The organism is Syntrophomonas erecta subsp. sporosyntropha (assembly GCF_055395365.1).
Genome location: NZ_AP042459.1, coordinates 2,133,339 through 2,364,024, shown reverse-complemented (window position 1 = coordinate 2,364,024; position 230,686 = coordinate 2,133,339). Strand labels below are relative to the sequence as shown.

Genomic DNA, 230,686 nt, shown 5'->3' with positions numbered 1-230,686 from the left:
ACCAGTATCTGCTTGAATGAGAATTTCTTCCAACTCCTCCCAGAAATCCTCATCCAGCTTACGGGTTTTTTTCACCAGTACATCCAAACGGGCATTTAAATTCTCCCGAGTCTTATTGAGGCCCCTTTTAAATCGCTCAAAAAAACCGTTCTTTTCCCGGACACTCCCGCCATCTGACCTGATTTCATTAGAAAGGACTTCTACAGGTTCCTCTGATATAAGGTTCTGCACCTGGGATGATTCTTCAGAAGTTACCTCCTGTTGTTTACTTGTTTCTTCCTTTTTTTTAAACCGATCAAACAACGCCATATAATACCACCTTCTTAATTATCCTGCTATATTCTCTGCCTGATCAGGATTAAGCGTATAAACTGTCGAGACCCCTTTTTCCGGCATAGTAACTCCATAAATACTGTTAGTACATTCTATGGTAGCCTGCCGGTGGGTAATCACTATAAACTGGGTAGAGGCAGCCATCCGGCGCAAGAACCCTGTAAACCTGATCAGGTTAGTCTCATCTAGTGATGCATCAATCTCATCCAAAATACAAAATGGAGCCGGTTTCAGTCTTAATAGAGCAAAGATAAAGGCTATACAGGTCAGAGCTCTTTCCCCTCCCGAAAGCAAATTAAGAGGCTGGTTTTTCTTGCCTGGCATTTTAACCTCTATATCTACTCCGGCCTGTAACTTATCATCTGATTCTAGCGCTACTAACCGGGCTTCTCCCCCACTAAAAATCTCTTCAAAGGTCTGGCGAAAACTACGGTTAGCTATCGCCATAAATTGGGCAAATTTATCCTCCATAATCGTTTCAGTTTCCTTAAGCAGCTTTTGTAGGGAATCACGAGCCTTAAATAGATCCTGGTATTGTTGGTTGAGAAAACCGTAACGTTTAGATATTTCTTCATATTCCTGAACTGCTTCCACATCTACTGGTCCCAATTGTTCCAGTTCTTTAAGTAATTGCTCAATAATCTGCCGGGACTCCCTGGCTACCCCTGGAGAACACACTTCTTCTTTCCCGGTTGGGAGAGGTTCATTACATTTCTCCAGCCAGCGGCTGCGCAGATTATCTAGGTCAGTTTCATAGCGGGCTATGGCAATTTCTGCACTATGTATGCCATTTTGCAGGGTAGATAGTTTATCATTAAGTGGTGCGATTTGTTCCCCCCACTGGCTTATAAGCTTCTGGTAGCGATTTTCATCTATTCTTAACTGCTCTATTTCTCCGTTTAGTTTTTGTCTTATGTCTTCCTTTTGCTGAATTTGATCCTGAAGGGTAATAATCCTCTTTTCTTCTACATTAATTTCATTATTAAGTCGATTAATTAGATTTTCCGCCTGCTGCCACGATTGTCGGTAAGAATCCTGTACCTGCTTTAGTTGGGCCAGATTTTTGGCCAAGGTATTCAATTCCTGCTGCTTCATTGCTAATTGGTCCTGATAAGAGACCAATCGTTCATTTTGCACTTCATAGTCACGCTGCCAGGTAGTTATTTGCTGTTTTAGGTCTTCTAAACGGGTACTAGTCGTATGGGTCCGGTTTTGTACCTGCGCATAACGTTCATTTAGGCTTATTATATCCGCTTCTATTTTCTTTATCTCCTGATCGATTACTTTAATCTGTTCAATATACCCGTTTTCCTCCTGATGGTATTTATTATAATCCTGGGTAATACTATGGCACTGCTGTCGCAGAACATCCGCTTTCACCTGGAATTCCATCAGCTCCTGCCGGACATTACCTAGTTCCTGTTCCAGGTTTTCCATGGCTAGGTTATTCGTCTTAACTACCTGGCGGTTTTTTCCCATTTCTTTTTTTAAAAGATCTAATTGTTGGTCCAGACGCCTTTCTTCCGCTTTACGTTGGAGAGGGCTTCCCTTTAAAACCGTCCTGGTTCCCCCAGTCATTGCCCCGCTGGCATTGATTAATTCACCATCCAGGGTTACCAAGCGCAATGGTAAGGACATTTGCTTAAAAACCCGTATGCCCCGGTCCATATCCTGAACCACCATAACCCTTCCCAGCAAATATTCTACCGCCTTCTGGTATTTATCCGCGTGTTTTACCAGTTGCGAAGCCAGGCCTAAAACCCCTTCTAAACCCTTTAGTTTTTCTAACTGTCTCTCTGGTAAGGAAGAAACCTTTAAAACTTCCAGGGGAAGAAAAGTAACCCTTCCGGCTTTATTCCTTTTCAATAGTTCAATAGCTTGGCGAGCATCATCTGCTTTTTGCACCACTATGTTCTCCAAACCTCTACCGGCTGCTACCTCTATGGCCGTCTCTAATCCCGGCGGTACACTAACCAACTCGCCCATTACTCCCATAATTCCGGGAACCCTCTGCCTTATTTCCGGTTTAAGAATATATTTTACTCCATTGGAATAACCAGTTAGATTTTTTTCCTGTTCCTGTATGGTAAAAAGGGAATTCTCCAGTTGAGTACACTGCCGGGTAAATGTCAGATATTTTTCCTCTAATTGTCTTATCTCACCAAGGAGTTTTTCCTTTTGCTTATCTAACTTCTCACAATTTTGCTCCGCCATAAGCCGGCTATCCAGGGCAGTTTTTAGCTGTAACTTAAGCTGGGATAGATGGTTTTTAGCACGTTCTTGCTTTTCCTGGCTATCCAACCGGTTAATCGTAAATCTTTCCCGACGCTCACTAGATCGCCGCTGCTGTTCCTCTAGTTCCCGCAGCTGGTTACCCAGCCAGGCCTCATCCTGCATGTCTTTAAAAACTTTACCTTTAGCCGCCTCAAATTCAGCCTGAGCCTGTTCCAAATCAAGACGCATTTTCGTTAAACGGGCTTTAAGTTCCTCATATTCCTTCTTTCTGGTATTATACTTTCGTTCCTCCCGTTGAAAACTATTCATACTGCTCTCGATTTCCCGGCCCATACTTTCCAGCATGCGGGTATATTTTTCATGATCTTCAGCTGCCCCGGTGGTGCGTTCCCGGTGATTTTTTATTCTTTCCTTACTGACCCTTACATCACTTTGTAGGGAGCGAATAGCTGTTTCTAATTGATAGCATTCTTCTTTAAACTGCTGGTAACGGGTAACAGTATCTTTAAGTTTTTGCTTATCAGCCTTAAGGTCCTGCTGAATACCTATTAATTTATCTTTTAATAATTCTAATTCAGTTTCTTTTTCATCATGTTGTTTTTTTCGCTGGGTAAGGTCACGAATAAGTTTGTTAAACTCAAAAAGCATAACTGACCTTTCTAGTTCTCGGCATTTACTTTCAATTTCAAGATATTGACGAGCCTTTTGAGCTTTAACAAAAACATCTTCTTTACGCTGTTCTAATTCACCTAGTAAATCCCCCACCCGCACCAAATCTTCGGTGGTTCCACTAATACGCCGGTTAACTTCATCTCTTTGCTGACGATATTTAATAATTCCGGAAGCTTCTTCTAAAAACAGTCTCCGCTCTAGTGGTTGTCCATTAAGTACCTGTTCCAATTCGCCCTGACCAATGATGGAGTATCCTTTTTTGCCCAGGCCCGTACCGGTAAAAAGGCCGCTTACATCCTTTAATCGTACCCGGGTACGATTTATAAAAAATTCACTTTCACCAGAGCGAAATAGCTTACGCACCAGATGGACCTCACTGAATTCGCATGGTAGGACCTGATTAGTATTATCAATGGTTATCTCCACCTGAGCTAATCCCAGGGCCTTTTTATGATCAGTACCATTGAAGATAACATCTTCATTTTTTTGCCCACGAAGATTGCGGACATTGGATTCTCCAATCACCCACCTGATAGCATCTACTACATTACTTTTACCGCACCCGTTAGGACCAACAATTACATTTATACCAGGATGCAGCAGAATCTCCGTAAAATCAGCAAACGATTTAAATCCCTTTATTTCCAGACGTTTTAAATACACCTTTGTCCTCCCGGTTCTAGATTAAATGTACATCACCAGTGGTGATACTGTGCTCGGTCATACCGTCATCAACTAGCAAACTCCCATTTATATCTATACCAGTATTTACACCTTTGACCCGGCGCCCCCCCAGATCAATGGAAATTTCTTTTCCCAGGTGTAAGCACAACTCCCGGAACTCATCCATAATAAGGTTATCATCTCCTTTTAAGAAGGAATCGTAGTACTTTTCCATAGATTCAATGACACTGACTATGACCTCATTTAAATCCAGGGTACTGCCAGTCTCATCCACCAGGGAGGTACCAATATTCCTTAAATCGGAGCTAAAATTATTAACCGAATTATTCACGTTTATTCCCACCCCAACAATTAAAGAATGGAGCCCATCCAGTTCCCCACTTAACTCCAATAGTATCCCTCCCACCTTATGACCGTTTATAAAGATATCATTAGGCCATTTTATCTGACAGGAGTTTTCCGTCCATTTTTCCAGCCCCCGGGCTACTGCTACTGCCATCACTAGCGAAAGCAGGGCCGCTCTCTGCAATTCCAGACGGGGAAAGAGCACTACTGAAAACCATAAACCGCCGACGGGGGAATGCCATTTTCTTCCCTGGCGGCCTCTGCCTCCGGTTTGCCTGGCGGCAATAATCACAGTACCTTCCGGCACCTGTTGTTCAAGGATCATCTGGCGTGCAGTGGTATTAGTTGATTTAGTTTCATTTACATGGTATATTCTGTCGCCCAGATTTCGGGTATTAAGCAGCATCTGGATCCGGTCACTATCAATAACATTTTGCCAGTCCCTTAATATGTAGCCTTGACCCCTGATACCAGTAATATTATAGCCAGCTTGCTTAAGGGCTTCGACATGTTTCCATATAGCTACCCGGCTAAGACCGGTTAGATGGGCTAGCGCTTCACCTGATACAGCCTTACCGGGATGTTCTACCAGCTTCTGTAGTATTAATTGCCTCATCACTTCACCTACAATCGTTATAGCTTTAATTAGACAGGAAGGAAAATAAAACCTTTTTCCAAAGTTCATCATTATCTGGTTTAATCTTCTACTTTAAGGATCTGTTTAGCCATCACATATAACACGATGCTGAAAAATTCCCATTCTATTGCCAACTCTCTATTTAATACCCAATCTGTCCAAGCAGGAGAATGAGCTAGTCAGCATAATAAAAAAGGAGGCAGCCTTAAAACCTGCCTCCTTTTTTATTATAATCGACTTACTACCCGGTGATCATGGAAGAGACTGAGGCAAAAACGCCTACTCACCTGCACCGGTGGCATCAGCCTGTAAAATATACTATATGGAATTTAAGGCTGATTTTCCAAAAAACTATGCCGGGGATATATGATTTCCGGTTCTGTTACCCGGGCAGACCCAATCCCTATATCCCCATATTCCAATTGATCCCAGGAACGAAAGCGAATAGGACAGGTAAATTCACCCATTAAATAATCAAGATTGGCCCTCTTATGCCCTACTAATTTTGATACCTCATTACTTCGTACAAAAAGGTCAATAGGCTCTCCCACCCCGTTTTTTTCGATAAAGGCCTTAACCATTTCTTCAGCTTGATCCCGAAATACCCTCTGTTCTACTAATTCTCCAAACGCAGGATGAAAGGGACCAGCAATAACTGCTCCTGGAGCCCGTAGTTCATCTCCTGGATGAAGGCCCATACGAATAACGGGTATTCCCTTCTTCTGGAATATAATAAACATATCCCGGACTATTTCAACCGCCTGCTCCAAATCCAGGGGGTGGTAGCATCCCGATCTATACATTTGTTCCAGAGCTGTCCCGGCAATTACCAAAGTAGGATAAATTCTTACCATATCCGGTTTTAGAGTAGTCGCTTGATGAGCCGTCTTAATATCCAGATAGCGATGATCACCTGGTAAGCCAATCATTAGCTGTATCCCCAGACGAAAACCACGGTCTTTGATAAGATGACCAGCTTTAAAAACATCATCCCTATCATAACCGCGTAAAGATGTTTTTAAAACCTCATCTGCCAGTGACTGCACTCCCAGTTCTATGGTTTTAACTCCCCATTTTTGCAAGTGTTTTAGTATCCCCACACTGATTGCATCGGGACGGGTAGATATCCGAATCGATTTTACCTTTCCGGAATGCAAAAAGGGTTGAACAGTGCCTAGGTACATTTCCTGAAGCCGGGGGTCAATTGTGGTAAAATTACCTCCAAAAAAAGCAATTTCAACATCATGGTGCTGGAAGTCTATAGTTGTCAAATGGGATTCTACTATGGAGTTAATTTGTTCTGGCAGCGGTGCCTTTTCCTGGGCCGCAATAATTTTTTGGTTACAATAAATACACTGGTACGGACAGCCTAGATGGGGAACAAAAATCGGTATATTGTAATGTCTTTTCACTATGTGCCTTCACTATCCATATGTAGCCGGCTCAGTATCCTGCTATCCTTTAGTGCTTTTTCCGCCGCATTTTGTTCCGCTTCTTTTTTGCTGCGTCCTATACCGGTAGCCAATAGTTCCTTTTGATAAAATACCCCCGCTACAAAAGTTCTGGAATGAGCAGGTCCGCTTTCCTCGAGAATAGCGTAATTAACGTTCTCTCGATTTTTGCCTTGCACTAACTCCTGCAGGCGAGACTTAAAATCATAGTAATCCCCCTGGGCAGTCTCCTTTATCACCGGTTCCAGGTATTTTAAAATAAAATCCCTGGTACATTCATAGCCTTGATCAAAATAAATAGCCCCGATAACAGCCTCCACCGCATCTGCTAAGATGGATTTGCGGGTTCGACCTCCGGACATCTCCTCGCCCTTCCCCAGTAAAATATAGCGGCCCAGACGCAGTTCCTGGGCCACGCCCCTGAGAGCCTGTTCGCATACTACCCGGGCTCTTATCTTGGTCAGCTCTCCTTCGGCTTTATCGGGATAACTCTCGTAGAGATACTCGGCTACAACAAAGTTCAATACTGCATCTCCTAAAAACTCCAGACGTTGATTATTACCAGGTGTATTTCGCTCCTGTGCATAAGACGGATGAGTTAAAGCCATAGCCATTAACTCAATCTTATTAAATTCAAGCCCGTTATTACTTAAAAAATGTTCTGCAGCCTTTAATTCACTTGATCTCATTTTTGCGATTGCTGCAGATATGTCCACAGCGCTTCCACTAAAGAGCCCATAGTAGTATAATCTTCCAGGTCTTCTTCCGGGAATTCGATGTCATAAGTATCTTCCAGGGCCATAATCATTTCTACAATATCGATGGAATCAGCATCAATTTTTTCAAAAGGGGTTTCCATACTAATTTCCAGCGGGTTAATATCTAATTGTTCTGCTAGTAACTTACGAGCCATTTCGAAAAATTTTTCCACTTATTATCCCTCCAGGTACTAATTATCGACTTTATTATATTACAGCCTATTTTATATTGCTACCAGTATTGCTACCAGTCTGAATGTTAACCAAGGACATCTGCCAGAGCTTCTTCCTGCAGCTGAACTATGCCCTTATCGATGCATTGACGGGCAATATTTAATCCGTTATATATAGCCCCCCGTTTAGAGCTTCCATGACAAACTATACTAACACCCTTTACTCCTAAAAGCGGTGCCCCACCTACCTGTGCATAATCGAGCTTCTTGAAAAATCCGGGCATCATTCCTAATTCCCGGCTAACTCCACGAGCTATATATAGAGCCATACCTTCAACTGTTTTTAGCACCACATTACCAACAAAACCATCACATACCAGCACATCAGCCCGACCATCAAAAATGTCGCGACCCTCCAGGTTGCCTATAAAATTGATTTTGTTATACTCCTGCATCAGTTTATAAACTTCTACACTGAGAACATTGCCTTTGGTTGATTCTTCTCCATTGTTAAGTAAAGCTACCCGCGGTTTCTTAATACCGAAAATACGAGCATAAGTACTGCCCAGTATAGCAAACTGAACTAGCTGCCTTGGCTTACAATCCACATTAGCTCCAGCATCGATGAGCAAGATATCTTGTCCTTTGATATTAGGAATAGCTGCTACCACGGGAGGTCGTTCAATCCCTTCCATGCGCCCCAATATGAAAATAGAGGCCGCCATCTGTGCGCCAGTACTACCGCAGGATAATACTGCATCAGCTTTTCCTTCCTTGACCATAGTAGTAGCTACAACTATAGAAGAATCTTTCTTTTTTCGCAGTGCACTAACCGGGGATTCATCCATATTAATTATCTGAGTTGTGTTAACTATAGCTACCCGGGAAGGATCATACTGGTATGAAACCAATTCCTGGGCTATAATCTCTTCTTTCCCTACCAGAATAACGCCGGCATCATTTTCTTCTATCCATTCCAGGGCTCCGGCCACTACTTCAGATGGTCCATGGTCACCACCCATGGCATCAATCGCTACCTTCATAAATTTGCCTCCCAAAAACAAAAAGTAAGCTACCAGCCTGGTGCAGGCTATATACCTTACTTTTTGACCGTTTACCTTGATTTTTTACATAACATCTTTTCCCTTGTAATACCCACAAACTATACAGGCACGATGGGGCATTTTAAGTTCGTGACATTGAGGACATTCTACCAGACCGGGTTTATCAATTTTCCGCCACTCAGCACGACGTTTATTCTTACGGGAATGTGATTGTCTTCTCTTGGGAACTCCCACTCGCCGATAACCTCCCTTCCCTATCTCAAATTTTTTAATTTCTCCCAGCGGGGATCAATTTCCTGTTCCTGACACTGACAGGAACCATAATTCCTATCTATACCACATTGTGGACATAAGCCCTTACATTCAGGACTACACAATGGGTTAATAGGTAGTTGAGAATAAATGATTTCTTCTAAAAGGGGCCAAAGATCTGCTTCCCCTTCCTTAATGAACACTGCATCTTCCTCATCCTGGTATTCATCCCGGTGAGAAACATCAACTAGAGTCGCAAAGAAATCCGCTTCAAAAGGATAAGTATAGTTCTTCAAACAACGGGAACATTGCATTTTTAAAACCGCACAAATAATTCCCCGGGCAGGAAAAACCCGACCCGTATTTTCCACCGTGAGCTCTATTTCTATAGACTCTATAGTTACTCCCTCTAAGTCGACAAATACGTCGCCCACCTTTTTGACAATATGAAAATCCTGGTGCTGGTGGGGATGTTTCTGCAGGTCCTTAACATTGATTTTCATGCTATTCACCCCAAAAAAATACCAGATTCATTATAGTCTTATGCTGTTATTATTGTCAACCAACACCTGCTGTAAACAAAAATCTAATCCCTTACGATGAGGGGAGCCAACCTGCTGGTAAATCTAAAAGGGGCGGGCAACTTTGCACCCGCCCCCTCGGTTTTAAAAATTAGCTTTATTTATTGGATAAACGGACAGTATCCCTGGCAATAACCAACTCTTCATTAGTGGGAATTACCAGGATGCGCACTTTGGAATCTTCCGCCGCTACATCTACTTCCTTACCCCGTACTTTATTCTTTTCAACGTCCATCTTAATGCCCAGGTAGTCAAGGTTTTCACAAACTTTTTCCCGAACATCATAGCCATTTTCACCTACACCGGCAGTGAATACCAGGCAATCACAGCCATTAAGTTTAGCCACATAATTGCCTATATAACCTTTGACACGGTTGTAGTATACGTCTAAAGCCAGTTGGGCTCTTTCATTACCAGAGCCAGCTGCTTCCAGTATATCCCGCAGGTCATTTGATACACCGGAAAGACCTAGCATACCTGATTTTTTATTGAAATAGTTGTTAGTTTCCTGAACACTCATACCCAGCTTTTCCATAAGGAAGAAAACAATGGCCGGGTCAATATCTCCGGAACGGGTACCCATTACCAGACCTTCCAACGGGGTAAAGCCCATGGTGGTATCAACAACTTTGCCATTCTTAATAGCCGCCATACTACCGCCATTACCTAGATGCAGGGTAATAATCTTACAATCTTCATACGGTTTGCCCAGCATCTCAGCAGCACGATGGGAAACATAATAATGAGAGGTACCATGGAAGCCATATCTTCTGACCTTAAATTTCTCATAGACCTCATAGGGTAGGGCATAAAGATAATTGTCAGGCTCCATGGTCTGATGGAAAGCTGTATCAAAAACAGCTATATGAGGTACATTAGGCATAAGTTCCTGGCAAGCTTCAATTCCCATTAAATTAGGCGGGTTGTGCAGGGGAGCTATGTCAAAGCAATCTTTGATAACCTTCTTAACCGTATCATCGATAACCACTGAATCAGCGAAAGTCTCGCCACCATGCACCACACGGTGACCAACTGCGCCAATCTCATCCATACTCTTTATGCAGCCATATTCTGGGTTAACTAATACCTCCAGTACCAGCTTCATGCCTGCAGTATGATCGGGAAGATCTCTTTTAATTACTACTTCATCCTTACCTACTGGTTTATGTTCCAGAGTAGTCCCCGGAATCCCCACCCGGTCCACCAGTCCCTTGGCCAGAACTGATTCATCAGTCATATCAAATACCTGATATTTAATAGAAGAACTACCAGCATTTACAACTAGCACCTTCATTTAATTATACCTCCTTACTAATCTCTAATAAGTAATACAGAATGGACTATATTAGGCACGAACTGCTGTCATAGCCACTACATTAACAATATCTTCTACACTGCACCCACGCGACAGGTCATTAACTGGTTTGGCAATACCCTGTAAAATAGGACCAATAGCCTCTGCCTTAGCCAGTCGCTGGGCTATCTTATACCCAATATTCCCAGCATTTAAGTCGGGGAAGATTAATATGTTGCATTCTCCGGCTACCGGACTACCAGGTGCTTTAGAAGAACCAACTTTAGGTACCAAAGCTGCATCAACCTGGAACTCGCCGTCCACCTTAAGCTCAGGGAATCTTTCCTTGGCAATCGCAGTAGCCTGGGCCATTTTGTCGACTAACTCATGGCTGGCACTGCCTTTAGTTGAGAATGAAAGCATTCCAATCTTAGGATCATCCATTCCACATAGGTCTACCGCAGTTGCTACCGATGTTTTAGCGAATTCCGCTAACTGTTCGGCAGTAGGATTAGGAGTAACCGCACAATCAGCAAATACGAAAATGCCATTATGCCCAAATTCACAATTGGGGACAATGATGATAAAGGAACCAGATACTGCGGATATACCTGGAGCAGTTTTGATGATCTGTAAGGCAGGGCGTAATACATTACCAGTAGTATTTTCAGCCCCGGCTACTTCTCCATCAGCTTTGTTCATCTTTACCATCATCGAAGCAAAGAACAGCGGATCAAGCATAGTTGCTTTAGCCTTGTCCAGGTCAATTCCTTTCTTCTTGCGCATCTCGTAAAAAGCCTGTACAAAATCGTCATAAAATGGTGCTTTAGCCGGATTAATAATCTCTGCCCCGGTAATATCAGCCCCGATTTTACTGGCCACACCTTTAATTTCGCTTTCGTCTCCCAGAAGAATTGGATGGGCTATTTTCTGGTCCACAATTGGTTTGATGGCCTGCAGTGTCCTCTCCTCGGTTCCCTCGGGAAGAACAATATTCCTTCCTTTTTGGGATGCTTTTTCTCTAATCTCCGCTAACAAACTCATCCTTCTACCTCCCTATAAATTAGCCTTTCTGGAACTGGTGGGCGTCCAGTTTCTGAGTTCATTCTAGCATAAACCATGTAATAAGTGGTAAAATTTATGGGACAAACCCATTTTGAAAAACTCTTATTGGAATTAAGGAGCTGTTTAGACTAATGACCATTGCCGGCATTGTTGCCGAATATAACCCTTTCCACAACGGACACCTGCACCTTATTGCTGAAACCAAGAAAAACCATGATATATCTGCCATTATATGCGTCATGAGTGGTCCTTTCTTACAGCGGGGTGATACAGCCCTGTGTGACAAATGGTCCCGTGCTGAAATGGCGGTACGCTGCGGCGTGGATCTAGTCATAGAACTGCCCTTTTGTTTTGCCAGTCGCAGCGCATATTATTTCGCTCGGGGAGCACTTCTCCTGCTAGCCCGTAGCGGTGTAGTAACTCACCTGACTTTTGGAAGTGAAAACGGCAACATTGAAGAACTACGATCCATTGCCCGGCTGCTGATTGATGAGTCCGATCATTTCAAAACCCGGATTAAAGGTTATCTTGCCCAGGGCCTGAGTTTTCCATCAGCCCGTGCCCGTGCCATTGGCGATGTCCTACCCAGGGAAAAAGAACCGCTCCAAAACACCCTTTCACAGCCTAACAATATTCTGGGTATTGAATATCTTCGAGTTATTGCTAAGGAAAATCTACCCCTTATACCGGTCACCATAAAACGCACCAGTCTTTACCACAGTTCCTGCCTGGATTCAATGGCAAGTGCTGCCGCAATCCGTTCCGGGCTTTATAACGGGGTATCATTGCTGGATATAGCCAATGCAATGCCACCGGCTAGTTTTCAGGTATTACAAAAAGAAATTGACCTGGGTAAAGCTCCGGTTTACACCCCGGCTCTGGAGCAGGCTATTATGTATCAGCTACGTAGCATGCCAGTCCATGAATTGGAGCAGATTTATGAAATGGGTGAAGGACTCCATAACCGCTTTAAAGAAGCGGCCGATGCTACAACCTCGCTGGAAGAACTTCGGCAAAGAGTCAAATCTAAACGCTACAGCCTTACTCGCATCAATCGCATACTATTGTATACCCTCTTATCCCTTACCAAAAATCAGATCTGCTACTTTGATCAAGTGGGCCCATTATATATGCACATCTTAGGGTTTTCTGTAAAAGGTCGTGAAATCCTGCAAAAAATTAAAAATATATCCTTACTACCATTACTTAGCCGGGGTAGTCAGGTAAAAGCAGCCTGGGATGGGCACTACGGTAGTGACATTCAGAAAATGATTCATTATGATGTACTGGCCAATGATATATATAGTCTGCTTTACCCTTCCCCCTCACACCGGCATGCTAAACACGATTTCATTCGTGCTCCTTACCGTGAATAAATGCACTTAATATTGAATATAAAATATTTATTTCCCTTTCCTGGTTAGAAAAATTAACCACCCGGGTTAATTTTATATAATTTGATTTTTTCTTTAATTAAAGGTAATTTATCCAGGGCCTCCTGCCGACCTAGCTCAATAATTTCATTGGATCGGTCAAAATCACGGGAAGAGAATCCTCCTACTGCCGGCTGTAATAAAATGTCGGCCTGGGGCGAAATAATATCAAACTGTTGCTTTTGCATGATATCCAGTGATGTCATAATCACATCCAGGGTATTCTTAATAATGACCTGTTTCCCTTCACCAAAAGTAACGTCTACAGCGATGATAATGTCAGCCCCATACTGACGGGCCACTTCCAATGGCAGCCGATCGGTGACTGCTCCGTCCACTAGTACCATACCATCCTGATGTACCGGCTTAAAAATACCGGGGATAGAAATGCTAGCACGAATAGCCCGGGCTAGTGAACCTTGATTAATGACTACCCGCTGTCCAGATACCAAATCAGTAGCAACTATTAGCAAAGGCACTAATAGGTCGTCAAAATTCTGATTCTTAGTCATCAGCTGTAAAAAATCACTGATATTTTTCCCGGCCATGAACCCCATCCGGGGGAGATTTACATCGAACAACACACTATGATTCATAGAGGCAATCATTTTCTCCAGCAAATCCAGATTAGTTCCACTAGCATATAGCCCTCCGATCATGGCTCCCATACTGCTGCCTACTATAAAATCGAAGGACACTTCATTTTCCAGCAGCACCTGTAAAACTCCAATATGCGCTAATCCCCTGGCACTTCCGGCTCCTAAAACAAGAGCTATACGGGGTTGTCCAGACATAACTATCCCCCTTTCCCAGGTAGTTATAAAGGAACTTCCTGCTTCTAATCATCCTTCACTATGGCATATATATTTTTAAGCCAGCAGGGAGAGGATTAAAATGAAGCATTATTATCGTATTTTTTTCCTTATTATAGTATTTAGTTTATCCCTTTTTATGATTGTAAACCCCGGGGAAACAGTCGAATCAGCTCGCCACGGCTTTATACTGTGGTATTCAGTCATCGTTCCCGCCCTCCTACCTTTTTTTATTGTAGCCGAATTACTAGTTAACCTCCATTTTGTGGAATTTTTAGGGATACTACTAGAGCCTTTAATGCGTCCCCTTTTCAAACTTCCCGGATGTAGTTCCCTGGTAGTTGCCATGGGATTTACTTCCGGATTTCCGGTAGGAGCCCTACTATCGCGCCGCCTTTATGATAAACAAATGCTCACCGCCCAGGAAACAGAACGCCTAGTTTCTTTTACTAACAATTCCAGTCCGCTGTTTATTATTGGTGCCCTGGGGGTAGGTATGTTTAGTTCCCCCTTATGGGGTTATCTTTTAGCCGCTTCCCATTACCTGGCTAACTTAGGAGTAGGCCTGTTATGGGGCTTAAGAACCATTGAACCATTTCCCTGGTCTACTAAACCCCCTCACCGGCTGCAGTATGCTATTCAACAATTGGTGGAAGCAAATAAAGAAAATAACAGCCTGGGTGAAATGTTAGGAGAAGCCATAAAAAACAGCCTGAATAACCTTATCGCTATTGCAGGCTTTATTGTCTTTTTTTCAGTTCTGGCCCGAATGCTTACTGTGTGGGGTGTTTTGGATCTGTTGGCCTTAAGTCTATGTAATTTGTTTTCATTTTTACACTTGTCTTATTTATTAGCCTTTGGCATGATGATGGGACTATTTGAAATAACTATTGGTGCTCGAACCGTTATTACATCCACCCTAGATCCAGTACTGGCCAGGTTATTAGTTGTAAGCCTTATACTAGCGTTTAGTGGTTTCTCGATCATCGCCCAGGTTATGAGCGTTATGTCTGGCACCCCAGTACGTCTTTCTTTTTATTTGCTTTCCCGCCTGGTGCAAATGATATTATCGTTTGCTTTCACCTGGGCTGGTTATAAATTGCTTATGTATAGAGCTATTGCTGTCCCCTCAGTTTCTGTGCCTATCTACAAAATATTATATGGAATAGATGCCTGGAGTTTTTCCCTGTACTGTTTAGGAATAGGTATGGCAATAATTTTAGCCATGGTTATATGTAGTCTAACCTTTAAAGATTAATAATCACCAGTTTCCAGGGCGTTTTTTATTTCTTCTTTACCCTGAGTTACAGTTTCCAACCCCCGGCGAAGTACCATTTCCATATGAGTCAAAACCCCTTCAGCGTACTCATTGGCATCTTTCCTAATGTCATTAGCCATTTCATTAGCACGGGTTACAATCTCTTCCGCCATTTCCATAGCATTACGGGTAATCTCATTTTCATCCAACAGGCGAGCCGCTCTACCTTTGGAGTGTTCCACATATTCATCCGCCTGGGCACAGGCCTCCTGGACAATACGATCCTTTTCCGTCATCAACAAACGCGCAGTTTCTAATTCCTCCGGTAGAATAGCTCGTATACGGTCTACCCGGTCTAAAAAACGGTGGGAATCAATAACCGCTTTCCCACTAGCTAACGGTACCCGTTTGCTTTCTTTAATCATCAATTCCAACTCATCTAATATCCTGAATATTTCCATCATAAGTTAATCCTCCTTAAGACAAGCGGTAATAATTAAGAGTAGATTCCCCATAGGTATTGGTACGCTGCAAACGCAAATGCTGCAGGTCAATATTTAATATCATCCTAGTGGGAATTCTGATAATAACCATTCCATTGTCTTTAAGTATATCTATTTTATCCAAAGCCCGCATTACCATGGGAAACAAGTGTTCCCTCGTAAAGGGGGGATCAACATATATATAGTCAAATTTAATTTCTCTGCGAGAAAGACGTTCTAAAGCAACCATAACATCGTTACGGTGAACCTCGAAATTATTATCAAATCCACAATTGGCCAGGTTTTCACGAATTATTTTAATGGCTTCGTTACTAGAGTCTACAAAAATTACCCGGGACGCCCCCCGGCTAATAGCCTCAATTCCTACACTGCCACTACCTGCAAACAAATCTAAAAAATCAGTTGCCTCTATATCGCTACCTATAATATTAAACAAGGCTTCCTTAATCCGGTCGGTAATTGGTCTAGTATTTTTACCTGTTGGTGCCTTTAACCGCTTACCCTTAGCCCTTCCTGTAATAACACGCAAATCAAGTAATCTCCTTTTTTTAAAGATTCGCTATATCTTATTGCTATCCTTTTCTAATATCATTAATTTTAACATAAAAAATTTTTTGAAATATTGTATATAACTGCTTAAAGCTGGCAATGATATTTATAGCCAGATAACAATCTGGTAGAACAAACCCTCCCCAACAACTTTACAAAATTCTCCTCTCCCCAAATGGCGACTTTTTAAGTCGCCATTTAATTATTATTAATAACATTTTTAACCAACCTTTGTCTAACCAAAAAATTTTAACCGGGAGCATTTTTATAGGCATATTTAGGAACAAACTGAGGATAATATTGCTAAAGGAGGTACCACCATGCAAAACATAATTGACCAATTCAATATTTATGTAGATCTGGCTATTGAAGCCCAGGAACTTATACGAGGAACAGCCGACCGGGAAGTTGAGGGGGTAGTTGAAGATGTTAAAGAGCTAGAAAATATAAAAATAAATACCATAACCATAACTAATCAAATGGCTTCCCAGACTATGGGAAAACCAGTAGGAACTTATGTTACTATCGAATCCCCGCCACTTAAAATAAATGATCCTTATGTAAAAGAAGAAATAATTCAAGCCATGGGGGAAAGCATGAATAAGTTAACAACCGGCCGTTTACAAGCTGGTGATACGGTATTACTGGTAGGCTTAGGGAACTGGCGGGCCACGGCAGATTCTCTTGGTCCCAAATTTATTCAATATAGTCCTATTACCCGACATTACCACCAGTACGCTCCTCAGGCTCTGGTAGAGGGAATGCGTCCTACTTGTGGTATAGCCCCCGGAGTTCTGGGTATAACTGGTCTGGAAACTTTTGAAGTAGTAAAAGGTATCGTAAACAATATCAATCCGGCTATGTTGGTAGTTGTTGATGCTTTAGCCGCTCAAAATGTTAATCGTATTGGTTCAACTATTCAAATGTCTAATACTGGAATTCAGCCCGGTGCCGGGGTAGGTAATGCACGTCATTCTTTAACGGAAGAGGATCTGGGTATACCGGTTATTGCTATTGGTTGTCCTACTATTGTTAGTGCCGCAATAATTGCTGATCAAGCCATTCGGAAATTTTGTTTGAAAACAGGAGCCATGTATGATGAAGTTAAATCAATGGCTACCATTAAAGACATTTTGTCCTTTTATGGAGGTGGTCTAGGAGTAACCCCTAAAGAGATTGACGAGATTATTGAAAATAGTGCCCGTATTATTGCTATGGGTGTTGCCACTAGTTTATTTCCCGGAATATCTCAGGAACAATTGGAACTTTATGCAGTATAAAATTGAGTAAAAAATAGAGACCACCTGTTATCCTTTTAGTTTACGATAGTTTGGTAATATCGGCCCTGAGAACTATTAAAAAGGGCTTCCCTATTCCATTTTACGGTGGCACTTTTGCCTAAAGCTATGGTTATTAATGCCACACAGTTTCCATGTGGGCGCACATGAAAACAAGCGGATAAACTTACATCCGCTTGTTTAATGTTAGTATGGTTAGTTATAACTTGAAGCCTTACTGCATTCCCATTCCGCCCTGACTCTGAGCATTCTGATTTTTAATATCCTGTAAACTCTGCAGTTCGTTAAAGCCAGGTGCATTACCGCCAGCAGCCTGCTGCTGATAAGAATAGATCATTTTTTTAACCATCTGGCCACCTATACTTCCGGCCTGACGGGCAGTCAGATCACCATTATACCCCTGTTTGAGATTTACACCAACTTCCTGGGCAGCCTCAAACTTAAACTGATCCATCGCTGCTCTTGCTTGGGGAACTAAAATTCGATTATTTCCTCTATTTCCTCCACCAGGCATTTATTTTTCACCTCCTTTTTCTTTGGTAGTCATAGTGTGTCCGGCCTTAATAGTTATATGCCTAGAAGTATTTTCAAGACTTTTTAATATTTTTCTTGGATTGATTGGGAGACCTAATGATTCCGCATTCTTGAGAAACTTCAAATTTTAGGCGCTCAATGGTTTCTTTTCTCTTTTTCTCATTCTCCATCTTTCCGTTCACCTCCCAAAAAAATAAACTGCCGCTTTAGGGCAGTTTTATCTTTTCACTTATAAGTAATAAATATTATTTTTAAAAAGTTTTTTAAATAAATTTTACTGTTTTATATGCTCCAAAAACCTGTTACTAGACAAGCCCCGGTTAGGCTGAGTAAAAAGTGCCGGAATATATGTAATAGGCGCTATCATCTTCTTGTTCCCGTTTTACTGCGTATATTATGCTAAGCGATGGATTTCAATACAAGTTTTGGGTTTTTCATGCAGCCTGACGCCTCCGTAAAAATTATATTATCCCAAATTAATATACAAATACCGTTAATACCCATACTCCCCCACTGCTTTATCATTAACAGTATCTTGTTCCCCTAAGGTAACAAAATCCATTTATATTAAACCTAGAATAATTTATCAATTCATAGTAATCTGCTCCATTTTATTAAAATGCGCTCGGATATAAAGTAATACCTCAGTATCGCAAGGATCTATATACCTGGCACATTCTTTACTGAGCTCAATACTCTCTATATCCCGGCTTAAATCAGCAACTTTCAACTGATCCAGCCCATGCTGCTTTACACCCCAAAAATCCCCCGGTCCGCGTATAAGCAAATCCTCCTGGGCCAGGCGAAATCCATCCGTAGTTTCCACCAAAACTTTTATACGCTTACGTGCTTCGGCTGTCACCAGTTTAGCAACTAGAATACAATAGGACTGGTATTCTCCTCGTCCTACCCGGCCTCTTAACTGGTGCAATTGCGAGATACCAAAGCGTTCTGCCTGCTCTACTATCATTACCGAAGCATTAGGTACATCAACCCCTACCTCAATTACGGTGGTCGAAACTAGTATTTTAATATATCCTTTTTGAAATTGATCCATAACTAAGGATTTTTCTGCTGATTTCATCCTACCATGTAATATTCCTACTCTGATATCAGGAAAAACATTATTTTTAAGGTCTTCATAAAGACTAAGAGCGGCCTGAAGATCCTGGTTTTCCGATTCCTCTACCAGTGGACATACTACATATACCTGTCGCCCTTTTTCGATCTCTTTACGAACAAATTGATATGCTTTAGAACGGGAATTAACCGGCACATAAGCTGTCTTAATCTCTTTTCGTCCGGGAGGAAGTTCATCAATAATACTTACCTCCAGATCACCGTAGACAGTCAGTGCCAGAGTACGTGGTATCGGGGTAGCTGTCATAACCAGCACATCAGGATAACTTCCTTTTTCCTCCAACCTGGCCCGCTGACGTACTCCAAAGCGGTGCTGCTCATCAATTACTGCTAGTCCAAGATTTTTAAAATAAACCCCTTCCTGAATTAATGCCTGGGTTCCCACCAAAATATTTATCTCACCACTAGCCAGTGCTGATAGTATCATCTTCTTTTCAGCTGCCGGAGTAGATCCGGTTAAACAGGCTATTATCATAGGAACATCCCGGAAAATATTTTGCAGGGCACGAAAATGCTGCTGTGCTAATATCTCCGTAGGTGCCATTAAAGCCGCCTGAAATCCTCCATCTACCGCCTTAGCCATAGCCAAAGCAGCCACTATGGTTTTACCTGATCCTACATCACCCTGGACCAGCCGGTTCATCATTAGGGGGGCTTCCATATCCGCAAAAATTTCGCCTACTACCCGGATCTGTGCCGGAGTTAGCTGATAAGGCAGATTACTTCTTATTTTATGGGCTAAAAGAGAGTTAGGCTGATGTTTGACAAAGCCATGCCTGGGATTCAGCTCTTGCTGATCTTTTTTCATACTCAGTTGAAACAATAATAACTCTTCCAAAGCTAACCTGCGCCGCGCCTCATAGTAAGACTTCCGGTCCATGGGAAAATGAATATTCCTGAAAGCCTCTCCTATGTCGACCAGATTAAATTCTTTACGTAAACTAAGACCGAGGATTTCCGGGTAATCATCCAGGTACTCTACCAGGGTATATTCTACTAAACTTCTCAAAGTACGTTGACTTAATCCTTCTGTTAATCCATATATAGGAACCACCCGGTCTGCCTTTTCCCCCTTCTCCAGCACTTCATACTCGCTAACATTAATATTTAAAGTCTGCAGGGAAACAGTAACTTTACCCTTTAAAAATATTTGATTACCAGGCTTTATCGTTCTGGTTAAAAAAGGCTGGTTAAACCATACCGCATTAATTATCCCAGTCCCATCTTCAATAATTGCCTTGAATATGGCCATACCTCTGCGGCTGCGACTACTGCTAGTATTCCTGACCCGCCCCCGGATACTAACAATTTGACCCTCCTGGAGATTATCAATACTTGATACCTGATTGCGATTAAAATAGCTGCGGGGTACATACCATAGCAAATCCAGAATGGTACTTACCCCTAACCGGGCCAGCATATGACTGCGACGAGGACCTACTCCTTTTATAAACCTGATATCTTGTAAAATCCTATCCATTCCATCCTCCTAAACTATTCCCTAAAAGCAGCCCTAATGGTCTTCCCGGATAAAAGACAGCTCTTATAGTCCTCCAGCTATACCTTGTATGAATACAGATCAAATAACCACAGTTTGCCGATTGCCCTAATGGTCATCATCTTTAAATTATGATCATCCGGAACTTTTCACAGTTAAATTAACCTCTCGATTCCACTGCCAAAACCCTGAATCGGCCTGGTTTAAGTGCATTAATATAGAGAACAACATCAGTTAAGCTGGTAGAAACTGCGCAAGAGCAATGGCAATAGAGTAATGCCCCAGGGCACCACTAATGTTCGTTTTCTGCCACTTGATAAAGTAGTTGAACACAGATGTGAACCTGTTGGTTCCCCTTGGAGCAGTAAGACAAGCAGCTGGTGTTCCTATACGGAAATGGGAGCCAATATATTTATTCAACCTTTTCACATTAGAATCAACTTTTAAAAACGGGAGCGGACCCCCTCCGCTCCCGTTTTTAAGCCAGTTATTCGATTGATAAAAGGTAACTGTAATGAGGCTGGCCGCCGTAGTGAACCTCCACCTCACAGTCGCCATAAGCCGCCAACACTTTTTCTTGCAACTGGTGAGCCTGTTCCTTATGTACATCTGCACCATAGAAAACCGTAATTAATTCATGTTCCTCGGCCTCCATCATTTCCAGGAGATCTAGTAGCACTTTATCCACATCGTTTCCTGCTACACTGATCTTTCCGTTTAGGATACCAATAATGTCGCCTGTTTTTATCTCCAAACCATTAAAGGCAGAATCACGTACCGCATAGGTAACTTCAGCATATTGTACATCCTCTATTTGTCCGGTCATTTCCGCACTTATTTGCTCAATATCTCCCTCTGGATCATAAGCAATAAGCGCAGTAACAGATTGCATTACCGACCGAGTGGGAACCACTATCACCTGCTTATCACAAAGCTGGATTACCTGTTGAGCCGTCATAATTATGTTACCATTATTGGGAAAGATAATAATAGCTTCCGCTGGCACACTATTACAGGCATTTAGTAAATCTTCCGTACTGGGATTCATAGTCTGCCCACCTTCTACTACTATGTCAACTCCTAAGCTATGTAATATTTCGGCTACTCCTTCTCCAGATGCTACTGCTATAATTCCGATTTTTTTAGATGTTTCTACTTTTTCTGCTTCCCAGTTATTAAGATGCTCATGAGCTTCCTCCAGCATATTATTAATCTTTATATCGCTTAATTGTCCCCACTGTAAACAGGTTTCCAATACCTTGCCGGGATGATTTGAATGAATATGTACTTTAACCATTTCATCGTCCCCTACTACCAGCATAGAATCTCCCAGCGGTCCTAAATGATCTCTCATATCCTCCACATCGAGGTCCATACCTTTAACCAGCACCTCGGTGCAATACTGAAAATCCAGCTTAAGACGGTCCTGGGCCTCAACTTTTTCCCAGGTCTGGAGAGGCATCCGCTCCCGGTAAAGCTCAAGTTCAATAGCATTCTCCTCAGCTAGACCCCGGAGAAAACCTTCTAATAAAAATAACAGACCCTGTCCCCCGGCATCAACTACCCCTGCTTCCTTTAAAGTCGGTAACATGGAAGGGGTTTTCTCCAGAGTCTGGTAACCTACCTTTACTCCCGACAGAAGAACCACAACTATATCATCATTTTTACGGGCCTCTACTTCACAGGCCCGTGCTACCTCTCGTATAACTGTTAAAATAGTTCCTTCCACGGGCTTCATCACAGCTTCATAAGCGGTATCGGATCCCGCTTTCAGAGCCATAGCTAAATCAATAGCCCCAGCTTGATCTTTTCCTTCTAAAATCCTCGCCATACCCCGAAAAATCTGGGACAAAATAACGCCTGAGTTCCCCCGGGCACCCATTAATGACCCCATAGAAATAGCTCTAGCTACCTTACCCAGGCTTTGATTTTGATTTTTTTCAGCTTCTTTCACCGCAGACATAAGGGTTAGGAACATATTCGTTCCTGTATCTCCATCTGGCACAGGAAAAACATTGAGCAGGTCAACACTGTCCCGGTTATGTTCCAGATTAATGCAACCTGCCTTAATGCCCCGTACCAGGTCTCTTCCGGTTATGTAATTCAAACTCAAATCCGATATCCTCCCTACTTATCTCCTATGACTTTTACTCCTTGAACGTTAACATTGACCGTGGACACCGGCAATCCAGCATTATGCTCCAGTACATAGGTTACTTTCTGTATGACATTGTTGGCCACTTCACGAATTTTCAGGCCATATCCGACAATAACATGGACATCCACTACTAACCCCTGATCGGTGGAATAAACTGAGACTCCTTTACGTACCGACTCAATCCCCAGAATACTTGACAAACCTGATTGCCAATCCTGGGCCACCATGCCTACCAAGCCATAACAATCCAGTGCTGCTAATCCCGCAATGGTTTCCACTACTTCTTTATCTACGGAAATACTTCCTAATTCAGTTTGTTTAATGTCAAACATAATAGTCCTCCTGTCCTTCCCAATCATTATTCTACATGATGATATTTATTCCTCCTGCTTGCCCTTTGTAGCCTCATTTGATAAAATATTTAAGTGCATTGCAATAGAGAGGGGGCCAAGACGGTGGCTAAATGTGAAATCTGCGGAAAAGGTGTTGCTTTCGGTAAAGAATATAGCCACTCCCACATCCGCACTAACCGGCAATGGAAAGCAAACGTACAGCGCGTTAAAATCGTGGTAAACGGAACCCCTAAACGGGCTTATGTTTGTACCCGCTGCCTTAGATCCGGAAAAGTTGAAAGAGCCATCTAACAGTGGTAGCCTTAGATAATAAATCTAAGGCTTTTCGCTTTTATAGGCCTCTATTTCCGAAAGGCTGTAATTATAAACTTCATTGCAGAAGTTACAACAAACCTCCAATTTGCCCATCTGATTATAGATGTCTTCTAACTCTTCCCAATCAAGGCCGGCCATTATTCTCCCTAGTTTATCATGGTTACAATTGCAGCGGAAAGCAAGTTGCCTTTTACCTACCTGATGGTACTCTATTCCCTTCATCACCTGTTCCAGAACTTCTTCTAAAGATCCACTGTGATTCATCACATCGCTAATAGGCCCCATTTTGAATACATTATCCTCAATTACTTGTAAGATCTTGTCATTAGCCCCGGGCATAGCCTGAACAATAAGCCCTCCAGCCACTTGAATATGCAAATCCGGAGCAACTAAAACTCCCAATGATACCAGCGAGGGAATTTGTTCCGACTGTTGAAAATAGACAGCCATATCTTCGGCTATTTCCCCGCTTATTAAATTAACTCTCCCCACAAAAGGCTGCTTTAAACCAAGATCTTTTATAACTTCCAGATAGCCATTATTACCTACCAGTTCACCTACAGCCAGTTTGCCTGGATAACGGGAAGGTACATCAGCCTGGGGATTAGTAATAAGCCCTCTGGCGTTACCCTGGCTATCAGTTGCCGCAATAATAGTTCCTGCCGGACCTCCTCCATCCACTCTTAGAGTCAGAATATCCTGCTTACCTTTAAGATCACTTCCCATCATGATGGCTGCGGTCAAAACCCTTCCCAAAGCGGCAGAGGCAGTAGCAGAGGTTTGGTGACGACGGTGAGCTTCCTCAACTACTCCCGTAGTTGACGCTATAGTAACCCTTACCTGACTATCTTTATCCATAGCTTTTATCAAATAATTCCTATTCATAATGGTATTTACCTTCCCTGTAAGCTTCTTTTAGTAATTATACCCGTAAACCGGCATTTTTCAAAAATTACATCCTAATTTAACAGATAGATCCTGTAATAAACTTTTGAACTAGACTTTCCTTAACAACTGATAAAGGGTTTTATCTAGATGACGTATAATTTCTTTATAAGAAATACAAGAGGGGGAAATTGCTTTGGCACTTTATGAATTCGAGGGTAAACGTCCACTAATAGCAGATTCCACTTTTATTCATCCACAAGCAGTGATAATTGGCGAAGTAGAAATCGGCGCCCACTGCTATGTAGGAGCAGGAGCTGTAATACGAGGAGACAACGGAAAGATAATAATAGGGTATGGAAGTAATATCCAGGAAAATGCCGTCCTTCACGCTGAGCCGGAAAGTATTGCTATTTTAGAAGACAACGTACTGGTCGGCCACAGTGCTATAGTTCATGGTCCCTGTCTAATAAAAAACCAGGCAACCATAGGAATGGGTGCCCTAGTCTCACCCGGATGTGAAATTAGCGAACAAAGCCTACTAGCAGCTGGCAGTGTACTTCCCCCGGGTAAAAGTGTTCCCCCCCGGCAAATAGCTATGGGCAATCCGGCCCGCCTGGTAAAAGATATCGACGAAAAAATGATTAACGATAACCGAATAGCTACTCATCTTTATCAGCAACTAGCCAGCCGTTACAAATCAGGCTTCAAATTGATCAGCGAGTAAACTACTTTCCCAGGCATTAATGACCTTTACAGCCCGGCCATTGCCTTCCCTGCAAAATATTTTATGGCTTCCTTATCATACCATCACAATAAAAAAAGATGTAGTGCGGACCATTATTACCCGTAGGGAAAAACATTTTTGGTTAATTTCCCATCTTTCATCTCCCCATAAAAAGGGAGATGAAAGATGACCTTTTTACAGGACCAATGATAGATCGAATCACTTTTTTTACACTTTACCAGGTGCGATACCTTAGCCCCAGGAAAATTTAGCGACCGCATAATTTTTCTTTCAGGCCCCGCACCACTACCGGAGGAACCAGACTACTTACATCCCCTCCCAGTAAAGCTGCCTCTTTAACTGCACTGGAACTTACAAAAATATAGTTACTATCCGACATGGCAAACAAGGTATCCACTTCAGGAACCAAGCGTTTATTCATCATAGCCATATGCATCTCATATTCGAAATCACTCACCGTCCGGAGTCCCCTGATTATGGCACAAGCGCTTTTAGTACGAACATAATCTGCTAACAAACCACTAAAGCAATCCACTTCCACATTATCTAAATGACCTGTGCTTTCCCGTATCAGTTCCACCCGTTCATCAAGAGAAAACAAAGCCTGCTTAGTTACATTATGTATAACCGCAATGATAATACGGTCAAATATTTTGCTGGTCTTTTCTAAAATATCAATATGCCCGTTTGTTATAGGATCAAAACTTCCCGGGTAAACCGCGAGTCGCACTTTTTGTCCCCCTTTTGTTCTATATAATTACCACAACTGGTGGGCTGTATTCTACTTCGACTTTCAATAGCTTTTCCCTGCTAAATACGGTGCTTTCTTAAAAAAGTAAACACAGGATTTAAATCCTGTGTTTACCAGATATAATCGCCTTTTTTCAACCTAAACTAAATAGCATGGAGATCAAAGACAAAATCCTGACCCGGTAAGCTACCAGGGAACTTTAGAAAGCAAAAAACATCAATATCTTTTAGTCACGACGAACTATTAAGGTAGTACCTTGTCCCCCACCTATACACAATGTAGCCAGACCAGTCTTGCTGTCTCTCTTCTGCATTTCATAAAGAAGAGTAATCAGGATACGACCACCAGAAGCTCCGATCGGATGTCCGATAGCGATAGCTCCACCATTGACATTAACTTTTTCCATCTTATCAGCCCAACCGAGATCTTTAGCAACTGCCAGGGACTGGGCTGCAAATGCCTCATTAGCTTCAATTAAATCAATGTCATCAACGGTCATTCCTGCCTTTTCAAGGGCCTTACGGGTAGCTGGAATAGGCCCTAATCCCATAATGGACGGATCTACTCCACCAGAAGCATAGCTAACTATGGTAGCCATAGGTTTAATACCCAATTCATCAGCTTTTTCTTTGCTCATAACTATAACTGCTGCTGCCCCATCATTAATACCGGAAGCATTACCAGCTGTTACAGTACCATCCTTTTTAAATGCAGGTCTTAACCCCGCCATCTTTTCCCGGGTAGTAGTCCGCGGATGTTCATCGGTATCAAATACTATATCACCCTTTTTGCCAGGAATAACTACCGGAACTATTTCATCTTTAAATCTTCCATTCTTGATAGCTTCCGCAGCCCGTTGCTGGCTAACAAACCCAAATTGATCCTGTTCCTCCCGGGTGATACCCCATTTTTCAGCAACATTTTCCGCGGTAATCCCCATGTGGTAATCGTTAAAGGCCTCCCAAAGCCCGTCCTTAATCATCACATCAACAATATTCCCATTATTCATTCTATATCCAGAACGTGCTTTCTCCAAAGCATAGGGAGCTGCTGACATATTTTCCATACCACCAGCCATAATAATATCAGCATCACCGGCCTTAATTATCTGCGCTGCCAGGCTAACTGCTCTTAATCCAGATCCACACACTTTGTTAATAGTGAAAGCAGTAACTGTTTCTGGTATTCCTGCTTTAATAGCCGACTGACGGGCAACATTTTGCCCTTGAGATGCTTGTAGAACACAACCAAAAATAACCTCATCCAACTGCCCGCCACTTAATCCGGCACGGTTTAAGGCTTCTGTCATGACCAGACTGCCTAAATCTATAGCCTTGGTATCCTTAAGCTGACCATTGAAGGTACCTACAGGTGTTCTGCACGCGCCTACTAATACTACCTCCCTAGTCATTTACAGTTCCTCCCTTTATTGTTATATCTTTATATATCTATTTATATATACGAAAAACTTTTATTCTACAATGGTAACTAATGGGGCAAAAATGAGGTAGTTAACATTACAAAATAAAAGGCCTTTTTTATTGTATCCCTATTCTGAGCCACCTGCAATAGTCCACTTTCTGTTACCAGGCAGACTTATTAATTACCAAAATACCTATTCGAAAAGTAAATATTAACTAACCAAAACTGATCATATAGACAAATATGGACCCGAAATATATTTCGCAATAGGAAACTGTTTCAACACCATCTTAAATACTGGCATAAGTTATTTGGCATGGTGATAAAGTATTTTTTCCGCAAAAAAAGAGGACCTCTAAAAAGTCCTCTTTTACTGCTTATTTCTTTGGTCAAAAGGTAGTTATTGCATAGATCTCCACAGAACTTCGGCTACATCCAGCACTTTAGTCTGCTCTTCCTTGCTGGCGGCTTTTACCCCGTCATCAATCATGGTTAAACAGAACGGACAGTTAGTTACAATCAATTCTGGTTCAGGTACCAGCAACTGGTCAGTTCTAGTATCATTAATACGCTTGTAACCTTCTACCGCATCTTCCTCTAACCACATCCGTCCACCACCAGCACCACAGCAGAAACCGAAACTCTTGGATTTTTCTATTTCGACAATATTTCCACCAGCAGCTTTGATTACTCCTCTAGGCTCATCATATACATTATTATGCCTGCCCAGGAAGCAAGAATCGTGATAGGTAACTTTGGCATTCAATGCGTGAGATGCCTTTAGTTTACCTTCTGCTACCAGCTTCGCCAGTATCTCGGTATAGTGATAAACCTCATAGTTGCCACCCATTTGCGGATATTCATTCTTAAGAGTATTGTAACCGTGAGGGCACACCACGATGATCTTTTTCACGCCATAATTATTAAAGGAATCGATATTGGACTGGGCTAGGGTCTGATATAAGTACTCATTCCCCAGACGTCTGGCTGAATCACCACAGCAGTATTCCTCTACACCCAGATAACCGAAACTAACCCCTGCCTTATCCAGCAGACGAACCAGAGCTTCCCCTACTCTCTTGTACCTATCGTCAAAAGATACCGCACATCCAGCATAGAGGAGGTACTCAAAGTCTTTACCATCTTCAGGCACGAGATTTACTAAATCCCTAACATCTCTTTCTTTCAACCATTCGGCCCGGTTAGCAAATCCAACCCCCCATGGATTGTAGTTACGTTCCATATTGGTGAAAGCCATCTGGGCTTCACTGGACATATCACCCTGCCACATAACCAGATTACGGCGCATATCCACAATCTTAGGAATGTGTTCAATAAACATCGGGCAATGCTCCATACAAGCACGACAGTTGGTACAATCCCAAATAACATCCGTAGTAACAACATCATAGAGTAAGCTCTGCTCCATGGGATTAACTTCCGCAACCTCAGCCTCAGCCTCGGCGGTCATAGCTACTGCTTCAGCTTCGGCAGCTTCTTCTTTAGCTGCTAACAGGTATGGTGCCTTAGCATCCAAATGCTCCTTCATAGCCTGAATCAAAGTTACCTTGGGATTCAGGTGTTTACCGGTATTAAATGCCGGGCAGTTCTCCTGGCAGCGCCCGCAACGAATACAGGCATCCAGGTCCAAAAGATCTTTCCACCCGAATTCTTCAATGTTCTCAACACCAAAGGTTTCAGCTTCTTCAATGTTATAGACCATACGGCATGCGGAAGGTTCCAGATCACGAAACGCATAATTAAGCATACCAGAGAATATATGCCATAGTTTCGTAAATGGAATCAGAGCGATGAACAGGAAGGCAATAGCCATGTGGAACCACCATAAAACACGATGCCACATAAGCACTGCGTCCAGTTGCATATTATTAAACATACCGGCAAATAACCATCCAATAGGAGATGCCTTTTGTTCATATGCAATCTGGGCCATAGTAGTTGACATAGTAATTTGAGCTGCAATACGCAGACCTTCAATAACAAAACCAGTAACCAAAATAACGAATACCAGAAGGATAATCCATCCGTCGGATGCTTTAGTATCATTTAATCTATCCGGCTTTTGTAAATAACGAACAATGGCCAGAACAATGATTCCAATCGTTGCTAATAGGCCAAAAACATCAACCAACCAGGAAAAACCGATATAGGACGCGCCTTCAATATGAGGGAATCCCAGCCAGTAGTGAGAAGCATCCACACCCGCTGCTATGAATAGCACTACAAATCCCCAGAACAGGAAAAAGTGCATCCAGCCTGCCAGCGGTTTACGAATAATTCTAGCCTGAGCGAGGGTGTATCCCAACCATGAGAGAATCCTTTGTCCTACCTGATCGTTACGATGGATTTCACCTTTAGCCAGTTGCCAAACCTGGACTCGCTTATAAAACCCATATAAAAAAATACCAATGGGGATGAACATAATGATATAAATTAACCATTCATAGGGAATGTTAGCCCCTACAATACGCATGGGGACGTCATAACCGCCCTCTAAGGGATGAAATCCAAACATCATATAACAAGTTCCCTCCTTAAGCAAACAATGGATATTGCCGGATATACGGGTTAATCCGTATATCCAGCAACTCCATCCCCCCCTTTAAGGCCTGCTTATTTTTTAAGTTCGCTGGTGAGTACTGGAATTACCTTAAACAGGTCACCAACTACTCCAAAGTCTGATACGCTAAATATCGGAGCCTCTTCATCAGTATTAATGGCGGCTATAAACTTGGAGGAAGACATTCCAGCCAAATGCTGGATAGCACCAGAAATACCGCAGGCTATATATAGATTGGGGTTAACTACTTTACCAGTCTGTCCGACCTGTAGTTCGTGTCCTAACCATCCCGAATCTATGGATGCACGGGATCCGCCTACAGCACCGCCCAACATATCAGCCAGATCTTCAACCAGTTTGATTCCTTCGGGGCCTTTACAGCCGCGGCCACCACCAATAACTACAGGAGCTTCAGTAAGATCAGGTCTTGCTGACACAGTAGGAATAAATTCTTTAATGGTTTGATATACATCACCATCAGTAGCAGCAATATTAGCCTTGACTACTTCGCCAGCTCCTGCTGATTCAACCACTTCAAATACACCTGCACGTACGGTAGCCAGAATAGGACTGGTGGTTACTTCAACTTTAGCCAGTGCTTTACCAGCAAAGATTGCCCTGGTAAATACACCCTTACCAGCACTAACTTCGGCAGCAATTACGTCGGTTGCTAAGCCAGCATCCAGCTTTTGTGCTAGACGAGAAGCAAAGTCTCTACCATTGAAAGTGTGGGCGAAAAGCACTGCATTAGGAGAATACTCATTAATCATAGCCACCATCTGGGCTACATAAGCACCCGTATTATAATTAGCAAATACATCAGCATCTGCTACATAAACCTTGTCCGCACCATATTTGGCAAATTCTGAAGCTATACCCTCTACGCCTTTACCAAAAAGTACTGCGCATACTTCGTCACCAAACTTTTTAGCTTCAGAGAGTATCTCAAAACTAACTTTACGGATATTACCGTCTCTTTGTTCTACAAATACCCATGTTCCTGCCATCTATTACCCTCCTTTTACTTCAATACCAGATATCCGACAGGGATTATTTTACTTCAACCTTGACAGTATTCTTCATCCAATCAGCTAATTGCACACCAGCTACCTCGGGCTCTTCCTGAATCTTAACACCAGCAGTCTTAGCAGGCGGTAAAGAGTATTCCACTATTTTTACCTTGGCATCGGTTGCAGCCCCATCAACGTTAGCAACCGGTTTCTTTTTAGCCTGCATAATACCCTTCATGGACGGATAACGGGGCTCATTCCAACTTACCTGGCTGGAGATAACCGCCGGCAAGGCTACTTCGGTAACCTGAGTTCCACCATCAGCTTCACTGGTGCAGGTTGCTTTACCATCAGCGATTTCGAGATTGGTTATAACATTAACATGTGGTAAACCAAGAATCTCGGCTATACGGGTTGGAACCTGTGAAGATCCATCATCGGCCGCAACATGGCCTGCAAGGATTATGTTAGGATTTTCATCTTTAATAGCAGCGGCCAGAGCTACTGCTCTCTGATATTCATCAGCACCTGCCTCTAATTTTACCAGAATACCACGGTCAGCACCCATTGCCAGAGCTGTACGGATGGCATCCATTGACTTATCAGTACCGGCAGATACTACGACCACCTCTTTAGCGATTCCCTTTTCTTTTAGCTGAATCCCACCTTCGACGGCTACTTCGTCATACGGATTGATAATCAGGTTGATACCAGCATCAGAAATCTGGCCATCCTTTAATTCAATTTTGGCTTCTGTGTCAAATGTTTGCTTAACACATACTAGAACCTTCAAGTTCATTCCTCCTTTACTTTTTTTGGTTTAAGAAGATCCACCTTACAACCCCTCAAACACTCGCAGACACAATTCTTCTTCCACCACCCCCATGAAACACTTGTATCTTTATTGCCTACGGCATTTTACCGCCTGGGTCCATCCAGCCCGTCTGGATGTTAAAAATGCGTATCAAGTATAACCTTCGCTATTAGTATTCTATTTCCTGCTTTTTTCTATCTATCCTTAAAATTTTTGTCTAAAAACCCTTAGTCTTTCTGGTAGAAAAAGGTTGCTATCGATTTCAGCCCCAGTTCCCTTGCCTGGAATATTTGCTCGGTACTGCCGATAAACAAAACCCCTTTACTTCGTAAAGCCTTGGCAAACTTCATGTAAAGACGGTTTTTAGTCTCTTCGGTAAAATATATTACCACATTACGGCACAGAATAAGGTCAAAATCTCTGCCAAAAACGTCTTTTAACATATCCTGGCGCTGAAAGTTTACCATTGTTCTAATTTCTTCACTAATCTGATAGGAGTCCCCACTCCGTTTAAAATAACGGGTTAGGTAGGATGGCGGTACTCCCTGCACACCCTTTGAAGAATAAACCCCTTTTACAGCTTTGTCCAGCACTTCCTGATCGATATCTGTAGCTAGAATCCTTTCTATAACAGGTACCTTTTTTTCCTTAATCATCATGGCCAGCGAATAGGGTTCCTCACCTGTAGAACAACCGGCACTCCATACCCGGATACCCCGTCGCTCTTTTATGAGTTCTGGAATAACTTGTTTTTCCAAAACCTGCCAATGATTGGCATTGCGAAAGAATTCCGATACATTAATGGTAATATGCTCCAGAAATTTTCTGTACAGGTTGGCATCATTAGTTAACAAGATTATAAAATCTTTATACTGCTGTACGCCGGCCGAACGCATAAAACTGTTAATACGGCGTTCCATCTGCGGTCTTTTATAGGCTGTTAAATCTATTTTGCTTAGAGTCTCAAACCTTTTAATAAACCACTCCCAGCTATTATCCACCCCGGCCCCCCCTATTCTAAATGTTTAAGAGCCCGGGCAACTGCCTCGACCGTTTCTTCAACCTCCTCCAGACCGTGGGCACAGGAAACAAAACACATTTCAAACTGAGCGGGTGGAAAATATACCCCTTCTTTCAACACGGCACGGTGAAACCGGGCATATTTTTCTGTGTCGCAACTTAAAACCGCCTGGTAACTATCAACCGGTCTTTCTGTAAAAAAGATGGTAAACATAGAACCTAAACGGTTAATAGTGAAGAATAGTCCATGTTCTTCAAATATATTTTTAAGTTTACCTGTAAGAAGGTAGGTGGATACTTCTAACCTGTCATACCAATCATTATCCTGTAAAGTTCTTAAAGTTGCAATCCCGGCTGCCATAGCCAGAGGATTACCTGACAAAGTTCCTGCCTGGTACACATCTCCTTCCGGGGAAATACGGCTCATAATGTCCCTTCTGCCTCCATAGGCACCTACCGGCATACCCCCGCCAATTATTTTCCCTAGTGTAGTAATATCAGGCTCTACTTTAACTATATTTTGAAATCCTCCATAACAAGTACGAAATCCGGTAATTACTTCGTCAAATATTAACAGGCTGCCATATTGCTCGGTTATGCGGCGAAGTCCAGGCAAGAACCCTTCCGCTGGAGGAACTAATCCCATATTACCCGCAACCGGTTCCACGATAATAGCAGCTATCTGGGATCCAAACCTGGCAAACACTTCCTCAACTGAACTTAGATTGTTATATTCAGCTACCAGTGTATTTCCGGCCAGAGCTTCCGGTACCCCCGGGCTAGTAGGCACCCCGGTAGTCAACATACCAGACCCTGCCTTAATAAGGAAACTATCCGCATGACCATGATAACAACCTTCGAATTTAAGAATTTTTTCTCTACCGGTATAAGCCCTAGCTAATCTTATAGCACTCATAGTAGCTTCTGTACCGGAATTAACCATACGTACTTTTTCTATGGAAGGGATAGCTTTACAAATGAGATGGGCTAGTTCTAATTCCCCTTCACAGGGGGCTCCATAACTAGTTCCATGAACAGCAGCTTCGCAAATTGCCTCCACTATTTGGGGATGACTATGTCCCAGGATTAATGGTCCCCATGAGCAAACATAATCAATATATTGGTTCCCATCAACATCTTCTACCCTGGCCCCCTTGCCGTTCTGGATAAAAACCGGGGTTCCTTCCACTGCTTTAAAGGCTCGCACCGGGCTATTGACTCCACCGGGTATATACTCACATGCTTGACGGAAGAGTTCTTCTGATCTGCTGGTATTAAACATAAGTCATCCTCCCAAATAAGTATTCAATCCACTTAAAAATAGAATTCAAAAGTATTTCATACTTAATTTTTTAAATTCCCTGATAGTGGGAATTACCTGGTAGTCACTTATTCCTGTAACCTTCTTCATCTCTTGGATCAGGGCAGTTAATTCTTCCTGGCTACGGGCATGAATCATACTAAATAAGTTATAGCCAAAATCCAAAGGAACTTCCCGATCATAGCAGTGACTAACTGCGGAAAATTTAGCCAGGCTTTCACCGACCTGATCTAATCGATCAGGTTCTACTTTCCATGCCACCATGGCATTTACCACATAACCAGCATCCCGGTGGCGTAAAACCGCAGCTAATCTGCGGATAATCCCTTGCTCCTCCAGACGCGCAATCCTGGTAATAACCTCATTTTCATCTAAATCAAGCTTATCGGCTAAAACTTTAAAAGGACGGGGATTCACCGGAATATCGCCCTGTATTTCAGCTAAGATACGGCGATCGATATTATCTATGGTCATAGTTATCCCCCATTTCCAATGCCACCTTGATTTTATATGTCTTTTTGGCGGGCATAGCCACTATTTTTACTCCGGTCTTTTCTTCTAATCTGCTAAGAATTTGCCGGATTTCTTTTTGGCTGGGAGCAGTCAGTGTAAACCATATGTTCCACGGGTGATCACGCAGGTAATTGTGAGTTACACCCGGTAACTGGTTAATACAATCGGCTACCTGTTCAACTTTATCTTCAGGCACCTGGCAGGCACATAATGTTGAATAATACCCTAACTTACTGGAATCAATAATAGCTCCAATCCGCCGGATAATTCCACTTTTTTTAAGATAATTTACCCTTTCCAACACCAGAGATTCATCAATACCAATTTGATTGGCAATTTCTTTAAAAGGCTGGGGATGGGGCAAAAAATCATTTTGCAGCCTATCCAATATATCTCGATCTATTTTAGATAGTTCTTTCACTGGTGACCTCACCCTTCTTCCCTCCACCCGGCCGATATAAGCACCAAGTGTCTTCCGCCATGTAATTACCCTTACTATAATAGTAGGCTCGAGCCCGGCAGCCTCCACAGCGCTGCCGGTACTGGCATAACCCGCATTTTCCCTGGTAATCCATGGTGCGAAGTTCCTTTAATAGAGGACTATTTTGCCAAATATCATTAAAAGAACGTTCCCGAACATTACCTAGAGGTATGTTCAAGTAAGCACAGGGTTGAACATCACCCCGGGGACTAATGATACAATAGGATATCCCCGCCAGGCAACCTTTACTAAAGCGCAATTTCATATCCTTTTGGTCAGCTATCCGAATGAATTGTGGTGCACAGGTAGGTTTTATTTCAATACTAATTTGTTTTTGTTTATCCATTAAGCGGTGAATTGTTTTTTCATACTGGGCCACCCGCAGTGCTTCCTCTTCAATATTAGCTCCCCGACCTGTAGGTACCAAGAAAAACACATGATGAGCCATAGCCCCTATTTCCACGGCAAAATCAGTAATATCCTCCAGTTCAGCAACATTCCAATCCATAACAGTTGTATGTACCTGAAAGGGAAGTCCTGCTTGGTGAAGATTTTTCATGCCCTCTACCGCTAATTCAGAAGCCCGTTCCATCTTGCGGAAGGCATCATTTTTAGCAGGAACCAGGCTGTCCAAACTTACCCCGGCTGCCATGAAGCCGGCCTTCTTTAAATCCCGGGCTACCTCTGGTGAAATAAGAGTACCGTTAGTGCCTAAAACTGCACGTAAACCTTGCTCAGTAGCATATTTACCCAGTTCATAAATATCCGGGCGCATTAAGGATTCTCCCCCGCTAAAAATCATAATCTTGAACCCGGCTTCTACTAATTCACGAATAAGTTTTTTTGCTTCATCGGTAGTAAGTTCTTCAGAAAGACGAGCACCAGCATCTCGGTAACAATGGTCGCAGAACATATTACACTGGTTGGTGGAATTCCAGGATACTAGCATTATAAACGGCAAAGAGCTGATCACATAAGACCCTCCCCTACCTTCACCTCCCCGATTTATTTACACCTATTAAAAATGATTTATGGATAAACCCATAATAAGTTGTTACGGCAAAATATAAACTATAGTCCGTAACCTTTTTCAGGCACACAAGTAACGCAGAAGATTAAATGGTCTGCGTTGTTTGCCAATTTGACATATATTTTCTAAACCTAATCCTGGCTGGTTTTGCTGGTCAACTTTAATCTCTTTTCATAGCAAAAGGCACAACACAAGAAGAAACACTACAGCAAATTATGTTACTAACACTTATCTAATTAAGTATAAAATAAATATGCAGAACACCTTGCCAAGGAAGGAAGTAAGCAATACGGACATTGCTCTGTGGAGCAGTCCCCACAGAGCATAAACCGATGTTCACCACCATTTACCACAAAGTCATTGAATATGGACTTTAGTCTGCCTAGTCCCTCCTGGGCCATAAGAGAAGCTGGTGGTTTCCCATAGAATAGACGGTCAACATTTGTGCATTAAAACAACACGTATACCTTAGGGCAAGAAAAACCACATATAAATATATTATAAACAATTAATTATCTTTAAGATAGTGGGCCATATCTTTAGCCGCATAAGTAATAATTAGATCAGCTCCAGCCCGCTTGATGGCGGTATGAATCTCCATAACTACTCTTTTTTCATCCAGCCATCCATTGGCAGCTGCCGCTTTTATAGCAGCATATTCACCACTGACATGATAAGCTACTGTCGGATAAGCAAAATTATCTTTAACTGATTTAATTACATCCAGATAAGCTAAAGCTGGTTTAACCATAACCAGGTCAGCCCCTTCCGCAATATCAAGTTCTACCTCGCGCAGGGCTTCATATATATTGCCATAATCCATTTGGTAAGTTTTTCGGTCCCCGAATTGCGGGGCTGATTGGGCTGCATCCCGGAAAGGCCCATAAAAGCTAGATGAATATTTAGCCGAGTAAGCCATTATAGGTATATGAGAAAAACCATGTTCATCCAGATAGCTGCGTATATATCCAATTCGTCCATCCATCATATCTGATGGAGCTACCATATCACACCCAGCCTGGACATGGGAAAGAGCCTCTTTAGCTAATAATTCTAAAGAAGCATCATTATTAACCATACCATTTGTTTCGACTACTCCGCAATGCCCATGATCAGTATATTCACACAAGCAAACATCAGTAATTACCATCATATTAGGATACAATTCTTTGATTAACCTGATGGCCTGTTGTACCACACCATCATCACAGTAAGCTGAACTAGCCAGAGAATCTTTATGCTGCGGAATACCAAAAAGTAATACGGCTGGTATTCCCAGTTTGTTAACTTCTTCTAACTCTTCAGAAAGTCGATCTACTGAAAATTGATAAATTCCAGGCATAGAAGTAATAGGTATTTTTTTATCTTTACCATAAACGACAAAAAGCGGATAAATCAAATCGTCAACCGTAACAGTTGTTTCCCGAACCATTTTTCTAATAGTTTCATTAGCACGCAACCGCCGCATTCGATATTCTGGAAAAGCCATATTTTCACCTACCCTTGAATTTCCTCTAATGTTAAATAACAGGCCGGATCCTCCGCCCACAGGTCACCAGTAGCAGCCCGGGCCCGAATTCGACAGCCCGAGCAGAGGGTACGGTAACTGCATTGACCGCATTTCCCTTTCACATGTTTATCTTTTTCTCTTAGCATAACCATTAATGGATCATCAGAATTCCATATCTCGCTAAAAGGCTTTTCGCGCACATTACCTACTATATAATCCTGCCAGAATTGGCAGGGGTGAACATTGCCCCGGGGATCTACATTAGCAAATTTAGTACCTGCAGAACAGCCTCCATGCATTTCTAATAACTGCACTATCTCTCCTACTCTATCAGGTTCCTGGCGACGGATTAAATTTAGCAGGTATATACCATCAGCATGATTATCAGTAGTTAATATTTCTACCTCCACACCCCGACGATGAAGGTCAATAGTTCTTTCACTTATATATTCCATCAGGCTGCGCTTTTCCCTCTTATCAGTATCCATGTCTATCATATCAGTTCCCCGGCCTGCATATACCAGATGGTACATACAAAAGCGTGGAATACCTTCCCTTTCAATAATGTCAAATATCTCCGGTAAATCCATCTGGTTATGACGGTTTACCGTAAAGCGTATACCAGTTTTAATACCATTGTCTAGACAGGCCCTGATACCCTGAAGGGCTGCATCAAAAGCACCCGGATGGTTGCGAAACTCATCGTGAGTAGCTGGTGCACCATCAATACTTATGCCTACATACTGGAATCCGGCCTCTTTAATCTTTTGAGTTACTGGTGTATCGATAAGGGTTCCATTACTGGAGATTACCGGGCGCAGACCTAGCTCGGAAGCTTGTCTACCCAGTTCAAAAATATCCGGGCGCAAAAAGGGTTCTCCCCCGGAAAAAAGCAATACCGGTACTTTCATATCCGCCAGATCTTTAATAAAACCACGAGCTTCTTCAGTACTTAATTCCTGGCTGTATTTCCTGTCCTCGGCCTCAATATAGCAATGTTTGCATCGCAAGTTACAACGATTGGTGGTATTCCATACCACCAAAGGCCGGTTAATATTAGAGAATTGAAGCAACTGAGGAGGAATATCTCCATTACCGGCACTATGCTTTATTACATCAGAAACTGTCGCTGTTCCGCACAGTAGTTTGGTGCATCCAATCATTTCCCTACTCCCCTTTAAAAGTCTTGTTAAGATCTAGCATCAGTTACAATAGCCTTAATCAAACCTTCGATAGTATACTCGTCAGCCATCACATCCACCTTAAATCCCTGCCTACGAGCAGTATCGGCTGTAATCGGACCAATACAGGCTATCTTTACAGTAGCATCGATTCTACTGATGTTTTCTTCACCAATGATTTTAGCAAAATTAGTCACTGTAGATGAACTGGTAAAAGTTAAATAGTCCATTTCCCCACGCCTAATACGCTCTAAAGTGGCATGGCTCACCTGAAAAGCTGCCACCGCCTCATAAAGAAAAACCTCATTGACGTGTACTCCCAAATTGCGCAGCTGGTCAGGAAGTATATTTCTAGCTCCCCGGGCGCGCGGAAGTAGTACCCATTGCCCTGGTTCTACCCGGTACCGTAATTCTTCCAAAATCCCTTCCGCCCGGTACTCATCGGGTACAATATCCGCCTTAATCCCGCGCTCTTGCAGGCATTTGCTGGTAGCCGGGCCAATAGCACATAGTTTAACTCCCCTTAGATCACGTATATCAATTCCCTGGCTGGTTAACTCACCAAAAAAGATAGCTACCGCATTTACACTGGTAAAAATAATCCAATCGTATTTATCCAGATGATTAAAAGCATTATATAAAGCCTGTAAATTATCTTCTTTTTTGATAAATATCGAAGGAAACTCAATAGTTTCTCCACCCAGATCAATTAGCTGCTCAGCCAGTAAACTAGCTTGAGCCCGGGCTCGGGTTATTACTATCCTTTTTCCCCATAATGGTTTCTTTTCCACCCACATCAGTTCATCCCGCAGGTTAACCACATCTCCTATAACAATTACTGCAGGAGGCCTAAAACCAGCCTGTTCTACCCGGCTAGCTATATTGTTTAAGGTTCCAGTCAGTACTTCCTGAGCAGGTAATGTACCCCAGCGTATTAAAGCCACCGGAGTGTGGGGATCACGACCATATTTAATAAGCTGCCCGCAGATAAAAGGAAGGTTTTCTACCCCCATTAAAAAAACTAGAGTTCCTATACCGGAAGCTAGTTCCTGCCAGTGTAGTGAGCTTTCCTCTTTGCCAGGCTTTTCATGACCAGTAATAATGGCCAGGCTGGAGGTAGCCTCCCGATGGGTTACCGGTATCCCTGCATAAGCTGGTACCGCAATAGCCGAAGTCACTCCCGGAACAATCTCAAAATCTACATCATTCTGCCTTAATTCCTGTGCTTCTTCCCCACCTCGTCCAAATAAAAACGGGTCTCCTCCTTTTAAACGAACTACTATTTTACCTGCTTTAGCTTTATGTACCAGCAGTTCATTAATCTGATCCTGGGCCAGAGCATGGTGACCTGCTTTTTTACCAACATAAATTTTCTCTGCCTGGGGCCGCATATAACTGAGTATTTTATCTCCTACCAAATGATCATATACAACTACATCAGCCTTCCCAAGCACCTGTTTCCCTTTTAAGGTGAATAAACCGGGATCCCCTGGTCCTGCACCTACCAGGTAAACATACCCTTTTTTATTCATGGTTACCACCTGCCTGACGAATTTCTTTTAAAATTACATTGGCACCCTGGTTAATCAATTGCATAGCTAATTCTTCACCTATCCGGGCTGCATTACCAGGATTACCTTCCTGATAGGCCTGCAACAGGCGGGACCCATTTAATGATGCCACTAGACCAGTGACTTCCAATTTTCCCTGTTCAACTTGGGCCAGACAAGCGATAGGAACCTGACACCCTCCTTCCAACACCTGCAAAAATCTTCTTTCTGCGGTAGTGGCTATTCGGGTAGGCTCATGATCAACAGCTTCTAGTAATGATTGGGTAATATCGTCACCGATACGAGATTCTACAGCTATAGCTCCCTGCCCAGCCGCCGGCAACATCATATCATAATCAAGTAACTCAGTGACCGCATTTTCCAATCCAAGCCGTTTTAATCCGGCATAAGCCAGTACAATTGCATCTAAGTCCTGCTCCTGCATCTTACGGAGACGAGTTTCAACATTACCTCTTATATCTACAATGGACAAATCGGGGCGCCGGTTCTTGAGCTGAGCCGCCCGCCGCAAGCTGGATGTTCCAATAACTGCCCGGTGAGGCAGGCTATGGAATTGGTAACCCTTATGTGATATCAGGGCATCCTGAGGAAACTCCCGGGTTAATACGGCGGCTATATGTAATCCTTGGCCTACCTGGGACGGGACATCTTTCATGCTGTGTACTGCTACATCAATATCCCCGGCTAAAAGGGCCTTTTCCAGTTCCTTGGTAAAAAGGCCTTTATCACCTACTTTAGAAAGGGCTACATCAAGTATTTTATCGCCAACGGTTTTAATAATTTTAATTTCAACCTGAAGGTCGGGATGGGCTTCTTTAAGAACTCTGGCCAGATAATCTGCCTGCCAGAGAGCCAGTTTACTACCTCTAGTTCCTACTTTTAACTTTTTCATATCCGGCATGCTCCTTACGGTCGATATGCAGATTAAATATTTGTTTTACCAATTCTGCATACAGGTGCCCCTGATTAGTACGGGCCAGTTCCTTTAAATTAACTATCGGATAATGAAGTATTTGATTAACAATAGAATTAGCCATTGAAGAAATAACTTTTTGTTCATGTTCGGAAATTTTCCCCAGCCGGTTCATAGCCCTCTGCAATTCTTGTTGTTTTACTGCCTCAGCCTGGGTTTTTAACTCTGCTATAATTGGAACTACATAAAGACTGGCTAACCAATCGTTAAATTTCTCCATTTCCTCACTAATAATGTGCTCGGCTAATACTGCCGCCTTCTGTCTTTCCTGGTAATGGGTATCAACAACCCCCTGCAAAGCATCGATGTCATATAAAAAGACGCCCGGGATCTCTTTAAGTCCTGGATCTATATCCCGGGGAACGGCTATATCAATAAGTATTATTTTTCTCCCCTGCCGAACCCGTAGAGCCTGTCCACAGTTATCTTCCCTCATAATCTGATGGCTGGCAGAAGTACAACTTATAAGTATATCAGTCCCACTTAATTCCCTAGGTAACTCATCCAGGCGAATAGCACGGCCATTAAAGGCCTCTGCCATAGCTACCGCCCGATCATATGAACGATTGGATACAATAACTGATTGGACACCATTCATCATCAGATAACGGGTGGTAAGCTCGCTCATTTCCCCAGCCCCTACTACGGTTACCGTCTTATCTTCCAGACAACCCAGTATATCTTTGGCTAATTCTACGGCTGCATAACTTATGGAGAGAGGATGGGAATCAATATTGGTTTCGGTTCTTACTCTTTTACCAACAAATATGGCTTTTTGAAATAAGGCATTAAGTACTCCATCGGAAGATCCTATTTCAACTGCCTTCTGATAGGCATCTTTAACCTGTCCAATAATCTGATTTTCTCCCAGGATCATAGAATCCAGACCAGAGGCTACCCGAAACAAATGATAAATCGCATCATAACAGTTAGGTTGATACAGGTAGTTCTTTAATTTTTCCGGTTCTATACCTGCGTATATGCTAAGAAAAGATTCCAGCACTTCAGTACCTATCTGTATATCCCGGGTAGTAGCATATATCTCAGTACGATTACAGGTGGTTAGTATGACTACCCCTTCTACCCCATTCTGCTTACGTAAATACGTACAGGCTTTATCAATGTCAGCCCCACAAATGGCAAACTTTTCCCGCACTTCCACCGGGGCTGTCCGGTGATTTATTCCTGCAACAAGGACATACATTCTTCAACCCGCTCCCTTATCCTATCTTCTTCCCCCGCCTTAATAAGTTCCAGAATATCTGAATTTACCAGTGCCTCAAATATTGCCCGTCGTTTATTAATATCTGCTACATTCTTTTTTATTAATTCCCGCAACTCACCTAGAAGATCGACAAACTCACCATGCTCCCGGGTTATGTTTTCTTCCAGTTCCCGACGAAGACGCTGTGCATAGGCTGGACTTTTTCCTTCCGTGGAAATAGCTACTACCAGCGAGTTGCGTCTTAAGATGGAAGGTACAAAAAAATCACAACAAGGAGGATCATCTACTGCATTAACCAGCCCCCCCTGGCTGCGGCATAACCGGGATATTTCCTGGTTAAGCCTGGTATCATCAGTAGCCGCAAATACAATAAAAGCATCCTTCAAGTCATCAATAAAAAATTCCCGTTGTTCTAAATGAATTAGTTTCTCCCTGGCCCATAGCCCTATCTGCGGGCTAATCTGGGGGCTGATCACCTTTATTTGTGCACCATAACCTAGTAAATTATATATTTTACGCTCCGCAACCTCTCCTCCACCAATAACCAGGCACAACTGATCACCCAAGTTAAGAAATATAGGAAACAAATGGTTCACCTTTTCTACCACCACCAATTTCTAAAAAAAAAGGTCTGTATAACAGACCGTCTTAATCTTCTTTCTTTTCATCCAATTCTTCGAATTCTTCCTCTTTGGCCTTTCTGAAGTTTTGTATAGCTTTTCCCATGGATTGACCCACTTGAGGTAGTTTTCCCGGGCCTACTATAATGAGCACAATTAACAGAATTAAAGCCAGTTCCCATGGTCCGAAATTTCCAATAAGTCCGAACATCAGATTCCCTCCTTCGGCACCTGTTTATCGAAATTTGTCCCCACCTGTCATAGTTGCTCCTGATACTTGATATTATGACAAAAAGGCTGTCTTTTGTAAAGAAAACCTTCCCGGCTATCTTTGCTATAGCTTTATTCTACCGAATCTGCCGATGTTTCCTGATCCTTACCATGCTTTCGTCCCGGTTTAGAAAACTTGGCTACCCATATACTTATTTCATACAGTATATACATCGGGGTGGCCATAAATATCTGGGAGACTGGATCTGGTCCTGGGGTTAAGGCTGCTGCCAAAATAACTATTACCAACAGGGCATATTTGCGATTACGAGCCAGCATGGTATATTTGATAATGCCGATCTTAGTCAGAAAATACACTATAACCGGCAGTTCAAACACCAGTCCAAAAGGAATAGTAAAGGCCATCACAAAGGATACATACTGGTCTACTTTAAACATTGTTTCCAAATTGCTACCCGCTATAAAAATGAAAAAATTAAGCACCAGGCGTAGTACTCCAAAATAGGAAAACAATACACCCGCAGCAAAAAGAAGAACACTGACGGGGAAAAGTATATAAACATAGCGACGCTCTTTGGGGTAAAGAGCCGGCTTAAAGAAACGCCAAAACGCCCATACTACTATAGGAAATGCAAATATAAACCCGGCCAGGAACGATAGCTTTAATTTGACAAAAAAAGCTTCCGTAACACCGGTAACCACTAGATTCTCATTTAAAGCTCGCAGGGGTGATATGATGATGGTTAAGAGTTGTTCATTATAATAAAAAGAGATAAAAGCTGCTATCACTATGGCAACTACACTGATAATTAGCGATTTACGCAACTCTTCTAAATGCTCTATGATAGTCTGCTTTTCCTCTGGGGATAAATCTCTAAAGGCCATCCTTTGCCCTCCCTAATAATCTCGATCTAAGACAAAGTCAGTAATCTTGGCTAATTCCTCTCTGGCGATTACATCTGGCAGTACTTCCAACTGCCTTTGGGCCTGCCGGGCAAAATGCTGGGAGGCATAATAAGCATAATCAATACCATCTGATTCAATAACTAAATTTATAATATGTTCTGCCTGGCTGGCACAAGCCTGAGGTGATGCTAATAAGCGCGCCAATTCTTCCCGCCGGGGATCATGCCAAAGGGCATAAAGGGCCGGAAGGGTTATAACCCCCTGACGGATATCACTTCCGGTAGGTTTACCCAGGGTATGTTCATCAGCTACAAAATCAAGAATATCATCAGTAATCTGAAAAGCCATTCCTAGATAATAGCCATATTTTTTAAGGGCTCTGATCTCTTTTACAGGAGCATTAGATAGCATAGCTCCTAGCTCACAGCTCACTGATATTAACAGAGCAGTTTTTCGCTCAATGCGCCGCAAGTAGTTTTTAAGACCCAGATGAACATTGTAGCAACTGAGCATTTGGAATATCTCGCCTTCGCATATCTTCATGCTGGCCTGGGCTAGTACATCTACAACATCACTGCGCTGGTAAGAAGCCACCAGGGCCAGGGCCCGGGCAAAAATATAATTACCTGCATAAATAGATACCCGGTTTCCCCAGGCTGCCTTTACCGTTTGTGCTCCCCGGCGGGTACTAGAATTATCGATAACATCATCATGGACCAATGTAGCCAGGTGGATTAATTCTAAAGCTACTGCCATGGGTATGATATCGGATAAGTCTTTACGGTAAAACCGGGCTGCCAGCAGGGCAAACGCAGGTCTAAGACGTTTACCGCCAGCATGAATAAGATGAACAGCCGCATCATTAAGCAAAGTAAGTTCGCTGTCCACGTTTTCTGATAATTGGGATTCTACCTTTTGAAGTTCATCCGCTATTGGATCGAAAAAATCAAACTGAGACATAAATTACCCCTTATCCAATTACAATCAAGTTTAATTATAAATCCTATTGCATGTAAATTCTAGCCAAATAGTCCATTATAACGTTTAAATAGGTTATGATTAATTTCCATAGCATCCAGCACTTTCCCGACAATGAAATTAACGATATCATCAATGGTCTGGGGGTGGCTGTAAAACCCGGGCATAGCCGGTATAATATGAACCCCTATTTCCGACAGCGTCAGTAAATTACGCAGGTGTATGGTATTTAAAGGGGTTTCCCGCGGTACTATAATTAATGGACGCCTTTCTTTTAACATTACATCGGCAGCCCGCTCCAGTAAATTGTCGGCCGCTCCCTGAGCTAGAGCCGAAACACTGGCCATACTACAGGGGATAACTACCATACCATCGACTAAGAAGGATCCGCTAGCTATAGGAGCGGCTATATTTGAATTTTCATAAATCCGCAAATTTTTACCTGATAGGGGCAGCTCTTGGTTGACTTCCCAGTCCATTTCCTGGTGCAAAACCACCCGGGCAGCTTCGCTAAGAACTAAATGTATCTCATACTCCCTAGTCAGCAGTTCTTCTACTAGCCTGACTCCATATACTACCCCACTAGCTCCTGTTATCGCTATGATATACCTGGCCAGGTCCCTTCCCCCTTTCTACCAAAATATAATTATTGATTTTACTAAACTAAATAAGTTTTCATACATGGGTAAAGCGCTACATAACTCCTGGCCAATAGAGGGCACAGAAATTCGCCCAACCATCTTTTAAAAATTGCAGCGGCCTCAGAGGGCTGCATGTACGTGCACATAGTAGTTCTTAAAGCAACAAACTTTTTGCATATATACCACAGCACTATTAGATTATCCGTTTGTTATCATAAAATATCCACCAAAGACATAATGAAGATAATAAGGCCTACGTAACGATTAATTTTAAAAGAGGCAAAATTTACCCGGGAGAGATCCCCCGGCCTAACAATAATGTGTTCATAAACTAATACGGCCGTTGCTATAGCTACCCCAGTAAAATACCAGATTCCCATATTTAAAATCAAACCACTGGCAACTAAAAATACTACCGTAAAAGCGTGAAAAACAGCCGAGAAGATAAGTGCGCCCTTTTCTCCAAACCGGGCCGGAATAGAATAAAGTCCCTGTTTCCGGTCGAATTCAATATCCTGGCAGGCATACATGGTATCAAAGCCGGCAATCCAGCAGGCCACTGCCATACCTAACACAAAAGGCTGCCAGTCAAAGGTTCCGGTGATAGCAATCCAGGACCCCACCGTTCCTATCCCTATAGCTAAACCCAAAATTAAATGGCACCACCAGGTAAAACGTTTAGTATAGGAGTAACCCCACAATACGATTACTGCCAGGGGAGCTAATTTTAAGCACAACTGATTAAGTTGTGCAGCCGAATAAAACAAAATTACCAGTAGAATAAAGACTCCCACCCATACCTTGGTTGGGGCTAGCCGTCCTGAAGGAAGCACCCATTCTGAGGTGCGAGGATTGGCTTTATCAAAAGGTAGATCTATTAGTCGGTTAAGGCTTAAGGCAGCCGTGCGGGCACTGATCATTGCTACCGTGATCCAAATCAGCTGGTAAGCAGAGGGGATCCCATCCCGGGCCAGGAAAGCACCCAGATAGGCAAACGGGAGGCCAAATAGAGTATGCCCAAAATCTACCATATCTAAATAGTGCTTGACCTTACTCAATCCCATACTCACTCCACTTTTTATCCACCAAGCTTATAATTTCCTGACTCATTTTAATATCCTTAGGCCACTCACGGGGATGTCCTTCACCTGGCCATTTCCGGGTAGCATCAATTCCCATTTTTGAACCGACCAGTGGCGACGGTGCTGAATGATCTAGTACATCCAGCGGACCATCCACAATCATAGTATCTCTACGTGGATCCACATTATTGAATACCTTCCACATAACTTCAGAAGTATTTTGTACATCCACATCCTCATCAACTACCACAATAAACTTGGCAAACATCATCTGCCCCATACCCCATAAAGAACTCATAATTTTACGGGCGTGACCAGGGAAGCTTTTTTTTATGGAAATCATAACACAATTATGAAAAACACCTTCCATGGGCAGATGCATATCTACTACTTCCGGCAACTGCATTTTCAGTAAAGGTAAAAAGATACGTTCGGTGGCCAGGGCCATATAACAATCTTCCTGGGGGGGTTTACCTACTACCGTAGCCGGATAAATTGCATCACGGCGATGAGTTATACAAGTTATATGAAAAACCGGGTATTCATCCGCCAGGGAATAATATCCGGTATGGTCACCAAAAGGCCCCTCTATCCGGCGTTCAACCGGGTCTACGAAACCTTCTAAGACTATTTCTGCATCAGCTGGTACTTCCAGATCAACAGTTTTACATTTCACCATTTCCACCGGCTTTTTGCGCAGGAATCCGGCAAAGATTAGCTCATCAATATCCTTAGGCAACGGAGCAGTGGCTGCATAAGTTATGGCCGGATCCCCTCCCAGGGCTACAGCCACGGGAGTAGGATTACCCTTTTCACAATTCTTACGATAATTTTCGGCCCCATCATGATGAGTATGCCAATGCATACCAGTGGATGTCTCATCAAATACCTGCATACGGTACATACCCACGTTCCTTTTACCTGTTTCCGGATCACGGGTATATACTTGAGGTAAAGTTATAAAACGCCCGGCATCTTCTGGCCAGCATTTTAATACCGGTAACTTAGCCAGTGAGGGCTTTAGATCTACCACATCCTGACAGCTTCCCTGTTTTACCAGGCGCGGCAGGTAAGAGGATATCTGAGCTAAACGCGGCAAAATTTTAACCTTATCCAACATGGACTGGGGCACCTGGTCAGCTATTTCCAGAAATCCAATAATCTCCTGGGCAATATCATCCAGGTTATCCACCAAAAGGCTCATTGCCATCCTTTTGGGGCTGCCATAGGCATTAATAAGGACAGGCATATCCGATCCACGGACATTCTCGAATAACAGGGCTGGCCCCATGGCTTTACTTACTCGATCAGTTATTTCGGTTATCTCCAATTCCGGATCTACTTCAGTCTGGATCCGTACCAGCTCTCCTTCCCTTTCCAGGGTATAAATAAAATCCCTCAAATCCCGATATGACATATTTCATCCTCCATATGGAAATTAAAACAGTAAAAATGGCTTACACTCTGCCTTTTCCAGGAAAAGGTAAGCCACCATAAAGCGACTACATCACCGCTACCCGGTGTTCACTGCAGAAAAAATTATGGAGTTCAACCACCACCTTTTCCAAAATGGTATCGGAATTATCGCTTAGATTTTCTAAACAACCCAGCTCATCTATAGCATTGTGAATATATTCTCCAGCTAAATTTATGCGCTCATGGTCTTGAATCAGCTCTACCAGCATCCCCATCTGGTGTCCCATGTGCTTAAACAGCTTTAATTTTTCATCATATACAGTTCCTTTCAGCTCGGCAGCAGTAAGAAATGCATAAGCATATAAGGGTGCCCTGGTTGTCTCCATAACCTTACGGTAATCGGCCCCCATTTTGTGTTTCATAATCAAGCCCTCATTCAATTCACAAATCAAGGCGGAAAAATGTTGCAACAGCTTGTCTGCCCCAACATCAACCAGAATTTTCAATATATGGCCAAAGATATAATCACCTATTAGAATAGAAAACTGTAGTTCCTGATCATACTTTTGTCCCTCTTCCTCATCACTAATGGTTGCATGAATACTATTGGCAAAATAGAGGGTCTTAAATATGTTGGTCATATTTATACAGCATTTATGCTCCAGCCCCATATATTTGTACATGCTAAGCACTATAGCAGGAAAGTTGTGCCACGTAGGGTTACTTTCCAGCCTATCCACATAATGGTGCACATCCGACCACCAGGGTAACAGTCCCTCTTTAAACACCTGATCAACTTCGGCGAGTTCAGGTTGCAGTTCCCTGGTAAAACAAAAAATCATCTGACTTGTCCTCCTCGCTGAATCTCTCTCTACCCAAGCAGCGTCTCTACTAACATTCTACAGAATTAGACCCTTTCCTGCTTTACAAAAATTTTTCCTGTAGTTAATTCCGATTATAAAAACACTTCATGAGAACCGACCGGTAGTCATGCCGTGTAATTTGCTCCTATCCATTCTTATGATAGGCTTTTTTAGAGCCGGTATAATTATACCTCATGCGGGTAACTGTATCATTAAAACAGTTTGCCGTCCGTTAATATTTAATCATTATAGGCAGTAATTCTAAATCCCTTGGTTGAAAAATTAGCCAGGGCCGGGATTAGATCCCTGATTTTTGCTGACCTTAATTAATTATCCAGCTGCTTTCAGGAGATATTTTTAATATTATTTATAAATCCAGGCAAAATAAAACCAAAAGGAGGCTATAAACTATGTCACAGTTAATTGGTTTAGCCATGACAAAGCAACAGGCAGCTTCCGCTTTAACGGATTTATACAATCGTGGCTATAATATGAAAGCTGATATAATGACCACTGAAAGTTTAGGCAACACCCATAAGGATCGCTACATTATATCATTATACTGCGACGAACAGACTATTTACCATATTAAGGAGCATCTAGTAGAGCTTCATGGCATTGAAAATATAAAGATCGTAAAATAAAGCTCCTTTAAAGAACTAGAGCCTTACCTGTCACTTCGTACAAGTAAGGCCGCTAGTTACTATGACTGGATAACCGTCTTCGGTCTACTAAAATAGTATCCCTCCTAAATATTGGCCACCAGACGTTCCTGTTGATCGTTTACCATTCCCCGCTTTACCTCAGTAGCATTTACGCATTCGGCACCAAACATTTCAGCCAAATAATTGCAGGCATCCCAAGGATTGACCTTTTCACCGCAGGTAAAAACATCTACTGCAGCATAACCCAATTCAGGCCAGGTATGGATCGCCAGGTGGGACTCGGAAATTACCACTACACCACTAACCCCCTGTGGGCTAAACTTATGAAAGACGAACTCGCGCACCTCGGCGCCAGCCTCCAAAGCGGCATTGATCATGATATCCTCTACTTTTTTGATATCATTCAACACCTCAAAACGGCATCCATAAATTTCAGCCAAGACATGTCGCCCTAAAGACTGCAATATAATGTCGCCTCCCTTCAATTGTTTCGGCTGGTTTCCCAAACCTCCTTTAAATACTGGTCACAATACATGTAGAATTTTAGCATATTTCTGCCGCATGTCAATTGATTTTTTTGTTTAAAATCAAAAATAAGGCAGCCTACCATGTTAATTAACTTATTGCTAAAAATAAGTACTGATTTCTATCTTATGCTTATTAATCATACAATATGCTACCTTTTTGAAAATGTATAAAGCTATTCGGTTTTTCAGTTAAAAAAATAGCACGTCTATTTTAAGAGCATGCTATTTAAAAAACTTATTCTAGACCTTTAATTATATTATCAATACCATGTACAAACTCTTTTTGATTACCTTCCCCCAGTAAATCATAAAGCCGGGCATTAAAATCATCTGCTATTTCGACCACCTGAGCCGCTACTGCTCGGCCACGTTCCGTAATCACAACCCGGATTGCTCGCCTATCCTCCGGATCCAGCTGGCGCTCAACTAAAGCATCTTTTTCCAGCTTATCCACCAGTACCGTCATAGACGAACTATCAATCAGAGTGCGGCTACCTATTTCCTTTAGGGTGATCCCGTTTTCTTCTAATAAGGAACACAAAATAAAAGACTGGGGAATACTAATCCCCAATTCCTCCAATCTTCCGCTCATATGCCGATCTATCCTTTTCATAGCAGCCCGCATACAAAAACACAGGTAATGATTTAGATCACTCATCTCTAATGCTCCTTTATCTAATGGTTGTCCTCTAGTTATATTATTATAGAAGATGATAATTTGCAAACATACTTTATGTTGTTTAAATAATGTTTATGCTTGATTATATCCGCATATAATGGTATTTTAAAAACATTGAATAGTCAAATACCATGAAAAAGAAGAGTAGCATGATTAGCTCAGTTACAGAGACCCGTCAAGGCTGAGATACGGGACTGGCTACCATGTGAATGGACTTTGGAGTAGCAGGCTGAATAGGTATTATTACATAAGTAAGCCGCGCCGGAACCCTCCGTTAAAGGGTTGAGTGGAATAGGCAAAACCTGCTTATTCAAACAGGGTGGCACCACGGAACCTTCGTCCCTTCGGGATTAGGAGGTTTTTTTATTTTAACAATGGGCCTGGTCTAAGGATTCCCTTCCTGATTAACCATATATAAATAGGTATAGATTACATGAAAACACCTGGTATAAAAACCCCGCCAGCAATTCAAGGGAATAGACACTATCGAAACAGATGAAAATCAGGTTAATCCCTGAAGTAAGACAAGTTAGTTTTTCTACGGCTCAGATCAGAATATTTAACTCATTTTCACTAAAGCCATAATGATTTATCCAGTAAAAACCGGGCTTTAAATTAAACCAATAAGGAGGACGTTAAAATGCCTAAAAGCAGAAAAAGAATTCTTACCGGAGACCGGCCTACCGGGGCGCTTCATCTGGGACATTATGTAGGCAGTCTGGCCAACCGGGTAAAACTCCAGGATGACTACGAAAGCTACATTATAATTGCTGATGTACAAGCCTTAACCACCCATTGGGAAAAAGATGAGAATCTGACCCGGGATGTTTTTCAAATCGCGACCGACTACCTGGCTGCCGGCATTAATCCGGAAAAATCAACCATTTTTATTCAGAGCCGGATTCCAGAAATTCACGAACTGACCATGTATTTCTCCATGTATACATCAGTAAATGTTTTAAGGCATAACCCTACCATAAAAAGTGAGGCTGCTCAGCATGGTTTTAAAGATATAACTTATGGGTTTTTAGGTTATCCGGTAAGTCAGACGGCTGATATTGCCATATTTAAGGCTGACCTGGTACCCGTTGGTGAGGATCAGATTCCCCATATTGAACTGGCACGCAAAATCGTCCGCCGTTTTAATGATCTTTATAAACCTGTTTTGGTTGAACCCCAGGTATTAATAGGCGATATCCCCCGGCTGATAGGATTAGATGGTAAAGCTAAAATGAGCAAAAGCCTTAATAATGCAATTTTTCTTATGGACAGTCCCCTGGAAGTAGAGCAAAAAGTGCAGAACGCCGTCACTGACCCGGCCCGCATACGTAAAACAGATCCTGGTCACCCTGAAGTGTGCACTATTTTTGAATACCAAAAGGTTTTTAATCCTGGAGAAGTAGAACAAATAGAAAATGAATGCCGCCAGGGGAAAATAGGATGTGTAGCCTGTAAGAAAAACCTGGCCAGTAAACTTAACCTTTTATTAGAGCCTATGCGAGAACGTCGCCAGAAATATTCTGATCGCAGCTTGGTTATGGATATATTAAAAGAAGGTACTAACCGGGCTCACCAGGTAGCCAGGGAAACTATGGCTGATGTCCGGGAAGCCATGAATATCAATTATTTTGCATAAACATTTAGCAGAATTATTTAAGCGGAGTTCTTTTAGAACTCCGCTTTTTTATCTTCCCACTATGCTTTTACAACCAGACAGGGTAATCCCGACCTTTAACGACTAATCAGCTTTATCATCACGATTAATCCGAAACAGTGAAGTAATCTGCAGCAGGCTGTGTGACCATTCCACCAGTTCCTTGGAAGTTTGTGTGGCTCGATCCACCGAATCAGACTGCAGGGAGGCCAGGGCACTAATATTTTTGCTTACCATCTGCAAGGTGTTTTTCATATCTTCGGCATTCTTGCTCAAGGTTTCAATAAATGTATTAAGATCAGCCACATCCAGCTGCAGATTTTCAACTAGATGCTGAACATCCTGGCACTGGATATCAACCTGATCGATCACCATACCTATTTCTTTGACTAATTCCTCATCACTTATCTGCCCCCTTAAGTGCAGGGCTTCACTGATATTAGTAATTTCATTACCTATAGTGCGGTGGTTATGGGTAATGAGGATAATTTTTTCCATTAAATCACTCATTAAATCGGCCTCATTACTCACCATAGATTTACCCGCAGGATCAGCTAGAAGCGGATCTGCCAGAATATCGCCTAAGTTTACTGTGACCATAGGTAAAGTTATACGGGCTTCACCAATAGTTATAGCCAGTTCCTGTCCAGCTACCCCCATTTTATAGGCGGTATTGATAACCTGTTCGATCAAGGTCTGCTGGTTATCCAACATGTTATTCAAGCTATCCCCCAGGCGTCCCAGTTCATCATCACCTTCTACCTGCGCACGTAGAGTGTAATCACCCTCCCCTACTTTTTTCATAAGCCGGCTAAAACTATTGAGGGGACGGGTTATCCGGGAAGTAAGGAAAACCATAACAATACAGGTGACTATGATACCAATAACTACAGTTGTAAAGGATATCCTAGCCAGCATATAGATAGGATTGGTTATTTCATTAACTGGAATAACAAAACCTACTGACCAGCCAATATCTTCAATAGGAGTAAAGAAAATATATTTTTCTTCACCCCCGAGACTGATCTTTTCTAATCCCTGCTCACCATCCACCATGCGGGCTAATACCTTGTCAGTACCTTTATGATCCTTTTTCAGTTCCTGCAAAGACTGAAAATATTTTTTGTCTTCATTAGGATTAGCAATTACCTCACCATTACCGTCTAATACAAAGGCATAGTCATTACCAAAGATATGAACATCACTGACGAATTCCTGGATTTTATCGACTAGTACATCGACGGCAGCTACCCCCATAATTTGACCCTGACTATCATAAAAGGGAACCGAGGTAGTCACCACAAAATTGCCCGTCAGGGGACATACATAGGGAGTAGTGTATATCATCCCACCTTTAGCCTTGGCCAGTTCATACCAGGGTCGGTTACTTACCTGATAATCTTCCGGATAAGTAAACTCTATATTGCCATACAAGCGTCGGGTTTTCTCCACCCCGACATAGACAAACTTAACATCCGGACTTTCATCGACAATCCGCTGGAAAGAGGTCAGCATCTGGTAATAGGTTTTATCATGGGAAAGATCCACATTGGACGTGCTTACATTCCTGACAAAAGCATGAATTTGTTCATTTTGCGCCAATGTCCAGGCATACTGTCCCTTCTGTTTCAGATAAGTTTGGATCCTGGCAGCAGCTGCGTCCGCCATAGCGGCAGCACGCTTCTCGCTCATATCAACCACCAGATTATACGCCCACCAGTAATTTAAGATGCTAATAGCAATTAGGAAAAAGGTGGTGATACTTAATACATAAACTAACAGGCGTTGCTGCAGACTATTTTTCATGGGCTTTACATTCCCTCCCCTACTTCGACTAGCAGAACCAGATTGTATTTTTTAATTTTGCGATAAAGCGTAGTTCGACCAATATTTAATGCTTCGGCTGCCTGAGATATATTTCCTTCATAGGCTTTGAGAGCTTTTAGTATCTCTCTCTTTTCTATCTCATCCAGCGGTAATACCTCTTCCCCCCCATCCTTAACCTCAGGAGAAGATTTACAATTAGTAATGCGATCAGGTAAATGCTTTACATCAATCACCTGGTCGGCGATATTTACCGTCATTTCAACCACATTCTCTAATTCCCGGACATTTCCGGGCCAGTTATAGCCTTGCAATACTTCCAGGGCTTCTTCAGTTATGGAACAATTCTCCTTACCTAATCGTTTAGCATGTATATTGAGAAAGTGTTCAACCAGAAGGGGAATATCATCCTTCCTTTCCCTTAGTGGAGGTATTTTTAAGCTAATTACATTTAGCCGGTAAAACAAATCAGCCCGGAAACGTTTTTCCCTGATCATACCTTCTAGGTTTTGATTAGTAGCTGATATTATCCGGATATCTACCGGTATAGCCTTAGTTCCTCCCACCGGAACTACAACCCGTTCCTGGAGCACTCGTAATAACTTGCTTTGCAGCTCTAAAGGCATATCTCTTTAGCCCCCTAACCGACTTGGACAAAGTATCTTAATCTGGTACCTTTTAAAACAGGAGGGGGCAATATGCAACGTAAAAGGTACTCACAAGAATTTAAAGATCAGATTGTTAAAGAATCTCTGGAAGTTGGCAATGCCGCTATTGTGGCCCGGAAGAATGATTTATCTGCCAACATGGTCAGTCGTTGGGTTAGAGAACATAAGAATCACAATAGTATTGGAATAGGACCAATCCCTGTTAGAATCGGACCATATAATCAAAGCGCTAAAGCATTGGAATCTGAAAACGAGAAACTTAAAAAGTTGCTGGGCGAAAAAGACCTTGAAATAGCCATTCTTAAGGATCTTGTAAAAAAAACGAACCCACAATTCAAGATAAAGTAGATATATCCAGCAAATGGATATCAAGAGGATATCATAAAACCCTTGTATTGCGATTGGTCGGGCTTAGCCGCTCAACATACTATTACCATTTGAAGCATCCAGTTTCTGCACTTAATCACAGAGGCGGCCACCCGACAACTGCAAGTACCTGCACTAACGATGGCAGATTTGTAAGCAATGAACAGGTTAAAGAATGGCTTTGTGAACTCATCTTCGCTGAAGGAGAATACTATGGTTACCACAAATTAACCTGGGCGCTCAGACGGAAATACCAGCTTATCATCAATAAAAAGAAAGTATATCGTTTGTGTAAAGAACTGGATATATTGAAACCGCAGCGTAAACTTAAAGCAAAGCATCCCAGACGACTGGCACGGAACCATGAAATTACTTCTTCAAATCGTCTGTGGGAAATCGATCTCAAATACGGCTATATTACTGGAGAAAACCGTTTCTTTTATATTCTGCCTATCATAGACGTGTTTGATCGGGTTATTGTGGATTACCACATCGGCCTAAACTGTAATGCTCAGGATGCTGCACGTACTGTACAGGCAGCCATGTTTAAACGTCAGGTATATGGAACCGATGATTTAGTCATCCGAAGTGACAATGGGCCACAGTTTATCAGTCATCATTTTGATGAAAGCTGTATTAAATTCGGCGTTGAACATGAGCGTATTCCTTGTCGTACACCCAATAAAAATGCTCACATTGAATCTTTCAATGCCATCCTAGAAGGAGAATGTCTGAGCAAGCATGAATTCCAAAGTTATGCCGAAGCTTACGATACGGTAAGCCAATTCATAAAAGACTACAACGCAGTGCGGATTCATTCCAGTTTGAAATATCATACTCCAAATGAAGCGTACCACCTGTTACAGCAGAAATCCTTAAAAATCCAGTCTGTAAGGGTATAATAATGATCCTGGCAAAGCCAGTTTATATAAATTTTCAAATTCTAAGTATCAGCCAGACATTAAGAGTTTTTGTACAATATTAGGGGGTCAGTCCGATATCCCCGATTTCATCCAGAAACAAAGTTCCCCCATCAGCCTGAACAAACTTACCTTGATAACCTTGTTTTTTAGCACCGGTAAAGGCACCTTCTGCATAACCAAACAATTCGGTTTCAATTAATTCACTAGGTATAGCAGCGCAATTTATGGCTACAAATGGTCCTTTAGAATAGCTACTGGCACAATGAACCGCTTGGGCAAACAGTTCTTTTCCAGTTCCGCTCTCCCCGGTAACTAAAACATTTGACGGGCTGCGGGCTATAGACCGGGCCAGTTTTATAAGGCGCATAAATTTCGCATTACGGCCGACTATGTGATTAAATTCACATAGTCGGGGAGCTGTTGGGCACAAGTTTTCCTGATCTGTATCTTCCAGGTTTAACCTCCATCCCAAATGAGTACTATCCGTGTGTAATATTGGCTGTATCTTAACCCTGGCCTTGACTCGCCCATAATTTGTGCGGAACTCTACCTCTTGTTCATTGGTGGATTCGGTAAATAACTCGCATTCACCCATAATCATATCAGGTAGAAATCTTCCGCAAAGATCAGACCGATCCAATCCCAGTATAAATTCAGCTTCCCGGTTAGTCTGCAGTATACGGTAATTACGATCCAACATCATCACGCCTATACTATTATCCAGGTTCTGGTAAAATTCGCGCAGTATATATAATTCTTCAATAGTACGACGTGCCTCCACCATTTTGGAACTAGCCAATATAGCTGTCTCGATGGTGGTCCGGGCTACTGTAATAACTGATGATGGGCTATCATAACTGGTTGCAAAACCTACACAACCAATTAACCGGTCTTGCTTCATAACCGGTACAGCCAGTGTATTCAATTTTTTTAATGGTTCCCATTCATGTTCTTCAGCAGTTACCACTGAAGCTACATGGGTTTCAATAACATGTCCAACCGCATTTTTACCAATACTATCTGAGGATAATGTTACCCCTGGATTAAGCACACTCTGGGAAAGAAAATTGTTAGACCGGACAAAAACCACAATTCCCACGTCATCCGTTACTATTAAATCACCTCTGACCACAATATCGAGCTGTAGGATCTCATCCAGGCTATCGATCAGGTAACTAAGATCCGGATGTTTTTGTAGAATATAATCATTGCTACATTGTCGATTACAAGCAGTAGTTTGATCACTATCATTAAAGCTCGCGGTGGCTGGGGATTTCTTTTTCTTGACACCAGTTTTGCTGCTGGTCATAGATCAACCTTCCCCATAATAATACTGCGGCAAACTCTTTCTTGTTAAAATTTCGACAACTATAAACAAATATCCTTCATTATTAAAATAAAAAAATACGGGCCAGAACAAAGTGGCCCGCATAAATTGAGAATCGCGAATAAAACGAAGTTAACAGATTATAAAAGTTCTTCTCGGGGAACCTGGGGTCCTCTTTGTACTTTTTTAGGAACTACGCAAATTCCAGAGCCTTTAGCTACTATAATGGGTTCATCCAGTATTTCACAGGCAGAAGCAGCCTCGGCACCTTTCAGCGGGCGAATAACTTTCTTAGCCACAAATTCCATCTTTCTGGAGGTATTGCCTATCTCTGTGAACCAGCCAGTTGCTTCGATATAATCACCGGCATATACAGGAGCTAAAAATTCAGCATTGTCATATTTGAGGAATAATCCTTCATCACCATCACACATAATGAGAAGCTCAGTAGCTACGTCACCAAATAGGTCCAGCATGCGAGCACCGTTAACTAATCCGCCGCCATAATGAGCATCTCCTTCACCCATTCTTAGTCTGATCATAGCTTTCTTCATTAGTAATTACCTCCCTTTAATATTTTTATTAGCAACTTATATTGCGGCTGTGTTTCCATCAATATTGTCAGATGCATCCGGTCCTTTGAAGATAAAATGACCTGCAATGGCACCGACTACAAAGAATATGATCCAGCCAAATCCACTGTTGGCAAAAGGAATTACGTTATACAGGCCCTGCATACCGTTTTCTATACCGCCAACTGCCATATAACCGCGGATAGCTTCTACAATCCCCCATAAGAAGGTCAGGTAACAAGCCCCTTTCATGGCCCCGACATACCTGGTAGCAAAAACGGTGAAAAGTACCAGTGCTATACAAGGCGGGTAGATCATATTAAGAAGGGGGGCTGTAAAGGTAATAATTTGTTCAAGTCCACATACACTGATCAATGTGCTGACTATTAGTGTGATAATTGCTATGTGCTGGTATTTCCATTTTCCGTGGCTTGCGTCCACGAAATACTGGGCTGTTCCAGCAGTTAGACCGATTGCTGTTGTCATTGCTGCGAATACAAGTGCTACATTAAATACAGCCCCGCCAATCTTACCCCATTGAATGAGAACGATGGTGGCAAACAATTTGGCATAGTCCACATCAGCCAGGGTAGCTCCAGTAGAAGCACCCAGAGCAAACTCGCCAACTTCTATAATTGTCAGAATTATAAAACCAGTTACACCAGCTTTAATTAAGTTATGCATAACCGATGGCTTATGGTTTTTTACACGGTGAGCAATATCCGCTAGGATTATGCCGGCAAACATCAAGGCTGCCGGTAGGTCCATAGTCTGATACCCATTTACAAAACCATACGCAAAGGGGTGCTGGTCATAAAGTGGTGCACCTGGAACTCCTAGTGGGTTAGTCAAGGCCTTAAAAATAATGGCCAGTTCCAGAACTAGTAAAACAGGTACTAATATTTTACTAACCTTATCGACAATATTAGTTTCAACGTATATGAACCAGTAGGTGATGGCATAGTAGACTATAGTAAAGATAACCACCACTATCCAGGGAGAACCTTCCAGGGCAAATATCTTAGATAAGGCATCCCAGGCAGCTGCGCTCATACGAGGAATAACAAAGAACGGGCCCATGAGCAAAACGGTAAATCCACCGAAAGTTTGGGCAAAGCCGGGGCCTACCCGACTAGCTATGGTAAATAGCGGGCCTCCAGCCTTTTCAACTGCAAAATATCCCAGGAACGGTAATAATAATCCAGTGAAAAAGAAACCTGCAAATCCTAGATACCATAAAGACTGTGAGTTACGACCCCAGGTAGTCGGCCACAACATACAGGAAGCACCATAATGCATGGCAAAAACTGATCCTGCAATGGCTAATAAAACAATTGGGCTAAGCTTTACTATATTTTCCTTATTCATACACGTTCCCCCTTAGATTATGCCCTTTGTCGCCAGTGCTTCCACCTGTTCCGCCGAATAACCAAGCGCAGACAGAATTTCGGAATTATGCTGCCCTAAAGTAGGAGCCGCCTTTACCACCGTACCCGGGGTAGCATGCATTTTAATAGGTACACCTGGAATCTTAATCCGACCAAGCACTGGATCTTCAACTTCCACTAGCATATTCCTTGATTGTAACTGAGGATGATTGGCTGCTTCGGAAATACTAAATATATTGCCAAAGGGAATTCCAGCCCCATTCATCAATTCTTCTAGTTCTGCCTTAGTTTTGGTACGGGTATAACTTTCTACAATATTCTTCAGATCAGGTATATAGTTTTTACAGCGATCATCATTAGTCTTGTAACGAGGATCATCAACTAATTCAGGTTTGCCCATAAGGTCGCACAGTCTGGACCACATAGCATTGGTCCCTACCCCCATAACAATCATGCCATCTTTAGCCATAAAGGCATCAAAAGGGGCAATTCCCGGGTCAGCGTTTCCGCTTCTGCCTGGTTCGTTACCAGCTACCGTGTACTCTACCACCGCATTTTCCAATATTGAAAACAGGGTGTCGACCATAGCTACATCCAGTTTTTGGCCTTGTCCAGTTTTTTCGCGGTGATAAAGGGCCATGCAGATGCCCAGAGCCAGGTAGGTACCAGTATAGTTGTCACCCACCGAAGGTCCCACTTTAGTAGGAGGATTTTCCGGGAATCCTGTAATGGTCATCAGGCCGCTCATAGCCTGGGCAACAATGTCATAAGCCGGAAGTTTGGCCAGAGGGCCTTCTTCACCAAAGCCAGAAATAGCTGCATAAATCAGGCGGGGATTAACCTCTTTTAAAACATCATATCCCAATCCCATTTTTTCCATGGTTCCAACTTTGAAGTTTTCGCAAACTACGTCAGCTTCTTTAACTAGTTTAAGAAAGACTTCCTTTCCCTCTGGAGAGCGTAGATCTAATGTAATCCCTCTCTTGTTACGGTTGAGGAAAGCGTAATAGGCACTATAGTCATTAATAATAGGCCCCCAAGCCCGGGACTGATCCCCCATGCCAGGACGTTCTACCTTAATAACCTCGGCCCCATGATCGGCCATGTGCATAGTACAGAATGGCCCACTATAGGCCTGAGTTAAGTCTAGTACCTTAACTCCCTCAAGTGCTTTCATTATTATTGCCGCCTCCTTTATATCGGAAATCAATGGTGCGCACCGTTGGCTATATATATTGCAAAATGCATGCCATCTTTTAAAACTGCCTTTGTTCCCATTGAATCAGCCTTTTCGTTTTTTTATCCTTCTGAAATATTTTCCAGCTATTGTTTCAGACTGAAACAATAGCCATCATATTGCGGTCTTACCGTGTGTTGCCGAACATGTCTCAATATGATACAGTTGTTTCAGGGCGATAATCCTTATACATCCAGCCATATTTTTCTCCAGCCTAAAGGAGATTTCACCCCAGTTTTCTACCGATTTTAAACCCGTTTGGGCCCATTTTTTTTGTTATTTCCTATGCCTCCTATTTATGTTTTTAAGGTTATGCTATATTATGACAGGATGTAGAAACTTTTTAGATTATTCTTTAATCAACAGACCACTAGTATTTACCCTTAAAAACCAGGGGGCTACTTGCTTAATGGCTAGTTAGGAAAAGCTTCCTATTTATATGTTTGTATGGAGGTGATTAAAACTAGTTACTAAATCTAGTATTATCTAAATGTTTTTTTTAATTAATAACCTTGATTCCAGACCTGTTTTTATGGAAGAGATGAACAATCTATGTTAAAAAATATGCCAAATCCACCTTATACATAAAGTCATATAAGGTTAGGGAACTGACCAGGTTCTGGCATGAGAATTGCATATAACATAAACGTAATAAAATTCGTACAAGGCGGTGGATGAAATGAATCCATATTATATAGGGGTCTTATTAGTACTTGCTTCAGCCACTGGTTTTGCATTAATGCCTATTTTTGCTATATACGCATATCAAGATGGTGTAACTACCATTTCGGTGCTTTTTCTAAGATTCTTTTTTGCATCACTATTTTTCTTTTTATTTATCTTGATTCGTAAAGAACGAATGAAAATTGATTATTCAGTCCTTATTAAAACGATGCTGATCGGCGGGGTTTTTTATATGATTCAAAGTATTTTATACTTTTCATCCGTACATTATATTCCCGCCTCCATGGTAGCTCTATTGTTTTATGCTTATCCGGCCCTGGTAGCCTTGTTCTCCTTCCTTATTGAAAGGGAAGCTCTAAGCAGGACTTTACTTATTGCGGTTTTAATTTCTTTTGCTGGTTTAATACTGGTACTAGGGGCTTCCTTCGGAACCATCAATAAACTAGGCATGGTCCTGGCTCTAGGAGCAGCACTGGTGTACGCTATCTACATTATTGCCAGTAACCGGCTGGTTAAAGAAATGTCACCTATGGTAAGTTGTGCTTTCGTTTGTTTGTTCGCTTCCTATTCCCTTTTAATTACTGGATTAGTCACCAATACTATGTCCTTTTTCTTTCCAGCTCGGGCCTGGTTACCAGTAATGGGTATAGTATTGTTAAGCACTGTCCTGGCTATCTTTGGACTCTTTAAAGGTCTCGAGTTGATCGGCTCAACCCGGTCGGCCATCCTCAGTATGATTGAACCACCGGTTACGGTTTTGTTTTCTTGTCTGCTTTTCCAAGACAAGTTATCCCTTTTACAGTGGATGGGGGCTGTACTAGTTATATTTGGTTCTATAATGGTAACCAAAGCCCGGGAAACAAAATCTGAAACATCGTCCTAAACAAATTAATTTCCTCCTAAACCCCCTTAATACAAGAAATACCCCTGAACCTGGATGTTCAGGGGTATTTCTTGTATTAAGGGGGTTTATTTTTTATACTCATCCGGCAGCCAAGTTTGTACCAGTTCCTGATTCTCCTCTATCCACTGCCGGGCTGCCTTGACACTGTCACCCTGCTCTTCAGCCAGCACCATCGCCCGGCTCAGATCATCAGATGTCCAGGCAAAATTATCAAACAGCTCATACACCTCAGGCAGGTCTTCTTTCAGACCCTGGCGTACCATAGTGAATATCTCTTCTTCCTCACCGTATATTTTCTTAGGATCCTCCAGGTATTTTAAATCCCAGCGGGCAAATTTCCAGTGCGGAGTCCAACCGGTAACCGCCACCCATTCATTATTGTCTATAGCCGATTTTAAAGCTCCTACCATGGTAGCATCCGAACCTTCTACCAGTTCATAATCCAAATTATACTCTTTAAGCACACTTTCGCTTGCTTTCATAATACCCGCACCGGGATCAATGCCAATAATCTGCCCTTTAAATTTGTCCTTTACACGGTTCATTTCCTCTATAGAGTTAATTTCTACATATTCTGGAACTACCAGACCAATTTTGGCCCCCTTCATATTAACTCCTAGATTTTCTATCTGATCTCCTAATTGTTTAATATATTCCCCATGGGTTACAGGTAACCAGGCACAAAACATAGCATCCCCGTCTCCAGTAGCTAAGCCCTGGTACATAGCCCCGGCACTTAGTGGCATAAGTTCAACATTATAACCCATTTCATTTTCTAATATGTCGGCAACCACATGGGTAGTCGCTGTCGCACATGCCCAGGTAACGTAAAGCAGTTTAATAGTTGGCTTATCTGCGCTCTGCTTTCCCGGATCCTGATTGGCATTATTACCGCAGCCAACCACAGCAAAAGCCAGCAGGGTGACTAAGGCTATTATCGTTAACACCTGGCTTTTTTTGATCATTCTTAAAATCCCGTCCTTTCTATTTATTACGTCCTAAATTTTGGGTAATACGATCTAATATAATCGCTATAATGACAATGGCGACTCCTGCTTCAAAACCTACCCCCATTTGTAATGTCTGAATTGCTTTCCACACAACACCTCCCAAACCTTTAGCTCCGATCATAGCAGCAATAACTACCATGGATAGAGCCAGCATAATACACTGGTTTATTCCTGCCAGAATAGTAGGCTTGGCCAAAGGTAACTCAATTTTAAATAACATCTGCATAAAAGTAGAACCAAAAGATTTGCCCAATTCTACTAATTCTTCCGGTACCTGCTTGATACCTAAATCGGTTAACCTGATAACGGGTGGCATAGCAAATATAATGGTAGTAATAATAGCAGGAACAACTCCTAACCCGAAAAACGGAATGGCCGGCAGCAGGTAAACAAAAGCCGGCAGGGTCTGCATAAAATCTAACACCGGCATGATAATCCGATGAGCAGTCTCATTTTTAGCTCCTAGAATACCCAGGGGTACACCAATGATAATACAAAGAAAAACTGCTACAATGACTAAGGCCAGCGTTTGCATAGTCACATCCCACAAACCAATATTTAAGATAAAAAGCATACCTACTATGGTAAATACGGCGATTTTTTTCTCCGCCAGCCACCAGGCCAGAATCGTCAATATGATGATAATAACTTCCGGCGGAAGGCTAATCATCATATCCTGCAAATTAACAATATGGGTACGTAAAAATTCGGCGATAGCTTGAGTAGTATCAGAACAATGCAAGGTAAGATAATCTATGGCCTGGTCAGTCCATTCCCTTAAGGGAATGCGGGGAATTCCTTCTATATATAGAAAACTGGTGCCCAAAATATTATTCATTATTTCCACCTCTTTCCCCGGCCAGACCAGCTATTACTGACCCTCGTACCAGGACACCCCTTAAAATCTTATTCTCATCCACTACCGCAACTGGTACTTTAGTATGGGCCACTACTTCCATCAGATCGGAAAGTAGAGTATCCGGTGAGGCTAGAGGTATATCATTCTGAATTATATTACCTAACTGTTTTTCACCTTTTTCGGCAATAGCCAGCGCCTCATCAGCCTGGATATAGCCCAGGAGTTTTCCTATTCGATCAGTCACAAATACCATGGAAATACCATGCTTTTCCATTAAATGGAGAGCCGTCCGGGGCCCATCTTTGGGATAAACGATAGAACGAGGTTTAACCATAACTGAACCAGCTGTAAGAGCTTTGCTGCGGTTAACATTTTCCACAAAACGGGCTACATATTCAGTGGCCGGAGACAATAGAATATCCTCCGGCTGTCCCATTTGCACCATGTGCCCATCTTTCATCAGGGCAATTCTATCCCCTATTTTTAAGGCTTCATCCAGATCGTGGGTAATAAAAACGATAGTTTTATGGAGTTTACCCTGAATTTCCAGCAGTTCATCCTGCATTTCCTGGCGGATTAAAGGATCCAGGGCACTAAAAGGCTCGTCCATCAACAGAATATCGGGATCGGTAGCTAGAGCCCGGGCTATGCCTACCCTTTGTTGCATACCTCCACTTAAGTTTTGGGGATAATAATCTTCCCAGCCTTTTAAGCCTACCATTTCAATAGCCTGTAGAGCCCCAGCATACCGTTTTTCCCGGGGCACCCCCTGAACTTCTAACCCATAGGCCACATTATTTAGAATAGAACGATTAGGTAAAAGGGCAAAACGCTGAAATACCATAGCCATCTTTTTACGGCGAATATTTACCAGATCTGCTGATGACATACGGGTAATATCTTCTCCATCAATAATGATTTGACCATCAGTAGCCTTTATTAAACAATTAATACAACGCAACAGGGTTGATTTGCCACTCCCGGAAAGACCCATAATCACAAAGCTTTCACCTTCGTTGACTGTAAGGTCTATATTACGGATACCAACTACCTGTCTGGTGCGTTGGCGAATTTCGTCACTAGGAACCCCTTTTTTTACTAATTCCAACGCTTTTCCCGGATTATTTCCGTAAATCTTGGTAAGATTATTTACTCGAATTTTCTCTATACGGCATCATTCCTTTTTATTAAAAAATATAAAACGTCATAAAAATATACGAGTGCTAACTATCACCGTATTAAAGCAGTGCCAGGTTTAAGTGTTTTAAAAATTATGGGAAATAGGATGCCTTCAAAGATAGGTATAACCTAGTTAGAAGTGATTTAAAGACACCAGTTATCCCATTCTCCCCTATGACTGCTTGCGAAGTTAGCTGACGGGTTTGGGCTAGGAAGCCCTACCATAAATGGATTCACCCCAATAACAGATGGTTCCCCCGCTCCTGAACCGGGTGTTCAGGATTCAGCATAAGAGAATGGCTATCCGGCCTTAATAAAGTTGTAGAATATACTATTAATTTATGACTACTTAAATATTATAGGCATATATTGCAAAAGGTTTCAAAAACAAAGAGAAGAGTTGTAAACAAAAGAGGCAGCTTTTCCTTAAAAATCGGACCATTAGCTGGTCTATGAGGCAAATTCCTAAGACACCCTTGGTTAGAGGGTATGAAAACCTGCTGCAAAGCACCAACGAAATGATTAAATAATTCTCTATCCGGGGCACCTTAAGGTCCAAAAGACTGGTACTTAAAGTGAGGTTTACTTACATCATCTTAAGCCGGGATAATACTGGATAAAAAACCGGGGTTAATAAAATACCATGTTTCTTACCCCGGCTGGTTATTAGCCTGTCAGCCACCTGACTAACCGATCACTGCAACCACCCGGATTAGCCACTAAAAAAATTATTATTAGTGCAGTAATTATTCCTAACAGGCTGTTTTTTATTTTCAGGCGGGTAATTCTCCGTTCTTCTAACTTACCTTTAGGCCCCGTTTTCATCGGCTGCCTCCCCTTGATCAGGACTGTCTAGTAGTCTTTCTGTTAAATTAAAAATACGCTTATGCCATTGCAACATCAATATCAAAAGAGGTACTACCAAATAAATACTAGTCGTTGAAGCTGCTACAATACCCGAGTCATTAACGGCTAGAGCCACCAATGCTCCAGTAATAATCCCTCCAAATCCCTTAACAATATAAGGTCTCTCCTGGCGCAACTGTGCCATAGCACCTACCGGTCTATATACCAGTAAGGCTAAAACTAATAATATTACTATAAAAACCCAGCTCCAGATCGTATAGCGGATCAGTTTTAAATTCATGGCCAGTTTGCGCATAATAATAATCAATCCCTGGGTCCATCCCCCGGAGGCAATTTGATTAGCTGCCCTGCCAATATGGGTCTGCAGTTCTACCGATCGGGTCATATCATAAAAAGCTACACTGGCCAATATCAATACCGCAACTCCCAGAGCAGCCAGAACTGTACGCGGACGCATTCTAACTTCTCCTAATAGGAGAAAAGTAACTAAAAAAGCAAAGGGACCCGCCAGCATACCTCCCGAATTAGCCCCCAGGTAAGGAGAGGCGATTAAATAAGACTCGAAGGCGAAAAGCAAAGCAACTAGTAACAGGCCGCTACGCCCTTTAAACCTTTCATAAAAAATTGCTGCAGTAGCGATGGTACTCCCCAGCAGGATACCCATATATTCATTTCCAATTCCATAATAACGGGCACCAGCCATAGGATCATACCCAAGTACCGAACTTTGAATCATACTAGTCCCAGTAAGAAGATCAAAACTTAGCAGCACCACGGTGCCCAAACTGAGCGCAAAAAATGACGTGAAAGCATTGCCCTGAAACAAACGCATTAATGCCCAGCTTATAAAAATGGTGGCTGCTATGGCTACCAGCATATACATCCAGTCAGGGCCGGCCGGTAATTTCCCCAGTGGCAATAGAACTAGAGGAAAAGCTACCAAAGCTACAATTGCCATCTCTACAAATCGACTAATTTCCTTTAACCAGAATATAGATGCCAGTGCTAAGAGAATTATAATGATTTGTAATACTACATACCCCTTAATGAGAGGAACTCGTAAGCGATTTACTGTACTGGTAAGGCTGCACAAATCCTGGGCGGCCTGCAAGTTATTTCCATCAGCCGGGGTGGTAATAAAGGGACGACCAATCATTGTACCCGTCTGATCATTTAATCCAAAGTATTTTAAAACTGTGGGAGCAATATCTGTATTGGCTACCACATAATCCCGGCGAGTCGCTGAAGAGGTTAGAAACCCCCTTTCTATACCTTCTCCATAGGCAATTACCGGAGTAAAAAGATTTTTATTTCCTATCTGCTCCCGGGCTGGTGATAAACTTACCACCAGCAGATTATCCCGGGTTGGATTCATATTTTTTTCAATTTGATGCACAAAATTATCTATTAAACTAAGCCGCTTTTGTTTTTCCTGCTCAGCAATCATTGGAAAAACGGTATTAGCTTCCACATCTAGCCGGGCTAAATCGGAAAGATCGACTACAAATAAATCAGCCTGATCATTATAAATATCTATCTGTTGGAGAAGATGGTTATAATTAGTTTCCCGGCTCAGAAAACTGGTAGGATTATTTAAAATCGTATCAGGACCAACATCTCCCAGAGGTACCTGCCCACGGCTATCCATTGCAACTACTACACCGGCCCGCAAATGCTGTTCGGAATTATCACCATTGCCCAGCACACAGACCGGATGGTTATTCAACCGTAAAACCTCTCCCATAGCCCCAGGAAGAGTAGTTACCTTCTCTTTCTCCATACCTATATATATTTCTGGTAGATTAACCAGCAGGCAGGAACTCATTCCAGGATCAAATCCGGTTGATTTACGGTACAAATCCCGGGCATTTTGCCGGCGTTCCGTTACATACTCATCATGGTTATAAGCCATAATACCGTTGCCATATACCCGGCCAATATTCCCTGCTCCCATAGTAATACTAGTATCCATATTATTACGCCCCCGTAGGGTACGATTGCTGGCTAAACCTACCGCACCATTGTCTATCAGTCTAGTAAGATGCGGGGTAGATTGCGGTGATATATCATAAATAGATAACTTATCCACTAGAATTAAGTATACTTTACCCGATTCATCTGCCGGTTGTGCCGCACTAACCGGTATAGCCATACTGGATAGTAAAAAAAGAATGCCCAGTAGTCCGGCTACTACCCTGGCTAACCCGGTAGTTTTCTTTTCCGTATGTATTTTCTTATATATATTAATGAAAGAATCTGTCTCCGATGATTTTTCTCTCCGTCTTATCATTTTCCCATTCTCCCTTACGGCAATATATTACAATCCTCTAAACAGTATACACATTGCCGTTAACAGTGTAAATGCACTCTGCAAGTCCCAGGGAAGCAAGGGGACGGTACGCAAGGGAACATTCCTTTTGCTTCCCCAGTTAAATTATGGTTGTGAAATCTCTTACCAACAGGTAAAATTGTAAATTAACAGGAGTATTAGGAGTGGTAACTTTGGAATCTATCAAACCTTTTAAATTAGTCTTTAAAGAACAGCAAAAACACCTTTCTCTTCCCCAGATTACTTCCATTGTTCTTACACAAAACCTTTATGAAATGCTTTTCCAATATGTCATGAGTCCAGAAAAAGAGAAAAAACTAAAAACCTTCATTGAACGTTTAGAAAAACATATAAAAAGTAAAGCTAGAACTCCTTTTTCTGCACCTATTGCTGAGCTGGAATTTTTGGACAATGGACTGGAAGAATTACAGCTGTTAAACTGGATGGAGATACCAGTTTCTCTTTTCACCATTGAATTTATGGATCCCGGCGATGACAACGATGATAACCTGGAAAATGTTCTTTCTTATTTGGAAAACCTTATCACATTTAACCGGCGCGAAGACACCCAGGATATATATGTTTACCCATCTAACCTGACTACTTATTAAATAACATTTTGGGTAAGTTAAATAAAAACTAGGAGGTCGATAAAATGGATCTTAAAGGAACCAAAACCGAACAGAATTTATGGGCTGCCTTTGCTGGAGAATCCCAGGCTCGTAACAAGTATACCTTTTTTGCTAGTAAAGCCGATAAAGAAGGGTATAAGCAAATTGCCGAAATATTTCGAGAATCAGCTGACAATGAAAAAGAACATGCCAAGTTGCTTTATAAGTTAGTTAGCGGCCCCATTCCATCCACAGATGAAAACCTGCTGGCAGCTGCATTAGGGGAAAATGAAGAACATACCAACATGTATCCGGAATTTGCTAAAATAGCACGGGAAGAAGGCTTCGATGCCATCGCTACTATCTTTGAAGAAATTGCTGAAGTTGAGGAAGCCCACGAAAAAAGGTTTCGCAAGCTTTTGGATAACGTTAAGAATAAAACAGTGTTTAAAAAGCCCCATCCCGTCAAATGGAAATGCAGAAACTGCGGTTATATTCATGGTGGAAATGAAGCACCTGAAATATGTCCCGCCTGTGCTCATCCCCAGAGTTATTATGAAGTTTTGGCAGAAAACTATTAAAAAAACGGCCGCAACGGCGGCCGTTTTTCTTTCCCCTAAACAGAATCTACATAGGCAAATATTAATCTAACCTACTCTAACTAAATAGATACAAATTACAGATTTATAGCTTTTATATGTTTTCCCAAATATTAATATAAAACTGCTATTAAAATCCCAAAAGTGCCTCCCGCATAACCTTGGCTCCTAGTATAGAGGTATTGTCACCTTTTTCATAAGGTGGCGATATCTCCACCAGATCAAATCCTACTATATTTAGACATTTGAAATCATGGAGCACCTTTAACAATTCCCGGGATGAAAATCCCCCTGCCTCAGGAGTTCCCGTTCCCGGAGCATAGGCCGGATCAAGTACATCTATATCTAAAGTCAGGTATACCGGCCGCCTGCCAATAATTTTAGCCACATCCTGTACCTCTGGCAGCTGATCAAAAAATAATCGGGTATGGCGGGCAGCAAAATCCATTTCTTCTCGGGTAGCCGAGCGGATACCCATCTGGTACAAATTTCCTGCCCCTAATTCTTCTACCACATGTCTCATAACAGTAGCATGAGATAACCTCTCCCCCAGGTATTCTTCACGCAAATCAGCATGAGCATCCATCTGTATCACAACTAGATCAGGATAAAATGAATGATAAGCTTTAACCAAGGGTAAGGTTACCAGATGCTCTCCCCCCATGGAAAACAATCGTTTACCATTTTTCAAAAATTCCCTGGCGATATCTTCCATACGCCGCAAGCTTTCCACTACATTTCCAAACGGAATGAGCACATCACCGGCATCATAAAAATTAATCTCCTCCAGAGACCGATCCAGATAGGTGCTGTACTCCTCTATCCCCTCGGAAACTTCTCGCACCCGATAGGGAGCTAACCTGGTCCCGGGCCGAAAACTGGTAGTAGAATCCATCGGCAGGCCTAATATCACTTTGTCACAGATTTCCACATCATTACAGGCCGCCATAAACTGGGCCTTTTGGTAAATATATTCTTTAATACTTTCCATTTTTTTATTTCTCCGGTCTTATAATCTGCTCAACAAAAGCCGGCAGCTTAAAAGCAGCCTGGTGTAACTCAGGAGTATAATACCGGCAGGCTTTGTCAGGGTGATTTATTACCTTCTCAGGATCATAGCCCTTGGAACCTATAGTAAAACTCCACAATCCGCTGGGATAAGTAGGTACACTGGCTAAATATAACTTAGTCAGAGGAAAAGCCTGTCCCACCCCATCGAAGGCCATTTTTATCACGTCCGGATTAATAAAAGGGGATTCACTTTGAACTACTAGCATTCCGTCCTCTTTCAAAGCTGCATAAACATTCTTATAAAAACTGGACGAAAAAAGCTCAACCGCTGGTCCCACCGGTTCAGTGGAATCTATAATAACGATATCAAAACGGTTACTCTGTTGTTTAATATAATGAATACCATCATCTACTATAATCCGGGATTTAGGATGATCAAAAGAACAACTTAACTGGGGAAAAAAATCTTTTGATGCTGCTATAACTCTTTCATCAATTTCCACCAGGGTACCTTCCTCCACCTCCGGATGTTCTACGACTTCCCGTAAAGCTCCCCCATCTCCCCCTCCGATAATTAAAACCTGCCGGGGAGCAGGATGTGAATTTAAAGCCACCTGGGTAATCATTTCATGATATACAAATTCATCCTGGTCAGTAGTCATAACCATACCATCCAGGAGCAGCATTTTGCCAAATTGCTCAGTCGCTACCACCGCCAAGTGCTGGAATCTAGTCTGCTCAGTACGCAGGGTTTCAGTCGCCTTACAGCTAAAGCCCAGAGACGGGGTCTGATATTCAGTAACCCACATTTGCAACGAATACTCCTCCTTCTAGTACCAAAGCGGAACAGCCGCAAAGGCACAACCGATTTTTTCCACCACATGTTCAACACTGGCAACTTTAATTTCCACGAGTTCCAGTTTACGCATAGCAAAAGCCTCCTCTACCATGCGTTTAACCTCCGCCTCAGCCACTTCCCGGCCACAATGTCCGGAAAATTCCATAATAACTCCAAAACCCTGTTTTTGTATTCCCACCGCAACTGCTGCTGATATTAAGTCACCTGGTTCAGTACCGGTAATGGAACCATAGGCAATAGGTAACAGAGATCCGGGAGGAATCACAAGCTCAGGTTCATATTCGCAACCTGGAGGTAATATACTGCTCACTCGCAGCAGGTTTGTATTTCCGACCCGGGCTTTTAAAAGAGCACCATCAAAGGCAGTTAACCTGGTATTACCCTCTGACGCTGCTGCTGTCACAAAATATTTTCTTGGTAATGGTAACAACTAAAACACCTCCAGATATATTTTTGGGCAATAGCTACATTATATACAAAGCTTATATAAAATAAAATAGGAAAATCTATTCCCAGGCAAAAAAATAACCCGGGTATAACACCGGGTAATAAGCATTCTAAACTTACATACGTTTAAGTATTTCTAAAAAATTTGTGACGGTTTTGCGCCGGGATTTCTGACGCGGATATATAACATAAAGATAGCGACGGGCATCGTCTTCCACCAGCGCTATGCTTCTAAATTTCCGATGTTCTTCCACTCGTTTGATAGCCCAGCGGGAAATAATACTAATACCCATACCCGATTCTACTGCCGCTAATACTGCCTCGGTACTCCCCGCTTCTAAATAAACATTTAACTCATCCTTTTTAATCCCATGATTAGCTAGCAACTCTTCCACTGCTTTACGGGTACCTGATCCCTTTTCCCGAAAAATCCATTTTTCCTGTACCAAATCCGGCAGACTAACTTCCTTTGCTTTAGCAAGACTATGGTTCTCAGGTACAATCACCAGCAAATCATCCTGCAGCCATTTAAATCCATCTACCTTCCGGTTATTTATCCAACCCCCTACAATACCAATATCCAGTTCTCTTTCTGCCATCCGGTTGAAAATTTTTTCGGTATCAGCAATATCCATGGTAATGGTAACGTTTGGATAACGATCCTTAAACTGCTTTATCAAGGCAGGAAGAATATACTGCCCCGGTATAGTGCTAGCTCCCAGATATAGTGTTCCCTTGCGGCTTTCTGCTACTTCTTCCATAGCCTTCTCAGTTTTTTCCCAGGCTTTTAAAATCTCCCGGGAGCAATGATACAGAGTTTCTCCAGCTTCCGTAGTTTTCAGCCTGCGACCAGACCTTTCCAGTAGCAAGACCCCGAAAATATCTTCCAGGGATTGAATTTGCTTAGTTACCGCCGGCTGTGATAAACCAAACTCTTCGGCAGTCCTGGATAAGTTCTGGGTTTCAACCACCCGAACATAGGTTTTAAAAAGGTTTAAATTCATTATTACACCAACCTAGCCATACCTTCACCAGAATGTAGAGTCATTTTAGCGCAGGAAGCCCTCCAGAATAGTATCAACTGCCTCCTGCTCAGTTAATCCAAGCGACATTAATTTTACCAATTGCTCCCCGGCAATCTTACCAATAGCCGCCTCGTGAGTAAGTACTGCCCGGGAGTCCTCCGCCGCCAGTTCTGGAATAGATTTAATAACCGCTTCCCCCATAATGATCGAATCACACTCTACATGTCCATTACATTCCGTCTTACCAATCAGGCCTGCTCTAAAAACCTGCCTGGATTTATCCCGGGCTACTGAACGGGATAAAATTTGAGCTGCTCCGCCTTGGCCCTCAATACGAACCTTAATATCTGACTCAGCCGACTGATCCCCATGGGTCAAAAGCCGCTCAATAACCTTTAAATTGCCTTTTTCCTGAACATAAGCTTCAGTAGAGCGCAGGGTATCATCTACCCCTTCTATCTGAACCATCTCCATTTCAGCATGGGCTCCCGGTTCCAATCGTACTATAGTAATGGGATTTAAGATACGCTTTCCCGGTCCTTTCCCTTCCCCGTAATGCTTTTCCACATAGCGCATACGGGCACCTTTTTTGACAATTATCTCATGAATACCATCATGCTGAGAATCACCATGACTGTCATTATGAATTCCACAACCTGCAATAATGGTCACATCAGCATCCTCACCCACAATAAAAGTATTGTATACCTTGTCCTTAAAACCTGCCCGGGTAAGGATTACTGGAACATGTACGGTTTCATTTTTGGTTCCCGGTTTCACATCCACCAGAAGACCAGGTTTATCTGGTAAAGAAGAAATATTTATATTGGGTGAAGAAGTACGTAAAACCGCCTCGCCATCCCGCCTTATATTTATAGCTCCCTTAGGGATTCCATCCAGATTGGCTATTGCTTTTAAAAGATCCGTATCTAGCTGACTAAATTTCATATCCCATTTCTCCTCGGCATTCAAGTCTCTTTTTGCATTCAATATCTTCGCGAATTAAGGGCCAAATTTCGGCAGGGGTTCCCCTATCCCTGATTAATCCTTCTTCTACAACTATAATTTCATCACAGATGGGTAAAACGTTCTCGTTGTGAGTAATGATCACTGCAGTAGCATCAGGATTACCTTTAAACCTACTTATAATAATTCCGATCAGTCGCTGTATAGTCCAAAGATCTACCCCGGCCTCCGGCTCATCAAATATACTAATGGCTGCATTACGAACTAAAACCTGGGCAATTTCTATCCTTTTCATTTCTCCACCGCTTAATCCCGGACCCAAATCCCTGTCCAAATAATCCTCAGGACATAAGCCTACATCCCGTAGACTCTTTCTTAACCCCATATTGTCCAAGCCCGGTTGAGCTGTTTTTAACAGGTCGGAAACAGTTAGACCTTTAAAACGCGGGGGTTGCTGAAAGGCATAAGAAATTCCTTCAGCAGCTCGCTCCGTAACACTCATTTCACTAATCTCTTTGTTTTTAAAATAGATATGTCCGCTGCTATGCCGGTAAATACCCATAACTACCTTAGCAATCGAGCTTTTACCGCCACCATTAGGACCAGTAATAGCATAGAGTTTACCACTTTTAAACTCTATATTGACCCCACGCAATATTTCCTTACTTTCTCCATTATTACCATTAACAGCCATGCATATATTTTCAAGCCGTAACATCGTTTATAACCTCCACTGCTCGCTTATTGTAGTTTAGCATAACCTGATGTTATAAGTCTAATTATGGTTTTTATAAAATTACGATACTAAATATCAGACTACCCGTAGCTATTTTGCCTTGAACATATCCAATTTTTCATACTATCTTTCATAGGCATGATGGAGCCATCTCTATTTTTCAACATCATATCACTTTTTCACCCTCAGGTCGCCTTATATCGTCTGATAATAATTTATTTTCTACCTAAAAAGTTCGGCACCGCCAGGAAGACAATTTTTTTTGTACATTATTTATTCTATACTAAAATGGCGAGTAACGGGGTTATTTGTCAAATTTATTCTTGTAACTTCACCTCTAATTCACCAGCAATCCTATGTCCTAAAGCTACCCGGCTGGTACCTACCTGTAAAACTACTGGTCCCCGGAAAGGATGCCGGGCTAACAAGGTAAATTCTACTCCGGGAGCCAGCCCCATTTCCATTAATCGGCGAGCAGCCCCTCTACCCTTTCTTAAATCTATAATCCGGGCCTTCTGTCCTGGTTGCATTTGTTCTATGGTCATAGTAATACCCCCTTATAGCAGTAATATTAGGTTTAATAGCACCCCGGTTACAAAGGAAGTTGTCAATCCCAACACGATAATTTTGCCTAGGACCTTCCAGCCCATCTCTTTTACTGTCATAACCATTACCGGCAAACAAGGCAAAGAAATAGCCACCATAGCAATAGCAATAGTAGCCTCCCGGGGAGTCAAGGCCAAATTAAGCAAGACGAGCGGGGCCAGGTAACGCTGAAAAATAGTTAATAATACGGCTATAAATGCCTCCGCAGGTATGCCAAACAAACTGTGGGTAACTGGATCCATACCCTTAAAACTATCCAGTATCCCCGATTCAATAATTGCCCTGATAATAATACTCATCACTAGCAGCAAAGGCAGAACCTCTGTAAAAAAACCGGCAAACCTGGTTTTTATCTTAGACCAGATATTGGCCCCCATAGGGATCCTTAAAGGAGGAAGCTCATAGATAAACTCCTCTTTTTCGGGATTAGTACGGCTCAATATAAAACTTAAGGTTATAAAAGCCATCAGCATAGCTGCTACTATAGCCGATAAGGAGGCATTAAAAGCCGAAATGACTGAGGCCAGTATGCCTAAAGTAGCAGCACAAGGTATAACAATACTTAAAAGGGTAATTATTATAAAGCGTTGACCGGCACCTGGTAGTATGCGGGTAGCAACCACAGCTGGTGTACGGCAGCCAAATCCTAAAGCCAACGGGATAACCGCCTGTCCGGAAACACCGAAAAGCCGTCCTACCCTTTCCAGAGCTACAGAATATCTGGGCAATAAACCGGTATCTTCTAATAAAGACATGAGGATGCTCACCATCAGCATAGCCGGCATCACAATAGTAAACGGAATGATGAGCCCCTCTGGCACAGCATGGGAAAGTACTTTGGTAATAATTCCATGGGGCAACAGCTGGATGATCAAGTTTTCCAGAATATCACTTACCGGTGCCAGCCAGGAAGTAATCGGCCCTTCGCTTAACTCAATAAACTCAATAAGTGCTTTAAAACCTAAATAGGCAATAACCAATAGAAATATCGTACCTGTAACCGGACGGTCGATGAAATTTTCCACCCGGTCTAGCCATAACTGCCTGGATTCTCCTACCTTTGTACTTACCTGCCGGGCTGTATCCCGGGCTCGTTGTACCCTCCTAAAATCTTTATCATTTACAGAACAACTTTTACCGCATTTAGAGCAACTAACTGCACAACCCATATCGTTCAAAGAAATCGCCTGAATACCACTAAAATCTTTCTTTTCTAGAAACCCTAAAACTTCTAAAAGTCCTTCACCAGTAGTGGCTGAAAACTTAATTACCGGTTTATTTAAAATTCTCTCCAGCCGATGCTCATCAATAACTATGCCCATAGAACGGGCCCGGTCTATCTGATTAAGTACTATTAAAACCGGAACCCCTGTCTCCATTAATTCATAAGTTAAAGCCAGATTTCTTTCCAGGTTAGTAGCGTCGACTACATTAATAACCATCTGGACACCACCCTGGTCTAGAACACTGCGGACTACTTCCGGTTCTTGACCATCCGAATAAACGGAGTATATACCAGGAGTATCATAAATAAGATAATTACGGTTCCCTAGCTGCAGGCTACCCTGGTTTACCTCTACTGAAGTACCCGGATAATTAGATATAAAAACCCGGCTTCCGGTTAACCGGTTTAGTATCGAACTCTTACCCACATTAGGGTTACCTATCATTGCAATCTTCATTAGATTATCCTCCGTACCTGATATTAATAATCATTATCAAACCTTTAGCAAAAAATTTTACTTTTTCTTCCGGCAGGTTGGGCAGTAGCCATAGAACTTTAGCTCATGATCAACTACATCAAACCCCCGATCTTCCAAGGCTCCTTCCAATTCATGTAATAAATCTTCTTCCACTTCGGTAATAGACCCACACTTCAGACAAATAATATGATGGTGCTGGTGCTTATCATCTACGGATAACTCATAGCGGTATTTACCAGACTCAAACATAGTTTTATAAAGAACATCCATATCCGCCAATTTTTCCAGAGTTCGATAAATAGTAGCAATACCGATACCGGGGAATTTGCCTCGCGCTTTAATCAAAACCTCCTCAGCACTCAAATGCCTGCCGGGGTTATCCATCATAACCTCCAATACAGCTGCCCGCTGCGGAGTTAGCTTATAGTTGTTTTTATCTAATTTTTCCTTAACAAGTTTTTTAGTCACCTTTCCTCACCCCAATAGTGATAATCATTATCATATTTATATAATACTTTATTTCTACAAAATTACAAGAGTTTTTTAGGATAATATTGAAGGAAGCAAGGAAACGGCGGGCTGTGTGAAAACCCCAAAAACTTGTATTTAAATCCACCGCTACGCATAATATACGCCGAAAAACAAAAGGAGAAATATGATTACGCGTATTTACACAATATTGCAGCACTTATCATACAGACTGACGTCCTTTAGCTTCCTTTTTCCTTTCGAGGAAGCTAAAGAACCGCCCCCTGGCTTCCTACCCATACAAATAAGGGCCAAAGGAAAATTCCTTTGGCCTTTATAAAAGCGATTTTATTTTTGCCGATAATCTTTTACATCAGCTTTATTGCGTAGATCCTCCAGAAACTTGCTATATTCCTCTTGCTTCTTTTGTTTGAGTAAAATGTCTTTCAATCCGCTTTGAGCCTCTTCAAAGGGGATAATTTTCTCTTCCTGACGTTCCCCCGCCTTAATAATATGATAACCGAACTCAGTTTTCACCGGTTGGGACGTTGTTTCGCCAGGCTTAAGTGCCAGGGCCGCCTGTTTAAATTCATTTACAAAGGGGGTATCCTGATTAACAATCCCCAGGTCGCCTCCGGCATCCTTGTTACTGGGATCAATAGAATACTGGCTGGCCACTTCCGCAAAGCTTTTCCCCTGCTTTAAAAGGTCTAAAACCTGATTAGCTTCCTGTTCTTTTTCCACCAGGATATGGTACATATGAATACCGGCTGGCTGTTTGAACTGTTCGGGATTATCTTCGTAATATTTTTTTATTTCCTGATCACTTACTTGGGTCCCTTTAGTTACTTCTTCTTCCAACTTCCAGAATAATTTCTCCGTTTTAAGCTCTTCCCTAAGCATTTCTTCAGTTAGGCCATTTTTATCGAGAAATTTTTTAAACCCGTCCGCTTCCTGGCTATTCTTATATTCCTTTACTTCCGTTATAGCCTGATCAATTTCTTTCTCACTTACGGTTATAGATCTTCTTTCCGTCTCCTGCCAGATTAGCTTTTGCATTACCAGATCATCAAAGCTGCGATCTTTTAAAGATTTGACTAGTTCTTTATTTTTTTCATCCAGTTCCCCCATCTGCATCTCATAATTTAATTTAAGAAGTTTATAGTGTTGTTCATATTGAGTTTCAGTTATCTTATCACCATTAACCTCTCCCACATTATCTTGAGAAGAAGACTGGCAACCGGCAGTAATAGCCAGGCTGCTCATAAGTAGCAACCCTATCACTACCCGCACAATTCCTTTCAATTTCATTAATAAGCCTCCTTGTTTGTTAAAACTAATTGCCATTATACCATAAGCACCTCCTTACACTCACCCAGACTCTTTTTCTCCCCTTGGAACTCAAATTTAGATCAGCCACTAAAACCTACTTGCAGAATAATTGTTTATGACCCTATATAAAATATTAAAAAACCCGGTATATTCATTAAATGAATATACCGGGTACCTTAAGCATTTAAATTTTTATAGGCATTTGATAGGCTAAGGATCAGACAACTCCCTGAGCTAGCATAGCATCAGCCACTTTTACAAAACCAGCAATATTGGCTCCCGCCAGAAGGTTACCCTCTACGCCATATTCATTGGCCGCCTCACTAGCCTTTCTATAAATATTAGTCATGATGGACTTTAGTTTTTTATCAACTTCCTCAAAACTCCAGGAGTATCTCATACTATTCTGGGACATTTCCAGAGCCGATACTGCTACTCCACCGGCATTGGCTGCCTTGGCCGGGGCAAAAAGAATTTTACTATCCTGAAAAACCTTGATTGCTCCAGCAGTGCTAGGCATATTGGCTGCTTCCGCCACACACATACATCCATTTTTAACTAATTGGTGGGCACTAGTTTCGTCAATCTCGTTTTGGGTGGCGGTGGGAATGGCAATATCACAGGGCACTTCCCAGGGACGTTTGCCTTCTACCCATTTAAGGCCAAATTCATCAGCTAATGTCCGGGCTGGTTTTCTGTGGATACACCAAAGATCCATCAAGAAATCCAGTTTATCTCCCCGGATGCCATCCGGGTCATAAACATAACCGAATTCATCACCAATTGTAACCACTTTGCCGCCCATCTCGTTAATTTTTTCAATAAGATATGTTCCTACATTACCATATCCGGAGACAGTCACTGTCTTACCTTCAACACTTTGTCCCTGAGCTTTTAACATCTCTTCTAAAAAGTAGGCCACTCCATGTCCGGTAGCCTCGGTACGTCCCAGGCTGCCGCCCCAGGTTAGTCCTTTACCGGTGAAAACCCCTTCATAAGCATTTTGTATTCTCTTGTACTGCCCATACATATACCCAATTTCTCGGGCACCAACACCTATATCCCCGGCCGGAACATCAGTATCCGGCCCAATATGGCGGAATAATTCAGTCATGAAACTCTGACAAAAGCGCATGACTTCCCCATTGGATTTTCCCCGCGGGTCAAAATCACTACCGCCTTTACCTCCTCCGATAGGAAGTCCGGTAAGGGAATTTTTAAAAATCTGTTCAAAACCCAGGAATTTTATAATACTGGCATTTACAGAAGGATGAAATCTTAACCCTCCCTTGTATGGCCCTATAGCACTATTAAACTGAACCCGAAAGCCGCGATTAACCTGAACTTTACCCTGGTCATCTACCCAGGGTACTCGAAAAATAATCTGCCTTTCTGGCTCTACCATCCGCTCCAGAACCCCGGATTCAATATATTCGGGATGCCTTTTAACTACCGGTTCAAGAGTTTCTAAAACCTCACTTACTGCCTGGTGAAACTCTCCTTCATTAGGATTTCTTTTAATCACTCTTTCCAAGAGATCAGAAACATAAGACATCAAACTTCCTCCTTTGGAACAATACCTTCTGAATATTACTTCACCTATACTTTTCAAATTATAGTTACAATTATTATGGCCTGTAAATAGGGTTATATAATGAATATTGTATGCAAAAATTAAGCTTTATCAGGTGACCTTTTCCTACCTAGCCCAACAATGTTCCTAGTTCCGCCAACCAGACCCGATTTTCTTTTCCTGAAGGCGGGGTTTTCACCTGCTGAACCTGTCTTTTTACACCATCGGTACGGATAAAGGTTCCCGTAGTCTCAATAGGCATAGAACCGGGCAGGATAATATCAGCACCAGCTGCCGTTGCATTTAGATGGCTGGCACTAACTACTATCAGTTTACACTTACTTAGCTGATCAGCTGTTATAATGCCATCTCTAACCGGATCTTCTCCCCAAACAAATACCGCTTCCATGTCACCTGATGCTAATTGATGAATGACATCATCACTATATATAAAGCCCTCCTGCCATATACCCCGGTGATTGGCCTTCGGGGTTACCACCACTATCCCATTGCGAGGTGTACCGTTATGTCCGGTAATTACAGCCAGCCTGGCCGCTGCTTGTACCGTTGCTGCAGTAATTTCAAAGCCGTCCACAACTATCATGGCATGATGGGCCTTAGTGTAGATCTGAGCTATTTCCATTAGATCCGAGCTATCAATACATGGTAAATTTATATCATAACAAGTATCGTTGCCGGCCAATCCAGCTTGACTAAATACCTGTTCTATATTTTCTAACACCTGTTTTTCAGCCTTCTTACCTGCATCCACCTTAATATAAGCCAGATCATCAACCAGGGTTTCCTCCCCACTGATAACAAGCAGACGGCTGCCGTTACGGACAGCCTGACGGACTCTGGCCAGAACTACCTGATTATTATTAAAGGAACCTAGCATGACCAGCACATCACACTGCAGCATCTCTTCCAGCCGGTTGCTGCTAAACCTTTCCAGCACAGGTAATAAACCCGCCGATGGATCAGGAGTAAAGGTAGCCATTACTAGCTCTCTAAACCTTTTCCGGACTACCTGGGCTGCCACCTGAGCCTCCTCAACAGTGTAATCCGGGCTAATAAATACCCCGGTTAATATATTGTTGTGAGCACTTTCCAGATTCCTTACCGATCCGGCTATAAAATCCAGGGCTTCTTTCCAAGTAACCGGGATCAAATCACCGTTTTTACGCACCATAGGGGAAGTTATACGCTCCCGATTTACTTCTGCCCAGCCAAACCGTCCCCGTGAACACAGGATTTCATTGCGCCCAGGTACAGCTTTAAATACAAGTCCGCCACAACTGCTAAAAATCTCCTGGCATCCTAAGCCACACCCGTAACAGGTGGTTTCCGTTTCCTTCATAACTAGAGGTACGCTTTTAGCCACCGGCATCTGCTCAGTCAGTGCACCAGTAGGACATACTGCTGCACACTGTCCACAACTTATACAACCACTTGATTGCAGGGGTTGCCCTAACGCAGGTTGGATACTAGTATCAAAACCCCGGTTTACCATTCCCAGAGCAGTGATCCCCATTACCTCCTCACAGATACGTACACAGAGGCCACACAGGATACATTTCGAGCCATCTTTAATTATAAATGGATCAGGAGATGATTCTGGATGGTTATGCTTTTCTCCTGCCAGGCACTGTGGATTTACCTGATATTGATTAGCATAACTGATCAAACGACAATTAAAATATTCTACACAGCCACATTCCAGGCAGCGGAAAGCCTCCCGAATGGCCTGCTGCTCGTTAAAAGCAGCACTTACCGGCCGGAAGTCTTTCTTGCGCACTTCCGGGTCAACATGCTGCAGGGATACCCGGCTTATTTTTTCTCGAATGAGAAAATCTTCCGGCCTGACCTGGAATTCTACTGTAAATTCTACCCGGGGCGATATAGTTTGGCCTTTAAGATAAGCATCAATAGCCAAAGCCGCTTTCCTTCCCTGGTCAATGGCCTCAACCGCAATTCCCGGCCCGGTTACCGCATCTCCGCCTGCAAATACTCCTTCCAGGCTGGTCATATAGGAATTAGGGTCAACATCAACTGAACACCAACGGCTTAACTCCAGACCGGTAAATCCTTGGGCATCAACCTGTTGGCCAATAGCAGCAATCACGGTATCAACCGGTATAACCTCTTCGGCACCAGCCACCGGAATAGGACTGCGCCGTCCGGAATCATCCGGCTCCCCTAACTGCATCTTTTGCAGACGGATAGCATTAACTCTACCCTGATGGTTTATTATTTCCAGCGGAGCCACCAGGAAATTAAAAATAACCCCTTCTTCCTCTGCTTCCCTGATTTCAATATCCTGGGCGGGCATTTCAGCCCGGGTACGCCGGTAAAGGACTCTGACTTCTTTAGCCCCTAGCCTTACTGCTGTCCGGGCTGCATCCATGGCCGTATTACCGCCGCCCACAACAGCCACCCTTTGACCAATAACCACCGGTTGATACAGGGCTACCATCCTCAGGAAATCAATTCCTCCTAGTACCCCTGGGCTATCCTCACCCTGGCATCTTATCCGGGAAGACTTCCAGGCACCAATACCTATAAATACAGCATCATAGCAACTCCGGAGATAATCCAGGCTTATATCCTGGTTTATACGAGTATTAGTTATAAAAGTTACTCCCAGTTCACTGATAAGGTTAATTTCCTGATCCAAAATATCTTTAGGTAACCGGTATTCAGGTATACCGTAGCGCAGCATACCTCCGGGCTGGGGCATCGCTTCATAAACTGTTACCTGGTGCCCTTCCCGGGCCAGAAAATAGGCAGCAGTAAGTCCGGCTGGCCCCGCTCCTATGATGGCCACCTTTTTACCACTAGCTTCTTTTATCTCCGGCTGGTAAGGCTCTTCCTCGAGATCCTTTAACCCGGCAAAAGATTTTAAAGCAGCAATCGCCAGGGGTTCATCAACCATTTGCCTACGGCAGGCCTGTTCACAGGGATGGGGACATACCAGACCGATACTGGCCGGCAGGGGGATCTTTTCCTTAATCAGGGCCACTGCCTCGCGATATTGACCATTAGCAATAAGCCCTACATATCCCTGGCAATCCGTCTCAGCTGGACAGGCTTTCAGACAGGGAGGACGACAGTCCCCACTGTGATCGGATAATAATAGTTCCAGGGTTAGGCGGCGTGATCTGGTTACCCTTTCATTACAGGTAGATATAATCATACCGTCCCGGGCCTCAGTAGCACAGGCCCGTACCAGATTATTAATTCCCTTAACTTCCACTACACACAGCCCACAAGCACCATACGTCTCAACTCTATCGTCATGACACAGGGTGGGTATGTCAATATGATGGTTGTGAGCAATCTCCAGTATAGTTTGCCCCCTAAACCCTTGTACTTCCCTTCCATCTATATTTACGCAGATCATTTATACACCTCTCCCCTTACCCCACGTTAACGGCGGCAAATTTATCCGGGCAAACTTTTAGACAGCTACCACACTTTATGCACTTATCTTGATCAATAACATAAGGCTGCCGGCTCTCACCCTTAATGCAATCCACCGGGCACTTCCGGACACATAACCCGCAACCTTTACATTTGGCCGGATCAATAGTGTATTTTATAAGTGATTGGCATTGTCTGGCCGGGCAGGTTTTGTTTTCTATATGAGCCTCATACTCATGGCGAAAATACTTAATAGTGGTGATCACCGGGTTGGGGGCACTCTGCCCCAGACCACACAGGGCACTTTCTTTAATATGCCCGGCTAATTCTTCTAGTAATTCAATATCACCAGTTTGCCCCTGGCCTGAACAAATCCGGTTAAGTATTTCCAACATCCGCTTAGTACCTAGACGACACTGTACACACTTGCCACAGGATTCCTTCTGGGTAAAGTCAAGAAAATACCGGGCCAGATCAACCATGCAGGTGGTTTCATCCACCACAATCATACCCCCGGAACCCATAATCGCTCCGGTTTCCTGAACTGATTTATAGTCAACTGGTATATCAAGCAGTTCAGCTGGTATACATCCTCCCGATGGCCCTCCCAGTTGTACCGCTTTTAATGAATGGTTATCTTTTATTCCCCCACCTATATCAAATATTATATCTTTAAGGGACATACCCATAGGGACTTCTACCAGTCCGCCTTTTTTTATCCGACCTGCCAGGGCAAAAACTTTAGTACCTTTACTTTCTTCCGTACCCATATTAGCTAAAGCCGCCCCACCCCGGGTGATAATCCAGGGAATGTTAGCCAGAGTTTCTACATTATTTATAGTGGTGGGTTGGTTCCAGTACCCTTTTTGAGATGGGAAAGGTGGCTTAAGCCTTGGCATCCCCCTTTCTCCCTCCAGGGATGCAATCAGGGCCGTCTCCTCCCCGCATACGAAAGCCCCTGCACCCTGCTTAATCTTTATAGCAAAGGAAAAATTACTATCCATTATATTCTCTCCAAGAAAGCCGTTATCCCGAGCCTGATGTATCGCTGTTTCTAATCTTTTAATTGCCAGAGGATACTCAGCCCGGCAATAAATAATTCCCGAACCAGCCCCAGTAGCATATCCAGCAATAACCATACCTTCTAAGACTGAATGGGGATCACCCTCCAGAATACTCCGATCCATAAAGGCACCAGGATCACCTTCATCCGCATTACACACCACATATTTTTCTTTTCCCGGTTCCTCCCCAGTAGCCTGCCATTTAAACCAAGTAGGAAATCCTGCTCCACCACGACCTTTTAAACCGGATGCCTTTATCTCCTCGATAATCTCCTGAGGAGACATACTTTTCAAAACCTTTTCCAGAGCCTGGTAACCGCCAGCCTGTCGGTAATCATCCATAACATTAGGATCAATGATGCCGCAATTGCGCAAGGCAACTCGTACCTGCTTTAAAAAAAACGAATTAGGGTTTTTACTGGATGAAACCAGGTATTTTTCCAGGGGATTCTGGTACAAGTGGTGATGATTGAGAATTTCCACAGCTTTATCCGCATCAATCATCCCGTAAGTGTAGGTAGGACCGTTCTCATAAACTACATCGAGAAGGGGTTCATAATGGCACATTCCAATACAACCAGTCTCCTGTATCATAATAGAAAGTTTTTCTTGTTCTATTACATCCTGCAGTGCCTGCCAGACCTCCAGAGCTCCAGCAGCAATACCACAGCTCCCCATACCAATACGCAGCTTCACCGCCTATCACCCTCCCCGCTTTTTTTTTGTTCCTTTTTATATATATCCCTTATAATCTGGCGCGCACTTTCAGGAGTAAGATGACCATACACCTGACCGTTAATCATCATTACTGGAGCCAGGCTGCAGCATCCCAGGCAGGCAGCCGTACCTAGGGTAAATAAACGATCATCACTAGTATCTTTACACCTTATTTTTAACTCTTCACATAAGGCTTTCTCAATATGTTCAGCACCATTTACATGGCAGGCAGTTCCCTGGCATAACAAAATCAGGTACTTTCCAGCCGGTTTAAGCCTGAACTGGGTATAGAAGGTGGCCACCCCGTAAACCTTAGCAGGCTTGACTTTCAACGCCTGGGCCACGTGCACCAAAGCCGGCCTAGGCAGATATCCGTAAATATCCTGGGTTTTTTGCAATATACTGATCAAGCTGCCTTCCTGATTTTCGTAACCGGCTATAACTTTATCCAGTAAACTCAGGTCAACATTAGGACTGGAAAAAATGTTTTCCTGACCCGGATCACCCTTGCAGGAACATACCATGTTCTACACCTCTCCCCTGGAATAATGGATTAATTTCTGTTTTAAAGTATATTAAAGGCAGGCCTTTCTATTTAAGTTCACTTTCTATTGCCTGGTGTATAATCTCCTGGACATCATTAAACATCTGAATAAAATTAGCCTCAGCTCTAAAAAAATCCGCCATCTCCTGGTCAGTATTTAAACGGGCAAATTCATTAGCTACCTCGGAAACTTTCTCCGGGGATACCTGTTCACCTATTAATTGGGCCCGATTAATCTCTAATTGACGGTTACGAAAACTCAGTATCTTCTCACTTATAGCCGGATTTAATTCCACCCGGTTTTTAGCAGCTACATAGTCCTGATATACAGGACTATTTTTAATGGCCCGGGCCAGTTCATGGGCCTTATCATAAGGATTGGTATTGGTCATAAAAGCCACGCTCCTAACGCTTTTTTCTGCTTATACGCTAGCAGTTATAGCGAGCCTCGTCAAGGAAGCGGACTGACCCCCTAATATTGTACAAAAACTCTTAATGTCTGGCTGATACTTAGAATTTGAAAATTTATATAAACTGGCTTTGCCAGGATCATTATTATACCCTTACAGACTGGATTTTTAAGGATTTCTGCTGTAACAGGTGGTACGCTTCATTTGGAGTATGATATTTCAAACTGGAATGAATCCGCACTGCGTTGTAGTCTTTTATGAATTGGCTTACCGTATCGTAAGCTTCGGCATAACTTTGGAATTCATGCTTGCTCAGACATTCTCCTTCTAGGATGGCATTGAAAGATTCAATGTGAGCATTTTTATTGGGTGTACGACAAGGAATACGCTCATGTTCAACGCCGAATTTAATACAGCTTTCATCAAAATGATGACTGATAAACTGTGGCCCATTGTCACTTCGGATGACTAAATCATCGGTTCCATATACCTGACGTTTAAACATGGCTGCCTGTACAGTACGTGCAGCATCCTGAGCATTACAGTTTAGGCCGATGTGGTAATCCACAATAACCCGATCAAACACGTCTATGATAGGCAGAATATAAAAGAAACGGTTTTCTCCAGTAATATAGCCGTATTTGAGATCGATTTCCCACAGACGATTTGAAGAAGTAATTTCATGGTTCCGTGCCAGTCGTCTGGGATGCTTTGCTTTAAGTTTACGCTGCGGTTTCAATATATCCAGTTCTTTACACAAACGATATACTTTCTTTTTATTGATGATAAGCTGGTATTTCCGTCTGAGCGCCCAGGTTAATTTGTGGTAACCATAGTATTCTCCTTCAGCGAAGATGAGTTCACAAAGCCATTCTTTAACCTGTTCATTGCTTACAAATCTGCCATCGTTAGTGCAGGTACTTGCAGTTGTCGGGTGGCCGCCTCTGTGATTAAGTGCAGAAACTGGATGCTTCAAATGGTAATAGTATGTTGAGCGGCTAAGCCCGACCAATCGCAATACAAGGGTTTTATGATATCCTCTTGATATCCATTTGCTGGATATATCTACTTTATCTTGAATTGTGGGTTCGTTTTTTTTACAAGATCCTTAAGAATGGCTATTTCAAGGTCTTTTTCGCCCAGCAACTTTTTAAGTTTCTCGTTTTCAGATTCCAATGCTTTAGCGCTTTGATTATATGGTCCGATTCTAACAGGGATTGGTCCTATTCCAATACTATTGTGATTCTTATGTTCTCTAACCCAACGACTGACCATGTTGGCAGATAAATCATTCTTCCGGGCCACAATAGCGGCATTGCCAACTTCCAGAGATTCTTTAACAATCTGATCTTTAAATTCTTGTGAGTACCTTTTACGTTGCATATTGCCCCCTCCTGTTTTAAAAGGTACCAGATTAAGATACTTTGTCCAAGTCGGTTAGGGGGCTAAAGAGGAAGTGTCTATCTCCTCGGCTCTTTCATATGCTGTATAAGTCAGTACTAAATATATAGTATCTTATATTAAGCCTTATTTTCATATGAATACACCCTGCTTGACCACAACCCGGACTACCTTCATTGAGTCAGGTTCCTGATAAAAAAGTTATAGTAACATTATCTTTTAGCAGAGTAGATTTATAGAAAATTTTAGATCCCCTGCCTAAGACCAGATACCCATTATTAAGGTACAAACTCGACTGGTTATCAATTTACTAATACAATAATAATAGGTGATGGTACGGAAGGAATCTGTGAAAAGGGAGGAGGGAGGAGATCAGTGAAATATATATCAGTGGTAGTTCCGGAAGAAGTTGACCGGGAACTACGTTTTGCCTGTGCCGACCGGGCTACTACAAAATCACGTTTGGTAAGGGAACTGATCGAACAATACCTGGAAGAATGGCGGCGCGATTTTGAAAGTAAAGGCGGGCAACTCATTGGATTAGACGAAAATATTACTAAAAAGAATCGTTAAGGGTTATAGACACATCCGTTATTGACTAACCCACCCGCAAAATACCACATGCGAGTGGGTTTTTGTTTTTCTTTCCCGGGCAAGTGCAGATTTCCTATATTTAGATAAGCTATGCTTTCCGCCGGTATCTTTTTTACCAGGTAATAATTCCCTGCATAACTCCCAGTATGAATACCATATAAAAAATACCTCCTGTCATAAGGATACCGGAACTGATATGTTTTTTCCGCACCAGCTCAAAATAAATAAGGCCGGCTGATAGCAACGCAATAATCGCAGAAATTAACGCTCCGGTTCCTAGTTGCCAATCGGTAAGAAAGATTCCCAGGGCAGGTATAAGCGAACTTTGGAAAACCATGGCCCCGGTTATATTCCCTAAAGCCAGGGTATCTTTCTCCCGGGAAACCCAAATTATACTGTTGAACTTTTCCGGTAATTCGGTGGCTACAGGCGTGATAATCAAAGCCAGCACAAAAGCGGGTACCCTGTACAGAGTAGCTACCTCAGTAACTGCCGATACAAACAAATTGGCTCCCACAATAATTAGGGCTAGAGCAAATAGAACCTGTATTAATATGATTTTCAAAGAAGGGGAAGGCTTACTACGCGCAAAATAGCAGGGCGGTAGCGAATGATCCTCATCAACATTCCGTTCTTCAGTCACTGTTATATACACATACCAAAAATAAGCAAATATCATAAAACCAGCAATAATTAACTGCCAGTGCCTTATTTGGGGAGGCAGAATCCCGGTAAGTATGGCAGCGGTATAGACTATCAGGAAAAATCCCAGGTCTCTGGTCATGATAGTATAATCAGCCACCATACGAGTCCCATGATAGCGGCGCCGCTTAAAAATAATCACTGATATCCCGGTTACAAACATAGCCAGGGTAGCCAGCATCAGAGGTGCTCCCAGGATAGCCCCAATACCTATTTCCTGACCGGCCTGCCCGCCGCCGAATATGATAGCTATAAGAGGAATAATAGTTTCTGGGAGGGCGGTTCCTACCGCTGCTAAAACACTTCCTACTGCACCTTCGGAAAGATTAAGTTTTTTCCCCAGCCACTCAATGCCATTAACAAAAACCTCTGCTCCCACCAGTATTACTCCCAGACTAATAATCAAAATAGCTATACTTCCCATACATTATCTCCTTCACAATTAGATTATAAAGGTATTGCTATAGGACATCTTTGCTTAAAAGTCATTATTTTCCGATAACCGGTATGGTGTAGTAAAAGAGCTACTTTATCTAATTCTTCCGCGACCTGCTCGGGATGATGCGCATCTGATCCCATAGTTACAGGTATGCCCCGGGCATACATCTGTTCAATAATATCCGTAGCCGGGTATAGCTCCGCTACCGGTTTTCTTAGGCCTGCACTATTAATTTCTATGGTTAACCCAGCTTCCTTAATACTTTTTAATACTGGAATAACTAAATCCACAGTACTATATTGGCAGGGTCTATGCCCCCAGATTTTAACCAAATCCAGGTGCCCCATAATATTGAAATATCCCTCTTTAGCCGCCTGGTCGATAAGATTAAAATACTGACGATAAACTTCATCAATAGAACGGACTTCAAACTCACTATAAAAATCGGGATGATCAAAAGGCCACCCATCTATTACATGAACTGATCCAATCATATAATCCAAAGGTAGTGCTTTAAGTTTATTGAAATGCTCCATGTTACCTGGAAAATAATCCACCTCCAACCCTACCTTAACCTGAATATCGGTAAATCTTTTTTTCACCCGTTCAATCACCTGAAAATCGATCTGATTTACATATTGGTCATGATCAGCCAAACCTATCTCATTTACATTTTTACGCCGGGCTTCATTAAAATATTGTTCCAACCACTCTTCTGAATACTCATATTCCCCGTGGGCCAGTACATGTATATGATAATCAACTAGCACAAAAAACCCCTCCAGCTGTCGAGTCCTTAGTATCTCATTTAAGCATTAATGCTAGGGTAAATCAAGCAAATGCGTATTCATATGGTAATTGCAATAAAATCGGGCTTATAATAAAATCAAAAGATGTAAATAGAAGTAAAGGAGGTTAATCAAGTCTTTTATGGCACATATTATTCCATTTAAAGGACTCCGGTATAATAAGGAAAAGATTAGTAATTTAGCCTCGGTGGTAACCCCACCCTATGACGTAATAGATGAAGTCGCACAGGCCAGGTATTATGCTGAACATCCGACTAACATCATACGGCTGGAACTGGGGCTTTCCTTTTCTCAGGATACCCCGGCTAATAACCGTTATACCCGAGCCAAACAATACCTGGAAAAATGGTTGGAAGAAGAAATCCTGCTCCCGGAGGATCAGCCCGCCATATATGTTTACCAACAGGAATTTTTTCATCGCACCGAACGGGTGGTAAGGACCGGAATTGTAGCCGGCTTAAAAGTAGAACCTTATGAGACCGGCTCAGTTTTACCCCATGAAGAAACCCTCTCCAAACCTAAAGCTGATCGCTTGCAACTAATGCGTTCAACTAGTTCCAATTTCAGTTCTATATTTGGCCTATATGCCGATGAGGATAAATTTATTGATCATTTACTGGCCGAAGAAATTAAAGGTCGTCTACCTGACATAGACATCATTGATGAAGCTGGAGAAACCCATAGAATATGGGTAATTAGCCAACCGGATATACTGGATCAGGTAGTAAGAACTATGGAAGACAAACAAATCTATATAGCCGATGGACACCATCGCTATGAAACCGCTCTGGAATATGCCCGCGAAATGGCCGACCAGGGCTCGCCGGGTTATGACTATGTCATGGCCACCCTGGTTAATCTCTATGATCCGGGTTTGGTAGTACTTCCCACTCACCGGGTAGTCGGAAATATTCAGGGTTTTAAACCCTCCCGTTTAATTGACCAGTTAGGTAATCTTTTTGAGGTCACTACCTACCAGACTGGTGATATTAATTCTTTTATGACTGAGCTAGAAAGCCGTTCGGAGGAATATATATTCGGCCTATACACGGAAGGCCAGCTTTACCAGCTGCAATTAAAAGACTTTAATACAGCTAGTCAACTATTGCCAGCTGATCGTTCCGGTGCCTGGAAAGAATTAGACGTAGCTATCCTGGATAACCTTATTCTGGATCAGATGCTCAGTATAGGTGAACAGGAACGGCGCAACCAGGATAATTTGGCCTATAGCCGTAGTGCCCAATGGGTAATAGATCAGGTAAATAGCGGTAATTATCAACTTGGTCTGCTAATTAATGCTACCCGGGTAGAACAGATCGTAAAAGTAGCCCAGGCCCGGGATAAAATGCCCCAGAAATCAACCTATTTCTACCCCAAACTCATCACCGGACTTATCCTGAACAATCTCAGTATAAAATAAAACCAGAATAAGGTAAGGAAGCAAGGAGACGGTTCCCTTGCTTCCCTTGTTCCGCTAAAAATTTAGGTTTTGCATAAAAAGAGGCTGAAATTGAGAATCAGAGGCCAGTTCAACATAATGAAGGCGGGATTGTATTACACGAGCTTTTTCCTGATAGAAAGAATTTAAAAGGGCCATTATAGCACCATGTCCGGCCGCATTACCTATACTGTGAATCTTACTAATTTCAATATTGGGCCAAAGTCCGATCAGAGCAGCTTGTTCAGGGTTAAGGTATTGCCCAAATGCACCGGCTAGAAAAATATTTTCCAGTTCCCCCGGGTCTATATTAGCTTTGTCAAGTAAAAGATCAACTGCGGTACGAATAGCAGCTTTGGCTAGCTGCACCTGTCTAATATCCTCCTGATTAAAAATTACCGGGGTTTCTGGTAAGTCTTTACTCAGAATTAACTCTAGCCCTTTATAACCTTCCCGAACTTCCAATTTAGCCTGGGCTTCCGCCTGAAAAGTACCCGTATGATCTATGTATTGCGCCTCAATAAGGGCTGCAGTTAAAGCTACCACTCCTGAACCACAAATACCCCGGGTCGGTCCATTCCCCAACTTATGACAAATTAAGCTGCCATCTTCGGTTAAATTCACCTGATCTATTGCTCCCTCCCCGGCTCTCATACCACAGGTTATATTACCACCTTCAAAAGCCGGTCCCGCAGCAGCAGAAGCTGTCCATAAGGAACCCTTGTTACCAACTACCACTTCCCCATTAGTACCTATGTCTATAAGTAAAAAGGGACGGTCAATTTTATCAGCAATTGTAAGTAAGCAAGCTATGGTATCTGCCCCTACAAATCCGCCTGCCTGAGGTAGAATGTACATCCTGGCACTAGGATGGGCTAATATACCACAGGTATACGGTTTAACCTGCAATTCATCGATAAAAAGGCCGGTGTATGGGGTAGCAGCAAAACCGTTTACCTTTAACCCCAATAGTAAATGCAACATAACTGGATTACCCACCACAGCCAGCCGATAAATATCGTTGGTTTTAGCTCTGCAATTTCCCAGTAGTTCTTTTATCATACTATTAATATTGTTAATTAGAACCTGCTGTAAATCTTGCAGACCATCAGGATGTTCCAAGCAATAAGTAACCCGGGAAATAACATCAGCTCCATAAACCCGCTGCATATTAGTTTGGGTACTTGCACCAGTCAAAATTCCCGTAGTTAAATCAACCAGGGCGGCAAAAAGTGTAGTTGTTCCTATATCAATAGCCACCCCAAAAGCAGACGGTTCCTCACGACTTATACATGGTACATAATAGTCATCTAAAATCAGAGCACTTAATTGCAGTGATGGTCTTCCCACCCGATCCAGATGAGCCAGTTCGTTCAAATTTTCCGGATTAAGCTGTACCTGTTTTCCTTCCAAAGCCTGACACAGCCTGCGATGAATAGGAACAGGATTTTCTTTATCCATTCCTGGTATAAAAAAATTATAAGAGGTTGCCTGGGCTATAAAATCATTTTTTTCACTATCAGTATATAAGGGTAGATTTACCTGTAAATACTCATTATCTTCAATATAGACTTTCACCGAACCTTCTATGGTACAACGGCAAGCTAATCGGACACCCCTATTCCATTCTTCCACCATCATATATTTTCTTTCCTTTTCTTCTCTGGGACTAGCTTTACCTTCCACCTGCACTTTACATTTACCGCAAGTTCCCTGGCCGGCACAGGTTCCTCCCGTATTTATTTGATGGTTAGTTAATATCTCCCATAGGTTCTGCCCCATAATAGCCGGAAGCACTACCCTTTTTTGATTATCAATTACTTCAACTATAACTTTCTCAAGCATAAAACAATTCACCTGCTAAAAAAAATAACCATGTATTATAAATAAGAAAGGCGGCATAAGCCGCCCGTTTTAAAAAACCGGTTCTATTCTGATTTGGTTTGCGCCATCAGGGCAAAGGCAAATATAAATACCCAAACAAACGAGGCTAATAATGCAGTAGTAGCACCACTCCAGTCTCCGGTTTCCAGGATTAAGGCATTACCCTTAGCATACAGTATATTAAAAACAATTAGCCCTGCGCCGGTTAAGATATAAATTGCTTTTTTAAAGCCAGCCGTTAGCTGAAACTTTTTCGCCCAGGAACAAAATTTAATAAAAATATAAATGGACAACAAAACCAGCAAAAATAATACTAGTGGATTCCCCAACAGTCCTCCAGACTCTGCAGCAGCCGATCCGAAAACAGTAAACACCTTTTCACCCCCCTCTTGGCTTCTTTTACTAGATATTGTATACCGTTTTTGCTTCCAAAACAAGGAAATGCAACATCTAGTCATCCCCACTCCTATTTCGTAATATTCTCTAATCAAAGCAGATTTCCTGCCAAAGACCTTAAATTTATGACAAAAAAATTCCCCCCGGCGGTTCCTTTACTTGCTGGAGCCTATACGTTATAATGTTTATGCTTAATAATAAAATAATAGGTAAGTAAATCAGATAGTCGCAGGCTGTAAAGCCTGAGGAAAGTCGGAGCTCCACAGGGCAGGGTGCTGGATAACGTCCAGTGGGGGTGACCCCAAGGAAAGTGCCACAGAAATAAACCGCCTCGGATCATTTATTCGGGGTAAGGGTGGAACGGTGAGGTAAGAGCTCACCAGCTTTTAGGTGACTAAACGGCTAGGTAAACCCCACCCGGAGCAAGACCGAATAGGGGAACTATGGAATAGCCCGTTCCGTTCCCGGGTAAGGTCGCTAGAGTTGCCAGGCAACTGGCATCCCAGATAGATGACTATCAAATACAGAACTCCGCTTATAGATTTACTTACTTAACATATGTAAACGGCAAGAACCGCCCTAGCCATTTAGAGCGGTTCTTGTTTTTTACCGATTGTCTCGATTGTCGTTCCGTTTTGACTTTTCATTGCGCTGGGTACTATTTTCCAGGTTATTATTCCGGTTCTGGTTGTTTTGTTGGTTATCATTAGAACGGTTTTTGTTATCATTTCTTCTACCCAAATATACAACCTCCTTATTATTTAATCTATTTTAGAACCCGACTTTAGTGTGTGTAATAGCCATGAATATATTCGCTTCAAAATCATTCTTTACTGGCATAATTTAACTATAGGTTAATCCCTCAATTTCATAATTAGTTTTGACTCCATTGCATAATTGCAACATTTTACACCCTGCTTCTCTATATATTACTATGGGAATATTTTAATAGATTGTAATAATGCAACACATAAATGTACTTTTGCATCAACCTGATTAAATCTTTCGGCTTACTCAACCAAACCTGTCTCCTATTTTTATGAGGCAGGCTTTTTTATTACCTATCGTTTCCCTTCGAAATATTTTTATACTCACCTTAACCCTTCCCAAATAATCCCCACTTTACGGTATTTACAAGCTAGTTTTTGAAAAATTAATTCTAATCTAATGTTATTAAATTCCAGGTCCATGGCATAGTTCTTGCTTATTGATCAAAATACAAACCTTATGGGGGGTGATTAATAGGTACATTGTCTTCACTCTACTGATTTACATGCCCAACCCTGTAAATAGACCGAGATGCTAAAGCAATCTCAATAACTTGGTACCCTAGAGATTAGAGAAATCAAATGTAAAGCAACCACCGGTTATACCAGTTGGATTGACTTTACTAACCCCTATAGAAGCCACTGTGATAAAAGCCCTATATAAATCACTATATTTTGCCCCATGCGGCTAAAGTTTTTTTGCAGCCCATAAATATACCATTCCATCTAATAACTAGATATAGCAAAGCTAAGCAGCATGACCTGTCCCAAAACAGGCTTAAATTCCATGCAGGATTTGTCATAGTTTTCCCATGTGTTCATGTGTTTAAAAGTGATTTTGACAAATCCAAAAAAGCTATGCCGATAGCCATCGATTCAATTTTAGATTAAAGCACAGGGCTTCTGAAAGATGTAAGAAGAAGGGAAATTATGTGGTAAGGAAGGAGTGTTGCACAGGTGAACGAAGTCGTAATCGTCAGCGCCTGTAGAACTGCAATCGCAAGGTTTCAAGGTAGTTTAAAAGATGTACCAGCCAAAGATCTGGCTATCACTGCTGCCAATGCAGCTATCCAAAGAGCAGGTATTCCTGCCGACATTATTGATGAAATTGCAATGGGACAGGTATTCCCCCATATGAACGGATCACTACCTGCACGCCAGGTAGCCATGGCAGTAGGACTACCTGTACGAAGTAATGCCTGCAACGTAAACCAGAATTGTGCGTCTGGAATGAGAGCCCTAGAAATAGCCTGCAACAATATTATGCTGGGCAAGACTGAAATCGCTCTGGTAGTAGGTGTCGAAAGTATGACTAATGCCCCCTATATGCTTCCTAAAGCCCGAATGGGATACAGGATGGGTCCAGGGGCTATTGAAGACGCTATGCTTCATGACGGTCTTTTTGACAGTATGGTACCAGGCCATATGGGAATTACTGCTGAAAATGTAGCTGAAAAATACGGTATTACCAGAGAAGAATGTGATCAATTAGCTCTCATGAGTCACCAACGGGCTACCCAGGCGGTAAAAAATGGAGTATTTAAACGAGAAGTAGTACCGGTAGAGATTAAATCTAGAAAGGGAGTCAAAATCTACGAAACGGATGAGCACATGATTCCTGATGCCAACCTTGAAACTATGGGTAAGTTACCATCCGCATTTAAAAAGGGCGGTGTAGTAACTGCTGCCAATGCTTCGGGTATAAATGATGCTGCATCTGCAGTAGTCGTTATGTCCAAACAGAAGGCCCTGGAGCTAGGGGTAACCCCCTTGCTGAAAATGATCAACATTGTTGCTGAAGGTGTAGATCCTAAAGTAATGGGATTAGGACCAGCAGTAGCTATACCTAAAGCCCTTAAACTAGCCGGCCTTAAATTCGAAGATATTGATTACTGGGAGATCAATGAAGCCTTTGCCGCCCAGTTCCTGGGAGTAGGCCGCATGCTCAAGGAGGATTTCGGTATCGAGGTGGATATGGAAAAATGTAATCACAATGGTTCCGGAATAGCCCTGGGTCATCCTGTCGGCTGTACCGCCTTGCGTATAGTCGTATCCTTATACTACGAAATGGAACGACTAGGATTAACACTGGGTGGTGCCTCCCTTTGTGTAGGTGGAGGACCGGGAATGGCTTCCCTGTGGACGAGGGATATCTAACTCCACCTCCGGCTTCCCGGGTAATTTCGGGAAGCCGGAAAACTATTTTCTAAATTAGGAGGGAAAGTAATGGCTGGTAACTTTGCTTATCTAAACACTCGTGATTTTGAATTTATTCTGCAGGAATGGCTCCCTACAGAAAAGATTTTCAATTACCCACGTTTTGCCGACTACTATTCTAAAGATGATGTCAACTCTTTCCTGGCCCCCATCCTTAAGATGGCCAAAGAAGTAGTAGAGCCTACCAATGACGATGGAGAGAATAATCCAGTCCGCATGGAAAACGGTAAAGTAATACTTCCTCCATCTTTTGGACCTCTATTTAAAATGCTGCAATCGGAAGGTTGGGGAACCAGCAACATAGATCGTTCCGAAAATGCAGTAGTACTGCCCCATCTACTTTATTCGATAATATGGGAGATGTTATGTGCTGCTAATCCCACTTTCTTCCCCTATATACTACTCACCAGTGGTGCCGCCGATCTTATCCAGACTTTCGGTAATGAAAAAACCAAACAGATGTTCCTGCCCAAGATGATGGACGGAACCTGGGCAGGAACCATGTGCCTGACAGAACCTAGTGCCGGATCAGATGTAGGGGATATTTTATCTAAAGCATATCCCACCGATGATCCTGGAGTTTTTAAAATCAAAGGACAAAAAATATTTATTACCGGTGGTGATAATGATTTCTCAGAAAATATTATCCACCTATACCTGGCACGGGTAGAAGGTGCCCGACCAGGTACATCCGGCATTTCCCTGTTTATAGTTCCTAAATATTGGGTAAATGAAGATGGCAGTTTAGAGGACAATGATGTTGAAACTACCGGTGTCGAACATAAGCTAGGTCAGCATGGTTCCTGTACTGCCGCTCTCGCTTTCGGAGATAATAATGGCTGCCGGGGCTGGTTAATTGGTAAAAACCCACTGGAAAATGATGGCCGTGGTGAAGGTATGGCCCAGATGTTCCAGATGATGAATCTGGCCCGTATGGAAACCGGGCATATGGCTCTTTCCTGCATTGCGAACGCCTTCTACAATGTCCGTGACTATGCCCGGGAAAGAATTCAAGGACGGCCATTCACTAATCCCCGGGGAGATAGAGTCGCTATCATCAACCACGAAGATATCCGCCGTACTATGATTATGGGTAAGGCTCATACTGAAGCTATACGAGCTATGTTATCCAAAGCTTTCTTTAACTTTGACGTACGGGAAAGTGATCCTGATCCAGAGGAAAGAAAGAAGGCCCAAAACTTTGTAGAAGTTGTAACCCCATTGTGTAAGGCTTATCCTACTGATGAGGGATGGTGGCTGTGCGGCGAAGCCATTCAGGCTTATGGAGGCTATGGCTACTGCGAAGAATACCCGGTAGCTCAAATTGCCCGTGATATTAAAATTTACTCCATTTGGGAAGGAACCAACTATATACAGTCTCTCGATCTGGTAGGCCGTAAAATGAATATGGGTAAAGGAGCAGTATTTGCTGCTTTCATTCAGGATATAAAAGATTTTTGTGAAGCCAACAAAAACCTGGCCGGTTTTGAAAAGGAATTCAACAATTTAGCTCGCGCCCTGGAATCTTACGATGAAATCCTTAAAGCCCTGGCCAGCTGGAAAACATCCAACCCGGCCCTGATTCCTTTATATTCCCGTCGGGTTTTGACCGCCACTTCCCAGCTCTGGGCCAGTCAGTTAATGTTAGACCAGGCCTTACTGGCTAATAAAAAAGTACAGGAATTAGAACCTGATCATTACGACTATGCCTTCTATAAGGGTAAAGTAGAAACAGCCCGCTGGTATGTCAGAAATGTGCTGCCCCATGTACGCTATCTTGCCGATGTAATCTCAGATGCGGACACCTCAGCTCTGGATATACCGCTGGAGGCATTTGACTACTAGAAACAGGAGATTCTACTAAAACGTCCTTTCATAAAGACTAGGAGAGGCTTAATCGCCTCTCCTTTTGTAATTATTCCAGCCGGTTGGTACGCCACCATATCCTCATTTCCTCGGCTTGCTTTACAATGTTCAATTCCTAATTGCAAACAAGCTGATTTATCACTTACCCCTCACCCCCACACAACAACATTACCCCACAACCAAGCTAAGGCTAACCTTAATGTGGAGGAAAAGAGGTAAAGGCGATTCCAGAACCGTAATTTATCCCGTTACTCAAGGCAATACCCTTTGAACAAAAACCAGGTGCCCACCACAACCTAAAGTCCGGGCTTTTCCGGAATATTCAGGTTCGCCTTACCCACGCAACCCCATACAGCAGATTCAACAATCCTAAGAAATTTCGCCTACATTCTGCAACTCAACCTTAACATCCACAAATACATTAACCCGATTTATAAAGCCTTTATCTACCTGCTCAGTCAACTCACTGCGCCACTTAGCCAGCGCATAGGGGGAAATATTTATACAGTCTACACCAACCTCTTCCTGCATAAGCTGGATAAAATTTTCCATTTGCTTCTCCAGGTCACGAGCCAGGGTTTCTTCTACCTGGCTAAGAAAATAGTCTTTGTCTATGGAAGAATCTGCCTTAGTACCATTATATTCAACTAACCGCCCTCGTAATTTGACCGTAATATAAAAATCAAATCGGTTGCCGGAACGTTGTACATCAACCTGACGGCTATTAGCCACAAAAACCGTTCCTTGCCCCTTCATATCCCTCCCCACTATCCGAAAAGGGATATACCCTTGGGATTTTTCCCCTCTTAATAACATCATTAAGCGAGTTTCCCTTTGATCAAATTGAGCGATCATTTTATCTTCCTTAAAAACTACGCTTCCAACAATTTTTAATTTATCATTGGCGTTAAGAGCTAATATTGGTGCTACTGCCGTTTTTCCCCGACTACGAGCACAAACAATATATTTATGCAGGGTAGTTTTAGGTATAAAGCCATTTTGGGGGGCTATTTTTAAAAGGTCGACAATCTTAAAACTACCCTGGCTTTTCTCCCGTTGATTATAGCGATACATAAGCTGGTCAGCCCGCCCATCTACCACTGCTATAAATAGGCTGTTTTTTACAAAGGGTGATCTTATTAATATATCAATATATTTATCTATACCCTGAAGAGCTATCTCCTTTCCATAAAGTGCTGCCTGTAATTGAACAATAGTGAAGGTCTTAGGAGAGCTGAAGACCCGGCTTCCCCGGGTAGCACCAATTGTCTGGGCTTCTACTATCTCGACGGTTTCCTCCTTACTGCTTATCGGGACAAATATACCCGTAGTAGTAACCCGAGCATCAGGCAAATGTTCAGCAGTATCGTACCCGGATACCAGGGGCACAGAAAGCTCTTCTACATCCGTGGCATCCCAGCAGCCTGATAACAACATACTGCCTAAAATAAGGACCGGTAAGAAAGCCTTACGAATCATCACTGGTAATCCCCCCTTTAAGGAGTGTTGTCAGGTAATAAAGTAATGGATACCCTAAAGCTACCACCAAAAAGGCAGTTCCCGCATAATCTGCCCATTGAAAAGCTTCCAGAAGACTGCCCGGCTGCAAGGCACCTATATATATCAACAATCCCAGTAAAAGGACTACCCAACCATAAAAGCGGTTAAAATCCAGGTTAAATAAGCGGGTCGAAGCATAAGCAGCAGCAAATCCCAAGTTTAAAGCCGGACGCACCCCCAGGGCTATCCACAAAATCAAAAAGAAAAATTCTAACCGTTGCAAAATTGGTATTTCGGTAACCTTTAGCAAGGCCAATACCGGCCAGACAATTTCATCTATAAAATCCAGTCCAAATACCGCCAGGGAAATAATAGTTACCATTACGTAGAAAAATACTACAAAAGACTGTCCAATCAAAGCCGCTTTTAATATCTCTCCCCGTCTGGGAACCAGGGCATAAACAACCAGTAGTACCTCAATTCCTGCAAAAGCAAAGGAACTTTTTATAGCTCCCTGAAAAACTCCACTCGGGGTTATTTCCTGTAGGGGTAATAAATTAAGATAATCTCCACTAAAAGCAGGAACTATTACTACCAGCAGGGACAACAGAAGTATATAAAATAAAAACTCATTCAGGCGGGCTACCACTTTTCCTCCTTTACTCATGGCATATAGTACAGATAAGGTAACCACCAGGACAACAAACCACATAGGGGTAGTAGGTAACATAAATATGGAGGTTATTTCTGAAAAAATGCGTAAAGCAATCGATTCAAAGAGAATAATATAGAGAACGAATATAATAACTAGTCCACTACCTATAATTTTTCCAAACAGCCTATGGTTCAAATTAACAAAATCAGGATCAGGCCAACGTTTAAATAAACTACAAATTATAAAAATTGACAACAGTGATGGAATTACTCCAGCTATGACTGCTATCCAGGCATTATGTCCCGCTTCCGCCGCTGCTAAACGGGGTAAGCTAAAGATACCGCCGGCTACCTGTGATCCGACTATAAAAAATATAAGCTGTTTACTGGTAAACTCAAAACGGGTCCTATCCATCCTATTTCCCCTGCCTTTGTCGATCTAACTGGGGAACAGATTGAGGCCGGTATTTACCATGCCATATAAACCCTTTAACAACTGAATCCTTTAAATCCCCATACCGGGTAGGGGCAAAAGGTGCAAAATAAGGTACCCCCATGCTTTCTAAACCTATAAGATGAATAATCAGGATAAACCACCCCACCGAAAAACCGAATAATCCCATGGTGGCCGTTGCTAAAATAAACATCATCCTTATTACACGGGTAGCTAAAACCATAGTGTAGTTAGGTAAAGCAAAAGTAGCAATAGTAGTAACAGCTACGATGATAATGATTCCCGGGCTAGCCAATTTAGCAGAAATAGCCGCCTGCCCCAATACAATTCCGGCCACCACCCCCACGGTCTGACCAACCGCAGCAGGCATACGTAGACCGGTTTCTATGACCAGTTGAATAATAATTTCCTGTATTAATACCTCCACAATAATCGGAAAGGGAACCTGCTGGCGAGCCTGAGCTAGTATGACGAATAACTGTACTGGTACTAATTCCGGCTGAAAACTTAACAGGGATATGTAAAGTGGAGGTAACGATATAGCTAAAGCAAAAGCCAAATAGCGAAAAATACGGTTAAAAGAGGCTACCACCGGACGATCATAGTAATCCTCAGAGGCCTGTAAAAAGCTCACGAACAGGCTGGGAACCATAAGTGCGGTAGGAGTACCATTAGCCATAATCACTACCCGTCCCTCTAGTAGTTCCATAGTTACCTTATCGGGGCGCTCACTGGGCTTGAACTGAGGAAAAGGTGAAAGATGATTATCAGAGATGAATTGCTCAATATACCCTATCGCCCCAATACCATCAATATTTATCTTTTTAATTTTAGAACGGGTATTATTAACTATTTCAGGATCGGCAATATCCTCAATATAGAGTAAGGCCACCTCAGTTCGCGTGCGTTTTCCCACTATCATTTTTTCTACCACTAGATTAGGATCGCGCAACCGCTGCCGTATCAGGGCAATATTGACGGTCAGATCCTCAATAAATCCTTCCCGTGAACCGCGCAAAGTGCGCTCTGTAGGTGGTTCTTCTAAACTACGTCTCTTCCCCCCGCCGATATCCATCACCAGCGCCTCACTAACACCCTCAAAAATGAGTACCACATAGCCATCAAAAATGGCCTGGATCATTTCTGAAGCGTAGAACACTTTTTTTATCCGGGAGATAGCTACCGAACCTGCCCCGATTTGGTCCACCAGGATATCGTAAGTTCTTGGCCGGGTATTATCCTCCTCCTGCATTAAGGGTTTTAGTAAATCCTCATCAATTATCTGGGTATCGACTCTGCCTTCCAGGTAAACTACGGCTGCTTGCCGCTGCTGATCACCTTTTAGCCGAAAAACCCGGTAGACCATGTCATTGTTTTTTTGAATATAGGGATGTAAAATCTTTTGTTTATCGGCCCAATCTATCCCTATCTTTTCTCCCTCTGATTTCATCCCTTTTCCGGCAGCAGCTTTATTTCTACCCAGCAAGCGATTGATAAATGAAGCCATTTTTTATCTCCTACGGTAATTTCCTTATAGCTTTTCCTAAATATTCAACTGATATCCACCTCTTTAGTATTTTTTACCCCTTGACCAAAACATGTGTTCCGGTGTAACATGGCTTTATTGGAACAAGTGTTCGGTGATCAAAGATGTGGCAGATTGTTTTTTTTGATTTAAGTTCAATAAACGGAATAGATATAAAAAAATGCCTGGACTCAACCCCTCCAAGGTCAAAAGGCTATCCCAGATGGGTATAACTACCATGCAGGATATAGGTAGCCTGTCCTCCCAAAAATTAATTAAACTATTGGGGAACGGGACTGATCAGCTTTACCATCTCCGCCATGGTATAGATCTTTCCCCGGTTATAGGCTGCTATCCCCCCCACCAGATTATCTATCCGGTTTTCAGTGATATCCCTACGGATAATCATTTACAACGATAATCATTTACAACTGGAAAAAGCTCTACAGGAAGCTAGTCAAAAATTGGTACAAATCCTGGACCAACATTACCTAGGGTGTCAGGAAATAATCCTGGAAGTAGAAAGCGGTAGCCCATGGAGTAACCTGAGGCGGGAAACAAGCAGCCTTTGGGCAAAGATAACTTTTTTCTGGAGTTGCAGGATAACCTGATCCCCGGTAACCATTATCTAAATCAGGGCCTGCTGCAAATTAGCTGATACAGTAGGCATTGAGCCGGTAGCTACTAATAATACCCATTATGTTGATCACGCTGATTTTTTTATCCATGATCTTCTTACCTGTATCCGCTCGGGAATTACAGTACAGTCCATCCATCCCCACCGCCCTTTTAATGGAGAAAATCACCTTAAATCGGCCCGGCAAATCCATCATTTATTCACCTTTTATCCCCGGGCCGTCGAAAATACTTTACGGATTGCCCGGGAATGTGAACCAGTTTATAAACAACATTCCCGACATTTTCCCCGCTACCGGCATATACCTGGGGGTAATGCCACTGTTTTTCTACGTCATCTAGTTCAGGAAGGGGCCCAACAGCGCTACGGTCGAATAACTAACCAGGTACAGCAACGCCTGGAACATGAACTACAGGTGATAGAACAGATGGGGTATGCAGATTATTTTCTGGTAGTATGGGATCTGGTACGCTTTGCCCGCTCTCAGGGCATACGTTATGCTGGCAGAGGATCAGCAGCTGATTCTCTGGTTTCCTATTGTCTTTTTATCTGTGAAGTAGATGCCCTGGAACGGGGACTTTTATTCGAACGTTTTATGAGGCCGGAAAGATCACAGCTGCCTGACATAGATATTGATTTCGAGGCCCATCATCGCCACCAGGTGATTGAATATATTTACCACACCTATGGAGCTGATCGGGTAGCCCGGGTAGCTACTTACCATACCTTTATGGCTCGCTCCGCTATTCGTGATATAGGTAAGGTTCTAGGTTTTAACCCCCAGGAATTAGATACCATTACTAAAACCATCCCCTTTACCTATGCGGATAACATTCGTAAAGCACTGCAACACCTTCCCGAATTAAGGGAAAGTCCCCTTAAAGAATCACGCTTTCAGTTGTTGCTGGATGTCTGTGAAAAAATAGCTGGTTTTCCTCGTTTTTTGGGTACACACCTGGGGGGAATAGTAATCAGCGATGGCCCCCTATCTGACCTGACTCCCCTGCAGTATTCCGCTTCGGGAACAGTAATTACCCAGTTTGATAAAGACGATGTGGAAGAATTGGGACTGGTAAAACTGGATCTGCTCTCATTACGCACCTTGTCGGCTATCAGCGATGCCGGCCATTATATCGCCGATACAAACCCCAGCTTTGACTATGATAGTATCCCTTTGGATGATCATAATACCTATAAAATGATTTCTCAGGGTGAAACCATCGGAGTTTTTCAGTTAGAAAGCCCGGCCCAACGTGCCCTGCAAACCCGTTTAAATTCTAAAAGTATAGAAGATGTTATTGCCAGTTTAGCACTTATTCGTCCCGGTCCTATAAAGGGTAATATGGTTGATCCCTATATAAGAAGACATGATGGTAAAGAAGAGATTACTTACCTGCACCCTAAGCTAGAACCGATTCTAGGTAAGACTTATGGGGTAATCCTTTTTCAGGAACAGGTGATAGAAATAGCCACCAGCATAGCAGGGTTTACCCCGGGAGAGGCTGATCAATTACGCCGGGTTATGACTCATGCCCGTTCTCAGCAAGTTATGGATGATATAGGCCGGTATTTTGTTAAGAAAGCTATTGAGAATGGTATACCAAAAAAAATTGCCCACCAGATTTTCGCCAGTATAGCCGGCTATGCTAGTTATGGCTTTTGTGAGGCTCATGCCGCCGCTTTTGCTGCTACTAGTTATAAAACCGCCTACTTGCTACAGCATTACCCGGCTGAATACTATACGGCTCTGCTCAATAACCAACCCCTGGGTTACTATCCCGCCCGAGTACTTTGTACAGAAGCCCGCCAACGGGGCGTGAAGCTACTTCCGGTAGATGTCAATTACAGTGAAATCGATTACCAGGTTAATCCCCCGGGATGCATACGCATAGGGCTCAAACAGGTAAAAGGAATCAGTGCCTCATCCCTGCAATCTATAATCACCGTCCTGCAGCAAGGATTTTTCACCTCGGGCTTTGATTTTATAAACCGGGTTTCAATAAAACAGGATGAATTAGAAAAATTAATCAAGTGTGGGGCATTGGATAGCTTATACCCAAACCGCAGGATGCTACTACGGCAACTACCAATATGGCTAGATTAAAAAAAAGATGAATTTACCAGACAGGAATCCCTTTTTACAGTAGAAAAACTAGCTGTAAATGTACCTGATTTTGATAAGACACAGAAACGATTTTGGGAACGTAATATTTTAGGCCTGGATACTGATCTACACTACATGGCATCACTACGTCCCTTCCTTAGTAAGAAAGGCATTAAATCTTCTAAAGATTTGCGCTTTATAGAAGATGGTAGAAATGTATTGGTTAGCGGGTTATTGTTAAGACCCCATCGTCCTCCTACCCGCAGTGGCAAAGTTACCGTTTTTCTTTCCCTGGAAGACGAATTTGGCCTTATTGAGGTTACTGTATTCGAAAATGTATACCAGCGCTGTGGAAACATCATCTTCGGAGAACAAATCGCTCCCCTCTTGGTTAAGGGCAGAATTCAGAAACGTGGCAACGGAATAAGTATAATTGCCGGTAACCTTACTTTTTTAAAAACTACTAACTAGAAAAGGGGTACACTGTTTGTGTATACCCCCTTTTAAACCAACTTTATCTCTCTATATTTATTTCTTTTTGCTGGTTCTTTTTTTGCTGGCAGCTTTAGGAGCGGCCTTAACTGCAATCGCTTCTTTAAGGGATTTGCCGGGTTTAAATGCAGGAACTTTAGTGGCAGGAACTTTAATTTCTTCACCGGTTGCCGGGCTAATAACTTTCCTTTCCTTGCGATCACGAACCTCAAAGCTACCGAAGCCAATGATTTGAACCTTATCACCTTTAGCCAGCGCCTGCTGAATAGTCTCAACCATGGCATCCAGTGCTTTAGCAGCATCTTTCTGGGTAATTTCCGCTTTTTCCGCTAGAGACTTCACAAGTTCCGATTTGTTCACGACATAGTCCTCCCTTTTACGTAATGATTAACCATATTAACATTCCCCAAAAAAACGGCAAATCCTGCTAATTGATTTAATTTTTTGGGGGTTTTTTAAAAAAAAATGCTTTTTTTCAGTTCTGTTTTCATTTTTTCATTTCACAACATGTTTTATGCATCTAAACCCCTATTTTACGGCATTTTGCAAAAAAAGTAACAAAATCCTAATTTTAACTCAACCAACCACCTCCTGAAATAATGGTACTCCGGTCAATCGCCTATATTAATAGGTCTAGTAGGCTGAAACGGATTGACATAGACTACCATACCTTTTTAATTATTAGATAGCAAGATTTCATTGCCAAAATAGAACTAGTAATTCAATCACAGAAAACCTCAACTATACCAGGACGCAAACATCCCCACGATTTTTCCATAAAATCTCTACCAGAGTATAAGAAGAACATTTAATAGAATAGCTTCGAACATAGATAACAGCACCATCTTAAGGCTTATCTTTTTATCTCTTTTACGGTCTTATTCTGCTCTATTCTACACAAGTTACACCGGTTCCTCTTAAAAAACCCTTTAAATTCGGATTTATGTTAAGAGATTAACTAAACTGTAGTGAAATAACCATTATAAATCAATATATGGTAATGTATACCATCCCTTTTAGATAGGCTAACTGCTTAAATATCGGTAAAACCCGGTCGTAAAAATTGGGTTTTCACCGAAATCTTCCCTCCTATTTGACTACATTCATCATCCAGTAATTTAGCCAGATAGGGAACCACCATCTCCTCACTGGCCTGGTGCCCAATATCAAGCACGCATAAACCCAGCTCCAGAGCCTCCCGGGCTTCGTGGTATTTAACATCCCCGGTAATAAGAAGATCCGCCCCTCGAAAAGCCGCCCTTTTAATAAAACTAGCCCCCGCACCACTGACTACTGCCACTTTTTTAACCAGCTGTTGCGGATCACCAACTAGGCGCAAGTTATTAACTCCCAGCTTTTCTTTAACTAGATCAGCATAATCCTTAACCCTAATTTCCTTTTCCAAGCGGCCTAGCCGTCCCAAGCTGAAAACCCTACCCTGATTGGCTAATGGATATATATCGTAGGCTACCTCTTCATAAGGATGAACCGCTTCCATAGCCCTGATCACCTTGCTAAGATCACTTTGATAAACAATGGTTTCCAGTCGATATTCATCCACCTCTTCGACAACTCCCTGTTTACCAATAAACGGGTGGGTTCCCTCCCGAGGGCAAAAAGTTCCTACCCCAGCCATACGAAAACTACAATCCGAATAATTACCTATATATCCGGCTCCAGCTTTATTAACTGCCGCTCTAACCATTTCTAAGTGGGTAGTTGGAACAAAAACCACCAGCTTGAACAACTCCTCCGAACTCCCCTTATCCAGTGGTTCTATATTCCTTAAGGCAAAATATTCTGCCAGGAGTTGACTAAGTCCATAGGGAGCCGCATCCAAATTAGTATGGGCACTAAAAACACTTATATTTGCTTTTATCAGTTTCTGGATTACATCACCAGGAAAAGAATTATCAACGATACATTTTAGCGGTTTAAAAATAAGAGGATGGTGAGTAATAATGAGGTCCATCCCCTCGGCTATGGCTCTCTCAGCCACTTCCCGGTCCACTTCCAAAGCCACCAGTACCTTGTCCACCTTTTGTTCATAGGAACCCACCTGTAACCCTACATTATCCCAGTTCTCCGCTAAGCAGGGTGGAAAATGCTTATTCATAATAGTAATTAAATCCTTAACCCTGACCTGCACTAATCAACACCTCCAGTTCCTGCATTTTCTCTTGATAAACATACAAACGTTGTTTTTCGGCGGTTCCCTGGGAGCAGATCAGATTATTACAGATAGCCCGGTATTTATCCCGCCAGCTTTTTAAATAATCATATAACAAGGGATTTTGGGACCTCATCAAAACCGGCCCTACATCTTCCTCTAACGGGGTTAAGTAATAAGGCTCTCCCCCAGGATGAGCAGCCATAAGGACAAAAAAGCGCTGGTGTTCATTCACCAATAACTCATCAGTAATAATCCACCCTTGGCTGGCCAGTACCCTGCGCAACATCCAGGCCCGGGACATCGGTTGAAAAACCAGACGTTTAAAGCTGCCCGCCTTATCCCAATCCCGTTCTAAGATACCACAGATAGTATCCCCACCCATACCGGCAATAACGACGGTATGTACTTCCCCCACATCTAATACAGCCATTCCATCCCCCTGCCTTAATTCTATTTGCTCCTGGCAAGTACTGTTTTCCAGTATCTTTTGAGCCCTACCAAAGGGCCCCTCGCCCAGTTCAGAAACAATAACCCAGGGACATATCCCTTTCTCTATCAGGTAAAGAGATAACTGCAGATGGTCGGCACCTATATCAGCTGCCGGTTCACCAGGAAGCACCAGACTAGCCACAGCTTCCAACCGTTTCACCTTAAACACCCCATTTTTCGGCATTTCTTCCCTCTTCCAATCATACCTGCCTATAACCAAACTGGCAAATCCGTCTCTATTTCTATTCCTTCCAGTCCGGGCTTTTCCGGAATATTCAGGTTCGCCTTACCCACGCAACCCCATACAGCGACCTATCCAGCAACTAGCTAAGGCTAACCTTAATGTGGAGGAAAAGAGATAAAGGCGATTCCAGAACCGTAATTAACCCTGTTACTTAAGGCAATACCCTTAAAACAAAAACCTGCGCCCACCACAACCTAGAGTCCGGGCTTTTCCGGAATATTCAGGTTCGCCTTAACCACGCAACCCCATATAGAGACTTACCCAGCAACTAGGCTAAGGCTAACCTTAATGTGGAGGAAAAGAGATAAAGGCGATTCCAGAACCGTAATTAACCCCATTACTTAAGGCAATACCCTTAGAACAAAAACCCGTGCCCACCACAACCTAGAGTCCGGGCTTTTCCGGAATATTCAGGTTCGCCTTAACCACGCAACCCCATATAGAGACTTACACAGCAACTAGGCTAAGGCTAACCTTAATGTGCAAGAAAAGAGGAAAATAAAACCCGGAGTTTATACTAATCTCCGGGTTTGCTATTACATATCTTAAATAATATATATTATACAATAGGAAGATTTTTCAGGCTTTCCTGCAACTCTGCCTCGGAAAACTCAATATCTTCTGTTTCCCCTGATAAATAACGGTCATAAGAAAACAAATCCAAGTGACCATGTCCACTAAGGTTAAACAGGATAGTCTTTTTTATCCCTTCTTCTTTGGCTTTTAAGGCCTCATCAATAGCTGCCCGTATAGCGTGAGCAGATTCAGGAGCCGGCACAATGCTTTCAGTCTGGGCAAACAGCATAGCTGCTGCAAAAGTAGCATTTTGTTTCACCGCCACTGCCTCGATCAACCCATCATGATATAGGCGGCTTACTAAGGGGGACTCCCCATGGTAACGCAATCCGCCCGCATGAATACCGGAAGGCGTAAAATCGTGTCCCAGGGTATACATTTTTAATAAAGGCACCAGACCGATTACATCACCAAAATCATAGGCATAAACACCCTTGGTAAGGGTTGGACAAGCAGTTGGTTCTACTGCCAGCAGGCGTATATTCTTTCCTTTTATCTTATCCGGAATAAAAGGAAAAGCTATCCCTGCAAAATTACTTCCGCCCCCGCAACAACCAATCACCACATCCGGGTAATCATCCGCCATTTCCAATTGTAAGCGCGCTTCCTGTCCGATAACCGTTTGGTGTAAACAGACATGGTTTAAAACACTTCCCAGAGAATAATTAGTATCCTCCCGGCTTAGAGCATCTTCCACCGCTTCACTAATGGCCATAGCTAGAGTTCCCGGGGTATCCGGATTCTTTTCCTGCTCCCGTCTCCCGCTTTCCGTCAAATTACTAGGACTGGGAACACATTTTCCCCCATAAAGCTCCATAATCGAGCGCCGGTATGGTTTTTGGGTATAACTGACCCGTACCATGTATATCATGGCTTCTACATCAAACTGCCGGCAGGCTAGCGAAAGCGCTGTTCCCCATTGACCCGCACCAGTTTCAGTAGTAATCCGTTTAATTCCCTGTAATTTGTTAAAATAAACCTGGGGTAAGGCTGAATTTAACTTGTGACTGCCCACCGGACTAACTCCTTCATATTTATAATAAATATGACAGGTAGTATCCAGGGCCTTTTCCAAAGCCCGAGCCCGGAATAACGGAGTAGAACGGTACTGTTTGTATAACTCCCTGACCTCTTTAGGAATCTCAATATACCTTTCCGTAGAAACTTCCTGGGCGATTAATTCCCGGGCAAAAATAGGTTCCAGATCAGAGGGGGTCAGGGGTTGGTGTGTCTGGGGATTTAGACCCGGTTCCATAGGGTTAGGCATATCAGCCTGAACATTATACCAGAACCTGGGCACCTTATCTTCGGGCAGGATAATCTTGGTAAGCTCTTCTCTACTCATCTCAACTTTCTCTCCTCTCATCTATTTAGTTTAAAACTTCTAAATATGGCTTTAGTTTAACATAGGCTCCACCGGGGAACAAGGGGTTATTTCTACTGTTATACCCATTCTTACGAACTGTTATTCCTCTAAAATTTCAACCTGTTTTTTGAATTCTTCCCATCCGACTCGCTCGATATACCGGCCTAGTCTCTCATTCTTTTTGGCATTAGCAGCATAAACTTTGATTATCCGGTCGGCATTTTGTAATACCTGTTCTTCCTCTAATTTATCGTACAAGGTAACTGCAATACGCGGTTTGACTCCTCCGTTGCCCCCTACCATTAAGCGAAATCCCCGGGGTAATCCCATTACCCCAATATCACGAAAGTGATTTTCCCCACAGGAGTTGGCACAACCACTGACTCCTATCTTAAATTTACCCGGTAGATTCATCCCATGATAGCGCTCATCCAGCTTCAGCCCTAAGCTGACTGAATCTTGCTGTCCTCTTTTACAAAAAGTAGTGCCCGGACAAAATTTAATGCTTCGTACACACAGGCCAATAGCTGCACTAGGCTTCATATCCAAATCCCGCCAGATATCATCCAGCTTTTCTTCCGGAAATCCTACCAGGGCAATTCGTTGGGCAGATGTGCATTTTATAGCTTGAGCCTGGTATCTTTCTGCTACGTCGGCCATACGCCGCAAAACATCAGGGGTCACTAATCCCCCGGGCATATGAGGAACCACCGCATAAGTTTCTTTGTCCCTCTGTAAAACAGCACCTTTCTCCAATAGATCCATTTTGCCCATCTACTTCCTCCTTAAACTGCCTTGTTTTTTATAGTATGGACACCGAAGGGAAAAAGCATGACAGATATAAACATTTAACCTTAGTGATTCAATATTAATCTATTAATATTTTGATATGCTATAATGTAATCAAAGGGGAGCTGGATGAAGCCGGCTGAGAGTGGACCAGGAGGTCCTGACCCATTAACCTGATCTGGGTAATGCCAGCGTAGGGAAAATATGGTTTTTCTTACGACTGCACTACCTTAGCAGGTAGGCAGTCGTTTTGTTTTAATTATTTTAGCATGAAAGGGGGTTATCAAATGTCCAAGGTAAACCTTAGTCTGCAGGTTTTACCAGTCGTAGCCGGAGATCAGATTTATGAAGTGGTGGACCAGGTAATTAATTTGATCCATAACTCCGGCTTAAAATATGTAGTTGGCCCTATGGAAACTACCATTGAAGGCGAATTAGAACCTATGTTAGATCTGGTAAAAAAAGCCCAGCAGGTTTGTGTTGATGCTGGTGCCAGCCGGGTTATTTCCGTTGTAAAAATTGACTATAGTCCAGACGGAGTGACTATCGATGAAAAAATTGACAAATACCGCTGCTAAAAACCTGGCTCCTGGAGCTGCTATACTGGCTCTGTTAGTTTTTTGGGAAGCAGTAGTACGGTGGCAGGAAATACCGCCTTATATTTTGCCCTCCCCTCTTCAGGTGATAAAGGCCATATCCCGTATCGGGGATTTATTATACTACCACACCTCCACCACTCTACTGGAAGCTCTGCTGGGGCTTTTTCTGTCTATTGTGGTCGCATTTCTAATGGCATTTCTGCTCCATAATGTCCGCTGGCTAAATGAGGCCGTCTACCCTTTACTTATCATCTCCCAGACCATTCCCCTGGTGGTACTGGCAGTACTTTTGCCGTTGTGGTTTGGCTGGAGTATGCTCCCCAAAGTTTTGCTAGTAGTTTTAGTTTGTTTTTTCCCGGTAGTCCTTAGCCTGCTTAATGGTCTTAATTCAGTAGACCCTGATTTATTAAGTTTATTTCGATCCATGGGGGCTACACCGGCAGCTACTTTTCGTATGGTAAAGCTGCCTGCTGCTATACCCTCCTTTTTCTCCGGGGTAAGGATTTCAACTACCTATAGTATTATGGCAGCAGTAATTAGTGAGTGGGTAGGGGCCCAGCGTGGTCTGGGATACTTCATGACCATGAAACAGAAGAGCTTTGCCATAGATGAAGTTCTGGCCGCAGTAGTGATAATTTGTCTTTTAAGCCTTATACTAGTTAAAATCGTAGACCTGCTCGAATTTCTTTTAATACCCTGGAACCGAAAATCCGTATCTTCTACCGAAAACGAATCCGGATTACTTTAGGAGGTATCGACAATGAAAAAATTCATCACCCTTTTCTCCGTTTTACTACTGGCTTTTGGCCTGATAGGCTGTAGCCAGAACAACAATCCCCCATCATCGGACTTACAAAAGGTAACGGTAATTCTCGACTGGGTACCCAATACTAATCATACTGGCCTATATGTAGCCAGTGAAAAGGGTTATTATGCCGAACAAGGCCTGGATGTAGATATAATTCAACCTAGTGAAGGTGGAGCTTCACAATTGATTGCTGCTGGTCAGGGGGATTTTGGTATCAGTTACCAGGAAGAACTGACGGTAGCCCGTTCCAGGGATATTCCAGTTGTGGCTATTGCCGCAGTAATACAGCATAATACTTCCGGTTTCGCCTCTCCAGTAGACCGCCATATTCAAAGCCCTAAGGATTTTGAGGGTAAAACCTATGGTGGATGGGGTTCTCCCGCTGAAACTGCTATGCTTAAAGCATTAATGGAAAAAAATGAGGCTGATTTTTCTAAAATAAATATGCTTAATGTAGGAGCCACCGATTTTTTTACCAGTATTAAAACAGATGTGGATTTTGCTTGGATTTATTGGGGCTGGACTGGTATCGAAGCCCAATTAAAGAATATAGATCTAAACTTTATTAAACTGCGGGATGAACATGAAGCCCTGGATTTTTATACCCCCATCATCATTACCAGCGAAAAACAAATTAAGGAAAATCCTGAATTAATACGGAAATTTATGGCGGCCACCTCTAAAGGCTACCAGTTTGCTATTAAGAATCCGGAACAAGCTGCTAATATCCTTTTACAAAGGGTACCAGAGCTGGACAAAGATCTGGTAAGGGCTAGTCAGAAGTATCTGGCTGATGAGTATCAATCTGATGCAGCCCGGTGGGGAGCAATGCAGTTACCAGTATGGCAGAAATATGCCGATTTTATGTATACTAACCAACTAATCGATACTAATATTGATCCTAAAAAGGCTTTTACAAATGAATTTTTACCTGAATAGGAGTAGGAACCTTGGCACATATAAGAGTCTGTAATATAAGCAAAACTCTGGGCAAAGTCCATACCCTGGATCATATTTCACTGGAGATCAACAATAACGAGTTTGTCGTTATTGTTGGTCCCAGCGGCTGTGGTAAAAGTACCCTGTTTAATATTATGTCAGGTTTAATGCCGCCTGATCAGGGACGGGTGGAAATTGATGGTGTTGATTGGACCGGACGTACCGGCCGGGTCAGTTACATGCAGCAAAAGGATCTGTTGCTGCCATCGCGGACTATATTAGATAATGTATCTATTCCCCTTCAGCTAAAAGGGATTGCTAAAAATCAGGCCCGGCAAACAGCTGTTCAATATTTAGCAGAGTTTGGCTTAGAGGAATTTAGCCATCATTATCCCCGCCAGCTTTCCGGAGGTATGCGACAAAAAGCCGCTTTACTGCGTACCTATTTATTTGCCAGTGACATTTTACTTCTAGATGAACCCTTTGCATCATTAGATGCCATTACCCGTAGAAAAATGCACCTCTGGCTTAAAGAGATGCAAAATCGTTACCACTGCTCTATACTATTTATCACCCATGATATAGAAGAGGCACTTATGCTGGCTGACCGGATTTATCTTTTCTCGGCACGCCCGGCTCAGGTAAAACAAGAGATAAAACTCTCACCACAAGAGCTAAGCCCGGTCCAACACCAGCATTTAAAAAGCTCTATTATTCAGCAATTAGAACAGTAAGTACCCAGCCTTTATTCCGCCTTGTTTTAGGGAATAAATGTATTATTCTAATTGTTCTGCCTTTTACTGATCTTAAATTACCTGCAGTTTATCAGTGTTACCGCTTAATGAATTTTCCCATTTCTTACAGCGGTCCCCCCAGTAGGCCAGGACATCACTACCCCGGCGTATGCAAACTACTTCGCATAAATTAGGACAGCCACGACACTCCTGACTGGCAGTAATAAATTCCCCCCCGATGATGAAATCATCCCCCTTAAAATTAGACTGACCAGTCGCATATTCCCGGGCCTCCCGGGCCAGAATAGCAGATCCGATAGCTCCCATGACTTCATGATGTTCGGGTACGTTAACTTTGATACCTACTAATTCTTCAAAGGCCTTGGCTAAACCCCGGTTAGCCGCCACCCCGCCCTGAAATACTACCGGTGCTTCGATTTTCTTTCCCTTGCCTACATTATTAAGATAATTGCGAGCCAAGGCTTCACATAGGCCCATTAGAATATCCGGGGTAGGATACCCCATTTGCTGCTTATGGATCATATCTGATTCCGCAAATACTCCACAGCGTCCCGCAATACGCACCGACTGGGTAGATTTAATAGCTATATCCCCAAACTCCTCGATAGGGATATTAAGGCGAGCCGCCTGCTGATCAAGGAAAGAACCGGTCCCCGCCGCACATACGGTGTTCATAGCAAAATCATTGACTATACCGTTATTAAGAATAATAATTTTACTATCCTGACCACCTATTTCAATAATAGTACGTACTTCAGGATAAAGACAGGAAGCTGCCACCGCATGGGCAGTAATTTCATTTTTTACGGCATCAGCCCCCAGCAGCACTGCGGCAAGCAGGCGACCACTGCCAGTAGTACCAACCCCTTTAATCTTAAGGTGGCTGGATTGAATTTTCTCCCGGATCAGTTTATAACCTTCTTTAACAGCCTGGATAGGATTACCCTGAGTACGCAGGTACACCTTGGCAATCAGGTTATTCCCCTGGTCTACCAGTACAAAATTACTACTTACCGACCCAATATCAGCCCCCAGGTAACAATGCAATCTTTTCTGCCTCCTACTTATAATATTTTTACAGTTAATCCCTTAAAGAAGCAAAAGGACCGGCCCTCTGCTTCCTGTTTCGTTTGCTGCGATATAGCATATCTACAAAAGCCTCCAAACGGGTACGTACCCCGGCGGAGCCAGAATGTTCATCAAAGTACAGGGTCATACAAGGTATTTCCTCACTGGGGCTAACCCTGCTCAGCACTGATTGGGCTACAATCTCTGGCATACAGGTAAGGGGCCCGACCTGAATGACTCCATCAAAACCCTGTCGGGCAAAATCCACAGTATAGCCTACTGTTTCCAGTCCATGTCCTCCTACCCAGTAATTTAGATAAGGCTGGGCACAGTTTATAATATGCCGCCGCTGGGATTTCTTCACCACTCCCCCTAGAAGGTGATCATTGACCCATTCACTGGTATAAACTGAACGCTTAACCTCTACATTTAAGCGTCCTAATTCCCGGATCATATCGTAATTAGTGCTGGGTTCTAAAATGGTATAGATTTCCCCAACCAGACCAATCTTTAAAATAAGCCCCTTATGCTTTTTCATACCTTTTAATTGTTCCAATGTATACCGGGTGTGATAGTCAACTTCCGCTTTATAATCAGCCTGTTCAATTAAGGTTAATCCTTGATTATATATCCTTTCCGCGCTTGATTTATCTTGTACCCGGGGTAAATAATATTCCAGGCCCTTTTCCAGCCGGTCTACCGCATTAAGTTTATGCCAGGCAAAACGGGCCGCCTTCCATGCCTCCCAAAAGGTAACATTTTCACCCAGGGTTTTTACCTGCTCTAGTAACTGAGAAAGTCTGAATTCAGGAGCCTCTAGAATAACCATGCGAAAGTTATAGCCTAGGTCTCGTAATATATCCCTTTGAACCTGTGCATAGTAACCAAACCGACAGGGCCCCCATCCTCCCGCCATAATAATAGTGTCAGCTCCTTGTTCCATAGCTTCGATAAAATTACCCACATTTATTTTTAAGGGCATACAGGCAAATTCCGGGGAATGTTTGACTCCCAATTCTAGAGTACGGCGGGTAATAGGCGGAGGAATCACTACCTCCAGCCTTAATCCTTGTAATAAACATTTAATAGGTATCTTAACATTACCCATGTGCGGAAAGGTTACTTTCACCGGAAAGGTTCCTCCTTCTCGTCAACATATCACAAAACGCTTCCAGTCGAGTTGTCATCCCAGCTTCTCCGGTATGCTCATCTACTGTTAACAACATAAACGGCTTACCATTCATTTTACGTTCAATAATTTCACCTATAAGGGAATCCGGACCACAGCCGAAGCAGGCTAAATAGATAATACCATCAATATCATCCCGTCCTGCCATATGCAAAGCACTGCCCACCATGCGATGCCCCAGGGACCAAAAAACCCGTTTAGGTAGTAGAGCCGCTTCTTGCTCAATCACCCGGCGTGAGATTCTTTCCGGTAAATAAACTTCGCAACCCATTTGACGAAGCCCATTAATCAGGTTCATACTAATTAATGGATCATATAGGGAGTAACCATGCCCCAAAACTCCCACCTTTAGTCCCGATTTATTCTGAACGGGCATCTGTTCCCCCTCCCATACCCGTATAGCCTCCTCCATACTTAAACCTTGAGCTGCCAGGGTACGGCAAAAATAATATTCCTGTAAACCGTGCCAATAGGCCTGTTTAATCTTTTTTGTTTCCCGGGTAAAAATTCGTCCTACCTTTAAAATATCTTTTTTTAAGATTTTATCAGTACGGCTAACATCAACATTTATATCAATTAACGGTGGTAAATCAGGAATTAAAGCCCGTACCATATCAGGAATCCCCATAAATTTAGGGCAGATATAGCTTTTTGGTTCGATACTGACAATACGAGGAACAAAAAGATAATCCAGATCATAAGCCATTAGTTGCCTAATATGTCCCAGGTACACCTTTACTGGAAAACAAGCCTCATCCACCGCTGTTTGCACACCCTGGTCAATAATACTTCGATTAGTCGGAAGGGATGTTATGACTTGCACACCCAGGTCAGCAAAAAACGTTTTCCATAAAGGGTAATGGTAGTAATAAAATAATGCCCGGGGAATACCCACCTTCATATTCATGACCTCCTCCTTTTAAAGGCCGGAGACGGTTGGCGAACATCATCCTGCGGATTTAATATCTGGGGACGAATGTTTTGCACAGGTACCGGAGAACGGATCAAAATACTTTTAAAGGCTTCATAATTAAATGGCACTAAAGGCCATAAATAAGGTACATGGTAAGACCGGGTAAATCCGGCTACCAGTAGCACTATAATTAGGGCCACAATCAGTCCTGGCAAGCGGAAGAAACCGGTAGCCAGTAATAGAAAAAACCTTACTAGGCGGTTAGCCATAGCCATTTCATAACTGGGAGTACTAAACGAGCCTATGGCTACCACTGCAGTATACAGAATGACTTCGGGAATAAGCAGACCTATTCTAACTGCTACATCGCCAATGAGTAATGCAGCTATAACACCTAAAGCGGTAGCCAGGGGTGAAGGTGTATGGATGGCAGCCATGCGCATAAGATCTAGAGCCAACTCCCCGATTACAAATTGTAGTAAGAGGGGAATCTGTCCTACTTCCTTGGGTCCAATAAACTTTAACTCCGGAGGCAGCAGCTCTGGGGATAGGGCAAAAAGAAGCCACAGGGGAGTGATAATAATAGAACCCAAAATGGCCAAAAAACGCACCCAGCGAATATATACCCCTACGGCTGGATTTTGCCGGTATTCTTCGGCATGTTGTACATGGTGGAAATAAGTAGCCGGGGTAATCATGACACTAGGAGAAGTATCTACCATAACCAGCACATGTCCCTCCACCAAGTGAACTGCAGCCACATCAGGCCGTTCCGTATAACGAACTCGGGGAAAAGGATTCCACCATGCCCCAGGCATAATCAATTCCTCAATTGACTTTTCTGCCATAGGCACCGCATCAATATCTATACTATTAATCCGCTTTTCAATAGTTTCGACCAGCCCAGGATCAGCAATATCCTTAATATATACCAGACAAACATCTGTCTTGGATCTTTTCCCTACCTGTAATAATTTAATCCGTAACTTGGGATCCCGAATCCGCCTGCGTACCAGTGCCGTGTTAAATACTATGGTTTCGGTAAAACCATCCCGGGAACCGCGTACCACCCTTTCAATATCAGGTTCCTCAGGACTACGGGCCGGGTAAGTACGAGCATCAATTATAAAAACTTCCGGGCTTCCATCCACAATTAAAAGTATGGAACCGGACATAACCGCATAAAGCAATTCGTCAACTTTATTTTCCGTAGCAAGTTCTATATAGGGCAGCCCTTTTCCCAACATAGTTTTTAAAGTGGAAAAGCCAAAAGTTTCTTTTTTCAGCAGGGCTAGAGTCTCCATGATCTCGGTAAGGATATCATCTTTTACAAACCCATCAATGCAGACTAAAGCTGCTTTACGACCGGTGGTTCTAATTTCTCTTACAATAACATCAAAATTTTCTCCCTCACCTAGTTCCTGCTTAAACATGTCCAAATTTTTTTCATAGTTTTTACCTACATATATGTGAGGCCCTTTTTTAAACACCGGCCGATTCACTTCCTTTTAGAATTTCCTGAAAACAACGTTTTGTGATAGCTGCCCCCCGGTGACTGGCATCTAAACCATTCATTTTACCTAAATCTCCACAGCCTACCACCAGCAGATCCGGGTACTTGTATAGTATCTCCAGAGTATCCCCTTCTAAACGGTAGTGCCCCTCTGGTTCCACACAGCCACTTTTATTTACGGGACGCTTTTTAACTAATGTACCTTCAGCTGTAACAGAACGATCCACCTTTATACCCTTTACCCGGGTATCAGACGCCACCGCAACCACCCCTAGGACGATAATCTGCTCCGGGCAGTGCATCAGATACTCAATCACCCTTTCCCCTGGACCTATCCCCTTTTCTCCCCGATCGTCTACCATAACAACAACTGGTTCGTAAGGAGCCTGCAGGATAAGTTGTAACACCTCCCGCCCGTTTAGGGGGGTAGGATTTCCTGCCGTAGCCTTTAATGTAAACAGCTTTAGTTCCCGGGCCGCACATTCTATGGCCTGGTGAGCACTCTGGTCGCCATCGGTCACGATTATAACCCTTACCCGCTGGTCTTTTTTCACCGTTATATATATAAAAGGGAATTACCCCTTGGGATTAAACAATACCGCGGCCAGGTACCCAAAGACTATAGCTGCGGTAATGCCCGCCGCAGCCGCTTCAGCCCCGCCGCTGATAGCTCCTATTAATCCCTTGCTCTCCACTGCCCGGAGAGTTCCCTGGGTAAGTAGATGCCCAAATCCGGATAAGGGAACAGTGGCACCGGCACCAGCCAGGTTAACCAAAGGTTGATAAAGGCCCAACCCACTTAATATTGCCCCGACGGTAATATAACCAACCAGAATATGTCCTGGAGTCACCTCTGCTTTAGTCAGATCCATCACCAGTTGTCCAATCACACACAGTATTCCCCCCACCAGAAAAGCCATCCATAATGATCCCATCTGCCTACCCTCCTACACATTTTCGATTGCCACTGCATGAGCAATTCCCGGAATGCTTTCTCCCTGGAAAGAGCTGGTAGGACTCATCAGTGCCCCGGTGGCAACGACCAGTAGCTTATTAATTTCCCCGGCCCTCATTTTCTTAAGTAGTGGACCACATAACATGGAAGCACAACAACCACAACCACTTCCTCCCGATTCTACCCCCTGATTATCGTTATATAAAAGTACTCCACAGTCACTATAATTGGGATCGGGAACTATTCCATCACGTATGAATAGGTGGCGGAGTACAGTTGACCCTACCTGGCCTAAATCCCCAGTAACTACCAGGTCATAATAATCCGGGGGCCGGTTTAAATCATTTAAATGAGTTTTGATGGTATCAGCAGCAGCCGGAGCCATAGCACTTCCCATATCAGCCGGGTCTTTTTGTCCCAGGTCAATAACCTTGCCAATGGTGGCACTGGTAATTTTAGGTCCTACTATAGTACCAGCTTCTACGAGTACCGCACCAGCAGCAGTAGCAGTCCACTGGGTACTGGGATTCGGTTGGGTTCCTTGTTCTGTCGGAAAACGAAACTGCCTTTCCGCCGTGTAATGGTGACTGCTTACCCCGGCTACCACCCTGGCAAAATAGCCCCCATCAATAATCATTGCCGCAGTAAGTAAAGATTGGGACATGGTCGAACAAGCCCCATAAAGACCTAAAAAAGGAATACTTAGTTCCCGGGCGGCAAAATTAGATGAAGAAATCTGATTTAGCAGATCACCACAAACCAGCAGTTCCACGTCTTCGGGTTGGTAATTGTTTTTATGCAAGGCCATTTTTACAGTTTCCCGTAACATTTTACTTTCGGCTTTTTCCCAGGTCTTTTCTTCAAACATATAATCATCTAAAACACGATCAAAATCGGCTCCCCAAGGTCCCTGCCCTTCTTTGGGCCCCACCAGCGAAGCCCAGGCAGTTATAACTGGAGGATTTTCAAATTCTAAAGTTTGTTGGCCTTTTACTTTAGGTCCCGGCACTGTCATTCCTCCCTATGGTTAACTTACAAAAACCTTGATAAGACCGATTAAAACTGCTACTACAAAACCAAATACCAAGGTAGGTCCGGCGACGCTAAAAATACGGGCTCCTACCCCAAAGATATATCCTTCCCTTTTAAATTCCATAGCTGAAGCCACAATCGCATTGGCAAACCCGGTTATAGGCACAATCGATCCTGCTCCGGCCCGTTTTCCCAGTTCATCGTATATGCCAATTCCCGTAAATAGAGCCGCTAAAAATATAAGTACTACCGATGTAGCGGAACCAGCATCTTGTTGACTTAGTCCCCCACCGATAAATAGGTTGAGTATTATTTGCCCCAGGGTGCATATCAGTCCACCTACTACAAATGCCCAAATACAGTTTTTTAATAGTTCAGGTTTCGGCTTTACCTGGTTTACTATGTCTTCATATTCTTGCATTTCAACTTGTTTTAGTTGTTCGGATACATTGGCTGCCACCAAAAACCGCCTCCTTGATTAAATATTATTAACTTTTGCCAGGTGGTTTATGCGCCATAAAATAAAGGGCTGTCCCTTGAGTTTATTTAGTTTTTCCCACGGCATTATAGTTGCAGTAATGATAAATCCCGTACCACTTTTTGGTGCTACGGGATATTCTTCCGGGATTTGGCCAGGTGTGCCTACGGTTGGATAACCTCTTTATGTTGCTTTATTCAGATCTTATTCCGTGTAAGCAATTTTTATATTGGCTTTGTATTCCATTATCCGGTTGTCTTTGCAGTCAGCCGTCCAGTTATATACTTCTACACCGGTGATGTTTTTTAGGCTCCTGGATGCTTCCGTAACAGCATTTTCAATGGCTTCTTGCCAACCATTTTGTGATTCCCCTACAAATTCGGCAACTTTCACTTGCATATTGGAACCTCCTTAGTATGTTTTGTTCTTTCTTTATGATGACTAAAACCGGTATTTTTTATGCAGTGAATTGTATTTGCGTGGGTAAGTCTCTATATGGGGTTGCGTGGGTAAGGCGAACCTGAATATTCCGGAAAAGCCCGGACTCTAGTTAGTGATGGGCGCAGGTTTTTGTTCTAAGAGTATTGTCTTAAGTAACGGGGTTAATTACGGTTCTGGATTCGCCTTTACCTCTTTTCCTCCACATTAAGGTTAGCCTTAGCTTAGTTGCGGGGTAAGTCGCTGTATGGGGGTGCGTGGGTAAGGCGAACCTGAATATTCCGGAAAAGCCCGGACTCTAGTTAGTGGTGGGCACGGGTTTTTGTTCTAAGGGTATTGTCTTTAGTAACGGGATAAATTACGGTTCTGGAATCGCCTTTACCTCTTTTCCTCCACATTAAGGTTAGCCTTAGCTTAGTTGCGGGGTAAGTCGCTGTATGGGGGTGCGTGGGTAATGTTGCTGTGTGGGGGTGTAGGGGGAAGTGATAAATCAACTTGTTTGCATACATTAATATGGAGAGCGACGTTAAGCGTAGCCTGGTAGAAACACCCTGCGCAGGCGCAGCAGCGGAAGGGGGCGAGCGACACGGATGTGGCGAGAGGGCCGTTGAACATGGATGTGAATCGGCCCGGTCCCCCTGTAGTTGCCAGACCAGCAGTTGGTGTTTCCCAGGCGGAGCGTGGAGCCGGAATATTAATGTATGCAAACTAACGTCGTATAAGTCTTATGGTTTGGTTATCCTGGCTATGTGGCAGTATTATAATCCCTTTTACTGCCCATTAAGGTTAGCCTTTAGCTGTAGTTCCTCAATGATGTATTTACTAATTGCCTCATCAATAATGTGATTAGTTCCTGCAGTTTTCCCGCTTACCGGCCCGTCATCATTCTCATGGCCGGCCACCATGTTTTTAGCTATAGACTCTAGCGTATCCAGGTGCTGTTTTTCACTACCCAGCATTTTGTCGATAATATCCTGTACATGATGGTTGTTGGTATGCTGCTGGTACTGCTCATACAAACTGCAGGCCTTTTTTTTATTAGCTAAGGCCGTATTAATAAGGGAAAGCAGGGCTTGTTGGTCCATAATCACGCCTCCTAATTTATATTACGATTCCCCTGTCAAAATTTATATAGCATTAGTTGGAATGCATAAATATTCTCCGTAAAATACTAACTGCTTTGTTTTGCAGAAACCCGGCATGTCTATCCTTATTTGCGATTTTGGTGGAAAAGGAAGCATTAGTACTTACTGTAGGTATTGCTTACTTGTATGCCGGTAGCCATTTTACCATTGTCGCCGCTAAAGCAGCTAGTTTCTATTTTATTCCGTTTGCTCTACATATTTATGCATTAAAAGCCTGGTCTAAGGGTTTGGCAGTTGAATCAATATTATGATATTAGCCTATCTGCCATTTTGTTACTCGGAACCTATTAGATTCTACCACAGGTAACATATTCCACCGAATCAGAATATAGTGTATTGGGTTTCGAAACCATGCAAAATTATAGGAGGTGACTATTATGACCTATCGCTCTAATTGTACTAATAATTTTAAGGAAATGGTGAGAGAGGCAATTGCTGATGAAATCGGGGCCGTGGCTATGTATGCTACTATGGCTAACATGGTAGATGATTATCTTCTTAAAACAGTTATTCTCAGCATCGCCGGAGATGAGTACGGACACGCCAAAACATGGTTAGCCATTTTAGCCCTGGATGATTAACCTACCGGAGGAATTAAGTCTATATTTAATGTCTTTAACTTCCCTTTTAAGGTATTGACCGGGTAGCACCTACTTACTTGCCGGGGGTCCCAGGCTGAGCCAGTCAACCTTTAGCTCCCGGCAGCCCGGCTATTCCAATAACATTTTGAGCTTGTTAAGAGCTCCTTTTTCAATTCGTGATACTTGTACCTGAGATACCCCTAGATCGTTGGCTATAACCGCCTGGGTTTCATCTTTAAAAAAACGGCGCAAAATAACTTCCCTTTCCCTTTGGTCCAGCTTTCCCAGAGCCTCACGCAGAGCCATTTTTTCCAGCAAGGCTATATTCGGTTCATCAGCCGCCAGACGATTAATTAGGGAAAGCTGTTCTTTTTCATCACCAGGAATAAAGTCATGCATGTAAGTTGGAGCCTGACATGCTTCCATAGCCATAACTACATCTTCTTTATCAGTTTCTAAACAGCCTGCAATTTCCTGAATACTCGGATCACGTCCTAAATCCGCCCTTAGTTTATCCTGTGCCCAGCGAATTTTGGAATATAATTCTTTATATGACCGCTGTACTTTAACCATTCCGTCATCACGTAAGAATTTCTTTATCTCGCCTATAATCATAGGCACTGCATAAGTAGAAAATCTTACCTTAAAACTAAAATCAAATTTATCTATAGCTTTTAAAAGTCCAATGGATCCCACCTGGAATAGGTCCTCATAATCATATGAGGTATTCCTAAAGCGTTCTAAAACCATATATATTAATCCTACATTAGCTTCATATACTTGCGCCTTGGCCTGGTCGTCCCCTTGATGAGCTTTAAGAAGGAGATCCTCGTTTTCCTGAAAATTGTCCTCCGAGGACATGTTATCTCCTCCTTTAAGCAAAAGCTTGTTTGTTTTTTGAAATATAGGACCGCTTTAATCTTACACTGGTTCCTTCTCCTGGTCGGGTGCTTACATCCATTTCATCCATGAATGATTTCATGAAAGTGAATCCCAGGCCCATACGTTGCGGTTCACTTGAGTAAGCCGGTTCCAGGGCCTGCTGTAAATCTTCTATCCCTTTGCCGTAATCCTTAACTATAATCTCCAGAGTCTGATGATCTGTTATAGTTACTAAGATTTCAATTTTCTGCTGGGTATCGTTACCATATCCATGAATAATGGCATTAGACACCGCTTCCGATACTACTAATTTTATTTCTTCAATATCCTCTAAGGTACAATCCAGTTGAGATGCAAAAGCCCCTACACAAGAACGGGCAAAAGAAACATTTTCCGGTTTGCTCTGCAACTCTAATCGAACATAATTTTTAATATTCATAATTGCCAGCTTAAGGGCTGGTCCTCACCTCCCTAAATACTGATAATATCCTGTTCATGGCGGTACATAGAAACCAGTTTACTGATACCTGAAAAATATAACATTTTTTCGATGGGCGGTTGGGCTCCAACAATATACATTCTTCCCTCACTACCAGTCACTTTCTTGTACCGCCCAATAATTAAACCTAATCCCGAACTGTCTATAAAGGTGACTTTTTCCAGATCCAATATCAAATTTTTAATAGCACTGTTTTCCAAACGGGTATCAATTTCCTTCCTGAGCTTATCTGAGATTAACATATCCAATTCGCCTTTAATGCGAACTACTAATGTATTTCTTACCTGTTTGAATTCTGCGTCCACCTGTTAACATCCCTCCCTATAACTATTAGAATACCTTAGTTTAAATATTTACCCGGGTACATCTAACCGTATCAGATTTACCGGTTCAATTAGCCGATACTTGAGTCTTGATAAGATCAATAGAAACGCGATGGATGAAACTTCAAACCAGTTTAATCTGATACCTCAATATTAAGGCCTGGGTTTAAATCTGACTATGATTAGGTGTTTTACAATAAGGCATTCTACAGTTGAGAAGGAATTACCTTCCACAAAATTCCATTTATAATAGATAGGTTTCAGCAAACATCTTCAAAATTTCTCTAAATAATCCGGCCCGGGGAACATCACCTGCCGCAATTAAATTAACCTGTTTTACCAGATTACCATCGTAATAGACCTGCATCTCACCTAATTTTTGCCCACGGGATACTGGGGCATTTATATAATCAACCAGTTGTTTTTCACAACGCACTTTCTTTTCTCCACCTTTGGGAATAATACAACCTATATCTTCTTCAGCAATTACTTCCACAGTATCGGTTATTCCCTTACCTACTTTTACTATACCGCATACGCTGCCCCGGCTAAAAAAACTTTTATAGGCATATTTGGCAAAACCATAATTTAATAGTTGCATTGAATCTCTAAAATTACCATGCTTCTCAGGTGAAGCCATCACTACGGAAATTAGACGTAGACCGTCTCTTTTGGCAGTAGCGGTCAGACAATATTTAGCTTCGTTAGTCCATCCCGTCTTAAAACCATCTGCACCTTGATACCACCATAGAAGTTTATTGGTATTAAAAAGTTTAAACTCACCTTGACGCAGGTTATATTCTTTGATGGCAGTATACTCCAGAATTTTAGGATATCTTAAAGCATAACGTGCCATTACAGCCATATCGTAAGCAGAGGTATCATGTCCTTCGGCTGGTAAACCATATGAATTAACAAAATGTGTGTCTTTTAGGCCCAGCATTTTGGCTTTATGGTTCATACGTTCCACAAAATTCTTATGGGTTCCCTCTAAATGTTCAGCTACAGCTACACAGGCATCATTAGCAGATCCTACTGCGATAGCTATCATCATATCCTCAAAGGTCATTTCCTCGCCAGGTTCCAAATAAATCTGCGATCCTCCCATTTTCCAGGCTTCCTCACTGGCAACTACCTTGTCCTTTATACCGACCTTACCTTCTTCCAGATCCTCAGCCGCCAGTATCATGGTCATCAGTTTGGTCATACTAGCAGGTGGTAATCGCTTGTGTTCATTCTTAGACAACAGTACCTTCCCCGAATCAGCATCCATGAGTATATAAGATTCACCCTTAACATCTACTACGTTTTCGCCCAAAGCAGGTACCGGGCTGCACAAAGTAATCGCCAAAACCACCAGTGTCAATAAAACCACGGGCTTCCTTACCAACACCAAAGCTGCACCTCCCCATGAATAGTCGTCAATAGATTATATTTATGGGGATGGTTTAATATGCCAGGATCATTGGCCTTTACATAATATGGCTAGAAGGCCGGGTTTTAATCGCTTTGCCAACCGTTTACCGGAATTAATTATAATTAAGCAAAGCCAGGCTGCCACAGGTCATTTTCTTGGCATGCAGCAGCAGCAAAGCCCCGGAATTCCGGGGCTTTGCTGGGAAAATTAAATCTGCCTGTTCATAGTTATAGCCAATATCTGGGCCAAGTCTGCTTTATCCGGGATTGCCGGACTGTTAGCCAGGTTTTTAGCCTGGGAGGCAATATTGACAAACACCCTTTCATCCTCCGGGGTTAGCTCCGCAGGGGTACCGGTCAAACTCCACAACAGATCAGCCATATCTTTTAAGCTGGTAAACCCGGCGGCCTGCCAAGCCAGATTCATCTTACTATTCGGACATTTATCTAATATAAAACGGGAAAAAGCAGGAATAATCAGGCCATTAGCCCGTCCGTGGGGAACATCCTTAAAATAGGTGAAGGAATATCCCATCGCATGAGGAACAGAGGTTCCGGTATGACTTATAACCATACCAGCCAGAAGCGAAGCATAAAGAAGAACCTGGCGGTTGCCCTGGTCAGGCTGTACCTGCCTGGCCATAAGAAGTAATTCGGGACCAATTAACCGCAGGGCTTCCAGGGCCATAAGATCGGAAATTGGGTTGGAGTTAACCGATAAAAATCCTTCATAAGCATGGGAAAAGGCATCAATCGCTGTATCCACCGTGGTATCCATAGGAATATTAAAGGTATATTCCGGATCCAGAAAGGCCACCGCCGGTATAATATAGGGACTGCGGATACTTTTTTTGTTCTGAATCTTCGAATAGGTCAGGATACTGTAAGGTGTTACCTCAGAGCCGGTTCCTGCCGTAGTTGGAACTGCCACCACCGGTAAAACCTTTTCAAAATGACCCGCAAACAGTTGGTCAACGGTTATTTCATTTTTAGCCAATATGGCGATAGCTTTAGCCGCATCCAGCGGCGATCCGCCTCCTACTCCAACGATAAAATCAGCTTTGCTTATTTGCGCCTGCTGGGCACCCTCCATAACCGTAGTAACAGAGGGGTTGGGCTCTACCTTATCAAACAGCTCCCACTTAATATGGCATTTATCCAGGGCAGTACATATGTCCTCTAAAGAACCATTACGCCGGGATGATCCTCCCCGTCCAGTAACCACCAGGGCTTGACGGCCCATATTTTGTAAAACTCCGCTATTTTCCATGATCACTCCCCGGCCAAAATATATCTGGGTAGGTGCATACCAGTGCCAGTTCATAGTACCATCTCCTATTCAATTGATTTAAAAATGATTCCCGGCTTATCAACTGGCTTATGACTGAAACCATAGGCAGCTAAAACATCCCGGCGGGCTTCTTCAGCTTGGTCCGATTGGTTAGCATGGATTACAGCCAGAACCTCTCCCTTTTCTACTGAATCGCCGATCTTTTTCAGCAGCTCAATACCTACTGTATGATCAATCTCATCTTCCAAATATTCCCGTCCAGCACCTAGCCCCATTACTGTAGCCCCCACTTGGAAAGCATCTACTTCAGCAATATAACCTGCTTGGCTGCTAAACACTTCTAACTGTAGTGCTGCCCCGGGTAAACCATAGTCTTTACTCTCATAATCCAGCCTTCCCTGCTGGGCTGCGACCATCTCTTGAAACTTTTTAAAACCTGCACCTGAACTCAATAATTTCTCTACTAAAGACCGGGCGGTTTGATAGTTAGAACAGCGGCCTCCTAAAACTACCATATAAGCGGCCAGGTGTAATGATAATTCCGTTAAATCCCAGGGGCCCTGTCCTCTAAGGGTATCCAGAGCCTCTTTAACTTCCAGGGCATTGCCCACCATCCGACCCAGCGGTTGATCCATATTACTTAAAACAGCTACTACTTTACGCCCGGCTCCCGAGCCGATTTCCACCATGGTTCGAGCCAGTTTTTCGGCTAAGGATAGTTCAGTCATAAAAGCCCCCCGCCCTACCTTTACATCCAGAACAATGCCCTCTGCCCCGGCAGCAATTTTTTTACTCATTACACTGGATGCAATCAGAGGAATACTATCAACGGTGGCGGTAATATCACGAATCGCATAAAGTTTCTTGTCAGCCGGTACCAGATTACCTGTCTGGGATACAACTGCCGCTTTTACCTGGTTAACCTGGGCAATAAAATCCGGATGACTTTTTTCCACCTTAAAACCGGGAATCGCTTCAAACTTATCAATAGTTCCACCTGTATGCCCTAATCCTCGTCCAGACATTTTGGCTACTGGTACTCCGGCAGCTGCTACTAACGGTAGCACTATCATAGTGGTTTTATCCCCTACCCCACCGGTACTATGTTTATCTACCTTTATACCTTCAATAGCAGACAAGTTAACGACATCTCCCGAATGAGCCATAGCAATAGCCAGGTCACGGGTCTCCTGATCAGTCATTCCCCGAAAATATACCGCCATAGCCCAGGCCGAAATTTGGTAATCAGGAACTGAACCGTCTGCAATAGCCTCAACAATTAATTGAATTTCTTCCCGGCTTAACTCATAACCATCCCTTTTTTTGCGTATCAGATCCTGAAAGGTCATCGATTACACCTCACCTGTTCTAAATAACTGGTTCCTGCCAGTCCCTGGATTTTAACATCCAGATAATCCGCCGTGGTTTGCCCGGTATCAGCAAAACTATCTCGTACTCCCAGATTGACACCTGGTTTAATGGAATATCCATAGATCAGAATAGGAACATATTCCCTAGTGTGGTCAGTACCAGGAGTAGTCGGATCACAACCATGATCTGCCGTAAGAATTAACATATCTTCTTTGTTCATATGATTAATAATTTCCGGTAAACGCCTATCAAATTCCTCCAGAGCACCTGCATAACCATGCGGATCATTACGATGTCCATACTGCTGGTCAAAATCCACCAGATTGGCAAAAACCAACCCGGAAAAATCCTCTTTTAGCACCTCCAGGATTTTATCCACTCCATCATGGTTGTTAACTGTTGGTAAGGATCTATTTACCCCCCGGCCGGCATAAATATCATTAATCTTGCCTATTCCAATCACTTCCAATCCGGCTTCATGAATAAAATCCAAGATAGTGCGGTCTGGGGCTAGGGAAAAATCATGCCGATTGGAGGTCCTGGTAAACTTACCCGATTCACCAACAAAAGGCCGGGCAATAACCCTTCCTACCGCATGTTCCCCCTTGAGGAGTTCTCGGGCGGTACGACACATAGCATAAAGTTCATCTAGAGGAATAACCTTTTCATGGGCCGCAATCTGAAAAACGCTGTCTGCTGAAGTATAAACAATGGGAAAGCCGGTTCGGATATGCTCTGCACCTAATTCTTCAATTATCACCGTCCCAGAAGCTGGTTTATTGCCCAGGGTCTTTCGTCCGATCCGGTTCTCAAACTCTTTAATAAGGTCAACTGGAAAACCGTGGGGATAGGTGGGGAAAGCCCGGTCAAGAACCAAACCCATAATTTCCCAATGCCCGGTAGTAGTATCCTTTCCCCGGGACTTTTCCCGGGCCTTGCCAAAACTGGCGGTAGAATGCTCCACCGGCCTGACACCCTCTACGGGTACTATATTTCCCAAACCCATAGCCTCCAGGTTAGGCAATTTAACCCCCCCGGCCGCTGCGGCTAGGTTTTTCAAGGTATTAGATCCCTGGTCACCATACAGGCAGGCATCTTCCAGTTCTCCTACCCCTAAACTATCCAAAACGATAATAATAACTCTTCTGCCCATCTACAACTCCTCCAATTATTCAGTTTAAAGAATTCATTTCGCTTATAGTGCCATAAAATAAGCCCTCTGTTTTTGATCATTCTATTTACGGCTTGTCCCACCTAAGCACGCGGGTGATAAAGGTTATATACTTCACGCAGGTGGGAATGGGTTAAATGGGTGTATATTTGGGTAGTAGAAATATCTGCATGCCCCAGCATCTCCTGTACCGCCCGTAAATCAGCCCCATTCTCCAGCAGGTGAGTCGCAAAAGAATGTCTTAAAGTATGGGGAGTAATGTCTTTTTTAATCTCTGCCTTTACCGCATAGGTATGTAATATTTTAAAAAAACCTTGCCTGGTCATAGGCTTACCTCTAGCATTTACAAAAAGGGTTCGCTCTATCGGGCTTTTCACCAGCAGGTTACGGGAACGGGCCAGATACCTATGTACCCAATCTACGGCCATGCCGTTTACGGGGATAATCCTTTCTTTTCTGCCCTTTCCTAAACAACGTAGAAACCCCGCAGTGAGGTTTATATCCTCTACCTGCAGGGCTAATAATTCAGAGACACGCACACCAGTCCCATACATTAACTCTAACATAGATCGATCACGTAATCCTAGTGGTATAGTAACCACCGGTTGCTTCATTAAAGTGTCTACTTCCTCAATGGTTAAAACAGCGGGAAGTTTGCGTCTTATTTTCGGGGTTTCCATATCAATTGTGGGATTAACCTGACAATATTCCTCCAAAATCAGAAACTTATAAAAAGTTTTCAGGGTGGAAAGGCCCCGGGCTACCGAAGCATAAGCTGCCCCCTGATCCAACTGGTGTGACAGGTAAGCAATTATATCATGCTTACTTATCTTCTCCGGTTCTGTATTTAGATGATTGCCCTTTAAAAATTCATGGAATTTAACCAGGTCACGTTGATAAGCCTCCTGGGTGTTAGAAGAAAGCCCTTTTTCGTATTTTATGTATTCCAGGAAAGAAACTATATACCTTTGCATTAAACTACCACCAGTTATTTTAGTTCACATCTTTTCTATTAATTTCTTTCCTCATAGTAGAAATCCTGCAGTTTGATAACAAATTGATCCATAACCTGATCAAATTTAGTAGTCTTTTCATCCTGTTCTACCCGTAAGGGATTCCCACTAGGATGTTCTTCCTGGAACCATCCGCTTAAAGCTGGCACCAGATGATAAAGCTTACCGGTGAATACCGGAATAGCCAGTGCAAAAGCTATGATTAAGATCAGGGCCATAACCAGGTTTAATAACTTTTTTTTCCATTTATTAATTATAATTATCATGCTTATCACCTCTCATTGGCATTTACTAAATAAACAACCCTAAAAACCAGGGAGACAGGTAAGCCTCAATAAAAGCACCCATTAAAAAAATTAACAGGCAAACTAACATCAGCAAGCTATAGCTGACTAACCCTTTACTAAGAGAATCAACCCCGGTAGATCTTCCCTTTACAATAAAGGCCGAAAAATTCATAGCCATAACTGCCCAGATAATGAGAAAAGGAATATAGACTAGATTTTGCGGTACAATGGACAGAATAGTTATAAGTACACCTGCACCTGCTTTTTCATAAATTAAAAAACCTACTGTAAAGCCTAGTGCGTATCCACGCATAAAAACCAGGGCAGGAATTAGCGGAAAGCCTATTACTGTCAGGCCCAGAAACCAAAGGGCCAAAATAGTTTTGGCCTGGGTAATAAAAGCCCCTATAAAAATACTGGACCCGTTAAGCCTTCCTTCCAGCCCTCCTTTTAAGTAATCGTCGATTAACCCTGACAGGTAGTCCTTTACTCCCCCCTCTAATCCGGTTACACCATGATTACCCATTATAAGTCCAGCCAAGAAAAGCATTACAACTAATATATACTGCCACCGGTTCTCCTTTATGTGTTGTTTCAAACGCTGCTTTACATTCATACCCGGTCTCCTTAATGACAGTCATCAATAATTGGTCGCTAATGGATTAAGGTGGTTTTGGCCCGCATTTTAACAAGAAATAGTATGGCAATATGCTCTTAAAAAATATATTGCCTGAACCGGCACTTTATGCCTGCAACTAAAGGCTCCCGCTTTTCCCCATCCAGCGGGCGGGATGATTAGTCCTCGTATTCCACATCTCTTTACATACCATTTAATAAACGGCAGTTATCTGCCAACTACCTCTACCTTTCTGGAATTCCACCCCGTAGTCAGCCCCATGCCAGGCACCCCCAAAAAAAACCGGATCAGGATAATTATCCTGATCCGGTTTTAAATGCTAACGTATAAAAAGGTTATTTAAACCACATTTTCGCGACGCAATACCTCATAAATAACTGGAACTACCTGCTTCTTCCGCGACATAACTCCCTGTAACAAGATACTTCCCCCAGTTAATTTATAACCAAAAGCCTTTTCGGCCAGAGCGCTTTTCTCTCCTGCTACCAGCAGTTCAGTTACCTCTTCCAGAATATCAGTAACCATAAGACACATAAAAGCATAACCACCCTGTCCACAGATCTGTTTCATGGTCTTAATGAGGGATTCCTTCCTTTTGCTTAACTTCTTTAAATCTATAGTTTCGATTTGCGATATGGCAAACATGGTATCTCCACTTACATATTCCTTTAAATCCTGAAGAATTAAATTCTGATCAGAATAATCCTCTAGGCTATCCGCTTGGGCAAATATGGTTTTCCCCCATTCCATAGCTTCTAGCCCGGACAGACGTTGCAATTCCTCGGCTATCCTACGGTCCTTAGCTGTGGTAGTAGGAGACTTAAAAATCATAGTATCAGCTACAATTCCGGATAACATAAGTCCTGCCAGTTTACTACTAATATATATTTGCTGGTTAAAATACCTCTCCGCCACTAATGTGCAGGTAGACCCCACCGGCTCATTATGAAAATATATAGGGGAAATAGTCTGTAAATCACCTACCCGGTGATGATCTATGATTTCAAGTATTTCCGCCTCTTCTACCCCTTCAACTGCCTGTTTTCTCTCATTATGATCCACCAGTATTAATTTCTTACGTCTCATCTGTAACAGGTTATAGCGGGATACCATGCCGAGAAAATTGTTTTTCTCGTCTACTACGGGATAATTACGATAGCGGGTAGCTAACATCTGCTTACGTGCTTCCTCAACCGGTTCATCTTTTTCGAATAAAACCAGATCCCGGGTCTTCATAATATCAGCAGCATTCCGGCCAAATATTTCCCGCAGAATCTCCGGACTACGCTCAATTTCCCGGCCTCCCCCCAGGTTGTCCAGAAAAATCATAGCCAGATCACCAATAGTCAATAATCCTAATAAGCAACGGTGCTCATCTAATACGGGTACAGTTTTTAGGTCATGCCTTAGCATGAGATTCCCCAGTTCGATAAGACTCATGTCGGTAGTTACATAAATAATATCTTGATCTTCTAATAAATCTTCTACGGTAGTCCCTACATTACGTACCACCGGTGGTAGGTCAAATTCCATAGTTTTTAAAACGAATCTAGTCTCTTCATTGAATTCCCCAGCCGCCGCGGCAACATATAACCCCTCATCAGTACTCTGTTTCAGAACTTTGTAACTAATGGCTGAGGCCACTGAATCCACATCCGGGTTTTTATGCCCTATCACATATACCGGTTTCAAAACTTTATAAACCTCCCCAGATTTCTGTTATAAAACCGCCCCAAAGGGCATTTTAAAGATTATAAAAAACTTTTTTCTAACTTCCATCGAACCACCTATTCGCTGTAAAATACCAGCCTTAACAATTCTATCAGATGGCTTCTTTCTCCGCCATGAGCAGGTTGGCAATAAACTGGGCAGCCAGTACGTCCTCCATGGAATTACGGCTGGCGGCCACCACTGCAACTCCCCTATCTTCTTCCCTAATCATTCCCTCAACACGCCTAACTACTTGTCGGGCAGGATCCAGACCACGCAACCCGTAAGTTCTGGCTACCGTGCCAATAGTTACCTGAGGACTTTCCATAAAGGCCGCATCATAGGCCACTCCGCCCGTATCAGTAACTGCTACTACCACCCGATTGCGCATAGTTACCATTTTGGGAATTTCCGCTCCGATATTAGGCAGGATGGCTTCAACTATTCCCCGTTCCTGTTCGATTCCCCGGATAACTTTTCGACAACGAGCCAGACGCTCTTTATCTGTGCCTACCCGGGGCTCAGAAACCAAAATAATACCGGAATCATTTTCCCTGGCCAGGCGTGCTGATTCTTTCCCTATCCGCTCTGGATCTAAAGCAACCGGGGCCCTGGTTAAATCAGGACTAGCCCCTAGTACCGCATAAGCTCCGGCATCTAACGCGCTTTCCAAGGTGGTAGACATGTCAATCACGTCAACAATTACTACTACTAGTCCTTCCCTAGCTGCTTGTTGGGCACCGCTGGCATCAGTGGTTACTACTATTCTTTTGGACCTTTCCATAAAATCCGCCCCCTCCGGGAGTAATTTTTAATCGTCCTAATCGCATCTTAAGAATCAACTCAGCTACCGGCTCCCCGGCCAGACGTACAATATCATCACCACTCGCCCTTTCCAGCACACTAATTTCACTACCAAAATACTTTACCAAACGATCAGCCGTACGGGGCCCTATTCCCGGCAGGCTTAACAACGGAACCCGATAATGATAAGGAGGACGACCTATGGGATGGGAAGGAATGGTCTGATCTCTGATCTGCATAATCCGATCATAGACTCCCATAACAATTTGGTCACTACCACACTGTTGACAACGGATTACCGGCGGGTCTAGTGTGGCTATTAAGGAGCAATGTGGGCAGTAACTGCGATGATATTTTCCCAATAACGGATCCATGCCAAAGTTAGCCATTACCCTTCTACCCCCATGTTCTTCCAGGGCATATCTAAATTCTTGAAAACTGCACTCCGCCAGGCGAAGTAGATTATACTCACGCCCTATTTTAGGAGAAGAATGTGCATCGGAATTAGAAAGGAAAGTAAAGGTGCGGGTCTCACTAATCATATCGGCCATATCAGTATCGGCACTTAGTCCTAATTCCAAGCCTTTAACTAATGCAACATCTTTACCTAAGGCAGCACCAAAACTATCCGTCCACATACCATAAGCACCTTTATGGGGAGTAAACGCATGGGCCGGGCAAAATATACCATCCAACAAATGAGCCAGATTAATAAGTTCCCGGGCAGTTGCTTTCGCCCTTTGGGTTGATAAGCTAAGGTTCTTAACCCGGCTGCGCATATAGTTTTGAAAGGTTTTCAAACTGTTTAATCCAGGAAGATAAATCAGGAAGTGGACTCCCTCCTGGCTCTCAACTTCACAGGCAGTAATTACACCAACACCATTACTGGCTATAAAGCCTCCCTGCCCATTCTCTCTCAGCCTGCCATCAGCTAGCATCTCCTCAAGCTCCATTAATACATTCACTGTACCTGCATCCGCAATCCCCACCAGGTCGAGCCCCTTATAAGGGGCATCCGTAAATATTATCTGCTCAAGGGTTAACCGTCGGGAAGCAGTAATCTTAACCGGCTTTCCCTGGGCAGATCCTATATGAATATGCAAATCAGCGAAAACATTTCTCAAAGTGATCCCTCACCATATTTCTGTATCACATATTGAATAGCGATTATACTCTTACCATCAATAAGATCTCCGGTAAATATTTTGCGGTACGCTTCCTGTAACGGTATTTTAAGCGGTTCAACAAATTCATCCGGGTCTAAATTAACCTTCCCCGGGCTTAATTCCCGAGCCAGATAAATGTGCAGGTATTCATTGCAAAACCCGGGAGCACTGTAATAAGAAAGCACCTTATCCCACCGGGCCGCTTTTAACCCAGTCTCTTCCTCTAACTCCCGAGCGGCGCAAGCCAGAGGATTTTCCCCTTTTTCCATAGTTCCTGCAGGGATCTCCAGCAGCACCTTCTCCAAAGGTTTGCGAAACTGTTTTACCATCCAGATATTTTTATCTTCATCCAGGGCCAGAATAGCCACAGCACCCTGATGCTCGACTATTTCCCGGGTACTTCTTCCTCCATCCGGTAATTGAACAGTATCTAATCTCACCTTTATAATTTTTCCCGTAAATATTTCCTGAGAAGTAATGGTTTTTTCATTAAAATCCATGCCCAGTATCCTCCTGCATAAAATTCCCCATGCTAGCATAAACTTCCATCGAGGTGATATTAAATGAATTTATTAATTCAAAAACACGGGATCATTATAGTAGGAAAAGTTAAAGATTTAAAAAATATTTTTGCCCCCTATCCTTCCCAGATAACCTTGAAAGATTATATTCGACTTAACCTGCACTAATTCAATACTTTTTCTTATACCTTTTATCTTTCTTCCGGGTTATCTTCAGGTAAAAGTATATACATGCTAGTTATGAAGCTAAACACTGCATGAGCACCAAAACCCCTCACTGCTAAAGCATCTGCGCCAACTCTGCGGGGACGGTCTGGTAGATATTCAACCTTAAACTACAGGCTCATTTCAGGCCTCATCTTCATAATAATATTATGCTTTCATCTTTATTCATTGGTAATCGGAAATTAAGGAAATAAGCCCTTTTTTTGCACCTTTAAAACCGGTGGACTTTATCGTTTTAAGATGTTGGATATGACTGTTAGCATGTAAGTTATTATTAATGCAGGTAAAAACCACGCCCAATTATACCGTAATCCGCGAACAGATAAAAGTGGTTTTTAGGCTACCACAAGTATTGCAGGCAGGTAAAACGCAAGTCTATAATAAGTCCAAGCCCTATTGAATCTATGCATCAGTCTTAATAGGAGTCAAAGGTTCCCCTTTAAATATACGAACAGCAGTACGGGCAGCGGCTCCCAGGGACAGGAAAAATTCTTTTTCCTCCTGTATTCCTCGCCCCATGGTAGTTACTTTCATCCCGCTTTTTTCTAACCAATCCAGCACCTGAGGGTAATCTTCCCGGCAAATCAGGTGGTGATCAAATAATTTCAATTCTTGTAGCTGCTGTAGCAATAAATCCATTTTTTCCTGTTCCAAAACTGGTAGTGGTAGGATAGATTTTATCCGGCATATATGAGAAAGTACGGTCAGGGTATGATGACTTATCCCGCGATGCCTGGGACGCTGATCGGCAAAACTTATTCTGGGAACAGCAATCGCAGTCCCTTGCAGGGTATCAACGGCATTGAGTATTTCTCCCTGTTCTACACCGGTAAACCCCCACTTGGTACCAGTTCCGACTATACCTGGACCCATCGATACTATGATAACATCCGGCTTTAATATTTCCCGGGCCGCCAATAAACCAGAGTATATATTAACCGCTTCTAGATCCCCACCAAAAGCATGTCCGATTGTTACCGAACCAGTCAGAACTCCATTTTCTTTAAGTTTATAGACCGTATTACTGAACGATAGAGGCAAAGCCGCTCCATCTGTCATAATATAAGCCACCTTAAGACCTTCCTGCTTAAGGCATAAAGCCAGCGGTGCCAGCATGGAATGTAGAGTAGCCACCAGTACTGGAATCCCATTGATACTATCAGCATTTTTCAACTGCTGATGATAGGGACTATCTTCTTCCTCAGCACTGAGAACCTTAACCTGTAAAGGAGTGTAGCGGAGCTTCATAATGTGTCCCCCCAGGGGCAGATCTTTTTCCTCCCCATTAAAACTAGCTACCACGAAATGGTAACCACCACTGCCTAGTTTCAGACTCACGGCAGTAGTATTAAGTAATACCCGATCACCTGGTTTTACTTCCCCAGATAGATCCGGATATGCAATACATTTTTCCTCCCGGTCATTAATTAAAACTACATATCCCCTAATTCCCGGCCGGCTAAATAGTTCCTGTTTTATTACGCCTGTTTTTAGCTGTAGCACAATCTTCCTCCTGTTTAATGGCCTACTTCTTTAATTAAAGCTAGAATAAGCTGGGCATCTTTTACCAGATCATCAATGTAAATATATTCATCAGTAGTATGAACAGCCCGCATCCCTACTGCCAAATTAACACAGGGAATTCCATTTCCGTTAATAATACTGGCATCACTACCGCCACCGGTACTCTCCAGACGGGGACTTAAACCTAACGATGCTACCGCCCGGGACGCTATTTTTACAACCTGATCTTCTTCACTCAGGCTAACCTCTGGATAAAGAAATTGCACCTCGACCTCAGCCCGTCCGCCCATACCTTCAACTTCCTTAGTAAAAGTCTCGGTTAACCTGGCGGTAATCTGATCCAGCCTTTTGCCATTAAGACTACGGGCTTCTCCCTTAACACGACAAAAATCAGCCACAATATTTCGCGCTTTACCACCCTCAATGAGTCCGAAATTACAGGTGGTATCCTCATCTACTCTTCCACAGGGCATCTTAGCCAGGGCCCGGGCCGCCAGATGAATAGCATTCCTGCCATCTTCGGGGTTAATGCCAGCATGAGCAGCCTTACCATATACTTTATATTCGATTTCATTCTGGCAGGGCGATTGGATAATGATAGTACCCGGGTCTCCTCCTGCATCCATAGTATAACCAAAGCGGGCTTGCAACTGGCTGTAGTCAAACATTTTTGCCCCCATTAATCCCTGTTCTTCCGCCACCGTAAAAAGTAACTCCATGGGCGGATGTTCAATTTTCTGTTGGTTCAGAACCTCGATAACCTCTAATATAGCAGCGATAGCCGCCTTATCATCAGAACCAAGAATAGTGTCCCCGCTGCTCTTTATGCAGTTATTTTCTATAACCGGCTCTACCCCATTACCCGGCTTAACCGTATCCATATGGGCAGAAAATAATAATACCGGACCCGGCCCTTGTCCCGGAATCCGTACTAGCAGGTTCCCGCAATTACCACCAATCTTGGCGCCGGTTTTATCTTCCCGGCATTCAAAACCCCGGCTGGTAAACTCATCCCATAGAAATTCTTTAATCTCTTTTTCATTAAACGATTCCGAACCTATTTCGGCCAGACGGATAAATCGTTGGACCAGTCTATCCCGGTTAATCATCCACCTGTCTCCTTCCCATCATATCAATAGCCTTTAATATTTTTACCCGTTCAATAGTAGTCGTCAGAGAATACTTTTCCGTGTACAGGTGCATCAAAATGAGAAATACCAATACTCCCACCCGCACCGGTAAATCCAAACAAACAGCTGCTATAAAGCCCAGAGCCACCCCTAGAACATTAGATCCAGCATCTCCCATCATAGCCCCAGCCTTAAGGTCCAGGGGAAAATAATAAACAACCGCACCTAGTAAGGGGGTAATCAGGCTCCACTCTATTCTTCCTACAGCTAGCAGCACAATCAACAACAGAAAAATAAGAAAGCCTTTGATCGCTCGGCCTGGTCTTAAGTCCAGAAGATTAAGCATATTGGTAAAAAGGGCTATAATGAGTACATTTAGAATAATATTGCCCCATCCGCCCGCAATAAACACCGCCAGGAATAAAGCTACTACTCCTCCACCCAGTGCCTTTAATCCCCCAGTAGTAAGACGTCCTTTAAAGAGAGCTCCAAAATGGCCTTTAAATCCCATAGTATCTCGCTGTCCCAACATATCATCTATAAAACCCAGGAAAGACATGGCTAGAACCGCCACTAAAAAGAGGTGATGAAAAACATTATAATCATAAAACAACTTATATACCAGGAAGGTCAGCATAATACTCAGTGGAAAGGTGATGCCTACACTAACCGGTATATCCTTATCCCTAAAATTCTTACGAACTGCTCCCACCTGGTACAACATGGGAACAATAAAGTATAATAATATGCCTTCTATAGCCAGGGCTAGCAGCAAACCGGTTAAACTAACTACCAGTTCAGTCAAGCATCTCGCCTCCTCGCTTCCCTGAGCATTACCCGTACTACATCTATAAACTGCCGGCCTCGATGTATAAATCCCTGCAGATCACGACCAGTTTCACTATGGGTCATACAAGTAGGAACCTCCACCACCCGGAAACCCTTTTGCAGGGCTCTCAATGTCATGCCCAACTCTACCCCGTAAGCCTCATAAAAAGGAGTCACCGAGTCAAGTACTTCCCGGGTCATAGCCCTCTGTCCGCTAAGTGGTGCAATGGCCTCCATATTACCGGCCCGGCGCAGCATCCAGACTGCCGTACCTTTAACTAGGCCGAACCCGCCTTTACGTTGGGCAGGAGGAAAAGCAGCAATACTCAGATCAGCCTTACCCATTACCACTGGTTCAATTATCTTACCCGCTTCTGCAGCTGATTCTCCTAAATCAGCATCCAAAAATACTATAATATCATCATTTACCAGTGGTAATACGGCATTCATAGCCCCACCTTTACCATGATTGACCGGCAAATCCAATACTTTAACACCCATTTCCTCCGCCAACCGGGAAGTAGCATCAGTGGAACCATCATTAACTACTATTATATTACTAATCAAGGCTATTGATTTAACTGCCCGCAGGGTAGCTTGAATACGTTTTTCTTCATTAAAAGCTGGTATCACCGCACAAACCGACTTCACTATTCCTGCCCCCTCATGGCATCAGCAGGCAGGGCCGGCATAAATTTTTTAGCGGTTCTTTTTATGCCATAATTACCAGGTTCACCTTCCATAGCATACACCAAAGAAATTTGTCCAGGACTCATATCGACATTATCAATAGTGCTAATCCCGTACTTTTGATACTCTTCCATATAAGAATAAGGAACGGTAGAGGTTTCTACTCCAAAAACCTTTACCCCCTCATTAAGTAATGCCGTAATCAATCCCTTGTCAAAACTGGTTATAAAAGACATGGCCGCATCAGTAGCTCCGCCTACGACGATAACACCATTAATCGGTCCCTCATTATTACCGCTGAATTTCACCAATCCATTCTCCTGTAAAAAAGCAACTACAGCTGCATCTCCTTTATTAAGAATAACGGCAGCCACACTTGCTGCAATCTGCTCCCGCAAGGCATCCACTGTAACATCATTTTCCAACCCGTAAAAACTAATCACTTTAGCTTTCATTTCCGGGTCCTGCAAACTGGTATCCTCCAGCACTACTGCCTTCGAAGTTATACCCGCTCCAGCAACAGATATGGCATTTAACATACCACCGGGAACATCATTACCACCAGTCACAACAACCGCAGCTCGGTAGCCTTCCAATCTCTGCTGTACCAAAGGAGGTAACAATGCCTGGCTATAATTCTCATAATTATTTATAATCTGATCCTGGTACTGATTTTGTGCTACCAGATTATTTTCCCGCTCCCGCAACACATAGAACTGCTCTTCCAAACGATCAATCATCTTCTTTTGCTGGTCCACTAATAAATCATCACCAACTATAGTGCTACCAATGAGAACCCCTACCCCCAGGGCCAGAAAAACTGCCACAATTGAGGCAATATGATACCGTAAATCAATCATAAATAATCCACCTCTAATTACATACTGAAAAGAAGCCTTAGCTGAAGCATAATCAGTCGGAAAAACGGTTTAGTAGCGGGCGAAACCATAAGAATAATAAATATGGGTATCAAGGCAGCCGCAAACATCTGTAGTAGATAACGGGTCTGCAAATTCTGCTTGTACAATTGGCTTACACCACGAGCATCAACCAGGATTGAACCTACTTTCAGGCGAACCAAAAAAGTACTTCCCATGCCATTACGGCCCTTCTCCAGAAAATCTATCATATTAGAATGAGTTCCTACTGCCACTATTAAGCTGGCTCCATATTCCCAGGCTAAAATCATGGCTACATCTTCACTGGTGCCAGGCATAGGACAAATACGGGCTGCCAGTCCCATACTTTCCACCCTCTGTAAACCAGGGGCTCTACCATTAGCATAAGCATGAACTACTATCTCCGCACCACTGCGTAAAGCTTCATCTGATACACTATCCATATCTCCCACAATAAGATCCGGGGTAAGACCAAATTCAAGCAGGGCATCAGCTCCCCCGTCTACCCCTATCAAAACCGGTTTTTCCTCTTGAATATAGGAACTTATGGTACGCAAATCTTCTTTATAGCTGCTGCCACGCACTACAATAAGAGCATGCCGCCCCAGGATATTAGTTTGCAGGTGGGGTACCTCAAGATTCCCCAACAAAATATCCTTTTCCTTTTTTGCATATTCCAGGGTATTTTCCACAAATTGATCTAGTTCCACCCGAATATTTTCATTAGCATACCGTAATTTGTTATTAACATCATCAATGGTCAGCTCCTGACCTTGGGCAACCATCTCGCCTCCCCAGAAAACCTGGTTATCATGTATTTCCAGCAGGGCACCTTCTCTGATCTTTTGAAATATTTCCTCTCCCACCTCATCGATAATGGGAATACCCGCCTTAAGAATTTTATATGCCCCCCGGGCCGGATAACGACCCGTTATAGAAGGCTGGGCATTTATTATAGCCTGTGGGCGTATATCGATAAGGGAATTAGCCGCTACCTCATCAATATCATCGTGGTTTAGTACTGCTATTTCATTTCGTTTTAAACGCTTAACCAGGTTTTTCGTGCGGCGGTCAAGACGCACTTTTCCTTTAATAAACATGATCCACCTCAATACTTAAAAGCAAGTGTTTTACCGAATTAATATTATCACATTGTCTGCATAAAATAAAAACAGCAGTACTAATAAGTACAGCCGAATAGCAAATAAAAACACCTCTTATTCATTGTAATTCAATAAACAAGAGGTGTAGCTTTTCACCAATCATAGCTAGCTAACCCGGTTTTCCAATCTTAAGCGATCAGCAATAATAGCAATAAACTCTGAATTAGTCGGCTTACCCTTTTCACCGCTTATAGTATACCCGAAAAACTTGTTTATTTTATCCAAATCTCCCCTATCCCATGCCAATTCAATAGCATGGCGAATAGCACGCTCCACCCGGCTCGGAGTAGTATCATACTTCTGAGCAATAGCCGGATATAATTCCTTAGTCACCGCTCCCAGATAGTTAATTTCTTCCACAACCAGCATAATAGCATCACGCAGGTACTGGTATCCTTTAACATGAGCAGGAACTCCAATCTCATGGATTACCTTGGTTACTTCTACTTCTAAATTTCTAGGGGAGGAAGATTGAACTGCCAAATTAGAAACAGAACTCCTTGATTCGCCACTACTCTTTACATCCCGGGCTACCTGGCGGACTCTATCCCCTAGTACCTGTAGGTTAAACGGCTTTAATATGTAGTAATCAGCTCCTAATTGTACTGCCTTTTGTGTTATATTCTCCTGACCAAACGCCGTCAAAATAATAATTTTGGGATGACTGGGCAAATCCATTTCGTTCAACTTTTCCAGTACCCCAATTCCGTCCATATATGGCATAATGAGGTCGAGAATAAGCACATCAACATCGTTTTTCTCCACCTCCTCCAGAACTTCCATACCATTTGTACAAATGGCTACTACCTCAAAATCTTTTTCATTACTGAAATAGTCCTTAAGTATTCCACAAAACTCACGATTATCGTCAGCTATCAAAATGTTTATCCGGTTTGTTTCACTAAACATCTCCTTTTATTCCCCCTCATTTTACCAAAAATCTTAATATTAGGATTTACAAAGGCTTTTCGACGGTTCACCAAGTATTTCCTCTTTTTTTTTTCTACTAAATTAAGCCTTATTGCAGCAGACACTGGCATAATGATACATAGATAACAACAAATCAGATACCGTGTTTAGCTAAGCAAAAAGACGATACTGCGCTTAAACCCTATATTTATCAAGCTAAGAACTATTTATAATTTGTCGAAACGGTCTGGCCCCTTTCTCCTGTTTCAGCCATTTCTGACAACATGTTATCCATAAAAATGCCGTATCCCCGGTGAGGATCATTTAAAAATACGTGGGTAATAGCCCCAACAATTTTACCGTTCTGCACAATCGGGCTACCGCTCATACCCTGAACAATTCCACCCGTGACACTTAAGAGCCGGGAATCAGTAATACGTATAACCATACCCTTGCCATTCTGACGTTCCGGGTGTATCTTTTCAATTTCAATATCAAAAGCTTCAATCTCATCTCCATTGATCACCGTATATATCTGAGCCCGTCCTGGTTTAACCTGATGAGCATACCCTACCTCTACGGTATAGGGTTTTAATGGGTTAGTAAGCTTATCAGCAGTAATACCATAAATCCCACAATGAGTATTTTTAATAATATTTCCACTTACCCCGCTATTGCTGCTAAACACCCCGATCTTCTCCCCCGGTCGCCCTGGTTTACCAGGCTTCACCGTCTGAACAGAAGCACCCACAATCTTGCCTTTCAACACATCAATACCCTGGCGGGTATCTGCATCGATAATTATATGGCCCAAAGCAGCATACTGCCGGTTTTCAGGACTCCAGAAAGTCAAAGTTCCTACACCAACCACCCCATCACGGACATACAACCCTACACGGTAACGCTGAGTTTCCGAACAATAATACCCCCTTACCGGAAGCGATAGCACTTCATTACGGCGCTTTACCGTGATCACCGTGGATACATCTCGTTTTTCATCGATGATCCTGGCTAGATCATTTTCTGAGCGCACCGTTTTTCCATCTATTTTAAGAATAAGATCACCAATCTCTATCCCTTTATCTCGAGCCGGATATACCTTTTCCCCCTGGGAATTAACTACCGGTGCGAATCCGACCACCATAATTCCATCAGACTGCAACAAAACCCCAATAGAATGCCCCCCCAGCACCACCCGACGGGTAGGTACGGATTCTACCGCCATAGATTTAATTGGTATGTAACCTAGCAATTTAAAAGTTACATCTACCCGGCCTGGTTTAAGAGCTACAATTTCATATCCACCGCTGGTACTGCGGTTTACGGCCACCGGAGGATCCTGTGGAGATGCAAAAACACTCTCTGATTCTCCCATCACCTGCATCTGAATACGCTTCTGCCATTGATCAGGTAAACCAAAATTTATATGACTACTCTCCCCAACCACCATCTTCTGCTGATCGGGCAGATTAAAAAAAATCCGGGCCTGCGGTGAAAAACTAATTGCCAGGATCAATACTGCCAGGATAATTCCAGCTACTGGTCGCAACTGTTTCAATTTAAGTAATCACTCCCCGAAGATCTGATAAGATATATTCTCTCCCCAGGGATATTAAAGTATACCGCAACCCCACACAACGACCTACCCAGCAACCAAGCTAAGGCGAACCTGAATGTGGAGGAAAAGAGATAAAGGCGATTCCAGAACCGTAATTAAACCCGTTACTAAAGACAATACCCTTAGAACAAAAACCCGTGCCCACCACTAACTAGAGTCCGGGCTTTTCCGGAACATTCAGGTTCGCCTTACCCACGCACCCCCATAGAGCGACTTACCCAACAACTAGGCTAAGGCTAACCTTAATGTGGAGGAAAAGAGATAAAGGCGATTCCAGAACCGTAATTAACCCCGTTACTTAAGGCAATAGCCTTAGAACAAAAACATGCGCCCACCACAACCTGGAGTCCGGGCTTTTCCGGAACATTCAGGTTCGCCTTGCCCACGCAACCCCATATAGCGACTTACCCAGCAACTAGGCTAAGGCTAACCTTAATGTGGAGGAAAAGAGATAAAGGCGCATCCAGAACCGTAATTAACCCCGTTACTTAAGGCAATAGCCTTAGAACAAAAACATGCGCCTACCACAACCTGGAGTCCGGGCTTTTCCGGAATATTCAGGTTCGCCTTACCCACGCAACCCCATACAGCGACTTACCCCGCAACCAAGCTAAGGCTAACCTTAATGTGGAGGAAAAGAGGTAAAGGCGATTCCAGAACCGTAATTTATCCCGTTACTAAAGACAATACCCTTAGAACAAAAACCCGTGCCCACCACTAACTAGAGTCCGGGCTTTTCCAGAATATTCAGGTTCGCCTTACCCACGCAACCCCATACAGCGACTTACCCCGCAACCAAGCTAAGGCTAACCTTAATGTGGAGGAAAAGAGGTAAAGGCGATTCCAGAACCGTAATTTATCCCGTTACTACGGACTGACCCCCTAATATTGTACAAAAACTCTTAATGTCTGGCTGATACTTAGAATTTGAAAATTTATATAAACTGGCTTTGCCAGGATCATTATTATACCCTTACAGACTGGATTTTTAAGGATTTCTGCTGTAACAGGTGGTACGCTTCATTTGGAGTATGATATTTCAAACTGGAATGAATCCGCACTGCGTTGTAGTCTTTTATGAATTGGCTTACCGTATCGTAAGCTTCGGCATAACTTTGGAATTCATGCTTGCTCAGACATTCTCCTTCTAGGATGGCATTGAAAGATTCAATGTGAGCATTTTTATTGGGTGTACGACAAGGAATACGCTCATGTTCAACGCCGAATTTAATACAGCTTTCATCAAAATGATGACTGATAAACTGTGGCCCATTGTCACTTCGGATGACTAAATCATCGGTTCCATATACCTGACGTTTAAACATGGCTGCCTGTACAGTACGTGCAGCATCCTGAGCATTACAGTTTAGGCCGATGTGGTAATCCACAATAACCCGATCAAACACGTCTATGATAGGCAGAATATAAAAGAAACGGTTTTCTCCAGTAATATAGCCGTATTTGAGATCGATTTCCCACAGACGATTTGAAGAAGTAATTTCATGGTTCCGTGCCAGTCGTCTGGGATGCTTTGCTTTAAGTTTACGCTGCGGTTTCAATATATCCAGTTCTTTACACAAACGATATACTTTCTTTTTATTGATGATAAGCTGGTATTTCCGTCTGAGCGCCCAGGTTAATTTGTGGTAACCATAGTATTCTCCTTCAGCGAAGATGAGTTCACAAAGCCATTCTTTAACCTGTTCATTGCTTACAAATCTGCCATCGTTAGTGCAGGTACTTGCAGTTGTCGGGTGGCCGCCTCTGTGATTAAGTGCAGAAACTGGATGCTTCAAATGGTAATAGTATGTTGAGCGGCTAAGCCCGACCAATCGCAATACAAGGGTTTTATGATATCCTCTTGATATCCATTTGCTGGATATATCTACTTTATCTTGAATTGTGGGTTCGTTTTTTTTACAAGATCCTTAAGAATGGCTATTTCAAGGTCTTTTTCGCCCAGCAACTTTTTAAGTTTCTCGTTTTCAGATTCCAATGCTTTAGCGCTTTGATTATATGGTCCGATTCTAACAGGGATTGGTCCTATTCCAATACTATTGTGATTCTTATGTTCTCTAACCCAACGACTGACCATGTTGGCAGATAAATCATTCTTCCGGGCCACAATAGCGGCATTGCCAACTTCCAGAGATTCTTTAACAATCTGATCTTTAAATTCTTGTGAGTACCTTTTACGTTGCATATTGCCCCCTCCTGTTTTAAAAGGTACCAGATTAAGATACTTTGTCCAAGTCGGTTAGGGGGCTAAAGAGACTAAAGACAATACCCTTAGAACAAAAACCCGTGCCCACCACTAACTAGAGTCCGGGCTTTTCCAGAATATTCAGGTTCGCCTTACCCACGCACCCCCATAGAGCGACTTACCCAGCAACTAGGCTAAGGCTAACCTTAATGTGGAGGAAAAGAGATAAAGGCGATTCCAGAACCGTAATTAAACCCGTTACTAAAAGCAATAGCCTTAGAACAAAAACTAGGTGCCCACCACAACCTAGGGTCCGGGCTTTTCCGGAACATTCAGGTTCGCCTTACCCACGCACCCCCATACAATACTAAGGCCTAAGAAAAAATAAAACCGGAGTACTAAAAGCACCCCGGTCTAACCAACCTCATGTCTTTATCTTATAACGCCGCATCTTTCGATACACAGTATTCCTGGAAACCCCTAACTCCTTGGCTACCCTGGTTATATTTCCTCCAAACTTAGAAATAAGCTCATTTAACTCCTGACGTTCAATATCAGCCATAAGCTTTTTCCGTTTGCGGCGCTCCTGTCCTAAACTAACCGTTTCTACTACTTCTTCTTGTTCGGATGAATCGGTCCCCAGTATTTCGGCCGGTAAATAATCAGCCACAATTTCCTGACCATTACAGATATTAATAATTCGTTCTACCACATTTTGCAGCTCACGAACATTTCCCGGCCAATCATACTTAACTATATAATCAATCACTTCCGAATTAACCCGAGGGGTTTCCACCTCTAACTTCTGACTGATATCCTCTACAAAACGATAAAACAGCATAGGAATATCTTCTCTTCTTTCCCGTAAAGGGGGTAGGATTACCGATATAACATTTAAGCGGTAGAATAAATCCTGCCGGAAATTTCCCTTTTCCACTTCTTTAGGCAGGTCTTTATTAGTAGCACATATTATGCGAACATCAACAGGAATAACCTTGTCATCCCCGATACGAGTAATTTCCTTTTCCTGAATAGCCCTGAGCAAAGCTACCTGTTTACCCAAAGGCATTTCCCCAATTTCATCTAAAAACAACGTACCCCCAGAGGCCAGTTCAAATTTTCCCGGACGTCCTCCCCTTTTAGCTCCTGTGAAGGCACCCTCAGCATAGCCAAAAAGTTCGCTTCCTAACAGGTCGCGGGGAATAGCCCCACAGTTTATGGCTACAAAAGGGCCGCGTCGGCGGGGACTCCGGTTGTGAATGGCCTGAGCAAATAACTCCTTACCAGTACCGCTTTCCCCTTGCAGTAAAACATTACTATCCTTATCAGCCGCCAGGGAAGCAATCTGTATAGCTTCTAAAAGCTTTTTATCTTTCCCCATGATATCTTTAAAATCATAAGTAGCATGAGCCCCACTGAAACGATTTACCAGATTGCGAATTTTTTTCAGGTGGTTTATTATCACTACCCCGCCAGTAATCGTTCCCCGTTCATCACGAATCGGCATGCCCGATACCACACAATGAATAATTCCATTTCTACCATAAGCTTCTGTTTCAACATCATAGAATTCCCGCCCCGTAACCAACATGCTTTTCACCCGGGAAGTATCGGGAAATACATGCTCCATAGTCAGCTCATGTAAATGCCGGGTACATAATCCAGCCAGCTTTTCCGCCACCGGATTAATTTGCACAATCCGGCCCCGTTTGTCCAACACAATAACACCATCTGACATGGTACCAAATACATTGGTCATCCGGTTGTTGGCAATGGTTAACTCCCGGTTTTTTTGCTGTAAGACCATTTGAAACATAATGGCATCTACTGCGGCAACCATGATTCCCAGCGTGTGTAAATGTGTTTTTTCTGAGGGACCGGACATGTCCAGCACCCCTATTAACTTTCCTTGATCGTTAAAAATAGGAGCCGCCGAACAAGTCCAGGAATGATGTTTGATACAGAAATGTTCCTCTCCTGATACCTGCAGGGGTTTTTTTTCAACTATAGCAGTCCCTATAGCATTAGTCCCTACCTGCTCCTCACTCCAGTTGGCCCCTTTTATAAATTTAAGAAATGACGCATTATCCAGGGTTTCCCTGTCACCTAATGCCTCCAGGATAAAACCCTTCTCATCAGTTAACATTACTATAAATCCGGTTCCAGCTACAAAGCGATATATCCTTTCCATAAAAGGTTGAGCTATATCCACCATATCCCGGCGTTTGTACATTAAATTCTCCAGTTCTGCTCCTTTTAATAATAGATGAGTCTGCCCATCATAAGGATCAACTCCGGACTCCATACACCTGCGCCAGGACCGGGCAATTACTGGATCTACCCAGGCTTCATCCAGGTAATCGTTCTCTACATATTCCCGCCAAACATCCTTCACAGTTCGAACACAATTGGTCGGCTTAGTTTTCACGAACATCCCTCCTGGAAATGTTGCGTCGGTTTACAATCATCCCCTTTAGTTAGTATACAAAACTGGTCCCCCAAGAGCATTAATTATTAACCATGAAAAACTTGCATAGCACTGGCTAAAACCTTTTTACGACAGTCTTCACATAGATAGCTATCCTGGCCCCCAACCTGTTCAGTAACCAGTTTGAGCTGCTCCTCAGTGGCAAATCCTCTGCCACACCTCTGACAGGAAACCAGTTTAAATTCCCGATTCCATATTACCCGGGAATTCTCATTTTCAATAACTTTAATAGCACCAGTAGGACAAATCTGGGCACAGGCTGCACAACCTATACACTCATCAGAGTCCTCATCATAAGGTGTTCCCACTCTTTTTTCCGTGCCGCGAAACATCGTCCATATAGCGGTGCGTCCCATATTTTCACAAGCCAGTATACATAAGCGGCATAGCATACAGCCCTCCGGTTGAACCTCTACCGGCAGTAATAATTCCCCTGTTTCATCGGGAAAAAGTTTCTTCCTGATATTGGCGTCAGGAATGCGCCGGGCTATTAATTGGGCTAGAGTACGGCGAACCTTAAGCACCTGTTCCGACCTGGTAAAAACCTCTACCTCACCCATGATCGGATAAGTGCAGGCTGCAACTAGACGGCTACCAGGACGCCCGGGGTTACGAATTTCTACCATACACATCCGGCAGGCCCCCTGTCCCCCAAATGCCTCATGATAGCATAATGTCGGTATATGAATTTTTTCTCGATGACAAACTTCTAATATAGTCTGCCCTTTTTCGGCTTCTACTTGATGACCATCGATAGTTACCAGCACCATCCACCCCTCCTTACTCAACTTTAACCGCATCAAATTTGCAGTTACGGAAGCATTCCCCACAGCGTATGCAGGCTTTGTTATCAATTGAATGAGCCTGTTTCTTTTCACCCTGAATAGCATCGACCGGACAATTCCGGGTACACAGGCCACATCCGGTACAAAGTTCGGGGTCTATGCTAAAGCTGGTAATATTCCGACAAACGCCGGCCGGACACCGTTGTTTTTCTATATGCTCCAGATACTCATCACGGAAATACTTAAGAGTAGATAAAACCGGATTAGGAGCCGTTTTCCCCAGGGCACACAAAGAAGCACTCTGCATGGTAGAACTGATTTCTTCTAAAAGTTCTATATCATGCATGCTTCCCTGACCGGCACAGATACGAGTAAGGATTTCTAACATCGCCCTTAACCCTTCCCGGCAAGGAGTACATTTGCCACATGATTCACCGGCCAGGAATTGCACATAATAACGGGCTACTTCGACCATACAGGTATGGTCATCCATTACTATTATCCCACCCGAACCCATCATTGATCCGGCCCGGGTCAGATTATCAAAATCTACTTCAAGATCTAATAGTTGGGCAGGAATGCACCCTCCGGAAGGTCCCCCGGTTTGTACGGCTTTAAAAGATCGGCCTCCCGGTACCCCTCCGCCAATTTCAAAAACAATTTCCCGGAGAGTGGTGCCCATGGGTACTTCCACCAGTCCGGTATTTTGCACTTTACCGACCAAAGAGAAAACTTTGGTTCCTTTGCTGCCTTCGGTACCAATGGAGGCAAAATGCCGGGCTCCGTGCAGGAGTATATAGGGTATATTGGCCCAGGTCTCCACATTGTTGATTATAGTAGGCTGTCCCCACAGTCCTTTTTCAGCCGGAAAGATATATTTATCATGGGGTTCGCCAGGCCGACCTTCGATAGAAGCTATAAGAGCAGTTTCTTCACCACAGACAAAGGCTCCTCCTCCCCTGACTATCTCAATATCGAAATGCAAGGAAGTATCGCCAATATTATCCCCCAGATAGCCTGCTTGCCGTGCATCTTCGATGGCTCTTCCGAGATGATGAACCGCCAGGTCATATTCGTCCCGGACATAAATATATCCCCGGGAAGCATTTATTGCATAGGCACATATAATCATTCCTTCGATAATGGAATGAGGATCTCCCTCCATAATACTCCGATCCATAAAGGCTCCAGGGTCTCCCTCATCCCCATTGCAGATGATATAACGGGTATCTCCCGGGGCGCTGGCACAAGTTTTCCATTTGATACCGGTGGGGAATCCTCCTCCGCCGCGGCCTCGCAACCCGGCGGCTATTATTTCATCAATAACCTGGGCTGGTTTCATTGTGTTGACAACCTTGCTTAAAGCCTTATATCCATGATAACCTATATAATCCTGAATAGAGGCAGGATCAATTTCCCCGATGTTACGCAGGGCGATTTTATGCTGTTTACGGTAAAAATCAGTATCATGATGGGATTTTAGATGTTTTTTGCTTTGCGGATCCCGGTACAGTAATCTCTTAATCAGTTCCCCTTCTTTAAGAGTCCGGTCTACGATCTCCTTAACATCCGCAGGTTTAACCCCACAATAGGTAATATCATCAGGTACTATTTTTACCAGGGGACCTTTTTCGCACCAGCCGTTACAGCCGGTACTTTTTACTCCGACTACCTCAAATTCCTCCTGCCCCTCTATTTCATTACAAAAGGCCTGGTATACATCTTGACCGCCGTTAGCTGTACAGCCAGTTCCGCAACAAACCATAATCAAGCGCCCAGGTTTTCCACTATTCGGTTGGTTGCTCATATGCTTGTCCTCCGTATTCACTGATAATTTTTTCAATACTGCCTGGGGTTACTTTTCCATATACCCGCCCATTGACCACCATAACTGGTGCCAGAGCACAAGCCCCCAGACAATTAACCGTTTCCAATGAAAAAGCACCATCCTGGGTGGTTTCCCCGGGAGGAATTTTTAAATATTTTTGTAACTGGTCTACCAAAGTTTCCGATCCCTTTATATGACAGGCAGTCCCATCACAAACCCGAAATACTACCTTGCCTTTGGGAACCAGACTAAAAGCCTTATAAAAAGAAGCAGTAGCATATACCTTGCTCACTGGTAAGCCCATGTGTTGAGCCAGTATTTTGAGCCCCAGCCGGGGCAAATAATTAAACTCCTTCTGTAAATCCTGCATGGCTGCCAGGAGGTAGCGCGGTTCACCCGGATAAGCCTGTATAGCCCTCTGATAGTTCTGCTGCTGCTCCATTTCCCGGGAATCAATATGCATTCTATAAAGCCCCTCCTCAAAAATCCTATGCCTAACACAGCTGCCAAACAAAAGCATAGCGAACAGATAATATTAACACCTTTTAATAGCAATATAAAGTTTAAATTTAGGACTTGTCCTGTAGGATCTTAGTATGCCTATGGGCTTAATTTACCCAACCATTTTTCTCATAAAAAAGGAGCCTTCCCCCGGCAACCACCCGGGTCCCCGGGGAAAAGGCCCCTAGCTTTAAGCGATTGTTTATGGGGACTTATCCCCGAATAACATGGTCTAATTTACTATAAGTTAGCTAATCCCAGATCAGCCATCTTTTCGGGGGTAGGTACACCACTTTCATCCCATCCACGCAGTCGGTAGTACTCAGGAAGCATGATGTCAAGGCGCACCACCCGTCCTTCATGGGGTCCACCTTTCATAGGTTCTTTCAATAATCTCTCGGGTAGAGTATCATCTTCCTTACCCAGACCTGCTTTTAGGTTGAACAGGCGCTCCAGATTCCAGACTCGCTCGCCGACTTTAAGATAATCCTCATCACTCAGATTCAAACCGGTTCCCGTCCGTAACTCAGCCGCCATTTCCGGTAAACCAATGGCAAAAGTCGTAAATAAGCAAAGTCCGGCGGAATCACATAGTGCCGTAAGATCCTGGAATATCTTTAAGAGTCCCGGTTTACCCTCGGTAGTATCAGGATCAACCTTCTCCGGTAGACCTAAAATCTCCGGTGAGGTCATATACCCCCTGACATGACAACCACCCCGGTTAGAAGTGGCATATTCCAGTCCGATACCCTGCTGACCGCGGGGATCATAGGCGGGAAGTTCCTGTTTTTTTACCGTCATAGAAAACTCTGGATGACCGTATTTTTCGCCCAGGCGGTAGGATCCTTCTGCCAACTCATCACCAAAACCTTCCCGGTAAGCGGTTTTCCGAACTAACTCTACCATAGTTTCGGCATCGCCCCAGGTCATTTTAGTTACATCCCGGGGAATAATTCCCCGTTCCAGCATTTCAACGGCACAGGATAAGGTTCCTCCCATAGTAATCGGGTCCATTCCCAGTTCATTACATAGGAAATTAGCTTCACATACGGCTTCAAAGTTATCAATATCCAGATTAGAACCAAAAGTCCAGGTAGCTTCATATTCCGGCCCTTCACCATGGCTCTTAAATTTTCCCTGACTGATGTTAGTTACCCGTCCGCAGCCTATAGGACAGCCGAAGCAGCCTTTATTACGTATCAGGTAATTTTCGGTATGGTATTCCCCGGATATTTTTTCAGCTCGATCATATCTGGCAGCCTCACTGAAGTTCTTTACGGGTAGACCGCCATGTTCGTTTAATATATTGACCAGTATATTCGTACCATAGGCAGCCAAACCTTGTCCCGTTACCGGATGGGCTTTCAATTTGGCCCTCACATCCAGAGCAGCTTCTTTAAAAGCCTTAGGATCGGCTACCTTAATCGAACCTGTCCCCCGGACGGCGATCGCCTTAAGGTTTTTAAATCCCATAACTGCCCCGACTCCGGAACGGCCGGCAGCCCGATTATATTCATTCATAATGCAGGCAAATTTAACCTGGTTTTCTCCTGCCGGTCCAATGCAAGCTACTTTAGCATCATCATCAGTAGCTTCCCGGACTGCATCAGTAGTGGCAATAATATCTTTTCCCCATAAATCCCCGGCATCTCTTAACTCAACCTCCTGGTTATATATCCAGAGGTACACAGGTTGAGCAGCCTTTCCTTCTATAATAATTCCGTCGTAACCGGCATATTTTAACTCTGGACCAAAAGATCCTCCCGAATTAGAAGCAGCAATAGTACCATTTAACGGGCCTTTAGTAACTACATTATATCTTCCACCAGATCCAGCCAGGGTACCAGTTAGAGGCCCGGTCATGAATATAAGCTTATTCTCTACACTAAGGGGTTCTACCTGAGGATCAACCTCATCACAGAATATCCGGGTACCCAGTCCCCGTGCTCCTATATACTGGTGCAGGATATCTGGATCGATAGTTTCCCGGTCTATAGTTCCTTTAGTAAGGTTTACCCGTAAAATTTGCCCCATCCATCCATACATCATTGTAATCCCTCCTCATAAACCTGTTTCATCCTAGACGCTACTACCTTACGCCGGGAAAGGTTGGCGGTATTCGATTCACGATAAGAAATAGCGCCGGATGGGCAAAGCTTAACACAGGCAGGATCACCATTACAAAGATCACATTTTAAAATTACATCATGGGTAAAATCATAGAAAGTAGCTCCAAACGGGCAGGCGATGGTGCACATTTTGCACCGCAGGCAGGTAGAATGGTTTACCAGCATAGCCCCGGTGGTTTCATCCCGGGTTATGGCCCCTACTGGACAGACTTGCATACAGGCCGCTGCACTACATTGCTGGCATACGGCAGGAAAAGAGAATCCTGTTTTTTCAAAACTTATGACCGACACTCTTGAATTCAAAGGATTAAACTCTTCTGAGTGATTGAATGAGCAGATCAGTTCACAGGTACGGCAACCGGTGCACTTCTCCGGCTCCACAAACAGAACTTTACTCATAGGCACCTGGTTCAAAATCGAACCAGTTTTCACCTTCCTTTATTTGGTTTTTCGAGGGTTTCGGGTTTGGGGTAGGTTATTTTCATGACCAGATTACCAATAATGGCATGACTGCCGTTGACCAGCCGGGAGTAAAATGAAAGCTTGCGGCCATAGCCTCCATAATTCTCCTCACCATTTAAGTCTTTATCAGCAACATTAATGTTACCGGGTGTTTGGGCCGGACCGGCTGCCATCCAGCCATTCAAATACCCTCGGCCCTCTTTGTTTATTTATATTGCATAAATTATGCCACCTGTTAATATATAGTCATTAAGTCCCGGTAAGCCGGGAGTCTTAGCATTTGCTACGGCAATATAAAAGTGTAACAAATATACGTTATTTTGTAACACTTTTGTAACATAGTGTAACGCGGATGTTACACTATAGTAACAGATTCGGCAATCAACCTCCCCCGACCATGGGAAAAATCGAGAGCGTATCTCCATCTGCTAATGGTCGCCCCATCTCTACCGACTTACCATTTACAAAGAGCACCCCCACTTCCTTTTCGGGTATGGATAGCATGGCTATCACCTCACCCACTGTAAACCCCGGGGGCAAATCATAATCCTTCTCCTTAAAACGGTTATTACGAAAAGTTGCAAACAGCTTAACCTTTACCTTCATAATCAGACACCTCCCGCAAATTAGCATAGCCAGTGAACGGTGGAATCAAGGGAAAAACCAGGGGATTCGACACGAGAATTTTCAGTCCTCATGCCTAGGGTTTTGCTTCCCCAAAAGGAAGCAAAAGGACTGGAGTGACCCCTTGCTTCCTCGTTTATCGCCGGTTAAACATATAATACCTCATCCTGCAGGTATTCTCCGTAACGATTATCAAAAATTGCATCATGGCCGGGAAGTATTAATCCGGTAAAGGTGGCTAGTTGGGCAGCCGTTTTCTTAAATAAGGACTGATCAAAATGCAGCCAGTCTAAATCGCTATTTCGCCACGAGTTACGATGATAGAGAGCATCTCCGCTTATTAATAATCTATTTCGCCTGCCTTCAACACAGACCACATAATGTCCCGGGGTATGCCCGGGAGCCGGATAGGTTTTAATACCGGCCGGCAAATGGGGCTGATCCTCCAGGTACTCAACCCGGGCCGTATCACCCAATCTGTCCTCCAGTGGATATAATCGGGCCAGTTCTTGCAGATCGGCCCGTAGTCTATCCCCGGGTAAAGAAACATATTGGGTAGGAGCCTCAACCAGTTGCTTTAGCGGAATTTCCCGTAAACGCTGTTCGATTTTCTTTTGCGCTTCCATCTCAGTACTGCTGACCAGTAAGCGCGATTCATCAAACAGTCCATCTCCTCCCGAGTGATCTGGATGGAGATGAGTGTTTATTACTATATTAAAATTATCCGGGTAATATCCCAGTTGTTTCAGTAAATCAGGTAACTGGGCCCCTACCATGCCGGTATCGACAATAACTAGTTCACCGGTGGGGCATTGGATAATACAAGAGGTCACCGGAACATTACGGATAATGAGATTATTAGTGTCTGCTACTAGCGATGTTATAACACAAATTTTAAACAGTAATATCACTCCTGTTTACCCGATCAAACTACAACATTGCTCCCGGAATCCTATTTTTAATCCCAATTGAAGAGCATATTCAACAGTCTCTTCAGCAGGATAAGCGATACCGGCGAAGCCTTCATCGACAGCCGCCTTTTCTACAGCCAGTTTGTATTTACCCGCCGGCCGGGCACATCCCAGGGTAATGGGGATATCGGAAAAAAGCCGGCCTGCACAACTCAAGACTTCCCTAACCTGTTCCAGTGGCGGAGGGGCCACCTTCTCCATAGCAGTCCCTGGGGCCGGGGTTAAGATAACCAACACCAGACACTCCGGTTTTACAGTCCTAATCATTTCTAAAGCCTTAAATTCACCTTTTACATTCCCAAAGTGAAGCCCGATGACAATATGAGGGGCTATAGGTAATCCAACTTCACGGCAGTTTAGCATAGCATCAAGATAGTCCTGGGGAACAGCTTTTAGGTGATAAACTGACCTTATTGTTTCGGGATCCCCGATTATATCCATAAGCACCTGGTTTACTCCGGCCTCTTTTAGAGCAAGGGCGATTTCCTTATCTACCAGCCCACTATGAACCAGTACATCTAAACCCTGTTCACGGGCATAATGAAATTCGGGGCAAAAATGGGAAAGGGGCACCCGTCCTTTCCGGTCGGAGCCCCCACTTACCAAAATTCCCCGACAGCCTGCTTTTAATAATCTATCAATATGGTGACGAAACATCGAGGGAGTTACTGCCGGCAGCATGGTTTTTAATAACCTGCCCTGACAGTGTGTACAGTTTAGTTGGCAGGAATGTCCGGTAACACTAATATTAACAAAGGAATTACGCCGGTTAATATAAAACTGGTTCTGGTAATGCTTAGCACCAGGGACAGCAAAAATAATATCCGCAGCACCGGTTCTAGCCAGGCTGGTTTCCTGGTCAGGCATTAGCTTCCACTCCCTCCCAAAGCTGGGTACGAACTGCTTTAAGATCATCTGCATCGGGAATAAAGGGAAAATTGCGGATAGCCTGGTTAACACGTTCATTGGCAAAGGGACGGTTACAAGCCACCTGGCCATCCTGACCCGGACAGCCAGAAGTCATAAAAGCATGACCAGATTTCAGGTAGGGCTCTATTTCTATACCATAACCAGCAATCTGTCCGGAAGGCATAAATGTAATATCATGGTAATTTATTACCCCCTGATTAATTAAGTAGCGGGCTAGCTGAACCCGGCGGTATTGCCCCAGCGGAGGTTGAGAATTATCCTGCAATGCGCTGCCCCCTTCCGGGAAAAAAGAAAACAGGTGGGTCATGACGCCCATCTCCTGGGCCTGATCGATTATCTTTACCATTTCCCGCTCATTTTCACCTAAACCTACAATTAAATGTACCCCCACCCGTCCGGCGCCAAAGACTTTAACAGCCTTTTCCATGGTATCCCAGTAATGACCCCATTTATGGGGGCCTCCAGTACCTTTACCGCGATGAAGATCAAACAGCCCTGGAGTAGCAGCATCTACCGCAATACCTATATGATCAGCCCCGGCCTGTTTAAGCCGTTTTAGATCATCACTTCCCTTCATTACTGTGGGACAAATTAAGGCACTTATGGGTAGCTCAGTTTCGGTATAAAAGCGTTTAATAACAGCAGCAGTATCTTCTAAAGCCCGGGCATGGGTAATCATAGAAACACAAACCCGCCTAAAAGGATGGGGGCGTTTTAGCTGCTGCATTATTTCATCAAGGGAGAGGAGCGGCCATTTCACCCGGATAAAGGTTTCCTTTTCTCCCTCTTTACGGGTACGAGCCAGCCCGCAATAACTACAGGCAGCCCGGCATCCGCTCTCATAAGTAAGCAGGACATTTAAACAGGTGCTCTGGGCATTACGATAGAATTTTCCTCTTTCCAATCCCAAGCACATAGCTCCTGCCAGGCTGGTTTTTACATAAGCAGGACTTTCTTTTACAGTTGGCATATAAAATCATTCCTCCCTTGCCCTGTTATGGACGGAAAGCCATCCAGGTTTCCCTAACAAGCCGGACAAAATCATCCGGATTGCTGGTCCAACCTGAATCTAGTCGTTTTCGATGCTCCAACCCCCTGGTAAGGTGCTGGCCTAAATATTCCTTCCATAAACGGGGATAATCCTCCCAAATTCGGCTATCTTTAGCCTGTATAGCCCGGGCAGCCGCTTTCCCCGCCAGGCTGCCACCAATGATGGCATTCATAATTCCCCCACCACTGACCGGATGAGTATGCCCGGCAGCATCACCTGCCAGTAGCAGGTTTCCAGTACAGGTGTCAGTTACTGGACCACTTACGGGAATTAGTCCGGCAGTACGCCGAATAGCCTTAGTTGACTGCAGCTTACCCTGTTTCTTTAATCTATTAATAAAATCCTCTAATAAAGTAAAGGCTTTATCATGATAATCCAGGCTTACCCCCAGACCAACATTAGCTTCCTTTCCCCTGGGAAACAGCCACGCATAGCCTCCCCTCCAATCAGGATCAAAATATATTTCCGTGGCCTGACTGGACGCAGTCAGGGGCAAAGTTTCCTGTACACCCAGCATAAATTTCTGGTTTATACAGCCTATCCATTCCCCTACCGTAGAACGGGGGCCATCTGCTCCGATTATACAATCACAAGCCACCGTATCCGTTTTTCCTTCCCGGTTTTTAATCTTTATTCCCCCGGGAATTAATTCTACAGCCCGCGCCTCGAACCATACCCGGGCACCAGCTTCAGCAGCTCGGGTAAGCAGACCAGCATCAAAAACCGACCGGTCCAGTATATAACCAGGAGCATTCATGGTATGTACCTGCTTACCATGAATAAAAGTATGCATTTGATCTACCCGTTGTACAATGGTACCAGGTCCGGGTTGTATAAAACGGGTTATACCCCGGGGCACATATTCAGCACATTGAACCGGAAGTCCAGCCCGGCAGGATTTTTCCACGACCAGAACCGAAATACCGCGGCAACTGGCAGCCAGAGCCGCGCTACTACCTGCTGGCCCTGCTCCTACAACCACCACATCATAATGCTGCATCCTGTTCACCTACTTCTTGCATAGCCTGGATTATCGCCCGGATAAAATCCTCTGCACTAACCCCGGGAACTTGGACCCCATTTTGGGTAAAAAAGGCCCGGATGTTAGCTTCGATGTCTTTCGGGTGACTGGAAGTGTTCTTAAGAGCAGCTTCTAAATCCAGAATACTGCGTTCCGGATAAGCAAAAAAGTCTCCACTTATAAATACAGTTTTAAGCACATGCCGGTACTGATCTACCCGCACGGAAACCCTGATTAAACCACCAGGAGCCCGGTAATCCACCACCTGCAAGGTATTATCCTGTACCCGGGGACGGGCCCCCCGAACCCAGAGATCCGATTGGAAATAAGGCAATCTTTCTGCCAGCCGTTGTTTTTCAATGTCGGTTAATTCTTCCGGCACTAGTTTTACACCTAATACCTCGGCAAACCCATCAGCTAAAGCCTCTTTTATTTCCTCCAACCGTGGTACCGTGCCTAGAACCTCCCGTAAGCAGGTTACCCGCTGCCGGAAAGATTGAATATCCTTTTTTTCCAGCTTTTTTAAAGGCAACTTCAGACAGGCCATCATGGTATCCACATCGAAATCAGTTAATAGGCTGCCCTGGTAAAGAAAGGTGGGGCCTTTCTCGGTTCCCCCGGTACCGGAAATTTTACGTCCGCCTACCTCAATATCATTTTTAGGACGATAACAGGCTTCTACCCCCAGGCGTTGTAAACCGGTTACAGCTGCTTCACAAATGAACCGGTACAATTCTTCTATGCGTCCTGGGATAACAGGACTATCTTTGCTGGCATATATCTCCCAGCCCAGCTGTCCCTCATCCCAGTAAAGATTACCCCCTCCGGTTATACGGCGATTTATTTCTATACCATGTTGCCGGCAATACTCTTCTTCAACTTCCAACTCTACTGATTGGTGATAGCCCACCAGGGCACAATGGGGAGAAAATCTTAAAAAGCGCAAGGTATCAGGGATTAGCCCTTCACTATGGCAGGAGAGAATTACCTCATCTAGTGCCATATTTTCTGCAGCTGACCTCACTCCAGTATCAAGCAGGCGCCAGGTTGTCCCCATCGAATAGTTCCTCCTTTTCTAGGCGAATCTGTTCTTTTACGAAATCTGCATAAGCTAGTGCATCAAGCAGTTTATCCATTTCCTGGGATGGGGTAGGACGAATAACGTACATCCACCCTTTTTGATAAGGATCTTTATTTACTGCAGCCGGGTAGCTTTCTAATTCCCGGTTCACTTTTTCGATATGGCCGGAGATAACTGCCGGAATTTTACCTACCCATTTCCCTGCCTCAATAGAACCTATTTCCTGACCCTTTCGGGTAGGACTACCCTCCTGACCCAGATCCAGATAAAGTACATCCCCAACCGTACTCTGACCATAATCACTCATTCCTACTACTACTACCTGCCCATCAGTTCTAACCCAGTAGTGATCCAAATTATAAAGCAGGTTCTCCGGAATAGTATATTGATCAACCCGCATGTACTGTCACTCCTCTTTTTTAAATAGCCTTACCTTTGCACGGATTAAATTGGCAGGACCTTCTCTTCCCGCCCATCAACCCGGTAAACTACAATATGGTGGACATTATCAGTATTCTAAACAAACCGGCCGGGTATATTTAACCTTAACGGCTGCTGATCGAATTCCTTCGATTGTATCAGCATCCCACCTCTGACCTTTAAACCCGGGTGCAGTTGCCCACAGCTTATCCGCCTGGACCATATACACCTGATCAATCCGCCCCTCCCGTACCAGTACCATTAAATCCAGCCCCTCCTGGCTAACCAGGTGGTTAAGGTATATTCCCTCAGCAATCTTTATGCATCGGTAAGGAGTCCTTCTACCTGACAAATTCAACCATTCCGGTGAGGTTAGCTTCTGTTGGCATCGGTAAGCCTCCTCTATTAACTCCTCATCATTAGAAACTTCATTAATCTCCCCAAATATTCGATTAAACTCTTTCACCAGCCAGGTTGATAACTGCCGCTGGTCAGGCAGGGAGGAAAGGTGGTCGGATATAGTAGTCATATATTTACGCATGGATTTGTGCAGCAGAATACGATAAGTTTCATGAGGTACTTTAAGAACCTGACACATGGTTGCAAAATCAAAATTTATCATTAAATTACCTACTAAGACAGCGGCTTCACCAATGTCACCTGCCCCGTTTCCGGAGCATTTGGCTCCGGAAATGGTGATATCGGCCGGAGCACGGTAAACAGCTGGTAGGCCCATGTGCCGGTAAACAGCTATAGCCGGTGCCAGGGCCTTTTGATAAAAACGATCACGCCGCAGGGGCAGTAGAGGGTTATCCCGTCGCAGAACCACCTGGTAAAAAAGCTGGTTATTATCCAGGTAAACGACTCCCCCTCCAGTTTCCCTGCGTAAAAGTGGCAATCCCTGTTGGGCACAATAATCCTGATCAATTTCCTGTTCCAGGTCATCATGCATTCCCAGGCATATGTAGGGACTGTTTGGATAGCATATTATGATACCTTCCCGACCAAGCCGGGCCAGAGCGTGGTAGTAACACTGGGATTCCCACCAGCTAATCTCGCCCAGTAAATACACATCCACTAGTTTTCCTCCCCGTAACAGTGTTATCAAAAGCCAGGTAGCGAGATAGATGTACCCGGAATAAAAAAACATTCTTTAAAACAGGCTGTCTCCACTCTGGTTATTTAATCCGGGGTGAATATCGAAACGTACTACTCCAATAACTGCCTTTCCCTGAACCGCCTTTTTCACCTGGGCAGTACCTTCCACACCAAAACCACCGCATAGTTCAATAGCCGCTACACCTTGTTGCACCAGTTGGACCGCAACTTTTTCAGCCTGATCATAGTTAGCAACCCCTACTGTAGTAAGTTCAACCTGGGGAGTGTTAATAATTGACCGATGCTGATCACTATCAGCCCCGGGAGCTATAAATATAAATGCCGCTTTTAATGCCATACTGCCATCTCCTTTTTGTTTTAATTTTATACCTAAAACAGGGAAAAGGCTTGGTTAATATATAGAAAATTAACCCCAGGTTGATAAAAAATCAGAATATTAGGTATCACTTTACCTAAATAGCTTTATAAATATCCCTCCCGGTACCAGGTCAGGAATTAGGGGGGGAAAAACCCGACCTAGATTACCGGATAGGGATCATAAGAATTATCTATTCCATAGCTTCCAGTACCAGCTCGCTTATATCCATTACCCGCACCTTTAATCCTGCTTTACGAACCGCATTAAAAAGCATTTGTTCACATTGCTGGCACGCTGATACTACGATACTAGCACCGCTTTCTTCAATTTCTTTTACCCGTAAGGCAGTAATCTGTTCAGCCAGTTTAGGATCGGCACTTTGCAGGTTACCTCCACCGCCACAGCAGAGTGACTCTTCCCGGTTATGTTTCAGTTCCACCAATTGTACTCCGGGAATACTTCTGATTATTTCCCGGGGAGCATCAAAAACCCCACCATTACGTCCCAGATCACAGGGATCATGATAAGTTACCAGTTCATCCAGTTCACTCAGCTTAAGACGGCCCTCTTTAATAAGACGATATAGGAATTCGGTGCTATGCAATATTTCCAGAGGATATCCTTCCAAAGCACCTGCATAATCCTGTTTCCATACATGAAAACATGTAGAACAACTGGTAACCATAGTTGATACCCCTAGTTCTTTTACTGCGGAAACATTATGTTCTATAAAAGGAAACATATCCTCTACAAAACCGCTGCTTAGCAGGGGGTAACCACAGCACCATTCTTCACCGCCCATAACCGTAAAATTAACGTCAGCTTCGGTAAAAATTTCTGCTAATGCCAGGGGTATTTGAGCTGCCTGGGGAAAAAAGGAAGATACACAGCCTACAAAGTAACAGACCTCAGCACCTTGCAAATACTCTCTATCATCTAAATCTTCATCCAGGTCCTGAGACCATTCCAAACGATCCTGGTTGGGAAAAGTAGATATATTATAGTTTTTAACCAGGTTATCACGAAGTTGTTGGAATGGTTTAGGAGCCTGGCCCTGGGCAGCAATCCTTTTCCTTATTTCCAGCCACAATTTACGAGTATCTATAGAAGTAGCACAAACCGTCCCACAGGCTCCGCATAAAGTACATTGATTAATCCGTTCCACGAATTGTTGGGACAACTCGCTTCCTTTAACAAAAACATCTTTTGCCAGGCTAATCTTGCCGCGGGGTGTGGCCGACTCCCATCCAATAACCTGATAGACCGGGCAACTGCTTCGACAAGATCCACACCGGGCGCAAATCAAGGCTTCATTTTCTAAGGTTGTAAAAAAGTTCTGGTTTTGCCCGCTCATTAACGACCACCTCCCCTGAAAAGTCGCCGCCAGCCAGCCATAGCTCCCATGCCAATAGCAAAGTTAAATGAGTTCATGATAAAAGGCGGTCCATATACTTTGGCAGGGTTCATTATTCCCCGGGGATCTAATAATTTCTTACGACGTTTTAACTCCTTCAATTCTTCAGGAGAGTAAACCCGGTTCACATAAGGGCTATTCCATAACCCGATTCCATACGGGCATCCCCCCATCCGGTAACCAGCATCCTGTATTTTCTTGACTAGACTCAAATCTATAATATAGTCAAAGGTTTTGCTCTCATCGGCATAAAACATGGTCATAACTGTAACCTGATCAGGAGTAACTACTTCCCCATAAGACATCATCGTAATGTTATAAGAATTAGCCAGGTTTTCTACCAATTTTAAATAGCCGGCTAAACCTGTTAATGGCATTAATAGTTCTCCTCCCAACTGGGAAGGCCCGCCACGCTTGAGTTGTAATGCTTTGTACCGTTGATCCCATTCCTGTTGGGCTAGTTCCTGGGCCAGGAGTTTAACCCCTTTAAAATGGTTTACCGCTTCTTGGACGCCAGCCTCAGCCTGTTGTAACTCAGGGTCACTCCCCTCGTAATCTACTCCTACCGTACAACTACCTTTAAGTTCCTCCGGCACTAGCCCCAGCTGGTACATGCCCTCATTAAAAAAGCTATCACCATAATGTAAATTATAAGGGCCAGGTTCACTATCCTGTAAAAATTGTAATAATTGGCTCATGGTAGGTACATCAGGCACCTTGAACACATAATGGCTCATCTGATTAGCTTTCCTTATCTTCAGGGTAAGGGAAGTAACAATTCCCAGGGTTCCTTCTGCCGCCGCAAACCATTGCAGCGGCGGATCGGTATCAGGGGTAAGGGTACGTAAACTACCGTCAGGCAAAACTACCACAATCGACCTGATCTGAGAAAGTAGACTGCCATATTTAATACTGCCTATACCATAACCCATCATACTAAACCATCCGCCTACTGATGCCGCAGGAGCACTAGAAGGAACAGAACAGGCGGCATAACCATGAGGTTGTAAAGTGTCATCCAATTGTTTCCAGGTGGTGCCCGCCTGTACCTTAACAGTCATTGTCTGCGGATCAATTGCTTCGATTCCGGTTAAACGGTTGAGATCCATAACCAGCCCGCCCCGGGCCGGAACTGTATTAAAGTATACTGTAGAAGCCCCTGCTCTGGGGGTTACCGGTATGCCCTCTTCCCAGGCCAGGCGCAGGGTCTGGGCCACTTCCCGGGCATCAACCGGGGCCACCACCATATCCGGAGTATTTTTAAACAATGGATCTGTGAGAATATTAGGAACTGGCGCCAGATCCCGAGAGTAGAGCCGACATTCCAGGAGCGAATCAGTAGCCCGTTCCCCATACAACTGACGTAATTTGTCTAGTACTTCAGATTTCATACCCAACCCTCCCTGGCAAGTTTAATTGCAAGCCCCCAGCTTGGTAGACTAACTTTCGGCCTATTCAGCATGTTTGGCAATTTCTTCTTTAAGCCAGGCAGCCGCTTCTTCACCTTGCAGTAATTCTTGCAAACCTTCTTCCAGCTGATCAGGTTTCATAACCGCAATCCAGCCTTCTCCATAAGGATCATTATTAAGAGTTTGCGGATTTCCCACTAAATCTTTATTAGCCTCTATTACCTGCCCGCTCATGGGAACCTGAATTTTGCCGGCCCACTTGCCCGACTGTAAAGAGGCCAGGGTTTTACCAGGCTGCATCTGTTTGTTAGCTCTAGGTACCCTGATAAAAGTAATTTCACCAGCTAATTGCTGCATAAAATCGGTAATCCCAATACGGATAAGATCTCCTTCCACTTTCACCCAGGCGTGATCTTTGGTATAGTAAAGCTCATCTGGCATTTCATATTTGTCAATGGTAGCCATTAAATCACCTCTCAATCTTCAAACTGGAACAAATTTTTGCAAAAGTCCCGGCAGCATTATAGGAACTCCTGACCAGAGGTCCGGCATTAACTTCCAAAAAACCCATTTCCTTGCCGATACTTTCCAGCTCGTTAAACTGCTGGGGCGATATATATTCTTTTACCGGCAAATGCTGTTCAGATGGCTGCAGGTATTGGCCCAGGGTAAGTACATCACAACCGTAGCGGTGCAGATCTTGCATTACCTTGATAAGTTCCTCCCTGGTTTCCCCCAGCCCCAACATCAGACCAGATTTAGTTATAATCCCCTGTCCGTACTGGTGTACCCGTGCAATTAATTCTAAAGACCGTTCATAATGAGCCTGAGGCCGGGCTAGTGAATAAAGTCTAGGTACGGTTTCCACGTTATGGTTAATGATATCGGGACCTGCCTCAATCACTTCCATAAGCGACTCCTTGCTACCCTGAAAATCGGGAATGAGTACTTCCACACTGCTACCAGGCACCATCTGGTGCAAAGTGCGAATAGTTGCTACAAATTGTCCGGCCCCTCCATCCGGGAGATCATCCCTGGTTACCGAAGTAATCACTACGTGACGCAGCCCCAGTTGACTGGCAGTCAGGGCAACCGCATCCGCTTCTTCCAGGTTAACTGGTTGAGGGCGTCCATGGGGCACAGCACAGAAACGGCAATTCCTAGTGCAGACATCGCCCAGTATCATAAAGGTGCAGGTTTTTTTAGCAAAACATTCCCCGATATTAGGACAATCAGCCCCTTCACAAACGGTATGAAGTTGAGCAGAACCCAGTATTTTCTGCATCCGGTCAAGTTCATCCCGTTCTGGTGCCGGAATTGTTAACCACTCGGGCCTTTCATCTGTCATACTAAAACCATCTCCCTTAGTGTTGGCAGGTCAATAGTCTGCCACTGGACTGCAAACGTATCTCCAAAATGGGTACACATTCTTTTGATTACCTGATCTACCTCAACAGACCTGCCCAAAGCCTCCTCCATCGAGGTTACCGGGACTTTTAATCCACAGGGAATGATGCCGGCAAAATGATGCATAGATGGGCAAACATTAAGAGATACCCCATGCATGGTTACCCATTTGTCGATGGCAATACCCATAAATCCTATTTTGCCTGCCGGGAGCCATACCCCGGGGTAACCAGGTTTTCGGAAAGCGGCAATTCCAAAGCTGCCCAGGGTATTGATCAGCACCTCTTCCAATTTGCGAGCATATACATGGACATCACGTCCATAGTTATTAAGGTCTAAAATAGGATAACAAACTAACTGCCCCGGACCATGATAAGTAATATCTCCTCCCCGGTCTGTTTCATATACGCTTATGCCATGTTGTTTAAGAAAATCGGTACCTACCAATATATGATTGGAACCGCCTTTCCGGCCGATAGTATAGCAGGGATGATGCTGCAAAAAGATAACCACATCCGGAATTTCGTCCTTTCTGCGGGCCTGATTTAACTTCTGCTGCAGGGTAAACATTTCATCATATGGCTGTAGCCCGGCCTCCAGGCAGTAAATTTTCCTGGTCATCCCATCATCCCCTGTAAACTTTTTTCTACATATAAAACCATTTATTTAATGGTATTCCTTAAGATTAATCCATTATTTATCAAGCACCAAACGCTTCTAAAGCCTGCATAACTGTGGTAGCCACCTCGGACATGGATGGTGACCCGCCAAAGGCTACCCCTACAGCCGCAGCTTCCAGAATTTCTTCCCGGTTGGCACCTTCATTTAGGGCCTGTTTTACATGAATGTTCATACAATATTTACAGCGAACCGCCACCGCTATACCTAATCCGATCAGCTCTTTATATTTCCGTTCTAACTCTCCTTCGATATAGGCCGCATTATCCATCTGCACAAAAGCATCCATTAACTCGGGGGATTCTTCTCCTAGTGCTACCATACCTTCTCCCAGTTCAGCCATTAATTCATTGGAGTCGATTGCCATCATTTTCTACCTCCCTAATGTAGTTTAAAATACCCATCTTCCCCATAATGTTCTATTATGGTAAACCCTGGTGGTAAGGGAACCTCTAAATCATGCTATTTTTACGGAGTACCCATATTCATGTCTTTTTTTCAATCATATATATGGATCTATTTCGCTATCAGGTAAACAAACCGCCTGTACAAAATTCCATCAGGTTTTCCTTACCACCACCAGAGTTCCAGGAATTATAAAGGCTAGATAAATATTTTATGAGGGCTTTCTATAAGATCAATAAGAACTTTGAGGAACTCCGCTGCCGGAGCCCCATCGATAATACGATGGTCAAAGGAAAGTGATAACCCCATTACTGGTCTTATAACAATCTGACCATCTGCCACTACCGGCCGGTCCACCGTACGGCATACCCCCAATATAGCTGCTTCGGGAAGATTAATAATGGGGGTAAATGCATCCACTGAACCATAAGCTCCCAGATTAGTAATAGTGAAAGTAGCACCAGTCATTTCATCCGGGGTTAGTTTATTACGCCGCCCCCGTTTAGCCAGATCCTGAATTTCCCAGCTAACCTCCTCCAGGCGTTTGCTATTAGCATCCCTGATTACCGGTACTATCAGCCCATCATCCAGAGCCACAGCCATGCCGATATTAATTTCTTTAAGGATCTCAATCTCTTCCCCATCTAGGGTGGAATTCATATAAGGCTTAATCTCTAAAGCCCGTGCTACTGCTTTCGTCAACAAGGCAGTGACCGAAATTTTATCCCGGTCTTTTTTACCTTCATTGACCGATTTCCGAAGGGCTAATAATTGTGACATATCCACGCTCACATGGTGGGTAACTTTAGCATTAGTCACCCAACTGTTGGCCATATTGTCACCGATAGCTCTTCTCATCCCTTCATAAGGAATAACCTCCAGAGCCGGGCGGTCATCAACCGCTGCGGTTCCTTCTTCTATGGCTTTTTCCACATCCTCGCGAGTAATACGCCCTTCTGGACCAGTTCCCGTTATTTTCCCAATATCCAAACCATTTTCCTCGGCCAGTTTACGGGCCCGCGGAGAAATTTTTACATTACTCTTATCACCAGAAGCTGGTGCCCCTGCTGATTTAGTTCCTACTGATGCCTGGGCCAGAATAGCAGAAATATCCTCCCCTTGTGCACCAATAACCCCTAGTAATGCTCCGATGGGTAACTTAGCTCCTTTGGCAGCCACTATTTTTAATAGAACTCCATCACCAGGTGCTTCCACCTTGTTAGTGATTTTCTCTGTCATAACTTCAAGTAGCGGATCACCCTTTTTTACCTGGTCACCTTCATTCTTAAGCCATTTACTGACTGTACCTGTTTTCATTGATAAGCCCAATTTGGGCATAGTTATCTCCACTGCCATCAAAAAGCGCCTCCTTTAATCGGGTATATTGTGGCTGATGGCATACCCTTTGAGCACCGCCTGTCCCAAAGCCTCCTTGACATTAACTACACGCGGGCCGTTATAGGTAAGCCGGATGTAATAGGTTTCCTCCTCACGGGATTCCACTTCACGCTCCCCATCCAAGGCTATCACTGAAAATCCGCTGGTAATCGGGAATTCTTCTCCCACATCAATGGTGCGGTAACTTTTTATCTCAACCGGCCTTATTAATCCTGGTGCAATAGGAGCGTTAACTGTGACAGGACCAGGTCCTATCTGTAAAAACAGGCCCTCTTTATCATGAATACTCACTGGTTTTAAGTTACCAGCAATGGAAGATATACCTATACAATCCGGTTCTCCGCGGGTAACCACCACTTTGTCGATACTTTCTTCATCCCATATAGCCCGTGAACCAACAAAAGCATCTTTAATAACTACTGCATCAACCAGGGCTATATCAACTAATTCCCCATCTTTTAGAATCTCCAGGCGCTTGGTGGGCATAACAGCCTGGTCTCCTTCCACCAAGCCCCGGGCCACCGCACCTGCAGCCAGACCGGCAATAGTCCCTTCCACCATCTGGGGAAATACATTGTTGGTTCCTGTGGAAACCGGCACCAAAGGAATATCTTTGCATCCCTTAGCTACCATACGGTTGGTCCCATCACCACCCAGAGTAATAATACAGTCCACTCCGGATTTTTGCATTTTCTCAGCCGCTCGGGCAGAATCAATCTGGGTAGCCGTCATTTCGATATCAGCTTCTTCTATTTTCATATCTATATGGTGGCGCTTCCATAAACCGTCTAGTGCCCGGGGAACAATATTGTAATAATCCGGCATATAAATTAGGTGATCAACTCCTGCTTCGGCCATCCCTAATACAGCTCGCCGAACAATGCTTACCTTTTGTAGATTATCAAAAGTAGTACCATAAGCCACCAGACGGCGAATATCTTTACCGGAAGCTGGATTAGCTATAATTCCGACTGTCGCCATATCATTTCTCCTCCCTGATAGAGGAAGCTGGCCGGCGGGTGAACTATACCCGCCGGGCCGCATTATTAAAACAAAGCTTCAACCGCCTTGATAATATCATCTTCACCCGGGATATAAGCCTGCTCTAGCACCGGGCTGAATGGAATAGGAGTATCAGGAGGTGCTACCCGTTTAATAGGTGCATCCAGATAATCAAATCCCCCATCTACAACTATGGCAGCAATTTCCCCACCAAAGCCGCTGGTCTTTACTTCCTCATGAACAATAACCAGTTTACCTGTCTTAGCTACTGATTTTAATATGGCATCTTTATCCAGGGGTATTAAAGTACGAGGATCCAACACCTCAGCATTAATCCCTTTCCCGGCTAATTGTTCTGCTGCGGCCAAGGCCTTTTGCAACATCCAGGACCATGCTACAATAGTTACGTCGGAGCCGGACCGTTTGATGTCAGCCTTGCCCAGGGGTACCAATCCATTGTCTCCTTCGGGTACTTCTCCAGATAACCCTAAAAGCTGTTTGTGCTCGATATAAACGACCGGGTTATCATCACGTACAGCTGCCATTATTAATCCTTTGGCATCGGCAGGAGTTGAGGGCATAACTGTCTTTACTCCTGGAATATGGGTAAACCAGGCTTCAACGGACTGGGAATGCTGGGCGGCAGCTCCCAAACCGGCTCCGCATGGTGTACGTACTACCATAGGAACTTTGGCTTTTCCACCAAACATATAGCGCATCTTGGCAGCCTGGTTAAATAGTTCATCCATGCAGCAGCCCATAAAATCTACAAACATAATCTCAACCATGGGACGCAGGCCGGCAGCAGCAGCACCGACAGCATGCCCAACAATAGCTGCCTCACTTATAGGAGTGTTCATGACCCTTTTCGGTCCAAACTCATCATATAGACCTGCCGTAACACCAAAACACCCTCCGAACTGTGCTACGTCTTCGCCGGCTAGATAAACATTAGGGTCTCTTTTCATTTCTACCCGCATTCCATCCCTTATAGCTTCCATATATGTCATAAGTGCCATCTTAATATCACCCTTTCTCTCCAGAAATTAGTCGGCATAGACATCCGTCAATACTTCGGCAGGATCAGGGTCCAGACTGCTTTCCGCAAACTTAACCGCCGCATGTATTTTGGCCGCTACCTCGGCTTTAATCTGGGCGAAATCCTCGGCGGTTGCAAATTTGAGATCCAGCAATTTCTTTTCCATACGAGGAATGGGATCCTTTTTATCTGATAACCACTCCTCTTGATCTTTCGGATCTTTATAAGTAGCAGGATCACCTTCAAAGTGACCACGATGTCTCCAGGTTTTGCATTCGATCAGACTGGGGCCATCCCCCCGTCTGGCTCTCTCTACTGCTTCGGCAGCTGCTTCATATACAGCAATAACATCATTGCCGTCTACAGATACTCCGGGGATACCATAGGCAGTTGCCCTATCGGATATATCCGTAATGTTCTGGTGCGTTTCTTGCGCATTGGAAATAGCCCAGCCATTATTCTCACATACATAAACAACAGGCAGTTTCCAGATAGAGCCCAGGTTAAGGGACTCATGGAAAGTAGCCCGGTCAGAAGCACCATCACCGAAGAAGGACACCGCTACAGCATCAGTTTCGTTGTATTTACAAGCAAAAGCGGCTCCAGTTGCAATGGGCATACCTGCTCCAACTATACCGTTGGCCCCTAAAATACCCAGTTCTACATCAGCAATATGCATGGAACCTCCTTTTCCTTTACAATATCCAGTTTTCTTACCATATAGCTCCGCCATCATCAAGTCGATATTGCCGCCTTTGGCAATCAAGTGTCCGTGTCCACGGTGGGTGCTGGTAATATAGTCCTTGGTCTCCAGGGTTGCACATACCCCGGTGGCTACCGCTTCTTCTCCCAAATAACTATGCACAAAGCCTGGGAATTTTCCAGCGGCAAACAGTTCAATCGCCTTTAACTCAAAAGTCCTGATAGTTACCATGGTCTTGTAGAGCTCAAGCAACTTTTCTTTCGAAAGTTTCATCTCGTTTGACCTCCCTTTATTCCGATTTTTGTCCTACAGCACCAACCCTGCCCTAAAAAATATAATCTGGAACTCGCCTCCTTTCTTAATCTGCCTGTTTTTCCGGTATAAAGTTGAATATAACGGGTTTAAGATTATAGTTTCTCCGGGGAAATATATACCCCCGGTCAGACATCTACATAAACAGTAAGTGCCGCCAGAGCCGCTACAATAGTATCACCTTCACCTAGTTGCGGTAGATCAAGCCCCTTCACTGTTAATCCTCCCGGAACCACCTCTATTTCGGTTGAACCAAAAGGAACCGCTTTTTCCACTGCCCGGGTATCGACCTTATCAGGGTACGGACATCCCAGTTTAATATGAACATGCATCTGGTCAGGGGTTTTAAGACCGATAATATCAATAGTTCCAGCCAGACAGCTATGTGATACAGCGTCTTTAACTGCTTTACAGGCTGCATTGGTAACATCCCCACCATGCAGATCCATACCCATTCCTACCTCTACCACAAAACGTTTTAAGGCCATTCTATTACACCCCCTGGTTTTGGTTGCCGATCTACTGTCGATTTACTACACTTATATATCGCAAAAACCATGCCAGCTCCGAAAAAGAGTAAAAAAAATAGCCTGGCGGTTAAGCCAAGGCTGTTTTAAAAAACCGATTTATATTTACTTATGCCGTTAATTTGGCCTATTAAGCATCCTTTTGTACTTATCCCCATTTTCATCCATTATAAATAACACTAAAAAAATCCTCGGGTTTTAAACCTGATTTTGTACCCATATTGTTACATCAGTGTTGCAATAATACCATAATTGTAACTATCATGTTACAATTATTCGTCGGCCTGAAGAACCATTTCCCGGGCATGCTGCAGGGTAATCTCCGAAAAAAGCTCCCCTCCAAGCATGCGGGCTATCTCCCGGATATGTTCTTCTCCAGCCAGTAAACGCACCCCGGTAAAGGTTTGTCCATTTTTTATAGACTTTTCTATTAGATAATGATGATCCGCATAACTGGCCACCTGAGGTGCATGGGTCACCAGAATAATCTGATGACTAACGGAGAATTCCTTAAGTTTTATAGCCATAGCCGCCAGGGCACTTCCCCCTACTCCCACATCAATTTCATCAAAAATTAAAGTAGGAACATGGTATACCTGTGCCAGGGCTTTTTTCAGAGCCAGAACAAAACGAGAAATTTCTCCCCCAGAAGCTACCCGGGCCAGGGGCTGCATTTCCTCCCCCGGGTTAGGTGAAAACAGGAAATCAATCTGGTCTAATCCTGCTGGCCCGGGTTTACTTCGGGTATCTATACTAACCATAAACTGTATATGGGGCATATGCAATTCCTGAAGCTCCTTATGAACCATCTGCTCCAGCAACTGCGCCCCTTCCTTCCGGGCTTCGGTAAGATAATTAGCCTCTTTATGATATATTTTTGATAGTTGGTCAACTTCCTGTTCCAACTGCTCTTTTTGCAATCCTCCCGCCTGTAATTCTTCCAGTTCACTCCGGGCCTCATTTAAATAAGCGAGTATTTCTTCCACATTATTTCCGTATTTTGATTTAAGTCTCTCAATTTCATGTAAGCGACCTTCTACTTCATCTAATAACCCCGGATCAAAATCAAGACCATCAAGATAGGGAGAAATTTGAGCGGCCATATCTTCTAAACGATAGTACATCTCTTCCAGGGGTTTTACCAGCCCCTGAAAAAAAGATTCTGATTGTAAACTTCTAACCGTATCCAGAGCCATAGCAATCTGATCATAGGCACTATTAACATGATCAGACCGGTACAACAGGGAGAGTAGTTTTTGCCCCCCCGCCAAAAGCTGGGCTGCATTACTAATTCGCCCCCGCAGTTCCTGCAGTTCCTCTTCTTCCCCGGCCTTTAACCCGGCCTCTTCCAGTTCCTTAATTTGATAGGATAAAAAATCAATCCGTTGAGCCTGGTGATTTTGGGATGATTGAAGTTGATCTAATTTTTGTTGAGCACTACGCCAACGGTTATAGAGATCTTTTACCTTACCTAATCGTTCTTCCGTTTGCACATTAAAACTATCCACATATTGTAAATACCGTTCCGGTTTTAAAACCTGCAGTTGATCATGCTGAACATGGAGATCGACCAGATTAGTCATTAAGATCTTTAAGCTGCTAATTGGTAGGTTGCGACCATTAATTCGGGCTGAACTTCTCCCACTAGGCAAAACCTCACGACTAATAATAAGAGTAGTTTCCTCTGCCCCCAGCAGACCTTTCTCAATCAAAAAAAGACACATTTCCTCATAACCGTGAATATCAAATACTGCCTCTATTACGGTCTTGCGACTGCTATCCCGTATGTATTCGCTTTTCATACGATCGCCCATTATTAATCCTAGAGCATCGATAATGATGGACTTGCCTGCCCCGGTCTCACCAGTTAGAACGTTTAGGCCCGGCCCAAGCTCCAGGCGCAGATCATCAATAAGCACGAAATTTTGGATAAAAATCTCAACTAGCACGATCCTCAACCCCATTTATTAGGATATCAGCTCTCTAAACTCCTCTAAAACATCCTGGACTGCTTGTTTTGTTTTAACTGCTACAAAAATAGTATCATCCCCGGCTACTGTTCCCAATATGCTAAGCCATTCTGAAGTATCTATAACTGAAGCCACCGCTTGAGCCCCGCCGGGTAAGGTCTTTATCACAATCAAATTCTCACTAAAGTCCATGGACATTACATTATCCCTGAACACCCTTTTCATACGCTCCCGGGAACGAGATAAAGTAGTAGCATCCGGCAATGCGTAATGATAACCCTGATCATCAGGAACCTTAATCAGGTGTAATTCCTTAATATCCCGCGATACGGTAGCCTGGGTCACATCAAAGCCACTAGTACGCAGTGCTTCGCAAAGCTCCTCCTGGGTAGCCACACGCTGGTTGGCTATAATATCCATAATCATAAAATGTCGGCGCGATTTCATACCCTACCTCCACCCAGTTTTTTTATTATTAATAACCTCGGGGGATAGTTTTTTTGATTAACAAAGTGCATTGATACTACCTCAAACTCCTGCTGGGACAGACTCTGTAAATATTCTTCTACTAAAACCATTTCTTCCCTTCCTGCCTGGTAACCAGGATAAGTGACTACTGTTATTATTCCACCCTCCAGGAGCCTGTTTATACATATATTAAGGGCCTGTATAGTTTCCTTGGGTTGGGTAGTGATGGCATGATTGCCCCCCGGCAGGTAACCTAAGTTAAACATACAGGCTCGAACCGGGGTATCCAGATGAAGGGCTATATCGGTATGATTGCATTGAATTAATTTTACCCGGGATAGAACTCCGTGCCGTAATAAGCGCTGACGAGTATTGGTGATGGCTAATTCCTGAATATCAAAAGCAAATACCCGACCTTGCCCACCTACCAGACCGGCCAAAAACAAGGTATCGTTTCCATTACCACAGGTAGCATCAACCACCATATCCCCATTCTGTACTATTGGTTCAATCATCAGGTGAGATAAATTGACTGCATTCTTAAAACCCTTACTGCCTAAAACAACCCTTCACTCCTTCTCAGCCGGGCATCAATATTACTGAAAAATGAGTTTTGTTTTAAATTAACCAACTTAAACTTATACGGGGCCCGGGTTATCCTAACACTCTGATTCGCTTCCAACGGGTATTTCACCTGGCCATCCAGGCATATAATACTCTCACAACAGTCCTTTAAACGAAGAACAATATCCTGGTCAGGCTTTATTACCAAGGGGCGTTTACTGATAATATGTGAGGCAATGGGAGTAATTATAATAGCCTCCAGATCAGGATCAACAATGGGTCCCCCCGATGACAGGGAATAAGCAGTAGAGCCGGTAGGTGTAGCTATAATAATACCGTCCCCCCGGAAAATTCCCGCTGATTCTCCGGCAATATCTATATCAAAACTCATCATCCGCGGGGTCGTGCTCCTAAGAACCACTTCATTTAAACAAATCCCCTGGACTGCCCCAAGACCATTATTATAAATATCTACCGCCAGCATTAGCCTTTCCTCTAAACCATACTGCTCCCCCAGGAATTGGTCGATATATTGATCCAACTCATAAACCTCTATACTGCTAAGAAACCCTACCGTACCCATGTTTACACCTAATACAGGTACTTCCAGGCGTGCATAATTACGGGCCGCCCTTAATATGGTTCCGTCTCCCCCCACTACGATGACCCGGTCAAAATACCTGTCATGGTATTCATGACTATTTTTCCCGTCATCTATCTCCACTTTAAGTCCCCGGGTTTTAAGCCTTTCAACTATCTGTTGTCCTACCGTAGTGGTTTCTTTTTTGTATCGGTTGGTCACCAGGAGAACCTTCACCTTTTTTACCCTCCCAGCTGATTGTGAGCTTTTGTTACGACCTTTTGCACTACCTTTTCGATATTATCCAGGGGCTCTTCATCTTTTCTTAAAAGAATAAAAAACTCTATATTACCCTGGGGCCCGGTGATTGGAGAAAAGGTAACTCCCCTGCAATTCAGACCCTCTTTTTGCGCAATATCAATGCTGTCCAAAAGTACCTGTTCATGTACCTGCTGGTCCCGGACGACTCCTTTTTTGCCTACCTTATCTTTACCTGCTTCAAATTGTGGTTTAATAAGGGATATAACGCAGGCATCCGGCTTCATAAACTGTTTGACTACTGGGAAGACAAGGCGGGTAGAAATAAAAGAAACATCAATAGTTATAATATCCACCTTTTCAGGCAGGTCTTCCTGAGTTAAATAGCGAATATTGGTACGCTCCATATTTATAACCCGGGGATTCTGACGTAGACTCCAGTCTAACTGACCATATCCGACATCTATAGCATATACCCGGTTTGCCCCCTGCTGCAAGGCACAATCAGTATACCCTCCAGTAGATGCACCCACATCCATAACTACCTGGCCGGTAAAATCTACCTGAAAATCAACCCGGGCCTTTTCCAGTTTTATTCCTCCCCGGCTAACATAACGTGGAGTCGAGCTGTGTATGTCAATACTAACCCTTTCATCAACCGGAGTACCAGGTTTATCTACCCGGACTCCATTTACCATAACTTCCCCGGCCAATACCATAGCCCGGGCTTTCTCCCGGCTGGGAGCTAATCCACGCGAATAAACCAGTATATCTACCCTAACTTTTGCCAATATTTAATAACCCCCAGCCCCTTTTTTTGTGAACCAGTTCCGGCCAGCGGCTAACCACTGCCTCTAAAATCGATGCGGGATTCATATTTAAATATTCAAACAATAAATCAACTTTACCATGATCAACAAATTCATCGGGAATACCTATACGCAAAACATCCACATTAATACCATGGTCTTGTAAGGTTTCAACAATAGCACTTCCAAAACCACCTGGCAGGGTATTATCCTCTATAGTAACCAAGCGATGATTTCGTAGAGCCAGGCGGCATATCATTCCTATATCAAGAGGTTTTACAAACCTGGCATTAATTAGAGATACCGATATACCTTCCTGTTCCAATAAATTGGCTACATCACAGGCGATAGAAACACCCCGACCTACTGCTATAATCCCCAGGTCTTCACCCTCTTTAATACTAATTCCCTGTCCTATCTCTAATCTGGTCCTCTGGTCAGATACAGGAACTCCCTCACCAGCTCCCCGGGGGTAACGTATAGCTACTGGTCCATCTATATTAAAAGATGTATAAAGCATATCAGCCAGTTCATTTTCATCAGATGGGGCCATAACTGTCATATGTGGTACGGAACGTAAATAAGATAAATCAAAAACTCCATGATGGGTGGGACCATCATCACCTACCAGACCGGCCCTATCCACGGCAAATACTACCGGTAGTTTCTGTAAGGCTACATCATGGACAATTTGATCGTAAGCGCGCTGCAGAAAGGTTGAATATATGGCGATCACCGGCCGCAGGCCTTCCCGGGCCATTCCCGCCGCCATAGTTACAGCATGCTGCTCACATATACCTACATCAAAAAACCTTTCCGGGAATTGCCGGGCAAACTTGTTCAATCCAGTTCCTGCCGCCATAGCTGCAGTAATAGCCACGATCCGCTTATCCTCCCGGGCCAGTTTTTCCAGGGACTCACCGAAGACCTCAGTGTAGGTTTTTACAGCTTTTTTTACTGGTTGACCCGTATGAATATCAAACGGCCCTACTCCATGAAACAGATCGGGGTTTTTACGGGCCGGTTCATAACCTCTGCCCTTCTGCGTAATGGCATGCACCAATACCGGGCCCTTCATACGACGGGTATTAGTCAAAACCGTAATCAGCTCGTCCAGATTATGTCCATTTACGGGACCAATATAGGTAAATCCCAATTCCTCAAAAATAAGTCCGGGAACCATTAAATATTTTACCATACCTTTAAATCGCCCGGCTGCCCGGGCTAGATTAGGTCCGATACCAGGGATTCGGTTCAGAGCTCCCTCGATTTCCTCTTTGGTACGGGAATAGGAAGGATCAGTACGGAGGCGATTTAAATAACCGGATAAGGCACCTACATTACGGGAAATAGACATTTCGTTATCGTTTAGAACCACGATCATATCCCGTCCTTCATGTCCGGCATGATTAAGGGCTTCAAAAGCCATACCACCAGTAAGAGCTCCATCCCCAATAACGGCTATTACAGAATTATCTTCCTGTTTGAGGTCACGGGCCAAAGCTAGTCCCAAAGCCGCAGATATGGAGGTACTGCTATGCCCGGTATTAAACGCATCATGAGGTGATTCTTCCCCTTTAGGGAAGCCACTCATTCCCCCATATTGCCTGAGGCTGTGCATAGCCCCCCGTCTACCAGTTAAAATCTTATGTACATAACTTTGATGGCCCACATCCCATATAATCTTATCTACCGGAGTAGAAAAGACATAATGCAGGGCCAGGGTAAGCTCTACCACTCCCAAATTAGCAGCCAGGTGTCCGCCACATTGGGAAACACTTTCCACTAGAAGCTGTCTGACCTCATCCGCCACCTGGTGTAGTTTACTTCTATCGAGATCTTTCAAATCCTGCGGGTTATTAATATTGTCAAGTAATTGCCCCACTAAGCTCACCTTCTATTATTAAACAACTCCACCCCGGTCAGGCTTTCCCACCAGGCCATAACTACTGCTACCCGAAAAATAATACTATTGGCATGCTCAACTGCCAGGCCTTTCCCCAATGCCTTACCCCCCACCGTCAATGCAGCTATCAGGCTGGTCATCACAGCTCCCGATAATACCAAATCAAGAAACGAAAATATTCCTACCAGGCGGGCTACTATCACCGCTCCAATTGCACCACTTAAAGTTCCGGCAATATCTCCTATAACATCATTGCAAAGATTAGCTACCCGGCTGGCATTACGGGTTATTTTAACCGCCTGATTAGCTCCAAATATTTTTTTTGCCGCCCTGGCATTAAAAGGCGGCATCTGGGCGGCTGTTGCCGCTGTTCCTATAATATCAAAAAATATCCCCAAAAGGATAATTACCAACAAAAGAATGATAGCTATACCTACGCTATTGACTGCTCTGATCAGGGCTTCTGACCCCAGACTAACCAGCAGAGCAATAAAAAATGTAACAAAAGCTACCACCGCACCAGCTATAAAATTACTCTTCTTAATATGTTTGAACAAGAGGTAGACTTCCTCCTGGTAACAAAATCTAAAACAAAAAGCAGGTCTGGCAAAAGGTTATTTATTGAGTAAACGCTGCGACTTAGGTCCAGCAGGTTTTCCCAGTGGAACACCCAACTGTTGCCAGATGGGCGGTTTCCCTTTATGTCCACTTCATCCCGTTACCAGGTATGAGGCTGGATTACCACTTAGTACACACTTTAATCCCCAATAAATCGTGCCATACGACACACAGTCTAGGAGTTTTCCTCGACAACCCACATCAATTTCTAGCCTCTTTTGCAGTATACGGTTTCAGAGCAGATAACACTATCCTGGCCTGGATAATTGCTACCCTTTATGCTCATTCGCCGCAACCACTCAAGGCAGGCTACACTGCACCCAGCTTTAACCAAATGCAGGTTTTCTTATACCACCTAAGGGGCGGCATAAGCCTCCGCGGATGAGGGGACAGACTCCGCATGCCATTGCAGAATGCCCCTGCACCCTTAACTCCCAGCAACGACCCCTAACTGGGCGTCAAAAGCCGATACCAGAAGCTTCATCGATGTGCCCTTAACGGATTTTTAGGCCCGTCTTTGAAACTAATAGGGTTGACTAGAATACTGCAACCTTTTGCCAGCTATTTGCCTTTTTCAGTAAGTAATTATAACATATCAGAAAGCTATATGACCACCAGGCACTTTGCAATACTTATGCCTGTCACCGACTATTAAGAATAGTTTTTAAAATTACCTGGTCTATTTCATGGTTTTACTAATGCTCATTCATCTTAGCTATCTCTTTCCAGTGTAAACCGGGCCAGATTCCGTAAAAAGTCGGCCTTATTATCAAATACTGATAAAGATTCGAGACAGGCCTGAACACTTTTCCGGGCTAATGATTCTGCCTTTTCTATGCCAAACAAGGTAACATAAGTAGTCTTTCCGTTTCTGGCATCACTTCCCACTGGTTTACCAATCATTTGCTCATCACCACGTACATCCAGCAGGTCATCAGTTATTTGAAAAGCCAAACCAAAATGATAAGCATACTCGGTCAGAGCATCCAGATCACCCTTTTCCATACCACCCAGAAGGGCCCCGGTCCTTAAGGAGGCTAAAAATAATTGACCTGTCTTGAGACTGTGCAAAATTTTCAAGGTATCATAATCAATACTTTTTCCTTCCGATTCAAGGTCAACCACCTGACCGCCAATCATACCCCGGCTACCAGCTGCCTGTGCTACCTCAGTTATTACTTGTAATACTACCTGTGGTGCTACTCCCCGGGTAACACACCGGGCAATTAATTCAAATGCCGCCGTTAATAGTGCGTCCCCGGTTAAAATAGCCATATCCTCCCCAAACACTTTGTGACAGGTAGGTTTACCCCGGCGAAAATCATCATTATCCATAGCCGGAAGATCATCATGTACCAGGGAATAGGAATGAATCATTTCCATAGCACAAGCTGCAGGAACAACCTGTTCAGCCCGGTCACCTGCTAAGCGGGCTCCTTCCAGGACCATGATAGGACGCAGGCGTTTCCCCCCATTAAAAACAGCGTAGTGCATAGCCTGGTGAATTACCGGTGGATAGGCATCTTCCTTTTCCAGGTAATCTTTTAGACAGCTGTCGATATATTCTTTACGCCGCCCAATTTCACTTAAAAACAATTGTTTATCAAACTCCATTACTATTCACCTGCTTTACCTGTAAACCTAACATTAATAAAGTTATGTTACAGTAGTCTGAATACATAAAGACTACGGCTCCATGCTCCACCTGGGGTACACCAATCGCTGGTCGGACATGGAGGGACCAGGCCTACTCACATCCATGTCGCTGGCTTCTTCCGCTGCTATGCCTGCACCAGCTTCGCTTAACGTTACCCTCCATAGTTTTATGTATTCAAACAGTTGTCTTGGGGGGTTGGGCAGCGGAATCAACATGAATCATTCCTGATCAATTAGTTCCAAATCCCCATTTAAATTTTTAGTTAAGCGTTGGATTTTTCCCTCGGCTTGTTTTAACTGCTTTTGACAAGCCATTGATAAGGCGATACCCTTCTCATAAAGAGTAATAGATTCCTCTAAAGCCAGTTCGCCTGATTCCAACCGTTCAACTATTGCTTCCAATTGTTTAAGGGCTTCTTCAAATTTTAACTCTTCCATCGATAGACCTTCTCCTTATTAAGGACTTTAACCCGGATATCTGCATCAGTAAGCGCTACCGTAAGTTCATCCCCCAGGTCTACCTGGGAAGCACTACGGATAATACAATCTTCTTTATGGATGAGGGCATACCCTCTTTGCATAACCTTCAAAGGGCTAAGACGATCCAGATTAGCTACTGTATGGCTCAATGATTGCTCTTTTTCCCTAAAATGTAATAAAGCTGCCTGGTTTAATCTTTTTTCGAGATAGCCAGCCTCTTCCTGGCGAACCTTTAACATCGTGGCCGGCTGTCTCCAAATCCGGTTCATCATCACCCGATCCAGGCACTCACTTTCATAATTTAGTTTCTTTTCCATAGACCGGCTGAGACGTCGTTTATAGCGGTCTAATTCTTTTTTAAGATAGGTGATTTCCGGTACAGCCAGTTGGGCTGCCTGGGTAGGAGTAGCCGCCCGTAGATCGGCTACCAGATCTGCCAGAGTAAAATCAACTTCATGACCTACTGCCGAAATAACCGGTATGGTTGATTCAAAAATGGCCTTTACCACCTCTTCACTGTTAAAAGCCATTAAATCCTCAAATGAACCCCCACCACGACCTACAATTATTACATCCATATCCCCATAAGCATTTAACATACGAAGTGCCTCAGCAATTTCCCCGGGGGCCTCTGGTCCCTGTACAGAGCTATGGGCCAGGATAATATCAACACTAGGATGACGCAGCCGTAAAACCCGTATAATATCCCGTAAAGCAGCCCCATCTGCTGAAGTAACAATTCCTACCCGGTGGGTTATGCTGGGAATAGGTTTTTTAATTTCCGGGTTAAAATACCCCTTACTTTCCAGTCTTTTTTTAAGTTTTTCCAGGTATAGATAAAATCCGCCCTGGCCGTAAGGCTGCATTTCTTCCACATAAAGCTGGTATTTACCCTGCCGGGCAAAAACCGCTACATATCCCCTTACCAGAACTTCCATTCCGTCTTCCGGCATAAATTGAAGCTGCCGGGCCCGGCTTTTGAACATAACCGCACTGATACAAGTATCTCTATCTTTTAGGGTGAAATAGAGATGACCGGATTGCTTATACAATTTAAAACCGGATATTTCCCCCTGTAACCAGAAATCACTTAAAAGCCGATCTCCTTCTATAAGGGCACTTATATATTCAGTTAACTCAGTTACAGTCATACATTCATTAATCACGTATTATTTAACTCCTGTTAGGCAAACCTAATCTTCTTCGATCTGCCAGCGAACTGCATCAATGGTATTTTTCATAAGATAAGCTACCGTTAATGCTCCTACGCCTCCTGGTACCGGAGTTATAAATGAAGCCTTCTCCAGGGCACCATCAAATTCCACATCACCTACGATTTTATCTTCTATTGCGTTGATACCGGCATCAATAACAATAGCCCCTTCACGGATCCAGTCTCCTTTAATCAGTTCTGGCTGTCCGGCAGCAACTACTAGTATTTCCGCCCCGCGAATATGTTTTTCCAAATGACCCCGTTCAGTAGTAGCATAATGACATACTGTCACCGTAGCCTCTTCTTTTAGCAGCATAATTGCAGTTGGTTTACCTACTATATCACTTTGTCCTACTATAGTAACCTCTTTACCGCGAAGATCAACCCCTGTAGACTTAATCATAGCCACAATAGCCTGAGCAGTACAGGGAATGAGCCCGGGGACACCTAAAAACAAACGCCCTAGATTATGGGGAGTAACCCCTTCCACATCCTTTTTACTTTCCATACCCCATTGCACGACCCGGGCATCAATATGCGCCGGCAACGGGACATGTAATATCATACCATGTATGTAAGGATCACGGTTTAACCCACGAAGAATATTCATTAACCGCTGCTGGGAAGTAGCCCCGGATAACTGCACCGATTCGTAATTAATCCCTACTAATTCTGCCGTACGCCGCTGTGACTGGTGATATACCTTGGAAGCCGGATCATCACCTACTTCTACTGTCATAAGCAAAGGGGATATATTTTTCTCGTTAAGGGCTTTAACTCCTTCGGCCACCTCATTTAACACCTTATCTACCAACGGTTTTCCGTATAAAATACTGGCTTTTACCAAACAAATCCTACCTCCATTCACAAAATTAAATGGTAATGGGATAACCGTTGGGGGAACGGGGAAATGGTTCTTAAACCATCTTCCCGTTCTCCCAACGGTTACCCCTATTCAGGCTCCACATGCTTTCTCTCTTGATGTAGGGCAGCAGCCAACATAGCAACTCCCACAGCATTGTCGGTGCTAAAGATTGGATCGGTAAAATAGAGGTGCATTCCTACCGCTGGATGCTCGAGACGTTCCCTTAAACGCTTCCTGATAATGCTATTAGCCATAACTCCTCCCACCAATAGCACATCTTTGACCCCTCTTTTTTTACTTACCCGCAGTAAACTTTTTTCCAGGGTATTAGCAATTACCCTCAGTACTGATGAGGCAATATCTGCTTTATTTATACCCTGCTGTACTAACTGTAAAGCCCGGGTCTCCGCCCCGGAAAAGGAAAATCCCCGGGAATTAACCGAGGAAGGGATAAGGTTTTGCTGTGGACTAGTAACTTGGAGAGCCAGTTTTTCCAGAGACTGCCCAGCAGGAAAAGGCAGCCCCAATGCAACACCTACCCGGTCTACTAATTGTCCGGCATGTAAATCAGTTCCGGAAAAATCATTAGCAATAGCATAATAAGAATTCTTACCCCTTGTAACGTAAAGAATATCTGAAGTACCCCCGGAAAAATGCACTGCCAAGAATACCGGCTTATCCAGTAGTTCTTTATTCCCTTGCATACCAGCCATAATATGACCTTCTTGATGACTGACCTGGTAGAGAGAAATACCCGCCGAATAACTCAGACTGCGGGCCTGTGATAAACCTGCTAAAAAAACCGGCATATAACTATCCTCGCTATTGCGGGGAGCAGCACTTGCAGCTATAGCCCTAACCTGCTTAAACTGTTCCGGGCTAAGGCGGGAGAAAAGCCGGGGTAGGTTTTTTATATGCTGAAAAAGGGCCTCAGATTGGCGTAGTCCCCTAGCCCCACTTCTTACTTCCAGGACTAAGCGTTCATCCCTTACCAGGCCAGATTGATCATCGACCAGAGCCAGGGAAGTAGTATAAGCACTAGTATCAATACCCAGGTAAAATGTCACTAATTATCTCTCCAAACACGGTCCAGTATGGCATTAATAAATCCCCCGGAACTATCCTCTCCATATTGTTTAGCTATTTCGATAGCTTCATTTATCGCTACGACCGGTTCACTATTTATAATATACAGCAATTCACATATGGCCAATCGCATAATATTTCGATCTACTGATGACATACGCTCTATGGACCAGTCCCTGGCAAAGCGGGAAATCCGGGCATCAATATTCTCCAGGTTGCTCAGGGTTTTTTCAATTAACTCCCAGGAAAACACTCGATCCTTTTCCGGCAAATCGTTTTCTTTCAATAAATACCTAAAAGCGTCCCGGGGCTCTGCATTAACCTGATCAACTTGAAAAACCACCTTAAAAGCACATTCTCTGGCTTTTCGTCTGCTCATTATTTACCTCACATAATACAAATTAAAATTCTGTTTATTAGTTTTTATATATTTAAGGTTGCCTATCCTTAAACATCTCTTTCAGCCAGTTATCAAAGCTCTTTTTTTCATCAAGCTGCTTGCCTATAAAGTAGCCGACCCCTATACAAAACATAATAAATAAGGTTTTCCAGAATCCATAAGAAATAACAAGAATACTGGCGATTAATCCTAATAAAATACCAATAGCCTTACCCCGGTTTTCATTCAAAATGAGCCACAATAGTTTTTCCCACATAATGACGCCCCCTTTAAACACCGGTGGTTTTGCCTGTACCGACAAACTCATCAACCAGTACTCTTACCTCGTACACCTTAAGTCCACCTATATTTTCCAGCTGTTCTTTAACTACCACCTGTATTTTCTGACTTGTCTCGGGAATACTATAGTCCGGGTTAAGCATAGTATGCATATAAACAACTAATCCTTCTTCATGGTCGGTGTTAACTACCGGTCTTATTTCTTTAACCCCTTCTACCTTTCTGATCCCTTTCATAATAATTGCTTTAATAGCCGGAATGGTTATAGATACCAGGCCATCAACCCCATTATTAACCACTACTGTTTTAGGTTTGGGCTCTCCTTTTAAGGAGGCAATCAGCCCCCATATGGTAAGGATCAGGATAGCCGCCGCTATTATACCAACCGCAATTCGGTTTTGAGTAGTAGCCATCATCATATTTATGTATTTGAGTGGTTCGGGCCTGCCCAGGGTAACTGCCAGTACAACTCCGGCCAAAAGGAGAAGAACCAGGTTGTAAATAAACATCAGCAATCGCCATATTGTTTTCATGCACTTGCCCTCCTTTTATTCTGAAAAACCTATTTTCTAACCTAACTAGATAACCCCCTGTGATTACGCAGGGGGTTGTTATCTTACCTATTTGTAATGGCCCTTATTCTACATTCTCAGCATCAGCCGCCATCTCATTTTTACCATTTTCAGTCTTGTTCATCTGCACGGAAACAATATGAATATTAATTGCTGTAACAGTAAGACCTGTCATGACCTCTACTGCTGTTTTAACTTCTTTTTGCACATTTTCCGCAACTTCCGGAATAGGATAACCAAACTCTACCACTAGAAAAATATCAATTTTGGTTTCCTCTTCAACTACTTCAACCTTAATACCTTTACCAAAATTTTTCCGGCCCAGTTTTTCTGCTAAATCAGTACCCCAGCCACCACTCAAATTCGCTACCCCTTCAACTTCGATAGCTGCTAAGCCGGCTACTGTAGATACAACTTCATCCGCAATTCTAATAGCACCCATTTCGGTAGTAATTTCAGGTTTTTGCATCTCCATACCTATCACCTCCAGCTTATTGCCTTTTTAGCTATTTTACTAGGCTTTATCATAATTATCAAATATTGCTTCTAAATAATAAAGTACTATACTCAAGTATTCCCAAAAGTTAGTTTTTAAAATCTTACTCATCTACCACGATAACCAGAATTACACTTTAAAATTCATTATTCATGCGGCGCTGAATAAAATTGGTGTAAACTTCTCCTTTTTGGAAAAAGGCATTATCCAGTACTTTAAGATGAAAAGGTATAGTTGTAGTTAAATTTTCGATGATAAACTCGTTCAGGGCCCGGCGCATTCGACTTATCGCTTCGGGGCGGTCATTACCCCAGGCAACCAGTTTAGCCACCATAGAATCATAGTAAGGTGAAATAGTATAATTAGGGTAAACTGAAGAATCCACCCGGATCCCAGGTCCGCCTGGAATCAGATACTGACCTACTGTACCAGGAGCAGGACGAAAATCATTAAGGGGATCTTCTGCATTAATCCGGCACTCAATCGCCCACCCATTAATTTTCACATCTTCCTGACGATAAGTTAGTTTCTCGCCAGCAGCAATGCGAATCTGTTCTTTTACAATGTCGATCCCCGTCACCATTTCCGTAATCGGGTGTTCAACCTGCACCCGGGTATTCATTTCGATAAAATAAAAATTGTAATTTTTGTCCACCAAAAATTCTATAGTTCCTGCACTATAATAGTTGGCCGCCCGGGCTGCTTCTACTGCTATGCTTCCCATGCGATGCCGCAAATCCTCATCCAGCAGACTAGAAGGCGCTTCTTCCAAGAGTTTTTGGTTACGCCGCTGTAGTGAACAATCCCTCTCGGTTAGGTGAATAATATTTCCTGACTCATCTCCCAGAATCTGAAATTCAATATGACGCGGTTCCTCAATATATTTTTCCAGATAAATCTCTTCATTGCCAAAAGCTGCCCCAGCTTCCATACGGGCAGTATCAATGGCCTCTCTTAAGGACACCTTATTATGAGCTAACCTCATACCCCGGCCCCCGCCGCCTGCTGATGCCTTAATCATTACCGGATAGCCGATACTATCTGCTACCCGCACTGCCTCGTTAAAACTGGTAACCGCACCATCACTACCAGGTACCAAAGGTACCCCGGCGGCTTTTACCAGTTCCCGGGCTTTAACCTTATCCCCCATAAGTTCAATAACCTGGGGATCAGGACCGATAAACTTAATTCCATTAGTTTCACATAACTCAGCAAAATATGCATTTTCCGCTAAAAACCCATAGCCGGGATGAATAGCTTCAGCTCTAGTATTATTAGCGGCAGCAATAATATTAGGTATATTAAGATAACTCTGCTTAGCCGGTGCCCCGCCAATACATACCGCCTGGTCAGCCAGCTTTACATGCAGGCTATCCCGGTCAGCTACAGAAAACACCGCTACCGTTTCTATTCCTAATTCCTTGCAGGCACGGATGATGCGCACTGCAATTTCGCCTCTATTCGCTACCAATATCCTGGAAAACAAGGTATCACCTCTACTCGCTTTCAATAAGGAACATAACCTGGCCGAATTCAATCGCCTGAGCATTATCAACCAGTATATCCACTATAGTGCCTGCTACTTCAGATTTAATTTCATTCATTAATTTCATAGCCTCTAAAATGCACAAGGTTTGCCCGACCTGCACCTGGTCACCTACGCGAACATAGGGTGGCGAATCAGGAGAAGGTGCTGCATAAAAGGTACCTACCATAGGAGCAATAACTTCTACGATATTTTCGGAATTAGCAGGCCCTTCTTCCGGTTCGGCCGGACGAGAAGTAAGGTCTAATGCTGGTGATGTAGTAGCAGCACCAGAACAACCGGCTTTTTTCAGGCTTAACCGGTAATCATTCTTTTGTACTTCCAGTTCAGCAATATTGGTCTGATCCAACAAAAGCATTAATTCTCTTATTTCATCAATATTCATTTCTTCATCAACTCCCCTGGGGCCAGGCCTTTTTTTAACCCCAACTGGGTTCTTAACTACCTGGCTTTCTTCATCAACTAGATCCCCCCCTAGTTCATCCTGGGATTGAATTTGGGTTAGATCTTCTGTTCCCCGGTTCTTACGGTATTCAAAAAACTTCAGAGCTACCTGCGGGAACAGGGCATAAGTTAAAATATCTTCCTCGCTCTCGGCTAATCCGGCTACTTCCTGCCGCGCTTTCTCTAAACCCGGTTCCAAAAGATCAGCCGGGCGTATGGTGATTACTTCTTCATCACCAATGATTTTTTGCTTGATTTCCTCCTTTATGCACTGGGGAGGCTTACCGTAAAAACCCCGCACATAGTCTTTAACCTCGCCGGGGCACATTTTATAGCGTTCTCCCATCAACACATTTAAAACTGCTTGAATGCCTATTATCTGGCTGGTTGGAGTAACCAGGGGCGGATAGCCCATATCTTCTCTCACCCGGGGTATTTCCGCCAGGACCTCATCAATTCGATCCCAGGCTTTCTGCTCCTCTAATTGAGAAAGAAGATTAGATATCATTCCCCCGGGTACCTGGTGTTCAAAAACCTTCATATCAGCAATACGGGTTACACCCCGCTCGAATCCCTTATGTTTACGTATTTTCTCAAAATGGTTAGCAATTTCAAACAGCTTATGCAAAGCTAGGCCCGAATCCCAGGGAGAATTCTGGAGAGCACGTACAATCGTCTCCACCGGGGGCTGGGAAGAACCAAAAGCCATAGGAACACTGGCTGTATCGATGATATCCACCCCGGCTTCAACTGCCTTAATCAAAGCAGCAATAGCCAAACCACCGATATAATGAGTGTGAAGCTGGATAGGAACATCCAGGTTTTCTTTCAGAGCTTTAACCAGCTCATATGATGCATAGGGAGATAGTAGTCCCGCCATATCTTTTATGCAGATGGAATCTGCTCCCATGTCTCTCAGGCGTAAAGCTGTATCCACAAAATGCTGCATGGAATGAACCGGACTAATCGTATACACAACACAAGGCTGAGCATGTTTTCCGGTTTCTTTGATAGCTTTCATAGATGCCTCTAAATTTCTAATATCGTTAAGCGCATCAAAAACCCGAAAAATATCAATACCATTTTCAGCCGATTTCTCTACGAATTTATATACTACATCATCCGGATAGTGAGTATATCCTACCAGAGACTGTCCTCTCAGCAACATCTGTAATTTCGTTTTCTTAATGTTTTTACGGATTATCCGCAGGCGTTCCCACGGATCCTCATTCAAATAGCGGATACAAACATCAAAAGTTGCTCCTCCCCATACCTCCAGTGAGTGGTAACCCACATTATCCAATTTATCGAGTACAGGCAGCATGTCTTCAGTAGTCATCCGCGTTGCCCAAAGGCTCTGGTGCCCATCCCGCAAGCTGGTGTCAGTAATTTTAATCCTATTCATAAGTAACCTCCCACAATGGAACGATGTTGCTCCCGAATATATTATGTTTATTTCCATATATAAATAGACTCAGGCCGTAGGCCTGAGCATCTATTGCTTTACAAGCTAACTATTTTAATTATAAAAAATTTTCACATACGAATGCAATGCCTTAAATTATGTATACAGTGGACATTTAATCTTCCGGCTCACGGGCAATTATACAAATCTTATCCGGATTGGCTTCAGTTGCCTGGCTTACCAGATCCCGCAACTCCTTTTCCCTATCCAGACGCAAAGGGTCAGCCCCCACAACTACCGTAATAATATCGGGCTGGATAATCATAACACACTCCTCGAAACCTTTAGATTTAACCAGAGCTTCTGTTTTCATTTCCCTCTCCATGTCATTGGAGATTTGTACCAGCCGGAGAGAAGCAGCCTCACGGGCTTCTTTCTCAATGTTCTTATTATCTATTATATTGCGCAACATTTCAATCTGTTTACCACGAATTCGTTCTCTTTCCATACGGTATTCGGCGAAAAAATCATCCTTTTTTCCGGACACGGCACTATTTCCAGGGGGAGAAACATTTTCACCGATTACCCTATCCTCGCCTTTCTCGAGATTGTCTGGCGATGTTTTATGGTTGCAACCCCGTAAATATCCGCCTATGCCAACGAATACTACTAGCAATACTGCGACCGCCAGCAATCTTCTGATATTTAAAACCATAATCAGCTTCCCTCCTTCCTGGGCAGGACCCGAACTTTGTGGGCAGATATATTTAAGAGAGTAGCCGTTGCCTCAGTTAAATTTTCCTTTACTTCCGGATTTCGCGCCCCATCAGCTACCACCAGTACCCCCAAAATATCAGGAATCTTTTCTTCAACCAGAAGGGGATTCCCGGCAGCAGCTGCTAAATCTAAAACCTGATTTTCTTCAGTAGTCTTTTTAGAGGTACGCCCATCACTTTCCTGGTTTATACGCCGCTCGGTACGAACATTAGTAGCATAAGTTTTCACCCCTTCGGAGGTAAGGGTTAAACTGACCTCCACCTTTCCAGCCCCATCAATTTGAGAAAGAATAGACTCTAGTTCAGAGGCCATACCCTGGGTAACCTTGCCAGTCTCAGCAGGCTGCGACTTAACTTTAGGAGGGGGGGGAGGGCTTTCCGTTTTGGTTACCGGCCAAATCAGGGCGAGAAGGCCCAGGCAGATTACTATTACCAAAGCATATTTTTTACCCCGGCTGCTATATAGAGAATTATTCCCCTCCTTATCTTTGTCTTTATTTCCTCTGATCCACTCATCCAACATTAACTAGCCCCCTTCAAATTCAATTTCTACAGGAATATTTCTTAATCCATACAGGTTATAAATAACCCTGCTGATTTTTTCCCTTATCTGTTCTTGCTCATCCTGACTAAAACCCTGATCACGGTCGGAAAAAACCTTTACCTTATCCCCCTTCTGCTCCACCTGGTAATCATTAGGCTGAACCAGCAAATATAGCTTTTCTATAGCACCATCTGCGCCAACTTTCACCTGGCATTCCACCTCCTTTACTCCTGGAACCAGCATAGCCACCGCACTGATCTGCCCTTGAAGTTTTTCCCGAATCATCTCATTATTTTTCTTGGTGATGTCCTCACTTACCCGTTGTCCCCCTTTGATAATCTTTTCTTCCTCTGCCTTATCAGGCTGGTAATCCCATAGTTTTAATTGAAAATCATGTTCCTCAAACAGGAAAGTCAACGCCGGATTTAATATAGCAATCAAAAGGAATAATCCTATTACAAATCTGACAAATGGCTTTAGCCCTCCATCAGGAAGCATTAGCTCCAGAAAACTAGCCACAATAATGATAACCAGTACATTACGAACAATTTCACTAAGTACCGCCATGCTAATTTCCTCCTACCCGGATGACTTTAACATACTCTCTACATAGTTTGCTGAGGACTACACTGTATTTTCAACTTATACTACTGGATTAAACATACCCTTTGCGTAGTTTGCTAAAGACCCTTATTTTGCTTTTTTTAAGCAACCCGGTTTATAAACCCATTTTTAAAAAAACAGTTGTTTTTTTAAGGCCTCTTTAAGAGCGACCCTAAAGACATAAATCCGTTATCCCATGATAGCCAGGTGGTTAGACATACCCACAATAATGGCAATCATAATAAAAAACATTAATCCTACTGCCGCGACTGCTGCCAGCATTAAAAATAAATGAGAACTCATAATCTCTAATACGGCGGCTGTTTTACCATCCCCCAGGGGTTCAGCTACTGCAGCCGCCACCTTGTAGATTAAAGCAATAGCTGCAATCTTAATTAAAGGAAACAAAACTATGCCCAGAATAATTACCACCCCAAATATCCCCAGGGCTTGTTTAATCATAACTACATAACCGGCTGCCACCTCAATAGTATCGGAAAACATTTTTCCTACTACTGGAATAGCATTATCAGTCACGAATTTAGTAGTACGCAGGGTAACTTTGTCCAATACCGATGCATAAACAGCCCGCATAGTTAAAATACCGACAAATAAGGTTAGAAAGAATCCCAATGATAATTGAGCCAGTTGGGTAAAAAACCGGGCCATTCGTTCTACTTTAAGGGAATCTGACATCTGGTTGATGAGACTTAAAACTGCCGACATAATGATAAGGGGAAAGACAATATTACTAATAGCGTTGGCAAAGGCACTGGCCGTGGTCATCAATACTGGGAAAAACATTACCGAAGCATTAATATTTCCCAGCCCCGCAACTAACACCAGCATTTGCGGCAGCATCCCTAACATAAATGCCACCATCTGATCAATCGTCTCTTGTCCTATATCCAGAACTATTTTGAAAGATCCCAGGGCAATGGCACATAAGGCTAAAAAACAAGCCAGGTAGGACATACGGGCTACTCCGGAAGAAAAGGAGGTTTGTAGATTAATCAGCAAAGCGGCCAGAACAGCCAAAATAAGTAATTTACCTAATAGATTGGAGTTAGCTATGATCTCTTTAAATAGAAAGCGGACCATATTCTCACTGATTTCCGCCAGATCAAATTGCCAGTCCCCGCGGGTAAAATCAGCCAACCACTCCTTTACCGAACGGCTATGTATATAGGAACTGATCTCCCCATCAATTTTGTTTTTATATTCCTCCATCACCCCAAAATCGATATTATCCACTGTATCCTGTATAACCGAAAGATCTGTTTCTTCAGCCATAATAGGCCGGGGTAGCACTACTATAAGTAGTATCATTCCAATAATTACGATAATGACATTTCTCACCGGCAACCCTCACCTTACTGCATATTAGCCCGGCATAATATCCATTAGGGACTCTAGGATGGCAATCATTATAGGTAGAGCCAGCACAGCGATGATGATTTTAGAAGCAAATTCTACTTTTTTGGCTACTGCTTGCTCACCAGCATCCTGGCAGATAGCAGCCGTAAATTCCCCCAGGTAGGCCACCCCCAGTATTTTTAGCAGGGTGGTAAGAAAAAAGTAGTTCATTTCTGCTCTGCGGGTCAGTTCCTTCATCACATCTATAATCGCAGCCATTTTGGCCATCATAAAGGTAAAGATAACCACCCCAAATACAATACTTAAAAGAACTGCCATAACCGGTTTTTCCTGGCGCAGGATTAACAGCATAACAGTGGTAACCAGAGCTAGTCCTACGATCTGAGCGATTTCCATCCCCATCTCCCCTTGCCATATCTGAGTCTAAAAAACTGGTGGCTGTTTACAAATTGAATACAGATCTTACCACCGTAAACAATTGATTCATCAATTGGACCACGATGATTAAAACTACTACTACCCCGGCCAGGGTTAGCATTTCAGCCTGTTCTTCCTTCTTAGCCTGTGTAAGTACTATAGATAACACTGATATAAGAATGCCAATCCCTGCTATACGAAATATAATATCGATGTCCATAAGCGCCCCCCAAAACCATTCAAATTTTGCCATGGTTACTTTAAAACTGACCTGTTACATCTTTAAAGAACCAGATTATCTTAAAATGCTTCCCGCCTAACCACAAAAGATGCCCCAATAATTCCTGTTAGGGAAGCAATCTTTTTAAATAAACAACAAAACTACGACTGCACCTAGTATGAATCCCCCATAACTCCATAACTTATGTCCAGAATCAACCTCCTGAAGGGCCCTGGTTTCCAGGATTTTTATTTCTTCCTGGAGAAGAATAAAGAAATTCCTTTGACTGACCGCATCCGACATTCCCAACTGCAGGGCAGCCGTTGCTAAAAGTTCAATATCCTGATTATGCAAATCAGAATCCCGCCCCAGAACCTTTAGCCCCTCTTGCCAGGCTTCCCGGGCAGTAATCCCGGCCCGGTTTTTCAACCGGTATGCCGATTCCTGAAATAGTTGTGCTACTGGAGCATGGCAAAAATTAGCCGTTCGTTCCATGGCTCGACTAAGGGGCATTTGCGCATAACTAATATCCTTTTCCAAAAAGTCAATCGCCATTCGCAATTCACGTAGCTGTTGAGCGCGGCGGGTGAGCTTTCCGGCCCTGGCCAAACCCCATCCGCCAAAACCAGCTATAGTAAAGGCTATACCTATTGTTTTCAACCACAACATACTAATCCCACCTAACTACGTTGGCTACCTGTCCCGGTTTTTTTCCCCGGTACAAAACTATACCAGTCTTAAAAGCCTTCATCTCCAGCAGTTCGCTCATTAGGGGGCGACTTTTAACTTCCTCTATACTACGGGCATGGATACTAGTAATAATAGTGACTCCAGCATGCAAACATTCGTGAATAGCTTCAATATCTTCCCGACGCCCAATTTCATCAGTAATAATCACCTGGGGTGATAAAGAGCGAATGGCCATAATCATCCCCAAAGCTTTAGGACAGGCATCTAAAACATCAGTACGCGGGCCAATATCCATCTGGGGTATCCCCCGGTAACAACCGGCAATCTCGGATCGTTCATCGACAACCACCAGATTGCAGGGCTTTATTGAGCCAGTCCCATAAGAAAAAATACGGGTAAGATCTCGTAAAATAGTAGTTTTACCACAACGGGGCGGGGAAATAATTAAGCTGTTAACCGGTTCTGCTCTAGGAGCAATATGATTTAGTAAAGGAAGGGCACAGCCCTTTATTTCCCTGGCTATGCGAAAACAAAGGGAGGAAAAATCCCGGATAGTCTTAATCTCCCTTCCCTGCATAACAATCTGACCAGCTAGTCCCACCCGGTGCCCCCCGGGAATAGTAATAAAGCCCCGCCGGATTTCCTCTTCAAAGGCATATAAGGAGTTATCACTAATGGAAGCAATTGACCGGTAAACATCATCCTGGCTTACCTGGTAGCCTCCCAACAGATTCCTGGATATTTCACCTCGATTATCCACAGTATAGTCGCCATCACCTAAACGTAATAACAACGGATGTTTACTGCGGAGCCTGATTTCCTCTAACTGGTTACAGACTTTATCATCCAGAGAATAAATTAATTCCTTGATAGTCGGTGATAAAAAGGGAATGATTTCATTTCTTACCACAGCTAAATCTGACCCGGCCATACCTTATTCACCACCTTGTTTTATATAGATATTGACCCGGGTAACAAAATATTCCACCATTGATGGGGGTAATAGTAGTAGAAGGATAAAATAAAAGGTTAATCCCTAAAAGAAAAATAAAAAGCACCTGCCCAGCTCAATAGCCGGATCAGATGCTTTTTTCAGATACCAAATTTACTGCTAATCAGGAGGGGGAAGGATTCTCTATTTCGTCTTCAATATCAGTAAACTCGTTTTCTATATAGGCAGGATCATAATCAAAGGATCCTTCATGGACAAATACCACTTCATTACAGCTTGGACAGATAATCTCCAGGGTATCATCTTCGTCTAATACATCCGCTTCCAGGTACAGGTGTTCCCCGCAAGAGGAGCAATCAAACTCGATAAAATCTTCCTCATCTAAAATGCTTTCTTCCAGATCGAAAAGGTCGTCATCTATACTTTCCACGTAATCTTTAAACTCTTCAAACTGATACTGTAGATGAGTGACGGCATCTCCTATTTCCTCCAATACTTCCAGCATTCCGGCAATAATTTTGCCCTGAGGACTACCTCCACTGATATTTAGTCCTTCACAAAGTCCCTGTAAATAACTTACTTTTTCGGAAATGTCACGCAAAATAAAATCCTCCTTTTCCATGCGAAATAAGAAGTCTATCTTTATTATTTGCATAAAAAGGAGGAAATACCCGGTAAAATTTATGAAATTTTTTTAAGCTCTTTCCATATACTCCCCAGTACGAGTATCAATACGTAAAACATCTCCGCTGTTGACAAACAAAGGAACCTGTACTACTGCTCCCGTTTCCAGGGTGGCATTTTTGGTAGCCCCGGTAGCTGTATCACCTTTAACACCAGGTTCGGTCTCAACAACTTTTAATTCTACAAAATTAGGCATCTCAACACCAATTATATTCTCCTTGAAAAACAAAACCTGTATATTCATATTCTCCAACAACCACTTTACACCATCACCAATCTGATCAGGCATAATAGTGAGCTGTTCGTAATTCTGGGTATCCATAAAAACATACCCGTCACCATCATTATAAAGGTATTGCATCTCCCGGCGTTCCAGGTGAGCACGGGAGACTTTCTCACCGCCCCGAAAGGTTTTTTCCACTGTACCTCCGGTCTGTACATTTTTTAGTTTAGCCCGGACAAAAGCGGCACCTTTGCCAGGTTTAACGTGCTGAAAATCCATGACTTGATAAGCCTGACCATCCATTTCAATGGTGACACCAGTATGAAAATCGTTTACTGAGATCATCCTATCCCTCCGTTATAGTAAAAGTAGATTTTTATCGGAGTGGGTGATTATTTCATATCCCCTCTCCTTTACAATTACGCTATCCTCGATGCGTATTCCTCCCCAACCAGGTATATAAATCCCTGGCTCAATGGTTATAACCATGTTAGTCTCCAGTGTGGTTGTACTACGCGGAGACACATTAGGCTGTTCGTGTATTTCCAATCCCAGCCCATGCCCAGTTCCATGTTTAAAATATACATCCAGCCGGAATTTTTGCAAAGCCTTTCTTACCTGCTTATCAATATCAACACAGGGCATCCCGGCCCTGACTAATGAAACTCCCAGCTGTTGTGCTTCCAATACGGCCTGATACCGGGCACGTAAATCCTGGTCTGCTTTCCCCATCACTATTGTTCTGGTCATATCCCCGGCATAACCCTGGAAAAAACCGCCAAAATCCAAAGTAACCATATCACCAACCCGGATTACCCGATCACCCGGTCTTCCATGAGGAAGAGCAGCATTAGACCCAGCTACGGCGATAGTATCAAAAGCCTCCCCTTCACAGCCCTGCTCCCGTAAAAGATATCCTATACGATTAGCTACCTGCCCCTCACTTAAACCTGGCTTTATGTAGTCAACTATCTGATCAAAAACCTGATCACTGATACGGGCACTTTCTCTTAAATATTCCAGTTCCTGATTATCTTTTTTTACCCGTAATTGCTCTACCATACCATTGACAGGGGCCAGACGATCAGGAAGTTCTCTAGCCCATTCCTGATAAACTTCCCAGGTAATATGGTGGCTTTCAAATCCTATTCTCTTGCATCCTGCAGCCGCTTCCTTTATGTAATCCACTCCGGGAGGAATGATCTCTACTAAAGTCCATTCCGGAGCCTCTCTCCCCGCCTGCTCAGTATAGCGGGAATCAGTAAAAAGGTAACCAGTATTACCGGTAATCAACAAGCGCCCATCTTCCCCACCGCTGAATCCGGAAAGATAACGGATATTTTCAGCCTTGGTGATTATCATAGCCTCCAGGTCATTCTTTTCCATTAGTTTACGCAAACGATTAACTCTATCTTTAATAGTTATCACCCTCATCTTACACAGGTAAACCGGCCCATAAGACTTTTTCGCATAATATAGAGTAAAGAAAATAGTTTTACAGGCGAAACATTCCATACCTCCACCGTTGCTGTTACACTAAGCTTTTAAATCCTACCCGGCTGTATATACCTAAATAATTTGGCATCTTAAGCCTCTTAAAGAGTATCAATGAACCTGCTTTTTTAAGATGTAAACTGCTGCTTCTACAGCCAGGTGATATCCCATACTCCCTAAACCAAAAATTCCTCCTACCGCCACCGGTGAAATTAAAGATTGGTGGCGAAACTCCTCCCGGCGAAATATATTGGACAGGTGTACTTCAATAATTGGCAAGTCAACCGTTCTGAGAGCATCAGCCACGGCAATACTATAATGGGTCAAAGCCCCGGCATTAATAATAATTACCCCATACTTACCAATAGCAGAGTGGATATAATCAATAATTTGCCCCTCATGATTAGACTGAAAGCAGTCCAGCCTAATCCCCTGACGGGCGGCTATCTCCACCAGTTCCCGGTTGATATCATCCAGGGTCTGGTGCCCATAAATTTCCGGTTCCCGCTGGCCCAGCATATTCAAATTTGGTCCATGAATAACTAATATCCCCAACATTATATTTTACTCCTAATCTCCACTGATACTAAGATTTTTGATACGAATAGTAGGGGCAGCCTTTCCCCCATAAAAGCGAAGATCATTTCCTACTAATTCTACATCCTGGAGCAATTCCCGCAAGTTTCCGGCTATAGTTACCCCCCGCACGGGATAGGTAAGGTCGCCGTTTTCTATCATTATCCCGGCTGCTCCCACCGAAAAATCACCGGAAATAGGATTAGCAGTATGCATCCCCATGACTTCTGTAATGTAGAATCCTTGTTTTACACCAGCAATTATTGCTTCACTACCTTCTGTACCCGGGAGTAATATGAAATTAGTGGTACCTACACCGGGCAAACTACGAAACGAGCCCCGCTGCCCGTTGCCGGTTGGATCTACTCCAGCTTTCAGCGCATTATAGTAGTCATAAAGAAAGGTTTTAAGAGTTCCCTTTTCGATCACATCAGTCTTTCGGGCCGGTACCCCTTCACCGTCAAAGGGAAAACTGCCCATCCCGTTGGGGAAGGTGGCATCATCTACAATGGAGACTGCCGGCGAAGCTACCTGTTCTCCTATCTTACCTGCCAACAGGGATCGTCCTTTCTGAACTGCTTCTGCATCAACCATCTGAGCTATTAACCCCATGAAACGGGTAACTACATATGGTTCCATTACACAGGGAAAATGACCGGAAGGAATAGTACGGGCATTTAGGCTACGCAAGGCCCTGTAGGCAGCTTCCTCACCGATAAAATTCGGGTCCAGATCAGCCAGATGTTTGCTGCCCATTACAGAAAAACCGGTCTGGGCTTCGTTTTTATCTTCGGCCACCACAAAAATATATGACCCGCAGAAATTACTGCTGCCTAAAGCATTTACCCCACGGGTATTTAAAACCAGGGTAGTATATTCACCATCTTCATACCCGGCTCTTTCCACTATAGTTATGCGCTTATCAACAGCCCGAGCCGATCTTTCCACCTGGCGGGCTAGTTCAATTTTGTCTTCCAGCTGGCTAGTATTAATAACCGGATCATATATCTCCATATCTGGATATTTTAAGGGCCCCTCCGGCAGAATATTGTAAGCATCAGCTTCGGTAAAAGCGGATATACGTACCGCATCATCTACAATTCCCCGCACTGCCGTTTCCGAAAGGTCACTACTAAAGGCAAAACCTACCTGCCCTCCTTTAAATACCCGCATCCCTAGTCCTATTTCTTCAGCCTCTTTAAGGGTCTCTACCTGCCCATCAATAACTTCAATACTCAGCTCACGGCTGTGCAGGAGATACACTTCTGCCTCCACCGCGTGGCGGCCAGCTTCATCAATAGCCTGTTGTCCAATCTTCTCGAGATAGGTTTTCATTCTATGCCTACCTCCTTTTAATCTGTGGAAGGCTAGTTTCATCCCCGGACATAATCCCTCCAACGGTTAATTCTTTTATACGAATGGTAGGCTGGGCATCTGCCACCGGAACCCCCTGCCCATCCTTACCACAAGTTCCTATACTAAATCCCAGGTCATGACCAACCCGGTCGATATTTGCTAAAACCTGGGGTCCATTACCAGTCAGGGTGGCCCCCCGTACCGGGAACTTAATTATACCATTTTCAATTAAATAACCTTCCTGAACTTCAAAAACAAAATCCCCGTTAGTTGTATTAACCTGACCACCACCCATTTTTTTAACCAGTAAACCTCGGGGCATTGATTTAATCATTTCTTCCGCATCATCTGGTCCAGGAGCAATAAAGGTATTAGTCATACGGGGAATAGGTTTATGTTGATAAGATTCACGCCGGCCGTTACCAGTGGAATTAACCCCATCATGTAAAGCGGTAAGCCGATCATACATATAACTTACCAGCTTACCATGATCAATTAAAACCGTACGCTGCCCGCTGATTCCCTCGTCATCAAAGCAAAGAGTGCCATATTTCCCGGTCAGGGTAGCATCATCGATAACACTTACTTTTTCACTGGCTACCAGGCTACCCATTTTATTGCGATATACCGATAGCCCCTTTTGCACGAGATCAGCTTCCAAACCATGACCACAAGCCTCATGAATCATGGTGCCACCTGCTTCACATGACATCACCACCGGCATCTTTCCTACCGGAGCAGGCCGGGCATCCAGCATCTTCACCGCTAATTCCGCCGCTCGTCGGGCCATATCCGCAAAAGAAACCTGATCAAGTATTTCCCAACCCATAACACCACCGGCTGATTCATACCCGGTTTGCACCAGATTGTCCCGGGCCGCTACTGCATTTACAATGAGTCGTACCCGCACTCTTTCGTCCTCAACCAGCTCACCAGCACTGTTAGCTATCAATATCCGCTTATGGTTATCGCCCCCGCCTACAGTAACCTGACGAATTTCCTTGCTTACCTGGCGGGCGGATTGATTAGCCGCCATTACCTGTTCAATTTTTTCTTCAAAAGAAACATCCTGCGGCAGGCGTTTAAAATTTAATTGGTAGGCAGCCGGTTTGACCGATAATGCAATAGTAGGCGCAGTACCAGTATGGTTGGAACGAGCAGCATGATTAGCTACTGCGGCTGCTTTAAGCAGCCCGGGTTCCGACAAATCATTAGTGTAAACATAAGCGGTATTCCCTCGGGTAACTACCCTGATACCAGCACCTTTTTCCCTCCCGCTGTGCACCCTTTCAATACGATTATCTTCACAATAAATACTGCTGGACTGTTTTTCTTCTACATATATTTCCGCAAAATCTCCGCCCCTTTTAAGGGCTTCACTTAGAACCATGGATAGCAGATCTTTATCTAACATAAACAACCTCCCGGCTTAACCATTGTATTAAAACTTAACCTTCAAGACCGGCGGTAATATTTCAGGGAACATTTACTTTGGTACAGGTGGTACCCGGCCCTAGTTTATAATCAATTAGGTTTTCCCCATCTACACTCATTTTCGTTTTATGCCGTACAGGTAAGAAAACTTTCTGCCCCTGTTATTGTTTACATAATAAAGGAAAAAATACGCCCGTCACCTTTCTTCCCGGTCATAGGCCACCCCTAAGGCGGAAGGAGCTCCGGCCTCCTGACGAAGGCGAATAGTTACCAGCACTAGTACCAGGATAGTAAGCAGGTAAGGGAGCATAGCCAAGAAAAAAGAAGATATCTGTATACCGGCAGTCTGCATACGGAAAGTTAAAGCTTCTACCCCACCGAACAGATATGAGCCTACAATAGCCCGCAGGGGATTCCACAGAGCAAAAATAACTAGAGCTACTGCGATCCATCCCCGACCAGCCGTCATATTTTCCTGCCAGGAAGGAGCATAAGCCAGAGATAGATAAGCCCCTCCTAATCCAGCTAAAATACCACCAGTAATCGTACATAGATAGCGCACCCGGGAAACACTTATACCTACGGCATCTGCTGCTGCCGGATTTTCGCCCACTGAGCGAATAGCCAATCCCCAGCTGGTACGATAAAGTATATACCACAGGAAAATAGCAGTTAGAAAACTTATATATACCAGCACATCCTGCTGGAAAAATATAGGCCCGATTACTGGAATCTTATCTAACAGGGGAATTGAAAAATGGGCAAAGGGATCCACAGTCGGCATTCCCTGATAACTTTTGCCCAGAAAGCCACTTAAACCAGTACCAAAAATAGTCAGGGCCAAACCACTTACCACCTGATTGCCACGCAAGGTAACCGTAATAAAGGCATGAATCAAAGCCATACAGCCACCACCTATCATGGCAGCCATAATTCCATACCAGTGATTTCCGGTATTATTGGTAAAGATAAAACCCATTACCGCCCCCACCAACATCATACCTTCAACCCCTAGATTAAGGATACCTGATCTTTCCGCCATAACCTCTCCCAGTGCAGCAAACAATATAGGGGTACCAGCAACAATAGCCGCAGCCAGCAGAGGAACTAGTGAGCCTATTTCCATGTCTCATCCTCCTTTACCACAGCCAAACGGTATTTCATAAATATCTCTCCTGCCAGGAGGAAAAAAAGCACGGCACCCTGGAGTATTTGTACTGTGGAAAATGGAATTCCAAAAGTTTGTACTCCAAATCCTCCCACCAAGAGGGCTCCAAAGAGAAAAGCTACCAGTATTATGGCAAAAGGATTCAATCGAGCCAGCCACGCTACAATGATTCCGGTATATCCATACCCAGGGGAAAAACCTTGTTGTAATCGGTGAGTTATTCCTGATACTTCGATCATACCAGTAATTCCGGCAATACCTCCACTGATTAACATAACCATAACTATATTACGGGCTACATTCATTCCTGCATAGCGGGCAGCAGCCTGACTTTCTCCCGAAACTTTTAACTCATAGCCCCAGCGAGTATACTGCAATACTAGATAAAAAAGCAGGGCTATGATTATAGCCAGAACTAGTCCCATGTGGACACGACTATGGCCCAGCGTGGGTAAATAAGCCGCAGGTGTAAAACGGGGGGTCAAAGGGAATCCCATACTCTGCGGATCTTTCCAGGGTCCAAAAACCAGATAATTGACCCAGGATATGGCCACATAGTTTAACATCAGACTAGTAATAGTTTCATTTACCTGCCAATAGGCACGTAAAACTCCCGGAATGAATCCCCACAAAGCTCCACCAATAAAACCAGCCAGTAACATTAAACCTAGTAATAGAGGACTACTAAGATCCCCTAAGGCCAAGGCTACTCCACTAGCGGCAAAGGCTCCCATATAAAGCTGCCCCTCCGCTCCGATATTCCATAGTTTCATGCGAAAAGCAAGTGATACTGCCAGGCCGGCTAACATAAGGGGTATAGCCTTAACTATAGTTTCTGATATAGCATAACTGCTGCCAAAAGCCCCTTTAAACATACGGAAATAAGTTTCCCCGGCATCCAACCCGGACAGAGCCAGAAATACCCAGCCGAAAGCCAATGCTAATAACACCGAGAGCACCGGAACCATAACTTTAGCCGACAGGGAATCATGCTGACGACGTACTAATCTTATTTTATACATGTTCCCCCTCCGCTTTTTGGGCACCTAACATCAAGGCCCCGATTTGATCTATGTCAGCAGTTGCCACATTGAGAACTGCTTTAATTTCACCATCATACATTACCCCCACCCGGTCAGCCAGGCGGAAGATATCATCTAAATCTTCTAAAACCAGCAATATCCCGGTTCCTTTTTCCCTCTCCTGTAAAAAGATCCGGTAAACCGTTTCAGCAGCAGCTACATCAAGACCTCGGACCGGATAGGAAGCAATTAAAACCCGGGGATTCTGGTCAATTTCCCGACCCAGCAATAACTTCTGCAGGTTACCGCCGGAAAGATAATTAATTGGGTGACGCACATCGGCAAGAAATACATTATATCTCTCTACTAGATCACGGCTGTACGCATTCACCTTACGATAATTTATAAACGGCCCTCGTCTAAATTCATCTTCCAGGTAATTTCTCAAAATGGTGTTATCCATAACATTAAGATTAGGCACCAGGCCCATCCCCATACGATCCTCAGGGATCATATGCAAACCCATCTTGAGTCGCCGGCGAATACTTAAATGGCTGATATTTTTCCCATCCAGCCTTATTTCTCCCTGCTCTACCGGACGCAATCCCGACAAAGCCTCCACCAGTTCCCGTTGACCATTACCAGCTACTCCGGCAATAGCCAGAATCTCTCCCTGACGGATATTAAGATCTACATCTTTTAAGGCGATATGCCCCTGATCACCTAGAACTCTAAGTCCTGATACCTCCAGAATATTCTCCCCTGGGGAAGTTCCCCGTTTAACTTCCTGGTACACTACTTCACGGGCTACCATCATACGAGTCAGGGTAACCTCATCCAAATTTTCAATATGATCACTGCCTACTACTTCCCCTCTACGGAGTACGGTAACATAATCGGCAATTTCCATCACTTCATGGAGTTTATGGGTGATTAAAACCACCGCTTTACCCTCTTCTGCCATGAAACGCAGGGTATTAAATAGTTCTTTTACCTCCTGAGGAGTCAGTACAGTAGTCGGTTCATCCATAATTAATACATCACAGCCCCGGTAAAGCATTTTTAGTATCTCTACCCGTTGCTGCTCTCCCAGGGACAAATAGCTAATACGGGCCGACGGGTTAACATTAAGTCCAAACCGGGCCGATAGTTCTCGGGTCTCCTTTTCAATATAATCAGGCTTTAACAAAAATGGAGATTGACTGGCTCCCAATATAATATTTTCAGCCACCGTAAGGTTATTAACCAAACGTAAATGCTGATAAATCATGCCGATCCCAGCACTCAAGGCATGACGGGGCGAACGGAAATTTACCGTTTTACCTTTCACCTTAATATACCCGGAATCGGGCCGGTACAGGCCGGCTAAAATACTCATCAGAGTTGATTTACCAGCTCCATTTTCACCTAACAGGGCATGGATCTCGCCTGGATATACCCGAAAGCTAATATCGTGATTTGCTCTAACACCGGGAAAACTCTTCCCTATTCCAACCATTTCGATAACAGGAACCCGCTTCAATATGCTCCCTCCAACTGAAAAGGCGGCGTAATGCCGCCTTTAAAGTATCACTATTGCTTACTGGCTGATGGTTCCCTCTACTCCGGAAACAAACCAGTTCATGCTCAACATTTCCTCATCAGTAAGCTTCTTACCCTCAGGAACCTTAAGGGTGCCATCCTGCGCGTAAATCGGTCCGGTAAATACGTCCCATTTACCGCTCTTTATTTCTTCTTGCTTTTCATTGACAGCTTTTTTAATCTCTTCAGATACTTTATCGGAAATAGGGGCTAATCCAATGATTCCATCTTCCAGTCCACCCCAATACTTCTCGCTCTTCCAGGTTCCGTCCATTACGCCCTTAACAGCACGTACATAATAAGGGCCCCAATTCCAAACCGGGGAAGTCAGATGAGCCTTAGGAGCAAAGCTTTTCATATCGCTATTATAGCCAATAGAGAGAATTCCAGCTTCTTCGGCCGCCTGCTGCACTGCAGGGGTATCCGCATGTTGAGCCAACAGATCACATCCGTCCTCGATCAGACTCTTGGCGGCTTCCTTTTCCTTGGTTGCATCTACCCAGGTCATAGACCATACCACTTTTACCTTTACATCAGGATTAACGGCTTTGGCACCTAGTGTAAAAGCATTAATTCCGCGGATAACTTCAGGAATTGGATAAGCAGCCGCATAACCGATGGTATTATTCTTAGTCATAGCACCTGCAATCATACCGCTTAAATAGCGCGCCTGATACATACGGCCAAAATAGGTAGATACATTGTCGGCTTCAGTTAATCCGGAACAATGCAGGAAGGTAATATCCGGATAACGCTTGGCAACTTCTAAAATAGGATCGCCATATCCAAAACTGTTCGCCACAATAATCTTACAGCCTTCCTGGGCTAATTGCTCAATACTTCTTTCCGCATCGCTGCCTTCAGGAACATACTCCAGAAAAACTGTTTCTACCTCAGGAATTTGCTCTTCCAGGTATTTACGACCCTGATCATGAGAAAAAGTCCATCCTGCATCACCAGGAGCCCCGATGTAGATAAAACCTACTTTAATTTTTTCATCGTTAGCTCCACCAGCATCTTTACCGTCCTCGTTTGCCTGTCCACCGCATCCAGCTACAAATACGGTCAGGAAAACAAAGACCAGGGCCAGCATACCCAGCTTCCTCATTTTCATGGTTTAAAAACCTCCCCAGTTTAATTTTTACCTATGTTTTGGACTCACCTTAAAATTAAATCCAAAGTGTTCGTATTCGACATACGAGCCCAAAATCCTTCTTTATAACACTATAAATACCATAAATTCTTATCGAAAAACAATAATAAAGTAGGTAATATGTTCAATAACCTAAATGAATAAATAAAATCGCCCCTTGCCATACCCCCCCCATAGTATATTACAATGCATTTAAACAGAACTATTAAAGGTAGGTGACCACTATGTTTGATATTAGCGAAACGGCTCACAACTACATCAACCGTAAAGGCAATCATGTACGGGTATTTCTGGAGACCTACCGTTCAGGTGGCGGTTGATGCCCTTCGCGGCAGGTAACCAGCCGCGTACCAGTCGTTCGATTGGGTGAACCTTCTCCGGGTGAAAAAAAATACTTTACCAATGTGAATATTAATGGCATAACGGTCTGGTATGATAAAAAGGGCATACAGCCGGAGACACCGGACCAGCCTATAGTTATTGGAACTCAGCAAATACTATTCGGGCATTCTCTTAAGATTAGCAACGCCCGTCAATATGTAACCACAACCTGACCTAATAAGAAGAAATGTCGATCTATTTAATAAAGCCGGGGACTTGCCCCGGCTTTATCTATATCTTCAGGCTCTTTTCTCCCCCCGGGGATAGTTTTCCAATGGCCATAAGGGAGGCCCGTCCCACTCTTTTTGAAATTCTGGTTCAGAAAGCTCCCGGGCCGCAAAGTCTAAGCCCAACTTCTGCAGCTGTTCACCGGAGGGAATTCCAGTATCCGGATTACATCCGCGGATGGAATAATACGCATTTAACATCTCATCATGCTTACGTAACTCCTCCTGTCCGGTTTCGCTGTTAATTATCTCCGGTTTTAAAGGCAGGCGGTCATGTTTCCGGCTAATTCCCTGGCGGGCATTAAAGGCCATTTCCAGTAAATATACCCGGTCAGCTGCTTGAGCAACTGTCTCTTCGTTAAATTCCTGACCGGTAGCAGCCGTTAGCAGGCGAGCTACTCCCTCAAACAGAGGATATTTATGCACCAGCGGAACCGCACTAGCCCAGTTATTAACTGCTCCTTTACAGCGCCCTATCATATCAGTAAGGGTAGTAGCCCGTTCAGAAACAGCCAGCGTAGCTACCGGATCATCCACCGGTATATACCCTTTTTCAACCAATTGGGGCCATATCTTCGGATCATTTTCTCCAAAAGCCCAACTACGTCCCCGCAAGTGATCCGCTCCCCGGGTGGAGGTAGCATGAGCCAACCCAAAAATACCGGCCGGATGCGGACCCCGGCTATCTCCCTTAACATGGTAACAGTAATCCATGGCCCCTCGACCAAGAATTTTAGCCATGCTGTACATCCCTTCAGCTACTATGTTGCCAAATCCCTGCCGAAAAGCTACCTGGTGAAGCAACTGGATCTGGCTGGTGGCATCTTCCCATTCTAAGGAGAGTCCTCCCGTATCCTGATCAGTAATAATACCCTGGTTATACAAGAATTTAGCAAAGGCAACTGCATTACCCAGAGCTACTACACACATGCCATATTTATCGGCCAGGTTCTCCATTACCAGAATAGGAACTGGCTCAGTGATACCACAATTGGTACCTAGACAAAAAATACACTCATGTTCCAGCGCTTTACCAATCTCACCCGCATACTCACCCTCTGGAATGCGAAAGACATCTTTACAGGGCACCACACAGCCATAGCAGGCAGTACGCTTAACTTCGAATTCTTTCATAGCCTCGGGAGTAAGTTTGTGTGGAATCTCTTCTTCTGATAAGTATTTTTCAAAATAGCGCAAACCTGGAAACCAGCGGCCCATGCCAATATGGGAACCGTATACAGCCGCTACCTCACGTTGAAAATCATCATTTAAAAAGAAGTCCCGATCCTCCCGGGCAAGATCCTTGAATTCCTCAGGCCTGGCAACCGCTACCTTCTGGTTACCCCGTACCACAATGGCCTTTAGATTTTTAGATCCCATTACTGCACCACTTCCCCGGGCAGCCGAGTTATATTTATCAAAAATCGTTGAAGCGTAACGTACCAGGTTTTCTCCGGCCTGGCCTATGGCAGCCACACTAATATCACTACCATACCTCTCCTGCAGGTAATCAGTCGCTTCCCAGGTATTTAGTCCCCATATCGGTCCAGCCTCACATAACTGGATCTCCTCATTATCAATCCACAGATAAACTGGTGAACTAGCTTTTCCGGTAACAATGATCTGGTCATATCCCGCCCTTTTTAAATAAGTAGCAAAATTACCACCGGCATTGCCATCCCCCAGAATATAGCTATATGGTGACAAAGTACTTACTTCTACCCGGCTGCTGGAAGTCAAGCCGCTACCAGTAAATGGCCCAGGAGCAAAACAAATAACATTTTCCTGCCCCAGGGGATCTATCCCCGGCTTTATTTCATCATACAGCACCCGGGAATTAAACCCTCTACCGCCTATATAATCCCGGGCCAGTGACTCATCTAACTTTTCCCTGGTTACCTTTCCTGCAGTCAAATCCACCCGCAGTACTGTTCCCATCCATCCAAACATTAACTGCTCATCCCTTCTTCCTGTTTCCTTCCGCCTTTTAACTTAAGGCAGACCGTTTTTATTATAACAGAAATAGACGATTTGACACCTGGGCAAATATTAATCCGAAGTAAGGGCTGAAATAGGGGTACGCCAGGCTGTGGGGAAAGTAGGGCCGATTTGTATAAAAATCAACTAATTTCATCCTATTAAACAGACCATAATGGTATATATACATGGCAATATATTTAAATGCGGTAGATTAAAGGGCACATAGTCTGACGGTTCTGCGGTTTCTAGCTTCCCCCGGTTTCCCTGGTGGAGCAATACTTCGTCAAATTTATTATACCCACGCAAAGTTTCTGGTTTCCCCTGCTTTCCTGACAGTGCTAATATTCAAAAGGGTTGGGACGTCCAGTTTCCGCAGGTACCCGTTGGTTAACCCCATTAATTCCAGCTTTTGAATCAGGATCATAATAGGCAGTTACAGTAAGATGCAGTTGCAATTCTTCCACCTCTACGGTTTGAGGAGATTGATCCTCGGCTTCTGCCAGGAGATCATTAACTACCACCTGACACTTAGTAAGGCTGATTTTACTGTTTTTTATATTTAATAGCCGCTTTGCATTTTCTATCTTCATCATAAATGCTACCAGGGCCGGATAACTGCCCCGGGCAGTTAGTTGAAACTCAACTGCCGAAAAGGATGGGGAATCCTCCGGCTTAATCTGAGCAGGTGTTTTAGTGCTGACATCTAACCTCAATTGATCGGCAGCCGCTTTCTCCTTTTCGCCTCCGCGATAGTCTATAGATAAAAGAACTACCCGGGCATCAGCTGCACCGGATTCCATAAAAGCTATAACTTCAGGTATATATGCCTCTTCAGGTACTTTTGCCGCTAATCGGCGGTATTCTTCTTCCATTTTTCCTTTTTCTTTTTCCAGACTCTGTCCGGTATCTACCTGAGTTTTTAATACATCAACTGACGACTCCAATTTTTGATTTTCTCTTTGTAAAGCCGAAATCTGGGCCTGTACCGGACGAAAATAATAGTTAACAAATGCATATACTAAACCACATAGCAACAGTGCTACCAATAGAATTACTTCACGCCTGGATAGTTTCACGGGTGGTTTTCCCCCCAATCTGCTTCAATACTAAAATTAACCTGCTGGCTTTCTTCATTCAATGAGGAGGACACCACTTCTAGGTCCTTAAACAAGACACTCTCCCTTAGGCCGGATAAAAAAGATGCTACCATTGTATAATTAGGGGCTGTGCCATGCAGTAGTCCCCGCTGCTCCTGTATATCAACTCCCACCAGAACGACCCCGGCCGGAATAGCTTTTTCAACCTCTGCCAATACATGCAAATGAGAAGTTTTAACATTTTCTACCTGGAGCACCAGCTTTCTTTTGCGGTTTGACTCCTGGCGAAACTCCCGCAGGTCTTGCAGGGAGTCTACAGTTGTCTGGTTAGATTTCTGCCGGGCCATCAACTCCTGGTAACGGTTGGTCTCTGTATTTAGTTTAATCTGCTCATACCTGTAGATAAAGCCCATCCCCGCCAGCACAAATAGCAGAAGGGTTACAATTACGGCTACCCCTAGTCTTCTTGTCTCTTTCGCCTGATCCTTTTCTATTAGATTAATCATAATCCCACGGGAGTTAGACATTATTTCCCCCCCCGCAGAGCCAGACCTAAGGCCACCGGATAATCATGGCGCAGGTTGCGTATCTCTTTATCATTACCGAGAACCGGCCCAATACACCGGGACAGGATATCAGCAATATTTACCGGTATCCCCAGTCCACTGCTAATAGCCTTATCAATTCTCGACATGCGGGAACCACCACCGCATATGTAAATACCTGATAAGCCTTCCGGGTACTGCATGGAATAATACTCTATAGAACGGCTAAGCTCCGCAATAACATCCCTGACTAGATACTCATGATGATCCTGGCTGCCTATAACGATATCATCTAAGCCATTACCGGAATGATTATTCTCATTAATAAAAGCCGAACTTCCAAAAGAAAGATAGCGATTATATACCGGCACTTGATCCCGGAATACTGATAAATAGGAGCGGGCGGCTCCCATATTTAATACCGCACATACCCCATTATCATCCACCTCAGATACAACCCGATTAATAGCCAGAGGTTCAATTTCTACTGCGGCCAGTTTTAGTCCTGCTATATCACAAACCACCTGTAAATGCTGGACCTGCTGGCGACGAACGGCTACAAAAAAAAGTTCCACTTTGGACCCCTCTTCATCCTGGAAATAGCGAAGAGGAAATATATCCATCACTGCGTCTTCTACAGGAATGGGAAGAAAAGTGGTAGCCTCATAGCGAACCGCTTCTTTGAGATCAGTTAATTTCATTGTAGGCATTATTACACTACGTGTATAAACCTGGGGTCCCGATACAGCCGAAACCACCCTTTTACCCTTTAAGCGCAGGTCCTGGACCAATTCGGCCAAAATACCACCTACAGTTTCAGGATCAATAATAGTACCAGATTCTACCGCCCCCCGGGGGGTGTTTTCACTACCATATGTAATGATCTTAAACCTATTTTTATATTTCTTAATGTAAACCAGTTTTATTTTTTGGCTGCCTATATCCAGGCCGGTTCTTAGTACATGACTGAACAAAATCTATTACTCCCCTATCAGTATTGCGGTGAATGACCATAAAATTTTAATATCCAGAACATCATTTTGTTGATAATGCCACCTAGTATATTATAACTTTAGTCCCAGATGTAGTATATACCGGACTAAATAGACTGGGGACTAGAACAGTAAATAATCTCACCATTACCTATATATTCACGAGAGTTAAATACCCTTAGGCCATTTACCAGGTGAAAATGTTCTACAAAATCAAATTTAACCTGGATGGTTAGCTCATAACTGGCCCGGCCAGCCCTCCCCAGACTGGTAAAACTATATATACAGCTTTCATTTTGTCGGTTAGCTAATTCTATTCCGGGATAAAGAATAAAAAAAGCACTCCCCTCAGTACCAGTAGTAAGATGAATCGGGCCAGTTCCAGTCATGGCCCGTAACGGAAGTTCTTCTTTATCACTGCAGGCAAGCAAAGTTTTATACAGATTTTCCATGGCCCATTCCACACCGGCCCGGCTGGCTTGCTGGGCCTGTAATATAAGCACTGCGTTGGTGGACATCCTTTTTTCCAAAAAAGCCATCTCCAGCCAATTTATTGCCACTACCGTAGCCAGAAGATAAACCATAAGAATGAATATTAAACTACTTCCTTCCTGGTTATCCCCCGCCAGAATTCTTATTCATATTGCCCTCCATAATATCCGGCTCGCTACCATATGCTACATCCCCCTGCTACACAAAAGGCTTTTCCCCCCGCAGCCCGAACTTCAATTGTTACATAATTCTGACTGTTTAGGGTAAATCCTATGGCTTCAATTCCTTCGGTAATTGGCAGGGTACTATTAGCATGACGGTATAACTGCCCCCGGTGACAGTAATACTCAACCGCTTGTCCATCCATACGCACTAAATACAGCCGTTCCCCATTATCTCCTACTCTAATCTGTTGGGCTTGACTTAAATCATCTTGTATCCACTGTAACGTAGACCGGGTAAAATACTGGCCCTCTACACTTTCAGCCCCTATTTGGTAAACTGATAAAACCACCTGCAGAAAACCTGCTGCCGTACACAGTACTATAGATATTAAAGCCAGCGCTATGGTTTCCTCTAAAAGCAGATATCCCTGCTCATCTTGCAAAATAGAAAAAAACCGCTTCACTTTTGTCTTATCATGGTATGTATTACCACCTTTTCCTTACTGACCGAATCATATTTGACTTCTGCTCTTACCTTCAGCAGCCTGTTTAAATCATCACAGGGAAGTAGGTAAACCTTAGCCTCCCATCCCTCCTCGATTTTTACACCTAGCTCTTCAGCTTCTAATTGTAAAAAACCCTTTACCTGAGGCGGATTAGCACGCACTGCCTCTAATAGGCTAAAAGCCAGAAAAGCAGCCCGGCTCTCCTGTCCAGCCCCATCGATCCACACCAGACCAGTTGAAAGCAGCGGCCCTAATATAACGCAAATTACCGATAAGATACACAGAGCCACCAGTACTTCCATAAGAGTAAATCCCTTGCTCCTATATCCAGGACCGCAACAGCAGCTTCTCTCCTGACCATTGGCACCGTCAGCTACTTTAATTAGGCTTTTCCTCATATTTAGCCAGTCCTTAACATATCTCTATATTATGTATCTTTTTCCTATATAATCTAACCATTTTCACCTACCGTCAATATCTAAGATTGTAGATAATTGTATTAAAACCGACACGTGTACTTATTTAGGATGGTTATATAACCATTTAAGGCCGTTTATCACCATTTATAAATTTATGTGATAATAAACTTTTTTTAAAAAACTATGCATTTATACCTGCGAAAAAACAGCCGGCTAACTTCTTAGCCGGCCGAATTCCTGAATTCAATTTCAAGTCAGGAGATATCGAAAAAGGAAGCGATGAGCTATGTAAAACTGAATTCCTGAATTCACTTCAGAGATCAGAAGTTTCATATGGATACTCATGATACTTTCTATAGCTTAGCATAGCCTTATCAGCTTCCGTTTTCTGGGCAGTAATGGATCCACTAAACCGGGAATTGTTTTCTATATGAACCTCCCCATCAGGAGCAAATAGTATCCCGGAAATATTACAATTGTTACCTATGACAATACTGCTGGTACTGGCAATAGTAATATCATACAATTGGGAGTCATTGGGAATATGACAAGGTACTTTAAAATAATACTTACCCCCATGCTGTAGTTCGTAATGCAAACTGTTAACAATAGTATAACCCTTATCCCTATACCATTCCTCCGACTCCAGGGCCGGTATACTAACTGGTGGAATATTTACTTCAGTATTGACCTGTTCCCCTATTATATAGGCGTTATTATCCATGGTTAGGTTACCTTCATAATAGATATTGGCATATACCATGGCATTATTAGCAATGTGAACATTTCCTTTCACAAATATTATACTGGGGTGATCCGGAGAGCCAATTTGAGCATGGTTTTCAATTTCTAAATCTCCATCTACATATATAATGCCATTCCATACACTATTGTTGGCTATTTGTACTTTATTTTCATTTATCACTACATCACCCTGGATATAACTGTTATTAGTCACTGTAAAAGAAGTGGGCGAACTAATCAGGTAAGAACCTGGATGAGAAGGTGATAAGCCCGGATATATTTTCAGGATTAGGGGATCAGAAGCCTGTAAATTAGGATTCTCCATGGCCGTATTCTTTATAATTACCGAAACATCCACTATATTATTGATAGACTTATCAGCTATCCCGGCTACTGTTATTTTAAAAGAGTTAGGGGTAATAGCCTTTATACTAGCTGATAAACCTTGGGGAAGATTTTCAACCACTAAATCATCTATACTAAATCTGCTAGAAAGGTCTTTATCAACCGCGATTATCCACGAGTCATCTCCAGAACTTACCCGCCTGTTTTCCGGGCTGATCATGGTAATGGTTTCATCAACCACCCGGGCGTAAATTTTATCTTGGCTGGCAAAATCCGGGTTATATAACTTATACCTTATGGCTGTCCCAGCTTCCCCACTTACTCTTTTTGCTTCCGGCAGGTTAGCCGCAAACACTTCCGTATCCAGGTTATATCCCTGGCTTTTACAAATCCCCCCTACCTTTAGCCAGATAACTTTACCTGCCTGTTTACTTTGAAACTGCAGCCCAAAATCGATCCCTTTATTAACAGCATCACCGATTATATGATCACCTTTTTTCATACGGTGAACTACGCTGCTACCCTGACCTGAAGGGATTAGGAATATGTAATTATCATCTTCTTCCGTAATTGCATCAACATCCGGTACCTCATCAGTATCCATGATATAGATCTCACTAGCATAACGTAGCTGCCGGGTAACATAATCACTAACCATTTGCACCTCATACTGCACATGGGAACGAACCTGCCCGGAATGATAAGCCGTATTACCCAGAGAATAGATGGAAAATCCTGTTACAATAACTATCCCTATTATTGATAGAACCAGGATAGTTTCAATTAATGTAAATCCTTTAGATTTTAACCAGGGTTCTTCCCCCATGTCTACTCCTCCCCATTATCCTCCGGGATAAAAGCCTTTAATTCTATAGGGTTATGAACATTGCCCCGGCTGTAATCCTCCCTAACCGTCATTAATTCTCCCGGAACTATTACAGAAATTCCGGCCTGACTAAACTCAATATTCATGTGGGAATTGATCACCGGTTGGTGATCAGACAAATTGTTTTCAATAACTTTTTGGATAGCCCCTATCGCCTGCTGCTTATGACCCACGGAAAATATCCCCGCCGTGGAATTAATGAAAAGGGGTAAAAAAGTAATAGCAATAATGAGTAACAGGCCCATAGCCAGTATGGTTTCCATCAAGGTGAAACCCTTTTGATTATTCATCATAGATAATTTTTTCACGGTTCTTTAACCCACCCTTCCCGGGTATAAGTATAATAAACTTCCAGACTTTCATCCGGTTTAGTTATATAATTTATATTTTCCCTTAAAATCAGATTAGCAGTATCAGTTACCCCTTCAACAGCAGCCCGGCCCTGAATTAATATCTTAGAACCCTGTTTAGAAACGGAAACCGTAAAATTAGTATCCTCACCAAAAAAAGTATTCTCATCTGATTTAAGTCCTATTATCTCTGGAATGTCATCATTATTTTTAAGTAAATGGGTTCCCATGACATCGGCCGCTGACCTGGCTATATAATAGGCCTGTAATTTACAGATCTTTTTCTGTGCCATAACACTATCAAAATACCACAGGCTTAATAACGTGGCTGATAAAACCGCCAGGATCAAAAACATCATCAGTATAACGACCAGAGCATAACCCTTTTGTTTTTTCAGATAACTGCTTAACACGCTATTTTTCCACCACCACATTTAACCGATCCTCAGGAAAAACTAACCAATATATTCCAATACCAATTTAAAATCTCCGGTCCATAAATCCAGGCCAGCCATCCCCCTAAAGCCAGAAATGGACCAAATTTAATAGAAGTCTTGCCGTTAGCCCGGCCGGTCATCAGCAGGTACAAGGCATAACTCCCCCCCATAAGTGAGGTTATTAAAAATGCCAACCAGGCCCCCTGCCATCCGGTGAAAACTCCGATAACTGCCGCCAGTTTAATATCTCCGCCCCCCATTCCACCCCGGGAGACTATAGCTGCTGCCAGGAGTATGCCTCCGAACAGTAATCCCCCCAGTAAGGCCGAAGAAAAACCTACCGTTACCAATGACAACAGTAAACCCACCAACAGACCCGGATAGGTAATCAGGTCCGGAATTATCCCCTGGTCCTTATCAATTAAAGCTGCTACCAGCAGAATACTTGTTAAAATCCACCCGGCCAGCATCTCCCAGCCCCATCCCCATTTTATATAAATAAGCCCCCCACTTAAGCTGGTGACTAATTCCACTAAGGGATAACGAAAGGGAATAATCTCCCCGCAATACCGGCACCGGCCCTTCAAACATATATAACTAAAAACAGGCACCAAATCCCGGGGCTTTAAGGGATTAAAACAGGCTGCACAATGGCTGCCCGGCCAGAGAAGCGATTCCCTCCCGGGTAAACGGAATATAACCACATTAAGAAAAGAACCCCAGATAAGCCCTCCTATTAATACTAAAACCACATTAAACATAATTATCTCCTTAAATAATAACAGCCTTGCTTTCCGGCAAAATTTAAGGGTCATACCGGTAGATATGACCCTGGACTTTATCACGATTAGATTTTAAGTATCTGAACCTTCCCCCGTTTCCTCTACCGCTTATATTTTACCGGGAATTACTTCGATCTTAACCTGATCAGTTACATCACCAGGTGTTACCGTTACATTATATTTATATGAACTGTTTTTGGTATAAGTCGTTTCCCCCACTTTTATCTCTATCGGTACTTTGGGCTCTTTATCGAGATACTGTTTATCAATTAATACATCTCCAGTTGTAATTACCTTATTACTGGAGACAGGCGGGTTTATATCCCCATTTATAATCGCTAACTCAACAGCTTTTTCAATCATCATGACATTAGTATTATGAGCCTGCTTTTTAGCCTTATCAAAAGAAGCTCCAAATCTAGGTACAGCTATACCAGCCAGCAAAGCCAGTATACCCATGACTACAATTAACTCCACCAAGGTAAAGCCCCGCTCATTCCTTTTCCGGCTCCTTGGTGACCACAGTTTATCTAACATTAATTCTTCCTCCCCATTTATAAACTACTTACCATAATTAAATAAGGCCTTATATCCCCCCTTTTTAGTGAAATATTACCGGCCTTTTTATGTTAGAATTCTTAGTAAATTACTATGTCCAGTATTCCCTATCGGTCGGTCCTTACCTAGTAATATCATATTACAAACCCTTACTAAAAGCACTAATAATCAGGCTTTTAATAGTAACAAAATCATGAGTCTATAGTCCCAGTTTATAATTTATTTTAAACCCTGGGGAGTATGCTACCGCTAATAACCGTAAAAAATATTAATTATTATTCTTTATATTATTACTGTATTAACCAGTTCAAAAATCGGCATAAGAGTAGATACCACTATGGCTCCTACCAGAATACCGACTAACAGGATTAAAATAGGCTCTATAAGGGCCATCATAGAATCAATTAGATACATTATTTCCCGGTCAAAGTAATCTGCCATACGGATCAGCATATCATCCAGAGCCCCGGTTTCTTCTCCTACAGCAACCATTTGAATAACCATCGGTTCAAAAACACCGGTGTTTTGTAAAGGAATACTGATAGCCTGACCCTCACTAATACTTTCCCGGGCTTTACGAATACCCCTGCTTACCACTGCATTACCTACCACATCCTCACTGACTTCCAGGGCTTGTAAAATAGGTATACCTGAACCAACCAAGGTCCCCATAGTACGTGCAAACCGGGCCACCGTAATACGGGAAATAGTTTTGCCGATGATAGGTAAATGCAGGTAAAGGTTATCAAAAAAATATCTTCCTCGGCGGGTTTTACCAATTATCTTCAGACCATAAATTAATATAACCGTACCAGCCAGCAGGTAGACCCAGCGGGTACGAATCAGGTTACTAATGGCCAATAAAGCCCGAGTAGATCCTGGCATTTGGGCCCCAGCCGCTTCGAACATACCGATAAAACCAGGCATCACTACCGTAATGATAAATATTACCATAAGAAAAGCAAATACGGTAATTATGGCTGGATAAATCGAAGCTGATCTAATTTTAGAAGTTATTTCATCTTCCCGCTCCAGGTGCAGGGACAACCGCTCTAACACTGAGTCCATAACCCCACCTAGTTCCCCGGCCCGCACCATACTAATATAAATAGATGAAAAAACGGCTGGGTGGCAGGCCATGGCCTGCCACACTGTAACCCCTTCTTCCAAATTATCTCTTATGGAAAAAAGTGCCTTTTTCAGTTTTTTATGATTAGCTTGTTCCGCCAGGATGGAAAAACATTTTAAAATAGGTAAACCAGCTGACAGCATAGTAGCCAGCTGCCGAGTCATGACGATCATATCCCGGGCCGGCACTTTAGCAAAACCCCAGGGTAGCTCCAGTTTTTGGCCAGATTGTACGATTTCCTCCAGAGATAGTATGTAATAATTCTGCTTAAGCAGGCTATCAATCACCGTTTTCTTGTCCTCTGCTTCCAACCTGCCTGTCAATATTTTTCCTTGACGGTCTCTTACCCGATATGCAAATTCCAAATTAACCACCTCCCTTGTTCCTTGGGAATTATGGATAAATAGGTTAAAAGCGTTCCTTGCCTGGAGGCGTATATAACAGCTCGCTTTTTAGCTTCCTCCAGGGAGATTAATCATCTTGGGCAGAACTCCTCTAAAAGGGTATTTTAAAACCTATCATCTTGCCTAAAGGTGTATAAATAAGCGAGCCCTCCTGGAGCAGGACAGAAACACCCGGCGAAGGTTACGGGGCAGGGTGGGCGAAAAACAGGACGTTTTGAGCCGGTCGCGCCACACGGACGTGGCGTTGACCGGGTACCACCCTGACCCGGAACCAAGCCGTTGGTGTTTCGTTCTGCGGAAGTTGGAGCAAGTGTTTTATACACCTTTAGGCAAGGAACGCTCCCTTAGTTATATGTACAACCCCCTAAAACAAAGTTAAACAGCAGCAGTTACAAAACCGTAGAAACAGCTCGCTTTTTAGCTTCCTCCAGGGAGATTAATCCCTTCTGGTACAGCCTGGTAAGAGATTTTTCCATAGTCACCATCCCACTGGTACTACCAGTTTGTATAGCTGAATAAATCTGATGAACCTTATTTTCCCGAATCAAGTTTTTAATAGCCGTGTTAGCTACCAAAACCTCAGCCGCAACAATACGTCCCTTACCATCTATCCGGGGAACCAGTTGCTGGCTAATAATTCCCTGTAGACAATTAGCCAGTTGTATACGCACATGCTGCTGCTGATGAGGAGGAAACACATCCACAATTCGTTCAATAGTCTGGGCAGCACTGCCGGAATGAAGAGTAGCCAGCACTAAATGGCCGGTCTCTGCCGCCGTAATAGCAGTAGAAATCGTTTCCAAATCACGCATCTCTCCCACCATGATTACATCCGGATCCTGCCGCATGGCTGCCCGTAAAGCTAACGCAAAAGAGGGAGTATCAGTACCTATTTCCCGTTGGTTTATGACACAGGAAGCGTGACGATGCAGGTATTCAATGGGATCTTCCAGGGTTATGATATGTAAATTACGAGTATGATTTAACAGGTTGATTATTCCGGCCAGGGTGGTAGATTTTCCACTGCCGGTGACCCCGGTAACTAGTACTAATCCAGTTTCTTTCACCCCCAGCTCGGCAACTACAGAAGGTAAATTAAGCTCTTTTAATTCCGGCACATTAACAGGTATTAAGCGGATAGCAGCAGCCCAGGAACCACGTTGGCGGTAGAGATTAACTCTAAAACGACCAATTCCCGGATAGGCATTGGAAAAGTCAGCCTGGCCATTTTCCTCTAGACTGATACGGATTTTTTCGTTAGGTATAATCTCCTCACCTAGCCTGCACGTATCCTCAGCAGTTAATAATTCCTTATCCGGGCCGGTAACTATGCGACCATTTATACGATATAAAGGAGGCCGGGAAACGGTTATATGTATATCCGATGCTCCCATTGCCACACCTTGTTTTATGATCTCCAATGCTGTTTTTCCGGCCATTTAAACGCCTCCTAACCAGACAACCTTCATTACTTCCTCCAACGAAGTCAAACCCTGTTTTGCTTTAGCTATACCATCAGCTTGTATGGTAGTCATCCCCTCCTGTTGAGCCACCTGTTCAATAATATCCTCGGCATTTTCTCCCTGACCAATCAAACTGCGCAGTTGGGATCCGGGGATCAATATTTCATGAAGGGCAATACGTCCCTGATAGCCCAATTGCCGGCACATATTACACCCAGTCGCCCGGTAAAATTGCTGATGGGCTTCCTGACTTATGCCTAACCGCCGGGCAGTTGCTTCATCTAAAAAGTAGGTTTCCCGGCAATTAGGACATAACATACGTACCAGCCTCTGGGAAACGACTCCGGCCAGAGCAGAGTTTAATAAAAAATCTTCGATTCCCATATCAGTTAAGCGGGCAATAGTTCCCGCTGCACTATTAGTATGCAGGGTGGATAATAACAGGTGACCAGTTAAAGCCGCCTGTACTGCCAGGCGGGCCGTATCCTCATCACGTATTTCGCCTACCATAATAACATCTGGATCCTGCCGTAAAACTGACCGAAGTCCACTGGAAAAAGTAAGCCCGGCTTTAATATTAGTCTGAACCTGATTTACACCTGCCAGTGAGTATTCCACCGGATCTTCTAAAGTAATAATGTTTTTATCCATAGAGTTTATCTCGTTTAAAATTGAGTACATAGTGGTGGTTTTGCCGGAACCTGTAGGACCGGTAACCAATACCATACCATAAGGACGGTAAGCCAGGGTCATCAATTTTTCTTTATTCTGGGGGCTTAATCCTAACTGATCAAAACGATTAAAAGCATTAACCCGGTCTAAAATACGTAAAACTACTTTTTCTCCATGCTGGGTAGGTAGGGTCGACACCCGAAAATCCACTTCCCGGTCCTCAATATGCATACGAAATCGGCCATCCTGGGGTACCCGTTTTTCTGCTATATCCATCGAAGCCATAATTTTCACCCGTGAAACCAGAGCCGCCATGGATTGGGCCGGCAGGTTCAATACGTGAAACAGTTCCCCATCGATACGGAAGCGGATCCGCCCCTCACCTTCCTGAGGCTCAATGTGAACATCACTACAATGGCCGTGTACCGCCTGTATAAGTATAGAATTAACTACCCGGATAATAGGAGCATCATCACCCACTCTTAAGGATGAATCACTGTGTACCAGTGCAGCAGCTTTATCAGTCTGGTTTAGCTCGCCCAAAATACGTTCCATATTAGAATCAATACGAAATGCCAGTAACTGGCGCAGTGCTATGTCGATCTCCCGTTCACTGGCCAGCAGAGGCACTATATCCAGACCAGTAGCCATTCGAATATCATCAATCCCTTGTTGATTAAAAGGATCTGCCATAGCCAGGGTTAAAGAATCTTTACGACGAGAAATCGGCAGCACTTTATGATGTCTTAATAGTTGAGCAGGTACCAATTTAACGACTTCCGGGTCAATATTTATCTTACTTATGCGAACATGGGGAATCCCCAGCATAAATTCCAGAGTTTCTATAAGTTGTTGTTCGGTTATTACCCCCTGGCTTACCAGGATTTGCCCCAGCCGTTTCCCGCTATGTTCCTGTTCCCGCAAGGCCTCCTGCAGCTGCTGGGAGGTAATTAGTCCCACCTCGATTAGAAATTCCCCCATCATCTTACGCTTGTGAACCAATAGCAAAACTCCCCTTAAAAAATCCTGTGATATTTATTATAACTATGGTTGCACCTGGGACAAAATGTCAAGCAGGTATTAATCCCCTACTTCCAGAGCAAGTAATTCATACTCCTGATGCAAAAGGTCTATGTAAAGGAGCTGGTGGCGTAATAGATTACCCCGGCCGATGAGAACTTTTACCACTTCACTTACCTGTATAGCTGCAATGAGAGCCGGAGTAAATGAGGGATTCCCCTGTTCCTTCTCTACCCCTTCTCTTCCATTACTATAGAGCAGATTAAGAATCCGGTCGCCAGGAAATATGGTAGCCACCTGACCATACCATCCTCCAATAGCCCCATGAACCATGGGAATATTTAATTTTTCACAGGTATCCTGTACCAGTAATCGGGCCGGGGCACTGTCTACGGCATCAACTATCACCTGGTGCCCGGCCAGCAGCTCCCGAGCATTATCCGGGGATAAAAGTTGATTAACTGCCTGCACTTTAATCAAGGGATTTACTTCCTGCAAACGCTGCCTGGCCCTTATGGCTTTAGACATTCCCAGAGATTTGACATCAGATAATAGCTGGCGATTAAGATTAGATTCTTCAAAAACATCACCATCGATAGCCGTAAGGTATCCTATTCCTAGTCGCCCTAACATCTCCAGGACATACCCTCCCAGACCACCACAACCAACTACCGCCACCCGCCTATCTTTAAGGCTGGCATTTTCCTCCGGGCTTAATGTATTCATATTCCGTATATAACGCTTAATAGTAATCACCTCCAGCAAAGCTGTTTTTATTAATATAATATCCGATATTTCCCATATCTTCGACCACAGACATTTTCTTTAGGACCAATAATAACACCCGGGGTATCCCGGTCCACCATGAAAGTATCCCCTTACAACCTAATTTCCTAGCCAAAGTAGCCAATACTGTAAACTATATATTGCAATATCTACGCCAAACCCGTCAAATTGGGCCTGACCTTTATTAGCTGCTTAATTTCCAGGAGTTATTTGCTGATTCAGGCTCGCAAACGCTTCGAAATTTTAAAATCCGAATAAAATGCCTTATTATTGCCAATAAGACGGTGAAGCATCTTTAAACACTAGAAACGAAATGGTAGGTATGTAATGAGAAATACCAAATGAAAGCCTAAAAAAGGAATGATTTATTTAACCGGCCAAAAAGCCATCATACAAAACCACCCTGGTCAAGAAACTATTTCTTAATCAGGGTGGTAAAACATTTATTTAAATAAACTGAGCGACTACTTACCATATCACACCAAAGCATAAAATATTCCTGCATTACTAAACAAGCTTTGGTTAATAATAATTCAAACTGTAAACTAAAAAACTCCACATCAGTTTTAACTGTAATTTATACTTTTCCTAATCAATGATTAAAATCCAAGGTTTCTTAAAAAACAAGATTTTAAGAAGGTGTTGTAACTGAGTGAAGCACTAGTAGTATTAGTCCGTAGTATTATTGGCTTTTTTAGTTTATTAATATTTGCTCGCCTGCTAGGCAAACAGCAGATTAGCCAATTAACTTTTTTTGATTATGTATTAGGTATAACAGTTGGCTCTATTGCCGCCTCCCTTTCGGTAGATTTAAGCAGCCGGGCCTGGCCCCACTGGGTAGGTCTGTTAACCTGGACGGTTTTAGTACTGGCTCTACAAATTTTAACTATAAAATCCCCCGTAGCCGCCAAATTTTTTAGCGGTGAACCTACAGTAGTCATATCCAATGGGAAGATACTGGAGGATGCCATGAAAAAAACCCGTTACACCGTATCTGATCTCATGGAACAGCTTCGTGATAAAAATATATTTGACCTTACTGAAGTTCAATTTGCCGTACTGGAAACAGATGGACAACTATCTGTACAGCTTAAACCGGAATTACGCCCGGTAACCGTAAAAGACATGAACCTTATGCCGGCTGATAGTGGTTTAAGTGCCCAGCTTATTTATAATGGAATGATTATAGAGGAAAATTTAGAATTGGTAGGATTAGATCGCCTGTGGTTGGAACAGCAACTGCAACAGCAGGGAATTGAAAAGGTAACCGACGTTTTTCTGGCTTCCTATAACCCGGCGGCCAGTACTTTATATATCGATCTTTATAGTGATAACCTGGAATCTTCTACTAAAAAACCTAATTAGAAAAGGGAGTCCTACTATGCGCAAATTAACTATTTATGCCCTGCCTATAATAACTCTCCTAGCCTTCATTATTATAATGAACAGCGGGGACTATTTAAAGAAACCATTTAGCCAGCATGATAATGTTCCCCGGCAAATAGTAACACTGGAGAAGGAAATTAAGCAAAAAGACTGGCAGCAAGCATCCCAGGAATGGGAAAAGCTGAATAGTGCCTGGGAAAAGGTAATGCCCCGTATACAATTCAGCGTAGAAAAAGATGAAATCAATGCTATTGATGTCGGTCTGGGAAGGTTAAAGGGATATATTGTTGCCCGGGATTACAGTAATGCCCTGGCCCAGCTCAGCGAAATCCGGGAACACTGGGAAAATTTAAATGAATAACTAGGCTTGCGCTTTTATAATGGCTCTTATTACCCGTTCAGTATTAATACCCTCCACAAATATATGGTCCCCTATGCCCCGGGGCAGTACATATTTTATTCGGTTTTTTACTACTTTTTTGTCATTAAGCATTCCTTCATAGATTAGTTGGGGGGCCAAAGGCGGTATTCCAGCTTCTATATCCAGTTTATGGTATAGTGCAGCTATATCGGCCAGTTCTGATGGTTTAAGATAGCCAAGATCCAGGGCTAAATAAGCCGCAGCCATAGTCCCCATGGCTACTGCTTCTCCGTGCCGGTAAGTATTATATTGACCCAATTTTTCAATAGAATGCCCAAAAGTGTGCCCTAGATTTAACACGGCTCGCAGTCCGCTTTCCCTTTCATCACTTTCTACTATCTGGCCTTTAATTCGGCATGATTCTATAATTATATGCTGTAAACATTCCAGCTCCCGGTGGAGAATCTTTTCGGTATGAAGAGTTAAATAATTGAAAAAGCTGCGTTCACAAGCAATACCGTATTTAACAACCTCTCCTAGACCACTTTTATAATCACGTTCTGTCAGGCTTAGCAGAGTGGATGTATCTATCATGACTAGACGGGGCTGATAAAAAGCACCGATCATGTTTTTACCCCGGGGATGATTTACAGCCACCTTTCCTCCCACACTACTATCTACCTGGGCCAGTAAAGTAGTAGGAATCTGAATAAAATCAATCCCCCGCTGATATACAGCAGCCACAAAGCCAGCCAGATCTCCTACCACTCCACCTCCCAGAGCAACTATAGCATCACTTCGTTCCAGGCGCATTTCCAGAGCCTGGTCAAGGACTTTCATAGCCTGTTCCATATTTTTATATTTTTCCCCATCAGGAATTAAAGCCACCCCTACTTCAAATCCAGAGGTCAGCAGTGTCTCTCTGGTCCTGAGCCCATATAAATTGTAAACCGTAGGGTTACTTACCAGGAGCAGCTTTTCTGCATGGGTAGCCTGCCTGGCTAATTCACCAGCCCTAGTCAAAAGATCTGGTTTAATTACTATAGGATAAGTTCTTTTCCCTAGTTTCACTTGCAGCTGCTGCATTATTTCCGTCTACCTTTTTCCCCTAAATACGGAGTAGTCTTTTTGATAATTTCTAGAACTACCTGGTCCAGATCTTTACCACTGGTATTAACTTGCAGGTCTGCCTTCTGATAGAATGAAGCCCTTTCTTCTAACATATCAATGATGTCCTGTAAGGTTAAATTCTTTTTTAAAAGCGGCCGGGTCCCTTTTTTACGGCTGACCCGGGCAAAAATATCCTCAGGTGCAGCCTGCAGGCATATCATAATACCGTTTTGCCGCAAGGCTTCCATATTATCCTCTTCCAGAACTACCCCGCCACCAGTGGCAATAACTAGCCCACTACGCCGGCTTAGTTTTTGAGCCATAAGCTGTTCTTCAGAACGAAACCTTATTTCCCCGTAACGACGAAACAAGTCATTAATACTTAAACCGGTAAGTTTTTCAATCTCCCGGTCCATGTCTATGAATTCCCGCCCCATGCGTTCTGCTATTTTTGAGCCTACGGAGCTCTTGCCCGTTCCCATAAATCCTGTTAAAACAATATTTTTTTCCATTTCCACACCTTTTCCATATATATCATATAACTGTTATAAGCCTCATGTATCTCATCCAAATGGTCTTTCCCAAACTTATCCATAAAAACCCTGGCCATGGCAAAAGCCACCATGGCTTCTCCTACCACTGCGGCGGCAGGTACAGCACAAATGTCCGAACGTTCCACAACTGCCTTTTCCTCTATCCACCGACTGGTATTAACACTGGTCAGGGGTTTATAAAGGGTAGGTATGGGTTTCATATAAGCCCGCAGGAAAATTGTCTCCCCATTGCTTATGCCACCTTCAATTCCGCCAGCCCGGTTAGTACGCCTATATAATCCCGCCTCCTGATCATAAAACAACTCATCATGCACCTGGGAACCTGGTAAACTAGAATTGTCAACTCCTGGACCTATTTCAACTGCCTTAATAGCAGGTACGCCCATCATCACTGCAGCTAGTCTAGAATCCAGACGCTGCTCCCAGCTAACATGGCTGCCTAAACCAGGTGGAACTCCTATGGCTCCAACTTCAAAGCATCCTCCCAATGACTCCCCCATCCTCCGGGCTGCATCTATCTGCTCTATCATCTCCTTTGCCTTATCCGGATTACCGCAGCGAACCGGTGACTGATCAATACTTGTCATAAATTGCTCCCAGGTTGATTCAGTAACCGGCACTGCCTCTGCTGAAATATCTCCTATGGAGATTACCTGACTATAAATATATATGCTAAAAGCCTTTAATAATTTCTCACAAAAAGCCCCCACTGCCACACGGGCAGCCGTTTCTCGAGCACTGGCTCTTTCCAAAACATTACGCATATCATGATGATGATACTTCATGCCTCCCGCCAGATCAGCGTGACCCGGACGAGGGCGGTAAACAGCTTTTTCCTCCATCCGGGAACAAGATCCTGGTCCCATTATACCCTGCCAGTTACTATAATCCTCATTATAGATAATAAAACTGACCGGACTTCCTAAGGTTATTCCATTCCTAACCCCAGCCAAAATTTCTACCCGGTCAGATTCTATTGCCATACGCCCACCGCGGCCATAACCCTGCTGACGCCTCCATAATTGTTCATTAATATCTGTCTCGCTAATGGCCAGCCCGGCTGGTAAACCCTCCAAAATTGCTACCAGACCTTTGCCATGCGATTCACCCGCGGTTGAAAACCTTAGCACAGCGCTGCCCCCTATTTCTTCTTAATATATCCACCCCGAAAATGTTTAGGTTCCATAAATATCACAAAGGCTGCCGGATCTTTTTCATATATTTTATCAGCAACTATTCCGGCCATATTACGCTTAACTATAATGTTCATAATCAGTTTCGGTCCAACTTTTCCATGGGCTTCCCAACAAGTAACTGGGAATCCTTCCTCTCTTAACTCATCAACTATGTAAGCATGCTCGCGATCAACCGTAACCTGAATCCCCCGGAATCCCAAGGCCAGTTTTTCCTCAATGACACTTCCTACTAATACACCTAGAGCAAATCCCGTGCAGAAAACCACCAGTTTAATCGGGTCGTTTAAAGACCCTACCACCATACCTAAAGCCAGTGTATAAACCAGTATCTCAAAAAATCCAATGATAGCCGCCGGTAGACGATCCCCACGGATCACCAGGATCATCCGTATGGTACCCAACGAAACGTCTATAATCCGTGCAAAAAAAATAAACAGCAATTCCAGTATCATTGACTAATTCCCCTCCTCACCAATTCTGGGGTGGCATTTCGGATACCCGTATTCTCCCCGCAACCGGATTTACAATAATATACTTCTTACGATTTTGCCGGTTGGCCAGGGTAATGGTCCCTCCTGTTACTGGAGATCCGTTAATTGTAAATTTGCAACAGGAAGTCG

General features: G+C 43.4%; 231 protein-coding genes, 1 other RNA gene, 1 pseudogene, 2 riboswitches and 1 other annotated feature (2 of these 236 only partly in view). Of the genes and pseudogenes, 29 read left to right on the top strand and 204 right to left on the bottom strand.

Annotated elements, in window-relative coordinates:
* From ftsY to pta, 11 genes are all read right to left on the bottom strand, one after another.
* On the bottom strand, positions 1-309 hold the start of the coding sequence (ftsY, locus tag ACZ5Q0_RS11565; protein ID WP_446820613.1) for a signal recognition particle-docking protein FtsY. Its footprint begins 780 nt before the window's first position; the window shows 309 of its 1,089 coding nt (coding positions 1-309); it begins with the start codon at positions 307-309; the stop codon falls past the left edge of the window.
* Between the two features lie 18 nt (positions 310-327).
* On the bottom strand, positions 328-3,903 hold the full coding sequence (gene smc, locus ACZ5Q0_RS11560) for a chromosome segregation protein SMC (RefSeq protein ID WP_447182563.1): 3,576 nt from the start codon (positions 3,901-3,903) through the stop codon (positions 328-330).
* Positions 3,904-3,919: 16 nt separating this feature from the next.
* Positions 3,920-4,957 (bottom strand): biotin--[acetyl-CoA-carboxylase] ligase, encoded by a 1,038-nt coding sequence (locus ACZ5Q0_RS11555; RefSeq protein ID WP_464827148.1) that lies wholly within the window; start codon positions 4,955-4,957, stop codon positions 3,920-3,922.
* 278 nt (positions 4,958-5,235) lie between these two features.
* A complete protein-coding gene (locus ACZ5Q0_RS11550) occupies positions 5,236-6,318 on the bottom strand; it encodes an elongator complex protein 3 (protein WP_447182561.1) in 1,083 nt (360 codons plus the stop codon).
* Positions 6,318-7,046, bottom strand: a complete 729-nt coding sequence (gene rnc, locus ACZ5Q0_RS11545) for a ribonuclease III (protein ID WP_446820619.1) — start codon at positions 7,044-7,046, stop codon at positions 6,318-6,320. The genes ACZ5Q0_RS11550 and rnc overlap by 1 nt, the downstream gene beginning before the upstream one ends.
* Positions 7,043-7,288, bottom strand: coding sequence for an acyl carrier protein (locus tag ACZ5Q0_RS11540; protein WP_446820620.1), 246 nt, complete (start codon positions 7,286-7,288; stop codon positions 7,043-7,045). Before ACZ5Q0_RS11540 ends, rnc begins: the two co-directional genes overlap by 4 nt.
* A gap of 86 nt (positions 7,289-7,374) precedes the next feature.
* Positions 7,375-8,331, bottom strand: coding sequence for a phosphate acyltransferase PlsX (gene plsX / locus ACZ5Q0_RS11535; protein ID WP_447182560.1), 957 nt, complete (start codon positions 8,329-8,331; stop codon positions 7,375-7,377).
* 84 nt (positions 8,332-8,415) lie between these two features.
* Positions 8,416-8,586 carry a 50S ribosomal protein L32 gene (rpmF, locus tag ACZ5Q0_RS11530; protein ID WP_446820624.1) on the bottom strand — a complete coding sequence of 57 codons (171 nt, stop codon included), beginning with the start codon at positions 8,584-8,586 and terminating at the stop codon, positions 8,416-8,418.
* A 20-nt stretch (positions 8,587-8,606) separates the two neighbouring features.
* Complete coding sequence (locus ACZ5Q0_RS11525; protein ID WP_447182559.1) at positions 8,607-9,107, bottom strand: YceD family protein; 501 nt, start codon at positions 9,105-9,107, stop codon at positions 8,607-8,609.
* A gap of 175 nt (positions 9,108-9,282) precedes the next feature.
* Positions 9,283-10,479, bottom strand: coding sequence for an acetate/propionate family kinase (locus ACZ5Q0_RS11520; protein WP_446820627.1), 1,197 nt, complete (start codon positions 10,477-10,479; stop codon positions 9,283-9,285).
* A 51-nt stretch (positions 10,480-10,530) separates the two neighbouring features.
* Positions 10,531-11,523, bottom strand: a complete 993-nt coding sequence (pta, locus tag ACZ5Q0_RS11515) for a phosphate acetyltransferase (protein WP_446820629.1) — start codon at positions 11,521-11,523, stop codon at positions 10,531-10,533.
* A 152-nt stretch (positions 11,524-11,675) separates the two neighbouring features.
* Here pta and ACZ5Q0_RS11510 point away from each other — a divergent pair, with 152 nt between their 5' ends.
* A complete protein-coding gene (locus ACZ5Q0_RS11510; RefSeq protein ID WP_447182558.1) occupies positions 11,676-12,920 on the top strand; it encodes a nucleotidyltransferase in 1,245 nt (414 codons plus the stop codon).
* Positions 12,921-12,973: 53 nt separating this feature from the next.
* On the opposite strand, the gene ACZ5Q0_RS11505 is transcribed toward ACZ5Q0_RS11510, so the two are convergent.
* Positions 12,974-13,771: a patatin-like phospholipase family protein gene (locus tag ACZ5Q0_RS11505; protein WP_447182557.1), complete on the bottom strand. Its 798-nt coding sequence runs from the start codon at positions 13,769-13,771 to the stop codon at positions 12,974-12,976.
* Between the two features lie 100 nt (positions 13,772-13,871).
* Between ACZ5Q0_RS11505 and ACZ5Q0_RS11500 the strand changes: the two genes are divergently transcribed.
* Positions 13,872-15,047: a YjiH family protein gene (locus ACZ5Q0_RS11500; protein ID WP_447182556.1), complete on the top strand. Its 1,176-nt coding sequence runs from the start codon at positions 13,872-13,874 to the stop codon at positions 15,045-15,047.
* Here ACZ5Q0_RS11500 and ACZ5Q0_RS11495 read toward each other — a convergent pair.
* Entirely contained in the window at positions 15,044-15,511 is a 468-nt protein-coding gene (locus ACZ5Q0_RS11495) for an ATPase (protein ID WP_446820637.1), read from the bottom strand. The genes ACZ5Q0_RS11500 and ACZ5Q0_RS11495 overlap by 4 nt on opposite strands.
* Positions 15,512-15,524: 13 nt before the next feature.
* Positions 15,525-16,079 (bottom strand): 16S rRNA (guanine(966)-N(2))-methyltransferase RsmD, encoded by a 555-nt coding sequence (gene rsmD / locus ACZ5Q0_RS11490; protein ID WP_446820639.1) that lies wholly within the window; start codon positions 16,077-16,079, stop codon positions 15,525-15,527.
* A 340-nt stretch (positions 16,080-16,419) separates the two neighbouring features.
* On the opposite strand from rsmD, the gene gpr reads away from it, so the two are divergent.
* Positions 16,420-17,379: a GPR endopeptidase gene (gene gpr / locus ACZ5Q0_RS11485; RefSeq protein WP_446820640.1), complete on the top strand. Its 960-nt coding sequence runs from the start codon at positions 16,420-16,422 to the stop codon at positions 17,377-17,379.
* Positions 17,380-17,713: 334 nt separating this feature from the next.
* On the opposite strand, the pseudogene ACZ5Q0_RS11480 reads toward gpr, so the two are convergent.
* The 4 genes and pseudogenes from ACZ5Q0_RS11480 to ACZ5Q0_RS11465 form a co-directional block, all read right to left on the bottom strand.
* Positions 17,714-17,911, bottom strand: a pseudogene (locus ACZ5Q0_RS11480) (alpha/beta-type small acid-soluble spore protein); the annotation flags it as partial.
* 606 nt (positions 17,912-18,517) lie between these two features.
* Positions 18,518-20,551 (bottom strand): ATP-dependent DNA helicase RecG, encoded by a 2,034-nt coding sequence (gene recG, locus ACZ5Q0_RS11475; RefSeq protein WP_447182555.1) that lies wholly within the window; start codon positions 20,549-20,551, stop codon positions 18,518-18,520.
* Positions 20,552-21,056: 505 nt separating this feature from the next.
* Positions 21,057-22,682, bottom strand: coding sequence for a DAK2 domain-containing protein (locus tag ACZ5Q0_RS11470; protein WP_446820643.1), 1,626 nt, complete (start codon positions 22,680-22,682; stop codon positions 21,057-21,059).
* 14 nt (positions 22,683-22,696) lie between these two features.
* The gene (locus tag ACZ5Q0_RS11465) at positions 22,697-23,059 is read right to left on the bottom strand and encodes an Asp23/Gls24 family envelope stress response protein (RefSeq protein ID WP_446820645.1); all 363 of its coding nucleotides are present in this window, start codon (positions 23,057-23,059) and stop codon (positions 22,697-22,699) included.
* Between the two features lie 123 nt (positions 23,060-23,182).
* On the opposite strand from ACZ5Q0_RS11465, the gene rpmB reads away from it, so the two are divergent.
* Complete coding sequence (gene rpmB / locus ACZ5Q0_RS11460; RefSeq protein ID WP_446820646.1) at positions 23,183-23,371, top strand: 50S ribosomal protein L28; 189 nt, start codon at positions 23,183-23,185, stop codon at positions 23,369-23,371.
* Between the two features lie 24 nt (positions 23,372-23,395).
* Here rpmB and hslO read toward each other — a convergent pair whose 3' ends face one another.
* The gene (gene hslO / locus ACZ5Q0_RS11455) at positions 23,396-24,280 is read right to left on the bottom strand and encodes an Hsp33 family molecular chaperone HslO (protein WP_446820647.1); all 885 of its coding nucleotides are present in this window, start codon (positions 24,278-24,280) and stop codon (positions 23,396-23,398) included.
* Positions 24,281-24,476: 196 nt separating this feature from the next.
* Between hslO and ACZ5Q0_RS11450 the strand changes: the two genes are divergently transcribed.
* The gene (locus tag ACZ5Q0_RS11450) at positions 24,477-25,007 is read left to right on the top strand and encodes a gamma carbonic anhydrase family protein (protein WP_446820648.1); all 531 of its coding nucleotides are present in this window, start codon (positions 24,477-24,479) and stop codon (positions 25,005-25,007) included.
* A gap of 268 nt (positions 25,008-25,275) precedes the next feature.
* Here ACZ5Q0_RS11450 and coaD read toward each other — a convergent pair whose 3' ends face one another.
* From coaD to ACZ5Q0_RS11335, 23 genes are all read right to left on the bottom strand, one after another.
* Positions 25,276-25,758, bottom strand: coding sequence for a pantetheine-phosphate adenylyltransferase (gene coaD / locus ACZ5Q0_RS11445; protein ID WP_446820650.1), 483 nt, complete (start codon positions 25,756-25,758; stop codon positions 25,276-25,278).
* Between the two features lie 247 nt (positions 25,759-26,005).
* The gene (locus ACZ5Q0_RS11440; RefSeq protein ID WP_447182554.1) at positions 26,006-27,190 is read right to left on the bottom strand and encodes an acetyl-CoA C-acetyltransferase; all 1,185 of its coding nucleotides are present in this window, start codon (positions 27,188-27,190) and stop codon (positions 26,006-26,008) included.
* A 411-nt stretch (positions 27,191-27,601) separates the two neighbouring features.
* Positions 27,602-29,740, bottom strand: a complete 2,139-nt coding sequence (locus ACZ5Q0_RS11435) for a heterodisulfide reductase-related iron-sulfur binding cluster (RefSeq protein ID WP_446820652.1) — start codon at positions 29,738-29,740, stop codon at positions 27,602-27,604.
* A gap of 95 nt (positions 29,741-29,835) precedes the next feature.
* Complete coding sequence (locus tag ACZ5Q0_RS11430; RefSeq protein ID WP_446820653.1) at positions 29,836-30,789, bottom strand: electron transfer flavoprotein subunit alpha/FixB family protein; 954 nt, start codon at positions 30,787-30,789, stop codon at positions 29,836-29,838.
* Positions 30,790-30,832: 43 nt separating this feature from the next.
* Positions 30,833-31,585, bottom strand: coding sequence for an electron transfer flavoprotein subunit beta/FixA family protein (locus tag ACZ5Q0_RS11425; protein WP_446820654.1), 753 nt, complete (start codon positions 31,583-31,585; stop codon positions 30,833-30,835).
* 248 nt (positions 31,586-31,833) lie between these two features.
* On the bottom strand, positions 31,834-32,607 hold the full coding sequence (locus tag ACZ5Q0_RS11420; protein WP_446820656.1) for a CheR family methyltransferase: 774 nt from the start codon (positions 32,605-32,607) through the stop codon (positions 31,834-31,836).
* Positions 32,608-32,618: 11 nt separating this feature from the next.
* Complete coding sequence (gene hemL / locus ACZ5Q0_RS11415) at positions 32,619-33,908, bottom strand: glutamate-1-semialdehyde 2,1-aminomutase (RefSeq protein WP_446820658.1); 1,290 nt, start codon at positions 33,906-33,908, stop codon at positions 32,619-32,621.
* A gap of 45 nt (positions 33,909-33,953) precedes the next feature.
* Positions 33,954-34,421, bottom strand: coding sequence for a siroheme decarboxylase subunit beta (ahbB, locus tag ACZ5Q0_RS11410; protein WP_446820659.1), 468 nt, complete (start codon positions 34,419-34,421; stop codon positions 33,954-33,956).
* The gene (gene ahbA / locus ACZ5Q0_RS11405) at positions 34,408-34,893 is read right to left on the bottom strand and encodes a siroheme decarboxylase subunit alpha (protein ID WP_447182553.1); all 486 of its coding nucleotides are present in this window, start codon (positions 34,891-34,893) and stop codon (positions 34,408-34,410) included. The genes ahbB and ahbA overlap by 14 nt, the downstream gene beginning before the upstream one ends.
* On the bottom strand, positions 34,865-35,890 hold the full coding sequence (nirJ2, locus tag ACZ5Q0_RS11400) for a putative heme d1 biosynthesis radical SAM protein NirJ2 (protein ID WP_446820760.1): 1,026 nt from the start codon (positions 35,888-35,890) through the stop codon (positions 34,865-34,867). The genes ahbA and nirJ2 overlap by 29 nt, the downstream gene beginning before the upstream one ends.
* A gap of 589 nt (positions 35,891-36,479) precedes the next feature.
* A complete protein-coding gene (gene hemB, locus ACZ5Q0_RS11395; protein WP_446820661.1) occupies positions 36,480-37,460 on the bottom strand; it encodes a porphobilinogen synthase in 981 nt (326 codons plus the stop codon).
* A gap of 8 nt (positions 37,461-37,468) precedes the next feature.
* The gene (locus tag ACZ5Q0_RS11390) at positions 37,469-38,644 is read right to left on the bottom strand and encodes a radical SAM protein (protein WP_446820662.1); all 1,176 of its coding nucleotides are present in this window, start codon (positions 38,642-38,644) and stop codon (positions 37,469-37,471) included.
* A gap of 26 nt (positions 38,645-38,670) precedes the next feature.
* Positions 38,671-40,194 carry a uroporphyrinogen-III C-methyltransferase gene (gene cobA, locus ACZ5Q0_RS11385; protein ID WP_446820664.1) on the bottom strand — a complete coding sequence of 508 codons (1,524 nt, stop codon included), beginning with the start codon at positions 40,192-40,194 and terminating at the stop codon, positions 38,671-38,673.
* Positions 40,187-41,125, bottom strand: coding sequence for a hydroxymethylbilane synthase (gene hemC / locus ACZ5Q0_RS11380; protein ID WP_447182552.1), 939 nt, complete (start codon positions 41,123-41,125; stop codon positions 40,187-40,189). The genes cobA and hemC overlap by 8 nt, the downstream gene beginning before the upstream one ends.
* Positions 41,100-42,410 carry a glutamyl-tRNA reductase gene (gene hemA, locus ACZ5Q0_RS11375; RefSeq protein ID WP_447182551.1) on the bottom strand — a complete coding sequence of 437 codons (1,311 nt, stop codon included), beginning with the start codon at positions 42,408-42,410 and terminating at the stop codon, positions 41,100-41,102. Before hemA ends, hemC begins: the two co-directional genes overlap by 26 nt.
* Complete coding sequence (locus ACZ5Q0_RS11370) at positions 42,386-43,027, bottom strand: precorrin-2 dehydrogenase/sirohydrochlorin ferrochelatase family protein (RefSeq protein WP_446820669.1); 642 nt, start codon at positions 43,025-43,027, stop codon at positions 42,386-42,388. Before ACZ5Q0_RS11370 ends, hemA begins: the two co-directional genes overlap by 25 nt.
* A gap of 52 nt (positions 43,028-43,079) precedes the next feature.
* On the bottom strand, positions 43,080-43,262 hold the full coding sequence (tatA, locus tag ACZ5Q0_RS11365; protein ID WP_446820671.1) for a twin-arginine translocase TatA/TatE family subunit: 183 nt from the start codon (positions 43,260-43,262) through the stop codon (positions 43,080-43,082).
* Positions 43,263-43,393: 131 nt separating this feature from the next.
* Positions 43,394-44,167, bottom strand: a complete 774-nt coding sequence (gene tatC / locus ACZ5Q0_RS11360; RefSeq protein WP_446820672.1) for a twin-arginine translocase subunit TatC — start codon at positions 44,165-44,167, stop codon at positions 43,394-43,396.
* 12 nt (positions 44,168-44,179) lie between these two features.
* Positions 44,180-45,148, bottom strand: a complete 969-nt coding sequence (locus ACZ5Q0_RS11355) for a polyprenyl synthetase family protein (RefSeq protein ID WP_446820673.1) — start codon at positions 45,146-45,148, stop codon at positions 44,180-44,182.
* A gap of 59 nt (positions 45,149-45,207) precedes the next feature.
* Positions 45,208-45,762, bottom strand: a complete 555-nt coding sequence (locus ACZ5Q0_RS11350; protein ID WP_464827308.1) for a UbiX family flavin prenyltransferase — start codon at positions 45,760-45,762, stop codon at positions 45,208-45,210.
* A 257-nt stretch (positions 45,763-46,019) separates the two neighbouring features.
* Complete coding sequence (locus tag ACZ5Q0_RS11345; RefSeq protein ID WP_446820674.1) at positions 46,020-46,871, bottom strand: UbiA-like polyprenyltransferase; 852 nt, start codon at positions 46,869-46,871, stop codon at positions 46,020-46,022.
* Positions 46,858-48,306, bottom strand: a complete 1,449-nt coding sequence (locus tag ACZ5Q0_RS11340) for a menaquinone biosynthesis decarboxylase (protein ID WP_446820675.1) — start codon at positions 48,304-48,306, stop codon at positions 46,858-46,860. The genes ACZ5Q0_RS11345 and ACZ5Q0_RS11340 overlap by 14 nt, the downstream gene beginning before the upstream one ends.
* Before the next feature lie 85 nt (positions 48,307-48,391).
* Entirely contained in the window at positions 48,392-49,147 is a 756-nt protein-coding gene (locus ACZ5Q0_RS11335) for a hypothetical protein (protein ID WP_447182550.1), read from the bottom strand.
* A 431-nt stretch (positions 49,148-49,578) separates the two neighbouring features.
* Between ACZ5Q0_RS11335 and ACZ5Q0_RS11330 the strand changes: the two genes are divergently transcribed.
* Positions 49,579-49,812, top strand: a complete 234-nt coding sequence (locus tag ACZ5Q0_RS11330) for a hypothetical protein (RefSeq protein WP_447182549.1) — start codon at positions 49,579-49,581, stop codon at positions 49,810-49,812.
* A 104-nt stretch (positions 49,813-49,916) separates the two neighbouring features.
* On the opposite strand, the gene speD is transcribed toward ACZ5Q0_RS11330, so the two are convergent.
* Both speD and ACZ5Q0_RS11320 read right to left on the bottom strand, forming a co-directional pair.
* On the bottom strand, positions 49,917-50,297 hold the full coding sequence (speD, locus tag ACZ5Q0_RS11325; RefSeq protein ID WP_447182548.1) for an adenosylmethionine decarboxylase: 381 nt from the start codon (positions 50,295-50,297) through the stop codon (positions 49,917-49,919).
* A gap of 298 nt (positions 50,298-50,595) precedes the next feature.
* Entirely contained in the window at positions 50,596-51,018 is a 423-nt protein-coding gene (locus ACZ5Q0_RS11320; RefSeq protein WP_446820680.1) for a MarR family winged helix-turn-helix transcriptional regulator, read from the bottom strand.
* A 143-nt stretch (positions 51,019-51,161) separates the two neighbouring features.
* Positions 51,162-51,386: a binding site (T-box leader), on the top strand.
* Positions 51,387-51,679: 293 nt separating this feature from the next.
* Here ACZ5Q0_RS11320 and trpS point away from each other — a divergent pair.
* Positions 51,680-52,675: a tryptophan--tRNA ligase gene (gene trpS / locus ACZ5Q0_RS11315; RefSeq protein ID WP_446820681.1), complete on the top strand. Its 996-nt coding sequence runs from the start codon at positions 51,680-51,682 to the stop codon at positions 52,673-52,675.
* A gap of 102 nt (positions 52,676-52,777) precedes the next feature.
* Here trpS and ACZ5Q0_RS11310 read toward each other — a convergent pair whose 3' ends face one another.
* Together ACZ5Q0_RS11310 and ACZ5Q0_RS11305 are read right to left on the bottom strand one after the other, a co-directional pair.
* The gene (locus tag ACZ5Q0_RS11310; RefSeq protein ID WP_446820683.1) at positions 52,778-54,499 is read right to left on the bottom strand and encodes a cache domain-containing protein; all 1,722 of its coding nucleotides are present in this window, start codon (positions 54,497-54,499) and stop codon (positions 52,778-52,780) included.
* Between the two features lie 5 nt (positions 54,500-54,504).
* Entirely contained in the window at positions 54,505-55,143 is a 639-nt protein-coding gene (locus tag ACZ5Q0_RS11305; protein WP_447182547.1) for an AAA-type ATPase lid domain-containing protein, read from the bottom strand.
* A 72-nt stretch (positions 55,144-55,215) separates the two neighbouring features.
* On the opposite strand from ACZ5Q0_RS11305, the gene ACZ5Q0_RS11300 reads away from it, so the two are divergent.
* Together ACZ5Q0_RS11300 and ACZ5Q0_RS11295 are read left to right on the top strand one after the other, a co-directional pair.
* Positions 55,216-55,533: a transposase gene (locus tag ACZ5Q0_RS11300; RefSeq protein WP_447182485.1), complete on the top strand. Its 318-nt coding sequence runs from the start codon at positions 55,216-55,218 to the stop codon at positions 55,531-55,533.
* 47 nt (positions 55,534-55,580) lie between these two features.
* Entirely contained in the window at positions 55,581-56,453 is an 873-nt protein-coding gene (locus ACZ5Q0_RS11295) for an IS3 family transposase (protein ID WP_464827124.1), read from the top strand.
* A gap of 79 nt (positions 56,454-56,532) precedes the next feature.
* Here ACZ5Q0_RS11295 and ACZ5Q0_RS11290 read toward each other — a convergent pair whose 3' ends face one another.
* The 4 genes from ACZ5Q0_RS11290 to ACZ5Q0_RS11275 all read right to left on the bottom strand — a co-directional run bounded on the left by ACZ5Q0_RS11290 (position 56,533) and on the right by ACZ5Q0_RS11275 (position 60,938).
* On the bottom strand, positions 56,533-57,783 hold the full coding sequence (locus ACZ5Q0_RS11290; protein ID WP_447182546.1) for a sigma 54-interacting transcriptional regulator: 1,251 nt from the start codon (positions 57,781-57,783) through the stop codon (positions 56,533-56,535).
* A 158-nt stretch (positions 57,784-57,941) separates the two neighbouring features.
* Entirely contained in the window at positions 57,942-58,355 is a 414-nt protein-coding gene (kal, locus tag ACZ5Q0_RS11285; RefSeq protein ID WP_447182545.1) for a 3-aminobutyryl-CoA ammonia lyase, read from the bottom strand.
* Positions 58,356-58,391: 36 nt separating this feature from the next.
* Complete coding sequence (locus ACZ5Q0_RS11280; protein WP_447182544.1) at positions 58,392-59,741, bottom strand: branched-chain amino acid transport system II carrier protein; 1,350 nt, start codon at positions 59,739-59,741, stop codon at positions 58,392-58,394.
* A gap of 12 nt (positions 59,742-59,753) precedes the next feature.
* On the bottom strand, positions 59,754-60,938 hold the full coding sequence (locus ACZ5Q0_RS11275; protein WP_446820689.1) for a CaiB/BaiF CoA transferase family protein: 1,185 nt from the start codon (positions 60,936-60,938) through the stop codon (positions 59,754-59,756).
* Positions 60,939-61,677: 739 nt separating this feature from the next.
* Between ACZ5Q0_RS11275 and ACZ5Q0_RS11270 the strand changes: the two genes are divergently transcribed.
* Positions 61,678-62,565: a DMT family transporter gene (locus ACZ5Q0_RS11270; protein ID WP_446820690.1), complete on the top strand. Its 888-nt coding sequence runs from the start codon at positions 61,678-61,680 to the stop codon at positions 62,563-62,565.
* An 86-nt stretch (positions 62,566-62,651) separates the two neighbouring features.
* Here ACZ5Q0_RS11270 and ACZ5Q0_RS11265 read toward each other — a convergent pair whose 3' ends face one another.
* The 5 genes from ACZ5Q0_RS11265 to ACZ5Q0_RS11245 all read right to left on the bottom strand — a co-directional run bounded on the left by ACZ5Q0_RS11265 (position 62,652) and on the right by ACZ5Q0_RS11245 (position 68,791).
* On the bottom strand, positions 62,652-63,551 hold the full coding sequence (locus ACZ5Q0_RS11265) for a glycine betaine ABC transporter substrate-binding protein (protein WP_446820691.1): 900 nt from the start codon (positions 63,549-63,551) through the stop codon (positions 62,652-62,654).
* Between the two features lie 19 nt (positions 63,552-63,570).
* The gene (locus tag ACZ5Q0_RS11260) at positions 63,571-64,434 is read right to left on the bottom strand and encodes an ABC transporter permease (protein WP_446820692.1); all 864 of its coding nucleotides are present in this window, start codon (positions 64,432-64,434) and stop codon (positions 63,571-63,573) included.
* Positions 64,427-65,563 (bottom strand): quaternary amine ABC transporter ATP-binding protein, encoded by a 1,137-nt coding sequence (locus ACZ5Q0_RS11255; RefSeq protein WP_447182543.1) that lies wholly within the window; start codon positions 65,561-65,563, stop codon positions 64,427-64,429. The genes ACZ5Q0_RS11260 and ACZ5Q0_RS11255 overlap by 8 nt, the downstream gene beginning before the upstream one ends.
* Positions 65,564-65,798: 235 nt before the next feature.
* Positions 65,799-65,933, bottom strand: a riboswitch (cyclic di-AMP (ydaO/yuaA leader).
* 367 nt (positions 65,934-66,300) lie between these two features.
* The gene (locus ACZ5Q0_RS11250) at positions 66,301-66,459 is read right to left on the bottom strand and encodes a hypothetical protein (protein ID WP_446820694.1); all 159 of its coding nucleotides are present in this window, start codon (positions 66,457-66,459) and stop codon (positions 66,301-66,303) included.
* The gene (locus tag ACZ5Q0_RS11245) at positions 66,443-68,791 is read right to left on the bottom strand and encodes a hypothetical protein (protein ID WP_446820696.1); all 2,349 of its coding nucleotides are present in this window, start codon (positions 68,789-68,791) and stop codon (positions 66,443-66,445) included. The genes ACZ5Q0_RS11250 and ACZ5Q0_RS11245 overlap by 17 nt, the downstream gene beginning before the upstream one ends.
* A 212-nt stretch (positions 68,792-69,003) precedes the next feature.
* Here ACZ5Q0_RS11245 and ACZ5Q0_RS11240 point away from each other — a divergent pair, with 212 nt between their 5' ends.
* Both ACZ5Q0_RS11240 and rbr read left to right on the top strand, forming a co-directional pair.
* Positions 69,004-69,441 carry a hypothetical protein gene (locus ACZ5Q0_RS11240; protein ID WP_446820697.1) on the top strand — a complete coding sequence of 146 codons (438 nt, stop codon included), beginning with the start codon at positions 69,004-69,006 and terminating at the stop codon, positions 69,439-69,441.
* A gap of 44 nt (positions 69,442-69,485) precedes the next feature.
* A complete protein-coding gene (rbr, locus tag ACZ5Q0_RS11235; protein WP_446820699.1) occupies positions 69,486-70,022 on the top strand; it encodes a rubrerythrin in 537 nt (178 codons plus the stop codon).
* A 148-nt stretch (positions 70,023-70,170) separates the two neighbouring features.
* Here the strand turns inward: rbr and speB are convergent, their stop codons facing one another.
* From speB to ACZ5Q0_RS11150, 17 genes are all read right to left on the bottom strand, one after another.
* The gene (gene speB, locus ACZ5Q0_RS11230; RefSeq protein ID WP_446820701.1) at positions 70,171-71,031 is read right to left on the bottom strand and encodes an agmatinase; all 861 of its coding nucleotides are present in this window, start codon (positions 71,029-71,031) and stop codon (positions 70,171-70,173) included.
* 4 nt (positions 71,032-71,035) lie between these two features.
* The gene (speE, locus tag ACZ5Q0_RS11225; RefSeq protein WP_464827307.1) at positions 71,036-71,860 is read right to left on the bottom strand and encodes a polyamine aminopropyltransferase; all 825 of its coding nucleotides are present in this window, start codon (positions 71,858-71,860) and stop codon (positions 71,036-71,038) included.
* Positions 71,861-71,881: 21 nt separating this feature from the next.
* Positions 71,882-72,340 (bottom strand): pyruvoyl-dependent arginine decarboxylase, encoded by a 459-nt coding sequence (locus ACZ5Q0_RS11220; RefSeq protein WP_446820704.1) that lies wholly within the window; start codon positions 72,338-72,340, stop codon positions 71,882-71,884.
* 133 nt (positions 72,341-72,473) lie between these two features.
* Positions 72,474-73,361 (bottom strand): selenium metabolism-associated LysR family transcriptional regulator, encoded by an 888-nt coding sequence (locus tag ACZ5Q0_RS11215; RefSeq protein WP_446820705.1) that lies wholly within the window; start codon positions 73,359-73,361, stop codon positions 72,474-72,476.
* 45 nt (positions 73,362-73,406) lie between these two features.
* The gene (locus ACZ5Q0_RS11210) at positions 73,407-74,330 is read right to left on the bottom strand and encodes a SufB/SufD family protein (RefSeq protein ID WP_446820706.1); all 924 of its coding nucleotides are present in this window, start codon (positions 74,328-74,330) and stop codon (positions 73,407-73,409) included.
* A complete protein-coding gene (locus ACZ5Q0_RS11205; protein WP_446820707.1) occupies positions 74,320-75,066 on the bottom strand; it encodes an ABC transporter ATP-binding protein in 747 nt (248 codons plus the stop codon). Before ACZ5Q0_RS11205 ends, ACZ5Q0_RS11210 begins: the two co-directional genes overlap by 11 nt.
* 335 nt (positions 75,067-75,401) lie before the next feature.
* On the bottom strand, positions 75,402-75,629 hold the full coding sequence (locus tag ACZ5Q0_RS11200; RefSeq protein WP_446820708.1) for a FeoA family protein: 228 nt from the start codon (positions 75,627-75,629) through the stop codon (positions 75,402-75,404).
* A 12-nt stretch (positions 75,630-75,641) separates the two neighbouring features.
* Positions 75,642-77,372: a FeoB small GTPase domain-containing protein gene (locus ACZ5Q0_RS11195; RefSeq protein ID WP_447182542.1), complete on the bottom strand. Its 1,731-nt coding sequence runs from the start codon at positions 77,370-77,372 to the stop codon at positions 75,642-75,644.
* Between the two features lie 57 nt (positions 77,373-77,429).
* Entirely contained in the window at positions 77,430-77,861 is a 432-nt protein-coding gene (locus ACZ5Q0_RS11190; RefSeq protein WP_447182541.1) for a Fur family transcriptional regulator, read from the bottom strand.
* A gap of 348 nt (positions 77,862-78,209) precedes the next feature.
* Positions 78,210-79,172, bottom strand: a complete 963-nt coding sequence (locus tag ACZ5Q0_RS11185) for a peptidyl-prolyl cis-trans isomerase (protein ID WP_446817896.1) — start codon at positions 79,170-79,172, stop codon at positions 78,210-78,212.
* A gap of 238 nt (positions 79,173-79,410) precedes the next feature.
* Positions 79,411-80,748 (bottom strand): NADP-specific glutamate dehydrogenase, encoded by a 1,338-nt coding sequence (gene gdhA / locus ACZ5Q0_RS11180; RefSeq protein WP_446817898.1) that lies wholly within the window; start codon positions 80,746-80,748, stop codon positions 79,411-79,413.
* Positions 80,749-80,896: 148 nt separating this feature from the next.
* Positions 80,897-84,169: an NAD(P)-binding protein gene (locus ACZ5Q0_RS11175; protein ID WP_447182540.1), complete on the bottom strand. Its 3,273-nt coding sequence runs from the start codon at positions 84,167-84,169 to the stop codon at positions 80,897-80,899.
* 16 nt (positions 84,170-84,185) lie between these two features.
* A complete protein-coding gene (locus ACZ5Q0_RS11170; RefSeq protein ID WP_446817900.1) occupies positions 84,186-85,949 on the bottom strand; it encodes an NADH-ubiquinone oxidoreductase-F iron-sulfur binding region domain-containing protein in 1,764 nt (587 codons plus the stop codon).
* On the bottom strand, positions 85,946-86,494 hold the full coding sequence (gene nuoE / locus ACZ5Q0_RS11165; RefSeq protein ID WP_446817901.1) for an NADH-quinone oxidoreductase subunit NuoE: 549 nt from the start codon (positions 86,492-86,494) through the stop codon (positions 85,946-85,948). Before nuoE ends, ACZ5Q0_RS11170 begins: the two co-directional genes overlap by 4 nt.
* Positions 86,495-86,561: 67 nt before the next feature.
* On the bottom strand, positions 86,562-86,906 hold the full coding sequence (locus ACZ5Q0_RS11160) for a YlbF/YmcA family competence regulator (protein WP_446817902.1): 345 nt from the start codon (positions 86,904-86,906) through the stop codon (positions 86,562-86,564).
* Between the two features lie 163 nt (positions 86,907-87,069).
* Entirely contained in the window at positions 87,070-87,936 is an 867-nt protein-coding gene (locus tag ACZ5Q0_RS11155) for an IS3 family transposase (protein ID WP_464827279.1), read from the bottom strand.
* A gap of 53 nt (positions 87,937-87,989) precedes the next feature.
* The gene (locus ACZ5Q0_RS11150) at positions 87,990-88,307 is read right to left on the bottom strand and encodes a transposase (RefSeq protein WP_447182485.1); all 318 of its coding nucleotides are present in this window, start codon (positions 88,305-88,307) and stop codon (positions 87,990-87,992) included.
* Between the two features lie 393 nt (positions 88,308-88,700).
* Between ACZ5Q0_RS11150 and ACZ5Q0_RS11145 the strand changes: the two genes are divergently transcribed.
* Positions 88,701-88,898: a ribbon-helix-helix protein, CopG family gene (locus ACZ5Q0_RS11145; protein WP_446817903.1), complete on the top strand. Its 198-nt coding sequence runs from the start codon at positions 88,701-88,703 to the stop codon at positions 88,896-88,898.
* A 133-nt stretch (positions 88,899-89,031) separates the two neighbouring features.
* Here ACZ5Q0_RS11145 and ACZ5Q0_RS11140 read toward each other — a convergent pair whose 3' ends face one another.
* Together ACZ5Q0_RS11140 and ACZ5Q0_RS11135 are read right to left on the bottom strand one after the other, a co-directional pair.
* On the bottom strand, positions 89,032-90,045 hold the full coding sequence (locus tag ACZ5Q0_RS11140; RefSeq protein ID WP_446817904.1) for a sodium:calcium antiporter: 1,014 nt from the start codon (positions 90,043-90,045) through the stop codon (positions 89,032-89,034).
* Positions 90,046-90,068: 23 nt separating this feature from the next.
* Positions 90,069-90,830 (bottom strand): histidinol-phosphatase HisJ family protein, encoded by a 762-nt coding sequence (locus ACZ5Q0_RS11135; RefSeq protein ID WP_446817905.1) that lies wholly within the window; start codon positions 90,828-90,830, stop codon positions 90,069-90,071.
* Between the two features lie 160 nt (positions 90,831-90,990).
* On the opposite strand from ACZ5Q0_RS11135, the gene ACZ5Q0_RS11130 reads away from it, so the two are divergent.
* Complete coding sequence (locus tag ACZ5Q0_RS11130; protein ID WP_446817906.1) at positions 90,991-92,289, top strand: DUF1015 domain-containing protein; 1,299 nt, start codon at positions 90,991-90,993, stop codon at positions 92,287-92,289.
* Positions 92,290-92,343: 54 nt separating this feature from the next.
* Here ACZ5Q0_RS11130 and ACZ5Q0_RS11125 read toward each other — a convergent pair whose 3' ends face one another.
* The gene (locus tag ACZ5Q0_RS11125; protein WP_447182539.1) at positions 92,344-94,152 is read right to left on the bottom strand and encodes an ASKHA domain-containing protein; all 1,809 of its coding nucleotides are present in this window, start codon (positions 94,150-94,152) and stop codon (positions 92,344-92,346) included.
* An 83-nt stretch (positions 94,153-94,235) separates the two neighbouring features.
* On the bottom strand, positions 94,236-94,565 hold the full coding sequence (locus ACZ5Q0_RS11120; RefSeq protein WP_446817908.1) for a hypothetical protein: 330 nt from the start codon (positions 94,563-94,565) through the stop codon (positions 94,236-94,238).
* A 232-nt stretch (positions 94,566-94,797) separates the two neighbouring features.
* On the opposite strand from ACZ5Q0_RS11120, the gene rnpB reads away from it, so the two are divergent.
* Positions 94,798-95,141, top strand: an RNA gene (gene rnpB / locus ACZ5Q0_RS11115) — RNase P RNA component class A.
* 52 nt (positions 95,142-95,193) lie between these two features.
* Here rnpB and ACZ5Q0_RS11110 read toward each other — a convergent pair.
* Positions 95,194-95,328 (bottom strand): hypothetical protein, encoded by a 135-nt coding sequence (locus ACZ5Q0_RS11110; RefSeq protein ID WP_446817909.1) that lies wholly within the window; start codon positions 95,326-95,328, stop codon positions 95,194-95,196.
* Between the two features lie 983 nt (positions 95,329-96,311).
* On the opposite strand from ACZ5Q0_RS11110, the gene ACZ5Q0_RS11105 reads away from it, so the two are divergent.
* Both ACZ5Q0_RS11105 and ACZ5Q0_RS11100 read left to right on the top strand, forming a co-directional pair.
* Positions 96,312-97,511: a thiolase family protein gene (locus ACZ5Q0_RS11105; protein WP_446817910.1), complete on the top strand. Its 1,200-nt coding sequence runs from the start codon at positions 96,312-96,314 to the stop codon at positions 97,509-97,511.
* Positions 97,512-97,580: 69 nt separating this feature from the next.
* A complete protein-coding gene (locus tag ACZ5Q0_RS11100; protein WP_446817912.1) occupies positions 97,581-99,416 on the top strand; it encodes an acyl-CoA dehydrogenase in 1,836 nt (611 codons plus the stop codon).
* A 390-nt stretch (positions 99,417-99,806) separates the two neighbouring features.
* On the opposite strand, the gene ACZ5Q0_RS11095 is transcribed toward ACZ5Q0_RS11100, so the two are convergent.
* The 4 genes from ACZ5Q0_RS11095 to ACZ5Q0_RS11080 all read right to left on the bottom strand — a co-directional run bounded on the left by ACZ5Q0_RS11095 (position 99,807) and on the right by ACZ5Q0_RS11080 (position 103,979).
* On the bottom strand, positions 99,807-100,916 hold the full coding sequence (locus tag ACZ5Q0_RS11095; protein ID WP_447182893.1) for a Ger(x)C family spore germination protein: 1,110 nt from the start codon (positions 100,914-100,916) through the stop codon (positions 99,807-99,809).
* Entirely contained in the window at positions 100,906-102,006 is a 1,101-nt protein-coding gene (locus ACZ5Q0_RS11090; protein ID WP_447182538.1) for a GerAB/ArcD/ProY family transporter, read from the bottom strand. Before ACZ5Q0_RS11090 ends, ACZ5Q0_RS11095 begins: the two co-directional genes overlap by 11 nt.
* A gap of 1 nt (position 102,007) precedes the next feature.
* Positions 102,008-103,552 carry a spore germination protein gene (locus ACZ5Q0_RS11085; protein WP_447182537.1) on the bottom strand — a complete coding sequence of 515 codons (1,545 nt, stop codon included), beginning with the start codon at positions 103,550-103,552 and terminating at the stop codon, positions 102,008-102,010.
* 298 nt (positions 103,553-103,850) lie between these two features.
* Positions 103,851-103,979 carry a hypothetical protein gene (locus tag ACZ5Q0_RS11080; protein ID WP_446817916.1) on the bottom strand — a complete coding sequence of 43 codons (129 nt, stop codon included), beginning with the start codon at positions 103,977-103,979 and terminating at the stop codon, positions 103,851-103,853.
* A 223-nt stretch (positions 103,980-104,202) separates the two neighbouring features.
* Between ACZ5Q0_RS11080 and ACZ5Q0_RS11075 the strand changes: the two genes are divergently transcribed.
* On the top strand, positions 104,203-106,311 hold the full coding sequence (locus ACZ5Q0_RS11075; protein ID WP_447182892.1) for a DNA polymerase III subunit alpha: 2,109 nt from the start codon (positions 104,203-104,205) through the stop codon (positions 106,309-106,311).
* Between the two features lie 135 nt (positions 106,312-106,446).
* Entirely contained in the window at positions 106,447-106,782 is a 336-nt protein-coding gene (locus ACZ5Q0_RS11070; protein ID WP_446817918.1) for an OB-fold nucleic acid binding domain-containing protein, read from the top strand.
* Positions 106,783-106,839: 57 nt separating this feature from the next.
* On the opposite strand, the gene ACZ5Q0_RS11065 is transcribed toward ACZ5Q0_RS11070, so the two are convergent.
* The 5 genes from ACZ5Q0_RS11065 to ACZ5Q0_RS11045 all read right to left on the bottom strand — a co-directional run bounded on the left by ACZ5Q0_RS11065 (position 106,840) and on the right by ACZ5Q0_RS11045 (position 112,425).
* Positions 106,840-107,163 carry an HU family DNA-binding protein gene (locus tag ACZ5Q0_RS11065; RefSeq protein WP_446817919.1) on the bottom strand — a complete coding sequence of 108 codons (324 nt, stop codon included), beginning with the start codon at positions 107,161-107,163 and terminating at the stop codon, positions 106,840-106,842.
* Positions 107,164-107,836: 673 nt separating this feature from the next.
* Positions 107,837-108,952: a Nif3-like dinuclear metal center hexameric protein gene (locus ACZ5Q0_RS11060; protein ID WP_446817920.1), complete on the bottom strand. Its 1,116-nt coding sequence runs from the start codon at positions 108,950-108,952 to the stop codon at positions 107,837-107,839.
* Positions 108,936-109,649, bottom strand: coding sequence for a tRNA (adenine(22)-N(1))-methyltransferase (locus ACZ5Q0_RS11055; protein WP_446817921.1), 714 nt, complete (start codon positions 109,647-109,649; stop codon positions 108,936-108,938). The genes ACZ5Q0_RS11060 and ACZ5Q0_RS11055 overlap by 17 nt, the downstream gene beginning before the upstream one ends.
* Before the next feature lie 619 nt (positions 109,650-110,268).
* Positions 110,269-111,630 carry a TrpB-like pyridoxal phosphate-dependent enzyme gene (locus ACZ5Q0_RS11050; RefSeq protein ID WP_446817922.1) on the bottom strand — a complete coding sequence of 454 codons (1,362 nt, stop codon included), beginning with the start codon at positions 111,628-111,630 and terminating at the stop codon, positions 110,269-110,271.
* Positions 111,631-111,750: 120 nt separating this feature from the next.
* Positions 111,751-112,425 carry a nitrite/sulfite reductase domain-containing protein gene (locus ACZ5Q0_RS11045; RefSeq protein ID WP_446817923.1) on the bottom strand — a complete coding sequence of 225 codons (675 nt, stop codon included), beginning with the start codon at positions 112,423-112,425 and terminating at the stop codon, positions 111,751-111,753.
* A 123-nt stretch (positions 112,426-112,548) separates the two neighbouring features.
* Positions 112,549-112,658: riboswitch (TPP riboswitch) on the top strand.
* A gap of 69 nt (positions 112,659-112,727) precedes the next feature.
* Here ACZ5Q0_RS11045 and ACZ5Q0_RS11040 point away from each other — a divergent pair.
* Genes ACZ5Q0_RS11040 through ACZ5Q0_RS11025 form a run of 4 tightly spaced genes read left to right on the top strand, consistent with a single transcriptional unit; the run spans position 112,728 to position 115,520 of the window.
* Entirely contained in the window at positions 112,728-113,018 is a 291-nt protein-coding gene (locus tag ACZ5Q0_RS11040) for a thiamine-binding protein (RefSeq protein ID WP_446817924.1), read from the top strand.
* Positions 112,990-113,787 carry an ABC transporter permease gene (locus tag ACZ5Q0_RS11035; RefSeq protein ID WP_446817925.1) on the top strand — a complete coding sequence of 266 codons (798 nt, stop codon included), beginning with the start codon at positions 112,990-112,992 and terminating at the stop codon, positions 113,785-113,787. The genes ACZ5Q0_RS11040 and ACZ5Q0_RS11035 overlap by 29 nt, the downstream gene beginning before the upstream one ends.
* A gap of 12 nt (positions 113,788-113,799) precedes the next feature.
* Positions 113,800-114,786, top strand: coding sequence for an ABC transporter substrate-binding protein (locus ACZ5Q0_RS11030; RefSeq protein WP_447182536.1), 987 nt, complete (start codon positions 113,800-113,802; stop codon positions 114,784-114,786).
* Between the two features lie 11 nt (positions 114,787-114,797).
* Positions 114,798-115,520 (top strand): ABC transporter ATP-binding protein, encoded by a 723-nt coding sequence (locus tag ACZ5Q0_RS11025; protein WP_446817928.1) that lies wholly within the window; start codon positions 114,798-114,800, stop codon positions 115,518-115,520.
* Positions 115,521-115,592: 72 nt separating this feature from the next.
* Here ACZ5Q0_RS11025 and ACZ5Q0_RS11020 read toward each other — a convergent pair whose 3' ends face one another.
* The 10 genes from ACZ5Q0_RS11020 to ACZ5Q0_RS10975 form a co-directional block, all read right to left on the bottom strand.
* Complete coding sequence (locus tag ACZ5Q0_RS11020) at positions 115,593-116,588, bottom strand: acyl-CoA dehydratase activase (protein WP_446817929.1); 996 nt, start codon at positions 116,586-116,588, stop codon at positions 115,593-115,595.
* Positions 116,589-116,622: 34 nt separating this feature from the next.
* Positions 116,623-117,738 carry a CoA protein activase gene (locus ACZ5Q0_RS11015; RefSeq protein ID WP_446817930.1) on the bottom strand — a complete coding sequence of 372 codons (1,116 nt, stop codon included), beginning with the start codon at positions 117,736-117,738 and terminating at the stop codon, positions 116,623-116,625.
* Complete coding sequence (locus ACZ5Q0_RS11010) at positions 117,710-118,699, bottom strand: acyl-CoA dehydratase activase-related protein (protein ID WP_446817931.1); 990 nt, start codon at positions 118,697-118,699, stop codon at positions 117,710-117,712. The genes ACZ5Q0_RS11015 and ACZ5Q0_RS11010 overlap by 29 nt, the downstream gene beginning before the upstream one ends.
* Before the next feature lie 2 nt (positions 118,700-118,701).
* Positions 118,702-120,144: a spore germination protein gene (locus ACZ5Q0_RS11005; RefSeq protein ID WP_446820764.1), complete on the bottom strand. Its 1,443-nt coding sequence runs from the start codon at positions 120,142-120,144 to the stop codon at positions 118,702-118,704.
* A gap of 49 nt (positions 120,145-120,193) precedes the next feature.
* On the bottom strand, positions 120,194-120,778 hold the full coding sequence (locus ACZ5Q0_RS11000) for a stage V sporulation protein AE (RefSeq protein WP_464827145.1): 585 nt from the start codon (positions 120,776-120,778) through the stop codon (positions 120,194-120,196).
* 21 nt (positions 120,779-120,799) lie between these two features.
* Positions 120,800-121,159: a stage V sporulation protein AE gene (gene spoVAE / locus ACZ5Q0_RS10995; protein ID WP_446817933.1), complete on the bottom strand. Its 360-nt coding sequence runs from the start codon at positions 121,157-121,159 to the stop codon at positions 120,800-120,802.
* Positions 121,160-121,171: 12 nt separating this feature from the next.
* Positions 121,172-122,194 (bottom strand): stage V sporulation protein AD, encoded by a 1,023-nt coding sequence (gene spoVAD, locus ACZ5Q0_RS10990; RefSeq protein WP_447182535.1) that lies wholly within the window; start codon positions 122,192-122,194, stop codon positions 121,172-121,174.
* Positions 122,195-122,206: 12 nt separating this feature from the next.
* Positions 122,207-122,632 carry a stage V sporulation protein AC gene (gene spoVAC, locus ACZ5Q0_RS10985; protein WP_446820765.1) on the bottom strand — a complete coding sequence of 142 codons (426 nt, stop codon included), beginning with the start codon at positions 122,630-122,632 and terminating at the stop codon, positions 122,207-122,209.
* A 261-nt stretch (positions 122,633-122,893) separates the two neighbouring features.
* On the bottom strand, positions 122,894-123,088 hold the full coding sequence (locus ACZ5Q0_RS10980) for a dodecin family protein (RefSeq protein ID WP_446817935.1): 195 nt from the start codon (positions 123,086-123,088) through the stop codon (positions 122,894-122,896).
* Between the two features lie 809 nt (positions 123,089-123,897).
* Positions 123,898-124,212, bottom strand: coding sequence for a hypothetical protein (locus ACZ5Q0_RS10975; protein WP_446817936.1), 315 nt, complete (start codon positions 124,210-124,212; stop codon positions 123,898-123,900).
* Positions 124,213-124,268: 56 nt separating this feature from the next.
* Between ACZ5Q0_RS10975 and ACZ5Q0_RS10970 the strand changes: the two genes are divergently transcribed.
* Entirely contained in the window at positions 124,269-124,523 is a 255-nt protein-coding gene (locus ACZ5Q0_RS10970; protein ID WP_464827144.1) for a hypothetical protein, read from the top strand.
* Positions 124,524-124,649: 126 nt separating this feature from the next.
* Positions 124,650-124,853 (top strand): hypothetical protein, encoded by a 204-nt coding sequence (locus tag ACZ5Q0_RS10965; RefSeq protein WP_446817937.1) that lies wholly within the window; start codon positions 124,650-124,652, stop codon positions 124,851-124,853.
* 129 nt (positions 124,854-124,982) lie between these two features.
* Here ACZ5Q0_RS10965 and ACZ5Q0_RS10960 read toward each other — a convergent pair whose 3' ends face one another.
* From ACZ5Q0_RS10960 to ACZ5Q0_RS10945, 4 genes are all read right to left on the bottom strand, one after another.
* Positions 124,983-125,714: a SigB/SigF/SigG family RNA polymerase sigma factor gene (locus tag ACZ5Q0_RS10960; protein ID WP_447182534.1), complete on the bottom strand. Its 732-nt coding sequence runs from the start codon at positions 125,712-125,714 to the stop codon at positions 124,983-124,985.
* A gap of 13 nt (positions 125,715-125,727) precedes the next feature.
* On the bottom strand, positions 125,728-126,174 hold the full coding sequence (gene spoIIAB, locus ACZ5Q0_RS10955; protein ID WP_446817939.1) for an anti-sigma F factor: 447 nt from the start codon (positions 126,172-126,174) through the stop codon (positions 125,728-125,730).
* 32 nt (positions 126,175-126,206) lie between these two features.
* Complete coding sequence (gene spoIIAA / locus ACZ5Q0_RS10950; RefSeq protein ID WP_447182533.1) at positions 126,207-126,539, bottom strand: anti-sigma F factor antagonist; 333 nt, start codon at positions 126,537-126,539, stop codon at positions 126,207-126,209.
* 262 nt (positions 126,540-126,801) lie between these two features.
* Positions 126,802-127,950 carry a D-alanyl-D-alanine carboxypeptidase family protein gene (locus tag ACZ5Q0_RS10945; RefSeq protein ID WP_446817941.1) on the bottom strand — a complete coding sequence of 383 codons (1,149 nt, stop codon included), beginning with the start codon at positions 127,948-127,950 and terminating at the stop codon, positions 126,802-126,804.
* Between the two features lie 88 nt (positions 127,951-128,038).
* On the opposite strand from ACZ5Q0_RS10945, the gene ACZ5Q0_RS10940 reads away from it, so the two are divergent.
* On the top strand, positions 128,039-128,185 hold the full coding sequence (locus ACZ5Q0_RS10940) for a hypothetical protein (RefSeq protein ID WP_464827143.1): 147 nt from the start codon (positions 128,039-128,041) through the stop codon (positions 128,183-128,185).
* On the opposite strand, the gene ACZ5Q0_RS10935 is transcribed toward ACZ5Q0_RS10940, so the two are convergent.
* From ACZ5Q0_RS10935 to ACZ5Q0_RS10890, 10 genes are all read right to left on the bottom strand, one after another.
* Positions 128,182-129,297, bottom strand: a complete 1,116-nt coding sequence (locus ACZ5Q0_RS10935; RefSeq protein ID WP_446817942.1) for an iron-containing alcohol dehydrogenase family protein — start codon at positions 129,295-129,297, stop codon at positions 128,182-128,184. The genes ACZ5Q0_RS10940 and ACZ5Q0_RS10935 overlap by 4 nt on opposite strands.
* A gap of 11 nt (positions 129,298-129,308) precedes the next feature.
* Positions 129,309-130,613: a pyrimidine-nucleoside phosphorylase gene (locus tag ACZ5Q0_RS10930; protein WP_446817943.1), complete on the bottom strand. Its 1,305-nt coding sequence runs from the start codon at positions 130,611-130,613 to the stop codon at positions 129,309-129,311.
* Complete coding sequence (locus ACZ5Q0_RS10925) at positions 130,610-131,788, bottom strand: phosphopentomutase (protein WP_446817944.1); 1,179 nt, start codon at positions 131,786-131,788, stop codon at positions 130,610-130,612. Before ACZ5Q0_RS10925 ends, ACZ5Q0_RS10930 begins: the two co-directional genes overlap by 4 nt.
* A gap of 101 nt (positions 131,789-131,889) precedes the next feature.
* On the bottom strand, positions 131,890-132,780 hold the full coding sequence (gene xerD, locus ACZ5Q0_RS10920; RefSeq protein WP_446817945.1) for a site-specific tyrosine recombinase XerD: 891 nt from the start codon (positions 132,778-132,780) through the stop codon (positions 131,890-131,892).
* Positions 132,781-132,818: 38 nt separating this feature from the next.
* Complete coding sequence (locus ACZ5Q0_RS10915) at positions 132,819-133,085, bottom strand: hypothetical protein (RefSeq protein WP_447182532.1); 267 nt, start codon at positions 133,083-133,085, stop codon at positions 132,819-132,821.
* Between the two features lie 25 nt (positions 133,086-133,110).
* Positions 133,111-133,722: a stage II sporulation protein M gene (gene spoIIM, locus ACZ5Q0_RS10910; RefSeq protein WP_446817947.1), complete on the bottom strand. Its 612-nt coding sequence runs from the start codon at positions 133,720-133,722 to the stop codon at positions 133,111-133,113.
* A gap of 360 nt (positions 133,723-134,082) precedes the next feature.
* A complete protein-coding gene (locus ACZ5Q0_RS10905; RefSeq protein WP_446817948.1) occupies positions 134,083-135,435 on the bottom strand; it encodes a putative manganese-dependent inorganic diphosphatase in 1,353 nt (450 codons plus the stop codon).
* A 130-nt stretch (positions 135,436-135,565) separates the two neighbouring features.
* A complete protein-coding gene (locus tag ACZ5Q0_RS10900) occupies positions 135,566-136,237 on the bottom strand; it encodes a hypothetical protein (RefSeq protein WP_446817949.1) in 672 nt (223 codons plus the stop codon).
* Positions 136,203-137,381, bottom strand: a complete 1,179-nt coding sequence (locus ACZ5Q0_RS10895) for an endonuclease Q family protein (protein WP_446817950.1) — start codon at positions 137,379-137,381, stop codon at positions 136,203-136,205. The genes ACZ5Q0_RS10900 and ACZ5Q0_RS10895 overlap by 35 nt, the downstream gene beginning before the upstream one ends.
* Positions 137,378-137,923, bottom strand: a complete 546-nt coding sequence (locus ACZ5Q0_RS10890; protein WP_446817951.1) for an NUDIX domain-containing protein — start codon at positions 137,921-137,923, stop codon at positions 137,378-137,380. Before ACZ5Q0_RS10890 ends, ACZ5Q0_RS10895 begins: the two co-directional genes overlap by 4 nt.
* A 63-nt stretch (positions 137,924-137,986) precedes the next feature.
* Between ACZ5Q0_RS10890 and ACZ5Q0_RS10885 the strand changes: the two genes are divergently transcribed.
* Positions 137,987-138,112 (top strand): hypothetical protein, encoded by a 126-nt coding sequence (locus ACZ5Q0_RS10885; RefSeq protein ID WP_446817952.1) that lies wholly within the window; start codon positions 137,987-137,989, stop codon positions 138,110-138,112.
* A 459-nt stretch (positions 138,113-138,571) separates the two neighbouring features.
* Here the strand turns inward: ACZ5Q0_RS10885 and ACZ5Q0_RS10880 are convergent, their stop codons facing one another.
* From ACZ5Q0_RS10880 to ACZ5Q0_RS10440, 89 genes are all read right to left on the bottom strand, one after another.
* On the bottom strand, positions 138,572-139,672 hold the full coding sequence (locus ACZ5Q0_RS10880) for a DUF3866 family protein (protein WP_446817953.1): 1,101 nt from the start codon (positions 139,670-139,672) through the stop codon (positions 138,572-138,574).
* 14 nt (positions 139,673-139,686) lie between these two features.
* Positions 139,687-140,802 carry a M20/M25/M40 family metallo-hydrolase gene (locus ACZ5Q0_RS10875; RefSeq protein ID WP_446817954.1) on the bottom strand — a complete coding sequence of 372 codons (1,116 nt, stop codon included), beginning with the start codon at positions 140,800-140,802 and terminating at the stop codon, positions 139,687-139,689.
* A complete protein-coding gene (locus ACZ5Q0_RS10870) occupies positions 140,795-141,628 on the bottom strand; it encodes a hypothetical protein (protein ID WP_446817955.1) in 834 nt (277 codons plus the stop codon). The genes ACZ5Q0_RS10875 and ACZ5Q0_RS10870 overlap by 8 nt, the downstream gene beginning before the upstream one ends.
* Positions 141,625-142,302 carry a glycosyltransferase family 2 protein gene (locus tag ACZ5Q0_RS10865; protein WP_446817956.1) on the bottom strand — a complete coding sequence of 226 codons (678 nt, stop codon included), beginning with the start codon at positions 142,300-142,302 and terminating at the stop codon, positions 141,625-141,627. The genes ACZ5Q0_RS10870 and ACZ5Q0_RS10865 overlap by 4 nt, the downstream gene beginning before the upstream one ends.
* Positions 142,302-143,201 carry a copper transporter gene (locus ACZ5Q0_RS10860; protein ID WP_446817957.1) on the bottom strand — a complete coding sequence of 300 codons (900 nt, stop codon included), beginning with the start codon at positions 143,199-143,201 and terminating at the stop codon, positions 142,302-142,304. Before ACZ5Q0_RS10860 ends, ACZ5Q0_RS10865 begins: the two co-directional genes overlap by 1 nt.
* A gap of 17 nt (positions 143,202-143,218) precedes the next feature.
* A complete protein-coding gene (steA, locus tag ACZ5Q0_RS10855; protein WP_446817958.1) occupies positions 143,219-144,340 on the bottom strand; it encodes a putative cytokinetic ring protein SteA in 1,122 nt (373 codons plus the stop codon).
* Between the two features lie 168 nt (positions 144,341-144,508).
* Positions 144,509-145,312 carry a sporulation transcription factor Spo0A gene (gene spo0A, locus ACZ5Q0_RS10850; RefSeq protein WP_447182531.1) on the bottom strand — a complete coding sequence of 268 codons (804 nt, stop codon included), beginning with the start codon at positions 145,310-145,312 and terminating at the stop codon, positions 144,509-144,511.
* Between the two features lie 223 nt (positions 145,313-145,535).
* Positions 145,536-146,870 (bottom strand): SpoIVB peptidase, encoded by a 1,335-nt coding sequence (gene spoIVB, locus ACZ5Q0_RS10845; protein ID WP_446817960.1) that lies wholly within the window; start codon positions 146,868-146,870, stop codon positions 145,536-145,538.
* Between the two features lie 1,025 nt (positions 146,871-147,895).
* Positions 147,896-148,762 carry an IS3 family transposase gene (locus ACZ5Q0_RS10840; RefSeq protein ID WP_464827279.1) on the bottom strand — a complete coding sequence of 289 codons (867 nt, stop codon included), beginning with the start codon at positions 148,760-148,762 and terminating at the stop codon, positions 147,896-147,898.
* Between the two features lie 53 nt (positions 148,763-148,815).
* Positions 148,816-149,133, bottom strand: a complete 318-nt coding sequence (locus ACZ5Q0_RS10835; RefSeq protein WP_447182485.1) for a transposase — start codon at positions 149,131-149,133, stop codon at positions 148,816-148,818.
* A gap of 424 nt (positions 149,134-149,557) precedes the next feature.
* Complete coding sequence (locus ACZ5Q0_RS10830; RefSeq protein WP_447182530.1) at positions 149,558-151,561, bottom strand: sigma-54-dependent Fis family transcriptional regulator; 2,004 nt, start codon at positions 151,559-151,561, stop codon at positions 149,558-149,560.
* Positions 151,562-151,647: 86 nt separating this feature from the next.
* Positions 151,648-152,391 (bottom strand): 2Fe-2S iron-sulfur cluster-binding protein, encoded by a 744-nt coding sequence (locus ACZ5Q0_RS10825; RefSeq protein ID WP_446817962.1) that lies wholly within the window; start codon positions 152,389-152,391, stop codon positions 151,648-151,650.
* 10 nt (positions 152,392-152,401) lie between these two features.
* On the bottom strand, positions 152,402-154,213 hold the full coding sequence (locus tag ACZ5Q0_RS10820) for an NADH-ubiquinone oxidoreductase-F iron-sulfur binding region domain-containing protein (RefSeq protein WP_446817963.1): 1,812 nt from the start codon (positions 154,211-154,213) through the stop codon (positions 152,402-152,404).
* Positions 154,194-154,697 carry an NADH-quinone oxidoreductase subunit NuoE family protein gene (locus ACZ5Q0_RS10815; protein ID WP_446817964.1) on the bottom strand — a complete coding sequence of 168 codons (504 nt, stop codon included), beginning with the start codon at positions 154,695-154,697 and terminating at the stop codon, positions 154,194-154,196. Before ACZ5Q0_RS10815 ends, ACZ5Q0_RS10820 begins: the two co-directional genes overlap by 20 nt.
* 278 nt (positions 154,698-154,975) lie before the next feature.
* Positions 154,976-156,781 (bottom strand): aldehyde ferredoxin oxidoreductase family protein, encoded by a 1,806-nt coding sequence (locus tag ACZ5Q0_RS10810; protein ID WP_446820766.1) that lies wholly within the window; start codon positions 156,779-156,781, stop codon positions 154,976-154,978.
* Positions 156,781-157,263, bottom strand: a complete 483-nt coding sequence (locus tag ACZ5Q0_RS10805; RefSeq protein WP_446817965.1) for a 4Fe-4S dicluster domain-containing protein — start codon at positions 157,261-157,263, stop codon at positions 156,781-156,783. Before ACZ5Q0_RS10805 ends, ACZ5Q0_RS10810 begins: the two co-directional genes overlap by 1 nt.
* A 29-nt stretch (positions 157,264-157,292) precedes the next feature.
* Positions 157,293-157,511 carry a hypothetical protein gene (locus tag ACZ5Q0_RS10800; protein WP_446817966.1) on the bottom strand — a complete coding sequence of 73 codons (219 nt, stop codon included), beginning with the start codon at positions 157,509-157,511 and terminating at the stop codon, positions 157,293-157,295.
* 196 nt (positions 157,512-157,707) lie between these two features.
* Positions 157,708-157,932, bottom strand: a complete 225-nt coding sequence (locus tag ACZ5Q0_RS10795; protein WP_446817968.1) for a MoaD/ThiS family protein — start codon at positions 157,930-157,932, stop codon at positions 157,708-157,710.
* Positions 157,933-158,096: 164 nt separating this feature from the next.
* Positions 158,097-158,783, bottom strand: a complete 687-nt coding sequence (locus tag ACZ5Q0_RS10790; RefSeq protein ID WP_464827142.1) for an MBL fold metallo-hydrolase — start codon at positions 158,781-158,783, stop codon at positions 158,097-158,099.
* 84 nt (positions 158,784-158,867) lie between these two features.
* On the bottom strand, positions 158,868-159,788 hold the full coding sequence (locus ACZ5Q0_RS10785; RefSeq protein WP_446817970.1) for a radical SAM protein: 921 nt from the start codon (positions 159,786-159,788) through the stop codon (positions 158,868-158,870).
* Positions 159,781-160,821: a radical SAM protein gene (locus ACZ5Q0_RS10780; protein WP_446817971.1), complete on the bottom strand. Its 1,041-nt coding sequence runs from the start codon at positions 160,819-160,821 to the stop codon at positions 159,781-159,783. Before ACZ5Q0_RS10780 ends, ACZ5Q0_RS10785 begins: the two co-directional genes overlap by 8 nt.
* 25 nt (positions 160,822-160,846) lie before the next feature.
* Positions 160,847-161,902, bottom strand: coding sequence for an NAD(P)/FAD-dependent oxidoreductase (locus ACZ5Q0_RS10775; RefSeq protein ID WP_446817972.1), 1,056 nt, complete (start codon positions 161,900-161,902; stop codon positions 160,847-160,849).
* On the bottom strand, positions 161,889-162,980 hold the full coding sequence (locus tag ACZ5Q0_RS10770) for a lipoate--protein ligase family protein (protein WP_446817973.1): 1,092 nt from the start codon (positions 162,978-162,980) through the stop codon (positions 161,889-161,891). Before ACZ5Q0_RS10770 ends, ACZ5Q0_RS10775 begins: the two co-directional genes overlap by 14 nt.
* Entirely contained in the window at positions 162,955-163,404 is a 450-nt protein-coding gene (locus ACZ5Q0_RS10765; RefSeq protein ID WP_446817974.1) for a glycine cleavage system protein H, read from the bottom strand. The genes ACZ5Q0_RS10770 and ACZ5Q0_RS10765 overlap by 26 nt, the downstream gene beginning before the upstream one ends.
* Before the next feature lie 108 nt (positions 163,405-163,512).
* Positions 163,513-164,502 carry a lipoate--protein ligase family protein gene (locus tag ACZ5Q0_RS10760; protein WP_447182529.1) on the bottom strand — a complete coding sequence of 330 codons (990 nt, stop codon included), beginning with the start codon at positions 164,500-164,502 and terminating at the stop codon, positions 163,513-163,515.
* 75 nt (positions 164,503-164,577) lie between these two features.
* Positions 164,578-164,880, bottom strand: a complete 303-nt coding sequence (locus ACZ5Q0_RS10755; protein ID WP_447182528.1) for a DUF6506 family protein — start codon at positions 164,878-164,880, stop codon at positions 164,578-164,580.
* A 211-nt stretch (positions 164,881-165,091) separates the two neighbouring features.
* The gene (locus tag ACZ5Q0_RS10750) at positions 165,092-166,255 is read right to left on the bottom strand and encodes a (Fe-S)-binding protein (RefSeq protein ID WP_447182527.1); all 1,164 of its coding nucleotides are present in this window, start codon (positions 166,253-166,255) and stop codon (positions 165,092-165,094) included.
* On the bottom strand, positions 166,255-167,706 hold the full coding sequence (locus ACZ5Q0_RS10745) for an FAD-binding oxidoreductase (protein WP_446817979.1): 1,452 nt from the start codon (positions 167,704-167,706) through the stop codon (positions 166,255-166,257). The genes ACZ5Q0_RS10750 and ACZ5Q0_RS10745 overlap by 1 nt, the downstream gene beginning before the upstream one ends.
* Before the next feature lie 60 nt (positions 167,707-167,766).
* Positions 167,767-168,189: a glycine cleavage system protein H gene (locus tag ACZ5Q0_RS10740; RefSeq protein WP_446817980.1), complete on the bottom strand. Its 423-nt coding sequence runs from the start codon at positions 168,187-168,189 to the stop codon at positions 167,767-167,769.
* A gap of 4 nt (positions 168,190-168,193) precedes the next feature.
* On the bottom strand, positions 168,194-169,072 hold the full coding sequence (gene lipA, locus ACZ5Q0_RS10735; protein ID WP_446817981.1) for a lipoyl synthase: 879 nt from the start codon (positions 169,070-169,072) through the stop codon (positions 168,194-168,196).
* Positions 169,069-169,752, bottom strand: a complete 684-nt coding sequence (lipB, locus tag ACZ5Q0_RS10730; protein ID WP_446817982.1) for a lipoyl(octanoyl) transferase LipB — start codon at positions 169,750-169,752, stop codon at positions 169,069-169,071. The genes lipA and lipB overlap by 4 nt, the downstream gene beginning before the upstream one ends.
* A gap of 79 nt (positions 169,753-169,831) precedes the next feature.
* Complete coding sequence (locus ACZ5Q0_RS10725) at positions 169,832-170,179, bottom strand: carboxymuconolactone decarboxylase family protein (RefSeq protein ID WP_446817983.1); 348 nt, start codon at positions 170,177-170,179, stop codon at positions 169,832-169,834.
* Between the two features lie 233 nt (positions 170,180-170,412).
* Positions 170,413-171,570 carry a dihydrolipoamide acetyltransferase family protein gene (locus tag ACZ5Q0_RS10720; protein ID WP_447182526.1) on the bottom strand — a complete coding sequence of 386 codons (1,158 nt, stop codon included), beginning with the start codon at positions 171,568-171,570 and terminating at the stop codon, positions 170,413-170,415.
* A 15-nt stretch (positions 171,571-171,585) separates the two neighbouring features.
* Positions 171,586-172,593, bottom strand: coding sequence for an ATP-NAD kinase family protein (locus ACZ5Q0_RS10715; protein WP_446817985.1), 1,008 nt, complete (start codon positions 172,591-172,593; stop codon positions 171,586-171,588).
* A 65-nt stretch (positions 172,594-172,658) separates the two neighbouring features.
* Positions 172,659-173,633, bottom strand: a complete 975-nt coding sequence (locus ACZ5Q0_RS10710; protein ID WP_446817986.1) for an alpha-ketoacid dehydrogenase subunit beta — start codon at positions 173,631-173,633, stop codon at positions 172,659-172,661.
* Between the two features lie 27 nt (positions 173,634-173,660).
* On the bottom strand, positions 173,661-174,629 hold the full coding sequence (locus ACZ5Q0_RS10705; protein ID WP_446817987.1) for a thiamine pyrophosphate-dependent dehydrogenase E1 component subunit alpha: 969 nt from the start codon (positions 174,627-174,629) through the stop codon (positions 173,661-173,663).
* Positions 174,630-174,796: 167 nt separating this feature from the next.
* A complete protein-coding gene (locus ACZ5Q0_RS10700; RefSeq protein ID WP_446817988.1) occupies positions 174,797-175,156 on the bottom strand; it encodes a Lin0512 family protein in 360 nt (119 codons plus the stop codon).
* Positions 175,157-175,467: 311 nt separating this feature from the next.
* Complete coding sequence (gene recN / locus ACZ5Q0_RS10695) at positions 175,468-177,144, bottom strand: DNA repair protein RecN (protein ID WP_446817990.1); 1,677 nt, start codon at positions 177,142-177,144, stop codon at positions 175,468-175,470.
* An 18-nt stretch (positions 177,145-177,162) separates the two neighbouring features.
* Positions 177,163-177,612: an arginine repressor gene (argR, locus tag ACZ5Q0_RS10690; RefSeq protein WP_446817991.1), complete on the bottom strand. Its 450-nt coding sequence runs from the start codon at positions 177,610-177,612 to the stop codon at positions 177,163-177,165.
* The gene (gene mnmM / locus ACZ5Q0_RS10685) at positions 177,609-178,148 is read right to left on the bottom strand and encodes a tRNA 5-(aminomethyl)-2-thiouridylate-methyltransferase MnmM (RefSeq protein WP_446817992.1); all 540 of its coding nucleotides are present in this window, start codon (positions 178,146-178,148) and stop codon (positions 177,609-177,611) included. Before mnmM ends, argR begins: the two co-directional genes overlap by 4 nt.
* A 41-nt stretch (positions 178,149-178,189) precedes the next feature.
* Complete coding sequence (locus tag ACZ5Q0_RS10680) at positions 178,190-179,014, bottom strand: NAD(+)/NADH kinase (RefSeq protein ID WP_446817993.1); 825 nt, start codon at positions 179,012-179,014, stop codon at positions 178,190-178,192.
* Between the two features lie 5 nt (positions 179,015-179,019).
* A complete protein-coding gene (locus ACZ5Q0_RS10675) occupies positions 179,020-179,826 on the bottom strand; it encodes a TlyA family RNA methyltransferase (protein WP_446817994.1) in 807 nt (268 codons plus the stop codon).
* Entirely contained in the window at positions 179,813-181,729 is a 1,917-nt protein-coding gene (gene dxs / locus ACZ5Q0_RS10670) for a 1-deoxy-D-xylulose-5-phosphate synthase (protein ID WP_446817996.1), read from the bottom strand. Before dxs ends, ACZ5Q0_RS10675 begins: the two co-directional genes overlap by 14 nt.
* A 5-nt stretch (positions 181,730-181,734) precedes the next feature.
* Positions 181,735-182,307, bottom strand: a complete 573-nt coding sequence (locus ACZ5Q0_RS10665; protein WP_446817998.1) for a hypothetical protein — start codon at positions 182,305-182,307, stop codon at positions 181,735-181,737.
* Positions 182,308-183,079: 772 nt separating this feature from the next.
* A complete protein-coding gene (locus tag ACZ5Q0_RS10660) occupies positions 183,080-183,982 on the bottom strand; it encodes a polyprenyl synthetase family protein (protein WP_446817999.1) in 903 nt (300 codons plus the stop codon).
* 261 nt (positions 183,983-184,243) lie between these two features.
* Positions 184,244-184,462 (bottom strand): exodeoxyribonuclease VII small subunit, encoded by a 219-nt coding sequence (gene xseB / locus ACZ5Q0_RS10655; RefSeq protein WP_446818000.1) that lies wholly within the window; start codon positions 184,460-184,462, stop codon positions 184,244-184,246.
* On the bottom strand, positions 184,450-185,670 hold the full coding sequence (xseA, locus tag ACZ5Q0_RS10650; RefSeq protein ID WP_446818001.1) for an exodeoxyribonuclease VII large subunit: 1,221 nt from the start codon (positions 185,668-185,670) through the stop codon (positions 184,450-184,452). Before xseA ends, xseB begins: the two co-directional genes overlap by 13 nt.
* 27 nt (positions 185,671-185,697) lie before the next feature.
* Positions 185,698-186,585: a bifunctional 5,10-methylenetetrahydrofolate dehydrogenase/5,10-methenyltetrahydrofolate cyclohydrolase gene (locus ACZ5Q0_RS10645; protein WP_464827140.1), complete on the bottom strand. Its 888-nt coding sequence runs from the start codon at positions 186,583-186,585 to the stop codon at positions 185,698-185,700.
* A gap of 83 nt (positions 186,586-186,668) precedes the next feature.
* A complete protein-coding gene (locus ACZ5Q0_RS10640; protein WP_446818003.1) occupies positions 186,669-187,649 on the bottom strand; it encodes a Kae1-like domain-containing protein in 981 nt (326 codons plus the stop codon).
* Positions 187,649-188,047: a transcription antitermination factor NusB gene (nusB, locus tag ACZ5Q0_RS10635; protein WP_446818004.1), complete on the bottom strand. Its 399-nt coding sequence runs from the start codon at positions 188,045-188,047 to the stop codon at positions 187,649-187,651. The genes ACZ5Q0_RS10640 and nusB overlap by 1 nt, the downstream gene beginning before the upstream one ends.
* Positions 188,048-188,099: 52 nt before the next feature.
* The gene (locus ACZ5Q0_RS10630) at positions 188,100-188,324 is read right to left on the bottom strand and encodes a DUF2273 domain-containing protein (RefSeq protein ID WP_446818005.1); all 225 of its coding nucleotides are present in this window, start codon (positions 188,322-188,324) and stop codon (positions 188,100-188,102) included.
* A 13-nt stretch (positions 188,325-188,337) separates the two neighbouring features.
* A complete protein-coding gene (amaP, locus tag ACZ5Q0_RS10625) occupies positions 188,338-188,880 on the bottom strand; it encodes an alkaline shock response membrane anchor protein AmaP (protein ID WP_446818006.1) in 543 nt (180 codons plus the stop codon).
* 103 nt (positions 188,881-188,983) lie between these two features.
* A complete protein-coding gene (locus tag ACZ5Q0_RS10620; protein ID WP_446820767.1) occupies positions 188,984-189,388 on the bottom strand; it encodes an Asp23/Gls24 family envelope stress response protein in 405 nt (134 codons plus the stop codon).
* Between the two features lie 163 nt (positions 189,389-189,551).
* Positions 189,552-190,901 (bottom strand): acetyl-CoA carboxylase biotin carboxylase subunit, encoded by a 1,350-nt coding sequence (accC, locus tag ACZ5Q0_RS10615; protein WP_446820768.1) that lies wholly within the window; start codon positions 190,899-190,901, stop codon positions 189,552-189,554.
* Between the two features lie 10 nt (positions 190,902-190,911).
* Positions 190,912-192,810 carry an acetyl-CoA carboxylase biotin carboxyl carrier protein gene (gene accB / locus ACZ5Q0_RS10610; protein WP_446818007.1) on the bottom strand — a complete coding sequence of 633 codons (1,899 nt, stop codon included), beginning with the start codon at positions 192,808-192,810 and terminating at the stop codon, positions 190,912-190,914.
* Between the two features lie 175 nt (positions 192,811-192,985).
* Complete coding sequence (locus ACZ5Q0_RS10605) at positions 192,986-193,525, bottom strand: SpoIIIAH-like family protein (protein WP_446818008.1); 540 nt, start codon at positions 193,523-193,525, stop codon at positions 192,986-192,988.
* A 2-nt stretch (positions 193,526-193,527) separates the two neighbouring features.
* Positions 193,528-194,109 (bottom strand): hypothetical protein, encoded by a 582-nt coding sequence (locus tag ACZ5Q0_RS10600; RefSeq protein ID WP_446818009.1) that lies wholly within the window; start codon positions 194,107-194,109, stop codon positions 193,528-193,530.
* Between the two features lie 3 nt (positions 194,110-194,112).
* Positions 194,113-194,697: a stage III sporulation protein AF gene (gene spoIIIAF / locus ACZ5Q0_RS10595; protein ID WP_446818010.1), complete on the bottom strand. Its 585-nt coding sequence runs from the start codon at positions 194,695-194,697 to the stop codon at positions 194,113-194,115.
* Between the two features lie 225 nt (positions 194,698-194,922).
* Positions 194,923-196,092 carry a stage III sporulation protein AE gene (gene spoIIIAE / locus ACZ5Q0_RS10590; RefSeq protein WP_446818011.1) on the bottom strand — a complete coding sequence of 390 codons (1,170 nt, stop codon included), beginning with the start codon at positions 196,090-196,092 and terminating at the stop codon, positions 194,923-194,925.
* A 24-nt stretch (positions 196,093-196,116) separates the two neighbouring features.
* The gene (gene spoIIIAD, locus ACZ5Q0_RS10585) at positions 196,117-196,506 is read right to left on the bottom strand and encodes a stage III sporulation protein AD (RefSeq protein WP_446818012.1); all 390 of its coding nucleotides are present in this window, start codon (positions 196,504-196,506) and stop codon (positions 196,117-196,119) included.
* 46 nt (positions 196,507-196,552) lie between these two features.
* Complete coding sequence (gene spoIIIAC, locus ACZ5Q0_RS10580; protein ID WP_446818013.1) at positions 196,553-196,747, bottom strand: stage III sporulation protein AC; 195 nt, start codon at positions 196,745-196,747, stop codon at positions 196,553-196,555.
* A 144-nt stretch (positions 196,748-196,891) separates the two neighbouring features.
* Positions 196,892-197,416, bottom strand: a complete 525-nt coding sequence (locus ACZ5Q0_RS10575; protein ID WP_446818014.1) for a hypothetical protein — start codon at positions 197,414-197,416, stop codon at positions 196,892-196,894.
* Between the two features lies 1 nt (position 197,417).
* Positions 197,418-198,368: a stage III sporulation protein AA gene (spoIIIAA, locus tag ACZ5Q0_RS10570; protein WP_446818015.1), complete on the bottom strand. Its 951-nt coding sequence runs from the start codon at positions 198,366-198,368 to the stop codon at positions 197,418-197,420.
* Between the two features lie 184 nt (positions 198,369-198,552).
* A complete protein-coding gene (locus tag ACZ5Q0_RS10565; protein ID WP_446818016.1) occupies positions 198,553-198,990 on the bottom strand; it encodes a CD1247 N-terminal domain-containing protein in 438 nt (145 codons plus the stop codon).
* Positions 198,991-199,083: 93 nt separating this feature from the next.
* The gene (efp, locus tag ACZ5Q0_RS10560) at positions 199,084-199,641 is read right to left on the bottom strand and encodes an elongation factor P (RefSeq protein ID WP_446818017.1); all 558 of its coding nucleotides are present in this window, start codon (positions 199,639-199,641) and stop codon (positions 199,084-199,086) included.
* 12 nt (positions 199,642-199,653) lie between these two features.
* The gene (locus ACZ5Q0_RS10555) at positions 199,654-200,730 is read right to left on the bottom strand and encodes a M24 family metallopeptidase (RefSeq protein WP_464827139.1); all 1,077 of its coding nucleotides are present in this window, start codon (positions 200,728-200,730) and stop codon (positions 199,654-199,656) included.
* A 171-nt stretch (positions 200,731-200,901) separates the two neighbouring features.
* Positions 200,902-201,348, bottom strand: coding sequence for a type II 3-dehydroquinate dehydratase (gene aroQ / locus ACZ5Q0_RS10550; RefSeq protein WP_446818019.1), 447 nt, complete (start codon positions 201,346-201,348; stop codon positions 200,902-200,904).
* A 12-nt stretch (positions 201,349-201,360) separates the two neighbouring features.
* Positions 201,361-202,701 (bottom strand): TldD/PmbA family protein, encoded by a 1,341-nt coding sequence (locus tag ACZ5Q0_RS10545; RefSeq protein ID WP_447182525.1) that lies wholly within the window; start codon positions 202,699-202,701, stop codon positions 201,361-201,363.
* A 7-nt stretch (positions 202,702-202,708) separates the two neighbouring features.
* Positions 202,709-204,136, bottom strand: coding sequence for a TldD/PmbA family protein (locus tag ACZ5Q0_RS10540; protein ID WP_446818021.1), 1,428 nt, complete (start codon positions 204,134-204,136; stop codon positions 202,709-202,711).
* A gap of 216 nt (positions 204,137-204,352) precedes the next feature.
* Positions 204,353-205,282, bottom strand: coding sequence for an ABC transporter permease (locus ACZ5Q0_RS10535; protein WP_446818023.1), 930 nt, complete (start codon positions 205,280-205,282; stop codon positions 204,353-204,355).
* A complete protein-coding gene (locus ACZ5Q0_RS10530; RefSeq protein WP_446818024.1) occupies positions 205,273-206,346 on the bottom strand; it encodes an ABC transporter permease in 1,074 nt (357 codons plus the stop codon). Before ACZ5Q0_RS10530 ends, ACZ5Q0_RS10535 begins: the two co-directional genes overlap by 10 nt.
* Positions 206,339-207,868 carry an ABC transporter ATP-binding protein gene (locus ACZ5Q0_RS10525; RefSeq protein ID WP_446818025.1) on the bottom strand — a complete coding sequence of 510 codons (1,530 nt, stop codon included), beginning with the start codon at positions 207,866-207,868 and terminating at the stop codon, positions 206,339-206,341. The genes ACZ5Q0_RS10530 and ACZ5Q0_RS10525 overlap by 8 nt, the downstream gene beginning before the upstream one ends.
* Before the next feature lie 57 nt (positions 207,869-207,925).
* Positions 207,926-209,035, bottom strand: coding sequence for a BMP family ABC transporter substrate-binding protein (locus tag ACZ5Q0_RS10520; protein WP_446820769.1), 1,110 nt, complete (start codon positions 209,033-209,035; stop codon positions 207,926-207,928).
* Between the two features lie 665 nt (positions 209,036-209,700).
* Positions 209,701-211,638, bottom strand: coding sequence for an aldehyde ferredoxin oxidoreductase family protein (locus ACZ5Q0_RS10515; RefSeq protein WP_446818026.1), 1,938 nt, complete (start codon positions 211,636-211,638; stop codon positions 209,701-209,703).
* 368 nt (positions 211,639-212,006) lie between these two features.
* A complete protein-coding gene (locus tag ACZ5Q0_RS10510; RefSeq protein WP_447182524.1) occupies positions 212,007-212,744 on the bottom strand; it encodes a hypothetical protein in 738 nt (245 codons plus the stop codon).
* A complete protein-coding gene (locus ACZ5Q0_RS10505; protein ID WP_446818028.1) occupies positions 212,741-213,292 on the bottom strand; it encodes a PilN domain-containing protein in 552 nt (183 codons plus the stop codon). The genes ACZ5Q0_RS10510 and ACZ5Q0_RS10505 overlap by 4 nt, the downstream gene beginning before the upstream one ends.
* A complete protein-coding gene (gene pilM / locus ACZ5Q0_RS10500) occupies positions 213,292-214,284 on the bottom strand; it encodes a type IV pilus biogenesis protein PilM (protein ID WP_446818029.1) in 993 nt (330 codons plus the stop codon). Before pilM ends, ACZ5Q0_RS10505 begins: the two co-directional genes overlap by 1 nt.
* A gap of 125 nt (positions 214,285-214,409) precedes the next feature.
* Complete coding sequence (locus ACZ5Q0_RS10495) at positions 214,410-214,886, bottom strand: hypothetical protein (RefSeq protein ID WP_464827138.1); 477 nt, start codon at positions 214,884-214,886, stop codon at positions 214,410-214,412.
* Between the two features lie 83 nt (positions 214,887-214,969).
* Entirely contained in the window at positions 214,970-215,422 is a 453-nt protein-coding gene (locus ACZ5Q0_RS10490; RefSeq protein WP_464827137.1) for a PulJ/GspJ family protein, read from the bottom strand.
* Positions 215,419-215,862 (bottom strand): type IV pilus modification PilV family protein, encoded by a 444-nt coding sequence (locus ACZ5Q0_RS10485; RefSeq protein WP_446818032.1) that lies wholly within the window; start codon positions 215,860-215,862, stop codon positions 215,419-215,421. The genes ACZ5Q0_RS10490 and ACZ5Q0_RS10485 overlap by 4 nt, the downstream gene beginning before the upstream one ends.
* 334 nt (positions 215,863-216,196) lie before the next feature.
* Positions 216,197-217,798, bottom strand: coding sequence for a prepilin-type N-terminal cleavage/methylation domain-containing protein (locus ACZ5Q0_RS10480; RefSeq protein WP_446818033.1), 1,602 nt, complete (start codon positions 217,796-217,798; stop codon positions 216,197-216,199).
* 2 nt (positions 217,799-217,800) lie between these two features.
* Positions 217,801-218,166, bottom strand: coding sequence for a type IV pilus modification PilV family protein (locus tag ACZ5Q0_RS10475; protein WP_446818034.1), 366 nt, complete (start codon positions 218,164-218,166; stop codon positions 217,801-217,803).
* Complete coding sequence (locus ACZ5Q0_RS10470; RefSeq protein ID WP_446818035.1) at positions 218,163-218,621, bottom strand: hypothetical protein; 459 nt, start codon at positions 218,619-218,621, stop codon at positions 218,163-218,165. Before ACZ5Q0_RS10470 ends, ACZ5Q0_RS10475 begins: the two co-directional genes overlap by 4 nt.
* A gap of 32 nt (positions 218,622-218,653) precedes the next feature.
* Entirely contained in the window at positions 218,654-219,406 is a 753-nt protein-coding gene (locus ACZ5Q0_RS10465; RefSeq protein ID WP_446818036.1) for a prepilin peptidase, read from the bottom strand.
* A 129-nt stretch (positions 219,407-219,535) separates the two neighbouring features.
* On the bottom strand, positions 219,536-219,964 hold the full coding sequence (locus ACZ5Q0_RS10460) for a type II secretion system protein (RefSeq protein WP_446818037.1): 429 nt from the start codon (positions 219,962-219,964) through the stop codon (positions 219,536-219,538).
* A gap of 303 nt (positions 219,965-220,267) precedes the next feature.
* Positions 220,268-221,479, bottom strand: coding sequence for a type II secretion system F family protein (locus ACZ5Q0_RS10455; protein ID WP_446818038.1), 1,212 nt, complete (start codon positions 221,477-221,479; stop codon positions 220,268-220,270).
* A gap of 428 nt (positions 221,480-221,907) precedes the next feature.
* Entirely contained in the window at positions 221,908-222,957 is a 1,050-nt protein-coding gene (locus ACZ5Q0_RS10450) for a type IV pilus twitching motility protein PilT (RefSeq protein ID WP_446818039.1), read from the bottom strand.
* Positions 222,958-224,655, bottom strand: coding sequence for a GspE/PulE family protein (locus tag ACZ5Q0_RS10445; RefSeq protein WP_446818040.1), 1,698 nt, complete (start codon positions 224,653-224,655; stop codon positions 222,958-222,960). It lies immediately after the preceding gene.
* A gap of 78 nt (positions 224,656-224,733) precedes the next feature.
* On the bottom strand, positions 224,734-225,420 hold the full coding sequence (locus tag ACZ5Q0_RS10440; RefSeq protein WP_446820770.1) for a HesA/MoeB/ThiF family protein: 687 nt from the start codon (positions 225,418-225,420) through the stop codon (positions 224,734-224,736).
* Positions 225,421-226,107: 687 nt separating this feature from the next.
* On the opposite strand from ACZ5Q0_RS10440, the gene ACZ5Q0_RS10435 reads away from it, so the two are divergent.
* Together ACZ5Q0_RS10435 and ACZ5Q0_RS10430 are read left to right on the top strand one after the other, a co-directional pair.
* The gene (locus tag ACZ5Q0_RS10435) at positions 226,108-226,824 is read left to right on the top strand and encodes a DUF421 domain-containing protein (protein ID WP_446820771.1); all 717 of its coding nucleotides are present in this window, start codon (positions 226,108-226,110) and stop codon (positions 226,822-226,824) included.
* A gap of 16 nt (positions 226,825-226,840) precedes the next feature.
* Positions 226,841-227,206 carry a DUF4363 family protein gene (locus ACZ5Q0_RS10430; RefSeq protein ID WP_446818041.1) on the top strand — a complete coding sequence of 122 codons (366 nt, stop codon included), beginning with the start codon at positions 226,841-226,843 and terminating at the stop codon, positions 227,204-227,206.
* Here the strand turns inward: ACZ5Q0_RS10430 and aroB are convergent, their stop codons facing one another.
* The 5 genes in view from aroB to ACZ5Q0_RS10405 are tightly spaced (at most 16 nt apart) and all read right to left on the bottom strand, a layout consistent with a single transcriptional unit that may run on beyond the window.
* The gene (aroB, locus tag ACZ5Q0_RS10425; RefSeq protein ID WP_446818042.1) at positions 227,207-228,292 is read right to left on the bottom strand and encodes a 3-dehydroquinate synthase; all 1,086 of its coding nucleotides are present in this window, start codon (positions 228,290-228,292) and stop codon (positions 227,207-227,209) included.
* The gene (locus tag ACZ5Q0_RS10420) at positions 228,292-228,798 is read right to left on the bottom strand and encodes a shikimate kinase (protein WP_464827136.1); all 507 of its coding nucleotides are present in this window, start codon (positions 228,796-228,798) and stop codon (positions 228,292-228,294) included. The genes aroB and ACZ5Q0_RS10420 overlap by 1 nt, the downstream gene beginning before the upstream one ends.
* A gap of 8 nt (positions 228,799-228,806) precedes the next feature.
* Positions 228,807-230,000 (bottom strand): chorismate synthase, encoded by a 1,194-nt coding sequence (gene aroC, locus ACZ5Q0_RS10415; protein WP_446818044.1) that lies wholly within the window; start codon positions 229,998-230,000, stop codon positions 228,807-228,809.
* A gap of 11 nt (positions 230,001-230,011) precedes the next feature.
* Complete coding sequence (locus ACZ5Q0_RS10410) at positions 230,012-230,518, bottom strand: DUF2179 domain-containing protein (protein ID WP_446818045.1); 507 nt, start codon at positions 230,516-230,518, stop codon at positions 230,012-230,014.
* Between the two features lie 16 nt (positions 230,519-230,534).
* A protein-coding gene (locus ACZ5Q0_RS10405) for a GspH/FimT family pseudopilin (RefSeq protein ID WP_446818046.1) crosses the window boundary here: on the bottom strand, positions 230,535-230,686 show its 3' portion. 310 nt of this gene lie beyond the right edge of the window; the window shows 152 of its 462 coding nt (coding positions 311-462); the start codon falls outside the window, past its right edge — the gene reads right to left on this strand; its stop codon occupies positions 230,535-230,537.

What these genes read in the sequence shown, in the direction of transcription:
- ACZ5Q0_RS11555 (WP_464827148.1), bottom strand. Translation starts at nt 4,957, where the DNA reads ATGATGAACTTTGGAAAAAGGTTTTATTTTCCTTCCTGTCTAATTAAA.
- rnc (WP_446820619.1), bottom strand. Translation starts at nt 7,046, where the DNA reads ATGAGATCAAGTGAATTAAAGGCTGCAGAACATTTTTTAAGTAATAAC.
- plsX (WP_447182560.1), bottom strand. Translation starts at nt 8,331, where the DNA reads ATGAAGGTAGCGATTGATGCCATGGGTGGTGACCATGGACCATCTGAA.
- ACZ5Q0_RS11525 (WP_447182559.1), bottom strand. Translation starts at nt 9,107, where the DNA reads ATGAAAATCAATGTTAAGGACCTGCAGAAACATCCCCACCAGCACCAG.
- ACZ5Q0_RS11520 (WP_446820627.1), bottom strand. Translation starts at nt 10,479, where the DNA reads ATGAAGGTGCTAGTTGTAAATGCTGGTAGTTCTTCTATTAAATATCAG.
- pta (WP_446820629.1), bottom strand. Translation starts at nt 11,523, where the DNA reads ATGAGTTTGTTAGCGGAGATTAGAGAAAAAGCATCCCAAAAAGGAAGG.
- ACZ5Q0_RS11510 (WP_447182558.1), top strand. Translation starts at nt 11,676, where the DNA reads ATGACCATTGCCGGCATTGTTGCCGAATATAACCCTTTCCACAACGGA.
- ACZ5Q0_RS11505 (WP_447182557.1), bottom strand. Translation starts at nt 13,771, where the DNA reads ATGTCTGGACAACCCCGTATAGCTCTTGTTTTAGGAGCCGGAAGTGCC.
- ACZ5Q0_RS11500 (WP_447182556.1), top strand. Translation starts at nt 13,872, where the DNA reads ATGAAGCATTATTATCGTATTTTTTTCCTTATTATAGTATTTAGTTTA.
- ACZ5Q0_RS11495 (WP_446820637.1), bottom strand. Translation starts at nt 15,511, where the DNA reads ATGATGGAAATATTCAGGATATTAGATGAGTTGGAATTGATGATTAAA.
- gpr (WP_446820640.1), top strand. Translation starts at nt 16,420, where the DNA reads ATGCAAAACATAATTGACCAATTCAATATTTATGTAGATCTGGCTATT.
- recG (WP_447182555.1), bottom strand. Translation starts at nt 20,551, where the DNA reads ATGGATAGGATTTTACAAGATATCAGGTTTATAAAAGGAGTAGGTCCT.
- ACZ5Q0_RS11465 (WP_446820645.1), bottom strand. Translation starts at nt 23,059, where the DNA reads ATGTTTGACATTAAACAAACTGAATTAGGAAGTATTTCCGTAGATAAA.
- hslO (WP_446820647.1), bottom strand. Translation starts at nt 24,280, where the DNA reads ATGAATAGGAATTATTTGATAAAAGCTATGGATAAAGATAGTCAGGTA.
- ACZ5Q0_RS11440 (WP_447182554.1), bottom strand. Translation starts at nt 27,190, where the DNA reads ATGACTAGGGAGGTAGTATTAGTAGGCGCGTGCAGAACACCTGTAGGT.
- ACZ5Q0_RS11435 (WP_446820652.1), bottom strand. Translation starts at nt 29,740, where the DNA reads ATGATGTTTGGATTTCATCCCTTAGAGGGCGGTTATGACGTCCCCATG.
- ACZ5Q0_RS11430 (WP_446820653.1), bottom strand. Translation starts at nt 30,789, where the DNA reads ATGGCAGGAACATGGGTATTTGTAGAACAAAGAGACGGTAATATCCGT.
- hemL (WP_446820658.1), bottom strand. Translation starts at nt 33,908, where the DNA reads ATGTTTAATACCAGCAGATCAGAAGAACTCTTCCGTCAAGCATGTGAG.
- ahbB (WP_446820659.1), bottom strand. Translation starts at nt 34,421, where the DNA reads ATGACCATAGATAATATCGATCGCCGTATCTTAGCTGAAATACAGGGC.
- nirJ2 (WP_446820760.1), bottom strand. Translation starts at nt 35,890, where the DNA reads ATGCTAGTATCCTGGAATTCCACCAACCAGTGTAATATGTTCTGCGAC.
- hemB (WP_446820661.1), bottom strand. Translation starts at nt 37,460, where the DNA reads ATGGCTTTTCCAGAATATCGAATGCGGCGGTTGCGTGCTAATGAAACT.
- ACZ5Q0_RS11390 (WP_446820662.1), bottom strand. Translation starts at nt 38,644, where the DNA reads ATGATTGGATGCACCAAACTACTGTGCGGAACAGCGACAGTTTCTGAT.
- cobA (WP_446820664.1), bottom strand. Translation starts at nt 40,194, where the DNA reads ATGAATAAAAAAGGGTATGTTTACCTGGTAGGTGCAGGACCAGGGGAT.
- hemC (WP_447182552.1), bottom strand. Translation starts at nt 41,125, where the DNA reads ATGAAAAAGTTAAAAGTAGGAACTAGAGGTAGTAAACTGGCTCTCTGG.
- hemA (WP_447182551.1), bottom strand. Translation starts at nt 42,410, where the DNA reads ATGTATGTCCTTGTTGCAGGAATAAATCACCGGACAGCCCCGGTGGAA.
- tatA (WP_446820671.1), bottom strand. Translation starts at nt 43,262, where the DNA reads ATGTTCGGACTTATTGGAAATTTCGGACCATGGGAACTGGCTTTAATT.
- tatC (WP_446820672.1), bottom strand. Translation starts at nt 44,167, where the DNA reads ATGGCCTTTAGAGATTTATCCCCAGAGGAAAAGCAGACTATCATAGAG.
- ACZ5Q0_RS11355 (WP_446820673.1), bottom strand. Translation starts at nt 45,148, where the DNA reads ATGTCTCAGTTTGATTTTTTCGATCCAATAGCGGATGAACTTCAAAAG.
- ACZ5Q0_RS11345 (WP_446820674.1), bottom strand. Translation starts at nt 46,871, where the DNA reads ATGGGATTGAGTAAGGTCAAGCACTATTTAGATATGGTAGATTTTGGG.
- ACZ5Q0_RS11340 (WP_446820675.1), bottom strand. Translation starts at nt 48,306, where the DNA reads ATGTCATATCGGGATTTGAGGGATTTTATTTATACCCTGGAAAGGGAA.
- ACZ5Q0_RS11335 (WP_447182550.1), bottom strand. Translation starts at nt 49,147, where the DNA reads ATGATTTTTTGTTTTACCAGGGAACTGCAACCTGAACTCGCCGAAGTT.
- ACZ5Q0_RS11330 (WP_447182549.1), top strand. Translation starts at nt 49,579, where the DNA reads ATGTCACAGTTAATTGGTTTAGCCATGACAAAGCAACAGGCAGCTTCC.
- ACZ5Q0_RS11320 (WP_446820680.1), bottom strand. Translation starts at nt 51,018, where the DNA reads ATGAGTGATCTAAATCATTACCTGTGTTTTTGTATGCGGGCTGCTATG.
- trpS (WP_446820681.1), top strand. Translation starts at nt 51,680, where the DNA reads ATGCCTAAAAGCAGAAAAAGAATTCTTACCGGAGACCGGCCTACCGGG.
- ACZ5Q0_RS11310 (WP_446820683.1), bottom strand. Translation starts at nt 54,499, where the DNA reads ATGAAAAATAGTCTGCAGCAACGCCTGTTAGTTTATGTATTAAGTATC.
- ACZ5Q0_RS11305 (WP_447182547.1), bottom strand. Translation starts at nt 55,143, where the DNA reads ATGCCTTTAGAGCTGCAAAGCAAGTTATTACGAGTGCTCCAGGAACGG.
- ACZ5Q0_RS11300 (WP_447182485.1), top strand. Translation starts at nt 55,216, where the DNA reads ATGCAACGTAAAAGGTACTCACAAGAATTTAAAGATCAGATTGTTAAA.
- ACZ5Q0_RS11290 (WP_447182546.1), bottom strand. Translation starts at nt 57,783, where the DNA reads ATGACCAGCAGCAAAACTGGTGTCAAGAAAAAGAAATCCCCAGCCACC.
- kal (WP_447182545.1), bottom strand. Translation starts at nt 58,355, where the DNA reads ATGAAGAAAGCTATGATCAGACTAAGAATGGGTGAAGGAGATGCTCAT.
- ACZ5Q0_RS11280 (WP_447182544.1), bottom strand. Translation starts at nt 59,741, where the DNA reads ATGAATAAGGAAAATATAGTAAAGCTTAGCCCAATTGTTTTATTAGCC.
- ACZ5Q0_RS11275 (WP_446820689.1), bottom strand. Translation starts at nt 60,938, where the DNA reads ATGAAAGCACTTGAGGGAGTTAAGGTACTAGACTTAACTCAGGCCTAT.
- ACZ5Q0_RS11270 (WP_446820690.1), top strand. Translation starts at nt 61,678, where the DNA reads ATGAATCCATATTATATAGGGGTCTTATTAGTACTTGCTTCAGCCACT.
- ACZ5Q0_RS11265 (WP_446820691.1), bottom strand. Translation starts at nt 63,551, where the DNA reads ATGATCAAAAAAAGCCAGGTGTTAACGATAATAGCCTTAGTCACCCTG.
- ACZ5Q0_RS11260 (WP_446820692.1), bottom strand. Translation starts at nt 64,434, where the DNA reads ATGAATAATATTTTGGGCACCAGTTTTCTATATATAGAAGGAATTCCC.
- ACZ5Q0_RS11250 (WP_446820694.1), bottom strand. Translation starts at nt 66,459, where the DNA reads ATGAAAACGGGGCCTAAAGGTAAGTTAGAAGAACGGAGAATTACCCGC.
- ACZ5Q0_RS11245 (WP_446820696.1), bottom strand. Translation starts at nt 68,791, where the DNA reads ATGATAAGACGGAGAGAAAAATCATCGGAGACAGATTCTTTCATTAAT.
- rbr (WP_446820699.1), top strand. Translation starts at nt 69,486, where the DNA reads ATGGATCTTAAAGGAACCAAAACCGAACAGAATTTATGGGCTGCCTTT.
- speB (WP_446820701.1), bottom strand. Translation starts at nt 71,031, where the DNA reads ATGGAAAGTATTAAAGAATATATTTACCAAAAGGCCCAGTTTATGGCG.
- speE (WP_464827307.1), bottom strand. Translation starts at nt 71,860, where the DNA reads ATGTGGGTTACTGAATATCAGACCCCGTCTCTGGGCTTTAGCTGTAAG.
- ACZ5Q0_RS11215 (WP_446820705.1), bottom strand. Translation starts at nt 73,361, where the DNA reads ATGAATTTAAACCTTTTTAAAACCTATGTTCGGGTGGTTGAAACCCAG.
- ACZ5Q0_RS11210 (WP_446820706.1), bottom strand. Translation starts at nt 74,330, where the DNA reads ATGAAATTTAGTCAGCTAGATACGGATCTTTTAAAAGCAATAGCCAAT.
- ACZ5Q0_RS11205 (WP_446820707.1), bottom strand. Translation starts at nt 75,066, where the DNA reads ATGTTACGGCTTGAAAATATATGCATGGCTGTTAATGGTAATAATGGA.
- ACZ5Q0_RS11200 (WP_446820708.1), bottom strand. Translation starts at nt 75,629, where the DNA reads ATGACCATAGAACAAATGCAACCAGGACAGAAGGCCCGGATTATAGAT.
- ACZ5Q0_RS11195 (WP_447182542.1), bottom strand. Translation starts at nt 77,372, where the DNA reads ATGAAGATTGCAATGATAGGTAACCCTAATGTGGGTAAGAGTTCGATA.
- ACZ5Q0_RS11185 (WP_446817896.1), bottom strand. Translation starts at nt 79,172, where the DNA reads ATGAAATTGAAAGGAATTGTGCGGGTAGTGATAGGGTTGCTACTTATG.
- gdhA (WP_446817898.1), bottom strand. Translation starts at nt 80,748, where the DNA reads ATGTCTTATGTTTCTGATCTCTTGGAAAGAGTGATTAAAAGAAATCCT.
- ACZ5Q0_RS11175 (WP_447182540.1), bottom strand. Translation starts at nt 84,169, where the DNA reads ATGATCTGCGTAAATATAGATGGAAGGGAAGTACAAGGGTTTAGGGGG.
- nuoE (WP_446817901.1), bottom strand. Translation starts at nt 86,494, where the DNA reads ATGGTATGTTCCTGCAAGGGTGATCCGGGTCAGGAAAACATTTTTTCC.
- ACZ5Q0_RS11160 (WP_446817902.1), bottom strand. Translation starts at nt 86,906, where the DNA reads ATGACCAATACCAATCCTTATGATAAGGCCCATGAACTGGCCCGGGCC.
- ACZ5Q0_RS11150 (WP_447182485.1), bottom strand. Translation starts at nt 88,307, where the DNA reads ATGCAACGTAAAAGGTACTCACAAGAATTTAAAGATCAGATTGTTAAA.
- ACZ5Q0_RS11140 (WP_446817904.1), bottom strand. Translation starts at nt 90,045, where the DNA reads ATGGGAAGTATAGCTATTTTGATTATTAGTCTGGGAGTAATACTGGTG.
- ACZ5Q0_RS11130 (WP_446817906.1), top strand. Translation starts at nt 90,991, where the DNA reads ATGGCACATATTATTCCATTTAAAGGACTCCGGTATAATAAGGAAAAG.
- ACZ5Q0_RS11125 (WP_447182539.1), bottom strand. Translation starts at nt 94,152, where the DNA reads ATGCTTGAGAAAGTTATAGTTGAAGTAATTGATAATCAAAAAAGGGTA.
- ACZ5Q0_RS11100 (WP_446817912.1), top strand. Translation starts at nt 97,581, where the DNA reads ATGGCTGGTAACTTTGCTTATCTAAACACTCGTGATTTTGAATTTATT.
- ACZ5Q0_RS11095 (WP_447182893.1), bottom strand. Translation starts at nt 100,916, where the DNA reads ATGATTCGTAAGGCTTTCTTACCGGTCCTTATTTTAGGCAGTATGTTG.
- ACZ5Q0_RS11090 (WP_447182538.1), bottom strand. Translation starts at nt 102,006, where the DNA reads ATGGATAGGACCCGTTTTGAGTTTACCAGTAAACAGCTTATATTTTTT.
- ACZ5Q0_RS11085 (WP_447182537.1), bottom strand. Translation starts at nt 103,552, where the DNA reads ATGGCTTCATTTATCAATCGCTTGCTGGGTAGAAATAAAGCTGCTGCC.
- ACZ5Q0_RS11080 (WP_446817916.1), bottom strand. Translation starts at nt 103,979, where the DNA reads ATGATTATCCGTAGGGATATCACTGAAAACCGGATAGATAATCTGGTG.
- ACZ5Q0_RS11070 (WP_446817918.1), top strand. Translation starts at nt 106,447, where the DNA reads ATGGCATCACTACGTCCCTTCCTTAGTAAGAAAGGCATTAAATCTTCT.
- ACZ5Q0_RS11055 (WP_446817921.1), bottom strand. Translation starts at nt 109,649, where the DNA reads ATGCCGAAAAATGGGGTGTTTAAGGTGAAACGGTTGGAAGCTGTGGCT.
- ACZ5Q0_RS11050 (WP_446817922.1), bottom strand. Translation starts at nt 111,630, where the DNA reads ATGAGTAGAGAAGAGCTTACCAAGATTATCCTGCCCGAAGATAAGGTG.
- ACZ5Q0_RS11045 (WP_446817923.1), bottom strand. Translation starts at nt 112,425, where the DNA reads ATGGGCAAAATGGATCTATTGGAGAAAGGTGCTGTTTTACAGAGGGAC.
- ACZ5Q0_RS11040 (WP_446817924.1), top strand. Translation starts at nt 112,728, where the DNA reads ATGTCCAAGGTAAACCTTAGTCTGCAGGTTTTACCAGTCGTAGCCGGA.
- ACZ5Q0_RS11035 (WP_446817925.1), top strand. Translation starts at nt 112,990, where the DNA reads ATGAAAAAATTGACAAATACCGCTGCTAAAAACCTGGCTCCTGGAGCT.
- ACZ5Q0_RS11030 (WP_447182536.1), top strand. Translation starts at nt 113,800, where the DNA reads ATGAAAAAATTCATCACCCTTTTCTCCGTTTTACTACTGGCTTTTGGC.
- ACZ5Q0_RS11010 (WP_446817931.1), bottom strand. Translation starts at nt 118,699, where the DNA reads ATGAAGGTGGGTATTCCCCGGGCATTATTTTATTACTACCATTACCCT.
- ACZ5Q0_RS11005 (WP_446820764.1), bottom strand. Translation starts at nt 120,144, where the DNA reads ATGTTTAAGCAGGAACTAGGTGAGGGAGAAAATTTTGATGTTATTGTA.
- spoVAE (WP_446817933.1), bottom strand. Translation starts at nt 121,159, where the DNA reads ATGGGATCATTATGGATGGCTTTTCTGGTGGGGGGAATACTGTGTGTG.
- spoVAD (WP_447182535.1), bottom strand. Translation starts at nt 122,194, where the DNA reads ATGACAGTGCCGGGACCTAAAGTAAAAGGCCAACAAACTTTAGAATTT.
- spoVAC (WP_446820765.1), bottom strand. Translation starts at nt 122,632, where the DNA reads ATGCAAGAATATGAAGACATAGTAAACCAGGTAAAGCCGAAACCTGAA.
- ACZ5Q0_RS10980 (WP_446817935.1), bottom strand. Translation starts at nt 123,088, where the DNA reads ATGCAAGTGAAAGTTGCCGAATTTGTAGGGGAATCACAAAATGGTTGG.
- ACZ5Q0_RS10975 (WP_446817936.1), bottom strand. Translation starts at nt 124,212, where the DNA reads ATGGACCAACAAGCCCTGCTTTCCCTTATTAATACGGCCTTAGCTAAT.
- ACZ5Q0_RS10965 (WP_446817937.1), top strand. Translation starts at nt 124,650, where the DNA reads ATGACCTATCGCTCTAATTGTACTAATAATTTTAAGGAAATGGTGAGA.
- ACZ5Q0_RS10960 (WP_447182534.1), bottom strand. Translation starts at nt 125,714, where the DNA reads ATGTCCTCGGAGGACAATTTTCAGGAAAACGAGGATCTCCTTCTTAAA.
- spoIIAB (WP_446817939.1), bottom strand. Translation starts at nt 126,174, where the DNA reads ATGAATATTAAAAATTATGTTCGATTAGAGTTGCAGAGCAAACCGGAA.
- ACZ5Q0_RS10940 (WP_464827143.1), top strand. Translation starts at nt 128,039, where the DNA reads ATGGCTAGAAGGCCGGGTTTTAATCGCTTTGCCAACCGTTTACCGGAA.
- ACZ5Q0_RS10935 (WP_446817942.1), bottom strand. Translation starts at nt 129,297, where the DNA reads ATGAACTGGCACTGGTATGCACCTACCCAGATATATTTTGGCCGGGGA.
- ACZ5Q0_RS10930 (WP_446817943.1), bottom strand. Translation starts at nt 130,613, where the DNA reads ATGACCTTTCAGGATCTGATACGCAAAAAAAGGGATGGTTATGAGTTA.
- ACZ5Q0_RS10925 (WP_446817944.1), bottom strand. Translation starts at nt 131,788, where the DNA reads ATGGGCAGAAGAGTTATTATTATCGTTTTGGATAGTTTAGGGGTAGGA.
- xerD (WP_446817945.1), bottom strand. Translation starts at nt 132,780, where the DNA reads ATGCAAAGGTATATAGTTTCTTTCCTGGAATACATAAAATACGAAAAA.
- ACZ5Q0_RS10915 (WP_447182532.1), bottom strand. Translation starts at nt 133,085, where the DNA reads ATGATAATTATAATTAATAAATGGAAAAAAAAGTTATTAAACCTGGTT.
- spoIIM (WP_446817947.1), bottom strand. Translation starts at nt 133,722, where the DNA reads ATGAATGTAAAGCAGCGTTTGAAACAACACATAAAGGAGAACCGGTGG.
- ACZ5Q0_RS10900 (WP_446817949.1), bottom strand. Translation starts at nt 136,237, where the DNA reads ATGGAAAGGTCCAAAAGAATAGTAGTAACCACTGATGCCAGCGGTGCC.
- ACZ5Q0_RS10890 (WP_446817951.1), bottom strand. Translation starts at nt 137,923, where the DNA reads ATGGATTTTAATGAAAAAACCATTACTTCTCAGGAAATATTTACGGGA.
- ACZ5Q0_RS10885 (WP_446817952.1), top strand. Translation starts at nt 137,987, where the DNA reads ATGAATTTATTAATTCAAAAACACGGGATCATTATAGTAGGAAAAGTT.
- ACZ5Q0_RS10875 (WP_446817954.1), bottom strand. Translation starts at nt 140,802, where the DNA reads ATGATTAACCGGGATAGACTGGTCCAACGATTTATCCGTCTGGCCGAA.
- ACZ5Q0_RS10860 (WP_446817957.1), bottom strand. Translation starts at nt 143,201, where the DNA reads ATGATTGATTTACGGTATCATATTGCCTCAATTGTGGCAGTTTTTCTG.
- steA (WP_446817958.1), bottom strand. Translation starts at nt 144,340, where the DNA reads ATGTTTATTAAAGGAAAAGTGCGTCTTGACCGCCGCACGAAAAACCTG.
- spo0A (WP_447182531.1), bottom strand. Translation starts at nt 145,312, where the DNA reads ATGTTTAGTGAAACAAACCGGATAAACATTTTGATAGCTGACGATAAT.
- ACZ5Q0_RS10835 (WP_447182485.1), bottom strand. Translation starts at nt 149,133, where the DNA reads ATGCAACGTAAAAGGTACTCACAAGAATTTAAAGATCAGATTGTTAAA.
- ACZ5Q0_RS10825 (WP_446817962.1), bottom strand. Translation starts at nt 152,391, where the DNA reads ATGGTGCTGGTAACTATCGATGGTCATCAAGTAGAAGCCGAAAAAGGG.
- ACZ5Q0_RS10820 (WP_446817963.1), bottom strand. Translation starts at nt 154,213, where the DNA reads ATGAGCAACCAACCGAATAGTGGAAAACCTGGGCGCTTGATTATGGTT.
- ACZ5Q0_RS10815 (WP_446817964.1), bottom strand. Translation starts at nt 154,697, where the DNA reads ATGCATATTGATTCCCGGGAAATGGAGCAGCAGCAGAACTATCAGAGG.
- ACZ5Q0_RS10810 (WP_446820766.1), bottom strand. Translation starts at nt 156,781, where the DNA reads ATGTATGGATGGATGGGGCAAATTTTACGGGTAAACCTTACTAAAGGA.
- ACZ5Q0_RS10805 (WP_446817965.1), bottom strand. Translation starts at nt 157,263, where the DNA reads ATGAGTAAAGTTCTGTTTGTGGAGCCGGAGAAGTGCACCGGTTGCCGT.
- ACZ5Q0_RS10795 (WP_446817968.1), bottom strand. Translation starts at nt 157,932, where the DNA reads ATGAAGGTAAAGGTTAAGCTGTTTGCAACTTTTCGTAATAACCGTTTT.
- ACZ5Q0_RS10785 (WP_446817970.1), bottom strand. Translation starts at nt 159,788, where the DNA reads ATGCCTGACCAGGAAACCAGCCTGGCTAGAACCGGTGCTGCGGATATT.
- ACZ5Q0_RS10780 (WP_446817971.1), bottom strand. Translation starts at nt 160,821, where the DNA reads ATGCCAACTGTAAAAGAAAGTCCTGCTTATGTAAAAACCAGCCTGGCA.
- ACZ5Q0_RS10775 (WP_446817972.1), bottom strand. Translation starts at nt 161,902, where the DNA reads ATGCAGCATTATGATGTGGTGGTTGTAGGAGCAGGGCCAGCAGGTAGT.
- ACZ5Q0_RS10770 (WP_446817973.1), bottom strand. Translation starts at nt 162,980, where the DNA reads ATGGGGACAACCTGGCGCCTGCTTGATACTGGAGTGAGGTCAGCTGCA.
- ACZ5Q0_RS10765 (WP_446817974.1), bottom strand. Translation starts at nt 163,404, where the DNA reads ATGCGGGTTGATCAATATACTATTCCGGAGAACCTGCTTTATAATTTG.
- ACZ5Q0_RS10755 (WP_447182528.1), bottom strand. Translation starts at nt 164,880, where the DNA reads ATGGCATTAAAAGCGGCATTTATATTTATAGCTCCCGGGGCTGATAGT.
- ACZ5Q0_RS10750 (WP_447182527.1), bottom strand. Translation starts at nt 166,255, where the DNA reads ATGAGCGGGCAAAACCAGAACTTTTTTACAACCTTAGAAAATGAAGCC.
- ACZ5Q0_RS10745 (WP_446817979.1), bottom strand. Translation starts at nt 167,706, where the DNA reads ATGAAATCTGAAGTACTAGACAAATTACGTCAGTTGTATGGGGAACGG.
- ACZ5Q0_RS10740 (WP_446817980.1), bottom strand. Translation starts at nt 168,189, where the DNA reads ATGGCTACCATTGACAAATATGAAATGCCAGATGAGCTTTACTATACC.
- lipA (WP_446817981.1), bottom strand. Translation starts at nt 169,072, where the DNA reads ATGACAGATGAAAGGCCCGAGTGGTTAACAATTCCGGCACCAGAACGG.
- lipB (WP_446817982.1), bottom strand. Translation starts at nt 169,752, where the DNA reads ATGACCAGGAAAATTTACTGCCTGGAGGCCGGGCTACAGCCATATGAT.
- ACZ5Q0_RS10725 (WP_446817983.1), bottom strand. Translation starts at nt 170,179, where the DNA reads ATGATGGCAATCGACTCCAATGAATTAATGGCTGAACTGGGAGAAGGT.
- ACZ5Q0_RS10720 (WP_447182526.1), bottom strand. Translation starts at nt 171,570, where the DNA reads ATGGCAGTGGAGATAACTATGCCCAAATTGGGCTTATCAATGAAAACA.
- ACZ5Q0_RS10715 (WP_446817985.1), bottom strand. Translation starts at nt 172,593, where the DNA reads ATGGCGACAGTCGGAATTATAGCTAATCCAGCTTCCGGTAAAGATATT.
- ACZ5Q0_RS10710 (WP_446817986.1), bottom strand. Translation starts at nt 173,633, where the DNA reads ATGGCACTTATGACATATATGGAAGCTATAAGGGATGGAATGCGGGTA.
- ACZ5Q0_RS10705 (WP_446817987.1), bottom strand. Translation starts at nt 174,629, where the DNA reads ATGAAACTTTCGAAAGAAAAGTTGCTTGAGCTCTACAAGACCATGGTA.
- ACZ5Q0_RS10700 (WP_446817988.1), bottom strand. Translation starts at nt 175,156, where the DNA reads ATGGCCTTAAAACGTTTTGTGGTAGAGGTAGGAATGGGTATGGATCTG.
- argR (WP_446817991.1), bottom strand. Translation starts at nt 177,612, where the DNA reads ATGAAATCGCGCCGACATTTTATGATTATGGATATTATAGCCAACCAG.
- mnmM (WP_446817992.1), bottom strand. Translation starts at nt 178,148, where the DNA reads ATGATTGAACCAATAGTACAGAATGGGGATATGGTGGTTGATGCTACC.
- ACZ5Q0_RS10660 (WP_446817999.1), bottom strand. Translation starts at nt 183,982, where the DNA reads ATGGAGTTTGATAAACAATTGTTTTTAAGTGAAATTGGGCGGCGTAAA.
- xseB (WP_446818000.1), bottom strand. Translation starts at nt 184,462, where the DNA reads ATGGAAGAGTTAAAATTTGAAGAAGCCCTTAAACAATTGGAAGCAATA.
- nusB (WP_446818004.1), bottom strand. Translation starts at nt 188,047, where the DNA reads ATGAGCAGACGAAAAGCCAGAGAATGTGCTTTTAAGGTGGTTTTTCAA.
- ACZ5Q0_RS10630 (WP_446818005.1), bottom strand. Translation starts at nt 188,324, where the DNA reads ATGTGGGAAAAACTATTGTGGCTCATTTTGAATGAAAACCGGGGTAAG.
- amaP (WP_446818006.1), bottom strand. Translation starts at nt 188,880, where the DNA reads ATGAAAACAATATGGCGATTGCTGATGTTTATTTACAACCTGGTTCTT.
- ACZ5Q0_RS10620 (WP_446820767.1), bottom strand. Translation starts at nt 189,388, where the DNA reads ATGCAAAAACCTGAAATTACTACCGAAATGGGTGCTATTAGAATTGCG.
- accB (WP_446818007.1), bottom strand. Translation starts at nt 192,810, where the DNA reads ATGAATAGGATTAAAATTACTGACACCAGCTTGCGGGATGGGCACCAG.
- ACZ5Q0_RS10605 (WP_446818008.1), bottom strand. Translation starts at nt 193,525, where the DNA reads ATGGTTTTAAATATCAGAAGATTGCTGGCGGTCGCAGTATTGCTAGTA.
- ACZ5Q0_RS10600 (WP_446818009.1), bottom strand. Translation starts at nt 194,109, where the DNA reads ATGTTGGATGAGTGGATCAGAGGAAATAAAGACAAAGATAAGGAGGGG.
- spoIIIAF (WP_446818010.1), bottom strand. Translation starts at nt 194,697, where the DNA reads ATGGCGGTACTTAGTGAAATTGTTCGTAATGTACTGGTTATCATTATT.
- spoIIIAD (WP_446818012.1), bottom strand. Translation starts at nt 196,506, where the DNA reads ATGGAAATCGCTCAGATCGTAGGACTAGCTCTGGTTACCACTGTTATG.
- spoIIIAC (WP_446818013.1), bottom strand. Translation starts at nt 196,747, where the DNA reads ATGGACATCGATATTATATTTCGTATAGCAGGGATTGGCATTCTTATA.
- ACZ5Q0_RS10575 (WP_446818014.1), bottom strand. Translation starts at nt 197,416, where the DNA reads ATGTTGTGGTTGAAAACAATAGGTATAGCCTTTACTATAGCTGGTTTT.
- spoIIIAA (WP_446818015.1), bottom strand. Translation starts at nt 198,368, where the DNA reads ATGGCCGGGTCAGATTTAGCTGTGGTAAGAAATGAAATCATTCCCTTT.
- efp (WP_446818017.1), bottom strand. Translation starts at nt 199,641, where the DNA reads ATGATCTCAGTAAACGATTTTCATACTGGTGTCACCATTGAAATGGAT.
- ACZ5Q0_RS10555 (WP_464827139.1), bottom strand. Translation starts at nt 200,730, where the DNA reads ATGAGGGTGATAACTATTAAAGATAGAGTTAATCGTTTGCGTAAACTA.
- aroQ (WP_446818019.1), bottom strand. Translation starts at nt 201,348, where the DNA reads ATGTTGGGGATATTAGTTATTCATGGACCAAATTTGAATATGCTGGGC.
- ACZ5Q0_RS10545 (WP_447182525.1), bottom strand. Translation starts at nt 202,701, where the DNA reads ATGAAAACCTATCTCGAGAAGATTGGACAACAGGCTATTGATGAAGCT.
- ACZ5Q0_RS10540 (WP_446818021.1), bottom strand. Translation starts at nt 204,136, where the DNA reads ATGTTAGATAAAGATCTGCTATCCATGGTTCTAAGTGAAGCCCTTAAA.
- ACZ5Q0_RS10535 (WP_446818023.1), bottom strand. Translation starts at nt 205,282, where the DNA reads ATGGAAATAGGCTCACTAGTTCCTCTGCTGGCTGCGGCTATTGTTGCT.
- ACZ5Q0_RS10530 (WP_446818024.1), bottom strand. Translation starts at nt 206,346, where the DNA reads ATGTATAAAATAAGATTAGTACGTCGTCAGCATGATTCCCTGTCGGCT.
- ACZ5Q0_RS10520 (WP_446820769.1), bottom strand. Translation starts at nt 209,035, where the DNA reads ATGAGGAAGCTGGGTATGCTGGCCCTGGTCTTTGTTTTCCTGACCGTA.
- ACZ5Q0_RS10515 (WP_446818026.1), bottom strand. Translation starts at nt 211,638, where the DNA reads ATGTTTGGATGGATGGGAACAGTACTGCGGGTGGATTTGACTGCAGGA.
- ACZ5Q0_RS10505 (WP_446818028.1), bottom strand. Translation starts at nt 213,292, where the DNA reads ATGTCTAACTCCCGTGGGATTATGATTAATCTAATAGAAAAGGATCAG.
- ACZ5Q0_RS10495 (WP_464827138.1), bottom strand. Translation starts at nt 214,886, where the DNA reads ATGGTTTATCTTCTGGCTACGGTAGTGGCAATAAATTGGCTGGAGATG.
- ACZ5Q0_RS10485 (WP_446818032.1), bottom strand. Translation starts at nt 215,862, where the DNA reads ATGAGGAAAAGCCTAATTAAAGTAGCTGACGGTGCCAATGGTCAGGAG.
- ACZ5Q0_RS10480 (WP_446818033.1), bottom strand. Translation starts at nt 217,798, where the DNA reads ATGGGGGAAGAACCCTGGTTAAAATCTAAAGGATTTACATTAATTGAA.
- ACZ5Q0_RS10465 (WP_446818036.1), bottom strand. Translation starts at nt 219,406, where the DNA reads ATGTTTAATGTGGTTTTAGTATTAATAGGAGGGCTTATCTGGGGTTCT.
- ACZ5Q0_RS10460 (WP_446818037.1), bottom strand. Translation starts at nt 219,964, where the DNA reads ATGTTAGATAAACTGTGGTCACCAAGGAGCCGGAAAAGGAATGAGCGG.
- ACZ5Q0_RS10450 (WP_446818039.1), bottom strand. Translation starts at nt 222,957, where the DNA reads ATGGCCGGAAAAACAGCATTGGAGATCATAAAACAAGGTGTGGCAATG.
- ACZ5Q0_RS10430 (WP_446818041.1), top strand. Translation starts at nt 226,841, where the DNA reads ATGCGCAAATTAACTATTTATGCCCTGCCTATAATAACTCTCCTAGCC.
- aroB (WP_446818042.1), bottom strand. Translation starts at nt 228,292, where the DNA reads ATGCAGCAGCTGCAAGTGAAACTAGGGAAAAGAACTTATCCTATAGTA.
- ACZ5Q0_RS10420 (WP_464827136.1), bottom strand. Translation starts at nt 228,798, where the DNA reads ATGGGAACGGGCAAGAGCTCCGTAGGCTCAAAAATAGCAGAACGCATG.
- ACZ5Q0_RS10410 (WP_446818045.1), bottom strand. Translation starts at nt 230,518, where the DNA reads ATGATACTGGAATTGCTGTTTATTTTTTTTGCACGGATTATAGACGTT.